Annotated in this window: 160 protein-coding genes, 6 tRNA genes and 1 pseudogene; 76 read left to right on the plus strand and 91 right to left on the minus strand. The window is 71.1% G+C overall.

Annotated elements, in window-relative coordinates; genetic code table 11:
* The first annotated feature begins 198 nt into the window (after positions 1–198).
* Positions 199–372 carry a hypothetical protein gene (locus FHS34_RS21395; RefSeq protein ID WP_184967790.1) on the plus strand — a complete coding sequence of 58 codons (174 nt, stop codon included), beginning with the start codon at positions 199–201 and terminating at the stop codon, positions 370–372.
* 100 nt (positions 373–472) lie between these two features.
* On the opposite strand, the gene FHS34_RS21400 is transcribed toward FHS34_RS21395, so the two are convergent.
* The 10 genes from FHS34_RS21400 to dnaA all read right to left on the minus strand — a co-directional run bounded on the left by FHS34_RS21400 (position 473) and on the right by dnaA (position 14,235).
* Positions 473–826 carry a VOC family protein gene (locus FHS34_RS21400; RefSeq protein WP_184967792.1) on the minus strand — a complete coding sequence of 118 codons (354 nt, stop codon included), beginning with the start codon at positions 824–826 and terminating at the stop codon, positions 473–475.
* Between the two features lie 97 nt (positions 827–923).
* Positions 924–997, minus strand: a tRNA-Ile gene (locus FHS34_RS21405).
* Positions 998–1,120: 123 nt separating this feature from the next.
* Positions 1,121–1,858, minus strand: a complete 738-nt coding sequence (locus FHS34_RS21410; RefSeq protein WP_184967794.1) for a DUF3566 domain-containing protein — start codon at positions 1,856–1,858, stop codon at positions 1,121–1,123.
* A gap of 18 nt (positions 1,859–1,876) precedes the next feature.
* Positions 1,877–4,471 (minus strand): DNA gyrase subunit A, encoded by a 2,595-nt coding sequence (gene gyrA / locus FHS34_RS21415; RefSeq protein ID WP_184967796.1) that lies wholly within the window; start codon positions 4,469–4,471, stop codon positions 1,877–1,879.
* A 42-nt stretch (positions 4,472–4,513) separates the two neighbouring features.
* Positions 4,514–6,583, minus strand: coding sequence for a DNA topoisomerase (ATP-hydrolyzing) subunit B (gyrB, locus tag FHS34_RS21420; RefSeq protein ID WP_184967798.1), 2,070 nt, complete (start codon positions 6,581–6,583; stop codon positions 4,514–4,516).
* 373 nt (positions 6,584–6,956) lie between these two features.
* Positions 6,957–7,523, minus strand: coding sequence for a DciA family protein (locus FHS34_RS21425; protein WP_184967800.1), 567 nt, complete (start codon positions 7,521–7,523; stop codon positions 6,957–6,959).
* Positions 7,520–8,677, minus strand: coding sequence for a DNA replication/repair protein RecF (recF, locus tag FHS34_RS21430; RefSeq protein WP_184967802.1), 1,158 nt, complete (start codon positions 8,675–8,677; stop codon positions 7,520–7,522). Before recF ends, FHS34_RS21425 begins: the two co-directional genes overlap by 4 nt.
* Positions 8,678–8,723: 46 nt before the next feature.
* Positions 8,724–9,599, minus strand: coding sequence for a phosphogluconate dehydrogenase (NAD(+)-dependent, decarboxylating) (gnd, locus tag FHS34_RS21435; RefSeq protein WP_184967804.1), 876 nt, complete (start codon positions 9,597–9,599; stop codon positions 8,724–8,726).
* A 310-nt stretch (positions 9,600–9,909) separates the two neighbouring features.
* Positions 9,910–11,040, minus strand: a complete 1,131-nt coding sequence (dnaN, locus tag FHS34_RS21440) for a DNA polymerase III subunit beta (protein ID WP_184967806.1) — start codon at positions 11,038–11,040, stop codon at positions 9,910–9,912.
* A 1,218-nt stretch (positions 11,041–12,258) separates the two neighbouring features.
* Positions 12,259–14,235: a chromosomal replication initiator protein DnaA gene (dnaA, locus tag FHS34_RS21445; protein ID WP_184967808.1), complete on the minus strand. Its 1,977-nt coding sequence runs from the start codon at positions 14,233–14,235 to the stop codon at positions 12,259–12,261.
* 373 nt (positions 14,236–14,608) lie between these two features.
* Here dnaA and rpmH point away from each other — a divergent pair, with 373 nt between their 5' ends.
* The 9 genes from rpmH (at position 14,609) to FHS34_RS21490 (ending at position 21,560) form a co-directional block, all read left to right on the plus strand.
* A complete protein-coding gene (rpmH, locus tag FHS34_RS21450) occupies positions 14,609–14,746 on the plus strand; it encodes a 50S ribosomal protein L34 (protein ID WP_015659252.1) in 138 nt (45 codons plus the stop codon).
* A 21-nt stretch (positions 14,747–14,767) separates the two neighbouring features.
* A complete protein-coding gene (rnpA, locus tag FHS34_RS21455) occupies positions 14,768–15,139 on the plus strand; it encodes a ribonuclease P protein component (protein WP_184967810.1) in 372 nt (123 codons plus the stop codon).
* Complete coding sequence (gene yidD, locus FHS34_RS21460) at positions 15,136–15,501, plus strand: membrane protein insertion efficiency factor YidD (protein ID WP_184967812.1); 366 nt, start codon at positions 15,136–15,138, stop codon at positions 15,499–15,501. Before rnpA ends, yidD begins: the two co-directional genes overlap by 4 nt.
* Positions 15,502–15,504: 3 nt before the next feature.
* Positions 15,505–16,785 carry a membrane protein insertase YidC gene (gene yidC / locus FHS34_RS21465; protein ID WP_184967814.1) on the plus strand — a complete coding sequence of 427 codons (1,281 nt, stop codon included), beginning with the start codon at positions 15,505–15,507 and terminating at the stop codon, positions 16,783–16,785.
* A gap of 15 nt (positions 16,786–16,800) precedes the next feature.
* Positions 16,801–17,313, plus strand: coding sequence for a Jag family protein (locus FHS34_RS21470; protein ID WP_184967816.1), 513 nt, complete (start codon positions 16,801–16,803; stop codon positions 17,311–17,313).
* Positions 17,314–17,429: 116 nt separating this feature from the next.
* Entirely contained in the window at positions 17,430–18,146 is a 717-nt protein-coding gene (gene rsmG / locus FHS34_RS21475; protein ID WP_184967818.1) for a 16S rRNA (guanine(527)-N(7))-methyltransferase RsmG, read from the plus strand.
* Positions 18,147–18,447: 301 nt separating this feature from the next.
* Positions 18,448–19,521 carry a ParA family protein gene (locus FHS34_RS21480; RefSeq protein WP_184968117.1) on the plus strand — a complete coding sequence of 358 codons (1,074 nt, stop codon included), beginning with the start codon at positions 18,448–18,450 and terminating at the stop codon, positions 19,519–19,521.
* The gene (locus tag FHS34_RS21485) at positions 19,518–20,618 is read left to right on the plus strand and encodes a ParB/RepB/Spo0J family partition protein (protein ID WP_184967820.1); all 1,101 of its coding nucleotides are present in this window, start codon (positions 19,518–19,520) and stop codon (positions 20,616–20,618) included. The genes FHS34_RS21480 and FHS34_RS21485 overlap by 4 nt, the downstream gene beginning before the upstream one ends.
* Before the next feature lie 324 nt (positions 20,619–20,942).
* The gene (locus FHS34_RS21490; RefSeq protein ID WP_184967822.1) at positions 20,943–21,560 is read left to right on the plus strand and encodes a GNAT family N-acetyltransferase; all 618 of its coding nucleotides are present in this window, start codon (positions 20,943–20,945) and stop codon (positions 21,558–21,560) included.
* Positions 21,561–21,625: 65 nt separating this feature from the next.
* Here the strand turns inward: FHS34_RS21490 and trxA are convergent, their stop codons facing one another.
* The 7 genes from trxA to FHS34_RS21525 all read right to left on the minus strand — a co-directional run bounded on the left by trxA (position 21,626) and on the right by FHS34_RS21525 (position 31,415).
* Positions 21,626–21,958 (minus strand): thioredoxin, encoded by a 333-nt coding sequence (trxA, locus tag FHS34_RS21495; protein ID WP_184967824.1) that lies wholly within the window; start codon positions 21,956–21,958, stop codon positions 21,626–21,628.
* A gap of 48 nt (positions 21,959–22,006) precedes the next feature.
* Positions 22,007–22,975 (minus strand): thioredoxin-disulfide reductase, encoded by a 969-nt coding sequence (gene trxB / locus FHS34_RS21500; RefSeq protein ID WP_184967826.1) that lies wholly within the window; start codon positions 22,973–22,975, stop codon positions 22,007–22,009.
* A 153-nt stretch (positions 22,976–23,128) separates the two neighbouring features.
* Positions 23,129–24,010, minus strand: a complete 882-nt coding sequence (locus FHS34_RS21505; protein WP_184967828.1) for an anti-sigma factor family protein — start codon at positions 24,008–24,010, stop codon at positions 23,129–23,131.
* Positions 24,007–24,756 carry an RNA polymerase sigma factor SigM gene (gene sigM, locus FHS34_RS21510; protein WP_184967830.1) on the minus strand — a complete coding sequence of 250 codons (750 nt, stop codon included), beginning with the start codon at positions 24,754–24,756 and terminating at the stop codon, positions 24,007–24,009. Before sigM ends, FHS34_RS21505 begins: the two co-directional genes overlap by 4 nt.
* Positions 24,757–24,781: 25 nt before the next feature.
* A complete protein-coding gene (locus FHS34_RS21515; protein WP_184967832.1) occupies positions 24,782–26,503 on the minus strand; it encodes a protein kinase family protein in 1,722 nt (573 codons plus the stop codon).
* Between the two features lie 118 nt (positions 26,504–26,621).
* On the minus strand, positions 26,622–28,997 hold the full coding sequence (murJ, locus tag FHS34_RS21520) for a murein biosynthesis integral membrane protein MurJ (RefSeq protein ID WP_184967834.1): 2,376 nt from the start codon (positions 28,995–28,997) through the stop codon (positions 26,622–26,624).
* A 45-nt stretch (positions 28,998–29,042) separates the two neighbouring features.
* Positions 29,043–31,415 (minus strand): DUF6049 family protein, encoded by a 2,373-nt coding sequence (locus FHS34_RS21525; RefSeq protein ID WP_184967836.1) that lies wholly within the window; start codon positions 31,413–31,415, stop codon positions 29,043–29,045.
* A gap of 259 nt (positions 31,416–31,674) precedes the next feature.
* Between FHS34_RS21525 and FHS34_RS21530 the strand changes: the two genes are divergently transcribed.
* Positions 31,675–33,117, plus strand: coding sequence for a CCA tRNA nucleotidyltransferase (locus tag FHS34_RS21530; protein ID WP_184967838.1), 1,443 nt, complete (start codon positions 31,675–31,677; stop codon positions 33,115–33,117).
* Between the two features lie 137 nt (positions 33,118–33,254).
* On the opposite strand, the gene FHS34_RS21535 is transcribed toward FHS34_RS21530, so the two are convergent.
* From FHS34_RS21535 to FHS34_RS21545, 3 genes are all read right to left on the minus strand, one after another.
* The gene (locus FHS34_RS21535; RefSeq protein WP_184967840.1) at positions 33,255–34,517 is read right to left on the minus strand and encodes an MFS transporter; all 1,263 of its coding nucleotides are present in this window, start codon (positions 34,515–34,517) and stop codon (positions 33,255–33,257) included.
* A gap of 99 nt (positions 34,518–34,616) precedes the next feature.
* Positions 34,617–35,699, minus strand: coding sequence for an inositol-3-phosphate synthase (locus tag FHS34_RS21540; RefSeq protein WP_184967841.1), 1,083 nt, complete (start codon positions 35,697–35,699; stop codon positions 34,617–34,619).
* Between the two features lie 43 nt (positions 35,700–35,742).
* Entirely contained in the window at positions 35,743–36,426 is a 684-nt protein-coding gene (locus FHS34_RS21545) for a PadR family transcriptional regulator (RefSeq protein WP_184967843.1), read from the minus strand.
* 789 nt (positions 36,427–37,215) lie between these two features.
* Between FHS34_RS21545 and FHS34_RS21550 the strand changes: the two genes are divergently transcribed.
* The gene (locus FHS34_RS21550) at positions 37,216–39,516 is read left to right on the plus strand and encodes a transglycosylase domain-containing protein (protein WP_184967845.1); all 2,301 of its coding nucleotides are present in this window, start codon (positions 37,216–37,218) and stop codon (positions 39,514–39,516) included.
* Positions 39,517–39,644: 128 nt separating this feature from the next.
* Entirely contained in the window at positions 39,645–41,198 is a 1,554-nt protein-coding gene (locus tag FHS34_RS21555) for a glycosyltransferase family 87 protein (RefSeq protein ID WP_184967847.1), read from the plus strand.
* Between the two features lie 101 nt (positions 41,199–41,299).
* Here the strand turns inward: FHS34_RS21555 and FHS34_RS21560 are convergent, their stop codons facing one another.
* The 3 genes from FHS34_RS21560 to FHS34_RS21570 all read right to left on the minus strand — a co-directional run bounded on the left by FHS34_RS21560 (position 41,300) and on the right by FHS34_RS21570 (position 43,972).
* Complete coding sequence (locus FHS34_RS21560) at positions 41,300–42,331, minus strand: alanine racemase (RefSeq protein WP_184967849.1); 1,032 nt, start codon at positions 42,329–42,331, stop codon at positions 41,300–41,302.
* An 85-nt stretch (positions 42,332–42,416) separates the two neighbouring features.
* The gene (gene femX / locus FHS34_RS21565) at positions 42,417–43,538 is read right to left on the minus strand and encodes a peptidoglycan bridge formation glycyltransferase FemX (RefSeq protein ID WP_184967851.1); all 1,122 of its coding nucleotides are present in this window, start codon (positions 43,536–43,538) and stop codon (positions 42,417–42,419) included.
* 119 nt (positions 43,539–43,657) lie between these two features.
* Positions 43,658–43,972, minus strand: a complete 315-nt coding sequence (locus FHS34_RS21570; RefSeq protein ID WP_184967853.1) for a hypothetical protein — start codon at positions 43,970–43,972, stop codon at positions 43,658–43,660.
* Between the two features lie 272 nt (positions 43,973–44,244).
* On the opposite strand from FHS34_RS21570, the gene rpsF reads away from it, so the two are divergent.
* The 4 genes from rpsF to rplI all read left to right on the plus strand — a co-directional run bounded on the left by rpsF (position 44,245) and on the right by rplI (position 45,966).
* Entirely contained in the window at positions 44,245–44,535 is a 291-nt protein-coding gene (gene rpsF, locus FHS34_RS21575) for a 30S ribosomal protein S6 (RefSeq protein WP_184967855.1), read from the plus strand.
* Between the two features lie 81 nt (positions 44,536–44,616).
* Positions 44,617–45,207 carry a single-stranded DNA-binding protein gene (locus tag FHS34_RS21580; RefSeq protein ID WP_184967856.1) on the plus strand — a complete coding sequence of 197 codons (591 nt, stop codon included), beginning with the start codon at positions 44,617–44,619 and terminating at the stop codon, positions 45,205–45,207.
* A gap of 57 nt (positions 45,208–45,264) precedes the next feature.
* Complete coding sequence (gene rpsR, locus FHS34_RS21585) at positions 45,265–45,501, plus strand: 30S ribosomal protein S18 (RefSeq protein ID WP_003949403.1); 237 nt, start codon at positions 45,265–45,267, stop codon at positions 45,499–45,501.
* Positions 45,502–45,519: 18 nt separating this feature from the next.
* Positions 45,520–45,966 carry a 50S ribosomal protein L9 gene (rplI, locus tag FHS34_RS21590; protein WP_184967858.1) on the plus strand — a complete coding sequence of 149 codons (447 nt, stop codon included), beginning with the start codon at positions 45,520–45,522 and terminating at the stop codon, positions 45,964–45,966.
* A gap of 139 nt (positions 45,967–46,105) precedes the next feature.
* Here rplI and FHS34_RS21595 read toward each other — a convergent pair whose 3' ends face one another.
* Positions 46,106–47,443 carry an MATE family efflux transporter gene (locus FHS34_RS21595; RefSeq protein WP_184967860.1) on the minus strand — a complete coding sequence of 446 codons (1,338 nt, stop codon included), beginning with the start codon at positions 47,441–47,443 and terminating at the stop codon, positions 46,106–46,108.
* 481 nt (positions 47,444–47,924) lie between these two features.
* Between FHS34_RS21595 and dnaB the strand changes: the two genes are divergently transcribed.
* Positions 47,925–49,403: a replicative DNA helicase gene (dnaB, locus tag FHS34_RS21600; protein ID WP_184967862.1), complete on the plus strand. Its 1,479-nt coding sequence runs from the start codon at positions 47,925–47,927 to the stop codon at positions 49,401–49,403.
* A gap of 71 nt (positions 49,404–49,474) precedes the next feature.
* Positions 49,475–50,860 (plus strand): serine hydrolase domain-containing protein, encoded by a 1,386-nt coding sequence (locus tag FHS34_RS21605; protein ID WP_184967864.1) that lies wholly within the window; start codon positions 49,475–49,477, stop codon positions 50,858–50,860.
* A gap of 134 nt (positions 50,861–50,994) precedes the next feature.
* On the opposite strand, the gene FHS34_RS21610 is transcribed toward FHS34_RS21605, so the two are convergent.
* Together FHS34_RS21610 and FHS34_RS21615 are read right to left on the minus strand one after the other, a co-directional pair.
* On the minus strand, positions 50,995–51,447 hold the full coding sequence (locus FHS34_RS21610; protein ID WP_184967866.1) for a GNAT family N-acetyltransferase: 453 nt from the start codon (positions 51,445–51,447) through the stop codon (positions 50,995–50,997).
* A gap of 9 nt (positions 51,448–51,456) precedes the next feature.
* Positions 51,457–51,915, minus strand: a complete 459-nt coding sequence (locus tag FHS34_RS21615; protein ID WP_184967868.1) for a MarR family winged helix-turn-helix transcriptional regulator — start codon at positions 51,913–51,915, stop codon at positions 51,457–51,459.
* 144 nt (positions 51,916–52,059) lie between these two features.
* Here FHS34_RS21615 and FHS34_RS21620 point away from each other — a divergent pair, with 144 nt between their 5' ends.
* Positions 52,060–53,268, plus strand: a complete 1,209-nt coding sequence (locus FHS34_RS21620) for an MFS transporter (RefSeq protein WP_184967869.1) — start codon at positions 52,060–52,062, stop codon at positions 53,266–53,268.
* A 107-nt stretch (positions 53,269–53,375) separates the two neighbouring features.
* On the plus strand, positions 53,376–53,795 hold the full coding sequence (locus tag FHS34_RS21625) for a GlcG/HbpS family heme-binding protein (protein ID WP_184967871.1): 420 nt from the start codon (positions 53,376–53,378) through the stop codon (positions 53,793–53,795).
* A 73-nt stretch (positions 53,796–53,868) separates the two neighbouring features.
* Here FHS34_RS21625 and FHS34_RS21630 read toward each other — a convergent pair whose 3' ends face one another.
* Complete coding sequence (locus tag FHS34_RS21630) at positions 53,869–54,735, minus strand: GNAT family N-acetyltransferase (RefSeq protein WP_184967873.1); 867 nt, start codon at positions 54,733–54,735, stop codon at positions 53,869–53,871.
* Positions 54,736–54,885: 150 nt separating this feature from the next.
* On the opposite strand from FHS34_RS21630, the gene FHS34_RS21635 reads away from it, so the two are divergent.
* Positions 54,886–55,518 carry an HAD family hydrolase gene (locus FHS34_RS21635; RefSeq protein ID WP_184967875.1) on the plus strand — a complete coding sequence of 211 codons (633 nt, stop codon included), beginning with the start codon at positions 54,886–54,888 and terminating at the stop codon, positions 55,516–55,518.
* 7 nt (positions 55,519–55,525) lie between these two features.
* Here FHS34_RS21635 and FHS34_RS21640 read toward each other — a convergent pair whose 3' ends face one another.
* The 5 genes from FHS34_RS21640 to FHS34_RS21660 form a co-directional block, all read right to left on the minus strand.
* A complete protein-coding gene (locus tag FHS34_RS21640) occupies positions 55,526–56,008 on the minus strand; it encodes an NUDIX domain-containing protein (protein ID WP_184967877.1) in 483 nt (160 codons plus the stop codon).
* A gap of 88 nt (positions 56,009–56,096) precedes the next feature.
* Positions 56,097–57,002 (minus strand): LysR family transcriptional regulator, encoded by a 906-nt coding sequence (locus FHS34_RS21645; protein ID WP_184967879.1) that lies wholly within the window; start codon positions 57,000–57,002, stop codon positions 56,097–56,099.
* A gap of 229 nt (positions 57,003–57,231) precedes the next feature.
* Positions 57,232–58,380, minus strand: coding sequence for a cystathionine gamma-lyase (locus FHS34_RS21650; RefSeq protein WP_184967881.1), 1,149 nt, complete (start codon positions 58,378–58,380; stop codon positions 57,232–57,234).
* On the minus strand, positions 58,377–58,868 hold the full coding sequence (locus FHS34_RS21655; protein WP_184967882.1) for a low molecular weight protein-tyrosine-phosphatase: 492 nt from the start codon (positions 58,866–58,868) through the stop codon (positions 58,377–58,379). Before FHS34_RS21655 ends, FHS34_RS21650 begins: the two co-directional genes overlap by 4 nt.
* 7 nt (positions 58,869–58,875) lie before the next feature.
* Positions 58,876–59,253 (minus strand): phage holin family protein, encoded by a 378-nt coding sequence (locus FHS34_RS21660; RefSeq protein WP_184967884.1) that lies wholly within the window; start codon positions 59,251–59,253, stop codon positions 58,876–58,878.
* 104 nt (positions 59,254–59,357) lie between these two features.
* Here FHS34_RS21660 and FHS34_RS21665 point away from each other — a divergent pair, with 104 nt between their 5' ends.
* The 4 genes from FHS34_RS21665 to FHS34_RS21680 all read left to right on the plus strand — a co-directional run bounded on the left by FHS34_RS21665 (position 59,358) and on the right by FHS34_RS21680 (position 61,735).
* Positions 59,358–59,675 (plus strand): cupin domain-containing protein, encoded by a 318-nt coding sequence (locus tag FHS34_RS21665; protein WP_184967885.1) that lies wholly within the window; start codon positions 59,358–59,360, stop codon positions 59,673–59,675.
* Between the two features lie 144 nt (positions 59,676–59,819).
* Positions 59,820–60,032, plus strand: coding sequence for a DUF5326 family protein (locus FHS34_RS21670; protein ID WP_184967887.1), 213 nt, complete (start codon positions 59,820–59,822; stop codon positions 60,030–60,032).
* A 197-nt stretch (positions 60,033–60,229) separates the two neighbouring features.
* Entirely contained in the window at positions 60,230–61,198 is a 969-nt protein-coding gene (locus FHS34_RS21675; protein WP_245002349.1) for an IclR family transcriptional regulator, read from the plus strand.
* 99 nt (positions 61,199–61,297) lie between these two features.
* Positions 61,298–61,735, plus strand: a complete 438-nt coding sequence (locus FHS34_RS21680) for an SsgA family sporulation/cell division regulator (RefSeq protein ID WP_184967889.1) — start codon at positions 61,298–61,300, stop codon at positions 61,733–61,735.
* An 88-nt stretch (positions 61,736–61,823) separates the two neighbouring features.
* On the opposite strand, the gene FHS34_RS21685 is transcribed toward FHS34_RS21680, so the two are convergent.
* On the minus strand, positions 61,824–63,239 hold the full coding sequence (locus FHS34_RS21685) for a YibE/F family protein (protein WP_184968121.1): 1,416 nt from the start codon (positions 63,237–63,239) through the stop codon (positions 61,824–61,826).
* A gap of 250 nt (positions 63,240–63,489) precedes the next feature.
* Here FHS34_RS21685 and thiC point away from each other — a divergent pair, with 250 nt between their 5' ends.
* On the plus strand, positions 63,490–65,274 hold the full coding sequence (gene thiC / locus FHS34_RS21690) for a phosphomethylpyrimidine synthase ThiC (RefSeq protein ID WP_221509200.1): 1,785 nt from the start codon (positions 63,490–63,492) through the stop codon (positions 65,272–65,274).
* A 193-nt stretch (positions 65,275–65,467) separates the two neighbouring features.
* Here thiC and FHS34_RS21695 read toward each other — a convergent pair whose 3' ends face one another.
* The 3 genes from FHS34_RS21695 to FHS34_RS21705 all read right to left on the minus strand — a co-directional run bounded on the left by FHS34_RS21695 (position 65,468) and on the right by FHS34_RS21705 (position 68,969).
* Positions 65,468–66,331 (minus strand): hypothetical protein, encoded by an 864-nt coding sequence (locus FHS34_RS21695; protein WP_184967891.1) that lies wholly within the window; start codon positions 66,329–66,331, stop codon positions 65,468–65,470.
* A gap of 181 nt (positions 66,332–66,512) precedes the next feature.
* Positions 66,513–67,592: a metallophosphoesterase gene (locus tag FHS34_RS21700; protein WP_184967893.1), complete on the minus strand. Its 1,080-nt coding sequence runs from the start codon at positions 67,590–67,592 to the stop codon at positions 66,513–66,515.
* Positions 67,593–67,856: 264 nt separating this feature from the next.
* Positions 67,857–68,969: a LacI family DNA-binding transcriptional regulator gene (locus FHS34_RS21705; RefSeq protein ID WP_184967895.1), complete on the minus strand. Its 1,113-nt coding sequence runs from the start codon at positions 68,967–68,969 to the stop codon at positions 67,857–67,859.
* Between the two features lie 454 nt (positions 68,970–69,423).
* Between FHS34_RS21705 and hisC the strand changes: the two genes are divergently transcribed.
* Positions 69,424–70,503, plus strand: a complete 1,080-nt coding sequence (gene hisC / locus FHS34_RS21710) for a histidinol-phosphate transaminase (protein WP_184967897.1) — start codon at positions 69,424–69,426, stop codon at positions 70,501–70,503.
* Between the two features lie 13 nt (positions 70,504–70,516).
* Here hisC and FHS34_RS21715 read toward each other — a convergent pair whose 3' ends face one another.
* Positions 70,517–70,894, minus strand: a complete 378-nt coding sequence (locus tag FHS34_RS21715; protein ID WP_184968125.1) for a cyclophilin-like fold protein — start codon at positions 70,892–70,894, stop codon at positions 70,517–70,519.
* Positions 70,895–71,103: 209 nt separating this feature from the next.
* Between FHS34_RS21715 and FHS34_RS21720 the strand changes: the two genes are divergently transcribed.
* From FHS34_RS21720 to FHS34_RS21735, 4 genes are all read left to right on the plus strand, one after another.
* Complete coding sequence (locus FHS34_RS21720; RefSeq protein WP_184967899.1) at positions 71,104–72,612, plus strand: cytochrome ubiquinol oxidase subunit I; 1,509 nt, start codon at positions 71,104–71,106, stop codon at positions 72,610–72,612.
* A 15-nt stretch (positions 72,613–72,627) separates the two neighbouring features.
* Positions 72,628–73,647, plus strand: coding sequence for a cytochrome d ubiquinol oxidase subunit II (cydB, locus tag FHS34_RS21725; RefSeq protein WP_184967901.1), 1,020 nt, complete (start codon positions 72,628–72,630; stop codon positions 73,645–73,647).
* A gap of 60 nt (positions 73,648–73,707) precedes the next feature.
* Positions 73,708–77,463 (plus strand): thiol reductant ABC exporter subunit CydD, encoded by a 3,756-nt coding sequence (gene cydD / locus FHS34_RS21730; protein WP_184967903.1) that lies wholly within the window; start codon positions 73,708–73,710, stop codon positions 77,461–77,463.
* Positions 77,464–77,554: 91 nt separating this feature from the next.
* Positions 77,555–79,279 (plus strand): sensor histidine kinase, encoded by a 1,725-nt coding sequence (locus FHS34_RS21735; protein WP_184967905.1) that lies wholly within the window; start codon positions 77,555–77,557, stop codon positions 79,277–79,279.
* 113 nt (positions 79,280–79,392) lie between these two features.
* Here the strand turns inward: FHS34_RS21735 and FHS34_RS21740 are convergent, their stop codons facing one another.
* The 6 genes from FHS34_RS21740 to FHS34_RS21765 all read right to left on the minus strand — a co-directional run bounded on the left by FHS34_RS21740 (position 79,393) and on the right by FHS34_RS21765 (position 85,900).
* Complete coding sequence (locus tag FHS34_RS21740) at positions 79,393–80,265, minus strand: HAD-IIB family hydrolase (protein WP_184967907.1); 873 nt, start codon at positions 80,263–80,265, stop codon at positions 79,393–79,395.
* A gap of 283 nt (positions 80,266–80,548) precedes the next feature.
* Positions 80,549–81,451: an LLM class flavin-dependent oxidoreductase gene (locus FHS34_RS21745; protein ID WP_184967909.1), complete on the minus strand. Its 903-nt coding sequence runs from the start codon at positions 81,449–81,451 to the stop codon at positions 80,549–80,551.
* Between the two features lie 98 nt (positions 81,452–81,549).
* A complete protein-coding gene (locus FHS34_RS21750) occupies positions 81,550–82,098 on the minus strand; it encodes an RNA 2'-phosphotransferase (RefSeq protein WP_184967911.1) in 549 nt (182 codons plus the stop codon).
* 121 nt (positions 82,099–82,219) lie between these two features.
* Entirely contained in the window at positions 82,220–83,164 is a 945-nt protein-coding gene (locus FHS34_RS21755) for a MerR family transcriptional regulator (protein ID WP_184967913.1), read from the minus strand.
* A 142-nt stretch (positions 83,165–83,306) separates the two neighbouring features.
* Complete coding sequence (locus FHS34_RS21760) at positions 83,307–85,061, minus strand: SDR family oxidoreductase (RefSeq protein WP_184967915.1); 1,755 nt, start codon at positions 85,059–85,061, stop codon at positions 83,307–83,309.
* Positions 85,058–85,900, minus strand: a complete 843-nt coding sequence (locus tag FHS34_RS21765) for a M24 family metallopeptidase (protein ID WP_184967917.1) — start codon at positions 85,898–85,900, stop codon at positions 85,058–85,060. Before FHS34_RS21765 ends, FHS34_RS21760 begins: the two co-directional genes overlap by 4 nt.
* A gap of 340 nt (positions 85,901–86,240) precedes the next feature.
* Here FHS34_RS21765 and FHS34_RS21770 point away from each other — a divergent pair, with 340 nt between their 5' ends.
* The 6 genes from FHS34_RS21770 to FHS34_RS21795 all read left to right on the plus strand — a co-directional run bounded on the left by FHS34_RS21770 (position 86,241) and on the right by FHS34_RS21795 (position 90,398).
* On the plus strand, positions 86,241–87,206 hold the full coding sequence (locus FHS34_RS21770; RefSeq protein ID WP_184968127.1) for an ABC transporter ATP-binding protein: 966 nt from the start codon (positions 86,241–86,243) through the stop codon (positions 87,204–87,206).
* On the plus strand, positions 87,196–88,104 hold the full coding sequence (locus FHS34_RS21775; RefSeq protein ID WP_184967919.1) for an ABC transporter permease: 909 nt from the start codon (positions 87,196–87,198) through the stop codon (positions 88,102–88,104). Before FHS34_RS21770 ends, FHS34_RS21775 begins: the two co-directional genes overlap by 11 nt.
* The gene (locus FHS34_RS21780; RefSeq protein WP_184967921.1) at positions 88,104–89,015 is read left to right on the plus strand and encodes an ABC transporter ATP-binding protein; all 912 of its coding nucleotides are present in this window, start codon (positions 88,104–88,106) and stop codon (positions 89,013–89,015) included. The genes FHS34_RS21775 and FHS34_RS21780 overlap by 1 nt, the downstream gene beginning before the upstream one ends.
* A 10-nt stretch (positions 89,016–89,025) precedes the next feature.
* Positions 89,026–89,745, plus strand: coding sequence for an ABC transporter permease subunit (locus FHS34_RS21785; RefSeq protein WP_184967923.1), 720 nt, complete (start codon positions 89,026–89,028; stop codon positions 89,743–89,745).
* A gap of 78 nt (positions 89,746–89,823) precedes the next feature.
* Positions 89,824–90,042 (plus strand): SGM_3592 family protein, encoded by a 219-nt coding sequence (locus FHS34_RS21790; RefSeq protein ID WP_184967925.1) that lies wholly within the window; start codon positions 89,824–89,826, stop codon positions 90,040–90,042.
* 254 nt (positions 90,043–90,296) lie between these two features.
* Positions 90,297–90,398 (plus strand) — tRNA-OTHER (locus FHS34_RS21795).
* 231 nt (positions 90,399–90,629) lie between these two features.
* Here the strand turns inward: FHS34_RS21795 and FHS34_RS21800 are convergent.
* The 9 genes from FHS34_RS21800 to FHS34_RS21840 form a co-directional block, all read right to left on the minus strand.
* Positions 90,630–91,430, minus strand: a complete 801-nt coding sequence (locus FHS34_RS21800; RefSeq protein WP_184967927.1) for an HAD family hydrolase — start codon at positions 91,428–91,430, stop codon at positions 90,630–90,632.
* Positions 91,427–92,704: a serine--tRNA ligase gene (gene serS, locus FHS34_RS21805; protein WP_184967929.1), complete on the minus strand. Its 1,278-nt coding sequence runs from the start codon at positions 92,702–92,704 to the stop codon at positions 91,427–91,429. Before serS ends, FHS34_RS21800 begins: the two co-directional genes overlap by 4 nt.
* Positions 92,705–93,244: 540 nt before the next feature.
* The gene (gene pheA, locus FHS34_RS21810) at positions 93,245–94,177 is read right to left on the minus strand and encodes a prephenate dehydratase (RefSeq protein ID WP_184967931.1); all 933 of its coding nucleotides are present in this window, start codon (positions 94,175–94,177) and stop codon (positions 93,245–93,247) included.
* An 80-nt stretch (positions 94,178–94,257) separates the two neighbouring features.
* The gene (gene efeB, locus FHS34_RS21815; protein ID WP_184967933.1) at positions 94,258–95,538 is read right to left on the minus strand and encodes an iron uptake transporter deferrochelatase/peroxidase subunit; all 1,281 of its coding nucleotides are present in this window, start codon (positions 95,536–95,538) and stop codon (positions 94,258–94,260) included.
* Between the two features lie 8 nt (positions 95,539–95,546).
* Positions 95,547–97,466: a copper resistance CopC/CopD family protein gene (locus FHS34_RS21820; RefSeq protein WP_184967935.1), complete on the minus strand. Its 1,920-nt coding sequence runs from the start codon at positions 97,464–97,466 to the stop codon at positions 95,547–95,549.
* 13 nt (positions 97,467–97,479) lie between these two features.
* Positions 97,480–97,947, minus strand: a complete 468-nt coding sequence (locus tag FHS34_RS21825) for a copper chaperone PCu(A)C (protein WP_184967937.1) — start codon at positions 97,945–97,947, stop codon at positions 97,480–97,482.
* Complete coding sequence (locus FHS34_RS21830) at positions 97,944–98,597, minus strand: SCO family protein (RefSeq protein WP_184967939.1); 654 nt, start codon at positions 98,595–98,597, stop codon at positions 97,944–97,946. The genes FHS34_RS21825 and FHS34_RS21830 overlap by 4 nt, the downstream gene beginning before the upstream one ends.
* Positions 98,598–98,700: 103 nt before the next feature.
* Positions 98,701–99,441 carry a YcnI family copper-binding membrane protein gene (locus FHS34_RS21835; protein ID WP_184967940.1) on the minus strand — a complete coding sequence of 247 codons (741 nt, stop codon included), beginning with the start codon at positions 99,439–99,441 and terminating at the stop codon, positions 98,701–98,703.
* A gap of 172 nt (positions 99,442–99,613) precedes the next feature.
* Positions 99,614–100,462: a hypothetical protein gene (locus tag FHS34_RS21840; RefSeq protein WP_184967942.1), complete on the minus strand. Its 849-nt coding sequence runs from the start codon at positions 100,460–100,462 to the stop codon at positions 99,614–99,616.
* Between the two features lie 186 nt (positions 100,463–100,648).
* On the opposite strand from FHS34_RS21840, the gene FHS34_RS21845 reads away from it, so the two are divergent.
* Positions 100,649–101,092 carry an ATP-binding protein gene (locus tag FHS34_RS21845; RefSeq protein ID WP_184967944.1) on the plus strand — a complete coding sequence of 148 codons (444 nt, stop codon included), beginning with the start codon at positions 100,649–100,651 and terminating at the stop codon, positions 101,090–101,092.
* A gap of 13 nt (positions 101,093–101,105) precedes the next feature.
* Here FHS34_RS21845 and pdxR read toward each other — a convergent pair whose 3' ends face one another.
* The 3 genes from pdxR to FHS34_RS21860 all read right to left on the minus strand — a co-directional run bounded on the left by pdxR (position 101,106) and on the right by FHS34_RS21860 (position 105,692).
* Positions 101,106–102,479, minus strand: a complete 1,374-nt coding sequence (gene pdxR, locus FHS34_RS21850) for a MocR-like pyridoxine biosynthesis transcription factor PdxR (RefSeq protein ID WP_184967946.1) — start codon at positions 102,477–102,479, stop codon at positions 101,106–101,108.
* Between the two features lie 127 nt (positions 102,480–102,606).
* Entirely contained in the window at positions 102,607–104,091 is a 1,485-nt protein-coding gene (locus FHS34_RS21855; protein ID WP_184967948.1) for an aminopeptidase P family protein, read from the minus strand.
* Between the two features lie 176 nt (positions 104,092–104,267).
* A complete protein-coding gene (locus tag FHS34_RS21860) occupies positions 104,268–105,692 on the minus strand; it encodes a PP2C family protein-serine/threonine phosphatase (protein ID WP_184967950.1) in 1,425 nt (474 codons plus the stop codon).
* Between the two features lie 612 nt (positions 105,693–106,304).
* Between FHS34_RS21860 and FHS34_RS21865 the strand changes: the two genes are divergently transcribed.
* Both FHS34_RS21865 and FHS34_RS21870 read left to right on the plus strand, forming a co-directional pair.
* Positions 106,305–106,970, plus strand: a complete 666-nt coding sequence (locus tag FHS34_RS21865) for a bifunctional DNA primase/polymerase (RefSeq protein ID WP_184967952.1) — start codon at positions 106,305–106,307, stop codon at positions 106,968–106,970.
* 55 nt (positions 106,971–107,025) lie between these two features.
* Positions 107,026–107,610: a hypothetical protein gene (locus FHS34_RS21870; RefSeq protein WP_225817452.1), complete on the plus strand. Its 585-nt coding sequence runs from the start codon at positions 107,026–107,028 to the stop codon at positions 107,608–107,610.
* 253 nt (positions 107,611–107,863) lie between these two features.
* Here FHS34_RS21870 and FHS34_RS21875 read toward each other — a convergent pair whose 3' ends face one another.
* From FHS34_RS21875 to FHS34_RS21885, 3 genes are all read right to left on the minus strand, one after another.
* Positions 107,864–108,826, minus strand: a complete 963-nt coding sequence (locus tag FHS34_RS21875) for a DUF5926 family protein (protein WP_184967954.1) — start codon at positions 108,824–108,826, stop codon at positions 107,864–107,866.
* A 144-nt stretch (positions 108,827–108,970) separates the two neighbouring features.
* Complete coding sequence (locus FHS34_RS21880; protein WP_184967956.1) at positions 108,971–109,699, minus strand: ATP-binding protein; 729 nt, start codon at positions 109,697–109,699, stop codon at positions 108,971–108,973.
* 106 nt (positions 109,700–109,805) lie between these two features.
* Complete coding sequence (locus FHS34_RS21885; RefSeq protein ID WP_184967958.1) at positions 109,806–110,633, minus strand: glycerophosphodiester phosphodiesterase; 828 nt, start codon at positions 110,631–110,633, stop codon at positions 109,806–109,808.
* Positions 110,634–110,899: 266 nt separating this feature from the next.
* On the opposite strand from FHS34_RS21885, the gene FHS34_RS21890 reads away from it, so the two are divergent.
* Both FHS34_RS21890 and FHS34_RS21895 read left to right on the plus strand, forming a co-directional pair.
* Complete coding sequence (locus FHS34_RS21890; RefSeq protein ID WP_184967960.1) at positions 110,900–112,324, plus strand: S1C family serine protease; 1,425 nt, start codon at positions 110,900–110,902, stop codon at positions 112,322–112,324.
* Between the two features lie 135 nt (positions 112,325–112,459).
* Positions 112,460–112,546, plus strand: a tRNA-Ser gene (locus FHS34_RS21895).
* A 389-nt stretch (positions 112,547–112,935) separates the two neighbouring features.
* Here FHS34_RS21895 and FHS34_RS21900 read toward each other — a convergent pair.
* Both FHS34_RS21900 and FHS34_RS21905 read right to left on the minus strand, forming a co-directional pair.
* Positions 112,936–113,178 carry a hypothetical protein gene (locus tag FHS34_RS21900; RefSeq protein ID WP_184967962.1) on the minus strand — a complete coding sequence of 81 codons (243 nt, stop codon included), beginning with the start codon at positions 113,176–113,178 and terminating at the stop codon, positions 112,936–112,938.
* Positions 113,179–113,234: 56 nt separating this feature from the next.
* Positions 113,235–114,116 carry a bifunctional DNA primase/polymerase gene (locus FHS34_RS21905; RefSeq protein ID WP_184967965.1) on the minus strand — a complete coding sequence of 294 codons (882 nt, stop codon included), beginning with the start codon at positions 114,114–114,116 and terminating at the stop codon, positions 113,235–113,237.
* 333 nt (positions 114,117–114,449) lie between these two features.
* Between FHS34_RS21905 and FHS34_RS21910 the strand changes: the two genes are divergently transcribed.
* The 6 genes from FHS34_RS21910 (at position 114,450) to FHS34_RS21935 (ending at position 119,925) form a co-directional block, all read left to right on the plus strand.
* Complete coding sequence (locus FHS34_RS21910; RefSeq protein ID WP_184967967.1) at positions 114,450–114,764, plus strand: hypothetical protein; 315 nt, start codon at positions 114,450–114,452, stop codon at positions 114,762–114,764.
* Between the two features lie 188 nt (positions 114,765–114,952).
* Positions 114,953–115,858, plus strand: coding sequence for a bifunctional MaoC family dehydratase N-terminal/OB-fold nucleic acid binding domain-containing protein (locus FHS34_RS21915; RefSeq protein WP_184967969.1), 906 nt, complete (start codon positions 114,953–114,955; stop codon positions 115,856–115,858).
* The gene (locus FHS34_RS21920) at positions 115,855–116,253 is read left to right on the plus strand and encodes a MaoC/PaaZ C-terminal domain-containing protein (protein WP_184967971.1); all 399 of its coding nucleotides are present in this window, start codon (positions 115,855–115,857) and stop codon (positions 116,251–116,253) included. The genes FHS34_RS21915 and FHS34_RS21920 overlap by 4 nt, the downstream gene beginning before the upstream one ends.
* Entirely contained in the window at positions 116,250–117,416 is a 1,167-nt protein-coding gene (locus tag FHS34_RS21925) for a lipid-transfer protein (protein WP_184967973.1), read from the plus strand. Before FHS34_RS21920 ends, FHS34_RS21925 begins: the two co-directional genes overlap by 4 nt.
* A 146-nt stretch (positions 117,417–117,562) precedes the next feature.
* Complete coding sequence (locus tag FHS34_RS21930) at positions 117,563–118,180, plus strand: SigE family RNA polymerase sigma factor (protein WP_184967975.1); 618 nt, start codon at positions 117,563–117,565, stop codon at positions 118,178–118,180.
* 89 nt (positions 118,181–118,269) lie between these two features.
* Positions 118,270–119,925, plus strand: coding sequence for a long-chain fatty acid--CoA ligase (locus FHS34_RS21935; protein ID WP_184967977.1), 1,656 nt, complete (start codon positions 118,270–118,272; stop codon positions 119,923–119,925).
* A gap of 104 nt (positions 119,926–120,029) precedes the next feature.
* Here the strand turns inward: FHS34_RS21935 and FHS34_RS21940 are convergent, their stop codons facing one another.
* On the minus strand, positions 120,030–121,244 hold the full coding sequence (locus FHS34_RS21940) for an MFS transporter (protein WP_184967979.1): 1,215 nt from the start codon (positions 121,242–121,244) through the stop codon (positions 120,030–120,032).
* A gap of 135 nt (positions 121,245–121,379) precedes the next feature.
* Between FHS34_RS21940 and FHS34_RS21945 the strand changes: the two genes are divergently transcribed.
* Positions 121,380–121,961 (plus strand): TetR family transcriptional regulator, encoded by a 582-nt coding sequence (locus tag FHS34_RS21945; protein WP_184967981.1) that lies wholly within the window; start codon positions 121,380–121,382, stop codon positions 121,959–121,961.
* A 76-nt stretch (positions 121,962–122,037) separates the two neighbouring features.
* Here FHS34_RS21945 and FHS34_RS21950 read toward each other — a convergent pair whose 3' ends face one another.
* Together FHS34_RS21950 and FHS34_RS21955 are read right to left on the minus strand one after the other, a co-directional pair.
* A complete protein-coding gene (locus FHS34_RS21950) occupies positions 122,038–126,981 on the minus strand; it encodes a PAS domain-containing protein (RefSeq protein ID WP_184967983.1) in 4,944 nt (1,647 codons plus the stop codon).
* A 231-nt stretch (positions 126,982–127,212) separates the two neighbouring features.
* A complete protein-coding gene (locus FHS34_RS21955; protein WP_184967985.1) occupies positions 127,213–127,686 on the minus strand; it encodes an SSI family serine proteinase inhibitor in 474 nt (157 codons plus the stop codon).
* 167 nt (positions 127,687–127,853) lie between these two features.
* On the opposite strand from FHS34_RS21955, the gene FHS34_RS21960 reads away from it, so the two are divergent.
* Together FHS34_RS21960 and FHS34_RS21965 are read left to right on the plus strand one after the other, a co-directional pair.
* A tRNA-Ser gene (locus FHS34_RS21960) sits at positions 127,854–127,944 on the plus strand.
* 239 nt (positions 127,945–128,183) lie between these two features.
* Positions 128,184–128,256: transfer RNA gene (locus FHS34_RS21965), tRNA-Arg, on the plus strand.
* Between the two features lie 94 nt (positions 128,257–128,350).
* Here the strand turns inward: FHS34_RS21965 and FHS34_RS21970 are convergent.
* Positions 128,351–128,545 carry a DUF1918 domain-containing protein gene (locus FHS34_RS21970; protein ID WP_184967987.1) on the minus strand — a complete coding sequence of 65 codons (195 nt, stop codon included), beginning with the start codon at positions 128,543–128,545 and terminating at the stop codon, positions 128,351–128,353.
* 105 nt (positions 128,546–128,650) lie between these two features.
* Entirely contained in the window at positions 128,651–129,190 is a 540-nt protein-coding gene (locus FHS34_RS21975; protein ID WP_308288289.1) for a tyrosine-type recombinase/integrase, read from the minus strand.
* A gap of 22 nt (positions 129,191–129,212) precedes the next feature.
* On the opposite strand from FHS34_RS21975, the pseudogene FHS34_RS21980 reads away from it, so the two are divergent.
* A pseudogene (locus FHS34_RS21980) lies at positions 129,213–129,568 on the plus strand (XRE family transcriptional regulator); the annotation flags it as partial.
* Positions 129,569–129,570: 2 nt separating this feature from the next.
* Positions 129,571–129,996, plus strand: coding sequence for an NUDIX domain-containing protein (locus FHS34_RS21985; RefSeq protein ID WP_308288288.1), 426 nt, complete (start codon positions 129,571–129,573; stop codon positions 129,994–129,996).
* A 206-nt stretch (positions 129,997–130,202) separates the two neighbouring features.
* On the opposite strand, the gene FHS34_RS21990 is transcribed toward FHS34_RS21985, so the two are convergent.
* From FHS34_RS21990 to FHS34_RS22005, 3 genes are all read right to left on the minus strand, one after another.
* The gene (locus FHS34_RS21990) at positions 130,203–130,676 is read right to left on the minus strand and encodes a VOC family protein (protein WP_184967989.1); all 474 of its coding nucleotides are present in this window, start codon (positions 130,674–130,676) and stop codon (positions 130,203–130,205) included.
* 1,555 nt (positions 130,677–132,231) lie between these two features.
* Positions 132,232–133,083 carry a helix-turn-helix domain-containing protein gene (locus FHS34_RS22000; protein WP_184967993.1) on the minus strand — a complete coding sequence of 284 codons (852 nt, stop codon included), beginning with the start codon at positions 133,081–133,083 and terminating at the stop codon, positions 132,232–132,234.
* Positions 133,084–133,095: 12 nt separating this feature from the next.
* Positions 133,096–133,848, minus strand: a complete 753-nt coding sequence (locus tag FHS34_RS22005) for a DUF6879 family protein (RefSeq protein ID WP_184967995.1) — start codon at positions 133,846–133,848, stop codon at positions 133,096–133,098.
* Between the two features lie 175 nt (positions 133,849–134,023).
* Here FHS34_RS22005 and FHS34_RS22010 point away from each other — a divergent pair, with 175 nt between their 5' ends.
* The 5 genes from FHS34_RS22010 to FHS34_RS22030 all read left to right on the plus strand — a co-directional run bounded on the left by FHS34_RS22010 (position 134,024) and on the right by FHS34_RS22030 (position 136,422).
* Positions 134,024–134,224, plus strand: a complete 201-nt coding sequence (locus tag FHS34_RS22010; RefSeq protein ID WP_184967997.1) for a hypothetical protein — start codon at positions 134,024–134,026, stop codon at positions 134,222–134,224.
* Positions 134,225–134,426: 202 nt separating this feature from the next.
* Entirely contained in the window at positions 134,427–134,648 is a 222-nt protein-coding gene (locus FHS34_RS22015; RefSeq protein WP_184967999.1) for a hypothetical protein, read from the plus strand.
* A 116-nt stretch (positions 134,649–134,764) separates the two neighbouring features.
* Positions 134,765–135,265, plus strand: a complete 501-nt coding sequence (locus FHS34_RS22020) for a hypothetical protein (protein WP_184968001.1) — start codon at positions 134,765–134,767, stop codon at positions 135,263–135,265.
* Positions 135,266–135,336: 71 nt separating this feature from the next.
* On the plus strand, positions 135,337–135,993 hold the full coding sequence (locus tag FHS34_RS22025; protein WP_184968003.1) for a class I SAM-dependent methyltransferase: 657 nt from the start codon (positions 135,337–135,339) through the stop codon (positions 135,991–135,993).
* A gap of 96 nt (positions 135,994–136,089) precedes the next feature.
* Positions 136,090–136,422, plus strand: coding sequence for an SUKH-3 domain-containing protein (locus FHS34_RS22030; protein ID WP_184968005.1), 333 nt, complete (start codon positions 136,090–136,092; stop codon positions 136,420–136,422).
* A 23-nt stretch (positions 136,423–136,445) separates the two neighbouring features.
* On the opposite strand, the gene FHS34_RS22035 is transcribed toward FHS34_RS22030, so the two are convergent.
* Positions 136,446–136,937 (minus strand): MarR family transcriptional regulator, encoded by a 492-nt coding sequence (locus FHS34_RS22035; RefSeq protein WP_184968007.1) that lies wholly within the window; start codon positions 136,935–136,937, stop codon positions 136,446–136,448.
* 90 nt (positions 136,938–137,027) lie between these two features.
* Here FHS34_RS22035 and FHS34_RS22040 point away from each other — a divergent pair, with 90 nt between their 5' ends.
* The 7 genes from FHS34_RS22040 to FHS34_RS22070 all read left to right on the plus strand — a co-directional run bounded on the left by FHS34_RS22040 (position 137,028) and on the right by FHS34_RS22070 (position 145,686).
* Complete coding sequence (locus tag FHS34_RS22040; RefSeq protein WP_225817450.1) at positions 137,028–137,393, plus strand: HGxxPAAW family protein; 366 nt, start codon at positions 137,028–137,030, stop codon at positions 137,391–137,393.
* Between the two features lie 101 nt (positions 137,394–137,494).
* The gene (locus FHS34_RS22045) at positions 137,495–138,367 is read left to right on the plus strand and encodes a DUF2797 domain-containing protein (RefSeq protein WP_184968009.1); all 873 of its coding nucleotides are present in this window, start codon (positions 137,495–137,497) and stop codon (positions 138,365–138,367) included.
* A 95-nt stretch (positions 138,368–138,462) separates the two neighbouring features.
* Positions 138,463–139,203 carry a response regulator transcription factor gene (locus FHS34_RS22050; protein WP_225817449.1) on the plus strand — a complete coding sequence of 247 codons (741 nt, stop codon included), beginning with the start codon at positions 138,463–138,465 and terminating at the stop codon, positions 139,201–139,203.
* Positions 139,200–140,831 carry a sensor histidine kinase gene (locus FHS34_RS22055; protein WP_184968011.1) on the plus strand — a complete coding sequence of 544 codons (1,632 nt, stop codon included), beginning with the start codon at positions 139,200–139,202 and terminating at the stop codon, positions 140,829–140,831. The genes FHS34_RS22050 and FHS34_RS22055 overlap by 4 nt, the downstream gene beginning before the upstream one ends.
* Positions 140,832–140,845: 14 nt before the next feature.
* A complete protein-coding gene (locus FHS34_RS22060; protein ID WP_184968013.1) occupies positions 140,846–142,321 on the plus strand; it encodes a bifunctional glycosyltransferase family 2/GtrA family protein in 1,476 nt (491 codons plus the stop codon).
* The gene (locus FHS34_RS22065; protein WP_184968015.1) at positions 142,318–144,540 is read left to right on the plus strand and encodes an ArnT family glycosyltransferase; all 2,223 of its coding nucleotides are present in this window, start codon (positions 142,318–142,320) and stop codon (positions 144,538–144,540) included. The genes FHS34_RS22060 and FHS34_RS22065 overlap by 4 nt, the downstream gene beginning before the upstream one ends.
* A 387-nt stretch (positions 144,541–144,927) precedes the next feature.
* The gene (locus FHS34_RS22070) at positions 144,928–145,686 is read left to right on the plus strand and encodes a TetR/AcrR family transcriptional regulator (protein WP_184968017.1); all 759 of its coding nucleotides are present in this window, start codon (positions 144,928–144,930) and stop codon (positions 145,684–145,686) included.
* Here the strand turns inward: FHS34_RS22070 and FHS34_RS22075 are convergent, their stop codons facing one another.
* The 4 genes from FHS34_RS22075 to FHS34_RS22090 form a co-directional block, all read right to left on the minus strand.
* Positions 145,687–146,157: a PPOX class F420-dependent oxidoreductase gene (locus FHS34_RS22075; protein ID WP_184968019.1), complete on the minus strand. Its 471-nt coding sequence runs from the start codon at positions 146,155–146,157 to the stop codon at positions 145,687–145,689.
* Positions 146,158–146,206: 49 nt separating this feature from the next.
* Positions 146,207–147,028, minus strand: a complete 822-nt coding sequence (locus FHS34_RS22080) for a YceI family protein (protein ID WP_184968021.1) — start codon at positions 147,026–147,028, stop codon at positions 146,207–146,209.
* A 104-nt stretch (positions 147,029–147,132) separates the two neighbouring features.
* The gene (locus FHS34_RS22085; protein ID WP_505383586.1) at positions 147,133–149,598 is read right to left on the minus strand and encodes an MFS transporter; all 2,466 of its coding nucleotides are present in this window, start codon (positions 149,596–149,598) and stop codon (positions 147,133–147,135) included.
* Positions 149,599–149,680: 82 nt separating this feature from the next.
* Positions 149,681–150,175, minus strand: a complete 495-nt coding sequence (locus FHS34_RS22090) for a MarR family winged helix-turn-helix transcriptional regulator (protein WP_184968025.1) — start codon at positions 150,173–150,175, stop codon at positions 149,681–149,683.
* Positions 150,176–150,391: 216 nt separating this feature from the next.
* Between FHS34_RS22090 and FHS34_RS22095 the strand changes: the two genes are divergently transcribed.
* A complete protein-coding gene (locus FHS34_RS22095; protein WP_184968027.1) occupies positions 150,392–150,589 on the plus strand; it encodes a hypothetical protein in 198 nt (65 codons plus the stop codon).
* A gap of 3 nt (positions 150,590–150,592) precedes the next feature.
* On the opposite strand, the gene FHS34_RS22100 is transcribed toward FHS34_RS22095, so the two are convergent.
* The 10 genes from FHS34_RS22100 to FHS34_RS22145 form a co-directional block, all read right to left on the minus strand.
* Positions 150,593–151,390, minus strand: a complete 798-nt coding sequence (locus FHS34_RS22100; RefSeq protein WP_184968029.1) for a hypothetical protein — start codon at positions 151,388–151,390, stop codon at positions 150,593–150,595.
* Positions 151,391–151,565: 175 nt separating this feature from the next.
* Positions 151,566–152,507: an RNA polymerase sigma factor SigF gene (locus FHS34_RS22105; protein ID WP_184968031.1), complete on the minus strand. Its 942-nt coding sequence runs from the start codon at positions 152,505–152,507 to the stop codon at positions 151,566–151,568.
* 358 nt (positions 152,508–152,865) lie between these two features.
* Positions 152,866–153,702, minus strand: a complete 837-nt coding sequence (locus tag FHS34_RS22110) for an RNA polymerase sigma factor SigF (RefSeq protein ID WP_225817471.1) — start codon at positions 153,700–153,702, stop codon at positions 152,866–152,868.
* A gap of 175 nt (positions 153,703–153,877) precedes the next feature.
* On the minus strand, positions 153,878–154,171 hold the full coding sequence (locus tag FHS34_RS22115) for a Dabb family protein (RefSeq protein ID WP_184968033.1): 294 nt from the start codon (positions 154,169–154,171) through the stop codon (positions 153,878–153,880).
* 10 nt (positions 154,172–154,181) lie between these two features.
* Positions 154,182–154,361, minus strand: coding sequence for a hypothetical protein (locus tag FHS34_RS22120; protein WP_184968036.1), 180 nt, complete (start codon positions 154,359–154,361; stop codon positions 154,182–154,184).
* Positions 154,362–154,662: 301 nt separating this feature from the next.
* On the minus strand, positions 154,663–155,232 hold the full coding sequence (locus FHS34_RS22125; RefSeq protein ID WP_184968038.1) for a DUF4232 domain-containing protein: 570 nt from the start codon (positions 155,230–155,232) through the stop codon (positions 154,663–154,665).
* 280 nt (positions 155,233–155,512) lie between these two features.
* Positions 155,513–155,597: transfer RNA gene (locus FHS34_RS22130), tRNA-Ser, on the minus strand.
* Between the two features lie 78 nt (positions 155,598–155,675).
* A complete protein-coding gene (tadA, locus tag FHS34_RS22135) occupies positions 155,676–156,107 on the minus strand; it encodes a tRNA adenosine(34) deaminase TadA (protein WP_184968040.1) in 432 nt (143 codons plus the stop codon).
* 59 nt (positions 156,108–156,166) lie between these two features.
* A complete protein-coding gene (locus tag FHS34_RS22140; RefSeq protein ID WP_184968137.1) occupies positions 156,167–156,697 on the minus strand; it encodes a tRNA adenosine deaminase-associated protein in 531 nt (176 codons plus the stop codon).
* A gap of 303 nt (positions 156,698–157,000) precedes the next feature.
* Entirely contained in the window at positions 157,001–157,246 is a 246-nt protein-coding gene (locus FHS34_RS22145; RefSeq protein WP_184968042.1) for a hypothetical protein, read from the minus strand.
* Between the two features lie 95 nt (positions 157,247–157,341).
* Between FHS34_RS22145 and upp the strand changes: the two genes are divergently transcribed.
* The gene (upp, locus tag FHS34_RS22150) at positions 157,342–157,977 is read left to right on the plus strand and encodes a uracil phosphoribosyltransferase (RefSeq protein WP_184968044.1); all 636 of its coding nucleotides are present in this window, start codon (positions 157,342–157,344) and stop codon (positions 157,975–157,977) included.
* Positions 157,978–158,121: 144 nt separating this feature from the next.
* Here the strand turns inward: upp and FHS34_RS22155 are convergent, their stop codons facing one another.
* On the minus strand, positions 158,122–158,733 hold the full coding sequence (locus tag FHS34_RS22155; protein ID WP_184968139.1) for a LytR C-terminal domain-containing protein: 612 nt from the start codon (positions 158,731–158,733) through the stop codon (positions 158,122–158,124).
* Positions 158,734–158,855: 122 nt separating this feature from the next.
* On the minus strand, positions 158,856–159,152 hold the full coding sequence (locus tag FHS34_RS22160) for a type II toxin-antitoxin system VapB family antitoxin (protein WP_004943146.1): 297 nt from the start codon (positions 159,150–159,152) through the stop codon (positions 158,856–158,858).
* 113 nt (positions 159,153–159,265) lie between these two features.
* On the opposite strand from FHS34_RS22160, the gene FHS34_RS22165 reads away from it, so the two are divergent.
* Positions 159,266–160,828, plus strand: coding sequence for a helicase HerA-like domain-containing protein (locus FHS34_RS22165; RefSeq protein WP_184968045.1), 1,563 nt, complete (start codon positions 159,266–159,268; stop codon positions 160,826–160,828).
* 20 nt (positions 160,829–160,848) lie between these two features.
* Here the strand turns inward: FHS34_RS22165 and FHS34_RS43490 are convergent, their stop codons facing one another.
* The 5 genes from FHS34_RS43490 to FHS34_RS22185 all read right to left on the minus strand — a co-directional run bounded on the left by FHS34_RS43490 (position 160,849) and on the right by FHS34_RS22185 (position 163,766).
* Positions 160,849–160,974, minus strand: a complete 126-nt coding sequence (locus FHS34_RS43490) for a hypothetical protein (RefSeq protein ID WP_263978386.1) — start codon at positions 160,972–160,974, stop codon at positions 160,849–160,851.
* A 56-nt stretch (positions 160,975–161,030) separates the two neighbouring features.
* Positions 161,031–161,351 (minus strand): hypothetical protein, encoded by a 321-nt coding sequence (locus FHS34_RS22170; RefSeq protein WP_184968047.1) that lies wholly within the window; start codon positions 161,349–161,351, stop codon positions 161,031–161,033.
* A 96-nt stretch (positions 161,352–161,447) separates the two neighbouring features.
* Complete coding sequence (locus FHS34_RS22175; RefSeq protein ID WP_184968049.1) at positions 161,448–162,143, minus strand: HdeD family acid-resistance protein; 696 nt, start codon at positions 162,141–162,143, stop codon at positions 161,448–161,450.
* An 83-nt stretch (positions 162,144–162,226) separates the two neighbouring features.
* Positions 162,227–162,814 carry an HhH-GPD-type base excision DNA repair protein gene (locus FHS34_RS22180; protein ID WP_184968051.1) on the minus strand — a complete coding sequence of 196 codons (588 nt, stop codon included), beginning with the start codon at positions 162,812–162,814 and terminating at the stop codon, positions 162,227–162,229.
* A 229-nt stretch (positions 162,815–163,043) separates the two neighbouring features.
* Complete coding sequence (locus tag FHS34_RS22185) at positions 163,044–163,766, minus strand: siderophore-interacting protein (RefSeq protein WP_184968053.1); 723 nt, start codon at positions 163,764–163,766, stop codon at positions 163,044–163,046.
* Between the two features lie 78 nt (positions 163,767–163,844).
* On the opposite strand from FHS34_RS22185, the gene FHS34_RS22190 reads away from it, so the two are divergent.
* The 7 genes from FHS34_RS22190 (at position 163,845) to FHS34_RS22220 (ending at position 171,317) form a co-directional block, all read left to right on the plus strand.
* A complete protein-coding gene (locus FHS34_RS22190) occupies positions 163,845–166,232 on the plus strand; it encodes a penicillin acylase family protein (protein ID WP_184968055.1) in 2,388 nt (795 codons plus the stop codon).
* Positions 166,225–166,812, plus strand: a complete 588-nt coding sequence (locus FHS34_RS22195; protein WP_184968057.1) for a GNAT family N-acetyltransferase — start codon at positions 166,225–166,227, stop codon at positions 166,810–166,812. Before FHS34_RS22190 ends, FHS34_RS22195 begins: the two co-directional genes overlap by 8 nt.
* Positions 166,809–167,273: a cupin domain-containing protein gene (locus FHS34_RS22200; RefSeq protein WP_184968060.1), complete on the plus strand. Its 465-nt coding sequence runs from the start codon at positions 166,809–166,811 to the stop codon at positions 167,271–167,273. Before FHS34_RS22195 ends, FHS34_RS22200 begins: the two co-directional genes overlap by 4 nt.
* Positions 167,270–168,031, plus strand: a complete 762-nt coding sequence (locus tag FHS34_RS22205; protein WP_184968062.1) for an SDR family NAD(P)-dependent oxidoreductase — start codon at positions 167,270–167,272, stop codon at positions 168,029–168,031. Before FHS34_RS22200 ends, FHS34_RS22205 begins: the two co-directional genes overlap by 4 nt.
* Positions 168,032–168,170: 139 nt before the next feature.
* The gene (locus FHS34_RS22210; RefSeq protein ID WP_184968141.1) at positions 168,171–169,928 is read left to right on the plus strand and encodes a copper resistance CopC/CopD family protein; all 1,758 of its coding nucleotides are present in this window, start codon (positions 168,171–168,173) and stop codon (positions 169,926–169,928) included.
* Positions 169,929–170,070: 142 nt separating this feature from the next.
* Positions 170,071–170,946, plus strand: a complete 876-nt coding sequence (locus FHS34_RS22215; protein ID WP_184968064.1) for a hypothetical protein — start codon at positions 170,071–170,073, stop codon at positions 170,944–170,946.
* A gap of 35 nt (positions 170,947–170,981) precedes the next feature.
* Complete coding sequence (locus FHS34_RS22220) at positions 170,982–171,317, plus strand: hypothetical protein (protein ID WP_184968066.1); 336 nt, start codon at positions 170,982–170,984, stop codon at positions 171,315–171,317.
* 459 nt (positions 171,318–171,776) lie between these two features.
* Here the strand turns inward: FHS34_RS22220 and FHS34_RS22225 are convergent, their stop codons facing one another.
* The gene (locus tag FHS34_RS22225) at positions 171,777–172,595 is read right to left on the minus strand and encodes a hypothetical protein (protein ID WP_184968068.1); all 819 of its coding nucleotides are present in this window, start codon (positions 172,593–172,595) and stop codon (positions 171,777–171,779) included.
* Positions 172,596–172,969: the final 374 nt, after the last annotated feature.

Here is a 172,969-nt window from a genome sequence, read left to right on the forward strand (position 1 = left end):
CTGGTGCATCCCCCGTCGCCAGCGGTCGGGCGTTTTCGTTGCGGAAAAGCAACATGACCGGCCGTCCGGAGCAGCGGGGCCCCGGCCCCAGCGGGCCCCGGCCGCCTGTTTCCGGTGCGTCCCACGGGGTGGTTTTTGCCTCCTGCCTCACGGGCACATCAAGGGCACATCACCGGTGAGACTCCGGGGAGGTACGAGATGAGTTCCGGAGAACGGGCCAAGGCCAAGGCCGAACAGGTCCTCGGGAAGACCGTGCGGAAGGCGGCCCACGCGGTGCACAAGGAGACCCTGGCGGCGAAAGGCGCCGCGCTGGAGACACGGGGCCGGATGCGGGCCGCGAAAGAACGGACCAAGGACTCCTTCAAGCACTGACAGGCTGCTTCCGCCGTCGGCCGGACAACGAAAAGACCCCCTGCCCCACCGGGCCGGGGGTCTTCCGCCGGGCGGACCGACAGACCGCTCCCGGGGACGCTCACTGACTCCGTCGGCCGAGGACACAGAATTCGTTGCCCTCGGGGTCGGACATGACCACCCACGACTGGTCGCCCTGGCCGATGTCGACGCGCTTCGCGCCATGGGCCTCCAGGCGTGCCACCTCGGCGGCCTGGTCATCGGGCCTGAAGTCGAGGTGCAGCCGGCTCTTGGCCTTCCTGGGCTCGTCGAGCCGGACGAAGTCCAGCCCCGGCAGGCGGTCCGGCGCCGGGCGGATCTCGAACTCGTCGTCGGAGGAATAGACCACGACCCAGCCGAGAGCCTCGGCCCACCACTGCCCCAGGGCCGCAGGATCCGCCGAGTGAACGATTACCTGTTCCCATTCCAAGGTCATTCGCCGAGCCTAGGACCACCGGGGCTTCGAGAACCAGTGCCTTTGCGCGGAACAGACAAAGACCCCCAGCCGATACCGGCTGGGGGTCTTCTGTCTGTGGGGCTAACAGGATTTGAACCTGTGGCCTCATCCTTATCAGGGATGCGCTCTAACCAACTGAGCTATAGCCCCGCCGCGCTCTGCGGTGTATGTCCCGCGCGCTGACTCCTGAAGATTAGCGCACGACCACGCCAGTCCCAAAATCGGTTGTCGGGCAACCGTCCGTCAGGGAGGCGCGGCCGGTCACGGGCGCCGTCACTCGTCCTCGGCCAGGGTCAGTTCGATGCCGCCCACGAAACCCGCGGACAGGTTGTAGATGAACGCGCCGAGCGTCGCGAGCGCCGTGGCCAGCACCACGTCGATGACCGCGATGATCGTCGCGAACATCAGGACGTGGGGGAGGGACAGGAACGCCTGGAGGTCGAAGCCGTTCGCCTCGTTCGAGCCGGTCGCCTCCGAGATCGTGCCGCCGACCGTCGAGAACACGCCCATCGCGTCCATGACCATCCACAGCACCGCCGCGGCGACGACCGTGCAGATGCCGAGCGCGATGGAGAGCAGGAAGCTGACCTTCATCACCGACCACGGGTCGGCCTTGGCCACCCGCAGCCGTGCCTTGCGGGTCCGCGGCGCCGTCCGCACCCCGGTCCGGGGCTTGCGGACCGCCCCGGTGGGAGCCTGCGCCGGGTAGGCCTGCGGCGGGTGGTACGGCCCGTCGGGCTGCTCGGGGCGCCGCTCGCCGGGGAGCGGCGACGCCGGCCGTGCGTCACCGGCCGGAGCCGGTCCTCGGGTGTCCGTCACGGTTACCCCCTGGGATGCCTGCTGGGATTCCTGCGTGCCTGAAGCGTCCGCCACGGAAGCCTTCACCGGCCTCAGGTTGGTCGTGTGCGGGTCGTTCGCACTCGCCGCACGCGCGGCGGAGCCACGGCCGCCGCCGCCCGCTTCCGTACCCGTGGAGGTACCGGCCGATCCGGCGCCCGTGGCTCCGCTCACGATGACTCACTCCTCGTGCTACTCGGCCGAGGGCGCCTCACCCTCGTCCGTGCCGGCGGTCGCGGCACCCTCGGCGGTCTCGTCCACGGCCACGTCGCCGTCGACTTCCTCCGCCTCGCGCCCGGCCTCGGCGTTACGTGCGATACCGACCACGGCATCGCGCTTGCCCAGGTTGATCAGTTGGACGCCCATGGTGTCACGGCCCGTCTCCCTGACCTCGCTGACTCGCGTACGAATCACACCGCCGGAGAGGGTGATCGCGAGGATCTCGTCGCTCTCCTCGACAATCAGCGCGCCGACGAGCGAACCGCGGTCCTCCACGATCTTGGCGGCCTTGATACCGAGGCCACCGCGACCCTGGACGCGGTACTCGTCGACAGCGGTCCGCTTCGCGTACCCGCCGTCGGTGGCAGTGAACACGAACGTACCGGGTCGAACAACATTCATCGAGAGAAGCTCGTCGCTCTCCCGGAAACTCATCCCCTTGACACCGGAGGTGGCACGGCCCATCGGGCGGAGCGTGTCGTCCGAGGCGGTGAACCTGATCGACTGCGCCTTCCTGCTGATCAGAAGGAGATCGTCGTCGGACGAGACCAGCTCGGCACCGATCAGCTCGTCGTCCGTACCGTCCTCGCGCTCGCGCAGGTTGATCGCGATGACACCGCCGGAGCGGGGCGAATCGTAATCCTTCAGAGGCGTCTTCTTGACCAGACCGGACTTCGTGGCCAGGACCAGGTAGGGCGCCGCCTCGTAGTCGCGGATCGCGAGGATCTCGGCAATCGCCTCGTCCGGCTGGAAGGCCAGCAGGTTCGCCACGTGCTGGCCGCGGGCGTCCCGGCCGGCCTCGGGCAGCTCGTACGCCTTCGCCCGGTACACCCGGCCCTTGTTCGTGAAGAACAGCAGCCAGTGGTGCGTGGTGGAGACGAAGAAGTGGTCGACGATGTCGTCTTCCTTCAGCTTCGTGCCGCGCACGCCCTTGCCGCCGCGCTTCTGCGCCCGGTAGTCGTCCGTCTTCGTCCGCTTGACGTAGCCGCCGCGCGAGACGGTGACGACGATGTCCTCCTCGGCGATCAGGTCCTCGATGGACATGTCGCCCTCGTACGGGATCAGCTTGGTCTTGCGGTCGTCGCCGTACTTCTCGACGATCGCGGCCAGCTCCTCGCTGACGATCCCGCGCTGGCGGACCGGCGAGGCGAGGATCTCGTTGTACTCGCTGATCTTCGCCTGGAGCTCGTCGTGCTCCTGGACGATCTTCTGCCGCTCCAGGGCCGCCAGGCGCCGCAGCTGCATCTCGAGGATCGCGTTGGCCTGGATCTCGTCGATCTCCAGGAGCCCCATCAGGCCGGTGCGCGCGACCTCGACGGTCTCGCTGCGCCGGATCAGCGCGATGACCTCGTCGATCGCGTCCAGGGCCTTCAGCAGACCGCGCAGGATGTGGGCGCGCTCCTCGGCCTTGCGCAGCCGGAACCGGGTCCGGCGGACGATGACCTCGATCTGGTGCGTCACCCAGTGCCGGATGAACGCGTCCAGGGACAGCGTGCGCGGCACGCCGTCGACCAGCGCCAGCATGTTGGCGCCGAAGTTCGTCTGCAGGTCGGTGTGCTTGTACAGGTTGTTCAGCACGACCTTGGCGACCGCGTCCCGCTTGAGGACGATCACCAGGCGCTGGCCGGTGCGGGACGACGTCTCGTCGCGGACGTCCGCGATGCCGCCGATCTTGCCGTCCTTCACCAGGTCGGCGATCTTCTGCGCCAGGTTGTCGGGGTTCACCTGGTACGGCAGCTCGGTGACCACCAGGCACTGGCGGCCCTGGATCTCCTCGACCTCGACCACCGCGCGCATCGTGATGGAGCCGCGGCCGGTGCGGTAAGCCTCCTCGATGCCCTTGCGGCCGACGACGAGCGCGCCGGTCGGGAAGTCGGGGCCCTTGATGCGCTCCATGAGCGCGTCCAGCAGTTCCTCGTGCGAGACCTCGGGGTTCTCCAGGTACCACTGGGCGCCGGCCGCGACCTCGCGCAGGTTGTGCGGCGGGATGTTGGTGGCCATGCCGACCGCGATACCGGCCGAGCCGTTGATCAGCAGGTTCGGGAAGCGGGCCGGCAGGACGGTCGGCTCCTGGGAGCGGCCGTCGTAGTTGTCCGTGAAGTCGACGGTCTCCTCGTCGATGTCGCGGACCATCTCCATCGACAGCGGCGCCATCTTGCACTCGGTGTAGCGCATCGCCGCCGCCGGGTCGTTGCCCGGGGAGCCGAAGTTGCCGTTGGAGTCCACCAGCGGCATCCGCATCGACCACGGCTGGGCGAGGCGGACCAGGGCGTCGTAGATCGAGGAGTCGCCGTGCGGGTGGTAGTTGCCCATGACGTCGCCGACGACGCGGGCGCACTTGTAGAAGCCGCGCTCGGGGCGGTAGCCGCCGTCGTACATCGCGTACAGCACACGGCGGTGGACGGGCTTGAGACCGTCCCGGACGTCGGGCAGCGCACGGGACACGATGACGGACATCGCGTAGTCGAGGTACGAGCGCTGCATCTCCGTCTCGAGCCCGACGGGCTCGACACGCATCACGAGTTCGCCGCCCTCTTCAGGGGTGACGGGAGTGTTCTCGTCGGCCATTGCTGGTGAAGATCCTTCCTGGTGCGGTCAGCTGAGACCGACTCAGATGTCGAGGAAGCGGACGTCCTTGGCGTTGCGCTGGATGAACGCGCGGCGGGCTTCGACGTCCTCGCCCATGAGGACCGAGAACAGGTCGTCGGCCTGGGCGGCGTCGTCGAGCGTGACCTGGCCGAGGACCCGGTGCTCCTGGTCCATCGTGGTCACGCGCAGCTCCTCGGCGTTCATCTCGCCGAGGCCCTTGAAGCGCTGGATCGAGTCCTCGCGGACGCGCTTGCCGCGCTGCCGGCCCATCTCGATCAGCGCGTCGCGCTCACGGTCCGAGTACGCGTACTCGATGTCGTCCCGGCCCCACTTGAGCTTGTACAGCGGGGGACGGGACAGGTACACGTGCCCGGCCTCGACCAGCGGCCGCATGAAGCGGAACAGGAAGGTCAGCAGCAGGGTGCTGATGTGCTGGCCGTCGACATCGGCGTCCGCCATCAGGATGATCTTGTGGTAGCGGAGCTTCTCGATGTCGAAGTCCTCGTGCACACCCGTGCCGAAGGCCGAGATCAGCGCCTGGATCTCCTGGTTCTGCAGGATCTTGTCGATCCGCGCCTTCTCCACGTTCAGGATCTTGCCGCGGATCGGGAGGATCGCCTGGTACTGCGGGTTGCGGCCGGACTTGGCCGAGCCGCCGGCGGAGTCACCCTCGACGATGAAGATCTCGCACTTGGTGGGGTCGTTCGACTGGCAGTCGGAGAGCTTGCCCGGCAGGGACGCCGACTCCAGCAGGCCCTTGCGGCGCGTCAGGTCGCGCGCCTTGCGGGCCGCCACGCGCGCGGTGGCCGCCTGGATGCCCTTGCGGACGATGTCCGCGGCCTCGACCGGGTTGCGGTCCAGCCAGTCGTTGAGGTGTTCGTAGACCGCCTTCTGCACGAAGGTCTTGGCCTCCGTGTTGCCCAGCTTGGTCTTCGTCTGGCCCTCGAACTGCGGCTCGCTCAGCTTGACCGAGATGATCGCGGTCAGACCCTCACGGATGTCGTCACCGGTGAGGTTGTCGTCCTTCTCGCGCAGCAGCTTCTTGTCGCGCGCGTACTTGTTGATGAGGGAGGTCAGGGCCGCGCGGAAGCCCTCCTCGTGCGTACCGCCCTCGTGCGTGTGGATGATGTTCGCGAAGGAGTACACACCCTCGCTGTAGCCGCTGTTCCACTGCATGGCGACCTCGAGGGACAGGCTCTTGTCCCTGTCCTCGGCCTCGAGGTCGATGATCGTGGGGTGGACCGCCTCTCCCTTGCGGGAGTTGAGGTACTTCACGAAGTCGACGATGCCGCCCTCGTAGTGGTACGTGACGGTCTTGACCTCGGCCTTCTCGTCGGCACCCGCCTCGTCCGCACCGGCGACCGCCTTCGCCGACTCACGCTCGTCGGTGAGCCGGATCGTCAGGCCCTTGTTGAGGAACGCCATCTCCTGGAAGCGCCGGGACAGCGTCTCGAAGGAGTACTCGGTGGTCTCGAAGATCTCCGGGTCGGCCCAGAAGGTGACCGACGTGCCGGTCTGCTCGATCGCCTCGTGCTTGGCCAGCGGGGCCGTCGGGACGCCCATCTTGTAGTCCTGCGTCCAGCGGTGCCCGTCGGTCCTGACCTCGACGGAGACCTTGGACGACAGGGCGTTCACGACGGACACGCCGACACCGTGCAGACCGCCGGAGACGGCGTACCCGCCGCCGCCGAACTTGCCGCCCGCGTGCAGCACGGTGAGCACGACCTCGAGGGCCGGCTTGCCCTCGGAGGGCACGATGCCCACCGGGATGCCACGGCCGTTGTCGACCACGCGCACCCCGCCGTCGGCGAGGATCGTCACGTCGATGGTGTCCGCGTAGCCCGCCAGCGCCTCGTCGACCGAGTTGTCGACGACCTCGTACACCAGGTGGTGCAGGCCTCGCTCGCCCGTGGAGCCGATGTACATGCCGGGCCGCTTGCGGACCGCGTCCAGACCTTCGAGCACGGTGATGGCGCTGGCGTCGTAGGACGCGGAGGCGGTGGCCTCGGCGTTCACGCCGGCGTCGGTGGACGGGATGTTCTCGTTGGGGTTGCCGGAATCGGCCACGAAGCGCCCTTTCTGGCACAGCACGAGCCGGGCTCGTCGGCAGGTTGCCGGAGCGGCTGCGGCATGTTGCGTTGGTAAGCCTTGATCAGCGTTGCTCAGCTTTTCCCGGGCGGTCCCCACGTTGGGGCGGGATTGTCTTCCAGTCTACCGGTAGCACTGACATCGATGGGGGTTTGCGGGCACCTGAGCCCCCATGTGCCGCCCTCAACCGGTCTCGGCCGGGTCCCGATATACGGATGGGGGCTCCAAGGGGCTCACAGCGGCACTCAGCGCTTCGAGTCGTCAACCCTTGGCTACTCGGGGGTCAGAAGGCCGTCCAGGCCCGCTCCGGCGGTGATCCACAGCCGTGCACGCAGGCATGACGGCACGTCACGGCAACCCCGAGACGTGAGGTACGTCACCCGTACGTATCGCCGGGCCCGGTGCTCCCCGGAGCCCGCAGGGGGCCGTAGCGGCGGGCCGGGCCGCCGGGGTTGAGCACCTTGATCATCCGTACGCTGCCGTGCCCGAGATCCTCGTTGAGCCGGGCCACCAGCGCGGGGGCGAGCACGCGCAGCTGCGTCGCCCAGGCCGTCGAGTCGCACTGGACGGTCAGCACCCGCTCGTCCTCGTCGTACCGCTGCGGCACGCAGTGCTTGGCCAGGTCCTCGCCGACGATCTCCGGCCAGCGGCCCATCACCCCGCCCACCGCGGCCGGGGTCTCCCATCCGCGCTCGTTGATCAGCCGGTTGATCGCCGCGCCCAGCGCCAACGGATCGCGTCCGTCGGCGCGCGCGCCGGAGCGCAGGCCGCCGCCCCGCCGCGCCTGCTTCTTCTGCCGTGCCGCGTCCCCACGCGCGCGTGCCTGTTCCTTCGCCGCGCGCAACGCCACGCGCGCGAGGTCGACACCGGAGGGCTCCTGCTCGCTCCGGGCGCGGCCCGAGGCGTTCTTCCGGGCGTTCGGTGCGGGGTCGTCGGTGCTCATACGCGCTCCACCGTCCCGCCGGCCACCGCGTACCGCGCGCCGGCCAGCACATGCGGTACGTCGTCGTCCACGGCGGCGGTGACCAGCACCTGCTCGCCGGGCGCGACCAGCTCCGCGAGCCGTTCCCGGCGGCGGGCGTCCAGCTCGGCGAAGACGTCGTCCAGGATCAGCACCGGCTCGTTGCCCTCGGCCCGCAGCAGGTCGTAGGAGGCCAGCCGCAGGGCGAGGGCGTAGGACCAGGACTCGCCGTGCGAGGCGTATCCCTTGGCGGGCAGCTGGCCGAGGCGGAGCCCCAGGTCGTCCCGGTGGGGGCCGACGAGGGTGACGCCCCGCTCGATCTCCTGCTTGCGCGCCTCCGTCAGGGCCGCCATGAGCTGGGCGTAGAGGCCCTCGCGCGTGTGGGCCTCACCGGGCGCGGACGGCTTGTACTCCAGCACGACCGGGCCGCCGCCGGGAGCCAGCTGCTCGTACGCCTTGTCGGCCAGCGGCTGCAGCGCGGCGATGAGATCCAGCCGCTGGGCGAGCAGCTCCGCGCCCGCGCGCGCGAGGTGCTGGTCCCACACGTCGAGGGTGGACAGGTCCGCCCCCGGGCTCGAATCCGCCCGCCCGGGAGGTGCCCCCCTCCGGCCGCCGTGCCGGCGCGCGAGCGCGGCCGACTTCAGCAGGGTGTTGCGCTGCTTGAGCACCCGCTCGTAGTCGGAGCGCACGCCCGCCATCCGCGGGGAGCGCGCGGTGATCAGCTCGTCCAGGAACCGCCGCCGCTCGCCGGGGTCCCCCTTCACCAGCGCGAGGTCCTCGGGCGCGAACAGCACGGTCCGTACGATGCCCAGCACATCGCGCGGTCTGACCTGCGAGGACCGGTTGATGCGGGCACGGTTGGCCCTGCCCGGGTTCAGCTCCAGCTCGATCAGCTGCTGCCGCTCGCCCTGCCGGACCTGCGCCCGGACGACGGCGCGCTCGGCGCCCATGCGGACCAGGGGGGCGTCGGAGGCGACCCGGTGGCTGCCGAGCGTCGCCAGGTACCCGACCGCCTCCACGAGATTGGTCTTGCCCTGCCCGTTGGGGCCGACGAAGGCGGTGACGCCCGGGTCGAGCGGAACCTCGGCCCGGGCGTACGAGCGGAAGTCGGCCAGCGAAAGATGCGTGACGTGCATGGTCGTCCCGCCGACCTCCCTGCTTCTCTCCGGCCCGTCGAAAGGCCTACTTCTTCTCTACGGCGTGGCCGCCGAACTGGTTGCGCAGCGCGGCGATCATCTTCATCTGCGGCGAGTCCTCCTGCCGGGAGGCGAACCGCGCGAACAGCGACGCGGTGATCGCCGGCAGCGGCACCGCGTTGTCGATCGCGGCCTCCACCGTCCAGCGTCCCTCACCGGAGTCCTGTGCGTAACCGCGCAGGCCGTCCAGGTGCTCGTCCTCGTCGAGGGCGTTGACCGTGAGGTCCAGCAGCCAGGACCGGATGACCGTGCCCTCCTGCCAGGAGCGGAAGACCTCGCGGACGTTCTCCACGGAGTCGACCTTCTCCAGCAGCTCCCAGCCCTCGGCGTACGCCTGCATCATCGCGTACTCGATGCCGTTGTGGACCATCTTCGCGAAGTGGCCCGCGCCGACCTTGCCGGCGTGCACCGAGCCGAAGTCACCCTCCGGCTTCAGCGCGTCGAAGACCGGCTGCACCTTGGCGACGTTCTCGGCGTCGCCGCCGTACATCAGCGCGTACCCGTTCTCCAGGCCCCAGACGCCACCGGAGACGCCGCAGTCGACGAAGCCTATGCCCTTGGCGGCCAGCTCCTCGGCGTGCCTCTCGTCGTCCGTCCAGCGGGAGTTGCCGCCGTCCACGACCACGTCACCGGGCTCCAGCAGCTCGGCGAGCCGGTCGATGGTCGACTGCGTGGGCTCGCCGGCCGGGACCATCACCCAGACCACACGCGGGCCGCTGAGCTTGCCCACAAGCTCTTCCAGGCTGTGGACGTCCGCGACGTCCGCGTTGCGGTCGTATCCGATGACGGTGTGGCCCGCGCGGCGGATCCGCTCGCGCATGTTGCCGCCCATCTTGCCGAGGCCGACGAGACCGAGCTCCATCAGTTGTGTTCCTTAAGGTCGCTGTGTGGCGTGTGAGGCACGAGATGCCGGACCGAGCCTAAACCCGTCTCATCACGCACAGTTGTGGGCATACGCGCTCATGCGTAGCCCCTGCGACCTGCGGCTTTCCCCACCTGGCCGACGAGCGGTCGTGCCGCCGGGCCGGCACGGGCGAACGGCGGCACGAGTGGGCGCCGAACGCACCCCTCGGGGAGACAACCGGCCGGCGCCGGCAGGCGGCCCGCCCCGCCGGCCACAGCCCCGGGCACCCACAAGGGGCACCCGGAACCGTGCACACTTGTGGAAAACGTCAGCCGCTGAGACGCACCGGCATGATCAGGTACTTGTAGGCGTCGTCGGCCTCGGCGTCCAGCGCCGGCTTGCCGCTGAGCAGCGCCGGCTTCGTGGACGTGGTGAACGACAGCTGCGCCACCGGCGAGTCGATCGCGCTCAGACCGTCCAGCAGGAACGTCGGGTTGAAGGCGATCGAGATGTCGTCGCCCTCCAGCTGGGCGTCGACCCTTTCCACAGCCTGTGCGTCGTCGCTGGAACCGGCCTCCAGGATCAGCACACCCTGCTCGAAGCTCAGCCGCACCGGGGTGTTGCGCTCGGCGACCAGGGCCACACGCTTGACCGCCTCCACGAACGGCGCGGTCTCGATCACGGCGACGGAGTTGAACTCGGTCGGGAACAGCGTCCGGTACTTCGGCAGGTCGCCCTCGAGCAGGCGGGTGGTCGTGCGCCGACCGGCCCCCTCGAAGCCGATCAGGCCCTCACCGGCACCGGCACCGGCCAGCGCCAGCGTGACGCTGTCCCCGGCACCCAGCGACTTCGCGGTGTCCAGCAGCGTCTTGGCGGGGACCAGGGCGACGGCGGAGGCGTCCGGGTTCTCCGGCTTCCACAGGAACTCGCGGACCGCGAAGCGGTAGCGGTCGGTGGAGGCCAGGGTGACCGTGTCGCCCTCGATCTCGATGCGCACACCGGTGAGCACCGGGAGGGTGTCGTCACGGCCGGCGGCGATGGCGACCTGGGAGACGGCCGCGGCGAAGACCTCGCCGGGGACGGTGCCGGTCGCGGTCGGCATCTGCGGCAGCGCCGGGTACTCCTCCACAGGCAGGGTGTGGAGTGTGAACCGCGAGGAGCCACAGACCACCGTCGCCCGTACACCGTCTGTGGAAATCTCCACCGGCCGGTTGGGGAGGGCGCGGGAGATGTCGGCGAGCAGGCGGCCGGAGACCAGGACCGTGCCGTCCTCCTCGACCTCGGCCTCGACGCTCACCTTGGCGGAGACCTCGTAGTCGAAGCTCGACAGGCTCAGCTGGCCGTCCTCGGCCTTCAGCAGCAGGCCGGCGAGGACAGGCGCCGGCGGACGGGCCGGGAGGCTGCGTGCAGCCCACGCCACTGCCTCCGCGAGTACGTCGCGTTCCACCCGGATCTTCACCGTAAGCCGCCTCCTGCTGTTGCTACTGAGTCCTCCGACTCGGTGTCACCGCCCACTGCGACGGGAAGGACACCGGGGACCAGTCTGACGCACCGCACTGACAGTAGGTGCCCGTCGGGGTCAAGTCGGTCCGGGCGGCAGCCGGACGCGAGACGGCGAGTTGTGCACAGGCCCCGCTTCAAAGCGATTGCCGAACTCTCTCTAGTTGGGAGTAGTAGTAGGGCCTGTGGATACCGTGGATAACCACGTTTGCCCAGCTCAGCGCGGGTTTTTTATCCACTGGGCCTGTGGGTGGAGGCAGTGGAAAACCGGGCCCGTCTGTGGAGAACAGAAAGTTCTGCACACATCGCCCACAGCCTGAGGGCAGTTCTCCCCAGCTGTGTCCCCAGGAATACCCAGGTTTCCCACACCCCAACCCGGCAGCTTCCTGTGACGCCTTTCACTCGACGCGGTGAGCGGGTGCGTCGGGTTGCCGAACAGTGGACAGCCATGTGGAGAAGCCGGGGATCGCTGGGGACAACCGCCCCCAGCCTGTGGGCGGCCGGTGGACAACTTCGTGCACAGGTTGTGGAACCTCGCGTTTTCCACAACCTGTGGAGATCGTTCGTCCACGATTCCACAGCCCCCTGAGCTGGGCCGTCGGGCTGGAACCAGCTTCCCTGTGGACGCAGTTCGGGACAACTCCACAGTCCCCAGGATGTGGACGGAAGAAAGTCACCGAATCTGTGGAGAGTGGCCGTAACCAGGCAAGTAATCGAACACCGGATGGCCGGGGAGGAACGGCGCACAGGGCTGAGCGCGGCACCGGGGACGGGCGCGAGGAGCGCCGAAGGGGCTTCGGAGGGGCCTTTGGGGGCCTCCGAGGGGCGCGCCGGAGGGTCGTCGCAGGGGTCGGACGGGCGTCGGGCGGGCGTCGGGCGGCGCTCGGACAGCCCGGCTCGTGGTCCTCGGACAGAGCCCGGCTCGTGGTCCTCGGGCAGCCCGTCCGGCGGGCGTCGGGCAGGTGTCCGGGCGCCCTCTTGAGCATCGGCGGGCGGCGACGGGGGCGCGGTGCCGGTGGGGGCGTGGTGCCGGTGGGCCGGCCGGCGGCGGTGTGGACGGCGTTCCGGCAGGGCGGGAGGCGGACCCCGGACGGTCCCGCGGATCGGCCCCGGAACGCCGGAGGGCGCCCCGGGGATGCGTTCCCCGAGGCGCCCCGTGCGCCGGCGTACGGCGCGCTCAGCCGTTCTTGATGCGGTTGGTCAGCTCGGTGACCTGGTTGTAGATCGAGCGCCGCTCCGCCATGAGCGCGCGGATCTTGCGGTCGGCGTGCATGACGGTCGTGTGGTCGCGGCCGCCGAACTGCGCACCGATCTTCGGCAGCGACAGATCCGTCAGCTCACGGCACAGGTACATCGCGATCTGCCGGGCCGTGACCAGCGCGCGGCCACGGGAGGTGCCGCACAGGTCCTCCACGGTCAGCCCGAAGTAGTCCGCTGTGGCCCCCATGATCGCCGTGGCCGTGATCTCCGGCGCGCTGTCCTCGCCGCCGGGGATCAGGTCCTTCAGGACGATCTCCGTCAGGCCCAGGTCCACCGGCTGCCGGTTGAGCGAGGCGAAGGCCGTCACCCGGATCAGCGCGCCCTCCAGCTCCCGGATGTTCCGCGAGATCCGGGAGGCGATGAACTCCAGCACCTCCGGCGGGGCGTTGAGCTGCTCCTGCACCGCCTTCTTGCGCAGGATCGCGATGCGCGTCTCCAGCTCGGGCGGCTGGACGTCGGTGATCAGGCCCCACTCGAAACGGTTCCGCAGCCGGTCCTCCAGCGTGACCAGCTGCTTGGGCGGCCGGTCGCTGGAGAGCACGATCTGCTTGTTGGCGTTGTGGAGCGTGTTGAAGGTGTGGAAGAACTCCTCCTGCGTCGACTCCTTGTCCGCGAGGAACTGGATGTCGTCGACGAGCAGGATGTCCATCTCGCGGTAGCGCTTGCGGAAGCTGTCGCCCTTGCCGTCGCGGATGGAGTTGATGAACTCGTTGGTGAACTCCTCCGAGCTGACGTACCGCACGCGGGTGCCCGGGTAGAGGCTGCGCGCGTAGTGCCCGATCGCGTGGAGCAGATGCGTCTTGCCGAGCCCCGACTCCCCGTAGATGAACAGCGGGTTGTACGCCTTCGCCGGCGCTTCGGCGACCGCGACCGCGGCCGCGTGCGCGAACCGGTTGGACGCGCCGATGACGAACGTGTCGAACAGGTACTTGGGGTTCAGCCGTGCCGTCGGTTCGCCCGGGCCGCTCGCCGGGGCCGGCTGCGCGGCCGACGGAGCGGGGGCACCCGTCGAGGACGCGTCCGGCCGGCCGGGGCCTCCGCGGTGCGCCGGGGGTTCGGGCAGCTCGCGGCGCACCGGGTCGCGCTGGTCGTACTCGGTACGGGAGCGGTCGTAGTCGGTCCGGGAACGGTCGTACTCGGAACGCGCGGCGTCGTAGTCCGGGCGGGACGGCTCGTAGTCCGCGCGCGGCGACTCGTACTCGCCGCGCTGCTGCTCGTACGGCGGCCGCTCCATGGCCTGCGGGCGGTAGTCCTGGGGCGGTGTGCCGTAGGCGTCCGCCCCGGAACCGTAGGCGTCCTGGGACGACGGGGAGGCGTACGGGTCCCGCTCCGGGAAGCCGAGCCGGGGCTGCTGCCAGCTGTACTCGTCCTGCCCGGGGCGCGGCCAGGCGCCGGGCTCGGGGCGCTGGTACTCGGACGGGTAGGCGGGGCGGGCCGTGGGGAGCTGGTCCGACCGGGAGGACGGAGGCTGCTCGGAGCGCGGCTCGGCACCCGGACGCTGGTCGGCACCGCGGTGACGGCCGTAGCCCTCGTACGGGCCGGAGGGCAGCTCCGGCTCCTCGTAGCGCGGCTTCGGCGACTGCTGCGCGGGGGGCGCCGCGGGCGCCGGCGGTTCGCCCGCCGAGTCGTCCACGGTGATCGCGATCCGGATGGGCCGGCCGCACTCACGGCTCAGGGTCTCGCTGACGATCGGAGCGAGACGGCCCTCCAGTACGTTCTTCGCGAATTCGTTCGGCACGGCGAGGAGAGCGGTGTCCGCGACCAGCGCGAGCGGCTGGCAGCGCCGGATCCAGTGCTCGTCCTTGGTCTCCACACCCTGACCACGGCCCTCCCCGAGTAGCTGCTCCAGTACTCGTGGCCACACTGCGGCAAGATCGGCAGGTACGTCAGCCACAGGGCACGCTCTCTCACGGGTCCCACGAACGTGTGGTTCAGGGACGGGTCGGGATGAAAATCAGGTCGGGCGGGGATAAGGGAACGAATCGGAGTCCAGCCACGGTAGTCAGCGCGGCCGGTACGGTTCAAGTTGTTGTCCCCAGCCTGTGGATAGTGTCTCTCGGTGACCCCCGGTTTGACCGGATGGCGTAGCCCCGCGTACCGTAACCAGGTCGAGTTGTCGATGGCTGCTGCCGCCTGCCTCCGATGGGCACAGATCGCGTCAGGTGATCGGGAAGCGGTGCAATCGGGCGTGACGCGAGCTACTCGTGGGCGCACGGTGACAGCCAGGACGGCACCCCGCCACTACCGAATCTTTCTGGAGCCCCCGAGTGAGCAAGCGCACCTTCCAGCCGAACAACCGTCGTCGCGCGAAGACCCACGGCTTCCGCCTGCGGATGCGCACCCGCGCCGGCCGCGCGATTCTCGCGAACCGTCGTGCCAAGGGTCGCGCGAGCCTGTCCGCCTGATCCCGATCAGGTCATGACATCGTGCTGCCCACCGAGAACCGGCTGAGGCGGCGCGAGGACTTCGCGACCGCGGTTCGACGAGGCCGCCGGGCAGGCCGCCCGACCCTCGTCGTCCACCTTCGTAGCGGTGCCACGGACCCGCACGCGCCTGGGGAGAGCGCTCCCTCGACGCGTGCGGGTTTCGTCGTGAGCAAGGCCGTGGGTGGCGCGGTCGTGCGCAACACAGTGAAGCGCAGACTGCGCCATCTGATGCGTGACCGAGTCGCCCTGTTTCCCCCCGGTAGCCTGGTAGTCGTACGAGCGCTGCCCGGAGCGGGTGACGCAGACCACGCACAGCTGGCCCGAGACCTGGACGCCGCCCTTCAGCGGCTGCTGGGAGGGGGCGCGCGATGAAGTACCCGCTGCTGGCTCTGATCAAGCTGTACCAGTGGACGATCAGTCCGCTGCTGGGGCCGGTGTGCAAGTACTACCCGTCGTGCTCCCACTACGGCTACACGGCCATCGACCGGCACGGTGCGGTCAAGGGAACGGCACTCACCGCCTGGCGCATCCTCCGGTGCAATCCGTGGTCGCTGGGTGGTGTGGACCATGTTCCGCCGCGCAAGCGCCCGCGGTGGCACGAAATGCTGCGCAACGCTTGGCGCGCACGCAAGGCGGGGCCCTCCGCCGCCGAACCGGCCACCGAAGCGAAGCTTCATCGGGAGTCTCCTTCGGGCCCGGCCGCAGAGACCTCGTCCCATGCCCAAGGAGCATGATTAGTGGACACGATTGCCAGCCTCTTCAGTTTCATCACCTGGCCCGTCTCCTGGGTCATCGTCCAGTTCCACACGGTGTACGGGACGATCTTCGGACCTGACACCGGGTGGGCCTGGGGCCTGTCCATCGTGTCTCTGGTGATCCTGATCCGCATTTGCCTGGTCCCGCTTTTCGTGAAGCAGATCAAGGCGACTCGCGCGATGCAGACGCTCCAGCCGGAGATGAAGAAGATCCAGGAGCGCTACAAGAACGACCGGCAGCGTCAGTCCGAAGAGATGATGAAGCTGTACAAGGAGTCGGGTACCAACCCGCTCTCCTCGTGCCTTCCCATCCTGGCGCAGTCCCCGTTCTTCTTCGCCCTGTACCACGTGCTCAACGGCATCGCGTCCGGCAAGCAGATCGGCGTCATCGACGAGGGCCTGCTCGAGAGCGCGCGGAAGGCGCACATCTTCGGCGCCCCGCTGGCCGCGAAGTTCTTCAGCAGCGAGGAGCAGGTCACCGCGCTCCACGCCTCGCTCACCGACGTCCGCGTCGTGACCGCGATCATGATCGTGCTGATGTCGGCGTCGCAGTTCTACACGCAGCGCCAGCTGATGACCAAGAACGTCGACACCACGGTGAAGACGCCGTTCATGCAGCAGCAGAAGATGCTGATGTACGTCTTCCCGGTCATGTTCGCCGTTTTCGGTGTGAACTTCCCGGTCGGTGTCCTCGTCTACTGGCTGACCACCAACGTGTGGACCATGGGCCAGCAGATGTACGTCATCCACAACAACCCGACCCCGGGTTCCAAGGCCCAGGCCTCCTACCTGGAGCGCCTGACCAAGCACGTCACGCAGCACGGCAAGGTTCGCCGGCGCAGCGAGAAGGCCATCGTCAAGGCGATCGTCACCAAGGGCCGCGACCGCAACGAGTTCGAGCGCAAGTTCATCAACGCGCTGAACAAGGCCGGCCTCGCCGCCCAGCCCGACGGCACCGTGTCGAAGAGCGCGGCCCAGGCCGCGGCGCAGACCGAGGAAGGCGCCGAGGTCGGCACCACCACGGCCACGGCCACCGGTCCCCGGCGCCAGCAGCCCAAGCGCCAGAGCAAGTCCCAGCGTCAGACCGCCGCCCCCCGGCAGGTGGGTGACTCTCCCTCGCTGGAGAAGTCCGACACGCCGCAGGACGCCAAGCCCGAGGCTGCCCAGCAGTCCCAGAAGCCCGGCTCCGGCACCCGCAGCAAGGCCCAGTCCGGGCAGCGCAAGGGTGGCCCGCAGCGGCCCAAGTCCCCGTCCAAGAAGTAAGAAGGAGCCCAGCCCGTGACGGAAGGCACCACCTCCGCCGCTGCCGAGGGTGCAGACACCCTCACCCGCCTGGAGCAGGAGGGTGAGATCGCGGCGGACTACCTGGAGGGTCTGCTGGACATCGCCGACCTCGACGGCGACATCGACATGGACGTCGAGGCCGACCGCGCCTCCGTGTCGATCATCAGCGACACCGGCGGCCGCGACTTGCATAAGCTGGTCGGCCGGGACGGCGAGGTGCTGGAGGCGCTGCAGGAGCTGACGCGCCTGGCGGTGCACCGGGAGACCGGCGACCGCAGCCGGCTGATGCTGGACATCGCGGGATACCGGGCCAAGAAGCGGTCCGAGCTGTCCGAGCTGGGTGCCAAGGCCGCCGCCGAGGCGAAGAACACCGGTGAGCCCGTGAAGCTGCAGCCGATGACCCCGTTCGAGCGCAAGGTCGTGCACGACGCGGTCAAGGCCGCCGGGCTGCGCAGCGAGTCCGAGGGCGAGGAGCCGCAGCGCTTCGTCGTCGTGCTGCCGGCCTGATCGGCTCCCCATCCCACCGGCCCCGTCTGTTGAGCAGGCGGGGCCGAACTTTGTCAGCCTGGTAGTTCTGGTGGCCGACGCGCGAAGCGCCGGCGCTGTACGGAAGGACGGTCCCCGTGACGGAGGCAGCGGAGCTTCCCCCCGCGCCCGAGCAGGCTCGGGAAGTGTTTGGTGATCGCTTCGCCGATGCGGTCCGCTATGCGGAACTGCTCGCCGAGGCAGGCGTGCAGCGCGGTCTGATCGGCCCGCGGGAAGTGCCCCGCCTGTGGGAGCGGCACCTGCTGAACTGCGCGGTGCTCTCCGAGGCCGTGCCGCAAGGGGTGACGGTCTGCGACGTCGGCTCCGGCGCCGGGCTGCCGGGTATCCCGCTGGCCCTGGTCCGCGACGACCTGAACATCACCCTGCTGGAGCCCTTGCTGAGGCGTACCAACTTCCTCACGGAGGTCGTCGAGCTGCTCGGCCTGGACCACGTCACCGTGGTGCGCGGCCGTGCCGAGGAGGTCCTCGGTAAGTTGCCGCCGGTGCACGTGGTGACGGCGCGGGCCGTTGCGCCGCTGGACCGTCTGGCCACCTGGGGGATTCCGCTGCTGCGCCCGTACGGCGAGATGCTCGCACTCAAGGGCGACACCGCCGAGGAGGAGCTGAAGGCCGCGGCCACGGCTCTCAGCAAGCTCGGCGCGGTGGAGACGTCCATCGTGCATGTGGGTGAGGGCGTGGTGGACCCGCTGTCCACGGTGGTGCGGGTCGAGGTCGGGGAGAGCCCGGGTGGTGTGCGCTTCGCCGCGAAGCGTGCCAAGGCGGCCCGTACCGGTCGCGTTCGTCGCCGTCGCTGATCCGTCCTGACGACGAGACGTACTCCACACAAGCTTCCAAACCTACGCAAGCCGGAGTGTCGCGAAGGTCCGGTCGCAGCCGCTGTGCATCGTGTTTCACGTGAAACGTCGCTCTCTGCTGCACGGCATCATCAGTCGTGGTCGCGCCGCGGCCGAACCACGCGACCGGAAGCCTCTTGGATCACTCACGGAGGATCCTGTCTCGACGGAGACTTCGTCCCCCTCCAGGGGCACGGAGTTGTCCACAGAGGTGGATTTCTCCACAGAACGCCAGGGCTCACTGGTTCACGACCCCGAAGGCATGGGAGGCTCTGTTCATTGCGAGCCTGAAGTCGAGGAGAGTGAATCCTTGCGGTCCGACGCCAACATCGCGGGACCGATGACCGATCCGGTCCCCGGTCCCCGTACCGAGTCGATGGGGGCGGATGTTTCACGTGAAACACCGCCCCCGATGGACGACACTCCCATCGGTCGTGCGGCCCAACTGGCGGTGGAGGCTCTCGGCCGCGCCGGCGAAGGCCTGCCGCGACCGGAGCAGACCCGAGTCATCGTGGTCGCCAACCAGAAGGGCGGCGTGGGCAAGACGACGACGACCGTCAACCTTGCCGCTTCGCTGGCTCTGCACGGTGGCCGCGTCCTGGTGATCGACCTCGACCCGCAGGGCAACGCGTCCACGGCTCTCGGGATCGACCACCACGCCGATGTGCCGTCCATCTACGACGTGTTGGTGGAGAGCAAGCCTCTGGCCGAGGTCGTCCAGCCTGTCCCGGATGTCGAAGGCCTCTTCTGTGCCCCCGCCACCATCGATCTCGCTGGTGCGGAGATCGAGCTGGTGTCCCTGGTGGCCCGGGAGAGCCGCCTGGAGCGGGCCATCCAGGCCTACGAGCAGCCGTTGGACTACATCCTCATCGACTGCCCGCCCTCGCTCGGCCTGCTGACGGTCAATGCGCTCGTCGCGGGCCAGGAGGTCCTCATCCCGATCCAGTGCGAGTACTACGCGCTGGAGGGACTGGGGCAGCTGCTTCGCAACGTCGACCTGGTGCGGGGGCACCTCAACCCCACCCTGCATGTGTCGACCATCCTGCTCACCATGTACGACGGCCGGACGCGTCTCGCCTCCCAGGTCGCGGAAGAGGTGCGCACCCATTTCGGCGACGAGGTGCTGCGGACGAGCATTCCCCGCTCGGTCCGTATCTCCGAGGCGCCGAGCTACGGGCAGACGGTGCTGACTTACGATCCAGGATCGAGCGGCGCCCTCTCGTATCTTGAGGCGGCCCGAGAAATTGCGCTGAAGGGCATCGGCATCAGCTACGACGCGAGCCAGGCCCACATCGGCGCTCAGAACGACCCGAACATGGTGGAGGGGATCCAGTGAGCGAGCGACGGAGGGGGCTGGGCCGTGGTCTCGGCGCACTGATCCCCGCTGCCCCGACCGAGAAGACGCCGACCCCGGCGGCGTTGGGGGGTGGAGCGTCCGCCTCCCCCGCAGCCGTCCCGGTGCTGACGAGCGACCGTGGAGTGGCCGCTGCCAAGGTGGCCACGCTGCCGCCCGTGGCACACGAGACCGAGATGGCTCCGGCGAGCCCGGCCGCGGAGGTGCCCGCGCCTCCCATGGGGGCCCACTTCGCCGAGATCCCCCTGGACGCCATCACGCCCAACCCGCGTCAGCCGCGTGAGATCTTCGACGAGGACGCACTCCAGGAACTGGTCACCTCCATCCAGGAGGTCGGTCTCCTGCAGCCCGTCGTGGTGCGGCAGCTGGGGACCGGCCGCTATGAGCTGATCATGGGCGAGCGTCGTTGGCGCGCCTGCCGTGAGGCGGGTCTGGACGCCATCCCGGCCATCGTGCGGGCCACGGACGACGAGAAGCTCCTCCTGGACGCGTTGCTGGAGAACCTGCACCGTGCGCAGCTGAACCCGATCGAAGAGGCAGCTGCCTACGACCAGCTGCTGAAGGACTTCAACTGCACGCACGACCAGCTGGCCGACCGGATCGGGCGCTCCCGCCCGCAGGTCTCCAACACCCTGCGTCTGCTGAAGCTGTCCCCGACCGTCCAGAAGCGGGTGGCCGCCGGGGTGCTCTCGGCCGGCCACGCGCGGGCTCTGCTGGCCGTCGAGGACTCCGAGGAGCAGGACCGGCTGGCGCACCGGATCGTGGCCGAAGGACTTTCGGTGCGGTCCGTGGAAGAGATCGTGACGCTGATGGGCTCGCGCCCTCAGAAGGCATCACGGTCCCGGGGCCCCCGGGCCGGTTCCGTGCCTTCTCCGGCGCTGAGCGAGCTGGCCACACGTCTCTCGGACCGCTTCGAGACCCGGGTGAAGGTCGAGCTGGGTCAGAAGAAGGGCAAGATCACCGTCGAGTTCGCCTCTGCGGACGATCTTGAGAGGATCCTCAGTTCGCTCGCCCCGGGCGAGAAGCTGGCTCTCCAGAAGAGCCTTCAGGAGAGCGACGACGAGGAACTGCACGACTGATCCTCGGGCGGTACCGCCCGTCGGTGCAGTGGAGCGGGCCGTGTCCGGTGTGTACCGGAACACGGTCCGCTCTTTGCTTTGAGGCGGTATCGAGTGAATCCCATCGTGGATACGATGCGATCAGGTATGGCACAACCACCGGACAGCAGCTGCATCTGTGAGTGGGGAGACGGGGGCCATGCGATCGATGAGCCGCATCGGACTGCTGAGCGCGGGCCTGAGCCTCGGAGTGGCCGGCGGATTCGTCGGCAGTCTCCTCAGGGAACGGACCTCTCTGGCAGCCGCTCGTGATGCGGCGGGCGAAGGAAGCGAGGATCAGCCTTCATGGGGCGTCGGCTCGTGCCGCTCACTCTGGACAACCTTCAGGACCTTCCCCACCGGTGTCGCTCCTGCGTCTTCTGGGAACTGGATCCCGTCAGCGGCGAAGCGGCGCTGAAGGCGGGCACAGCCGCGATGGAGAAGGAAGCCTGGATCTCCGCCGTCCTGCTGGACTGGGGATCGTGCGGCCGGGTGGTGTACGTCGATGACGTCCCGGCGGGTTTCGTTCTCTATGCCCCGCCGGCTTATGTGCCGCGCTCGACGGCCTTCCCCACGAGTCCCCTCTCACCGGACGCCGTCCAGTTGATGACGGCGTTCGTCATGCCCGGCTATCAGGGCCAGGGGCTGGGCCGGGTCCTGGTGCAGACGGTCGCCAAGGATCTGCTGCGCCGGGGGTTCAAGGCGATCGAGGCGTTCGGTGACTCCCGTTGGGAACATCCCGCGTGTCTGCTGCCCGCCGACCATCTGCTGGCTGTGGGGTTCAAGACGGTCCGGCAGCATCCCACGCACCCCCGGCTGAGGCTGGAGCTGCGGTCCACGCTCTCCTGGAAGGAAGACGTGGAACTGGCCCTCGACCGGCTCCTGGGGGCCGTCCAGAAGGAGCCGGCGCTGAGGCCGCTGTAGCTGAGGCCACTATGGCGAATGGGCCAACCCGAGAGGGTCGGCCCATTCGTGTTTCACGTGAAACGTCACTTGGTGATGAACTCTTCGAGGTCGCGGAGGAGCGCGGCCTTGGGCTTGGCGCCGACGATGGTCTTGGCAACCTCGCCGCCCTGGTAGACGTTCAGGGTCGGGATGGACATGACGCCGTACTTGGCGGCCGTGCCGGGGTTCTCGTCGATGTTGAGCTTGACGATCTCGATCTTGTCACCGTACTCGGCGGCGATCGCCTCCAGGGACGGCGCGATCTGGCGGCACGGTCCGCACCAGGCTGCCCAGAAGTCCACCAGAACGGGCTTCTCGTTCTTGAGGACTTCCTGATCGAAGGAGTCGTCGGTAACAATCTTCAGGTTGCCGGCCACGGTGGGCTCCTTAGCTTGCTCGTGCGGTGAGGCGGGGGAAGGGGAAGGTCAGACGGCGGTCTTCTCGGGCTCCGCCTGCTCCTCGTCCGCGAGAGCGGCGAGGAAGCGCTCGGCGTCCAGAGCCGCGGAGCAGCCGGTACCCGCTGCGGTGATCGCCTGGCGGTAGGTGTGATCGACCACGTCACCGGCGGCGAAGACACCGGTCACATTGGTGCGGGTGGACGGAGCGGCGACCTTCAGGTAGCCCTCCTCGTCCAGGTCCAGCTGGCCCTTGAACAGCTCGGTGCGCGGGTCGTGGCCGATCGCGATGAAGAGACCCGTCACGGGCAGGTCGGACAGCTCGCCGGTCTTGACGTTGCGCAGCTTCAGCCCGGAGAGCTTCTGGTCGCCCTGGACCTCGGCGACCTCGCTGTCCCACACGAACTTGATCTTCGGGTCGCCGAAGGCGCGCTCCTGCATCGCCTTGGAGGCGCGCAGGGTGTCCCGCCGGTGGACGATCGTCACCGACTTGGCGAAGCGCGACAGGAAGGTGGCCTCCTCCATCGCGGTGTCGCCGCCGCCGATCACGGCGATGTCGTGGTCCTTGAAGAAGAACCCGTCGCAGGTGGCGCACCAGGAGACGCCACGGCCCGAGAGCGCGTCCTCGTTCGGCAGGCCCAGCTTGCGGTGCTGCGAGCCGGTGGTCACGATGACGGCCTTGGCCTCGTGGACCGTGCCCGCGGTGTCGGTGACCTTCTTGATCTCACCGGTCAGATCGACGGAGACGATGTCGTCCGGGACCAGCTCGGCGCCGAAGCGTTCGGCTTGGGCGCGCATGTTGTCCATGAGGTCGGGGCCCATGATGCCGTCGCGGAAGCCCGGGAAGTTCTCCACCTCGGTGGTGTTCATCAGGGCGCCACCCGCGGTGACGGCGCCTTCGAACACCAGGGGCTTCAGCGACGCACGGGCGGTGTAGAGCGCCGCCGTGTAGCCTGCGGGCCCGGAGCCGATGATGATCACGTTACGGACGTCGCTCACGGCTTGATTCCTCGTCTCTGGTCTGCGTCAGTCGACCGGTGGAAGACCCTTTCGGGACTCCCACCCCACCCAACGGATCCTACGGGGCCCGCATTCCCGGTGTGTCCGGGCACACGCGTGGCCGGGGACGACCGAAGAAGTGTTCCAGCAGACTCAGTGACGCGCGACGGATTGCTTCAGCAGAACCCTGCCGACGGAAGCAGGTTGCTGCTGGACGCAGATCGCGTCGACCACGTAGGCCGTGACCCGCTTGCTGTCCTGGGAATCGGCCACGACGACGAGGTAGGCAGCCTTCCCTCCGTACGTGCCCGTCTTGGCGCCCAGGACGTCAGGGCTCTGGCCGAGCGCCTGCCGGACACAGTCGGGAACGGGGACCTCGGTCTGGATCAACGTGTTCGGGCCCTCTGTCGAGCGCGGTGTGCCCGACTCGCTCTCGGTGCCCAGCCGGGGCTTCTCGCTGCTTTGCGGCAGCCCCTTCTTCGTGACGAGGAGTCCGTGCACCTGGTTCTGCACGCTGTCGCCCGAGAAGGTGCCGGCGGACGCGGTCGGCGTCCTGTGTGCCGTCGTGTGGTCGGTGTTGCCGCGGAGCGAGGTCACGACCAGAGTTCCGGCGCCCAGGACAGCGGCGGTGAGAACAGCGCCCAGGACGAGCCGGCTGCGGCGTCGGCCGCGCTCATGTGCCTTGCGTCCCGGCCCGGTCGCCGCACGCGCATGCCCGGTGGGACGGTCGGCCGTGACCGATGTTTCACGTGAAACATGACCCGCTGTGTCTGCGCCTTGGGTGTCCAGTGGCGCCTCGGCGGCAAGGGCTGCCTCGATCCGCGCGGTCACGTCGTCCGGCATACGCTCCGGGGCCGGTACGGACCCCAGCAGCCCCCGGATCTCCTCCAGGGAGGCGTACATGTCCGCACACGCCTCACAGGCGTCCAGGTGGAGCCGCACATCGGTACTGCGGTCAGGTGGGAGCAGGCCCTCGGTGAGGTCGGAGATCTCCGCGACGTCCGGGTGCCCGGCCGTGTCTGTCGAGGAAGTCACGCTCGCCCACCTCCGCCCTTCACTACGGCTGAACCACTCGGTCCCGTGCTCCTGGGATGTCCGCTCGGTGACCCCGTCGCCGGTGGGACGGATGGCCCTTGTCCCCGGTTCCGTTCCGGGTCCTTTTCTTTCCCGGGCTCGCCGCTGCCCGATCGTGGGCTTCCGGCTCCCTCGGGCCGTAGATGCGTGAGCAGAGGAAGCAGCCTGGCCCGCCCCCGGGCGCACCGGCTCTTCACCGTCCCCGTCGGCACCTCCAGGATCCGCGCGGCCTCCGCCACGGGATAGCCCTGCATGTCCACCAGGACCAGAGCGGCCCGCTGCTCGGGCGGCAGGGTGCCGAGCGCCTCGAGGAGCTGGCGGTGCACGTCCTTCCGCTCGGCGGGTGCCGAGGCGGACTCGTGCGGCTCCAGCAGCTGCTCCAGCCGCTCGGTGTCGTCGACCGGTGCCGTCTTCCGTGAGGCCGCCTTGCGTACCCGGTCCAGACAGGCGTTCACCGTGATCCGGTGCAGCCAGGTCGTGACGGCCGACTGGCCGCGGAAGGTGTGGGCGGCCCGGTAGGCCGACACCAGGGCGTCCTGGACCGCGTCAGAGGCCTCCTCGCGGTCCCCCAGGGTTCGCAGGGCGACCGCCCAGAGCCGGTCCCGATGCCGCCGCACGATCTCGCCGAAGGCCTCGGGGTCGCCTTTCACGTGGCGGGCCAGCAGGTCCCTGTCGCCCACGCCGTCGTATCCGGCGCCCTCCGCCATCTGCCCCTCCGGTCCGGGTGAGACGTCAGCCCGTGAACTTCACTTCGCCGATGGCCTGCTTGTAGCCGGGACTGGCGTACAAGGTGGCGTCGTAGCCCGAATTCGGCACGGCCGTCAGCCAGACGAGGACGTACTGCGACTTGACCGACTTGGTGGCCTTCACCGTGGCAGTGGTGCCCGTGGTCGTGACGCTGCCGATCTTCGTCATCGAGTCCAGTGACGCCGGCGTCAGCGAGTCCGCAGCGTACAGCTCGACCGTCGTGTGGTCACCGCCGTAGCGCAGGTCGAGAGTGGCGGTGCTGAGCTGCTTCGCCGAGCCGAGGTCGTACACGATGCCGACGCCCGGCTTGTACGGCGCGATCGGCGGGCCCTCGTCGAAGCTCTTGGTCTTCCAGTACGTCGACGCGTCGCCGTCGTAGGTCTTGGATTCGGCACCGGCGTTCTGAGGGCCGTACTGGGCGACGAACTCCTGGCTGCCCTGGATCGCTATCGGAACCGGCTTCGGCTTCGCGGCGTTCTTGTCGCCGTTGTCCGTCGTCTGGCTCTGGTGGGTGTCGTCCGACTTGTCGCCCTGGTCCATCAGGGCGTCAGCCAGCTGCCAGCTGCCCAGACCGAGGGCCGCGATGAGAAGCGCCGACACCGCCCACTTCAGGGCCTTGCCGGTGCGGCTCTGCAGCGGGGGCGGCGGGGGCGCGATCGGCTGCGTGGCCCCGGGACGGGGCGACTGGCGGCCGTAGGTGCCCTGCTGGTACGTCGTGCGCTGGTACTCCGGCGGCGCCGTGAACGCCGGCTCCGGCGGGCGGATGCGCGGCATCTCGCCGATCGCCTTCACCAGCTCCTCCGGCGTGGTGCACGGAGTCTCGTGCCGTGACGCCGTGGCCCCGTCGTTGGCGAGGGCGCGCATGGCCAGCTCGGACAGGCCGCGGTGCACACCGGCCCGTACCTGGTCCGGGGGGATGAGGCCGAGGTCCTTGGGGAGACCGGACAGGCCGTACGCGTCGTTGTCGTACGGCCAGCGCAGGGTCAGCGCCGCGTACAGCAGGGCGCCGATCGCCTCGGTGTCGGTGCGCTGCGGGGTGTCGGAGCTGATGCCCCGCAGCGCCGCGTTCACGGCGAGGCCGCGGATGCGCCACTGGCCCGTGGAGGCGCGCAGTACGGCGTTCGGGTTCAGCCGCAGATGGGCGAGGCCCTCCCGGTGCGCGGCAGCCATGGCCGAGGCGACCTGACTGACCATCTGGTAGGCGTCGTGCGGCTCCAGCGGGCCACCGGCCAGGAGCGTGGACAGCTCGGTGGCATCGGGCAGCCACTCGTGGACGACGTAGACGAGGTCGTTCTCCTCGACGGCGTCCAGGACCTGGACGAAGCGCGGATCGCCGAGCAGCGCGGAGGAACGGGCGGCGGCAAGCACGGACCGGGCCCGGGGATGGTCCGCGGGCAGCACATGGACGCCGACGGCACGACGGAGTTTCTCGTCGACCGCACGCCAACTGCTGAATCCGTCCAGACGGGTGACGCACTCCTCCAGCCGGTAGCGTCTGGCGAGCTTGTGACCGCTGTGCAGTTCCGGAGGCGAGGCCTTCCGGCCGGGACCTTCGGCTTCGCTGCTCCCCTGCGCCTTGTCGCTGTCCGTGTCCCGCTCCGGGTTCTTGGCCGCCCCGTCGGACGTGGACTGGTCCGCCTTGGCGGTCAGCGGCTGCTCACCGCTGTTGTCTGCCACGTCGACGGCAGCCGTACTCCGTTCCGCCACCGTCGTCCCTGCCTCCCCATCCGTTGCACGCTGTCCGACGCCGAAACCAATTGTGCCCACAGTCTGTCGCTATGCACGACACACGACGGCGGCCGATGGTTGTGCGCCTACCCCGGCCTCAACGCCCCAGACGCCCGCGGACCATTCCGACGAGCGAGTTGAGTTCCTCGATACGCATCCGGCGGGCGGCGACGAAGAAGATGCCGAACAGGACGGCTCCGCCGACGAGCAACGCGGCGAAGGAGCCGATCACGCCCTGGCCGAGGCTGTGCCCGATGCCGTAGCAGGCCGCGCCGCTGAGCAGGGCGGCCGGTACGGAGGCGATACCCAGCCGTGCGTACGTGCGCAGCACCCGGGCCCCGTCCAGGTCCCCGCCCAGCCGCTTGCGCAGCCTGCGCCAGGCGACGCCCACACCGATGGCGTAGGCGAGCCCGTAGGTCGCGGCCATTCCGGCGACCGCCCAGCGCGCGGGCAGCAGGAAGTAGCACAGTGCCGAGGCGCCGGCGTTGACCGCGGCCACGATGACCGTGTTGTAGAAGGGGGTGCGGGTGTCCTCGTAGGCGTAGAAGGCGCGCAGGACGACGTACTGCACGGAGTAGGGGATCAGGCCGAGGCCGAAGGCCATCAGCATGTACCCCATGTTGGTGGCCGCGTCGGTGCCCGCGGAGCCGAAGATCATCGTGCACATCGGGATGCCGAGCGAGACGAATCCGAACGCGATGGGCACGATGGCCACCGCGGTGGTGCGCAGGCCCTGGGAGATGTCGTCGCGGATGGCGCCCGCGTCGCCCTCGGCGGCCGAGCGCGAGATGCGCGGCAGCAGGGCGGCCATCAGGGACACGGTGATGATGGCCTGCGGCAGGCCCCAGATCAGCTGGGCGTTGGCGTAGGCGGCGAAGCCGGTGCCCTTGACGCCGGAATCCTTGCCGGCGGCCGTCGACAGCTGGGTCACCACCATGGCGCCCGCCTGGTTGGCGAGGACGAACAGGACCGTCCACTTGGCGAGCATCGCGGCCTTGCCGAGGCCGTGGCCCTTCCAGTCGAAGCGCAGCCGGATCCGGAAGCCGGTCTCGCGCAGGTAGGGGATCATCGCCAGCGCCTGGACGACCAGGCCGAGCAGCACGCCGACACCGAGCAGGCGCTGTCCCTCCGGCGGGATGTTCTCGACGGCGAGGTGGGAGTTCGCGGCAGTGCCGTACACCCAGATGAACGCGCCCAGCGAGACGATGATGACGATGTTGTTCAGGACCGGCGTCCACATCATCGCGCCGAACTTCCCGCGCGCGTTCAGGATCTGACCCATCACCACATGGATGCCCATGAAGAAGATCGAGGGCAGGAAGTAGCGGGTGAAGGTGACCGCGACGTCGTTCGCCGCCGGGTTGCTGGCCACGGGGTTGGCCAGCAGCCGTACCAGAAGCGGCGCGGCGAACATCGCGAGGGCGGTGAGCGCGGCCAGCGCCACCATCACGAGGGTCAGCAGCCGGTTGGCGAAGGCCTCGCCGCCGTCCTCGTCCTCCTTCATGGAGCGCACCAGCTGCGGCACGAACACGGAGTTCAGGCCGCCGCCGACGGTGAGGATGTAGATCATCGTCGGCAGCTGGTAGGCCACCTGGAAGGAGTCGGCGAGGAAGCCGAGGCCCAGTGCGGCGGCGATCAGCGCGGAGCGGATGAAACCGGTGAGGCGGGACACCATCGTGCCCGCCGCCATGACGGCGCTGGACTTCAGGAGCCCGGCGGCCCGCCCGCCCTTCTTGGCGGGAGCGGAGCCGGCGTCACCGGACGTGACCTCCGGCTCGACGGTCCCGACGGCCCCGACGGGACCCGGGGGGGCGGCCGGAGCGGGCACCGGGGGCTGCGCCGGGTATCCGGCGGCGGCCGGACCGGCGGAGTAGGCGGGGCCGGGGTACGGCTGGCCCTGCTGCGGGTTGTGGGCGTACGGCTGCTGGTACTGACCCGCGGCGTCGTACCCCCCGCCCGGCGCGGCGGCCGGTCCGGGTGCGGCCGGCGGCTCCATGGCCGCGTTCCCACCGCCGTGCTGCTGGTCCTTGAAGAGATGCGCGAAGGCGTCCGGCTCGTGGTACTCCTCGCCGGAGTGCGACACCAGGTCGTCCACACCCACGAACTGGGTCGTGCGCGGATCCTCGCCGTACGGCAGGTACTGGGTGGCACCACCCGGCTCCGGCGCCGGGGTCTGTGCCCACACGCGCGGGTCGGGTGCGTAGGGCGACTGGCCGGGCGGCGCGTACGGCTGCTGCTGCGGGTCGTACGACCCCGGAGGCGGCGGCGGGTGCGCGGCGCGGTCGTACAGCGCCTCGGCCACCGGGTCCTGCGCGGCGAGGTCGTGCGCCCGGTAGGGGTCCTGCTCGTAGGCGTCCTGGAGGTACATGTCCGCCGCGTGCGGCTGCGGCGCCTGGCCGGGCTCGGGCGGCGGCTCGGGGTAGCCCGAGCCGGCCGCGCCCTGGCCGCTTTCACCGTCGTACGGCGCGTTCATGCTTACCCCACCTCATCGTCCCGGGCCCACCGGCCACGACATCGCTCAACGGTCCACTCTCTCACCCGTCCCGGACGGGTCGGCGCTTTCCGGTGCGGTGTCCGGCGCAGGGTCACTCGGCTGCTCCGGGTCATCTGCTCCGGAGGCGGAGTCGGATTCCTCGGGGAGACGGTCCCCGGGCGCTTCGGGGTTCCCGGGCTCGTCCGGGCCCTCTCCCGCCGTGCCGGGGCCGTCCTCGTCCGTCTGCCGGGCGGCGGCACGCTTGCGCTGGGTGTACATCCGGAAGCCGGCGAGGACGAGGAGCAGTACTCCACCGCCGATGACCAGCATGACCGTGGGGGTGACCTCGGTGACCTTCACGTCGAAGCTGACGGGGTCGCCGTACTTGCGGCCGTCCTCGGTGTACAGCTGGGCGATGACCGCGACACGGCCGTTGGCGTTGGCCGAGGTGGTGAATTTCACCGACTGGCTGTGCCCGCCGGAGATCTCCACGGGCTGCTCGTAGTAGGCCTTGTCGCCGATCTTCAGACGGGTCGGCATGGTCGACTCCAGGCGCAGCACCAGGTGGCCGACGGGCTGCACGAGGTTGTTCTGGACCGTCACCGGGATCGTGGCGCTGCGGCCCGAGAGCTTGGTCTCGGACTTGTCGATCAGCTTGACCTGGTCGGCCAGCTCGTCGAGCCATGCCTCCACGGCGCCGCGGTAGCTGTCCGCCTCGCCGCCGCGGCCACGCCAGGACGTGGACATCTCCCGGTTTATGGCCCGTCCGAAGGGGGTGACCACGCGGGACTGGTCGGTGAGGACCACGCGGAAGCTGTCGAGCTTGTCCTGGGTGCGGGCGATCTGCTCGAAGGCCGTCCGCGGGAGCTCCTGCCGGCGCAGCGAGGAGGGGTAGGCGGACGTCGACGGGATGCGGGTGGTGGCGTCCGGGTCGGGCTTGTCCTTGGAGGTCGCGGTGAGGTCCTGGGGCAGGGACCAGGTGCCGCCCTGGAGCGCCGTCAGCGCTGCCGCCATCGCCTGTGCCTGGCTGGCCGTGGGCGTGCGCTGCGGGGCGACGACGATGCTGCGCTGCTCGTCCGTCTGCGTGTTCAGCTGCAGGCTCAGGGCCAGGAACTGCTGCACGGCGAGGGTGGCCGAGCCCGCCTTCGTCAGGTCGCCCTCGAACGCCGTGGACAGCCTGGAATCGGCGACCACGGCCGTGGTGCCTCCGCCGACCGGGCGGGCGGCGGACGGTGTGTACGACAGTCCGGCGGTCTCCCGGAGGCTGTCGCTGCGGGCGATCACCCGGTCGGCTCCGGCGGAGGTCGCGACCTTCATGATCGACGGGTCCACGGCGCCGTTCACCGGCCAGGCGAAGTCGGTGCTCGGTGTGACGTGCAACACGGTCTTGACAGTGGTCGCGGCCACGTCGGTGGCGTCCTTGAGGTGGCTGAGCGAGCCGGTGACGCTGGTGCCCTTGTGCGCCAGGGAGGCGAGGTCCGGGTCGGCGAAGGGCAGCGCGACGACCTCCTTGCCGGCCACCGCCTTCTGCAGGGAGGCCAGCCACTGCTTGGCGACCGCCTGGTGCTCCCGCGAGCCGGGCGTGCTGGTGCCGCCGGCGCCCTGGAGCCGGTAGTTGCCCACCGCCATCGCGTCGACCGAGGCCAGCAGGTCCGGGTCGATCACCCAGGTGACGTCGAGGTCCTTGCCCAGCTCCACCATCTGCGCCAGCCGGCCGCCCGGTACCAGATCCTTGGCCAGGTCGTCGTCGAGGAACTCCGGCGTCTGCAGATCGCCCGCGCCCGTCTTGGCCGTCATGTGGACCGTGGAGAGCAGCGGCCACAGGAACGTCGTCTTCGTCTTGGTGTCGGCGTCCGAGGGCTGCCACGGCAGGAACGTCCGCCGGATGCCCAGGGGCTGGTCCCAGGGCTGGGCGGAGGTCTGGCCGGACAGGGCGACCCCGAGTTCATAGACCCCGTCCTCGCCGAGGTCGAGCTTGTCCACGGGGACGGAGATGCTGAAGTGCTCGGCGACGCCCGGGGCCAGCTTGTCGAAGTCCTCCTCGTACTTCCCGCCGATCTCCGAGCCGGAGCTGCCCTGCACTTCGTCGGAGTGCCGGGCCACGGAGTCGATGGCCGACCGGGTGGTCAGCGGGGAGCCCACCTGAAGGCCCACATGGGCGTGGGTGACGGTCTGCTTGCCGTTGTTGGTCACCGTGCCGGACACGGTCAGCGTGTCGCCGTCCGTGGGAGCACTGGGGCTGAGCGCGTCCACGGAGACCGACACCGTGTCGGAGGAGGCGGCCTGCGCGGGTCCGGCGGCCGGCAACTGGAGCAGACCTGCCAGCAGCGGTGTCCCCGCGAGAAGTGCTCCGGCCCGCCGCAGCCATCGGCGGGCAGGTGAGGCACTGGTCCCCTGGAAGTCAGCCGCCTCGGCCACGCGCTCGCCCGTCCCTCGTCGTCGTCAGTGGTCGTCGGAATGTGCGTCCCCGCATGGTAACGATGCGCGCGGAACGGAAGTGCCGCGGTCTCCTCCACAAGATCAGGAGGACGGCCCTCAGCCGTCCTCTATATCCAGTATCGAGGGGAGAGCGGACGTACGCCGTGAAGGGCAGCACTTGCACGGGTATGCAGGGACCTGTACGTGCCCTATTAATGCGGGCGCCCCTGGTCGCGCGGGACACGTACCCTCTTCTGTTGTGCCGAACCCGAACGAAGACACTCCCTCTGCCCTGAGCCAGGCGCAGCAGCGCGCGGTCACCGAGCTGCTGCGGGTGGCCCCCGTCGCCGACGATCTCGCCCGCCGATTCCAGGAGGCCGGGTTCTCGCTCGCCCTGGTCGGCGGATCGGTCCGCGACGCGCTGCTCGGCCGGCTCGGCAATGACCTGGACTTCACCACGGACGCCCGACCCGAGGACGTACTGAAGATCGTCCGGCCATGGGCGGACGCCGTCTGGGAGGTGGGGATCGCCTTCGGTACGGTCGGCGCGCACAAGGGCGGCTACCAGATCGAGATCACCACCTACCGGTCCGAGGCCTACGACCGCACCTCCCGCAAGCCGGAGGTGTCGTACGGCGACTCCATCGGGCAAGACCTGGTCCGGCGTGACTTCACCGTGAACGCGATGGCCGTGGCCCTGCCGGAGAAGGAGTTCATCGACCCGCACGGCGGTCTGGAGGACCTCGCGGCGCGTGTGCTGAGGACGCCGGGCACGCCCGAGGAGTCCTTCTCGGACGACCCGCTGCGGATGATGCGGGCCGCCCGGTTCGCCGCCCAGCTGGACTTCGAGGTCGCCCCCGAGGTCGTCACCGCCATGACGGAGATGGCCGGGCGCCTCGAGATCGTCTCGGCGGAGCGGGTGCGGGACGAGCTGAACAAGCTGGTCCTGTCCGCGAACCCGCGCAAGGGTCTGGCGTTGCTTGTCCACACCGGGCTCGCCGCGCATGTCCTGCCCGAGCTGCCGGCGCTGCGGCTGGAGCGTGACGAGCACCACCGGCACAAGGACGTCTACGAGCACACGTTGATCGTTCTGGAGCAGGCGATCGCTCTGGAGCAGGACGGTCCGGACCTCACCCTGCGGCTGGCCGCGCTGCTGCACGACATCGGCAAGCCGCGCACCCGCCGCTTCGAGGAGGACGGCCGGGTCTCGTTCCACCACCACGAGATGGTCGGCGCCAAGATGACCAAGAAGCGCATGACTGCCTTGAAGTACTCCAACGAGCTGGTGAAGGACGTCTCCCGGCTGGTCGAACTGCACCTGCGCTTCCACGGCTACGGCACCGGGGAATGGACGGACTCGGCTGTCCGCCGGTACGTCCGTGACGCGGGCCCACTGCTGGACCGTCTGCACAAGCTGACCCGTTCCGACTGCACCACGCGCAACAAGCGCAAGGCGGTCGCCCTGTCCCGGGCCTACGACGGTCTGGAGGAGCGCATCACCCAGCTGAAGGAGCAGGAGGAGCTGGACGCCATTCGGCCCGACCTCGACGGCAACCAGATCATGGAGATCCTGGGAGTCGGCCCGGGCCCCGCCGTGGGCAAGGCGTACAAGCACATGCTGGAGCTGCGCCTGGAGAACGGCCCGATGGAGCACGGAGACGCGGTGTCGGCGCTCAAGGATTGGTGGGCCGCGCAGAGCTGATCCCGACCTGGTGGATGTTTCACGTGAAACATCCACCAGGGCCGGTGCTGCCGCAACAGTGACGCCGAGGGGCGATGTTTCACGTGAAACATCGCCCCTCGCTCTGTCTCGGCCCGCTGGAGCCCGTGCTCGCGGGATCACCGCCGCTCGAAGCGGCCCAGGGCCACGGTGATCACTCCGTAGAGGACGCCGACGAGAACAACCAGCACCGTCGAGCGGCCGTCCGGTGGAAGCATCAGTGCCGCCACCCCTGCCGCCCCGACGAAGGCGACATTGAAGAGGACGTCGTACACGGAGAAGATCCGGCCGCGGAAGTTGTCCTCGACGCGGGCCTGGACGATCGTGTCCGTGGCGATCTTGGCTCCCTGGGTGATCAGGCCGAGGACGAAGGCGGCGACCATGAGCGGGCCGGTGGCGAACGGAAGACCCAGGGCGGGTTCCAGCACCATGGCCGCGCCGGAACACACCATGATCCAGCGGACGGGGCCGAGCCGTCCCACCGCCCAGGGCGTCACCACGGCCGCCGCGAAGAACCCCGCGCCGGACAGTGCCAGCGCCGGCCCGAGCAGCCGCAGTCCTTCCTCGGGGGTGTCCGCGAGGGCGTAGCGGCAGAGCATGAGCAGCAGGACGAGGAGCGCGCCGTAGCAGAAGCGCATCAGCGTCATCGCGGCCAGGGCCCAGGCCGCTTCTCTGCGCCGGGGTGAGGCCAGGTGCCGGACGGCGGCGACCAGCTCGCGTGCGGTCTCGGCGAGTGTCGTACCGAGACCGGGCCGTTCCGGGTGGCGGTCGGGACCGAGCAGGCCGGGAGGCAGGCGCAGGGAGGCGAGGCTCGCGCACAGATAGAGGAAGGCGCCGAGCAGGACGACCGCCGCGTCGGAGCCCGACGCCACCAGCCGCACGCCGAAGGCCAGGCCCCCGCCGGCGGTCGCGGCTAGCGTGCCGGCCGTCGGGGAGAGCGAGTTGGCCAGCACCAGACGCTCGGCGTCGACGACCCGGGGCAGGGCGGCGGACAGCCCCGCGAGGACGAAGCGGTTGACGGCTGTGACACACAGCGCGGAGACGTAGAAGAGCCAGTCGGGCGCGGGGCCGATCATCAGTACGGCGGTGGCCGCGGCCAGGAGGGACCTCAGCAGATTGCCGTACACGAAGACCTGCCGACGCCGCCAGCGGTCCAGCAGGACGCCGGCGAAGGGGCCGACCAGCGAGTAGGGGAGCAGCAGGACCGCCATCGCCGAGGCGATCGCGGTGGCCGAGGTCTGCTTCTCCGGGGAGAAGACGACGTAGGCGGCGAGCGCGACCTGGAAGACGCCGTCGGCGCCCTGGGACAGGAGACGGATGTACAGCAGGTGCCGGAAGTGCCGCAGGCGCACCAGCAGACGCAGGTCACGTACGACGGGCATGGGCGACAGCCTCACATGTGCGGAAGGTCCCCGGGTCAGGGAACCCGGGGACCTTCACCGCCCTGGCAGGAGCGTTCTCGTGCGAGTGGTCTCAGCGCCTCAGCGCTCGACCTCGCCGCGGATGAACTTCTCGACGTTCACGCGGGCCTCGTCGTCGAAGTACTGGACCGGCGGGGACTTCATGAAGTAGGAGGAGGCCGACAGGATCGGGCCGCCGATGCCGCGGTCCTTGGCGATCTTCGCGGCGCGCAGGGCGTCGATGATGACACCCGCGGAGTTCGGGGAGTCCCAGACCTCGAGCTTGTACTCAAGGTTCAGCGGGACGTCACCGAAGGCACGGCCCTCGAGGCGGACGTAGGCCCACTTGCGGTCGTCCAGCCAGGCCACGTAGTCGGACGGGCCGATGTGGACGTTCTTCTCGCCGAGGTCCCGGTCGGGGATCTGGGAGGTGACGGCCTGCGTCTTGGAGATCTTCTTGGACTCAAGGCGCTCGCGCTCGAGCATGTTCTTGAAGTCCATGTTGCCGCCGACGTTCAGCTGCATCGTGCGGTCGAGGATGACACCGCGGTCCTCGAACAGCTTCGCCATGACGCGGTGCGTGATGGTGGCGCCGACCTGGGACTTGATGTCGTCACCGACGATCGGGACGCCCGCCTCGGTGAACTTGTCCGCCCACTCCTTGGTGCCGGCGATGAAGACCGGGAGGGCGTTGACGAAGCCGACCTTGGCGTCGATGGCGCACTGGGCGTAGAACTTCGCCGCGTCCTCGGAGCCCACGGGGAGGTAGCAGACCAGGACGTCGACCTGCTTGTCCTTCAGGACCTGGACGACGTCGACCGGCTCGTCGGCCGACTCCTCGATGGTGGCACGGTAGTACTTGCCGAGACCGTCGAGGGTGTGGCCGCGCTGGACGGTGACACCGGTGCTGGGCACGTCGCAGATCTTGATGGTGTTGTTCTCGGAGGCGCCGATCGCGTCCGCGAGGTCGAGGCCGACCTTCTTGGCGTCCACGTCGAAGGCGGCGACGAACTCGACGTCCTTGACGTGGTAGTCACCGAACTGCACGTGCATCAGGCCGGGGACCTTGGACGCCGGGTCGGCGTCCTTGTAGTACTCGACGCCCTGCACCAGCGACGCGGCGCAGTTGCCCACGCCGACGATGGCTACGCGAACCGAACCCATTCCGGTTGCTCCCTGTGTGTACGAGTGAGGCCCTGACTGGGTCTCACGTGGCGGTGTCGTCGGGCGTATCCGTGCGGGGGGTTTCCCCGCCACGGGGCAGGCCGCCCGTCGATCCAGTGGTGGTGTCCTGCTGAGCGGTCCCCCCGGACGCGGAACCTCTCAGGTCCCGTCCGGCCCGCTCGCTCTCGATGAGCTCGTTCAGCCAGCGCACTTCGCGCTCCACGGACTCCATTCCGTGGCGCTGGAGCTCAAGCGTGTAGTCGTCGAGGCGTTCCCGGGTGCGCGCCAGCGAGGCGCGCATCTTCTCCAGGCGCTCCTCCAGGCGGCTGCGCCGGCCCTCCAGGACGCGCATGCGCACATCGCGCGAGGTCTGCCCGAAGAAGGCGAACCGTGCGGCGAAGTGCTCGTCCTCGTAGGCGTCGGGGCCGGTCTGCGAGAGCAGTTCCTCGAAGTGCTCCTTACCTTCTGCCGTCAATCGATACACGATCTTCGCGCGGCGTCCGGCGAGAGAGGCGGTGAGGGCGTCTTCCTGGGCGTTTCCCGGTTCCTCGATCAGCCAGCCGTTGGTGACCAGTGTCTTGAGGCAGGGGTACAGCGTCCCGTAGCTGAACGCACGGAACACACCCAGTGAAGTATTAAGTCGTTTGCGCAGCTCATAGCCGTGCATCGGGGACTCCCGCAGCAGGCCGAGCACGGCGAACTCAAGGATGCCGGAGCGCCGGCTCATCGTCGCCTCCTCTCGGCCCGTCGGGTCGTTCCCGCAGGTCTCGCAGTTCCTGTCAGCGTCTTTATCTCGCGCTGATGTATCGACTCGATACATCCCGACGATAGAACGGCCCGCCGCGGGCGACAAGGGGGACGGCGGTGAACGGGATCACATCACCGATTCGTAGGAGGCAAGTTGCCTGTTTTGGGGTGAACTTCGGGGCTCGGCAGGTTTTGGTGGTGCGTAGTCTGTGCGGCATGCACACCACCGGGAACCGCGTGACGCCTGGGGAGCGTCGTCGTCCCCGGTGCAGTACGGGTGAATGCAGGACCGACCACATCCGTACTTCGGGGGGACCGGAAACCAGCCGCCGTTCCAGGCGCGCACGGGTGCGCCTGCCCGAGGAGTAATCGTTCGATGAGCGAGCACCGTCGCAAACCGCCGCAGCCGCAGGAAGGCGGACGTGCCGCGGCCCGACGCGGCCAGTCCGGCTCGTCCTCCGGCCGCCGCGCGGCACCGCGAGGCGCCACCGGGTCTTCCGCCGACTCTTATGGGTCCCGTTCCCATGGGGCGGAGTCCGCTGACTCGGGGGGTGAGGAGCGCCCCTTCGGCAGCCGTGCGGAAGCACGCCGAGCGGCGCAGAAAGGCGGTCGCCGCAGAGCGGCCGACAACACGGGTCCCGGCGGCCGGCGCGGCGGTCCGGGCGGGCCGTCCGGGCCCGGCCGCGGCAAGGGCCGTGCCACGACGGCCCCGGGCAAGAAGCGGTTCATCGACTATCCCAGGGTCGGCAAGCACGGCTGGCGGCGCTGGGTGCCGTCCTGGAAGCTGGTCAGCGGGCTGTTCCTCGGCTTCGTCGGCAGCCTTGTGGTGATGGTCGGCGTCGGCTACGCGATGGTCTCGATCCCGAACGAGAACGACGCGGCCAAGTCCCAGAACAACGTCTACTACTGGGCCGACGGCAAGCAGATGGTGGCCACCGGCACCGGTGTGAACCGGCAGAACGTCAGCATCGACCAGATCCCCGAGGCGATGCAGTTCGCGGTGATCTCCGCCGAGAACAAGTCCTTCTACAAGGACTCGGGTGTCGACCCCATGGGCATCGCGCGCGCCATGGTGAACATGGCACGGGGCGGCCAGACGCAGGGTGGATCGACGATCACCCAGCAGTACGTGAAGAACACGTACCTCAGCCAGGAGCAGTCGGTCACCCGGAAGTTCAAGGAGATGTTCATCTCCATAAAGGTGGGCGCGAAGCTCGACAAAGACCAGATCATGCAGGGGTACCTGAACACCTCGTACTTCGGCCGGGGCGCGTACGGCATCCAGGCCGCGGCGCAGACCTACTACGGCAAGAACGCGGTCGACCTCGAGCCGAGCGAGTGCGCCGTGCTCGCGGCCCTGCTCAAGGGCCCCACGTACTACGACCCGGCGGGCAACCAGGACCTCGACAAGTCGGCGACGCCGCAGGCGAACGAGAAGCGCTCCAAGGACCGCTGGGCCTGGATTCTCGGCGAGATGCACAAGGACAAGCACCTCACCGATGCCCAGTACCAGACGGCCTTGGCCAAGTACCCCAGGCCCGACGGCCGCAAGGCGACCAAGGGCATGAACGGCCAGATCAGCTACCTGGCCGATACGGCGAAGAAGTACGTCCTCGCGCACTCCGACATCACGGAGGCGCAGTTCGACAAGGGCGGCTACCAGATCTACACGACCTTCGACAAGGCCAAGGTCAACGCCTTGTCCAAGGCCGTGAAGAACGTCCAGCAGGAGCGCCTCGACCCGAAACACCGTGACCTGGACAAGTACGTCCAGTTCGGTGCGGCCTCGGTGAAGCCCAAGGACGGGGCGATCGTCGCCCTCTACGGCGGTGACGGCTACGAGAACGGGCACTTCACCAACAACGCGGACACCTCGGGTGTCCCCGTGGGATCGACCTGGAAGCCCTTCGTGCTGGCCGCGGCCATGGAGTACGGCACCTACAAGTCCGAGGGCGAGGGTGTCTCCCCGCTGAGCAAGTACAACGGCAACGACCACCTCAAGGTCCAGAAGCCGGACGGGACGTACTTCCTCAACAAGGACAACTCGTACTTCTACCAGAACAACGAGAGCGACCATCCCTGGGGCTACATCACCCTGCGCAAGGCGATGGAACAGTCCGTCAACACGCCGTTCGTGCAGCTCGGTGTCGATGTGGGGATGACGAAGGTGAGGGACGTCGCCAAGGCGTCCGGCATCCTCGACGCGAGCATGTCGCAGGACCTCAACCCGTCCTTCGCCATCGGTACGTCCACGCCCAGCGCGATCCGCATGGCCGACGCCTACGCGACGTTCGCCGCGTCCGGGCAGCAGACAGACCCCTACTCCGTGACCGCCCTCAAGGTGAACGGCGCCGACGCGCCCAGCTTCGTCAAGCCGAAGCCGGCCCCGAAGGACGCGATGGACCCGAACATCGCCAACAACGTCACGGACGTCCTGCAGAACGTCATCCAGAACGGTACGGGTACGAAGGCCAAGGACCTCGGCCGTACCGCGGCGGGCAAGACCGGTACCACCGACGAGAACAAGTCGGCCTGGTTCGTCGGCTACACCCCGCAGCTGTCGACCTCGGTGGCGATGTTCCGCGAGAACCCCAAGAACCACAAGCTGCTCTCCATGAACGGCACGGCGAACACGGACTCCATCCACGGTGGTGACATCCCGACGCTGGTGTGGACCGAGTACATGAAGGCCGCGCTCAAGGGCCAGAACGACCCCGGCTTCCCGAAGGCCACGGAGATCGGCACGGTCCAGAACGAGGCGGGCGCGCCTACCCCGACCCCGAGCGTCACCTTCACCCCGACCCCGACACCGAGCGACACGCCGACCCCGACGCCGACCCCGACGACCCCCACGCCGACCCCCTCGGCGAGCGAGTCCTGCGGCTTCGGCTGGGGCAAAAAATGCAACGACAACGGCATCGGCGGCCCCGACACAGGTGGCACCGACGGAGGAACCACGCCGACGCCCACGGGCACGGAATCAACCGGAACCGGGACCAGCGGAGGCAATGGCAACGGCAACGGGAACGGCAATCCCACCGGAGGATTCTTCGGAGGCCAGGACGGTTAGTCCGGTGATCCGACCGGCGGGCGACCATATCGCCCGCCGGGGGTGTTTCACGTGAAACAGGGCCGCCGCACCCACGAGGTGTGGCGGCCCTCGGCGTATTCCCAGACAGGTACGGCAGGATGTGCCCCATGCCCAGTGCAGAGATGACGCCCGCGAGCATGCACGAGCCCGAGCCCGTGCGGCCCGCCGCGGCAGAGCCGGTGCAGCCGACCAGAGAGGACAAGGTCGCCGCCGCCGGCAGTGAGCTGATCGGCGGTCCCCTGGGGCGGCACGCCCTGCTCGGGACCTCCTGGTGGACCCCCGTACGCGTCGTGGCGCTCGTGGCGATCGGTATGTTCGCCCTCGGCCTGGTCCAGAAGGCACCCTGCTACGACGGCGCCTGGTTCTTCGGAGCGAGCAGCCAGTACACGCACGCCTGCTACTCGGACATCCCGCACCTCTACCAGGGCCGCGGGTTCGCCGATCACCTCGTGCCGTACTTCGACAAGCTCCCCGGCGACATGGACTACCTCGAATACCCGGTACTCACCGGAGTGTTCATGGAGGTGGCCTCCTGGCTGACCCCGCACAGCGGATCCATCCAGCACCAGGAGCAGTGGTACTGGTTCGTCAACGCCGGAATGCTGATGGTGTGCGCCGCCGTCATCGCCGTGTGTGTGGCCCGCACCCACCGCCGACGCCCCTGGGACGGCCTGCTGGTGGCCCTGGCGCCCGCCTTCGCGCTGACCGCGACCATCAACTGGGACCTGCTGGCGGTGGCGCTGACGGCCGCCGCGATGCTGATGTGGTCGCGGGGCCGGGCCCTCGCCTTCGGCGTCCTCCTGGGGCTCGCCACGGCCGCCAAGCTGTATCCCGCCCTGCTGCTCGGCCCGCTGCTGGTGCTGTGCTGGCGGACCGGCAAATGGCGGGCGTTCTTCCAGGCCGCGGGCGGCGCGGTGGGCGCCTGGCTCCTGGTGAACCTGCCCGTGATGCTCACGCACGACGCGACGGGCTTCCACATCCGCGAGGGCTGGGCGAAGTTCTACACCTTCAGCAAGGAGCGCGGCGTCGACTTCGGCTCCTTCTGGCTGATCTGGGCGCAGAACTCCAGCAACCCGCCCACCACCGACTTCGTCAACAGCGCGGCCACCGTGCTGGTGGTGCTCGGCTTCCTCGGCGTCGCCGCGCTGACGTTCACCGCACCGCGCCGGCCGCGCTTCGCCCAGCTGGCCTTCCTGATGGTGGCCGCCTTCGTCCTCACCAACAAGGTCTACTCCCCGCAGTACGTCCTGTGGCTGGTGCCGCTGGCGGTCCTCGCCCGGCCCAAGTGGCGGGACTTCCTCATCTGGCAGGCGTGCGAGGTGGCGTACTTCCTGGGCATCTGGATGTACCTCGCCTACACGACCAGCGGGGACGCCCACAAGGGCCTTCCGACGCAGGGCTACCACTGGGCGATCGCGGTACACCTGCTGGGCACGCTGTACCTGTGTGCCGTGGTCGTACGGGACATCTTCATGCCGGAACGGGACGTGGTGCGCCGCTCGGGCGACGACGATCCCTCCGGTGGAGTGCTCGACGGCGCGGAGGACGCGTTCGTGCTCGGTGCGGCGGCCCACCCGCCGCGGCACGCCGCCCAGATCGAGGGGGCCCAAGTGGACTGGGGACGGCCGGAGACGCTGTCCCACGAAGAGCGTTCGCTCTGAGCGAACGGACGTCCCGCCTCGTCGGCCCTACGGGCCGGCCGTCACGCAGAAGGCCGTATCCGGAGCATCCGGATACGGCCTTCTCGCTGTCCTGAACGGGGTCAGCGGTCCACGAGGCGGTCGAACTGGGTCGTGGTGTGCCGCAGATGGGCCACCAGCTCGTCGCCGACCTTCGGCTCGGGAGCGTCCGACGGCACGAAGAGGATCGACACCTGCATGTGCGGCGGCTCGGCGAACCAGCGCTGCTTGCCGCCCCAGACGAACGGAGAAAGGTTCCGGTTGACGGTGGCGAGCCCGGCCCGGGCGACGCCCTTGGCGCGCGGCATGACCCCGTGCAGGGCCTTCGGGGCCTCCAGGCCCACCCCGTGCGACGTACCGCCCGCCACGACCACCAGGAAGCCGTCGGAGGCCGCCTTCTGCTGCCGGTAGCCGAACCGGTCGCCCTTCGCCACGCGGGTGACGTCCAGGACGGCGCCGCGGTACTCGGTGGCGTCGTGGTCCCCCAGCCACAGCCGCGTGCCGATGCGGGCGCGGAACCGGGTCTGCGGGAACTGCTGCTGGAGCCGGGCCAGCTCGTCCGCCTTGAGGTGGCTGACGAACATCGTGTGCAGCGGCAGCCGTGCCGCGCGCAGCCGGTCCATCCAGCCGATGACCTCCTCGACGGCGTCCGAGCCGTCGGTGCGGTCCAGCGGCAGGTGGATGGCGAAGCCCTCCAGGCGGACGTTCTCTATGGCCTGGTGCAGCTGCGGCAGCTCGTGCTCGCTGATGCCGTGCCGCTTCATCGAGGACATCACCTCGATGACGACACGGGCACCCACGAGGCCGTAGACGCCGTCGATCGACGACACCGAGCGCACCACCCGGTCGGGCAGCGGTACGGGCTCCTCGCCGCGCCGGTACGGGGTCAGTACCAGCAGGTCACCGCCGAACCAGTCCTTGATGCGCGCGGCCTCGTACGTGGTGCCGACGGCGAGCAGGTCGGAACCGAGCCGCGTGGCCTCCTCCGAGAGCCGTTCGTGCCCGAAGCCGTAGCCGTTGCCCTTGCAGACCGGGACGAGTCCCGGGAACTGCTCCTGCACGTGCTTGTGGTGCGCCCGCCAGCGCGCGGTGTCGACGTAGAGCGTGAGCGCCATGGCCGGACCCGGAACCTTTCTCGTGGCTGGGGTGGATCAGAGGTGTGAGAGCTGTGGAGGCTATGGAATCAAACGCCCGCGCGGCTCAGCGGCGCGACATGTAGATGTCGAGCGCCTTGTGGAGCAGCTTGTTCAGCGGGAAGTCCCACTCGCCGAGGTACTCGGCGGCCTGGCCGCCGGTGCCGACCTTGAACTGGATCAGGCCGAAGAGGTGGTCGGTCTCGTCCAGCGAGTCGGAGATGCCGCGCAGGTCGTAGACGGTGGCACCGAGCGCGTAGGCGTCGCGCAGCATGCGCCACTGCATCGCGTTCGACGGCCGGACCTCGCGGCCGATGTTGTCCGAGGCGCCGTAGGAGTACCAGACGTGGCCGCCGACGATCAGCATCGTCGCCGCGGACAGGTTCACGCCGTTGTGGCGGGCGAAGTACAGCCGCATGCGGTTGGGGTCCTCGGTGTTGAGGGCCGTCCACATGCGCTGGAAGTACGACAGCGGGCGGGGCCGGAAGTGGTCACGCACGGCCGTGATCTCGTACAGCCGCTGCCATTCGGCCAGGTCCTGGTAGCCGCCCTGGACGACCTCGACGCCGGCCTTCTCGGCCTTCTTGATGTTGCGCCGCCACAGCTGGTTGAAGTTCTTGTGGACCTCTTCAAGGGAACGGTTCGCCAGCGGCACCTGGTAGACGTAGCGGGGCTGGACGTCACCGAAGCCGGCGCCGCCGTCCTCGCCCTGCTGCCAGCCCATACGGCGCAGCTTGTCGGCCACCTCGAAGGCGCGCGGCTCGATGAAGTCGGCCTCCAGGTCACGCAGCCGCTTGACGTCCGGGTCCTGGATGCCCTTCTTGATCGTGTCGGCGTTCCACCGGCGGATGATCACCGGCGGGCCCATCTTCACGGAGAAGGCGCCCTGCTGCTTCAGGTGCGCCAGCATCGGCTGGATCCAGTCGTCCAGGTTCGGCGCGTACCAGTTGATGACCGGGCCCTCGGGCAGATAGGCGAGGTAGCGCTTGATCTTGGGCAGCTGGCGGTAGAGAACCAGGCCCGCACCGACCATGTAGCCGGTGCGGTCGTCGAACCAGCCGAGGCTCTCCGAGCGCCACTCCGCCTTCACATCTGCCCATGCCGGGACCTGCATGTGGCTCGCCGCCTGCAGGCTCTGGATGTAGGCCAGATGCTGCTCGCGACTGATGGTCCTCAGGGTCAGGCTCATTCGGGGCGCTCCTCGGGCTGGTGTGTCCCCATGGGTACAGGGGCTCCGGCTCTCGCGCCGAAGCCTACTGCGCCTTGCGGGCGCCCCGACTGGGCGTATGGGCCTTGAGCCCGGCGAAGTCAGCCGAGGAGCCCCCCGAACAGGCCGCCGTGAGCCATGCCGATCATGAATCCGACCCCTGAGGCGCCGAGGCCGAGGATCAGGCCGAACCGCTCCCGCGTGGTCACTGAGATCCACTGTCCGTAGATGCCGACGGCGAGCCCGACCAGACCCGACCATGCGGTCAGCAGGTGCAGGCCGTGGAAGAAGGACGTGATGAAGGACAGCAGACCGAGGGCGAGGGTGAGCGCCATCAGGGCGGTCTGAAGCGGACGGGGCTTGCCGTCCGTGGCGAAGAGGGAACCGGCGACGTTGGGATGGACTGCCTGTGCCATGGGCACCTCCTGCGGAAGGCGGCGCATAGTAGCGCCGTACACACCCGACGTGTACAGAGTGAGGGTCCTCGCCCCCGGATTTCAACCGGAAGCGGGTGTGCGGGTAGTCTGTACCGTCTGCACTGGTGTCTGCCCACGCCTGCCCAGGTAACACTGCGGGGATCCTCCGGGATCCCCGATTGTCAGTGGTGGCCGATACCTTTGCGTACGCATCACAACCCTCCTGCCACGGAACGACCGTGGCCGCTGAGTCCAAAGGAGGTGGGTTCCACATGCGTCACTACGAGCTGATGGTCATCCTCGACCCCGATCTCGAGGAGCGTGCTGTCTCCCCGCTGATCGAGAACTTCCTGTCCGTCGTCCGTGACGGTGGCGGCAAGGTTGAGAAGGTCGACACCTGGGGCCGTCGTCGTCTCGCCTACGAGATCAAGAAGAAGCCCGAGGGCATCTACTCGGTCATCGACCTGCAGGCCGAGCCTGCGGTCGTCAAGGAGCTCGACCGCCAGATGAACCTGAACGAGTCGGTCCTCCGGACCAAGGTCCTCCGCCCCGAGACCCACTGAGCTCTCCCGCTCAGCTGATCTCGGGATTCGAGTAGCAGCAACCAAGCAGCCAGAGCAGCAAACCCGCCGAGAGGTTCCCCCATGGCAGGCGAGACCGTCATCACGGTCATCGGCAATCTTGTCGACGACCCCGAGCTGCGCTTCACCCCGTCCGGTGCGGCAGTCGCGAAGTTCCGCGTCGCGTCCACTCCCCGCACCTTCGACCGCCAGACGAACGAGTGGAAGGACGGCGAAAGCCTGTTCCTGACCTGCTCGGTCTGGCGTCAGGCCGCGGAGAACGTCGCCGAGTCGCTCCAGCGAGGCATGCGCGTCATCGTGCAGGGCCGGCTGAAGCAGCGGTCCTACGAGGACCGTGAGGGCGTCAAGCGCACGGTCTACGAGCTGGACGTCGAGGAAGTCGGCCCCAGCCTGCGCAATGCCACGGCCAAGGTCACCAAGACCGCCGGTGGCGGCCGCGGTGGCCAGGGCGGCTACGGCGGCGGTGGTGGCGGCGGCCAGCAGGGCGGCGGCTGGGGCGGTGGCTCCGGTGGCGGCCAGCAGGGCGGCGGCGCTCCGGCCGACGACCCCTGGGCGACCGGTGCTCCCGCCGCCGGCAACCAGGGCGGCGGCGGCTGGGGCGGCGGCTCCGGCGGCGGTGGCGGTGGCGGCTACTCGGACGAGCCCCCCTTCTAGGCCCTCGGGCCGAAGGCGGGTCGTACCCCAACTTCTTGATCACACAGGAGAAACACCATGGCGAAGCCGCCTGTGCGCAAGCCGAAGAAGAAGGTCTGCGCTTTCTGCAAGGACAAGGTCACGTACGTGGACTACAAGGACACGAACATGCTGCGGAAGTTCATTTCCGACCGCGGCAAGATCCGTGCCCGCCGCGTGACCGGCAACTGCACGCAGCACCAGCGTGACGTCGCCACGGCTGTGAAGAACAGCCGTGAGATGGCGCTGCTGCCCTACACCTCCACCGCGCGCTAAGGGAAGGGTGACCGACTCATGAAGATCATCCTCACCCACGAGGTCTCCGGCCTCGGTGCCGCTGGCGACGTCGTCGACGTCAAGGACGGCTACGCTCGCAACTACCTGATCCCGCGGAAGTTCGCTATCCGCTGGACCAAGGGCGGCGAGAAGGACGTCGAGCAGATCCGTCGTGCTCGCAAGATCCACGAGATCCAGACCATCGAGCAGGCCAACCAGGTCAAGGCCCAGCTCGAGGGCGTCAAGGTCCGTCTGGCCGTGCGTGCCGGCGACGCCGGTCGCCTCTTCGGTTCCGTCACCCAGGCCGACATCGCTTCGGCGATCAAGGCTGCCGGTGGCCCCGAGGTCGACAAGCGCCGCATCGAGGTCGCTTCGGCGATCAAGACCCTGGGCGCCCACGAGACGTCCGTGCGTCTGCACCCCGAGGTTGCCGCCAAGGTCAACATCGAGGTCGTCGCGGGCTGATCACCACGTGATCGCCGTGCTCGCTTGAGCCGGTGAAAGGGGCCGCACCCATGAGGGTGCGGCCCCTTTCACATGACCGTGACGGTCACCGCGGCATGTTTCACGTGAAACGGTCAGCAGGGCCGGCCCTGGGAAACGGTCAGCGGGTCGCGCCTGTCACGATCCAGCGGCCCGAGCGGCTCCGCAGCCACAGGGTCACCATGCGGATCGTCATCATCAACGTCATCGCTGCCCAGAGGGCGGTCAGGCCGCCGCCCAGCACGGGGACGAGCAGGGCCACCGGGGCGAACGCCGCCAGGGTGACCACCATGGCCCATGCCAGATACGGACCGTCACCCGCGCCCATCAGGACCCCGTCCAGGACGAACACGATCCCGCAGATGGGTTGGGAGAGTGCCACCAGCAGCAAGGCGGGCAGCGCGGTGTCGTTCACCTCGGAGTCGCTGGTGAACAGCGGCAGGAAGAGCGGTCGTGCGGCCACCACCAGCAGACCCAGTACGACCCCGGACGCGATGCCCCAGTGGATCATTCGGCGGCAGGCTTCGCGTGCTCCCTGAATGTCGTCCGCGCCGAGGTAGCGGCCGATGATGGCCTGTCCCGCGATCGCGATCGCGTCGAGCGCGAAGGCCAGCAGGCTCCACAAGGACAGGATGATCTGGTGCGCGGCGATGTTGGCGTCCCCGAGACGTGCCGCGACCGCCGTGGCGATCATCAGGATCGTCCGCAGGGACAGGGTGCGGACCAGCAGCGGAACGCCCGCCTGGGCCGAGGCCCGGATGCCGGCGGCGTCCGGGCGGAGGGAGGCGCCGTGCCGGCGGGCTCCACGCACGACCACCGCCAGATAGACGGCGGCCATGCCGCACTGTGCGATCACCGTTCCCCAGGCCGAACCCGCGATGCCGAGCCCGGCGCCGTAGACGAGTGCCGCGTTGAGTCCGGCGTTGGCGACGAAGCCGGCGACGGCGACATAGAGCGGGGTCCTGGTGTCCTGCAGGCCGCGCAGCACTCCGGTCGCTGCCAGGACGATGAGCATGGCCGGGATGCCCAGCGCGGAGATGCGCAGATAGGTGGTGGCGTGGGGAGCCGCGGTCGTGGAGGCTCCGAAGAGGTCCACGATGCCGGGGGCCAGCGGCAGGACGACGACGATGACGGCGATGCCGAGCAGCAGTGCGAGCCAGATCCCGTCCATGCCCTGGCGGATCGCCGCTCGGAGGTCGCCGGCACCGACGCGGCGGGCCACGGCGGCCGTGGTGGCGTAGGCGAGGAAGACGAAGACGCTCACGGCCGTGGTCAGGAGCGCCGAGGCGACACCGAGGCCGGCGAGCTGGGCGGTACCGAGATGGCCGACGATCGCACTGTCCGCCATGACGAAGAGAGGCTCGGCGACGAGGGCACCGAAGGCCGGGACGGCCAGCGAAACGATTTCTCGGTCGCGCTGCCGCCGGGTGGCCTGGGGGATCTCTGGAGCCTGTGTCATGAGCATCAATCTATCCGTCCACAGGTAAGAGATGCAACCAGCTAGTGATCCTTACTTCCGGCGCGGGGACGTGTCCTTTCGGGTGCCGTTCGAAGCGATCTTGGCCCGACTGGGGAAGTTTTTCTTCTGCACAGCCGGTGGATCGAAAAGCCGCAGGTCAAAGGCGTGTGTCCGACGAGAGGGAGGGCTTGTTCACAGGGCTGTCCACCGGGTCGTGCACAGGTTTCGCCGACTTCTCCACAGCATAGGGGCGGTCGTCCACATGGCCTGTGGATAACCAGATTGGCTGACGGTGCCGACAGGCCTACCGTTGTCCGGCGCCCGCTCCTTTCCCCGGCCCGGCACGTGCCCTTCGTCCGGCCTGGGAACCGTCACAAATCCGACGCGTCAGAACCGGAGTTGGGCCTCTTATTTGTCAGTGTCGTGCCGTACAAAAGAGGCCACGGCGAGGTCCGCCGTGCGGACGGGAGGAGGTGGCTCGGTGAGCATTTCCGAGCCCTTGGACGATCCGTGGGCCGACAGCGGACCCAGCGATCGTCTGCCGGCCTCCCGCCGGCGCGGTGACGGCGGCCGGGCCCGGGACGAGCAGCACGACCGGGGCCGGGAGAGCGGCGGCTGGGACGGCGGAGGTTCGTCCTTCGAGCGGGTGCCGCCGCAGGATCTGGACGCCGAGCAGTCCGTGCTGGGCGGCATGCTGCTGTCCAAGGACGCCATCGCCGACGTCGTCGAGATCCTCAAAGGCCACGACTTCTACAAGCCCGCGCACGAGACGATCTACCAGGCCATCCTGGACGTCTACGCCAAGGGCGAGCCGGCCGACCCGATCACCATCGCCGCCGAACTCACCAAGCGCGGCGAGATCAACAAGGTCGGCGGTGCCGCGTATCTGCACACCCTCGTCCAGACGGTGCCGACGGCGGCCAACGCCGAGTACTACGCGGAGATCGTCCACGAGCGGGCCGTCCTGCGCCGCCTGGTCGAAGCCGGCACGCGCATCACGCAGATGGGATACGCGGCCGACGGCGACGTGGACGAGATCGTCAACAGCGCCCAGGCCGAGATCTACGCCGTCACCGAACAGCGCACCAGCGAGGACTACCTCCCGCTCGGCGACATCATGGAAGGCGCGCTCGACGAGATCGAGGCGATCGGCTCGCGCAGTGGCGAGATGACCGGTGTGCCCACCGGGTTCACCGACTTCGACTCGCTGACGAACGGCCTCCACCCCGGACAGATGATCGTCATCGCCGCCCGTCCCGCCATGGGTAAGTCGACCCTTGCACTGGACTTCGCGCGGGCCGCCTCCATCAAGAACAATCTCCCGAGCGTCATCTTCTCGCTCGAAATGGGCCGCAACGAGATCGCGATGCGTCTGCTGTCCGCCGAAGCCCGCGTCGCCCTGCACCACATGCGGTCCGGCACCATGACCGACGAGGACTGGACCCGGCTCGCCCGCCGTATGCCGGACGTGTCGGCCGCGCCGCTGTACATCGACGACTCCCCGAACCTGTCGATGATGGAGATCCGGGCCAAGTGCCGGCGCCTGAAGCAGCGCAACGACCTGAAGCTGGTCGTCATCGACTATCTCCAGCTGATGCAGTCCGGCGGTTCCAAGCGTGCCGAGAGCCGTCAGCAGGAGGTCTCGGACATGTCCCGTAACCTCAAGCTGCTCGCGAAGGAGCTGGAGATCCCGGTCATCGCGCTCTCCCAGCTCAACCGTGGCCCCGAGCAGCGCACCGACAAGAAGCCGATGGTGTCCGACCTGCGAGAGTCCGGCTCCATCGAGCAGGACGCTGACATGGTCATCCTGCTGCACCGCGAGGACGCGTACGAGAAGGAGTCCCCCCGCGCCGGCGAGGCCGACCTGATCGTCGCCAAGCACCGAAACGGTCCGACAGCCACCATCACGGTCGCGTTCCAGGGTCACTACTCCCGTTTCGTGGACATGGCCCAGACCTGATCCGCGCGGACGGTCACGTGTGCGCGGCAAATGGATTCGACGCCCGCCGTCGTAACGGGTGGACTGGGCCCATGACGACAACTCAGGAAGCCCTCCTCCCGGGCACCCGGCGTGCTCTGCTGCACCGGATCGCCGTGGCGCAGGCCGAAGGGCGGGCTCCGTCGCTGGTCGCCGCCGTCGTACGGGACGGACAGGCCGTCTGGCACGGTGCGCGGACCTCGGTGGACGGGCACGGCCCGGACGAGACCGTGCAGTACCGGATCGGGTCCATCACCAAGACCTTCACCGCCGTCCTGGTGATGCGGCTGCGCGACGAGGGCCTGCTCGATCTCGGGGACCCGCTGGAGAAGTACGTGCCGGGCACCGGCGCGGGGGAGGCGACGATCGCGCAACTGCTCGCGCACACCGCCGGGCTGGCCGCCGAATCGCCCGCTCCCTGGTGGGAACGGACGCCCGGCTCCCTGCGGCCCGAGCTGAGCGATGTGCTCGGGGAACAGCCGTTGCTGCACCCGGTCGGCCGGCGGCATCACTACTCCAATCCCGGCTACACCGTGCTCGGCACCCTGGTGGAGAGGCTGCGCGGTGCACCCTGGGAGGAGGTGCTGCGTGACGAGATTCTGGAGCCGCTCGGCCTGCACCGGACGAGTGCTCAGCCCGAGCCACCGCACGCGGGCGGATGGGCCGTGCATCCGTGGGCCGACGCGATGCTGCCCGAGCCGACGGAGGACCTGGGCCGCATGGCACCGGCCGGCCAGCTCTGGTCGACCACCGCGGACCTGGCGCGCTTCGCCGCGTTCCTGGCCCGAGGAGACGATCGGGTCCTGAGCGCGGAATCGGTACGGGAGATGCGCACCCCGGCGGCGCCGGCCGAGGCCGCGGACGTGGTGGACGGGGTCACCTACGGCCTGGGCATGCAGCTTCAGCGCCGTGACGGCCGACTGCTGGTGGGGCACTCCGGCTCGCTGCCGGGCTTCCTGGCGAACCTCACCATCAGCGTGGAGGACGACGTGGCCGCGGTGGTGCTCGCCAACTGCACCAGCGGACCGCTGCTGGGCGCCGTGGGAGCGGACCTCGTCCGGATCGTCGCCGAGGCGGAGCCGCGGATCCCCGAGCCCTGGCGGCCCCTGCGTGAGGTCGATTCCACGGTGCTGGACCTGGTGGGGCAGTGGTACTGGGGCACCCATGCCTTCGGTGTGCGCGCGAGCGCCGACGGGCTCATCACCCTGGCGCCCCTGGCCGGCGGCGGCCGTAGGGCCCGCTTCCGCACGAACGGTGACGGCACCTGGACGGGGCTGGAGGGCTACTACGCGGGTGAGCTGCTCCGGCCGGTGCGGCGCCCGGACGGTTCCGTGAGCCACCTCGACCTTGGTTCGTTCGTGTTCACACGGCAGCCGTACGACCCCGAGGCTCCGGTGCCCGGTGGCGTGGACCCGGAGGGATGGCGGGGCATCGGCTAGCCCGAGGTTGCCCAGGGGGTGTTTCACGTGAAACGCCCCCTGAGGTTTTCAGGGGGCGTTGCTTCGGCCGGCCACGGGCCTCAGATGGCTCTTCCAGTGCCTTCGGGGCAGGGGGAAACGCCTTAAGGACGTGGTCAGAGCCGCAGCTTGAAGCCCTCGTGCGAGGCGGTGAATCCCAGCCGCTCGTAGAAGCGGTGGGCGTCGGTGCGTGACTTGTCGGACGTCAGCTGCACCATCTGGCAGTCGAGCCGCCGGGAGGTATCGATCGCCCACTCGATCAGCCTGCCGCCCAGCCCGCTGCCGCGTTCATCGGCATGAATGCGTACGGCCTCGATGAGTGCGCGGTTGGCCCCCCGGTGCGAGAGCCCAGGGATGATCGTGAGTTGCAGGGTCCCGATCACCCGGCCCTCCCGCACGGCGACCACGACATGCTGGTTCGGGTCGGCGGCGAGGCGCGCCAGTGCGGTCCGGTACGGCGTCAGGTCGCCGGGCGATTCGCGCTGGGCACCGAGCGGATCGTCGGCGAGCATCGCGACGATCGCCGGGAGGTCGTCGGCGGTCGCGGCGCGTATTTCAAGATCTCCCATGCCGGCACCCTATGTGGCCACGTTCAGGGACTCCACCACCCGGACCAGCGGGGCCAGTTCCGGGTTTCGGGCGGCGCCGTCCAGGGCCTCGCGCAGAGCGGCGTCGTTGGTGGGCCGTGCCTCCTCCAGCAACCGCAGGCCGGCCGGAGTGACGTTGGTGTAGATGCCGCGGCGGTCGGTGGGGCACAGATAGCGCTCCAGCAGTCCGCGGTCCTCCAGCCGGGTCACCAGGCGGGTGGTGGCGCTCTGGCTGAGTACGACCGCGTCGGCGACCTGCTTCATCTGCAGATGGCCACCCTCGCCGGCGTGCTGCCTGCTGAGCACGTCCAGCAGCGAGTACTCGCGCACGCTCAGGTCGTGCTTGGCCTGCAGGGCGCGCTCGATGTGCGCCTCGATCCTTCCGTGCAGCGCTGAAAGGGCGCACCAGCCCTGGGCGAGGGCGGTGAGCGCGGGGTCCGTCGCTGTCATTGGCGTTTCCTCCGTCCCGAAGCGGCTGCACCACAAGAGTAGAGCACCGCCGCAATAGTCGGCCCTTGCACTTAACCCGCGTCTGCAACTATTGTGAGCGAACGCAAAGCGCTCCTGCAATCGTTTGGGAAGGTGTACCCCCACATGCCTCTCGCGCTTCTGGCCCTCGCGATCGGGGCCTTCGGAATCGGAACGACCGAGTTCGTGATCATGGGCTTGCTCCCCGAGGTCGCGGGTGATTTCGGGGTCTCCATCCCCACGGCGGGCCTGCTCGTGACCGGCTACGCGCTCGGCGTGGTCATCGGGGCCCCGCTGATGACCGTGCTCGGCACCAAGGTCCCGCGCAAGCGGATGCTGATGCTGCTGATGGGCCTCTTCATCGCCGGAAACCTGATCTCCGCCGTGGCCCCGAACTTCGGGATCATGCTGATCGGACGGGTGGTCGCCTCGCTCGCCCACGGCGCCTTCTTCGGCATCGGATCGGTCGTCGCGGCCGAGCTGGTTGCACCGGACAGGAAGGCCGGCGCCATCGCCATGATGTTCACCGGGCTGACCGTCGCCAATGTCGTCGGCGTCCCGCTGGGCACCCTCGTCGGGCAGAGCGTCGGCTGGCGCGTCACCTTCGGCATCGTCGCCGCTCTCGGTGTCGTCGGGCTCGCCGGTATCGCCAAGCTGGTTCCCGACCTGCCGCGCCCTGAGGGCGTACATCTGCGGCACGAACTGGCCGCCTTCAAGAACGCCCAGGTCCTGCTCGCCATGGCGATGACCGTCCTCGGCTTCGGTGGCGTCTTCGCGGCCATCACCTACATCGCGCCGATGATGACCCACGTCGCCGGCTTCGCAGACGGCTCGGTCACCTGGCTGCTGGTCCTGTTCGGCCTCGGCATGGTCGGGGGCAACCTCGTCGGCGGCAAGTTCGCCGACCGCGCCCTGATGCCGATGCTGTACGTCTCCCTGGGCGCCCTGGCCGTCGTCCTGGCGCTCTTCACACTGACCGCCCACAACAAGATCGCCGCCGCGGTGACCATCGCGCTGATCGGAGCCCTGGGCTTCGCCACCGTGCCGCCGTTGCAGAAGCGCGTCCTGGACCAGGCGCACGGCGCTCCGACGCTCGCGTCGGCCGTGAACATCGGCGCCTTCAACCTGGGCAACGCCCTGTCGGCGTGGCTCGGCGGTCTCGTGATCGCGGCCGGCTTCGGCTACACCGCCCCCAACTGGGTCGGCGCCGCGCTCGCCGCCGCCGCCCTGGTTCTCGCCCTGCTCTCCGCCGCGCTGGAGCGCCGCGACCGGGCACAGAGCGCCGTGGTCGCCTCCGCGACGCCGGCCGGACAGCGGACGCCCGTCCACCACTGAGCCACCCGCCCTCCGGACGCCTCACCGCCCCTCACCCCGTAGACGTCCGTGCCGGGCCCTCCCCGGTACGGCGGCACCCCCTGCAGCACCACCAAGGAGACACCCTCATGAGCACCACCGCCGTCACCCCGCTCACCACCGAGGACGCCGAGCTGCTCGTCGCCACGGCCCGTAGGGTGGCCGAGGACGCCGGAGTCACCGTCAGCGTCACCGTCCTGGACGCCGGCGGCCACCTGCTCGCCTTCCGCCGGGACGACCGAGCGGTGCTGATCTCCGGTGAGACCAGCAACCGCAAGGCCTACACGGCGCTCCAGCTGAACGCGCCCACCGCCGACCTTGTGGACGCCGTCCAGCCCGGCGGCCTCTTCCACACGTTGCCCACGGCCCTCGAACGGCCCCTGCTGTTCATCGCGGGCGGTGTCCCCGTCCACCGGGACGGCCGGCTGATCGGTGCGATCGGTGTCGGCGGCGGCAGCCCGGAGCAGGACCACGGTTTCGCCACCGCGGCCGTGCAGGCGCTCGCCTGAGTCCGCGGCCTGATCTCATGACGCCGGCCCCGCCGCTCGAAGCGGCGGGGCCGGCGTCATGTCATTGAGGGGTTCAGCCCGCGGCCACCGTCAGCGGGGCGAAGCGCCGGGTCCAGTCTCCCGGAAGGTCCGTGATGCCGTAGGTCATCACCGCGTTGAAGGCCACCGAGGCCAGTCCTCGCTCCTTCGCCCAGGCCAGCAGTTCCTCGTGCCGCACATCGATATCGGTGCGCAGGGGGCGCTCCGTACGGGCCGCCAGCGAGGCGATGAGGGCCTTGGCGGTCTCCGTGTCCCGGGCGATCAACGGACCGACGACATGGGTGTCCATGTTGGGCCATGCGGCCGTGTAGCCGACGAGCCGGCCGTCCTCCTCGGCCACCCGCAGCTGATCGGCGAAGGCGGGCAGCCGGGTGATGAGGGGTGTGCGATCCGTTCCGAACACCTCCTCGTCGAGGCGCAGGATGGCCGGGAGGTCCTCCGCGGTGGCGGCGCGCGTGACGATCCCGGATTCCGGGCCGCCGGGGCGGAAGCGGCCCACCAGCATCTCCGCCCGGCCCGTCACCTTGAAACCGAGCTCCTCGTAGAGCGGGCGGCCTTTGGGGGTGGCGTGCAGGGTGAGCGGAGTGGTCCCCATGCCCGCCACGACGTGCCGCATCAAGCGGCGTCCGACGCCCCGGCGCGCATGGCGTTCGGCTACCAGAACCATGCCGATGGCGCCGAGATCCGGCCGCCCCCACGCACCGTACTCCGTGACTACGCAGGCGGCGACGAGGCCGCCCTCGGGGTCGTCGATGCCGAATCCCTGGCCGGCGGTGAGGAGGAGGCCCCACTTGTGTTCCTCGCGTGGCCACCCCCGGTCTTCGGACAGGTCGGCGCAGGCGGTCAGATCGCGGAGCGTCAGACGACGGATGGGCAGAGTGGCGAGGGAAGGAGTTGGCACGCAGGTCAGGCTGTCCGACCAGCAGCCCTGCCGTCCACCTGTTTCGACACAGACACACGTGCTTTTGGCCATCCGGGGCCCATGCGCACAGCTCACGGTCAGCTGCGGCGTTTCACGTGAAACATCGGCAGCAGACTAGCCTTCGGGTCCATGGCGAGACTTCATCTCTTCGATCTCGACGGCACGTTGCTGCACGGAAGCACCGCGCCGGTGGAGATTTCGCGCCAGTTGGGCCTGGAGGCCGAGACGGTGGCGCTGGACCGAGCGATCGCGGAAGGCCGGATCGGCCCGCCGGAGTACGCGGCGCGGGTGTACGACCTGTGGGCCGATCTCACCGAGGCGCATGTGCGGACCGCGTTCGAGGCGGCTCCTTGGCTGGCCCGGATCCGCGAGGTCTGGGCGGAGATCAGGAACGCGGGCGAATACTGCGCGGTGGTGTCCCTCTCGCCCTCCTTCTTCGTGGAACTACTCCTCGACTGGGGTGCCCACGCGGCCCATGGATCCCGATTCCCGGCCGTGCCGTTCACCGAGCCCGTCGATCCGGCCGGGGCACTGAGCGCCGCGGCCAAGGTGATCATCGCGAATCGGCTCTGCGAGGAGTTCGGCGTGGCGCGAGCGGACTGCGTGGCGTACGGCGACTCGTCTTCGGACAAGGATCTGTTCGCTGCCGTGCCGGTTTCCGTGGCAGTAAATGCCGATGCTCATCTGGCCGGCCTGGCGACCCACTCCTACACGGGACGGGATCTGTGGGAAGCCTATGAGTTGGTCGGACCGGCGCGCTAGCGCCGGTTCACCCGAGGTCGGGGGCGTGCATGGCACGTACGCCTTCGATGTTTCCGTCCAGGTAGTGGCGCAGGGACAGCGGGACGAGGTGGACGGAGGCGATGCCGACGCGGGTGAAGGGCACACGGACGATCTCGTACTCACCGGCCGGCTCCTCCACTTCCGGGCCATGGCGCAGGGCCGGGTCCATGGACTCCAGTCGGCAGACGAAGAAGTGCTGCACCTTTACGCCGGTCGCGCCCCCGTCCTCGCCGATGTGCTCCACCGTGTCGACGAAGCACGGCACCACGTCGGTGATCTTCGCGCCGAGCTCCTCGTACACCTCCCGGTGCAGGGCATCCACGACGGTCGAGTCCCCGGGCTCGACCCCGCCACCGGGGGTGACCCAGTAGGGATCGACCCCGGGCTTGGTCCGCTTGATCAGGATCAGGTCGTCACCGTCCAGGAGAACGGCACGGGCGGTGCGCTTGACCACGGGTCGGACGGTCATGGGAGAAATGTGGCCCGGCTGGTTCCACGTGAAACATCGCAAAGAGCCATGACGTGAACGCAGCGCGTGCACCCCGCTCGGACGGGCGTCAGCCCCAGGCCGTGGCAGCCTGCCGGAGCCACTCGTGAGCCCGCGCCACATGGGGCATGGCGAGCGAGCCGGTCCGTACCACCAGGAAGTAGGTGCGCAGCGGTGGCACGGCCGGGTCGAGCAGGCCGACGATCGTTCCGTGATCCAGGGACGGAGCACAGAGATAGCGGGGCAGTACCGCCAGCCCCGCCCCGGCGATCGCACAGGAAAGCACGGCCCGCAGGTCGGGGACGATGATCGTGGCCGTGGCGGCCGGGCGGCAGTCGAAGACGGAGGCCCAGTAGCGCGAGACGAACGGCAGCGACTCGTGGACCTCGACGACGGGCAGGTTCTCCAGGGCCCCTGCGCCCTTCAGCCACAGGGCGTCCGAACCGATCCGTTCCGCCCACCGCGGGGCCGCGATCAGCACATGCTCCTCGTCGCAGAGCGGAGTGGCGGTGAGCAGAGCCCCGCGCGGCCGGGCCGTGCTGATGGCCAGATCGTGGTGGCCGCAGGCCAGCCCGTCCAGCACTTCCTCGGCCGTCCCGAAGGAGGCGCGCAGCGCTAAGCCCTGGCCGTCGTCGCCGGTCAGCCCCGTGAGGGCGGGCAGCGCGAGTTCGGCGGTGAACTCCGGAGGTCCTGCAAGATGCAGCGTCCGCGACGAGGAATCGTCGTCCAGACCGCTCTCGGCTATCTCCACCAGTGCGTCGAGATGCGGCGCGGCCCTGTGGGCGAGTTCGTCGCCGATCGTCGTCGGGGTCACTCCGCGCGCCTGACGGAGGAACAAGGGTCTGCCCAGCTGGCGCTCGAGGGTGCGGATCTGCGAGGTGACGGCGGGCTGGGAGAGGCCGAGCAGGGCGGCGGCGCGGGTGAAGGAGCCGGCCCTGTGCACGGTGACGAAGGTCCGCAGCAAGGCCAGATCCATGGCAAGCCCTCCTCTGTCCCTGCCCTCCTCGCCCTCCTCCGGCCTCCAGGCAGGCACCAACTATAAATATGTCGATAGGACTCTGTCGCTACTGTGATTGGACACTGACACAGAGTCAACTAGCCTTGGTCGCGCGGTCTTTCCCCTGGGAGAAGCTGCAGACGGTCCGAGCCACGAGGGGGGAGGCTCGGACCGTCCCGAGGCCATCGGAGGGCGGACGCGTCCGCGCCTACTCGGCGGACTCGTCCAAGGCACGCAGGATGTCGGCCACCAGGTCCTCGGGGTCCTCCGCGCCGACGGACACACGGACGAACCCCTCCGGGACGGCGTCCCCGCCCCAGCGACGACGGCGTTCGGCCGTGGACCGTACTCCGCCGAAGCTGGTCGCGTCCTCCACCAGACGCAGGGTCTCGAGGAAGCGCTCCGCACGCGCGCGCGTGGGCAGCGTGAACGACACGACACAGCCGAAGCGCCGCATCTGCTGTGCCGCGATCTTGTGCGAGGGATCGTCGGACAGCCCTGGATAGCGCAGGTCGGATACCTCGGGCCGCTGCCGCAGTGCCTCCGCGACGGTGAGGGCGGTGGCGTTCTGCCGGTCGACGCGCAGCTGGAGCGTCGCGATGGACCGGTGGGCGAGCCAGGCCTCCATGGGCCCGGAGATCGCGCCGACGATCTTGCGCCAGCGGCGTACGGCGGCCATCGCCTCGGCGTCCCGTCCGGCGACGTAGCCCAGCAGGACATCGCCGTGTCCGGTGAGCTGCTTGGTGCCGCTGGCCACGGAGAAGTCGGCGCCGAGCTCCAGCGGGCGCTGCCCGAGCGGGGTGGCGAGGGTGTTGTCGACGGCCACCAGGGCGCCACGCGCGTGTGCCGCCTCCGTCAGCCGCCGGATGTCGCACACGTCGAGTCCGGGGTTCGACGGGGTCTCTATCCACAGCAGCCGCGCCCCGTCGAGCAGCTCCAGCTGGGCGTCGCCGCGGGTCGGCGCGGTGCGCACCTCGACGCCGTAGGCCTCCAGCTGGGCGCCGACCATCGGCAGCACCTGGTAGCCGTCGGAGGGCAGGACGACCGCGTCCCCGGCGCGCAGCTGCGAGAACAGTACGGAGGAGATCGCCGCCATGCCGGAGGCGAAGACCAGTGTCTCGACGTCCTCCCGCCCGGGGGCCTCCAGCTCGCCGATGGCCCGCTCCAGCAGCGTCCAGGTCGGGTTGTCGTCCCGGCCGTACAGGTACGGTCCCGTCACCTCGCCGGGCAGGTGGAAGTGGGCCGCGAAGACCGGCCCGGGCAGCGTCGGCTCGTGCTTGACCGGCTCGGGCAGACCCGCCCGCACCGCGCGCGTGCCGTCGCCGGTGCGGTCCGCGTCCTTCGTGCCCTCGTTCATGCGGCCCGTCCCTCCAGTTCTTCCCGTACGGCGGCGAGCAGACCGGTGCTCGCCGCCTCCACCATCTCAAGGCACTCCTCGAAGCCGTCCCGGCCCCCGTAGTACGGGTCCGGTACGTCGAGGTCCTCGCCGGCGGCGGGGTCGTAGGAGGAGAGCAGACGGATCTTGCGGGCGTCCGCCTCGGTGGGTGCCAGCCGCCGCAGGGCCCTGAGATGCCCGGCGTCCAGGGCTATCACCAGGTCGAGCCGGGCGAACCACGACGGCTGGAACCGGCGGGCGGTGTGCTCGCTGCCGTAGCCGTGCTCCTCCAGGACCGAGACCGTGCGCGGGTCGGCCGGCTCGCCCTCGTGCCAGCCGCCGGTGCCGGCGCTGTCGGCCACCACCAGGTCCTCCAGCCCGGCCTCCACCACCCGCGCGCGGAAGACGGACTCGGCCATCGGGGAGCGGCAGATGTTGCCGGTGCACACGAAGCAGACGCGGTAGATCATGGCGTGCTCAGTCCTCGTCCGGCAGAACGACGTGCAGTGCCCAGGAGACGACCGAGACGATCAGACCGCCGAGGACGGCCGTCCAGAAGCCCTCCACATGGAAACTCAGGTCGAGCTTGCCGCACACCCAGGAGGTCAGCAGCAGCATCAGCGCGTTCACCACCAGGGTGATCAGGCCCAGGGTCAGGATGAACAGCGGGAAGGTGAGTACCTTCACGACCGGCTTGACCAACCAGTTCACCAAGCCGAAGATCAGCGCGACGACGATCAGCGTGCCGGCCTTCTTGGCGGTGCTGTCACCGGTCAGAGTGATCTTGTCGAGCAGCCACACGGCCACTGCCAGGGCGCCCGCGTTGGCGATCGTCTTGACTACGAAATTCTTCATGTGTCTGATCGTGGCAGACCTGGACGGGCGCTGACCGGACGGGCGGCGAGCGATGTGACGGCGAGCAGGGAGCGGCGAGCGGTGAGGCGAGGGCGGCAGCGGCGATGAAGGCATTCCGGCTGGACGAACTGGAGGCGGAACGCGCCGCCAACGAGGGTGCCTACCTGCAGTTCCTGCGCGAGCGGAACATGTCGGTCGGTCTGTACGCCCTCAACGCGGGCGAGCACGACCCGCAGAAGCCGCACAACCAGGACGAGGTGTACTTCGTGGTCAGCGGCCGGGCCTCCCTCACGGTCGGCCTGGAGACGACCCAGGTGGCGCGGGGCAGCGTCGTGTACGTGCCCGCCGGTGTGGCCCACAAGTTCCACCACATCAGCGAGGACCTCAGGGTGCTCGTGATGTTCTCTCCGCCCGAGGCGTGATCCCGCGACCCGGGATTCCCTAGGGGACGGGTCAGGGGAGGACAAGGGGCCCGAGGCCCCCGCGGAGACCCCGCACGGCCCTAGCATCGAGTGCGGAACATCGACAGACGTCGACAACGCACGAGAACGCAAAGGACGAGGGCGATGCGAGAGATCTTCGCGGGGCTGCCGTGGTGGGTGAAGTGGGTCGCGGTGCCGGTCATCGCCTTGGTCGTGTTCGGCGGCCTGATAGCGAGTGTGGTCGGGTTCGTGATCGGCCTGCTCTTCAAGGTGCTGGTCTTCGTCGCCCTGGTCGGCGGACTGATCTACGTCGTGCGCAAGTTCACGGGGAACTCCTCTTCGCGCAGCGACTGGTGAGGCTTCTGGGAACCGGTGCTCGACCACAGGAGGATCGGTTCCCTCGGGGGAGGGAAGTTTTCCCGGGAGCCGTCTGCGCGCGGTGGTGGACGGTTAGAGTCCGGAACTCCCCACGGGGTTCCGGCGCCGTGGGTGACGCAGCCCCCTCCGTGCTCTTCCCCCGCACGGGCTCCCCCCTCGCCCTTCGGGAGTGACCCTTGGCCACGGTTGACACCGCACTGGCAGACCCCCACGCACCCGCCGCTCCACGCTCCTGTACTCCCCCGGTCCAGCGACCGGCTCCCCTGGCCGTCCCCGAACAGGTACACGTCCGCACGGCGGACGTCCCCAAGCCCCCGCGTCCCGCGGCCCTCCCCGGACCACCGCCCTCCGCGGGCCGGCCGGAACCACAGGCCGCCACCGCGTCCACCGCCCCGCCCACCGCGACGCTCATCGGATCCGTGCAGCGCGCCATGCGCCTGCTGGAGACCGTCGCCGCGCACGTCTACGGCGCCCCCGCCAAGCAACTCGCCCGGGAGACCGGCCTCGCGCTGCCCACCACGTACCACCTGCTGCGCACCCTGGTGCACGAGGGCTATCTGCGCCGGGAGAAGGGCCTGTTCTTCCTCGGTGAAGCGGCGGAGCGCCTGAGCCGCAGCGGAGCGCAGCAGAAACGTCGCAGCACGGTGGCCGACACGCTCGCGCACTGGCGCGATTCCATCGGTGTACCGGTGTACTACGCGCTGTACCGGGACGGCGAGATCGAGGTCATGTGCGTCTCCGACTCCCTTCAGGCGCCCGCGGTCGAGGAGTGGGCGGACTTCCGGGAGACCGGCCACGCGCACGCGATCGGTCAGTGTCTGCTCTCGCAGCTGGACGAGGACGCGCGACGCGACCATCTCGCCCGGTATCCCGTGCGCCCCGTCACGCCGTACTCCGTGCGGGACAACGACGCACTGCTGCGGCGGCTGGCCAGGACGCGGCGGATGGAGCCCGTGGTGGAGCGTCAGGAGTACGCGGTCGGGACGGTCTGTGCGGCGGTCCCCATCACGGTCGGCACCACCGCGGCCACCGTGGCCATCTCGCTCCCCGCCCACCAGGCCGACCGGTTGATGCCCGCCGCCCGTCGGTTGCAGGCGGAGATCGGGCGGCATGTGGGGTCCCTTGCACTCTCTATCAGCATCTGAAAACTTACTCCTTGTGATCTCCTGTGTACTTTCAGCAAGATTTGACCACGGTTAGAGGGATCAATCCCGGCCAGTCGATGTCATATGACGGGATAGGCGATGCGCGAGTCCGTACAGGCTGAAGTCATGATGAGCTTTCTCGTGTCGGAGGAGCTCTCCTTCCGCATCCCGGTGGAGTTGCGTTACGAGACCAGTGATCCCTATGCCGTGCGGCTCACCTTTCATCTGCCCGGCGACGCACCGGTCACCTGGGCCTTCGGGCGCGAGCTGCTGATCGACGGGGTCGGCCGTCCGTGCGGAGAGGGAGACGTGCGTATCGCCCCGGTCGACCGCGAGGTGCTGGGCGAGGTGCTGATCAGGCTTCAGGTCGGCTGCGACCAGGCCCTTTTCCGCTCATCGGCGCCTCCGCTCGTGGCCTTCCTCGACCGCACGGACAAGCTCGTCCCGCTCGGTCAGGAGGGTGCGCTGGCCGACTTCGACGCTCATCTCGACGAGGCTCTGGACCGCATCCTGGCCGAGGAACAGAGCGCCGGCTGAAGCGTTGCCGTACGGGGCGCCGGAGAGAGCCGTGCCGCCCGGAATCGTGCAGGAACGCTTCTTCAGTGGGCGCCCGGCCCCGCCGCCCTCACCGCTTCCGGCGCCGGCCCCGGCCGCCGCGTGCCGGCGCGGTCCGGGCTCCGGCGGGTGCCGGGACAGGCGTGCCGGGCCGGTCGGCCGACACCACCAGCGCGGCCAGCGCCGTGGTGACCGGGACCGAGGCGACCAGACCGATCGAGCCGACCAATGTGCGCACGATCTCCTCGGCCACCAGCTCACTGTTGGCCACCGTCCCGACGCTGCTCTGGGCGATCGAGAACAGCAGCAGCAACGGCAGCGCGGCACCGGCATAGGCGAGCACCAGGGTGTTGACCACGGACGCGATGTGGTCGCGGCCGATGCGGATGCCCGCCCGGTACAGCCCCCGCCAGCCCATGGACGGGTTGGCCTCGTGCAGCTCCCAGACGGCCGACGTCTGGGTCACCGTCACGTCGTCCAGGACGCCGAGTGAACCGATGATGACTCCCGCCAGCAGCAGGCCGCTCATGTCGATCGACGGATACAGGCCGTGGATCAGGCCGGTGCTGTCGTCCGTGTTGCCGGTCAGCGCGGCCCAGCCGATGAACAGCGAGCCGAGCACCCCGATCAGCGAGAGCGATATCAGCGTGCCGAGCACCGCCACCGAGGTACGGGCCGACAGGCCATGGCACATGTACAGAGCGATCAGCATGATGGCGCTCGACCCGACCACGGCCACCACCAGCGGGTTCGACCCCTGCAGGATCGCCGGCAGGATGAACAGCGTCAGCACCAGGAAGCTCACTGCCAGCGCGACCAGCGCCATGACGCCGCGCAGCCGGCCCACCAGGACGACGGCCACCGCGAAGATCCCCGCAAGCAGCGCCATCGGGAACTTCCGGTTCACATCGGTCACCGAGTACTGCAGTTCCCTCGGTGCCGAGGGCTCGTAGGCGACCACCACCTTCTCGCCCTGGTGCAGCTGCCGGGTCTGGTCCGGCTGCACGATCTCGGTGAACGTACGCCCCTCGTCCTTGCCGGTGTCGACCCGGATGGTCGCCTTCTTGCAGGAGCCGTTGTCCTGTTGCTGCGCCGAGGTGCCCTCGCCGGTGGAGGTGCCGCCGGCCGGAGGCACACCGGAGGCGTTCACCGACTTGCAGCTGACCTCGACGACCCGGGTGACCGTGGCCTGCTGGGTCTGCCGGTCGAAGCCGACGCCGGTGCGCTTATGGGACGGAGCGTCGCCCGGCCAGAGCACCACGAGGCCGACGAGGACAGCCGCGGTGAAGGGGAGCAGGATCGCGGCGATGACCTTGCGCAGGTGCTGCGATACGGGGGCGGCAGGGCCGTGGCTGTGGCTGTGGCCGTGCGCATGACCCGGCCCGGCCTCACCCACGCCGCCGTGGGCTTCATGGCCGGGTCCGGTGCCCTGACCCGAGCCGTCTCGGGGGTGGGGCTCGGGCGGCTGGTACGGGTACTGCTCCATCCTGGTCACCGCCCGATCATCCCAAGAACGGTGGGGGCCCACTGTTCAGCACGCCACACATGACGCTAGCGTGGAGGCACCTTTGCACACGCGGGAGCTCGGAGCACCGGGCTGAGAGGACGCTGACCTCCGTAGACGCGATGTTTCACGTGGAACCAACGCTGTTCCGCAGGAAACATCGGCAGACGGAAACCGCTGCGTCGACCGCCGAACCTGTTACCGGGTAATGCCGGCGTAGGGAGTAGGTCTGATGACCAACAAGGACGCACGCACGCCTGCCTCCGTTCAGGACGAGAAGTCCCAGGAGGCCGGGAAGTCCATCGGCTGGCACAAGGCGTACGTCGAGGGTTCGCGCCCCGACCTGCGCGTGCCGGTCCGTCAGGTGCACCTCACCAACGGGCAGTCGGTCACGCTGTACGACACCTCGGGCCCGTACACCGATCCACTCGTCGACACGGACGTCCGCAGGGGCCTGCCGCCGCTGCGGGACAACTGGATCATCGCCCGCGGCGACACCGAGGAGTACGCGGGCCGTCCCGTCCGTCCGGAGGACGACGGGATCAAGCACACCTCGCCGCGTGGTGGACTGCGCAACCTGGACGCGGTCTTCCCGGGACGTCCGCGCCAGCCGCGGCGGGGCCGGAGCGGCGAGGCGGTGACACAGCTCGCGTACGCCCGCCGGGGCGAGATCACCCCCGAGATGGAGTACGTGGCCATCCGGGAGAACGTCTCGCCCGAGGTGGTCCGCGAGGAGATCGCCGCGGGCCGGGCCGTGCTGCCGGCCAACGTCAACCACCCGGAGATCGAGCCGATGATCATCGGCAAGCGGTTCCTGGTGAAGGTCAACGCCAACATCGGCAACTCCGCGGTGACGTCCTCCATCGAGGAGGAGGTCGAGAAGATGACCTGGGCGACCCGCTGGGGCGCCGACACGGTCATGGATCTCTCCACCGGCCGCAACATCCACACCACCCGCGAGTGGGTGCTGCGCAACTCCCCCGTCCCCATCGGCACGGTGCCGCTCTATCAGGCCCTGGAGAAGGTCGACGGCAGGGCCGAGGAGCTGACCTGGGAGATCTACAAGGACACCGTCATCGAGCAGGCCGAACAGGGCGTGGACTACATGACCGTCCACGCCGGCGTCCGGCTGGCGTACGTCCCGCTCACCGCCAACCGCAAGACCGGCATCGTCTCGCGCGGCGGTTCGATCATGGCCGCGTGGTGCCTGGCGCACCACAAGGAATCGTTCCTGTACGAGAACTTCGAAGAACTGTGCGAGATCCTCGCCGCCTACGACGTCACGTACTCGCTGGGCGACGGCCTGCGGCCGGGGTCGATCGCGGACGCCAACGACGAGGCGCAGTTCGCGGAACTGCGCACGCTCGGGGAACTCAACCGGATCGCCAAGCGTTTCCATGTGCAGACGATGATCGAGGGTCCCGGGCACGTCCCGATGCACAAGATCAAGGAGAACATCGACCTTCAGCAGGAGATCTGCGAGGAAGCTCCGTTCTATACGCTCGGCCCACTGACCACGGACGTCGCGCCGGCGTACGACCACATCACCTCCGGCATCGGTGCCGCGATGATCGCCTGGTGGGGCACGGCGATGCTCTGCTACGTCACGCCCAAGGAGCACCTCGGTCTGCCCAACCGGGACGACGTCAAGACCGGCGTCATCACCTACAAGATCGCCGCCCACGCGGCGGACCTCGCCAAGGGGCACCCCGGTGCGCAGGAGTGGGACGACGCGCTGTCCGACGCCCGCTTCGAGTTCCGGTGGGAGGACCAGTTCAACCTCGCCCTGGACCCGGACACGGCACGGGAGTTCCACGACGAGACCCTCCCGGCCGAGCCCGCCAAGACGGCCCACTTCTGCTCCATGTGCGGCCCGAAGTTCTGCAGCATGAAGATCTCGCAGGACATCCGGCGCGAGCACGGTGGCAGCAGGACCGAGATCGAGGAGGGCATGGCCCAGAAGTCGAAGGAGTTCGCGGAGAGCGGGAACCGCGTGTATCTGCCGATCGCCGACTGAACCGCACACGGGGAACCTGGCGTGCCGACGGGGCGGTGGGCCGTCGGTGAGGCGCGGGCAGTGGCCTTGCGGCTGACGGGAGTGGGGCGCCACACCGGTCAGCCGCTCGGCCCGCCGGACGTGCCCGCGCCGAGGGGCGGTCGGCTCACCTCGTGCGCGGGTGTCGAGCCCGGACTGCTCGGTGCGCGGCGGGTCACTCGGGCCGGTGCTCCGGGCCGCCGAAGTCCGGGCTCGTGTAGTCGGGGCTGGTGAAACTCGGGCGGCCGGACGCGGTGCCGTCGTCGGGGCTGCTGAAGCCGGGGCGGTCGTAGCCCAGGCGCGGTATGCGGCCGGTCGGTGCGGGTGGGGCCGGGTGGCGCACGGCGGGCGGGCCGGGCTCGGCCAGTGCCTCTTGGAGGAACGGCAGGATGCCGCGCTCCAGCAGGGCGTCCCGCCAGGCCTCTCTGGCCCCGGCCAGCTCTTCGTCGGCCGTTTCCCTGGTCCGGGCGTCCGCCGCGGTGCTGTTGCGCAGGGCGGTGAGCAGCAGCCCGACGGCGGCGACGAGGATCGCCGCCACGGTCATGGCGCCGAACACCCAGCCGGTGGTGAGCAGGGTCCGGGCGAGAGTCTGCCCGGGGTCCAGCATCTTCAGGATGTAGCCGACGAGCAGGAAGATCGCCGCCGCGGTTCCGGACAGGACGGGAGCCAGGACGGCGATGACCGCGATGGCACCCGCGCCGGTGCTCTCTGCGGCTTCCCCGATGGCGGTGACGAGGCCGGTGTCGGCCGGGCCGGTCTCCGGGGTCCCGGAGTCGCCGGCGGCCGGCGGGGCGGAGAGCGCCGGATGCCGCAGTTCGTCGCGTATCTCGACGTAGCGCTGGTATTCGGCTGCCGCGGCTGCCGTGATCAGGGCGGAGGCGTTGAGAGCCATGGTGCGCAGTTGTTCGGGGTTCAGCCGCTGTCCGACAGCGGCCAGTTCCGGTCGGTGTGGTGCGGAGCGCAGCGCCTCATCGAGGAGCCGCTCGAATTCCTGGCGGTCCTCGCTCTGCAGGTGCTGCGGAACGCTGTTCATGTGCATCCCCCGATGCTCCGTAGGGCTTGGGGCTCGCACGCAGGCGAGCCGTCGGGCAGAAACGGAGGGGAGCCTGCTACGGATAAGCCGATGGTAGAGCCGCGACGGCGCACGTTGACAGGGGATTGCCGGAAATTGCGTTCCGGCCTGCGCGTACGCGGCCGGGAGACGCCTGCCCGGGGAACGGTCAGTTATCCAGGGGAAGTTGCCGGACCAGCAGTTTTCCGGCCATGGTCACTCCGCCGTCCATCGCGATGGCGAGCCCGTCGGCGTAGACGTGCGGTCCTTCGACGACCGGGCCGGCGTTCTCCTCGCCCTCCTCGGAGCCGACTTCGCCGAGGAGGTAGGGAATCGGGCTGTGGCCGTGAACGACCCGGGTGCCGCCGTACGTATCGAGGAGGGAGCGCACGGCCTCGGCACCGCCCTCGTCACGGAAGGAGAAGCGCTTGGTGAACTTGCGGAACAGGTCCCAGACCTCGTCGGCGTCGTTACGGGTCAGAGCTTCGCGGACCGTGTCGTTGACCGCCTCGATGGAGTCGCCGTAGTCGAGGTAGGCGGTGGTGTCGGAGTGGACGAGCAGATAGCCGTCGACCAGCTCGACGGCGTCCAGGCGGGCCATCCACTGCAGATGGTGGTCCTGGAGGCGGTCCATGTCGGTCTTCTGACCGCCGTTGAGCAGCCAGGCCGCCTGGAAGGTGGCGGTGCCCGCGCCGGAGTTGACGGGCGTGTCGCCGAACCGCTTGGCGCCGAGCAGCAGCAGCTCGTGGTTGCCCATCAGCGCCTTGCAGTAGCCGCCCGCCGCGGCGGCCTCGGCCGACAGCCGCATGACCAGGTCGATGACGCCGATGCCGTCCGGGCCGCGGTCGGTGAAGTCACCGAGGAACCACAGCCGGGTGGTGCCGGCGCACCACTGGCCCGAGGCGTCGACGAGGCCCTGCTCCCGCAGGGCGGTCATCAGCTCGTCCAGATAGCCGTGGACGTCTCCGACGACGAACAGCGGTCCGGGCCCGGTCGCGGGCTGGGGGTCCGGGGCGGCGGGGGCCGGTTCGACGGTGACCTGCACGGTGTCGCCGCGGTTGATGACGGGCAGGTCGCGCTGGGTGGGGGTGTAGCCCTCGGGGTACGCGTCGTCGGCGGCCGGGAGGGCGTCGCCGGGGTGGATGCTTCCGACATACGGACCGGTCTCGTTGACGTACGCGGGTACCCGGAAGTCGCGCAGCGTCGCCGTCCGCTCCACCTCGGGTCCCCGACCGGCCCCCTGAGTCATCAGACCCCTCCACCATCGCGCCGCATCTGCACCGCTTCGGACTGCCTGGTCGCAGCGGTCCGCGGTGTCGTGGGCCCATCATAGGAATGCGCGTCGCGCCGTGTGATGACCCAGGGGTGCTGAATCGGAACAAGACTCCGGTTCGCCGCGGCTTTCGCCCCGTTTGGGCAGATGTTCGGCCGACTGTCGGCCGAGCCTACGCGCTTCCGGCCGGCCTCGTGCCGTACCGGCCGGGCCCCGCGCCGGCCGGTACGCCCACGGGAGCTACCTCTCGTCGGGTGTCCGCGGCGGACTGACCGTCGTGCGCGGGGACCGTCGCTGCGAGGAGGTGCGCACGATCAGTTCGGTCGGTATCACCTGCTCGACCGGCTGGTCCGACTCGACGCCCTCGATGGCGTCGATGAGGAGCTGGACGACGGCAGTGCCGATCCGGCGCGGCTTCAGCGAGAGCGTCGTGATGGCCGGCTCGGTGCTGGCGTACACGGTGGACTCGCTGCAGCACACCAGCAGCAGGTCGTCGGGGACACGGAGGCCGTAGCGGCGGGCGGCGGCGAGCAGGTCGGTGCCGTTGGGGTCGAACAGGCCGTAGACGGCGTCGGGCCGGTCGGGGCGGGCGAGCAGCCGGTCGGCGGCGACGGCACCGGCGCACGGGTCGTGTGCCGGATAGGCCTCGTAGACCGGATCCTGGCCGACCCGTTCGCACCAGCGCAGGTAGGCGGTGGTCGACAGATGGGTGTACGTGTCCGTCGACGTGCCCGTGAGCAGGCCGATGCGGCGGGCGCCGGCGTCGGCGAGGTGGTCGAGGATGCCGAGGACGGCGGCCTCGTGGTCGTTGTCCACCCAGGCGGTGACGGGGAGGGCACCGGCCGGGCGGCCGTCGGAGACCACCGGGAGCCCCTGCCGGACGAGTTCGCTGACGACAGGGTCCTGGTCGGAGGGGTCGATGACGACCGTGCCGTCCAGGGCGACGTTGGACCAGACGTCATGGCGGGACGTGGCGGGCAGGATGACCAGGGCGTAGCCGCGGGCGAGCGCGGCCGACGTGGCGGCCCGGGCCATCTCGGCGAAGTACGCGAACTCCGTGAAGGTGAAAGGTTCATCCCCGTACGTCGTCACGGTCAGGCCGATCAGACCCGATTTGCCGGTACGGAGCGTGCGGGCGGCGGCTGAGGGCCGGTACCCGAGCCGGTCCGCGACCTCGCGGACATGACGCCTGGTGGCATCCGGGAGCCGTCCCTTGCCGTTGAGGGCGTCGGACACGGTCGTGATGGAGACTCCGGCGGCGGCGGCGACGTCTCTGATGCCCGCCCGGCCCGGCCGGCTGCCTCGACGTGAGGTTTCCGCGCGGCTCACCTGGTGCTTCCCTGCTGCTGTCATGGCGAGCCGATAGTAGGGCTCATGCGGTGGGGTAGTGCGGACGCATATGCACGCGTTGACAGGCACGTTTCTGCATGGTCATAGAGGGTCAACTCCCTTGGAATAACAGGCCGTTGACCGAACCAATAGTAAGACGTGACTCGTCGACGCGTATGGACCTGCCAAGTGCCCGATGTCTCGAAGAGGTCTCAACTCACCTTGACGGGGGATGCGCGCCACGGCGCAAGCCACCGGCGCGTAGATATATGTACGGCGCGCCCCCCGAAACGTACGCCTTCGTGCGCTGATGCCCCTGATGCCGATGGGGCACGTGAGATTCACCTCTTCCTCGGGACGGCTTCCGCGTTCCCGCCGGGCCCGCAGCTGTACGCAGCGGCGCCGAATCCTCATAAGGTGAGAAGTATTGGAAGCCGGCGGCGTCGACGGTCCGCCGGTGGTCGCGAGGAGGACTGCGGTGAGCGAGACGAGCCCCAAGCTGCGCACCGAGCTGGAGAGTATCCCCACCTATAAGCCGGGCAAGCCGGCTGCGGCAGGCGGGCCGGTCGCCTACAAGCTGTCCTCCAACGAGAACCCGTATCCGCCGCTGCCGGGTGTGCTGGAGAGCGTGACCGCGGCGGCCTGCGACTTCAACCGTTACCCGGACATGGCCTGCACCGGCCTGATGAACGAGTTGTCCGATCGCTTCGGTGTGCCGCTTTCCCATTTGGCCACCGGTACCGGATCGGTGGGCGTCGCCCAGCAGCTGATCCAGGCCACCAGCGGTCCGGGCGACGAGGTGATCTACGCCTGGCGTTCGTTCGAGGCGTACCCGATCATCACCCAGATCAGCGGTGCCCGGTCGGTGCAGGTGCCGCTGACGCCGGGCGATGTGCACGACCTGGACGCGATGGCGGAAGCGATCACCGACCGGACGCGGCTGATCTTCGTCTGCAACCCCAACAACCCGACCGGCACGGTGGTGCGGCGGGCAGAGCTGGAGCGGTTCCTCGACCGGGTGCCCAGCGATGTGCTGGTGGTGCTGGACGAGGCCTACCGGGAGTTCATCCGCGACCCCGAGGTGCCCGACGGTGTCGAGCTGTACCGGGATCGGCCCAACGTCTGTGTCCTGCGCACCTTCTCCAAGGCGTACGGACTGGCCGGGCTGCGCGTCGGTTTCGCGATCGCCCATAAGCCCGTGGCGGCGGCGCTGCGCAAGACGGCGGTGCCGTTCGGGGTGAGCCAGCTGGCGCAGAACGCGGCGGTCGCTTCGCTGCGGGCCGAGGACGAGCTGCTGGGCCGGGTCGGCTCGCTGGTGTGCGAGCGCAATCGCGTGGTCGACGCGCTGCGGGCCCAGGGCTGGACGGTGCCGGAGACACAGGCCAACTTCGTGTGGCTGCGGCTGGGGGAGCGTACGGTCACGTTCGCGCAGGCCTGTGAGCAGCACGGTGTGGTGGTCCGGCCGTTCCCGGGCGAGGGTGTGCGGGTGACGGTCGGTGAGGCCGAGGCGAACGACATCTTCCTGAAGGCGGCGGAGGCGTTCCGCAAGGAGCTCTAGTCCGGCAGGGGTGTCATTCCTCGATCAGTTCGACCCGGATGGGGTCGCCGCTTCGTACGGTCGCCAGCAGGCCGGCGTCCCCGTCCACGCTGCCGAGGATGTTGCACGGGCTCGCGAGGCGGCACTCGTCGCCTCGCGAGATCGGCGTCGGGCCGTAGGGGAGGGCGAGTGCGTCGCCGTCCGTCCAGAAGGCCACTGTGCCCGGCTCCACGACCTGACGGGCGTCCGTTTCACGTGAAACAGCGACGCCTGTGTCGAAATACACCTCCTCGCCCCATGTGCGCGCGGTCGAAGCGAGAGGCAGTGCCTTGGCGAGGGCCTGCGTGGTCGGCGTGCTGGCGTCGAGAGTCGCGGTGATGTTGCCCGCGGGCCAGGAAATGCGTATCTGCATGGCGCGCAATTCAACAATATGTTGAAGTCGCTGCCAAGGTCTTGACGCGACGGCGAAGGGGGGACCCCCCTTCCAAGGCTGAAAATCAGTGGGTCATAATGGCTTGTGAATGTGAACGCGTTCACAAGCGCGTCCCGTTTGCTCCCGTACGTGTGCATTAGAGGGGGCAAACCGCCGCTGTACCACGCCGTAGTAAGGAGAGTGACGACGTGGACCTGGCTTTGGCGCCGGAAACACTGGCGCGCTGGCAGTTCGGCATCACCACCGTCTACCACTTCCTGTTCGTCCCGCTGACGATCTCCCTGGCCGCTCTCACGGCCGGGCTGCAGACGGCCTGGGTGCGCACGGAGAAGGAGAAGTACCTCAGGGCGACGAAGTTCTGGGGCAAGCTCTTCCTGATCAACATCGCGATGGGCGTGGTCACGGGCATCGTGCAGGAGTTCCAGTTCGGCATGAACTGGTCGGACTACTCCCGCTTCGTCGGTGACATCTTCGGCGCCCCGCTGGCCTTCGAGGCATTGATCGCGTTCTTCTTCGAGTCCACGTTCATCGGTCTGTGGATCTTCGGCTGGGACAAGCTGCCGAAGAAGATCCACCTGGCCTGCATCTGGATGGTCTCGATCGGCACGATCCTGTCGGCCTACTTCATCCTCGCCGCCAACTCCTGGATGCAGCACCCGGTCGGCTACAAGATCGACAAGGCCAGGGGGCGGGCCGAGCTGACCGACTTCTGGGCCGTGCTGACCCAGAACACGGCCCTCACCCAGGCCTTCCACACCCTCTCGGCAGCCTTCCTGACGGGAGGTGCCTTCATGGTGGGCATCTCGGCCTACCACCTGGCCCGCAAGAAGCACATCCGCGAGATGAAGACCTCGCTGCGGCTCGGACTGATCACCGTGGTCATCGCCGGCCTGCTCACCGCGATCAGCGGCGACACCCTCGGCAAGGTCATGTTCAAGCAGCAGCCGATGAAGATGGCCGCCGCCGAGGCACTGTGGGACGGCCAGAAGCCGGCACCGTTCTCGATCTTCGCCTACGGCGACGTGGAGAAGGGCCACAACAGCGTGGCCGTCGAGATACCCGGCCTGCTGTCCTTCCTCGCCGACGACAACTTCACCTCCTACGTCCCCGGCATCAACGACGTCAACAAGGCCGAACAGCAGAAGTTCGGGCCCGGCGACTACCGGCCCAACATCCCCGTCGCCTTCTGGGGCTTCCGCTGGATGATCGGCTTCGGCATGGCCTCCTTCGCCATCGGGCTGGCCGGGCTCTGGCTCACCCGCAAGAAGTTCATGCTGCCGCAGCATCTGCGGGTCGGTGACGACGAGGTACCGCACCTGGTGCTGTTCAAGAACAAGGCGCTCAGCCCGACGCTCACCCCCTGGTACTGGCGCATCGCGACCTGGACGATGGCCTTCCCGCTGATCGCCAACTCCTGGGGCTGGATCTTCACCGAGATGGGCCGCCAGCCATGGGTCGTCTACGGCGTCCTGCAGACCCGGGACGCGGTCTCCCCCGGTGTCTCCCAGGGAGAGGTCCTCACCTCGATGGCCGTCTTCACCGCGCTGTACGCGATCCTCGCTGTGGTCGAGGTGAAGCTGCTCGCGAAGTACGTCAAGGCCGGCCCGCCCGAACTGACCGAGGCCGACCTCAATCCGCCCACGAAGATCGGCGGCGACACCCGTGACGCCGACAAGCCGATGGCCTTCTCGTACTAGGCCGGGGGAACAGTCATGGAACTTCACGACGTCTGGTTCGTCCTGATCGCCGTCCTGTGGACCGGCTACTTCTTCCTGGAGGGGTTCGACTTCGGAGTCGGCATCCTCACCAAGCTGCTCGCCCGGGACCGGCCCGAGCGCCGCGTGCTGATCAACACCATCGGACCCGTCTGGGACGGCAACGAGGTGTGGCTGCTCACCGCGGGCGGTGCGACCTTCGCCGCCTTCCCGGAGTGGTACGCCACTCTCTTCTCCGGCTTCTACCTGCCGTTGCTGGTCATCCTGGTCTGCCTGATCGTCCGGGGTGTGGCCTTCGAGTACCGGGCCAAGCGGCCCGAGGAGAAGTGGCAGCGCAACTGGGAGACAGCCATCTTCTGGACCTCGCTGCTCCCGGCGTTCCTGTGGGGCGTGGCCTTCGGGAACATCGTGCGGGGAGTGAAGATCGACCAGCACTTCGAGTACGTGGGCACCGTCTGGGACCTGCTCAACCCGTATGCCCTGCTCGGTGGTCTGGTGACGCTCACCCTGTTCACCTTCCACGGGGCGGTGTTCACCGCGCTCAAGACGGTCGGGGACATCCGGGTGCGGGCGCGGAAGCTGGCCCGGTGGGTCGGCCTGGTCGCGGCCGTGGTGGCGCTCGCGTTCCTGCTGTGGACGCAGGCCGACAGCGGCGACGGCAAGAGCCTCGTGGCCCTGGTCGTGGCCGTGGTGGCCCTGGTCGCAGCTCTCGTGGCCAATCAGGCGGGCCGGGAAGGATGGGCGTTCGCACTGTCCGGTGTCACCATCGTGGCCGCCGTGGCGATGCTTTTCCTCTCGCTCTTCCCGAACGTCATGCCGTCCACGCTGAACGGGGACTGGAGCCTGACGGTCACCAACGCCTCGTCCAGCCCGTACACCCTGAAGATCATGACGTGGTTGGCGGCGATCGCCACACCGCTCGTACTGCTCTACCAGGGCTGGACCTACTGGGTGTTCCGCAAGCGGATCGGTACGCAGCACATCGCTCCTGAGGCTGCTGCCGGCGCCGCGCACTGAGTCCGCCGAGGGTGTGTTTCACGTGAAACACACCCTCTGGGCCCGAAGGGCATGTTTCACGTGAAACCAATCGATCCGCGCCTTCTGCGCTACGCCCGTGCCACCCGGTTCTTCCTCGCGGCCGTCGTCGGTCTGGGGGCTGTCGGTGCCGGGTTGGTCATCGCTCAGGCGATGCTTGTCGCCGAGATCGTCGTCGGAGCGTTCCAGCACGGGCAGTCGGCCGCTGGCCTGAGCACTCCCCTGCTGCTGTTGGCTGCCGTGGCCGTGGGGCGATCGATTGTCGCGTGGCTGACCGAACGCGCCGCCCATCGCGCGAGCGCGGCGGTGAAATCGGAGCTGCGTGGGCGGCTTCTGGACAGGGCGGCGGCGCTCGGTCCGGGGTGGCTCAGCGGACAGCGGACCGGCTCGCTGGTCACGCTGGCCACGCGGGGAGTCGACGCCCTGGACGACTACTTCTCGCGTTACCTCCCGCAGTTGGGGCTGGCCGTGGTGGTACCGGTGGCGGTGCTGGCGCGGATCGTCACCGAGGACTGGGTGTCGGCAGCGATCATCGTCGGCACCCTGCCGCTGATTCCGGTCTTCATGATGCTGATCGGCTGGGCGACCCAGTCCCGGATGGACCGTCAGTGGCAACTGCTGTCCCGGCTGTCCGGCCACTTCCTGGACGTGGTCGCGGGACTGCCCACGCTGAAGGTGTTCGGCCGCGCCAAGGCGCAGGCCGCGTCCATCCGCCGGATCACCGGGGAGTACCGGCAGGCCACTCTGCGGACGCTGCGCATCGCCTTTCTCTCGTCGTTCGCGCTGGAACTGCTGGCCACGCTGTCGGTCGCGCTGGTCGCCGTGACGATCGGAATGCGGCTGGTCCACGGCGACATGGACCTGTACGTCGGTCTGGTGATCCTGGTGCTGGCGCCCGAGGCGTATCTGCCGCTGCGGCAGGTGGGCGCGCAGTATCACGCGGCGGCGGAGGGGCTTGCCGCGGCGCAGGAGATCTTCGCCGTGCTGGAGACGGCGGTGCCGGTGTCCGGTACGGGTGCGGTGCCCGCGGGCGCTGTGACCTTCGAAGAAGTCGGCGTCCGCTATCCGGGGCGTTCCTCGGACGCGGTGACCGGGGTGTCGTTCAGTGTCGAGCCCGGTGAGACCGTTGCGCTGGTCGGGCCGAGCGGGGCGGGCAAGTCGACGCTGCTGAGTGTGCTGCTGGGGTTCGTACGGCCGACCGAGGGACGGGTGCGGATCGGGGGTGCCGATCTCGGGGACCTCGATCTGACGGAGTGGCGGTCGCGGGTCGCGTGGGTGCCGCAGAGGCCGCATCTGTACGCAGGGACCATCGCGGAGAACGTGCGGCTGGCTCGGCCCGAGGCCGACGACGGTGCCGTGCGCCGGGCTCTGCGGGATGCGGGTGCGCTGGAGTTCGTGGAGGCGCTGCCGGAGGGGGTCGGCACCGTGCTCGGGGAGGACGGGGCGGGGCTGTCGGCGGGGCAGCGGCAGCGGCTTGCGCTGGCTCGGGCGTTTCTGGCGGACCGGCCCGTGCTGTTGCTGGATGAGCCGACGGCTGCGTTGGACGGGGCGACGGAGGGGGAGGTGGTGGCGGCGGTGCGGAGGCTGGTGGCCGGGCGCACCGTGTTGCTCGTCGTGCATCGGCCGGCGTTGTTGGGGGTGGCCGATCGGGTGGTGCGGCTGGAGGGGGCCGGGTCTGTGACGTACCCGGCGGGCGTGTGGCCGACCAGGGGGCTCCGCCCCCTGGACCCCCGACCTCGCCCACCCGCCATCCGACTCGGTGGGCTGGATGGTGAGCCGACGGGATTCCGGCTCGGTGGAATGGATGGTGGGCCGAGGGGGGCTCGGCTCGGCGGGGTGGATGGTGAGCCGGCGGAGTGCCGGCCCGGTGGGGTGAACGGTGAGCCGACGGGGGCTCGGCTCGGTGGGCTGGAAGGCGAACCGATGGGGTTCCGGCCCGGTGAGTTGGATGGTGAGCTGGCGGGGGCTCGGCTCGGTGGGCTGGAAGGTGGGGCGTCGGGGGCTCGGCGTGGTGGAGTGGTGGGGGGCCCGGAGGTCGCTGGGGTGGGGCGGCGGGTGTGGGGGCGGGTTCGGGAGAGTGGTCGGGGGGCGGCTGGGCGGCTGGTGGGGGCCCTGGTGCTGGGCAGTCTCGCGCTGGGGAGTGCCGTCGGGCTGATGGCGACCTCCGGCTGGCTCATCTCGCGGGCCTCGCAGCAGCCGCCGGTGCTCTACCTGATGGTGGCCGTGACCGCGACCCGGGCCTTCGGGATCGGGCGGGCCGTCTTCCGCTACGCCGAGCGCCTGTTGTCGCACGACGCCGTCCTGCGGATGCTGGCCGGCACCCGGGTCGCGGTGTACCGGCGGCTGGAGCGCCTCGCTCCCGCGGGACTGCGGGGTGTCCGGCGCGGTGATCTGCTCACCCGGCTGGTCGCGGACGTGGACGCCTTCCAGGACTACTGGCTGCGCTGGCTGCTGCCCGCCGGCACCGCCCTCGTCGTCTCCGTCGTCTCCGTCGGCTTCACGGCCTGGCTGCTGCCCGAGGCCGGTGCCGCCCTCGCGGCGGGGCTGCTGGCGGCCGGCGTCGGTGTGCCCCTGCTGACCGCGACCGCGGCCCGGCGGACCGAGCGGCGGCTGGCGCCCGCCCGGGGACTGCTCGCCACCCGCGTGACCGACCTGCTCACCGGCACCGCCGAGCTGACCGTGGCCGGGGCGCTGCCGGCCCGTACGGACGCGGCCCGGCGGGCCGACGGCGCCCTCACCCGGATCGCCGCGCGTTCCGCCGCCGTCACCGGGCTCGGCGACGGGCTCACCGCGCTGGTCTCCGGGCTGACCGTCACGGCCACCGCGGCGTTCGGTGCCCAGGCCGTGGCGGCCGGCCGGCTGAGCGGCGTGGCGATGGCCGTGGTCGTACTGACCCCGCTGGCCGCCTTCGAAGCCGTACTCGGTCTGCCGCTCGCCGTGCGGTACCGGCAGCGGGTGCGGCGCAGCGCGGAGCGGGTGTACGAGGTTCTGGACGCGCCCGAGCCCGTACGCGAGCCCGAGTCGCCCCGGCAGGCGCCCGTCTCGCCGTTCCCGGTGGTCCTCAAGGGCCTGGTCGCGCGGTACGAGGGCCAGCGGCGGGAGGCGCTCACCGGGCTGGACCTGACGCTGGAACAGGGGCGCCGGGTCGCGGTCGTCGGGCCTTCCGGGTCCGGCAAGACGACCCTCGCCCAGGTGCTGCTGCGGTTCCTGGAACCGGAGGGGGGCACCTACACCCTCGCCGGGGTGGACGCGTGCGCGCCGGCGGGGGACGACGTACGGCGGCTCGTCGGGCTGTGCGCGCAGGACGCTCACCTCTTCGACAGCTCGGTGCGCGAGAACCTGCTGCTGGCCAGGAAGGACGCCACCGAGGCCGATCTGCGGGGGGCGCTGGCCCGGGCCCGGCTGCTGGACTGGGTGGACTCGCTGCCCGACGGCCTGGACACGCTCGTCGGCGAGCACGGTGCGCGGCTGTCCGGCGGGCAGCGGCAACGGCTGGCGCTGGCCCGCGCGCTGCTGGCCGGATTCCCCGTACTGGTACTCGACGAGCCCGCCGAACACCTGGACCTGCCGACGGCGGACGCGCTGACCGCCGATCTGCTGGCCGCCACCGAGGGCCGTACCACGCTGCTCATCACTCACCGGCTGGCCGGGCTCGAGGCGGTGGACGAGGTGATCGTGCTGGATGCGGGCCGGGTCGTGCAGCGGGGGCCGTACGCGCGGTTGACGGCCGAGGACGGGCCGCTGCGGGAGATGGCGCTGCGGGAGGCCGAGGCGGACTCGCTGGTGGGGGTGCGGTGAGTCCTCATGGGCGCCCTCGTGCCCACGTGTTCCCGCGCCCTCCGGCACCGGCCGAGTTTCGGCGACAAAAGGGACTCATTACGCTCGGGGCATGGCCGCAGTTCACCGTCCCGAACCCGGCCCCGGACCCGAGCCCGGTAGCCGGACCGGACCCGAGCCCGGGCCGGTCGGCGAGTCGGCCGCCGGGCCCGGTCTGCTGGTGCCGCAGCTGCTGGCGGCGCTGCGGTGCGTGGGCAGCGGGCTGGAACTGCACTCCACGCTGAACCGCATCTGCGAGACCGCGGCCGGCCTGGCCGGGGCCCGGTTCGCCGCGATCGAGGTCCTCGCCGAGGAGGGCGAGGAGCTTTCGGACTTCGTCCATCACGGCCTGGACGAGGTGACCGCCCGCCCTGCCGGCAGGCTGCCGGACGGACACGAGGAGCTGCTCGACGCGCTCGTCAGGGACGGCCGGCCGGTTCTGCCGGGCGGCTTCGACGGGGACGCGCGGTCGGGCGGCTTCCCCGGGCACCGTCCGCCGGTGCGCAGCTTTCTCGGGGTGCCCATCCGGGTGCAGGGCGAGATCTTCGGCAACCTCTATCTGACCGGGAAGCACGGTGGCGAGCCGTTCGACGACGACGACCTGGCCATGGTCCGGGTGCTGGCCACCGAGGCGGGGATCGCGGTCGGCAACGCCCGGCTGTACGAGGCGGCCAAGCAGCGGGAGCGCTGGATCGACGGCTCCGTGGCCGTGACCACCGCCCTGCTGTCGGGCGGTGACGCCGACGAGGCCCTGCAGGTCGTCGCGGAGCAGGCCCGCCGGCTGTCCGGGGCGGCGGCCGGGATCGTGCTGCTGCCGGCGGAGGTGGGCGGTCTCGAGGTCGTCGCCGTGGCGTCGGACGAGCCGGCCGGGCTGCTGGGCGCGCTCATCCCCGCGGAGAGCGAGATCGTCGCGGACCTCCTGAGCGGTCAGGCGGTGTTCGTGGCGGACGCGGCCACCGACCCGCGGATGCTCACACAGCACGCGGACGGGTTCGGCCCGACGATGATGCTGCCCCTGCAGAGTGACGGCCGGGTCCTGGGCACGCTGGTCACGCCCCGGGCGCGCGGCGGACGGCCGTTCACGCGGGCCGAACGCACACTCGCCGTGCAGTTCGCCTCGCAGGCGGCGCTCGCGCTGATGACGGCGGAGGCGCAGCGCGACCGGGAGCGGCTCGCGGTGTACGAGGACCGTGACCGGATCGCCCGCGATCTGCACGACCTGGTCATCCAGCGGCTGGTCATGACGGGCCTGATGCTGCAGAGCGCACAGCGGCAGTCCCGGGTGCCCGAGGTGCGGGAGGGCGTCGGCACGGCGGTGGAGGAGCTGGACGTGACCATCCAGGAGATCCGCACGGCGATCTTCGCGTTGCGGCAGGGGCCGACGGAGGCGCCGCCGGGGCTGCGCACGCGGGTGCTGCGGGAGATCAACCTGGCCGCCGTGCCCCTGGGGTTCAGGCCCGCGCACCGCATCGTGGGGCCCGTCGACACGGCCGTCGGCGATGTGACCGGAAAGAACCTGATCGCGGCTCTGCGGGAGGCGCTGTCCAACGCTTTCCGGCACGCCGGGGCCTCCCGGATCGACGTCGTGGTGGACGCGGCCGTCACCCTGCCGGACGGGCGGCCGGGTGTACGGCTGACCGTCGCGGACGACGGCGTCGGTGTCCCCGGGAGCGGCCGGCGCAGCGGTCTGCGGAATCTGAAGCGCCGAGCCGAGTCGCTCGGCGGGGACAGCCGGCTGGGCCCGGGGATCGGGGACGCCGGCGGCGGTACGACCGTGGTGTGGGAGGCGCCGTACTAGTGCACGGCACCCCCCGGCGGCGATGACAGCGGTGCCAAGCGGTGCCCGGTCCGCCTGCGGCCGTGGTGATCCGGTGGGTTCACGGCCGCGGCGGTCCCGTGCGCGCGGTGTGCCTACGGCATCCGGTTCGCGAGCAGTTGTTCGATCACCACCGCCACGCCGTCGTCGTTGTTGGCGACCGTACGGCCCGACGCGGCGGCGACGACGTCCGGGTGGGCGTTGCCCATCGCGTACGACTGGCCGGCCCAGGACAGCATCTCGACGTCGTTGGGCATGTCCCCGAAGGCGACGACCTCCTCGTGCGAGATGCCGCGCTCGGCGCAGCACAGGGCGAGGGTGCTGGCCTTGGAGACACCGGGTCCGCTGAGCTCCAGCAGGGCGCTGGGGCTGGAGCGGGTGACGTTGGCGTGGCCGCCGATCGCGAGGCGGGCCAGGGTGAGGAAGGCGTCGGGGTCGAGGGAGGGGTGGTAGGCGAGGATCTTGAGCACGGGCTGGTGGGCGTCCGGGCCGTCGGGCGCGAGCAGTTCCTCGGCGGGCAGGAGGTTGTCCGGTATCTCCATGTGCAGCTTGGGATAGTCCGGTTCCTGGTGGAAGCCGTACGTCTGCTCGACCGCGAACACCGTGCCGGGCGCCGCCTCGCGCAGCAGTCCCACGGCGTTCAGGGCGTTCTCCCGGGCCAGTTCGCGCACCTTCACGAACCGGTGGGCCCCGGGGCCGCCGTGCAGGTCGACCACGGCGGCGCCGTTGCCGCAGATCGCGAGTCCGTGGCCGTGGACGTGGTCGCTGACCACGTTCATCCAGCGGGCGGGCCGGCCGGTGACGAAGAAGACCTCGATCCCGGCCTCCTCCGCGGCGGCCAGCGCGGCGACGGTCCGAGCGGAGACCGACTTGTCGTCGCGCAGCAGAGTGCCGTCCAGGTCGGTGGCGATCAGCCGCGCGGGCAGGGCGGCGGCAGGGGTCCCGGGCTGTCTGGTCGCTGAGGTCACCCGCATATTCTCGCCCAGGCGTCCGCACGGCCGTGCGGCGGTCCGCACAGATGAGACGCAGCCGACGTTCGGCCTGGCCACGGACGTCACCACAGTGGGCCCGCGTTCCCCACGGCACAGGGGACACGCCGCCGGGGCCGAGCTGACGCGGAACCGCGGTCAAGGACACGCGGCACCCCCGCCCCGGCACTCGGGCCGTCCGCCCGCGCACACACGGGACCCCCGCACCCACGCCCCACGGCGCCCGCGCCGGACGGGCGCGGGTGCCGCTCGGCTCGGGTGGTCAGTCCAGCTGGGCCAGGCCCTCCATGGCGATCCGCTCGAAGACCTTCTCGTCCGCGGCGAAGTCGGAGTCCGCGATGGGCCAGTGGATGACGATCTCGGTGAACCCCAGCTCCCGGTGGCGGCCGGCGAAGTCCACGAAGGCGTCCAGGGACGTCAGCGGGCGGCCGCGGTCCGGTGTGAAGCCGGTGAGCAGGACCTTGTCCAGCTCGCTCATGTCCCGCCCGGCGGCCTCGCACGCCTCGGACAGCTTGCCCACCTGCCCGCGCAGGGCCTCGACGGACTGCTCCGGCGTGCCGGCCTCGTACAGCTTCGGGTCTCCGGTGGTCACCCACGCCTGGCCGTACCGCGCGGCGAGCTTCAGCCCCCGCGGGCCGGTGGCGGCCACGGCGAACGGCAGCCGGGGGCGCTGCACGCAGCCCGGTATGTTGCGGGCCTCGTGCGCCGAGTAGAAGCGGCCCTCGTACGTCACCGTGTCCTCGGTGAGCAGCCGGTCGAGCAGGGGCACGAACTCGGCGAACCGGTCGGCGCGCTCGCGCGGGGTCCAGGACTCCTGGCCGAGGGCGGTCGCGTCGAAACCGGTGCCGCCGGCGCCGATGCCGAGGGTGACCCGGCCGCCGGAGATGTCGTCCAGGGAGATCAGTTCCTTGGCGAGGGTCACCGGGTGGCGGAAGTTGGGCGAGGTCACCAGGGTGCCGAGGCGCAGCCGGTCGGTGACCGCCGCGGCCGCCGTCAGTGTCGGGATCGCGCCGAACCAGGGGCCGTCACGGAAGCTGCGCCAGGAGAGGTGGTCGTAGGTGTACGCCGTGTGGAAGCCGAGCTGCTCGGCGCGCACCCACGCCGAACGGGCGCCTTCGTGCCAGCGGCGGTACGGAAGGATCACGGTGCTCAGACGCAGACTCATGCGTCCGAGGGTAAGCGGCCCCGCCCGCAACCCGGGAAACGGTCACCGCACGCGGCCGGCCGGGGCCGCAACGTGAGCGGGCCGACGGCGCGCCTCGCTCAGCGGGGGCCGGGAAAGCGCAGGTAGCGGGGCGGTACGGCGGCTGTCAGCCAGACGCCGTTGGCGCTGACATGGAACACGTGGCCGTCGCGGTGCATGGCACCGGAGTCCACGGCGAGCACGACCGGACGGCCCCGGCGGGCGCCCACGCGGGTGGCGGTCTCCCGGTCCGCGGAGAGGTGGACGGCGTGCCGGGTCATCGGGCGCAGGCCCTCCGCGCGGATCGCGGTCAGGTGCGCGGCGACCGTCCCGTGGTAGAGGTACGGCGGCGGGGTCGCCGGGGGCAGGCCGAGGTCGACCTGGATGCTGTGCCCCTGGCTGGCGCGGATTCTGCCGCCCTCGATCACGAAGCGCTGTTTGTCGTTCGTGGCGACCACGTGGTCCAGTTCCTCGCGCGTGAACCGGAATCCATGGGCGGTGGCCGCGCTGATCAGAGTGTCGATCTCCACCCAGCCGCCGGGGTCCGGGGTGAGCCCGATGCGCTCGGGCTGGTGGCGAAGGTGTCTGGAGAGATATTTGGACACCTTCACGGTGCGTCGTTCGTCCATGCGTCCAGCGTGTGGGAGAGACGCGGATCACGCAGCCTGTTTTCGACCGCGGGTTTGATCCACAGCCAAGTGGAGTTATCCACAGGGTAATTGGCGAAGTTGTGGACAACGAGAGCCGATTTTACGGCACTTCGTGAACACCTGTGCGGTCATGCGCCGATGATGCAAGATCATCCAACGCGCGTGCGCGTATCTCGCGTTCGGCGGCCAGCGCGATGAAGTCCGAAACGCGCTCCCGGCCAACCAGCTTTTCCACGGCCTCTGTCGTCTCGGCGGGCAGTGGCACCGTTCTGGTGCCGGAGGGTGGCTGGGGCGGAGTCTGCGCGACGAGGTGGGTGCGCAGCCGGCGGGTGGCCAACGTGCGCATGGCGCGGGCAAGTTCGGCGTCCACCGTCTGCTGGGCGAGGGGGCGCAGGCGGCGGACGAGCGAGGCGGCTTCGGCCGCGTGAGCGTCCGTGCGGTGGTCCGGGTCGGCCAGGTAGCGCGCGAAGACGTACTCGGTGGTGAACTCCAGAAAACGGGCCGCGATGTGCTCGACCTGTCCCCTCAACTCCCTGAGGTGGCCCGAGATCGCGGACAGCGGCACCCCGGCGGCGTGCAACTCGACCGCCACCGCCAGCTCTTGGGGGCTCGGGACGAGGAACGTGTCCGGATCGCCGGCGACCGGTTCCAGTACGCCGAGGTCGACGGCCTCGGCCACGGCGTCGTCGGGGGTGCCGCCGAAGCGGGCGTCCAGCTCGGCGCGGGTGACGCGGTCGGGCTGTTCGTCCGTCCACGGGCCCTCCACCTCCGCGACCAGACCGAGGATGCCGGCCAGGCCGCGGCCGGTGTCCCAGGCGTCCAGGACCTCCTTGATCGAGGCCAGGGTGTAGCCGCGGTCGAGGAGGTGGGCGATCTGGTGCAGGCGGCTGACGTGGGCGTCGGAGTAGAGGTTGGCCCGGCCCCGGCGTTCGGGGCGGGGGAGGAGGCCGCGGTCCTGATAGGCGCGGATGGTTCTGACCGTGGTGCGGGTGTGCTGGGCCAGGTCCTCGATGCGGTAGGTGTTGGGGGCCGGGGGGTCGGGCATCGTCGGGTTTCCTTGCGCGGTACGGGAGTTGGTGCCGGTCGGGGGTGGGCCGCTTGCCCGCGCCGGCGGGGTGCCGCCGCGCCCACCCGTGCCGCCCCAGCGGCACGACCGCCCGCGGCTACGTGTTACCTGCCGCCCGGTGTCACAGTCTGGGTTCCACCCGGGCGATCCTCCGGAGCAGGCCCGGTGCGAAGCGGGACAGTACGTGGGCGCCCCGGGCCTCCGGGGTCACCGGTGCCACCGCCGTGTTCCGGGTCACCGCGTCCAGGATCGCGTCGGCCACCTTCTCCGGCGGATAGTTGCGCAGCCCGTACAGGCGGGCGGTCCGCTGCCGGCGACGGCGTTCCTCCGCCGCGTCGACGCCGGTGAAACGGGCCGTGGAGGTGATGTTGGTGTTGACGAAGCCCGGGCAGACCGCCGTGACCCCGATGTCCTGGGAGGCCAGCTCGGCGCGCAGGCACTCGGAGAGCATCAGCACGGCCGCCTTGGAGGTGCTGTAGGCCGGCAGGGCACGGGAGGGCTGGTACGCCGCCGCGGACGCGATGTTGACGATGTGGCCGCCCTGGCCGCGCTCGGCCATGCGCGCCCCGAAGAGCCGGCAGCCGTGGATCACCCCCCACAGGTTGACGTCCAGCACCCTGCGCCAGTCGTCGGCCGTCGTGGCGAAGAAGGAGCCCGACAGGCCGATACCCGCGTTGTTGACCAGCACGTCCAGCACGCCGTACTCGCGGTCGACCTTCTCCGCGAGTTTCTCCATGGCCTGCTCGTCGGAGACGTCGGCCGGCTCGGCCCAGGCCTCGGGCGCGCCGACCAGCCGGGACAGCTCGGCGGTGCGGGCGGCGGCCTCGGCGTCGCGGTCGACGGCGATCACGCGCGCTCCGGCCTCCGCGAAGGCGAACGCGGTGGCCCGCCCGATACCGCTGCCCGCGCCGGTGACCAGCACCAGCTGCCCGGCGAAGCGGTCGGCGTGCCGGCCGGTGGGCACCGCGGCGGGCCGGCCGCCGTCGACGGAGGTGACGAACGCCTCGATCCAGGAGGCGACCTGGTCGGGCCGGGTGCGCGGAATCCAGTGCTTGGCCGGGAGCGTGCGGCGGGTCAGCCGGGGGGCCCACCGGTCCAGGTCGTCGTACAGCCGCTCGGAGAGGAACGCGTCCCCCTGGGGCGTGATGAGCTGCACGGGCGCGTGCGCGAACGCGTCCGGGCGGGGCCTGCTCAGCCGGGCGCGGACGTTGTCCCGGTACAGCCAGGCGCCGTGCGCCGCGTCGGAGGGGAGGGAGGAGGTCGGGTAGTCCCCGCCGGGGACCCGCTCGACCCGCTCGAGGATCTTCGGCCAGCGCTTGCCGAGCGGTCCGCGCCAGGCCAGTTCCGGCAGGGCCGGTGTGTGCAGCAGGTAGACGTACCAGGACTTGGCGCCCTGGCCGAGGAGCTGGCCCACCCGGCGGGGCGTCGGGCGCTTCACGCGCGCGTTGATCCAGTGCCCGAAGTGGTCGAGGGACGGGCCGGAGATCGAGGTGAAGGAGGCGATACGGCCCTCCGTGCGGCCCACCGTGACGAACTCCCAGGACTGCACCGAGCCCCAGTCGTGCCCGACGAGGTGCACCGGCCGGTCCGGGCTGACCGCGTCCACGACGGCCAGGAAGTCGTCCGTCAGCTTGGCGAGCGTGAAGCCCCCGCGCAGTGGCCGCGGTGCCGTGGAGCGGCCGTGGCCCCGGACGTCGTAGAGGACCACGTGGAAGCGGTCGGCGAGGCGGGCCGCGACCTCGGACCAGACCTCCTTGCTGTCCGGGTAGCCGTGCACCAGGACGACCGTCGGCTGTTCCGGGTCGCCCAGCTCGGCCACGCACAGCTCGACCCCGCCGGTGCGCACCCAGCGCTCACGCGCGCCTTTCAGTGTCACTTCTCCTCCGCCCAGCGCCGCACGTGCGGCAGATCGTCGTCCAGCCAGAAGGCGCTCTCCGCGGGGTCCCGGGAGTCGGTGACCACCAGGATCTCCTCGAACTTCGCGCCGGTGCCGCGGAAGCCGAGGTGCGGTTCGACCGCCCACAGGCCCGGCCGCGGCGGGTGGTCCGAGAAGCGGTACGGCGACCACAGCGGCGACCAGCCCTCGCGGTGGCCGTGCAGCGCGTCGGCGGCCAGCCCCTTCAGGGACTGCGTGCCGAACCCGAACAGGTGGGGCGACCAGCGGCGCTGCTTCACCCGGTCCACCTTGTGGGCGATCACCCCGAAGGGGTAGGCACGGTGCCGGTTGGCATAGCCCTGGCGGACCATCAGCCGGTCCACGTCCTGGTAGATCTCCCGCAGCGGGCGCCGCTCGCGCACCTCGCGCAGGATCAGCTCCCGGTGTGCCTCCAGGTCGGCCATCAGCCGGTCCTGCACCGGGTTCACGCCCAGCGAGCCCGAGTAGCCGATGTCCGCCGTGTGCCCCTCGTACACCGGCGCCATGTCCAGGATGAACGGCATTCCCGGCTCCAGGGCGCGGTCGGTCGGGAAGAACTGGAGCGGGATGCGGAAGTCCACGAACGCCGTGCGGTCGCCGAACCAGGCGAAGGGGAGGTGGAACCAGTCCCGCACGCCCCGCTCGCGCAGCCACTCGCGCTGCATCCGCGCCGCCTCGCGCTCGGTCACGCCCGGCTCCAGGCGGGCCGCGACCGCCTCCGCGCACTCGTAGGCGAGGCGCTGCACCCGCCTGAATCCTTGGAGTTCCACCGGGAGTTCGCTGCTCACTGCCGTCGTCATGCCGCCCCGTCCCGTCGCCTCGACGACTCGTCCGTCGTCCCGGTGACTTGGCCCGCCGCCTCGTCCCGTCGACCGCGGTACGCGTCCGTAACTTGACACTGGTGAATGTGACAGTTGTTAGAGGCGGCGTCAATAGGCGGGATCGAGGCCTGTGGACGACGGCCGTCCGGCACCCTCTGCGACACTCCGTCCGGCCCCCTCTCCGACAGTCCGTCCGGCGCCCCGGCCCACCCTGGGACAGACGACCCCTAGGGCCTCGTAATACCTGGGTCTGACGAGGAAACGGCTCTGAGGTCTGACGACCGACGTGGTCCGGGTCACTACCTTCGAAGACGTGACTGTGATCGTGACCGAAAGCCTGAGCAAGCGGTTCCCCCGGGTGACCGCGCTCGACCGGCTGTCCGTGGACATCGGGCCCGGTGTGACCGGACTCGTCGGAGCCAACGGCGCCGGCAAGTCCACCCTGATCAAGATCCTGCTGGGGCTGTCCCCCGCCACGGAGGGCCGGGCCGAGGTGCTCGGCCTCGACGTCGCCACCAAGGGCGCCGCCATCCGTGAGCGGGTCGGGTACATGCCGGAGCACGACTGCCTGCCGCCCGACGTCTCGGCCACCGAGTTCGTCGTCCACATGGCCCGCATGTCCGGCCTGCCGCCCGCCGCGGCACGCGAGCGCACCGCCGACACCCTGCGCCATGTGGGTCTGTACGAGGAGCGCTACCGCCCCATCGGCGGCTACTCGACCGGCATGAAGCAGCGCGTGAAGCTCGCCCAGGCCCTGGTGCACGACCCGCGGCTGGTCTTCCTGGACGAGCCGACCAACGGCCTCGACCCGGTCGGCCGTGACGAGATGCTCGGCCTGATCCGCCGCATCCACACCGACTTCGGCATCTCGGTCCTGGTCACCTCCCACCTGCTGGGCGAACTGGAACGCACCTGCGACCACGTCGTCGTCGTCGACGGCGGCAAGCTGCTGCGCTCCAGCTCCACCACCGACTTCACCCAGACCACGACCACCCTCGCGATCGAGGTCACCGACAGCGACACGCACCCCGACGGCACCCGCGCGGTCCGCGAGGCGCTCCACGCGCGCGGGGTCGACACGCAAGGGGAGGCCGGCGGGCTGCCCGGCGCCGGACACATCCTGCTGCTGACCGCCACGGGCGACGAGACGTACGACCTCGTCCGGGACGCGGTCGCCGACCTCGGCCTCGGCCTGGTGCGCATGGAACAGCGCCGGCACCACATCTCCGAGGTGTTCACCAGCAGCGACGAACAGCGGAAGGAGGCCGTCGGCCATGGCGGTTGAGCATTCCCCGGCCACGCCCGCCGGCGACCGGTCCCGCATCCACGACATCGGCTACCGCGGCTACGACGGCCCCCGCCTCGGCCGCGCCTACGCCCGCCGCTCGCTGTACTCGCAGTCCCTGCGCGGCGCCTACGGCCTCGGCCGCTCGGTGAAGTCCAAGGTGCTGCCGATGCTGCTGTTCGCGGTGATGTGCGTACCCGCCGCCATCATGGTGGCCGTCGCGGTCGCCACCAAGGCGCACGAACTGCCGGTGGCCTACACCCGGTACGCGATCATCATGCAGGCCGTGATCAGCCTGTACGTCGCCTCCCAGGCCCCCCAGGCCGTCTCCCGCGACCTGCGCTTCAAGACGGTGCCGCTGTACTTCTCGCGGCCCATCGAGACCGCCGACTACGTCCGCGCCAAGTTCGCGGCGCTCGCCTCGGCGCTGTTCGTCCTGACCGCCACGCCGCTGCTCGTGATGTACGTGGGCGCGCTGCTGTCCAAGATGGGCTTCGCCCACCAGACCGAGAAATTCGCCCAGGGACTGGTCTCCGTGGCCCTGCTCTCACTGTTCTTCGCCGGGATCGGCCTGGTCATCGCGGCCGTCACCCCGCGCCGCGGCTTCGGCATCGCCGCCGTGATCGCCGTGATGACCATCTCCTACGGCGCGGTCTCCACCCTGCAGGCCATCGCCTTCGCCCAGGACAGCACCGGCGCCATCCCGTGGATCGGCCTGTTCTCGCCGGTCACGCTGATCGACGGCGTGCAGTCCGCCTTCCTCGGCGGCAGCTCCGCCTTCCCCGGCGGGACCGGCCCGTCGGGCGGCGAGGGCGCGGTCTACGTCGTGGCCGTGCTGAGCCTGATCGCCGCCTGCTACGGCCTCCTGAACCGCCGCTACCAGAAGGTGGGGCTCTGATGACGACGCTCTCCATCGACCACGTCTCCCGCTGGTTCGGCAACGTGGTCGCGGTCAACGACATCACCATGACCATCGGCCCCGGTGTCACGGGCCTGCTCGGCCCCAACGGCGCCGGGAAGTCCACCCTGATCAACATGATGGGCGGTTTCCTCGCCCCCTCCACCGGCACGGTCACCCTGGACGGGCAGCCGGTGTGGCGCAACGAGAAGATCTACCAGCACATCGGCATCGTCCCCGAGCGGGAGGCGATGTACGACTTCCTCACCGGACGCGAGTTCGTCGTCGCCAACGCCGAGCTGCACGGCCTCGGCGACAAGGCGGCCCAGCGGGCCCTCGCCACGGTCGAGATGGAGTACGCGCAGGACCGGAAGATCGCCACGTACTCCAAGGGCATGCGGCAGCGCGTGAAGATGGCGAGCGCCCTGGTGCACGACCCGTCGCTGCTCCTGCTGGACGAGCCGTTCAACGGCATGGACCCGCGCCAGCGCATGCAACTGATGGACCTGCTGCGGAAGATGGGCGACGAGGGCCGCACGGTGCTGTTCTCCTCGCACATCCTCGAGGAGGTCGAGCAGCTCGCCCGGCACATCGAGGTCGTCGTCGCCGGACGGCACGCGGCCAGCGGCGACTTCCGCAAGATCCGCCGCCTGATGACCGACCGCCCGCACCGCTACCTGGTGCGCTCCAGCGACGACCGCGCTCTCGCGGCCGCGCTGATCGCCGACCCGTCGACGGCCGGCATCGAGGTCGACACGGCCGAGGGCGCGCTGCGCATCCAGGCCGTCGACTTCGGCCGCTTCACCGCACTGCTGCCGAAGGTCGCCAGGGACCACGGCATCCGGCTGCTCACGGTCTCGCCGTCCGACGAGTCCCTCGAGTCCGTGTTCTCGTACCTGGTCGCGGCGTAGGAGGCCGAAGATGTACGACCCCACCGTCGCCCGGCTCACCTACCGGGCCCTGCTGGGCCGCCGCCGGGCCCTCATCCTCGGCGCGCTGCCCCTGCTGCTCATCGTGATCGCGGTCGCCGTGCGCGCGCTGACCGGAGCCGACGACCAGACGGCCTCCGACGTCCTCGGCGGCTTCGCGCTCGCCACCATGGTGCCGATCATCGGTGTCATCGCGGGCACGGGCGCGATCGGCCCGGAGATCGACGACGGCTCCGTCGTCTACCTGCTGTCCAAGCCGCTCAAGCGGCCCACGATCATCTTCACCAAGCTGATCGTCGCCATCGCCGTGACCATGGTCTTCTCGGCGGTGCCGACGCTGATCGCGGGCCTGATCCTGAACGGCAACGGGCAGCAGATCGCGGTCGCCTACACGGTCGCCGCGCTGGTCTCCTCCATCGCCTACTCGGCGCTGTTCCTGCTGCTGGGGACGGTCTCCCGGCACGCCGTGGTCTTCGGGCTGGTCTACGCCCTGGTCTGGGAGGCGCTGTTCGGCTCCCTGGTGCCGGGAGCGCGCACGCTGAGCGTCCAGCAGTGGTCGCTGGCCGTCGCCCACAAGGTCTCCGGCGGGGACCTGGTGACCTCCGACGTGGGCCTGACGACGGCCACCGTCCTGCTGGTGGCGGTCACCGTCCTGGCCACCTGGTACGCCGGCCAGAAGCTGCGGGCGCTGAAGCTGGCGGGCGAGGAGTAGCCGGGGCGGCTCTTGACGGGGGCTTCACTCCCGTCCGGGCACTCTGGATCCGGGGACGCAATTCCGGGAGGCACGGAAATGGCTGACGAGGCGCTGCCCTACGACGAGTGGGACGGGGTCGTCCTGGACGAGGCGTTCATACGCTCCGCCGGGGCCTGCGAGCCGTCCGCCCGGGCCCGGATGCTCGCCGCCCGCTGGCGGGCCGAGGAGCCGCAGCCGGAGCCCTGGCGTTCCGACGAGCCGCCGGCGGGCTGGTTCTTCAGCAGGGCGCGCAGGCGCCGGTGGCGTCGACGGTAGGCGCCCCTTTTATTCGGTGGCGTCCAACTTGGTGGCGGGGCACAGTGGTTGTGCCCCGTCCGCCGGGATCGTCCCGGCGCCGCGAACCGGGAGTGGAGGTGGGCGATGTCCATGCACGGCAGTACGCCCAGCTCCCGTCAGGGCAGTCCGAGGCCGGCTCCGGAGTGATTCGTTACCTCTCCGTGTAGCCACGGGAGCTGCCCGGGGCGGCCGCTTCGAGCACGCGATGTCGCTCTCGCGTGGGCCGCCCACCCGGAGGATTGGCCGAGTGGTAAGGCACCGGCTCGCGCTGTGTTCGATCAACGCGAGTCGTGGTCGGGGGACACCCCGCGCACGTTCGATCCGTGCATCCTCCGCGAGACGTTGTCACTGTGACTCGGCCGCGTTTTCTGTCGGCAGTGCGTCGAACCGGCCGGAACGCCCAGTTCGGCGGGCCGGAGTGTCTGTCTGTGGCGGGCGGGGCTTGACGGCCGACGGGGCGGCGGTTCCCCAGGGGCGCGGGGAACTGCGCGAACGGCCCCCACGCACCCGCACCCGGCGAACGAGCGCACCCCCTGCGGCGCGCACCCGAGCACACCGGCGCTCCCCTACGCCAGCAACCGTTCCAGGACCACCGCGATGCCGTCCTCCTCGTTGGAGGACGTCACCTCGTCGGCCACCGAGCGGAGCTCCTCGTGGGCGTTGGCCATCGCCACCCCGCGGGAGGCCCAGGCGAACATCGGGATGTCGTTCGGCATGTCGCCGAAGGCGATCGTGTCGGCCGCCTTCAGGCCCAGCCGGCGGGCCGCCAGGGACAGACCCGTGGCCTTGGACAGGCCAAGGGGCAGCAGTTCGACGATGCCCTCACCCGCCATGGCGACCGTCACGAAGCCGCCGGCCGCCTGCCTGGCCGCCTCGGCCAGCTCGTCGTCGCCCATCGTCGGATGCTGCACATAGATCTTGTTGAGAGGCGCCGTCCACAGATCGGAGGCGTCCGTGAACGGCGTCGCGGGAAGCGTGCCGGTCACCGCGTAACCCGGGCCCACCAGCACCTCGCCGTCGAGGCCGTCACGGCTGGCCGCCAGGTACAGCGGACCCACCTCGGCCTCGATCTTGGCCAGGGCCACGCCCGCCAGCTGCCGGTCCAGGGTGACCGAGGTCAGCAGGCGGTGGGCGCCGGCGTCGTAGACCTGGGCGCCCTGGCCGCAGACGGCGAGGCCGTCGTAGCCGAGGTCGTCCAGGATGTGCCGGGTCCACGGCACGGCGCGGCCGGTGACGACGATGTGGGCCGCGCCCGCCGCGGTGGCCGCGGCGAGCGCGTCACGGGTGCGCTGCGAGACCGACTCGTCGGAGCGCAGCAGCGTTCCGTCGAGGTCGGTGGCGATCAGCCGGTAGGGGAAACCGGTCACTTGGCGACCGGCTCCAGCACCTCGCGGCCGCCCAGGTACGGGCGCAGCACCTCGGGGACCCGGACGGAGCCGTCGGCCTGCTGGTGGTTCTCCAGGATCGCCACGATCGTGCGCGGGACGGCGCACAGCGTGCCGTTGAGCGTGGCCAGCGGCTTGACCTGCTTGCCGTCGCGGACCCGGATGGACAGCCGCCGGGACTGGAACTCGGTGCAGTCCGAGGTCGACGTCAGCTCGCGGTACTTGCCCTGGGTCGGGACCCACGCCTCGCAGTCGTACTTACGGGCGGCCGAGGCGCCGAGGTCGGCGGAGGCGACGTCGATGACGCGGAACGGCAGCTCCAGCGAGGTCAGCCACTGCTTCTCCCACTCCAGCAGGCGCTGGTGCTCGGCCCGCGAGTCCTCGGGAGCGACGTACGAGAACATCTCGACCTTGTCGAACTGGTGCACGCGGAAGATGCCCCGCGTGTCCTTGCCGTGCGAGCCGGCCTCGCGGCGGAAGCACGGGGAGAAGCCCGCGTAGCGCAGCGGCAGCTTGTCGGCGTCGATGATCTCATCCATGTGGTACGCCGCCAGCGGGACCTCGGAGGTGCCGACCAGGTACAGGTCGTCCTTGTCCAGGTGGTAGACGTCCTGGGACGCCTGGCCGAGGAAGCCGGTACCCGCCATGGACTGCGGGCGGACCAGCGCCGGGGTCAGCATCGGCGTGAAGCCGGCCGCGGTGGCCTGCGCGATCGCCGCGTTCACCAGGGCCAGCTCCAGCAGGGCGCCGACACCGGTGAGGAAGTAGAAGCGGGAGCCGGAGACCTTGGCGCCGCGCTCGACGTCGATCGCGCCGAGCAGCTGGCCCAGCTCCAGGTGGTCCTTGGGCTCGAAGCCCTCGGCGGCGAAGTCGCGGATCGTGCCGTGCGTCTCCAGCGTGACGAAGTCCTCCTCGCCGCCGACGGGCACGTCGGGGTGGACGAGGTTGCCGAGGCGGAGCAGCAGCTGCTGGGTCTCGGCGTCGGCCGCGTCGCGCTCGGCGTCGGCGGCCTTCACCTCGGTCTTCAGCTGCTCGGCGCGCTTGAGCAGCTCGGCCTTCTCGTCGGCGGTGGCCTTGGGGATCAGCTTGCCGAGCTGCTTCTGCTCGGCGCGCAGCTCGTCGAAGCGGACGCCGGAGGACCTGCGCCGCTCGTCGGCAGACAGGAGGGAGTCGACGAGCGCGACGTCCTCTCCACGGGCGCGCTGGGACGCGCGCACACGGTCGGGGTCCTCACGGAGCAGGCGAAGGTCAATCACGGGGCCAAGGCTACCGGTGCGGGGTCGCCGCTCACGAATCACTATTCCGGGGAGTTCGGATTGGCGGCTTACGTTCCGTTATGCGGTAAATGCCGAACGTGTTCCCCGCGTCAAGGGAAAAGCGTCTCACTCCCTGGGACGGGGCAGGGCTCCGGTGCCCGGTTGACCGGATTTCCTTGTGGAGAACGGGATTTGGCGACCCGGTTGTCCACAGGGATCCAGGCCCTCCGGAGAGTTATCCACAGGCTGTGTGGACAGTCTGTGGATTTCGGAATTGATCACTCCGGAAACGCCGAACGGACTGAAGAATTCCCGGGTCAAACCCTGCTGACACCCACTTTCGGGTGGAAAACGGTCGCCCCAAAAGATGAACCAAAGGAAACGGGTGGACGAAGGGTGACCCAGGGAGCGGTGACCTCCGGTGGGGTCTGTAGGGCGATTTGTCGACCCGGTGACACTGCCCTGTCGACTTGTCCCCAGGTCGAGAAGGGAACCTGTGGATAACTCCTGTGGATAACGTTCCTATGCAGGTACGACTGGCTAGAACCGGCCGTCCTGGCAGCGTGCCACCCAGTCGGCGGCGGCCATGAACTCCTCGTCCGACGTCCCCGGCAGCGTCGGCCGGGACTGGGCCGGCGTGATGTCCGCGCGCGGATAGGAACCGAGAAAGCGGACCTGGAGACAGATCCGGCGCAGCCCCATCAGTGTCTCCGCCATCCGCCGGTCGGCGATATGGCCCTCCGCGTCGATGCAGAAGCAGTAATTGCCGATGCCGGCACCGGTCGGCCGGGACTGGAGCAGCATGAGGTTGATGCCGCGGGAGGCGAATTCGCCGAGCAGGTCGCGCAGGGCGCCGGGGTGGTCGTCCCGCTGCCACAGCACCACCGAGGTCTTGTCGGCACCGGTGGGTGCGGCCGGCCGGGCCGGGCGGCCGACCAGCACGAACCGGGTCTGCGCGTTCTCCGCGTCGTGGATCCCGGTCTCCAGTGCTTCGAGGCCGTACCGGGCGGCGGCGAACTCGCCCGCGAAGGCGGCGTCGTAGCGGCCCTCCTGGACCAGGCGGGCGGCGTCCGCGTTGGAGGCGGCGGACTCCCAGAGGGCGTCCGGGAGGTTCGTGCGCAGCCAGTTGCGCACCTGCGGCTGCGCTGCGGGGTGGGCGGAGACCGTCTTGATGTCCGCGAGCTTGGTGCCCGGCCGGACCAGCAGCGCGAAGGTGATCGACAGCAGCACCTCGCGGTAGATCATCAGCGGTTCGCCCGCGACCAGTTCGTCCAGGGTGGTGGTGATGCCGCCCTCGACGGAGTTCTCGATCGGCACGAACGCCGCCTCGGCCTCGCCGACCCGGACCGCGTCCAGCGCGGACTGCACCGACACGTACGGGATCAGCTCCCGGGTGGCGGCCTCCGGGAGCGTGCGCAGGGCGACCTCCGTGAAGGTGCCCTCCGGGCCGAGATAGGCATAGCTCGCTGGCATGTACCTCACCCTAACGGCCGTAGGGGGAGCAGGCGTCCGTGTCTCAGGAATGCCACTCGTCCGTGTGGTTTGAACCCGGTTCACCCTTCGAGCAGCCGCTGGCCGACGTATTCGCCCTTCGCCGCCCCGCCGGGGACCGCGAACAGGCCGCTCGCCTCGTGCCGGATGAACTTCGACAGCGCGTCTCCCCGGTCGAGCTTGCGCTGCACCGGGACGAAGCCGCGCAGCGGGTCCGCCTGCCAGCAGACGAAGAGGAGACCGGCGTCCGGTGTGCCGTCCCGGTCGATGCCGTCGTGGTAGGAGAAGGGGCGCCGCAGCATGGCCGCGCCGCCGTTGCGGTCCGGCCGGGTGATCCGCGCGTGCGCGGTGAGCGGGACGGCGAGGTCGCCCTTGGCGTCGGTCTTCTCCAGGTCCATCGGGGTCGTCTCGGAGCCGCCGGACAGCGGCGCCCCGTCGGCCTTGCGCCGCCCGATGACCTGCTCCTGGGCGGAGAGCGACAGCTTCTCCCAGTCGTCCAGGAGCATGCGGATGCGGCGTACGACGGCGTAGGAGCCGTTCGCCATCCACGCGGGCTGACCCGAGGCGGGCACGAAGATCCGCTGGTCGAAGTCGGCGTCGGCCGGCCTCGGATTGCGGGTGCCGTCGATCTGGCCCATGAGGTTGCGGGCCGTCATGGGGTGGGCGGTGGCGCCCGGACTGCGGTTGAAGCCGTTCATCTGCCAGCGCACCCGCGCGGCCGAGCCGGCGTCCTTCTGGAGCGCGCGCAGGGCGTGGAAGGCGACCAGGGCGTCGTTCGCGCCGATCTGCACCCACAGGTCGCCGTCGCTGCGGGACCTGTCGAGCTGGTCGGAGGAGAAGTCCGGCAGCGGGTCGAGCGCGGCGGGCCGCTGCTTCTCCAGGCCCGTCCGGCCGAAGAATCCGTGCCCGAAGCCGAAGGTGACCGTCAGCGAGGACGGCCCGGCGTCCCGGGCCACACAGGTGTCGTCGTGCGGGGCGGCCTCGCCCGCCATCAGCCGCTCGGCCGTCGCCGACCAGCGGCGCAGCAGGGCCGCCGCCTCCTTGCGGCCCGCGCCCGCCGCCAGGTCGAAGGCGACGAGATGGCCGCATGCCTGGAGGCCCTCGGTGATGCCGGGCTGATGTTTCCCGTGAAACATCGCGCGGCCGGAGCCCACCGACGTCAGCGGGGTCGCCCCGGCGGGCGCGGCGGCGTATCCCACGGCCCCGCCGGCCGCGCCGAGCACGAGCCCGGTGGCGCCGGCGGTGCCGAGCAGGGCGCGCCGGGAGACGCCGCCGGCGCCGGACGCGGGCTCCGCCGGCGGTGCGCCGGGGGTACGGGCCGCCTGTATGGACTGGTCGGGCATGGTGCGGTTCAGCCGATCTGCGCGTTCTTGGAGACGGACGCCTGGTCGATGTCGGAGGTGCGTACCGTGACGGCGATCTTCCAGTCGCCCGCCACGGGGATCTGCACCTCGTTCGCCGACCAGTGTCCGGTGGTGATGTGGTCGGGGTTCACGGCGAGCGGGCCGATCTTCTGCGCCTCCAGGGTGAAGGCGACCTTCACCTCGGGGACGTCGAAGGCCCGGCCGTTGGGCCGCTGGACGTAGACGTGCATCTCGTTGCCGCCCACGCGCGCGGGGTCGATGTCGATGCTGACGACACCCTTGCCGTCGGCGCCGCCGGTGTCGAACGGCATGTCCAGGGTGAGCGCGCCGGACGCCGCCGAGGTGCCGGAACCGGCCGGGGCGGAGGTGGCCGCCCTGGCCTCCTGCTCGGTGCGGCCGGGCTCGGTCTGGGTCAGCGCGGTGGTGACCGCGAGCAGCACGATGGCGACACCGGCCTCGGTGAGCACGGAGCGGCGCAGCCCGAAGCGGTTCGGGTCGGCGTCCCGCACCCGCTTCTGCCGGGCGGCGTCGACGGCCGCGCGCTGCCGGGCGAGCTGGGCGGCCCGCTGGGAGTCACCGCTGCCGGTGGCCTTGCCGCCGCCCTTGCCGGCCGTGCGCGAGGCGGTGACCTGTTCCTTCTCGGTCCGGGCCGGCTTCGCCCCGGCGGCGCCGGCCTGGTCCGTGAGCCGTCCCGTCCATCGCCGGGACACCGCCGCGACCCCGACCAGCACCGCCACCAGCCCGATCTTGACCAGCAGCAGCTGCCCGTAGCGGGTGTCGGTGAACGCCGACCAGGAGCCGAGCTGCCGCCAGGACTGGTAGGCGCCGGTGGCGACGAGCGCGAGGACGGAGCCGAAGGCCAGCCGGGAGAAGCGGCGTGCGGCGGTGGCCTCGACCGGGGTGCCGGCGGGCGCCCGGTACAGCGCGACCAGCAACGCGGTGAGACCGCCCAGCCAGCAGGCGACGGCCAGCAGATGGACGACGTCCACCGGCATGGCGAGGCCCGGCTGGAGCCCGGTGGAGGCATGCTCGGCCATGGCCCAGCTGGTCGCGAGCCCGGCCGCGACGACCACGCCGCCGACCGCGAGACCGAAGGTCAGGTCGCGCTTCTCCGTGCCCTCCTCGCGCCGGGTGTAGGCGCCGAAGAGGACGGCGACGAACAGCGCGGCGGCGGCGAGCAGCAGCAGCCGGGAGACCAGCGCCGCACCGGTCTTGGTCTGCAGCACCTGGCCGAGCAGGTCGAGGTCGAAGACGTCGGCGAGCTTGCCCGAGCCGGTGTACGAGCCGCGCAGGAGCAGCAGCCACAGGGTGGCCGCGGTGAGCGCGACCCAGCCGCCGACGACCAGCCGCTGCAGGGCCCGTACCCCCGCGCCCCGCTGCCAGCAGGCGAGGACGAAGGCCGCGCCGCCGGCGAGCACGATGAAGCCCGCGTACGACACATACCGTCCGAAGGCGTAGAGCCCGCCCACGATTCCGCCGCCCGCGGTGGGGCCGGTGCCGGAGACGACGGTCTGGGAGGGCGCCCCGACGGAGAAGGTGTAGGCGCCGGCGACGGGGTGGCTGTCTGCCGAGACGACCTGGTAGGTGACGGTGTAGGTGCCCTTGGCCAGGCCGCTCTTGAGCTTCACGGCGTACGTCGTCCCGCTCACGGCCACGGGGCTGCCCGTCTGGACCGGCTTGCCCCGGGGGTCGAGGACGCGCAGGGAGTCGTCGTTCATCGCCACCTTCTCGGAGAAGGTGAGCGACACCTGGGTGGGCGCCTCGTCGACCACCACCCCCTGCGCGGGGTCACTGCCGGTCAGCGCCGCGTGGGCGGAGGCCGGTCCGGCGCCCGCCAGCAGCGCGCCGGTGACGGCGAGGCACAGCAGCAGCAGGACCCGCAGGCGGGGGGCGATGGTCCGGGTCACGGTGGTCCCTCCCTCAGTGGCCGGTCGTCGGGTTGTACGTCGCGGACTTCACCGGCATCTCGACGGTGAGGGGTCCGGATGTGGCGAAGGTGAGCTTCACGGCGACGGTCTGGCCCTGCTTGGGCGCGCGCTTCAGCTCCTCGAACATCAGGTGGTTGCCACCGCTTCGGAACACGAGCCGGCCGTGGGCCGGTATGGAGAAGGAGGACTTCTCCGCCATGGCACCGCCGACGGTGCTGTGCATGGTGACCTGGCCGGCGACGTCACTGGTGACCGAGGTCAGCGTGTCCTCGGCCGCGCCCTCGTTGGTGATCGTCAGGAAACCGGCCGCCATGTCGGCGGAGACCGGCTGGGGCATGTAGGAGGAGCTGACGGCCAGCTCGGCCTTGTCCGTACCGGATTCCGCACCGGACCCGGAGCAGCCCGTGAGGGCCACGGCACCGGCGAGCGCGCCGGCGGTCAGGACGGCACTGCGCCTCACGGCTTGGCTCCCTCGACGAGCTTGGGCAGGTCCTTGGTGTAGACGTCGACCGTGGCCAGCTCGCCGTAGAGGACGTAACCGGCGTCGGTCTTCGGCGAGAAGGCGATGACCTGGGTGCCGTGCATCGAGACGAGTTTGCCGTTCTTGTCCTTCGTCGTCGGCTCCACGGCGATGTGGAGCGCCCGGGCGCCGGCCTGCACCTTGCCGAAATCGCCGGTCAGGCCGATGAACTGCGGGTCGATGCCCTTGAGCCACTTGCCCAGCTCGGCGGGCGTGTCGCGGCCGGGGTCGGTGGTGACGAACACGACCCGGAGATCGTCCTGCTCCGCCTTGGGCAGCGCCTTCTTGGCGACGGCGATGTTGCTCATCGTCGTGGGGCAGATGTCGGGGCAGTGCGTGTAGCCGAAGTAGACCAGGGTCGGGTGGCCCTTGGTCTCCTTGCGGAGGTCGTACTTCTTGCCGTGGGTGTCGGTGAGGACCAGGTCCGGCTTGGCGAACGGCTGGTCCAGGACGGTGGCGGCCTTGCCGGAGCCGGAGCCGCCCGAGACCACGGCGACCGGCGATGTGTCGTCGTCCCCGTTGCCGCAGGCGGAGAGGGTCAGCGTGGCGGCGGCGAGCAGCGCGGCCGCGGCGAACGTCTTCTTGCGCATAGGAAAATGTCCCAGATGTGTGTACTCCGGCGCGCACCGGGGTCGTCCGGGGCGTCGTGGGACGACCACGTACGACGCCCGGTGCGCGCTGCGGAACGAAGGCTCAGGCGGTGGTCCGGCGACGGCCCGCGAAGATCCCGTAGGCCACGCCCGCGACGCCGATGACGATGCCGGCCACGCCGAGCACCCGCGCGGTGGTGTCGGTGCCGCTGTCGGAGTCCTCGGCGGCGGCCGTCTTCTCGGTCTTGCCGGTCTTGTCGGTCTTGTCGTCGGCGCCGGCCGCGCTCGCGGAGCCGTGGTGGTCGTCGGTGGCGGCGGACAGCTCCAGGACGGGGGCCGGGTTCTCCGGCTCGTCCTGGCCCTCCTGGGGCACCTCGATCCAGCGCACGACCTCCTTGTTGGAGTAGGTCTGGATCGCCTTGAACACCAGCTGGTCGGCGTCCTCGGGCAGGGCGCCCAGGGAGAGCGGGAACTTCTGGAAGTAGCCGGGCTCGATGCCCTTGCCGTCGGCGGTCCAGGTGACCTTGGTGACGGCCTCGTCGATCTTCTCGCCGTGCATGGTCAGCGGCTTGGCCAGCTTCGACTTGGTGACGGCGACCTTCCAGCCGGGGATGGGCTGCGGCATCACCGAGGCGAGCGGGTGGTCGGCGGGCAGGTTCACCTCGATCTTGGTGGTCGAGGCGTCGTCGCGCTCGTTCGGGACCTTGAAGTCGACGACCGCGTAACCGCCCTTGGCCGCGGTGCCTTCCGGCTGCACGCTGACGTGCGCGAAGGCGGGGGCGGACAGGGCGAGGACGGCCGAGCCGGCGACGACGGTGGCGGCGGCGATACGAGAAGCCTTCATGGCAGGAGTACTCCACTCCGAGTGAGTTCCGGTGCTGATCAGGAGTACGCGTGCGCGGGGAGGTATCACTCGTGGTGACCCGGCCCGATGTGCGCACGCGCGCGCCGCACGACGGCGGCCCTCCTGTCCGGTTCTCCGTTTCCGGAGCCGCTGGAGTGGTGGTCGCGTCGTGTCAGGCGGCGAGGAGGAACGCGGCGGCGGGCGGACCGCGCCGGATCACCGTGTGCTGGAGTGCGGCGGTGTGCGGGGCGGGAGCGTCGTCCCGGTCGCGGCGCGGGGCGCGCGGGCCGGGCCCGGTGACGGGCAGCAGACCGGCGCACAGGGCGCGTGCCAGCGCGAGCGCGGCGCGCAGGGACCGTACGAGCGCCCCCTCCGTGACTCCATGCGCCGATAGCTCGAACAGCCGCAGTACGGCCAGGTCCCCGCGGCGCATCAGCCAGCCGGCGGCGACCGCCGCGAGCACATGGCCGAGCAGCATCGGCAGCGAGGGCAGCAGGCCGGCCGAGGCGCCGGTGGCGTCGTGCACGTGCTGCAGGGTGGCCGTCGGCCGACCGGAACGGTCGATGAGACGCGCGCCGAGCAGCAGCCGGAAGGCGTGCCCCGGGGTGAGGGCCGCCGGGGTCGCCCCGCACACCAGCCGCGTGGCCTGTTCGACCAGCGCGCTGTCGCTCAGCACGCCCGTGAACCCGGTCGGCCGGGTGACGTTCATGGCCCCCATCGGCATCCCGCCCGAGGCCATGGCCGCGTGGCCGCCCAGCCCGAACAGCGTGTGCAGCACGGCCTGGCCCACGGCGAGAAGCACCGCGATGCCCGGCAGCGACCGGGTCCGCCCGGCGAGCGGGACCACGAGCACCAGGGAGCCGAGGAAGCCCGCGACGAGCGTCCACAGCGGCACGCCCGCGCAGGAGGCCAGGGTGTGCCCGCCCGCGGCCAACACGACGCAGACCGCGGCGAACACCGCGGCCCGCAGAATCCGGAGTCCGGCTCCGGGTCGCGCCGTGCGCGGGTGGGGGGCAGTCATGGCGGGCTCATCATCCCACTGTGCTCACCGGCCGTGTACGGCAGGTCGTCTGAGCCGTCCCTCATACACCGATTCCTCCCACCGCGCATCGGCCGTATGGGCGGCGTCACGTCAACGGAGTGCTTACGGCCGCCTACGGGCGGCAATACGTAACGGTATGTCGAGCCGCGGCCAGGAGGCTGGAGCATGAGCATCTGGTGGTCACTCCATCTGCGGCGCGAGGCCGCGAGCGTGCCGCTGGCGCGGCGGCTGCTGATCGGCACGATGGAGACGGCGGGCGTCGACCCGGAGATTTCCTACGACCTGTCGGTCGCCCTGAGCGAGGCCTGCGCGAACGCGGTGGAGCACGGCGGCAACCGCGCGTCCGGCACCTCGGAGGCCTACCGGGTGACCGCGTACCTCGACGGGGAGAAGTGCCGGATCGAGGTGGCCGATTCCGGCCCCGGCTTCACCCGGACCCAGGACCTGCGGCCCGCCCGGCCGGACGCCGAGCACGGGCGCGGCCTCTGTCTGATCGGTGAGCTCGCCGACCACGTCCACATCGGGGCCAAGCCCGGCCGGTCCGGGACGGTGGTCAGCTTCGACAAGATCCTCAAGTGGAAGAAGGACCCCTCCCTGCTCACGGCGTAGCGCGGGATCCGGGTCAGCCCGTGGTCTCCAGGACCTTCGCCAGCACCTCCAGCGCCTCCGGGTAGGCCCGCTCCCGGGGCGTGCCGTAGCCGACGACCAGGCCCTGTGGCCGGCCGGTACCGGGGGTGTGCCAGTGCTCGCCGAGGGCGCCGAGCGCCAGGCCCTCCGCCTCCGCGCGGGCCAGCACCCCCGCCTCGTCCGGCACCTCGATCAGCGCGTGCAGCCCGGCCGCGATCCCGCGCACGCTCCGCCGTGCCCCGAGCCGGTCCAGCAGCTGGTCCCGGCGCCGCCGGTAGCGCAGCCGGCACGCGCGTACATGGCGGTCGTAGGCGTGGCTGTCGATCAGTTCGGCGAGGGCGAGCTGGCCGATCGTCTCGGTGTGGTGGTCGCTGTGCAGCTTGGCCTCGGCGACCGCGCCGGCCAGCCGCGGCGGCAGCACCATCCAGCCGAGGCGCAGCGCGGGGCCGAGCGTCTTGGAGGCGGTGCCCAGGTAGACGACGTGGTCCGGTGCCATGCCCTGCAGGGCGCCGACCGGCTGCCGGTCGTAGCGGAACTCGCCGTCGTAGTCGTCCTCGACGATCAGTCCGCCCCGCGCGCGGGCCCAGTCGGTGAGCGCCCGGCGCCGCTCGGGGTGCAGGGTCACCCCGGTCGGGTACTGGTGGGCCGGCGTGACCACCACGGCCGCCGCCCCGCCCAGCTCCTCGGGACGCACCCCGCGGGTGTCGACCGGGACCGGCAGGACCGTTCCGCCGTTGTGCCGGACCACCTCCCGGTGGAAGGGCAGCCCGGGATCCTCCATGGCGACGGCGGCGCCGGCCAGCACGCGCGTGAGCAGCGCGAGGCCCTGCACGTACCCGGAGGTCACGACGATCCGTTCCGGCGGCGCGAGCACCCCGCGGGTCCGGCCCAGGTAACCGGAGAGCGCGGTGCGCAGCTCGATCCGGCCGCGCGGGTCGCCGTAGTCGTACGCCGGTGAGGGGGCCGTCGCCAGGGCGCGGCGCACTGCCCGCAGCCAGGCCGCCGCCGGGAACGCGCCGACGTCGGGGCTGCCGGGGCGCAGGTCGAAACGCGGCGCACGCGCGTGTGCGGCCGCTCCCGGCTCCTCCGTCCGCACGGCGGGCAGCTCGGCGACCCGGGTCCCCGAGCCCTGCCGTGCCGTCAGATAGCCCTCGGCGACGAGCTGGTCGTAGGCGGCCTTGGCGGTGCCGCGCGAGATACCGAGGTCGGCCGCGAGGCGCCGGGTGGCCGGCAGCCGGGTGCCGGGGGTGAGCCGCCCGTCCCGCACGGCGTCCCGCAGCGCGCGCTCCAGTCCGACCCGGCGTCCGTCCGCCGCGTCGGGTTCGAGCCGCAGGTCCACCCCGACACCGGACCAGAAGCCGTCGTCCACGTCTCCACCCCCGTCACTGCCCGCGCCTCCGGCGAGGCGCGAGGCTCTGCTGCCGTGCGGCCGGCCACGAACCCCCGGCAGACGAAATGGCCGGGCACCTTCCGGTACCCGGCCATCGGACTTCGGATCAGCCCTTCAACGCGGCCATCCACGCCTCCACCTCGGCGGAGCGCCTCGGCAGCCCGTCGGAGAGGTTGCGGTTGCCGTCCTCCGTCACGAGGATGTCGTCCTCGATCCGGACGCCGATGCCCCGGTACTCCTGCGGGACCGTCAGGTCGTCGGCCTGGAAGTACAGGCCCGGCTCGACCGTCAGCACCATCCCCGGCTCCAGGACGCCGTCCACGTACGTCTCGGTCCGCGCGGCGGCGCAGTCGTGGACGTCCATGCCGAGCATGTGGCCGGTGCCGTGCAGCGTCCAGCGGCGCTGCAGGCCCAGTTCCAGGACGCGCTCGACCGGGCCCTCGACCAGGCCCCACTCGACGAGCTTCTCGGCCAGCACGCGCTGGGCGGCGTCGTGGAAGTCGCGGTACTTGGCGCCCGGCTTCACGGCCGCGATACCGGCCTCCTGGGCCTCGTACACGGCGTCGTAGATCTTCTTCTGGATCTCGCTGTAGGTGCCGTTGACCGGCAGCGTGCGGGTCACGTCCGCGGTGTAGAGCGTGTGCGTCTCCACGCCCGCGTCCAGCAGGAGCAGGTCGCCGGAGCGGACCGGGCCGTCGTTGCGCACCCAGTGCAGGGTGCAGGCGTGCGGGCCGGAGGCGCAGATGGAGCCGTAGCCGATGTCGTTGCCCTCCACGCGCGCGCGGAGGAAGAACGTGCCCTCGATGTAGCGCTCGGAGGTCGCCTCGGCCTTGTCCAGGACCTTCACGACGTCCTCGAAGCCGCGCGCGGTCGAGTCGACGGCCTTCTGCAGCTCGCCGATCTCGAACTCGTCCTTGACCAGCCGCATCTCGGAGAGGAAGACGCGCAGCTCCTCGTCGCGCTCGGCGGTGACCTTGTCGGTCAGGGCCGCCTCGACGCCGGCGTCGTGGCCGCGCACCACGCGGACCGGGCCGGTGGCCTCGCGCAGCGTGTCGGCCAGCTCGCGCACGTCGGAGGCGGGGATGCCGTACAGCGCCGCGGACTCGGTGAGGGAGTGGCGGCGGCCGACCCACAGCTCGCCCTGGCCGGAGAGCCAGAACTCGCCGTTCTCCCGGTCCGAGCGGGGCAGCAGGTGGATCGTCGCCTCGTGGCCGTCGCCCTTGGGCTCCAGCACCAGGACGCCGTCCTCGGTCTGGTTGCCGGTGAGGTACGCGTACTCGACGGACGCGCGGAAGGGGTACTCGGTGTCGTTCGAGCGGGTCTTCAGGTTGCCCGCCGGGATCACCAGGCGCTCGCCCGGGAAGCGGGCGGAGAGCGCGGCACGGCGGCGGGCGGTGTGCCCGGCCTGCTCGATCGGCTCCAGGTCACGCAGCTCCGTGTCGGCCCAGCCGGACTTCATGTTCTCGGCCAGCTCGTCGGAGACTCCCGGGTACAGGCCGTTCTTGCGCTGCTTGACGGTCTCCTCGGCCTCGGTCTCCGGGCCCTCCGCGGTAGCGGAGTCGGGCACAGCCGGGTTGAGCTCGTCGGACACGTGATCCTCCTCGATACGCCATTGATCTCCCCCGGGGCCCGCGCGCTCCTGCTTGTGGCCGAGCGGGGACCTCCATCATCGTACGGTCGTACCGGTAGGGAACGGGTCCGGATGATCTGTTATGCCCGGTCATGCCGACCGCCGGCGCCCCGGCCCGGTCGGGGCCAGGCCGGGGCTCAGTCGAAGCGGGCCGCCAGCAGCACCACGTCCTCCTCGCTGTCGTCCCCCGCTCCCGCGCGTCCGCGGCCGGAGGGCGCCCCGGCGTCGGGGCCGTCCGGCAGGACCGTGCGCAGGACGTGGTCGGCGACCGCTCCCGGATCGTGCCGCACCGCGCGCGGGACGCTCGTGGCGGCGGCGTGCAGCCGGGCGAAGGCGCGGTCCATCGGGTCGCCGGTACGGTGCAGCAGCCCGTCGGTGTAGAGCAGCACCGTCTCCCCGGCCTCCGCCTGGATCTCCACGCTGGGCGCCTCCCAGCAGGCGAGCATGCCGAGCGGCGCGGAGACGGAGGTCTCGGCGAACTCGGTGCGCCGTTCGCCGATCAGCAGCGGCGGGCTGTGCCCGGCACCGGCCAGGGTGATCTTGCGCAGGGCGGGCTCGCAGTAGGCGAACAGGGCGGTGGCCGAGCGGGCGGGCTCGGTCAGCCGCAACAGCAGCTCCAGATCGGACAGGACGGCGACCGGGTCCTCGCCCTCCATCACGGCGTAGGCCCGCAGGGAGGCGCGCAGCCGGCCCATGGCGGCCACCGCGCTGGGGCCGGAGCCGGTGACGGAGCCGACGGACAGGCCGAGCGCGGCGTCCGGCAGCGGCAGGGCGTCGTACCAGTCGCCGCCGCCGCGCGCGCCCGTGCGGTGCCGGGCGGCGAGCTGCACGCCGGCCACCCGGGGCAGCCGGGAGGGCAGCAGTTCCTCGGTGAGGGTCGCCACGCACGCGCGCGTGCGCTCCACTTCGAGCAGCCGCGCGAGGTGCTCGGTGGCGTGCCGGACGTAGAGGCCGGCGAGGTGGCGCTGCCGCTCGTGCGGCTCGGCCGGTTCGTCGTAGAGCCAGACGGCGGCGCCGAGGCGGCCGGCGGAGTCGGTGGCGAGGGGGAGGGCGTAGCTGGCGGCGTAGCCGAGGCGGGCGGCGACTTCGCGGTGGCGGGGGTCGAGGCCGTCCTCGGCGAGCAGGTCGCAGTGGACGATCTCGGCGGTGCCGCCGGTGTCGTAGGGCAGGGCGCCGCGCGGCACGGTCTCGATGTGGCCGAGGTCGGCGCGGCCGAGGCCGAGGCCGAGGGTGGTGCGGGGGCCGAGGCCGTCGGCGGGCTCCAGGACGACCAGGCCGCGGCGGGCGCCGACCAGGGCGGCTCCGGCCCGCAGCAGCTCGTGCAGGGCGGGGTCGAGGGCGTTGGTGCGGGAGAGGCGCTCGGTGAGCTCGTGGAGGGTCGTGAGATCGGAGACCCAGCCGGCCAGCCGGTCCTGGAGGAGGGTGCCGGGGGCGGGGGCGCCCGGCGCGGGGACCGGGGCGGGACCGGCGCCCGGGGCGGGAGGGGCAGGCGCGACAGTGTGTGCGGGAGTGGGAAGTGTGGGATCGATTCCGGCCACTTTCGAGGGATGCGGGGCGTTCATGGCGTCCGGCTCTCAGACCGGTGCCTATTGCACAGAAGCATCGCAAACCCCCATGTCATTCTGCGCCGCTAGCAGTGTCTCCACATGTACACGCACTCGTAAGGGGATGTCCAGCATTGTCCTGCGGGGATTCCTGGTGTCCATGGGGCGGACGAGGGTTTTTCCCGAACCCCTTGCCTTACTGCCAAGTTGGCTCAAAACTGCCTTAGGTATCGGTCCACTGCGGTCGACTGGCCTAGCTCCACAGAGCGTCACAGCGGTCGTGATGGGTACGTACTCGGAGAAGGCCAGGGGTGGTTGGGGGCCGCCCGGAACCTGGCGACGGACCCGGGCGTCATAGCCACCGACGGCCGAGCCCCATCCTCCCGTGGCGGAGGCGGAGAGAAATACGCGCGACGGCAAAACGCCAGACTTCGCCACCCCCGCGCCGCAGCCGTGCTTTTGATGGACGCACTACGGACGCGGACGCGGCCAACGCTCGACCCCTAGGGGTTCCCCATGCCATGCGCGGGGGTGTGATGCGCCATGAGATACGCACAGTGAAGTGATCGACACATGGTGTGATGTGGCCCACGGTGTTGCCAGCGGTGCAACGGAAAGGAACGAGCGCTCATGCGCGAGATCCTCGGAAGGCGACGCAGGCTTCTGTCCAGGCGGAACGGCGACAGGCCTGAGCTGATCGGCGCGGCCCTGACCTTCGCGGCGGAATGGCAGTGGCCGGTACTCCCCGGTGTGGCACCGGACCCGCAGGGGCGGGCCCGCTGTGCCTGCCCCGACCCGGAGTGCACGGTGCCCGGTGCCCACCCCTTCGACCCCGGCCTGCTCGCGGCCACCACCGACCCGCGCATGGTGCGCTGGTGGTGGACCAACCGGCCGAGCGCCCCGATCGTCATGGCCACGGGCGGCACGGCGCCCTGCGCGGTGAGCCTGCCGGCGCTCGCCGCCTCCCGTGCCCTCGCCCTGCTCGACCGGCGCGGCATGCGGCTGGGGCCGGTGATCGCCTCGCCGACCCGCTGGGCGCTGCTCGTGCAGCCGTACTCCATGGAGCAGCTCGGCGAGCTGCTCTACGCCAAGGACTTCGTCCCCGGCTCCCTGCGCTTCCACGGCACGGGCGGCTATCTCGCCCTGCCCCCCTCCGAGACAGGCCAGGGCGCCGTCCGCTGGGAGCGTGCCCCGCTGCCCGGCTCGGCCTCCCCCTGGGTGCCCGGAGTGGAGGCCGTGGTGGACGCCGTGGTGGACGCCCTCACTCGTACGGGTGTGAGCGCACCCGAGTTGTAGGGGTGTCCGGCGCGGACGGGGGGTGACGGCCGCGCCGGCTCGTAGTCTTCCGGGCATGCTGCGTCATTCCGGCGGCCACCGAGCCCCACAGCCGCCCCGCGGCGGGCGGGACCCCCGAAAGCTCCGTCTGCTCGCCCTCGCGGGTGTCGTCACGGGCGTGGTCGCGCTGCCGCTGGCCGTGGCGTCCGCGGGCCAGGTGGGTGACGCCTCCCGGGCCGCCGGACCGGCCGCCCCCCGGGGCGACGCCAAGACCGGCGCGGACACCGCCCGCCGCTCCCCCTTCCTGCTCGGCATCGGGCTCGCCACGGCCGCCCGCTGCGGCCCCGAACTCACCTCGCCGGACGGCATCGAGGCGCAGACCTGTGTGCTGACGCAGGGGGCGGACACCTGGGCGCGCACCTACTACCGCAACGCCACCGGCACGTCGCTGGACTCCGTGCTGAGCCTGATGGGGCCGGACGCCCGGACCGTACGGACGCACTGCGTCACCGGGGCCGACGACGAGCCCGCCACCTGTGAGACACCGCGTGAGCACAGCCGCGGTGGACCGGATGCCTACACGGCCGTCACCGAGTTCGCCGAGCGCGGCGCGGAGGGGGCACTGCTGCTCCGCTCCGGCAGTAACTCCCCTGAACAGTAAGGGAGTTGACGTTCCGCAGCGCGCTGTCCACCGGACGCGGACATGGAAAGGCCCGGTTGCTGGCGACGGGGGATGCACCAGCAACCGGGCTACTGGAACGGTAACAAGAGATCGGCGGTTCGCAAATTCCGTCTTGGCAATTCGGACACCGAATTCCATGTCAGAACAGCGAGTTGTGACAGGAGTCACCTGCCGTGCGGCCGGGTGTCACGGCTGACCGACCAGTCAGCCGTGACACCCCCCGTCCGGCGCCTCAGCTGAGCGTGACCTGCCGGTTGGTCAGCCCGCCGCGCGCCCGGCGCTCCTCCGGCGTGAGCGGCTCCTGGACGGCGAGGGCGGCGGCGAGCCGCTCGGCGAACTCGGCGGCCGGCTTCTCCACGTCCTCGGCCGAGACCCCGCTCGGCAGGTCCCAGACCGGCACGATGAGGCCGTGAGCACGGAAGGAGCCCACGAGGCGGGTGCCCTCGCCGAGGCTGGAGCGGCCCGCGGCGTGCAGCCGTGCGAGAGCGTCCAGAAGCTGCTCCTCCGGATGCGGCATGACCCAGCGCAGGTGGTTCTTCTCCGGGGTCTCGCACCAGTACGCGGCGTCCACACCGGACAGCTTCACGGTCGGGATGGCGGCGGCGTTGGCCCGCTCCAGGGAGGCGGACACCTCCGGGGTGGCGTTCTCCGCGTCCGGCACCCAGAACTCGAAGCCGTCGTGCACGACCGGCTCGAAGGCGCCCTCCGGGTCCAGCAGGTCCTGCAGCCGCGGGCCGTCGGTGGGGGCGCGGCGGCCCTGCACCGGCGTGCCGGGCTCGGCCCGCAGCGCGCGCAGCAGCGTGTCGGCGAGGTCGCGGCTGAGGTCGCCGGACGCCGTGTCGTTCTGCAGCCCGATCAGGACCGAGCCGTCGTCGCGGCGCAGGGCGGGCCAGGCCATCGGCAGCACCGTGGCCAGCGTGACCGACGGGACGCCCTCGGGCAGGCCCTCCTTCAGGGGCAGCTCGGCCGTCGCGGCGGGGACCAGCTCGCGCAGCGCGACCCAGTCGCACTCGCCGGGTACTCCCTCGAACGGGCGGTGCACCAGCTCGGTCGAGGCGTGCGCGGCCGCACGCCCGTGGCAGGCCTTGTACCGCCGGCCGCTGCCGCAGGGGCAGGGTTCGCGGGCGCCGACAACCGGGATCTCCCCGTCGATCAGCTGCGGCTTGGCCTTCGTCTGGGGTCGCTTCTTGGCCATGGTGGGTGTCTCCCGGTTACGGCTCTTCTCGTACGGCGGGAGCCTAGCCGTTCGGGCCATGGCCGACGGGAACCTGTGGACAACGCACGCGCGCTCGACGCCGGTGGTGTGCACCGGACGGCGGTGCCGCCCGGCCCTCCTCGGTCAGTCCAGGTCCTCGAACACGTCCGCGAAGTCCAGGCCGGACAGGTCCGGCAGCGTCAGGTCCGGGGCCGGCGGTCCGGGCAGCGCGAGGTGCGAGGCCCTCATGTCCGGCAGCGCGAGGTCCGTGAGCGGCAACTCCGTTGCCCCCGGCCGGGTGACGCGCGTAGCGAACGCGTCGCGGCGGCACCCCGCGTCGGGATCGTGGACGTCCTCGTGGACCAGTGCCCAGACCGTCACCTCGCCCAGGACGTCGTCCCGGACGCCCCAGTCGTTGGCCAGGGCCGTGATGATGTTCAGCCCGCGGCCGCCGTGTGCCGTCACCGACGGCGTGGCGGGCGCCGGGCGGGTCGGCCCGCCGCCGTCCGTGACCTCCACGATGAGCCGCCCGCGCGTGTCGACCCGCCATGCGGCGCGGACGTCGCCGTCCCCGGCCGGAGCGTTCCCCAGGGGCCGCCCGTGTTTGCAGGCATTGCTCAGCAGTTCGGAAAGGATCAGCACGGCATCGTCGATGACCGGTTCCGATACGCCACCGCTGCGCAGCTGCGCCCGCATCCGGTGCCGCGCCTTCCCCACGCCCGCAGGGCCGTGGGGTACGGCCATGCTCGACGACGTCGGCACTTCCTGTGCCACCACCAACGCCACCCCCGAGACCTCCTTCGCCCCACGCCACGGTGTGGATGCCCCTTTGGCCTGTACCGGAAACCGGCCAATCCTCTTCCGGTGACGCACTCGACGCGGCGGTATACGGAACGAACGCGCCGGAGCACTCCCCGTGACGAACGCCGCCCGGCCGTGACCGGTATGGCCGGATCCGTCGGGTCGCGGACCGGTGGTCTCAGCGGCCCAGTCGGCGCAGCACCGCGCTCGGGCGGTTGGTGATGACGGCGTCGACGCCCAGCTCGGCACAGAGGTCGACGTCCTCGGGCTCGTTCACGGTCCACACGTGGACCTGGTGGCCGGCCCGCTTCAGGCGCTCCACATAGGCGGGGTGGTTGCGCACGATGCGGATCGAGGGGCCCGCGATGTGCACGCCCGCGGGCAGCCGCCCGTCGCGCAGCCGGGGCGAGACGAACTGCATCAGATAGACGGCCGGCAGCGTCGGCGCCGCGGCACGCACGCGGTGCAGCGAACGGGCCGAGAAGCTCATGATCCGTACCGGTGACTCGGCCGCGGAGGCCGGGGCGTCCAGGCCGAACCGCTTCAGCAGCGTCAGCAGCCGCTCCTCCACCTGACCCGCCCAGCGCGTGGGGTGCTTGGTCTCGATGGCCAGTTCCACCCGCCGCCCGGCGTCGGCGACCAGTTCCAGCAGCCGTTCCAGGGTCAGTACGGAGGTCTCCTCGCGGTCCTCCGGCCGGTGCTCCCAGTCGGGCTCCTCGTCCCGCCCGCGCCAGGCCTCGCGCGTCTTCCAGGAGCCGAAGTCGAGGGCGGCCAGGTCGGCCAGCTCCAGCGCGGAGACCGCGCCGCGGCCGTTGGACGTACGGTTCACCCGCCGGTCGTGGACACAGACCAGATGGCCGTCGGCGGTCAGTCGTACGTCGCACTCCAGGGCGTCGGCGCCGTCCTCGATCGCCTTCCGGTAGGCGGCGAGGGTGTGCTCGGGGGCGTCCTCGGAGGCGCCTCGGTGGGCGACGACCTGGAGGGTGTGCTGTGGTGCGTGGGTCACCGCGTCATGGTGCCATCGTCACCGGGTACACGGGGCTGCGCGGATACGTCCGTGCGACGAACGGGGGCGCGCACCCCCGCCCGCTTATGTAACTTTTGCCCTAGAGGTCGCGGTACATCCTATGTAAAGAGGACTGCCGGACCCACAGGCACCGCTTATGGTGCTCTGACGGCCCGTGGGAAAAGCTGGACGCAGACCAGTGCGACCGATGACAACAGGCGATGACAACAGGCGATGACAACAGGCGTGGACCGAGGAGAAGAGCTGTGAGCACCGAGAACGAGGGCAACGCGGTCCCCCCGGCGCCGTCCGCACCTCCCGTGCCGGTGGGCTCTCCCGAAACCGCCCCGCAGGGCCCCGCGGCCGCTGGGAACCCGCCGACGGCGCCGCTCCCGCCCGTGCCCCAGGAGAGCCCGGCGGCCCCGGAGCAGGGCGTGGCCTACCAGCCGGTTCCGGCCCCCGACGGCACCTGGCCGCCGCCACCGGCCACCCCGGCCTACGGCGACGGCGCCGGCCCGGGCGGCCCGGGCGCCGGCTGGGGAGCCTCGTACCAGCAGCCCGCCCCCAAGCCGCGCAACGGTCGCGGCGGTCTGGTGGCGGCCGTCCTGGTGGCCGCGCTGGTCGCGGGCGGCCTGGGCGGCGGGCTGGGCTACACGCTGGCCAAGGACAGCGACGGCGGTGGCTCCACCACCGTCTCCGCCTCGGACAGCGCCACGCAGGTCAAGCGCGCGCCGGGCACCATCGCCCACGTGGCCGCCAAGGCGCTGCCCAGCACGGTGACCATCGAGGCCGAGAGCACCAACGGCGAGGGCGGCACCGGGACCGGGTTCGTCTTCGACACGCAGGGCCACATCGTCACCAACAACCATGTGGTGGCGGACGCGGTCGACGGCGGCAAGCTCACGGCCACGTTCCCGGACGGCAGGAAGTACGACGCCGAGGTCGTCGGACACGCGCAGGGGTACGACGTCGCCGTCGTCAAGCTCAAGAACGCCCCCTCCGACCTCAAGCCGCTCGCCCTCGGTGACTCCGACAAGGTGGCCGTCGGCGACGAGACCATCGCCATCGGCGCCCCCTTCGGCCTGTCCAACACGGTGACGACGGGCATCATCAGCGCCAAGAACCGTCCGGTGGCCTCCAGCGACGGCAGCTCCACCAGCAAGGCGTCCTACATGAGCGCCCTGCAGACCGACGCGTCCATCAACCCGGGCAACTCCGGCGGCCCGCTGCTGGACGCCTCGGGCGCGGTCATCGGCATCAACTCCGCGATCCAGTCCTCCAGCAGCGGCGGTTTCGGCGCCGGCCAGTCCGGGTCGATCGGCCTGGGCTTCGCCATCCCGATCAACCAGGCCAAGTACGTCGCCCAGCAGCTGATCAAGACCGGCAAGCCGGTGTACGCCAGGATCGGCGCCTCCGTCTCCCTGGAGGAGTCCACCGACGGCGCGAAGATCACCGACCAGGGCACGGGCGGTGCCGCGGCGGTCGAGTCCGGCGGCCCGGCGGACAAGGCCGGCCTCAAGCCCGGCGACGTCATCACCAAGCTCGACGACCACGTGATCGACAGCGGCCCCACCCTGATCGGCGAGATCTGGACCCACAAGCCGGGCGACAAGGTCGCGGTCACCTACAAGCGGGGCGGCCAGGAGCACTCGGTCTCGATGACGCTGGGCTCGCGCGAGGGCGACAGCTGACCCGGACGACGGCGCGAGCGCCGCTCGTGACCCGCTTCGAACGGCCCGGTGGCGGGCCGGGAGGGCGACCACGGCCCCGCGACCCGGTGGCGGGCCGGTAATGTGTACCCGCGTCGCCGGACTCCGGCGGCGCGGGGAGGTGTGCCCGAGCGGCCTAAGGGAACGGTCTTGAAAACCGTCGTGGCAGCGATGTCACCGTGGGTTCAAATCCCACCGCCTCCGCAGAGGTCATAGATGTGCTGGTCGGAAGAGGCGTCCCGCCGTGAGGGGCGCCTCTTCCGCGTGCGGGCAGGCTGTCTCGGCTCGGTCCGGCCCGCCGGCGCAAAGTCCCCCCGCGCCGCCCGGGAGGGGGCCGCGCAGGGGGTGAGGACTCCCCGGTTCGGCGCGGTGCCAGGCACGCCGTGGCCGTGCGCGGCGCTCTCTCATGGCGGGAGGCCCCCCATCGGCGGGGCCTCCTGCCTGGTCGACGGGTCGGACGGCGACCTCGCGCTCGGTCCACCGCTGGGAGCGCTCGCCGTCGTGCACGGCAGCTCCGTGCGACGGTCGGAAGGGGTGTCCCGGACGGGACACCCCTTCTCGGTCGTGTGCTGCCGGGTCGTGGGGCCGTCCCGCTACTCGACGGCCGGGTCCTCCTGTGTCTGCCGTACGGCCTGCCGTACCGCCTGCTCGACCTCGCGCGGGTCGGCCCCCGTCGCCTCGGCGTGCGCCGTGATCGCGGCCCGGACCGCGTCCGAGGCCGTGCAGAAGCGGCGCCGCTGCTCCTCGTACGCGTCGCCGGTGAGGCCCGCCAGGCGGGCGCGTTCCTCTTCGGCGGTGCGTTCCAGCCTGATCAGTTCATCCGGTATGTCCGTCACGATCGGATCGTAAGAGCCATCGCGCCGCAGCGCCTGTCCAGCCGCCGGGCGGCCGGTCACGGCTCCTGCTCGGCGGGCCGGTGTCCCGTCATCCGGGCCGCCGACGCGATCGTCGCGCGGGCCTCGCGTTCCGACAGACCGGTGTGCAGGGCCGCCTCGGTCAGGGGGGCCGTCAGGGCCGGGCCGATGCCGTTCTCGTAGGCGCGGCAGGCCGCCCAGAACAGGCGGGTGTTGCGCTGGCCCTCGTGTGCGCCGAGCACGAACTGGACCAGGCCGCGGCCGTGGTCGCCCGGGGCGGGCGGAGCCGGGTGGTGGGGGCGTGGCGGGGGCAGCAGGAGGCGGAGCAGGGACGGCGGGCAGGGCGCGGGCGCCAGGTGGGCGGTGCCGGGGGCGGTGGTGTAGACGCCGTGGTCGGTGCGGGAGCCGGGGCCCACGAGGTAGCCGCCGGCGCCCCGGATGTCGATGCCGGGGGCGAGCCGGCCGGCCGAGTTCGGTACGGCGGTGTCCCGCGGGCCGGTCAGCCACAGATGGCGTCCTCCGCTCGGGGTGAGCACGACCACCGTCTCCGGGATCGTGAACAGATGGCGCAGGGCCAGTTCGCGCAGGGCGGCCGAGGAGTCCGTGCCGGACTTGGTGTCCAGGTCGACGCCGATCAGGTGGTACGGGGGCAGCCCGCAGGCGATGCCGTAACCGGTGGCCCAGGGGGCGGCGGCGAACAGCCGGCGGATGCGGGCCGGGTCGGTGGAGGCGTCGTACACACCGTGCCCGAAGCGACCGCACTCGCCGTGGCAGGGCGTGGGGTCCGGGTCGTCGCGGTGCGGGGAGCGCAGGGCCGGGAGTTTCGTCCGGGACAGGGGGATGACGGCCAGGCCGCGTTCGGCGGCGGACAGGGCGTGCGCGAGGGCCAGCGTCGTGGCCTGCCGGTCGGTGGTGGCCATGACTCCATGTTCGTACTTGTGTTCGAAAAAGGGAAGGGCGACTCCCGGCGACGCGCCGGAGCCGGGCGGATTGGCCGGAAAAGCGCCGGAACGATTCATCCCCTGTGCCGCTTGAGGGCCGGAAATCCGTACTGCCCCGGCCTGGGGTGAGAGATGGCTAAAGATGACGATGAGGGTTTATCGACATGTCATCACGCTTGCGTGCGAATCAGGGCTTCCGAGGTGGTTCGCCGGGGATTCGGTGGGCAACTCTGGTTGCGCGACGTCGTCCACGACAGTCAAGGCGGTCGGCCAACTGCCTTGGTGCCAGTGCTTGGTTCTGGAGGAAACAACATGGCAAGTATCCGTACCGCCCGCGTCATCGCCGCCGTCTCCGCCCTTCCGCTCGCAGCCGCTCTCTTCAGCGGTGTCGCGTCGGCGGACAACGGCGCCATCGCGGACGACGGATCGAACGCGGGCGTGGCGTCCGTCCTCGGAAGCGGGGTCGTCGGCGACAACAACGGCAACTCGTCCACCACGAACCAGAACGCGGCCGGCTCCGGTGCCTCGAACCAGAGCAATACCGCCCAGGTCAACGGCTCCGCGTGGACCGCCATCCAGCAGGGCAACGAGAACGTCGCCATCGACTTCACCCACCTGTGGTGGTGACCGTCGGCTGAGGGTCCTCGTGGGGAGGGCCTTCAGTGGGTGTGCTTCGGGGTCGTAACACGTCAGCGCGGCGGCACTTCGGTGCCGCCGCGCCGGCGTTTTCCGGTGGCGGTGGGAGCCGTCCGGCCTTGACACCCCCCACGATCTGACGGACAGTCAGAAACCGGTCCGAGCCAGGGGGTGGTGGCGTGAGCGGCGATCAGGCGTACGACGAACTGGGCGCACGGCTCAAGGAGTTCGAGGGACGTCCGGCCGCCGTCGCCGGTGTCGGCAAGGACCCGGTGAACACGGCCATGATCCGGCACTGGTGCGAGGCGCTCGGCGACACGAACCCCGCCTACACCGGCCCGGACGCCGTCGCCCCGCCCACCATGCTCCAGGCCTGGACGATGGGCGGACTGACCGGACACCGGGGCCGCGCCGGGGCGTACGACGAACTCCTCGGCCTGCTGGACGCCTCGGGCTGCACCTCCGTGGTGGCCACCGACTGCGAGCAGGAGTACCTGCGGCCCCTGCGGCCGGGCGACGAGGTCACGTTCCACACGGTGATCGAGGAGGTCTCCGCCCGGAAGGCGACCAGGCTGGGCACGGGCTACTTCGTCACCACCCGCATGGAGGTACGGGTGGACGGCGAGCCCGTGGGCACCCACCGCTTCCGCGTCCTCAAGTACGCCCCCGCCCCCCGTGCCCCCCGGACGCCCCGGCCCCGCCCCGTGGTCAACCGGGACAACGCCGGCTTCTGGCGGGGCGTGGCCGAACACCGGCTCCTCATCCAGCGCTGCACGGCCTGCGGCACCCTGCGCCACCCCTGGCTGCCCGGCTGCAACAGCTGCGGCGGCCCGGACTGGGACACGGTGGAGGCGAGCGGCGAGGGCACGGTCCACTCGTACGTGGTGATGCACCACCCGCCGTTCCCGGCCTTCGACCCCCCGTACGCGGTCGCGCTGATCGAACTCGCCGAGGGGGTGCGGATGGTGAGCAACGTGGTGGGCGTGCCGTACGACAAGGTGCGTATCGGGCTGCCGGTGCGGCTCGTGTTCCGCCGGTACGACGAGGAGCTGACGCTGCCGGTGTTCGAGGCGGTGAACCGGTGAGGGCCGGCGACCGGCTGCCGCCGCTGGAGATCCCGGTGACCCGGACGCTGATCGTGGCGGGCGCGATCGCCTCCCGGGACTACCAGGACGTCCACCACGACCCGGAGCTGGCCCGGCAGAAGGGGACGCCGGACATCTTCATGAACATCCTGACGACGAACGGCCTGGTCGGCCGGTACGTCACCGACCACTTCGGCCCGACGGCGGTGCTCCGCAAGGTCTCCATCAGGCTGGGGGCGCCCAACCACCCGGGGGACACGATGGTGCTGACCGGCAGCGTCGAGGCGACCGACGGCGGCACGGCGGTCGTCCGGGTCACCGGGACCAACGGCCTCGGCACACACGTGACCGGCACGGTGACCGTGACACTCCCCGCCGAGGAGGCCACCCCATGAGCCTGCGCACCCGGGACACCCTCGGCGGACGCGCGGCGATCGCCGGCATCGGGGCCACCGAGTTCTCCAAGGACTCCGGGCGCAGCGAACTGCGCCTGGCGGTGGAGGCCGTGCGGGCCGCGCTCGACGACGCGGGGCTCACCCCGGCGGACGTGGACGGCCTGGTGACGTTCACGATGGACACCAGCCCGGAGATCACCGTGGCCCAGGCGTGCGGGATGGGCGAGCTGTCCTTCTTCTCCCGGGTGCACTACGGCGGCGGGGCGGCCTGCGCCACCGTCCAGCAGGCGGCGCTCGCGGTGGCGACGGGCGTGGCGGAGGTGGTGGTCTGCTACCGGGCCTTCAACGAGCGGTCGGGCCGCAGGTTCGGCGCGGGCGTGCAGCACCGGGAGCCGTCGGCGGAGGGGGCGGCGCTCGGCTGGGTGCTGCCGTTCGGGCTGCTCACCCCGGCCTCCTGGGTGGCGATGGCCGCCCAGCGGTACCTGCACGCGTACGGGCTGACGCCGGAGGCGTTCGGGCACGTCGCCGTGGTGGACCGCGGGTACGCGGCGACCAACCCGGCCGCCTGGTTCCACGGCCGCCCGATCACCCTCGCCGACCATGCCGCGTCCCGCTGGATCGCCGAACCGCTGCGCCTGCTCGACTGCTGCCAGGAGACCGACGGCGGACAGGCGGTCGTCGTCACCTCCCTGGAGCGGGCCCGGGACCTGCCGCGGCCGCCCGCCGTGATCGCGGCGGCGGCCCAGGGCGCGGGACGGGCGCAGGAGCAGATGACCGGCTTCCACCGGGACGACCTGACGGGCCTGCCGGAGATGGGCGCGGTGGCCCGCCAGCTGTGGCGCACCTCCGGCCTCGGCCCGGACGAGATCGACGTGGGGATCCTGTACGACCACTTCACCCCGTTCGTGCTGATGCAGCTGGAGGAGTTCGGGTTCTGCGGGAAGGGGGAGGCGGCGGACTTCACGGCCGAGCGGCGGCTGCCCCTCAACACGCACGGCGGTCAGCTCGGGGAGGCGTACCTGCACGGCATGAACGGCATCGCGGAGGCGGTCCGCCAGCTGCGGGGCACGGCCGTCAACCAGATACCGGGGGCGGCCCGCACCCTGGTGACGGCCGGCACCGGGGTGCCGACATCGGGGCTGGTCCTGACGTCGGACGGCTGAGCCTTCAGGGTCCGACCCGCAGACGGGTCGGAGCCGCCGTCCACCTTCAGGAGGTGCAGTCAGCCCCACCCCTACAACCTGAGGGGGACTCCGCTTCGGGACCTGCGGCCGATCCGCGGCGGTGGGGCCGCTCCTAGCGTGGAGGCATGACCACACCCGTCTGCACCAGCGCCTCGGACGCCGCCGCACCCGGGCGGCAGGGCCACTCCCACGCCCGGCTCCGCCCGCGCGGCGGGACGCCCGTCTACCCGTCGTTCGCGTCGTACGTGCGAGCCCGCCAGCCCGTCCTGCTGCGCACGGCGCGCTCGCTGACCGCGAACCCGAGTGACGCCGAGGACCTGCTGCAGACCGCGCTCGCCAAGACCTACGTGGCCTGGGAGCGGATCGAGGACCACCGGGCGCTCGACGGCTATGTGCGCCGGGCGCTGGTGAACACCCGCACCTCGCAGTGGCGCAAGCGCAGAGTGGACGAGTTCGCCTGCGAGGAGCTGCCCGAGCCGGAGCCCGTGGCGGGCGACGACGACCCGGCCGAGCGGCAGGCGCTGCACGACGCCATGTGGCGGGCGGTCCTGCGGCTGCCGGCGCGGCAGCGGGCGATGGTCGTGCTGCGGTACTACGAGGACCTCAGCGAGGCGCAGACCGCCGAGGTCCTCGGCGTGTCGGTGGGCACGGTGAAGTCGGCGGTGTCGCGGGCGCTGGGCAAACTGCGCGAGGACCCGGACCTGGTGCCGGCCCGTCAGGACGGTTTCCCTCGCACGGAGTGACGCGCTCCCTAGTGACATACCGCGTGGTATGTGCGCAGAATCAGCGCAACCTCTACCACCGCGTAGGCAATGTCGCCCGGGAGGACTCCGTGCTGAGCACCATGCAGGACGTACCGCTGCTGATCTCCAGGATCCTGACCCACGGGTCCACGGTCCACGGATCGTCGCGCGTGACCACCTGGACCGGCGAGCCCGAGCCGCACCGGCGCACCTTCGCCGAGATCGGGGACCGGGCCGCCCAGCTCGCACACGCCCTGCGCGACGAGCTGGGGGTGACCGGCGACGACCGGGTGGCCACGCTCATGTGGAACAACGCCGAGCACGTCGAGGCGTACTTCGCCATCCCGTCCATGGGCGCGGTGCTGCACACGCTCAACCTGCGCCTGCCGGCCGAGCAGTTGGCGTGGATCGTCAACCACGCCGCCGACAAGGTCGTCCTCGTCAACGGCTCGCTGATCCCGCTGCTCGCGCCGCTGCTGCCGAAGCTGCCGACGCTGGAGCACGTCGTCGTGGCCGGGCCCGGCGACCGCGCCCCGCTGGCGGGCGGCGGCGCGCGGGTGCACGAGTACGAGGAGCTGATCGCGGGCCGGCCCACCGCCTACGACTGGCCGGAGCTGGACGAACGCCAGGCCGCCGCCATGTGCTACACCTCCGGCACCACCGGCGACCCCAAGGGCGTGGTCTACAGCCACCGTTCGATCTACCTGCACTCCATGCAGGTCAACATGACCCAGTCGATGGGCCTGACCGACCAGGACACCTCGCTCGTCGTCGTCCCGCAGTTCCACGTCAACGCCTGGGGCCTGCCGCACGCCACCTTCATGACCGGCGTCCACATGCTGATGCCGGACCGCTTCCTGCAGCCGGCCCCGCTCGCCGAGATGATCGAGCGGGAGCGGCCCACCCACGCGGCGGCCGTCCCGACCATCTGGCAGGGCCTGCTCGGCGAACTCACCGCGCGCCCCCGGGACGTCTCCACCCTCGGCCAGGTCACGATCGGCGGCTCGGCCTGTCCGCCGTCCCTGATGGAGGCGTTCGACAAGCTGGGCATGCGGGTCTGCCATGCCTGGGGCATGACGGAGACCTCCCCGCTGGGCACGGTGGCCCGCCCGCCGGCCCACGCGGTCGGCACCGACGAGGAGTTCGGCTACCGCCTCACCCAGGGCCGCTTCCCGACCGGCGTCGAGGCCCGCCTCACCGGTCCCGGCGGCGAACGCCTGCCCTGGGACGGCGAGTCGGCCGGCGAGCTGGAGGTGCGCGGCCCCTGGATCGCGGGCGCCTACTACAACGGCCCCGACGCCGAACCGCTGCGCCCGGCCGACAAGTTCAGCGCGGACGGCTGGCTGAAGACCGGTGACGTCGGCACGATCTCGGCCGACGGCTTCCTCGTCCTCACCGACCGCGCCAAGGACGTCATCAAGTCCGGCGGCGAGTGGATCTCCTCGGTCGAGCTGGAGAACGCGCTGATGTCCCACCCGGACGTAGCCGAGGCCGCCGTGGTCGCCGTACCCGACGCGAAGTGGGGCGAGCGCCCGCTGGCCACGGTCGTCCTCCGGCCGGGCGCGACCGCGGACTTCGAGACCCTGCGCACCTTCCTCGCCGAGGAGGGCCGCATCGCCAAGTGGCAGCTCCCGGAGCGCTGGACGGTCGTCGAGTCGGTGCCGAAGACGAGCGTGGGCAAGTTCGACAAGAAGGTGCTGCGCCGGCAGTACGCGGAGGGCGAGCTGGACGTCACCAGCATCTGAGGGAGCGGGGCGGCACGGCCGTCCCGCCCTCCTCGTCCGTCCGGTCCCGTGAGCGCCGGGGCCGGGTGGCCGGGTGGCCGCACCCGGCCACCCGGCCCCCGGGGTCACCGCCGTGCGCCCCGCCCGGCCGTGGCCGCCCAGCCCAGCACCAGCCACAGCCCCGCCACCGCGCACACCCCGGCCCAGCCCCAGTGCTCGAAGGCGGGGCCCGCGACGGCCGAGGCGAGGGCGCCGCCGGCGAAGCCGGAGACGACGTAGGCCGTGTTGGCGGTGGCCGGTGCGGAGGTCGTGGTCAGGGCCAGCGTCTGGTTGGCGACATGGGAGGCGACCAGGGCCGCGTGGATCGCGACGGCCGCGGCGAACAGCGCGGGCAGCACGTGCCCGCCGAGCCAGAACAGCGGCACGGCGACGCCGGCCAGCGCATAGGCGGTGCCGACGACCCGCGCCGCGCCGAACCGGTCCACCAGGCCGCCGGCCAGCGGCGCCACCGCGCTGGCGGTCAGGCCGAAGAGTCCGAACAACCCGGCGGTCGCGGTGGACAGGTCGTAACGGGGACCGGTCAGCAGCAGCGCGAGCGAGGTCCACAGGGCGCTCCAGGCACCGAACATCCCCGCCTGCCGCACGCACGCCCGCCACAGGCCGGGCGAGCGGCGCAGCAGCCCCGGCAGCTCCGCGACGCCCGAGAACAGTCCGCCCTGCCGCACCGGCCGCTCGGCCGGCAGGGCCAGGGCGGTGGCCAGCCCCAGGACGAGGGTCAGCACGGCGGACCCGGCGAACACCCAGCGCCAGCCGAAGCCCTGGCCGGCGAGCCCGCCGAGGACGCGGGCCGCGACGATGCCGGTGAACAGCCCGGCGATGACGGCCGCGACATGACGGGCGCGCCGGTCGGCCGGGGCGCGCGCGGCGACCAGCGGGACGAGCAGCTGGGGGACGACGGTGGCCGCGGCGGCGACGAAGACGGCCGCGGCGAGGGCCGCGGTGCCCGGAGCCACGGCCGCGAGGAGCAGCGCCGCCGCGGTGGCCACGGAGAGCCAGGCGACGAGCGGGCGGCGGTCGACGCGGTCGCCGAGGGGCGCGAAGAAGAGCAGTCCGGCCGCGTAGCCGAGCTGGGCGACCGAGGCGATCCAGGCCACGGCCGAGGCGGTGGTGCCGAAGTCGTGGGCGATCAGGGGGAGCAGCGGGGCCGCGAGGTAGATGTTGGCGGCCGTCACGGCGGTGCAGACGGCGATGAGCAGGAGGAAGAGGGAGCCGGAGGCCGGCCGTTCGGGGGCGGGGGGCCGGACCTCGGCTGCCTGGCGGGTGGTGGTGGCTGACGGCATGAGCGCGGATACTCCTTAGGCGCCGACTCATACAACCAACTGGTTGGTTGATAGACGCCAACAGCGTGCACGGCCGCCGGCATTCCCGTCAACCAAATAGTTGGTTACCTGTGCCCGGGCCCCTACCCTGTCCCCATGGCAGCAGTGAGGGACCCCGAGGCCACCAAGGCCCGCATCTTCGAGGCGGCGGTCGCCGAGTTCTCCCGGCACGGCATCGCGGGTGCCCGCATCGACCGCATCGCCGCGGCGGCCAAGGCCAACAAGCAGCTGATCTACGCCTACTTCGGCAACAAGGCGGAGCTGTTCACCCAGGTCCTCGGCCGGTGCATGGTCGACCTGGCGTCGGCCGTGCCCGTCGACCCCGACGACATCGACGGCTGGGTGGACCGCCTCCTCGACTACCACGCCGCCCACCCCGAACTGCTCCGCCTCCTCTTCTGGGAGGGCATCGAGTACGGCAGCGCGGAACTCCCCGACGAGCCGGCCCGCCAGGACCACTACGCCCGCAAGGTCACCGCCATCGAGGACGGCCAGGCCCGGGGCGTCATCACGGACGCGATCCCGGCCGGCGACCTGCTGATCCTGCTGACCGCGCTCACGAACTGGATGACCGTGGTCCCGCAGATGCGGCGGATCCTCGCCGGTACGCAGGACAGCGACCGCGACCGCCTGCGGACCTCCATCAAGGAGGCGGCCCGCAGACTGGTCGCCCCCTAGGGCCTCTCGTGCGGCCCGGGCCGTATCGGGCGCGGTGCCGGGGCCCGCGAGCCCGGGGCGGCCCGGAACCGGTCCCCTAGTTGGTGCCGATCCGGGCCAGCAGGTCCACGATCCGGCTCTGCACCTCGGTGCTGGTGGACCGCTCGGCGAGGAACAGCACCGTCTCGCCCGAGGCCAGCCGGGGCAGGTCGGCCTGGTCGACGGCCGCGGTGTAGACGACGAGCGGGGTGCGGTCGAGCTGTCCGTTCGCCCGCAGCCAGTCCACGATCCCGGCCCGCCGGCGGTGCACCTGCATCAGGTCCATCACCACGAGGTTCGGCCGGAACTGCCCCGCGAGCGTCACCGCGTCGTTGTCGCTCGCGGCCCGCGCCACCTGCATCCCGCGCCGCTCCAGCGTCGCGGTCAGCGCCAGCGCGATCTCCGCGTGCTCCTCGATGAGCAGCACCCTCGGCGGATGCTGCTCGCTGTCCCGGGGGGCCAGCGCCTTCAGCAGCACGGCGGGGTCGGCGCCGTACGCCGCCTCCCGCGTGGCCTGCCCGAGCCCGGCCGTGACCAGCACCGGCACCTCGGCGGCCACGGCGGCCTGGCGCAGCGACTGGAGAGCCGTACGCGTGATCGGCCCGGTCAGCGGGTCCACGAACAGGGCGGCGGGGAAGGCCGCGATCTGCGCGTCCACCTCCTCGCGGGAGTGCACGATGACCGGCCGGTAGCCGCGGTCGCTGAGCGCCTGCTGGGTCGTCACGTCCGGCGCGGGCCACACCAGCAGCCGGCGCGGGTTGTCCAGCGGCTCCGGGGGCAGCTCGTCGTCCAGCGGCTGCGGGCGCGGGGTGTCGGCCACCTCCACGGCCCCGCCGGGACCGTCCAGCGGCTCCGGCCCCTCGGCGGCGTCCGGCCCCGGGGCGCCTATGGCGTACGACCGCCCGGCCCCCTCGGTGCCCGGGACCGGCAGGGGCTGACCGCCGAGCGAGGGCTGCGGCCCGGGTGCCCCGGCGGGCGCGGGCTGCGGCAGCGACGGCTGTCCGGCGAGCGACGGCTGCGCGGGCGCCGGTTCGGCCGACGGGTGCGGCCGGGCCGCCTGGTCCGGCTTCGCCTCGGGACGGGTGGCCGGGTCCGGGGGTGTGCCCAGCTTGCGCCGCCGGCCCGAACCGCCGGGCGCGTGCGGCGGCGGGGTCGCCGTCGGCTGCTGCACCTGGGCGGCCTGCCGGGCGAACGGCACCCCCTGCCCGAGCGTGCGGACGGAGATCGCCCGCCCCTGCGTGGAGTCCGGGTCGGCCGGCGCGCCGCCCGCGGCCTCGGCGGGCAACGGCTGCGCGGCCCGCTGCGGCCGGACACCGGGCACGCCCGCGGGAAGCGGGGTGCCGGGAACCGGCGTACCGGCCGCCGGGATCGCGGGCTCCGGGGCCGGGGCCCCCGCACCGGCGGTGTCACCGGCGCCGGGCCACTGCTGCGGGACACCGGCCACCGGACCGCCGCCGGGCGGTACCGGCACGGACTGGGTTCCTTGCGCGGGCACCTGCCCGGTCCCGGCCTCGGCGGGCAACGGCAGCGCACCCGGGGCCGCCACCGGAGTACCGGCGGGCGGGGTGCCCGGCTGCGCGGCGGCCGGGGATCCCGGCGCCTGCGCGGGAACGGGCTGCGCGGGGGTGCCCTGGCCGGGTACGGCCGCGGACTGCTGGGCCGGGACGGGAGCGGGCTGCGCCGCGGTGCCCTGGGCGGGCGTGCCCTGGGCCGGGACGGGTGTGCCCTGGGACGGCGCGGCCGAGGCCGGTGCCGCCGGGGCGGGCGCGGGCCGGCCGGTCGTGCCCTGGGCGGGTACGGCGGCCTGTCCCCCGGCTGCCGGCTGCGGTGCTCCGGCAGCCGTCGGCACGGCTGCGGGAGCCGCCGCGGGCGCCCCGGTACCCGGCTGGACGGGGATGCCCTGTCCGGCCGTGCCCTGCGCCGGGGTCTGCTGACCGGGGACCGGCGGTACGGCCGCTCGCTGGGGAGCCTGGCCGGGAGCGGCCGGCACCGGATTAGGCTGCGGCGGAGTCTGCCCGGCCGCGGTGCCCGGCGCCACCGCCGGGTCGGCCTCGGCCGGCTGGGCCACGGCACGGCGCCGTCGGCCGGTCGGGGCGCTGGTGGGATGCGGCTGCGGCGGAGTGTGGTCGTCGGCCTGGTCGAGCGGTACGGCGTCGTGGCGGCCGTCGTCACCCGGGGCGCCCTCGACGGACAGCGGCGTCCGGGCGGGTACCTGCACCTGACCGGGTACCTGCACCTGACCGGGCGCCACCTGACCGGGCACCTGCACCTGACCGGGGGCCTGCACCTGACCGGGCAGCGGCCCGGTACCGGCCTGCGGAGCGACGGTCTGCGGAGCGGCGGTCTGCGGAGCGGCGAGCTGCGGCCGTCCGTCGACGGCCGGACCGGCACCCGGGGCGAGGGGAGCACCCGCACCGGGAGGGACGGGCGCGCTCGCACCCGGGGCCACCGGCACGCCCGCGCCCGCGCCCGGAACCGTGCCGTTCGCCGGGGCCGCGGTCTCCGGGGACCGGTCGGCCTCGGCCGGCGGCAGGGCGAAGACCGTACGCGCGCCGCCCGCCTCCTGCGCCGCGGCGCGCTCCGCCGCGGCGGCCAGCGCCCTTCGGCGCCGTCCGGTCGGCTGAGCACCCTCGGCGGGAACCGGCGTGCCGTCCTGTGCGGGAACCGCCGCGTTGCCCTGTGCGGGGACCGGTGCGCCGCCCTGGGCCGGGACCGTCGGGGTGCCGGCGGCCGGGAGGGCCTGGGCGCCCGGCAGCGCGGGCGCGCCCGGTACCGGCTCGCCGCCGGCCGCGGGGAGCGCCGGGGGCAGGGCGGCCTGCGGGGCGCCCGAGTCGCGGCGGGCCCGCCGGCCCGTGGGCGCGGGCACGCCCTGCGGCGGCACGGTGCCACCGAGTCCCGTACCCGAGGCCGCCGCGCCCGCGCCCTGCTCGGCCGCGGTCACCACGGCGCCCTCGGCCACGCCCTCGCCCGCACCGGCGGCCACACCGCCCGCGTCGCTCTCGGCGGAAGGGCCACGGCGCCGGCCGGTACCGCCGGACGCGCTCTCCGCGTCCTCGGCCGGGCCCGCCGTGATCTCCCCGACGGGCCCGGCGGGTCCGGCTGATCCGGCGGGACCGTCGGCACGTCGCCGCCGTCGGCCGGTCGGCGTGGGCGCCTCCGCCTCGACGGCGTCACCCGCGCCGGCCACGTCACTCTCCAGGAAGGCGTCCGTGGAGGCCCGCCGGGCCCGCCGCCGGCCGCCTCCGGCGCCCTGCCCGGCCGCCCCGGAGTCGTCCCCGAAGGCCCCGCCGGCGTCCGGGAACTGCGCAGCCGCGGCGTCCGGGACCTGCGCGGCGACCGCGCCCGCCCCGCCGCCCAGCGGAACTTCGAGCACGTAGGCGCTGCCGCTCATGCCCGGCACCTCGTGCGTCTGCAGCACGCCCCCGTGGGCGCGCACGATGCCGCGCACGATCGGCTCGTGCACCGGGTCTCCCCCGGCGTACGGCCCGCGTACCTCGATCCGCGCGACCTCGCCGCGCTGGGCGGCGGCGACCACGACGGTGTTGTCCAGATAACCGCCCGCCGACACGGGCGTGTTGCCGGTGGCGTCGACCCCGGCGACGTCCGCCACGAGATGCGCGAGCGCGACGGCGAGCCGCTGCGGGTCGACCTCGGCCTCGATGGGCGGCGCGTGCACGGCGAACTGCACCCGGCCCGGACCGATCAGCTCGACGGCCCCGTCCACACCGGCGGCGACAACGGCGTCCAGCATCACCTTGGTACGGGCGATCTCCTCGCCGTCCGCGTCCAGCCGCTGATAGGCGAGGACGTTGTCGATGAGGGTGGTGATCCGCGAGTAGCCGGCCGACAGGTGGTGCAGGACCTGGTTCGCCTCGGGCCACAGCTGCCCGGCGTCGTCCGCCGCCAGCGCGGCCAGCTCGCGCCGCAGCTCGTCCAGCGGCCCGCGCAGCGACTGCGCGAGCAGGGTCAGCAGCTGTTCGTGGCGCCCGGCGAGGGCCTCGTACCGGTCCTTCTCCCGCTCGGCGAGCGCGGCGTACCGCTCCTCGCCGGAGGCCAGCTCCTCGGTGTGCTTCTCCAGGAGTTCCTCGGTCTCGGCGACCTGCTGCTGGCGCAGCGCGGTCAGGTCGGAGGCGTGCTCCTCGGAGAGCCGTTCCAGCTCCTCGGCGTGCGCCTTTTCCAGCGCCTCCTTCTCCTCCGCCAGGGCGTCGAACGGCCGCCGGTCGGTGAAGGTCATCACGGCGCCGACGAGCTGGTCCCCGTCCCGCACCGGCGCGGTGGTCAGATCGACCGAGACCTGCTCGTCGCCCTTGGACCACAGCACCTGCCCGCGCACCCGATGCTTGCGCCCGGAACGCAGGGTGTCGGCGAGCGGCGACTCCTCGTACGGGAAGGGCGAGCCGTCGGCGCGCGAGTGCAGCACCAGCGTGTGCAGCTCCTTGCCGCCCAGCTCACCCGCCCGGTACCCCAGTATCTGGGCGGCGGCCGGGTTGACGAGCACGATCCGCCCGTCGGTGTCGGTGCCCACGACGCCTTCCGCCGCGGCCCGCAGGATCATCTCGGTCTGCCGCTGCGAGCGGGCCAGCTCGGCCTCGGTGTCGACGGTCCCGGACAGGTCCCGGACCACGATCATCAGCAGCTCGTCGCCGGTGTAGCCGTAACCGTCGTACGCCTGCTGCCCGTCCAGGTTCGCGCTGGTCACCTCGACCGGGAACTCGCTGCCGTCGGTTCGCCGGGCGACCATCCGGGTCGGCTTGGTCCGCCCGCGGGGATCCATGTGGTCGGGCCGCCGCATGGAGCCGGGGATCAGCCGGGAGTCGAACTGCGGCAGCAGATCGAGCAGCCCGCGCCCGACGAGCGCGGTCCCCGGCGCCTCGAAGGCCTCCAGCGCGATGGTGTTGGCGTTGACGACGGTTCCGTTGGCGTTGACCAGGACCAACGCGTCCGGCAGCGCGTCGAGTATGGCTGCGAGGCGAGCAGCGCCTCGGGATGGCCTGCTGCTCACGAGACGCCTTCCTCCCTGTTACCGCACCTTGCCGACCGCTCGGGCCATCTTGCCAACCGGCCCGCGACGTGTCACGCGAGGGAGTCTAAGGGCACCGGTCGCACTCGCGGCGCCGGATGAGAGGGAGGTCCCACGAGGAAGTGACGGCGAACGCGTGACCGATGCCCCGGCTTCCCCATACCTTCGCGGGACCTTTACGGAACCGGTGCGTCCGCCACGGTTCCCCGTCCGTCACGCGGCCGGCCCCATCTTCGGCAGCAGCGGCACCATCCCGTCCCACCGCCCGGCCTGGCACCCGTCGGCCCGGTCGAACGAGGTGTCGACCGGGCGGCCGGCCCAGATGCCGGTGACATGGGCGGTGGCGGGGCCGCCGTAGAGCATGGTGCAGGTGGTGCCGGGAGGTACCGGTGCGAAGGGGTCCCGGCCCCAGCGCGTGTGCGTGTCGAGCACCCGGCAGGCCCCGGCGACGTCCGGGTGGTGCCCGGCGCCGGGGTGGCAGTACAGCTCGTACCTCCCGTCCCGCGCGGCGCCGGCGTTCCGGACCACGACGGTGAGGTGGTCGCCGCGGTCCTCGGGCCGGGCGGGCGGCGGTGCGGCGGTGGCCGAGGCGGCGGCCGGGACGGCGGTGAGCGGGACCAGGGAGGAGGCGGCGGCGAGGGACGCCACGAGGAGGCGGCGCCCGGTGGCCGGCAGGACGAAGACCATGCCCTGTCCAACGCCGGACCCGCGAAGACGTTGCGGCGCACCGCCGGGCGAAGCCCTTTGCCCTGTGACCGGTGCGCCTAGTACCGTGGGGGGCGATTGGTGACGCGGTGCTTGCCTGTGTCATCATCTGCACGCACCGATCGCGCGCTCGCGTGAGCGGTTGTGCTGGAGGCGTCGCCTAGTCCGGTCTATGGCGCCGCACTGCTAATGCGGTTTGGGCCTTAAAGCCCATCGAGGGTTCAAATCCCTCCGCCTCCGCACCGATCCCGAAGCCCCGGTCCCCAGGACCGGGGCTTCGGCGTTCCCCGAGACCGGAGGCTCCGGTGTTCCCCGGATGCCCGCGCGGATCATCGCCGCGTCCCCCGTTCGCGACGTTTTCGCAGGTCACAAGGGGTGGGCGGATCGGATTTCACATGACGGCGGCAGTCATGTAATGTTCTTCCTGTCGCCGCGAGCGGGCCGAAAGGACCGGGAGCGGGGGCAAAACAAAAGAACAAGCACTCGTAGCTTAACGGATAGAGCATCTGACTACGGATCAGAAGGTTGCAGGTTCGAATCCTGCCGAGTGCACAACAGTTCAGAGGCCCTGTGGAGAGATCCACAGGGCCTCTGGCTTTTCCCTTGACGGCAGTGTTTGACGGCAACCGCCGGGTTGGAGCGCCGCCTAGTCGTCGGACGCGAAGGGACGGACGACGGTGTCCGGGCCTGGACTCATCAGCGTCTCGTGCCCGTCCTCGAAACGGACCCGGTAGGGAGGTCCTCCATCCATCCCGAGCACCTCGATGATCTCTGCGGTGCGATCGTGCTGTCCCACGATCCGACCGTGAACAAGAATCCTGTCGCCGACACTGGCCTGCACGCTGTCACCCTTCTGTCGAGCTGTCCTCGACTGCCCTTCCCCGCGAAGTGCTGGGTCGCAACGACGGGCGTCATCAGTTCGACCTAACCGGTGAGAGCGGGCCGATCAAACGGCTACGAAGACGCCAGCCGCGCCGTCGTCATCGTCTGGCCTGTTGTCGTCACCCCTGAGCGCATCCCCGACGCGGTCGAAGGCGGACCGCTGGGAGTCGAGCCGTACGAAGGTGTAGATGTCCATGGTCACGCGGATGGAGCTGTGGCCCAGGACTTCCATGATCATTCGCGCATCGCCGCCCTGTTCGTGGAGCAGGGACGCGCGGGTGTGGCGCAGGGCATGGAAGCGGACCTTACGGACTCCGGCGCGAGCGCACAGCGCCTCGAAGGACCGGTTCAGGTTCCGCGGCTCGATGGGGGTCCCGTTCTTCGTGGTGAAGACGAGGCCCTGCCCCGTCCCCTTCCAGTTGGTACCGGCCGCCTTCCGGTCGGCTACCTGCTGCGCGCGCTGGGCACGGAGCGCCGTCACGCATTCGGCCGGCAGAGCCACGCGGCGGGCCGAGCGCTGAGTCTTCGGCGCGACGATCAGCAGTTCGCCGCCGACCCGCTGAAGGGCCTGCCGGACGGTGAGAACGCCTTCGTGGAGGTCCACGTCCGACCAGCGCAGCGACGACGGATGTGCGGCCCGTATCGCGCGATCGGCGACCCGGACAGCACGAATGTCCAACAGCGCGGCGCGGAGGAGAGGTTCGGCCACGGGATCGAGTCCCGTGGCCGACTCGCCCTCATGCACTACCGCCCGCTTGCCGGGGTACCTGGCATCGAGGTTCGAACCCATGCCACCACGCTCTACAACTCGATCTATCGTGCGGATGACCAGGCACTGGTCAATGCCCATGTCTGGGGCGTGAACGCCTACGGTGCTCCCGTGCGGCATCTCCGGCGCAGCGGGAAGGGCGGCATGTTCGACACCTACACCAGCAGCTTCGACGCGGTGTGGGAAACCGCGACACCGGTAGGAGAAGGCTGACCATGGCACGGACCGAGTACTACGACGACCCAGCGGCACCAGAGCCGAACAGCATGGTGGTCGCCGCGTCCGCCGTGGTCACCGACGACGAAGGGCGCGTACTCCTTCAGCGCCGCCGGGATAACGATCTGTGGGCGCTGCCAGGCGGCGGCATGGAAATGACCGACTCACTCCCAGGAACGGCCGTCCGCGAGGTGAAGGAAGAAACCGGACTGGACGTAGAGATCACCGGGCTCGTGGGAACGTATACAGACCCTCGCCACGTCATCGCCTACTCGGACGGTGAGGTGCGCAGGCAGTTCAACGTCTGCTTCACCGCCCGCGTGGTGTGCGGCGTAGCGGCTTCGGGCTGGAGGTTTGGGACCGAGGCAAGGCGACGGGCGCCGCCCCACGGTGAGGACGGCGCCCATACGAGGGGAAAGCTTTGAGGTGTGACCTCATCCTTATCAGGTCGATCACTGGCCGGTGACGACTCCGGCCAACACGCGATAGGCCTCCCCTGTTCGTTCGCTGAGGTTCGCCGGTGACCGCTGCTGTCCGCTCCTGTTGGTGTCAGCCGCTGGTGTCAGCTATCGCGTGGGGCCTTGACAAGCCAACCGCGTGCGGCAGCGACGCCGCGCTCCGTGAGGAGTAGTCACCGGCCTGGCTGGCGGTGGGTGATTTCCTGAAGCAGCCAACCATTGCCGTCAGGATCGCTGAAGGTGGCGTAGGAGGCATAAGAGGTTCGGTCTGGGTGAGGGCCGGCGAGCCGCTCCTGGCCGTCACCGTCGTGGACGGCATCTCCGCCTTCGTGGCCGTGGTGGAGAAGCCCTCCGGCGTCGTGAAAAATTTCGCTCACTTTGATGCCGCGGCCGACGAGTTCCGAGCGTGCCTGCTCGACGTCCGGGACGATGAGGTATAGGCCCTGGACTGAGCCTGGCGCGGCGGAGATCATGCCCTTGCCGAAGATAATGGAGCACGCTGACCCGGGTGGTGTGAAGTGCACCAGTCGGTAGTCGTCGCTGAACGTGTTGTCGACATCCAAGCGGAATCCCAGCGTCTCGTAAAAGCTCTTGGCCCTGTCGACGTCAGAAACCGGTAGCACTATTACTTCGAGCTTCAGATCCATCGTCTTTACCTCTAGATCGGATTCCGAGAGAATGCGATATCAATTGAGTAGGTGCGCCCTGAGGTCCAATTCCGGGCAGAGGTAGATCTGGGAAGTCGAAGTCGACTGACGTGCCCCCTGCCAGTGTCCCGCGCGCGTAACTGTTGCGCATCCGCGGAGACGACTTCGTCCCGTGTACAGGCCGACTTGAACGCGTGACCAGGATCGTTGCTGTCCCACCGGCCAGCAAGTCCCAGTGAACCGCGCTTACAGTGCTGTTGTCCCGGGCGCCCTGTCGCTGTGTTGAAAAAAGTTGAAAGTGGCTCGATGCCGGACCGTGTGCAGCCTGATGGAAATCAATCTGCTGCTCCCGACGGATATGTCCCCAGTGCGCCTCGAAGGGGTTGAGTCTATTATCGTGTACGTAAAGACTTCAGGGCGCAAGAAGGGCAAGGCGTCATGCACTGCTTTGACTGCTTGCTGGAGAGTCAACCCGGGCTCGTCGTACCCAGCCCGGCTGTTGCTGCCGGTGTATGTGCTCGCTGCGGAGCCGGTATCTGTGGCAGGCATGCGCATGTCACAAAGCCTCCGATTTCCACATCATCTGGTGGCTCCGAACCAGCACCCGAAGCCAGGCGACTAACTTGCAGTACCTGCTACGAGGCCGAGAGTGCCAGCGCTGGTCAAGTGTGAACACGCACCGCAGTTTGGCCTGCGTCGCTGACGCTCTGCGCGCTAACTTGTTCATGCTGACAAAGCCGACACCCGCGCCTAAAACCGCCCCCAGCTCCCATCCCGTACGCCGTCGACCCACACACCGTGGAGCGGGCGGGGTTCAGGGGCGTCAAGGTGGAGCGCGCCACTGTACGAACGACCTTGACGCCCCTGGGCCGCGTCTGCTCGGCTCTGCCTGGGTCGATGGTGTGCGGGATGGGAGCCCCCGCATCCGCCACGACGGGCCCGCGGTCGGCGACGGCGCCCCCTCCATCCCGGTGCCGGCCGATCCCCCGCCGGAGGCACTGTTCTGACCGTCGCGTACGCGGTGATCGACTCATGGCGACCGGCCCTATCCACCAGTGGGCGCGCGTCGGCGCAGCGCGGGCGGAGCGGGCCGGAGGCAGGAGCGTCGCCCGCAGCGGAGCGGAGCGCAGCCGGGGCTTGAACCTGTAGAGCAAGTTGTAACTCTCAGCCTGGCTGAACCTGAAGTCCTGCGTAGGGTGCGAGTCGGTGCCACCGGTCATCCTGACGGCAATCCTGACGGCAACGACGGCACACAGAGGCAGTTGATCACGGCCATCAGCGATCAACTGAGAAGAAGGTGGAACCCCGGCCCAACCGCCTGCCCGATCCTACGGATCAGAAGGTTGCAGGTTCGAATCCTGCCGAGTGCACAAAGAAACACCAGGTCAAGGCCCTGATTCTCCCAAGTGGAGGTCAGGGCTTTTGCGTTGGCGTCTCACGGAATCTCGCGCGTCACCATCCGCGCTTGATCAGTTACAGCTCAGTCGGGCAGCTCCCGGCCCACGCCGAGACGACCGTGTCCGGCACGCCCCGTCTGCCCTGCCGGACAGACGCGTCAGCGCGAGCGCAACGTCCGTCGCACTGCACTGACGAGGTTCTGAGCGTCAACGCCGTACACGGCGGACTCCCGGAGCGTGTTCCAGACCCGCAGGTAGGCGGCCACGCTCTCGGCGTCGTCCAGCCACAGCTCTGCATGCCAGTCCTCGGCGATCACGAGCCTGTCGTCAAAGATCCAGAAACCGTTGGCCGTCGGGATCTTGAGCGAGGCGCCGAGCGGGATGATCCCCAGCTCCACGGTGTCCATGCCGACGATGCCCGCGAGTCGATCGAGTTGGCTGGCGAGGACAGGCGGAGGACAGATCAGGGCGTGTAGGGCCGCTTCCCACACCAGGGCGTGGAACTTCCGGCCTGCCTCGTACAACCACTCCTGGCGCTGCATGCGGGCGCGGACGGCAGCATCTGTGTCGCGGACCGAGCCCTGGAGGTCTGCGTACCGCAGGAAGATGTGCCGTGCGTAGTCGGCAGTCTGCAGCATGCCAGGGACGACAGACTCCTCCCAGGCGTAGATGGCCTGGGACCGCCCGACCTCAAGGTTCCAACTGTCCTGCACGGGCCGGTGCCCGGCGGCCAGTTGCCGGCGCCAGGAGCGGATGTGGGACTCGAAGCCCTTGAGCCGGGCGTTCAGTTCATCGAAGACATCCGGCTGGCCGACGCCTCCGGCCCAGGCCCGCAGGTCTTCGCTGGTGGCGGTCTGTTGACCGTTCTCCAGCTTGTAGATCTTGGAGTGCGGCCAGCCGAGTCGCTGAGCCAGTTGCGTGCCGGTGAGCCGTCCTCCCGGGGCCGACAGCCGGAGTTCCCTCAAGCGCAGCCCGAGGGCCTCCCTGGCCTGCTGGAAGTCTGTGCTCACTGGTTCCGCTCGCTAGTGGTCGGCGCCGAGTTGCGCCGCGAACTCGTCGTACGGGACGGACTCGTGCACGGCTGCGTCGCGGACCTGGCAGTACCGCAAGACCTCAGCAGGCTCCGTGATGACCTCGACGTCATGGAAGGCGTCCTCGTCATCGAAGTGCAGTACGGCCACCAGCCGACTATCGAAGATCCAGAAGTCCTCCGCGGGTAGCCGGAGCCGCTCCGCGTCCTCGCGCCACAGGTTCCGCACGTCCTCACCCGTCGCCGCGTTGCACTTCGCATAGTCGAGCAGGAACGACTGCCCCTCGGTCGGCGGGTTGTCGATGACGCGCACCCGCCCGACGTACTTGCCGCAGGCCGTCTGCTGGCGGATGTTGGCGCACCACTCGCTGTCGAGGTCGCACGGGGCCGTGCCGGTGGAGAGGAACTCCGCGTACCCAGGATCCTCCCGGTCTGATGCGTAGCCCCGCCGTGTCTCCAGGTGCCAAGCCGAGTGCTCGAAAGTCTCAAAGAGCCGCCCGAAGTCCTCCAGGTCGATCAGCTTGGGCACGCGGGTGACCTCCTTGGGCCCGTGATTGACGAGGAGTTCACGAGGCACCGTCACTGCGGCATCTCCGGGGCCGAAGTGCCGGAGCTGGGCGATGTCCTCGGGGTCGGTGAGCGGCGTTCCTTGAATGATGATCTCACCGGAGTCGAGATCCTCATGAACGGCGGGGCAGCCACCGTTCTTGCTGTCGGTGCCGTTGAAGCGCAGTCGTCGTGCCACGGTCGCCTCCCATGGTGTGGAGCCCTGTCGCCATCAGCATCACCGGCGCTGATGCGCCCGCACCACAGCGTGCACCTCCTCGCGTGAGACCACACGAGAACATTCATCCAGACTGAGAGAACATCCGAGAACATCGCATCGCGGCCAGTACCTCCCCGTCCTTACTGTCCTGTCCATGGTCACAGCACGCGACGATGTTGATCCCTTCGCAGCCATGGAATCCCTACGTGCGGCTCTCGATCAGGCGCGCATCGTGCTGCCGTCGCTCGGAGTCGATGCCGGCTCGCCCGCTCTTGGGCTCGTGGAACTGGGGCGTGTACGCGCCGACGTGGCCATGCGACTGGCAAAGGCGCTCCGACGCGGCGGTGACGAGTGAGCGGCGCGGGTAGGCCCGGCGAGGACGGCGGTCTCGCGCCTCAAATGACCTTGCGGGTCTACACCGTGGACCGCAAAGGTCGCGTCACGAGCGACTCCGGCATTCACGGCTTCGAGGGCACCGAAGCCGAGACGGCCACAAGCCTTGGTCAGGAGTTCCCTCCTTGTGCGTGCCCTCATCACCGGGCCATGAGGGCAGTGCGATGAGCGCCCCCACCACCGACACCGCCTCGTGGTCCCCGGAGTGCGCTCTCGCTCTCCGCCCCGGCTACGAGGACCTGCACGCACAGTGCCGCCAGACAGAGGTCGTTCCTCTGCCCTACGCCACCGGACTCCTGCTCTTGCACCGCTGCACCTGCCTGTGCCACGGCTGCAACCGCCAGGACACCACCCGAGTCGCCCGTTCCAGCCAGATCACCCAGTAGCTCTCGCTGGGACGGGATCCGCAAGGCGCCCGCACTGCGCGTCCAGGCCTGGACAGGCTGGCAGACGGGGCGGGCTCGAACAGGTACGGCACGACCTGTCTCCGAAGGAGTAGTCCATGACCGTTACGCTCGACCGACCTACGAGCACCCGCACACGGGACCCGAAGAAACTCCTCAACGCCGTCCAGCCCCACATCAAGCACCTGACGATCAACGTCCTGGACAGTGGCATGACCCTCTGGGACCGTGAGGTCGCCCTGCTGCTGCGTGACCACACGATGGTCCGCGACATGGCCGAGCGCATCCTCGGCAACGCCGTCACGTACACCATCGGCTGCATGGAGCACCCCGAGGTCCACCTGGGCGTCGGCAAGCTCGTCGACATCGGCGTTCACCAGCTCATCCTCGACACACCGGTGTGGTGGGCCCTGTGCGACGTGTACAACGAGGGCAGCTACAAGCACCACGCCCCGTTCATCGAGCGCCGCCGTGACGGCCTGTGCCTGCGCACGGCGGACTTCCTGAAGTCCATCGGCTTCGGCGTCGACGAGGAGCTGTGGGCGATCGACGGCACGGACTGCTCGCCGTGCGACAACAAGGTCCCCGACAGCCACTGAACGGCCCTACGCTGGCCCCTGTCCTCGGTCCCCCGGAGGTCAGGGGCCAGCCCTGGTGAAGAGGAACCGCCTTGCCCGCACAACACGACATCGCCGCCGAGACTGAGCTGTGGGACACCTTCGCCGAGACCGCCTTCAAGGACGACGCGGAGCCCAGCTTCTGCTGGACCCAGTACGCCGGTCACAGACCGGGTCCGGAACTACTCGGCGACCCGCGCTCCGTTCTGGAGATCGGCTGCGGCACCGGCCGCGCCCTCGCCCACCTCGCTCAGCACGGCATCACGGCTCGGGGCGTGGACCTGTCTCCCGTCATGGTCAAGAAGATCACCACGAAGTGGGCCAGCACGGGCGCGGAGTTCGTGTGCTCCGAAGTCCTGGAGTACCTGCGCGAGCACGAGGACGCGTACGACGCCGTCTACTCGATCTTCGGAGCCGCCTGGTTCACTGACCCGAGCCGCCTCTTCCCCCTTGTCCGTCAGCGGCTCAACTCCGGCGGCGTCTTCGTCTTCTCACAGCCTCCCGCCATCCCCGGCGCCTACGGGCCCCAGGGCATGTACAAGGGAGGCTTCGCCGGCAAGGCGATGTTCACCTACCGCTACAGCTACCGCCCGGCCGTCTGGGAGCGTCTGCTGACCCGGGCCGGGTTCCTCACGGCCGATGCCCAGGTACTCGATGCCCCGTGCCCTGGTCACATCGGAACGCTCCTGGTCCGCGCCGTGACCCCATGACGATGTTCCCCAGCCGTGGATGGGCCCGATGCCGCGGTCGAAAGCCGCTCGCATAGGGGAGGGCGGGACGAATACCCTCATCGTGCGACGACCAGCGTGGACGAACAGCCGCTCGTACGCGCCATCGTGCGTGTCCGCGGCTCCGCCGCCCAGGGCTTCCCGCTCCGGCCCTGGGACGAGGTGCGCCGTTTCGTCTCGTCCTGCGCCGGCCTGGAGTGCCCCATGCCCCTGGCACCGGAGCGGCGGTTCCGGGCCGACCCCACGTTCGGATACGAGGGGGACGCCGAACTCGTCGCCCAGCTGGCGGAGAACCTGGGGCACCGGCTCTTCCCCGTCGGCTGGGAGACGTCCGAGAACGGCATCGTCCTGCTGGTCGACACGGGACGCTTCTTCTGTCTGCACCACACCGGGCCTTACCGCTTCGTCTGAGGCCCTACCGGCTGCCGCCGCCGTCAGCACTCCTCGGCCGGGTCGTTCCGGTTCAGCTTCTCCAGGTACTCGTGGGCGAGGGCAGTGGCGCGGGTGAACCAGTCGGTGATGACCGCCAGTTCCTCCGGGGAGTAGTCGGCGAAGAGTGCCGTCAGGCGCTTGTAGTGGCCGGCGTACACCGCTTCCACCTGGGTGACGGCGGCCGGTACGGCGGCGACGCGTACCCGGCGGCGGTCCTTGGGGTCGGGGCGGCGGGTGACGTAGCCGGCGCGTTCGAGGCGGTTGAGGATGCCGGTCACCGCGCCGGTGGTGACATGGGCGCGGGCGGCGAGGTCGCCGGCCGTCAGCAGTTCGTCGCCGGCCTCCAGGACGAAGGCGAAGCAGGTCAGGTCGGTGACGTTCAGGCCCAGTCGCCGGGCCAGCTCCTGCTGTCCGATCAGGTGGGCGGCGATGAGGTGGTCCATCGCCGACAGCGCCTGGGCCGGGGTGGCGGGCGGGCGCGGCGTACCGTGCATCTTTCGAAATCCCTTAGCTCGCGAGATATTCGGGTTGTAAATTTCTTAGCCCGTGAGGGAACTAGGGCTTCGTCCGCTGGAGGCGGCTCCATGAGTCTGTACGACGAGGGTCACACGATCGCCGGCTGGACCGGCTTCGGCATCGCGGCCGTGGGCAGCGCGGTGGTGGGGTGGGGGGTGTGCGCGGTCTCGCCGCCGCTGCTCGTCGGGGGGCTGGCCGTGGTGGCGGTGAGCGTCCTGGTGACCTGGGCCCTGCACCTGTCCGGCTGGGGCAAGCCGCCCGGGGTGCGGCCCCGCGGGCAGTGGGGGATGCGGATCCGCGACACCCAGGCCCGGGCGGGCCACACCGGCTGCGTGAGCTGCCGGCTGGCGGGGCGGGGGCGGCGGGCCGGGGTGCCGGCCCCGGTGACGGCGACGACGGCCGCCGAACCGGCCCACCTGTCCTCTGTGGAGTGAGGCCGAGTGAGTCCGAGTGAGAACGAGCTCCCGGCTCCCGGCGGATGCTCCCGTCGCCGCTCCCGGAGCGTTGTCGGACCCACGCCTTACCCTCACCGGTGATGGCACAGGTGTGGAAGTGTTCCGGGCTGCGCTGGTCGGCGGAGGGCCCGGCGCTCGTGTGGGACGGCGGGCGGCGCAGCGCGCTGCCCTGGGGGAAGCGTGTCGCCTTCGCGGTCCCGGAAGGGGGCGTGCGGACGTGTGTGGGGGCGCGGGGGCACGTCTGTCCGGTGGGGGCCGTGGTCCCGGGGCGGAGCACGGGGGCCCGCTGCGAGGAGTGCGCGCGGCTGGACCGGGCGCACTCGGTGGCCGCCGACACGATCGCGGACGACCCGCGGCCGTACCGCGTGTACCTGGCGTGGTTCGGGCCGGGCATGGTGAAGGTCGGCATCACCGCCCTCGAACGCGGTCCGGCCCGGCTGCTCGAACAGGGCGCGGTCTGTTTCAGCTGGCTCGGCACCGGCCCGCTGATGGCCGCGCGGCGCACCGAGGAGCTGCTGCGGGCCGCGCTGCGGGTGCCGGACCGCGTCCCGTACGCCGAGAAGCGGGCGGTGCGGTCGGCGCTGCCGGCGACGGAGCCGGAGCGCGCCGCCGAGCTGCGGGAACTGCACGCGCGGGCGGTCGCGCTCACCGGGTGGCCGGAGTCCCTCCGGCCCGAGCCCTGCCAAGTCGCGGATCACGTCGGGGCTTTCGGCCTCGAAGCGGCCCCGGCCGCGTCCGGCGAGGTCGTGGAGCTGGTGCCGGGCGGGGCCGTCCGCGGTGAACTGGTCGCGGCTGCCGGTCCCGACCTGCATCTGGCGGCCGGCGGACGCGGAGCCGTCGTCCTGGACACCCGGCTGATGACCGGCTGGGAGCTGCTGCACCCCGGGCCGGGGCCGGCCGAATGCGCCTTTCCCGCAAGGGAGTTCACAAGAGAGCCGGACGGGCTGTTCTGACCCGGAAGCCGCCTTGGGACTTTCCTGTGTGTTTCTCAGGGAAATCACAGACTCGGGAAAGCGTCTTCTCAGAGGGCGCCGACAAGGTGTCCACCATGACCACGACCTCGCCCCAGGGGCGCACCGAACTGCTGAGGCCGGACGGGAGCCCCGTCCGAGTGCTTGTGGTGGACGACGAACTGTCGATCACCGAACTGCTGAGCATGGCCCTTCGTTACGAGGGCTGGCAGATCAGGAGCGCGGGGGACGGGCAGGGGGCCGTCCGGACGGCCCGCGAGTTCCGGCCCGACGCCGTCGTGCTCGACATGATGCTGCCGGACATGGACGGGCTGGCCGTGCTGGGGCGGCTGCGCCGAGAACTGCCGGACGTGCCCGTGCTGTTCCTGACCGCCAAGGACGCCGTCGAGGACCGTATCGCCGGACTCACCGCCGGCGGGGACGACTACGTCACCAAGCCGTTCAGCCTGGAGGAGGTCGTGGCGCGGCTGCGGGGGCTCATCCGGCGCTCCGGTGCCGCCGACCGGCGCTCCGACTCCGTACTCGTCGTGGGGGACCTGACGCTCGACGAGGACAGCCACGAGGTCTCGCGGGCCGGTGCCTCCATCCACCTCACCGCCACCGAGTTCGAGCTGCTGCGCTTCCTCATGCGCAACCCCCGGCGGGTGCTCAGCAAGGCGCAGATACTGGACCGGGTGTGGTCGTACGACTTCGGCGGCCAGGCCAACGTGGTCGAGCTGTACATCTCGTACCTGCGCCGGAAGATCGACGCCGGCCGTGAGCCGATGATCCACACCCGGCGGGGGGCCGGTTACCTGATCAAGCCCGCCGTCTCATGAGCGGACGACGGCGGCCGCGTCCGCGGAAGCGACGCGGGAAGGGGCAGCCGCGCACCCTGCGGACCCGGCTCGTCGTCGCCTCCCTGGTGCTGATCGCCGTGGTGTGCGCGGTGATCGGCACGGTGACCACGCTGGCGCTGCGCTCGCATCTGTACGCCCAGCTCGACGGCCAGCTGCACGAGGTCGGGGCCCGGGCGTCCGGACAGTTCGGTCCGCCCGTCGGAGGCAAGGGCACGACCGGGCCCGGCGACCAGCCGAACGGACAGCAGCCGGGGCACCCGGTCGACCTCGGGAACTTCGTCAGCCGGGGCCCGCAGCCGTCGCAGAGCACGGTCGCGGCCAAGGTGGTCGACGGGGAGACGACCGAGGGCAAGGCCGGCCGCAAGTCCGCGGACAACTTCTCGATCAGCGCGAGGCCGCTGACCAGGGCGCAGCTCGCCGCCCTCGACGCCGTCCCCCGTGACCGCGAGAAGCACACCGTGCACCTGCCCGGCCTGGGCAGCTACCGCGCGCAGTACGTCACCGGACCCAACGGCACCTACTACGTCGCCCTGCCCACCAAGGACACCGACGACAACATCACCACCCTGATCCTCGTCGAGGTCAGCGTCACCGCCGCCGGACTGGTCGCCGCCGGGATCGCCGGGTACGTGCTCGTCGGCGTCGCCACCCGCCCCCTGCGCAGGGTCGCCGCCACCGCCACCCGGGTCTCCGAACTCCCGTTGCACACCGGCGAGGTGAACCTCAGCGAGCGGGTTCCCGAGTCGGAGTGCGACCCGCACACCGAGGTCGGCCGGGTGGGCGCCGCGCTCAACCGGATGCTCGACCATGTCCACGGCGCCCTGCACGCCCGGCAGCGGAGCGAGACACGGGTACGGCAGTTCGTCGCCGACGCCAGTCATGAGCTGCGGACCCCGCTCGCCTCCATCCGCGGGTACGCCGAACTCACCAGACGCGGACGCGAACAGGTCGGGCCCGACACCCGGCACGCCCTCGGCCGCATCGAGTCCGAGGCCGGGCGGATGACCCTCCTCGTCGAGGACCTGCTGCTGCTCGCCCGGCTCGACGCCGGGCGCCCGCTCCAGTTCGAGCACACCGATCTGATCCCGCTGGTCGTCGACACGGTCAGCGACTCCCGCGCGGCCGGCATGGACCACAACTGGCGGCTCGATCTGCCGGACGAACCGGCCCTGGTCTCGGCGGACGCGGCACGCGTCCAGCAGGTGCTGGTCAATCTCCTGGGCAACGCCCGCAAGCACACCCCGCCCGGTACGACCGTCACCGCGCGCGTGCAGCGGCGCGGGCCGTGGATGTGCGTCGAGGTCGAGGACAACGGACAGGGGATCCCGCCGGAACTGCAGCCGCACGTCTTCGAGCGGTTCGCCCGCGGGGACTCGGCGCGCTCCCGCGCCACCGGCTCCACGGGGCTCGGGCTCGCCATCGTGCGGGCCGTGGCCGCCGCGCACGGCGGTGCCGTGACCGTCGACAGCGTCCCCGGGCGGACCGTGTTCACCGTGCGTCTGCCCGCGCTCGCCCCGGCCGCCCCCTGCCCGGCCCCGGAAACGGACCGGGCGGCGCACTCACAGGCACAGCACAGCACCACCACATGGGTGCGACAGGGCACCTGACGAAAGTCGGTCCCATGCGAACCGACTCTTCTCGCGGCACCCTGCCGGCGCGGGAGCACCTCCCGGCCGGCGACGCCGGTACGCCTGTCCTGGACGTAGTGATCCCCGTCTACAACGAGGAGAAGGACCTCCAGCCGTGCGTCCGCAGACTGCACGACCACCTCACGCGCACCTTCCCGTACGCCTTCCGCATCACGATCGCGGACAACGCGTCCACGGACACCACCCCGCTGGTGGCGGCGCGGCTGGCGGCGGAGATCCCCGAGGTCACCAACTTCCGGCTGGAACTCAAGGGGCGGGGGCGGGCGCTGCGGACCGTCTGGTCGGCGTCGGACGCCCCGGTCCTCGCCTACATGGACGTCGACCTGTCCACCGGCCTCAACGCGCTGCTGCCGCTGGTGGCGCCGCTGATCTCCGGTCACTCCGACCTCGCGATCGGTTCCCGGCTCGCCCACGCCTCCCGGGTCGTACGCGGCCCCAGGCGGGAGTTCATCAGCCGGGCCTACAACCTGATCCTGCGCGGTTCGCTCCAGGCCCGCTTCACGGACGCCCAGTGCGGCTTCAAGGCGATCCGGCGGGACGTGGCACAGGTGCTGCTGCCGCTGGTGGAGGACACCGGCTGGTTCTTCGACACCGAGATGCTGGTGCTCGCCGAGCGGGCGGGCCTCAGGATCCACGAGGTGCCGGTGGACTGGGTCGACGACCCGGACTCCACCGTGCACATCGTGAGCACGGCCACCGAGGACCTCAAGGGGGTGTGGCGGGTCGGCAAGGCCCTGGCCGGCGGTTCGCTGCCGCTGGACCGGCTCACCCGCCCGTTCGGTGACGACCCGCGCGACCGCGAACTGACCGACGTGCCCACGGGCCTGGCCCGCCAGCTGGTCGGCTTCTGTGTGGTCGGCGGTCTGTCCACCCTCTTCTACCTGCTGCTGTACAGCGGCTTCCGGCAGTTCGGCGGGGCGCAGACCGCCAACGCGCCGGCGCTGCTGGTCTCCGCCGTGGCCAACACGGCGGCCAACCGCCGGCTCACCTTCGGGGTGCGCGGCCGCGGCGGCGCGGTCCGGCACCAGGCGCAGGGCCTGGTGGTCTTCGGCATCGGGCTCGCGCTGACCAGCGGTTCGCTCGCCGCCCTGAACGCGGCCACCGGCAGCCCGGCGCACTCCACCGAGCTGGCGGTGCTCATCGCCGCCAACCTCGCGGCGACCGTGCTGCGGTTCCTGCTCTTCCGCGCCTGGGTCTTCCCGGACCGCGGGGAGACCGGACCGTCCACGGTGGTGGCCGCGCACACCCCGGCCGCCTCGCCGGCCCACGGCCCGACGGCCCCGTACGCACCGCTCCCGCAGCGCCCGGTGTCGCACCGGCCGTACGGGGAGCCCTACCAGACCACCCAGGTCCGCGCCGGCGACGCCGCGGACGGCAGCTGGAGGGACGCGACCGTGCGGCTACAGCCGGTGCGCCCTCACGACACCGATCCGGGGGACCCCCGATGACCACGCAGTACGACCCGCCGACCAGCCGGCAGGGCGAGGCGGCCGGCTGGGGCCCGCCGCCCCCCGCTCCCCCGCGGACCCCCGGCGCCGGCCGGCCCCGGCAGCCGTTCGTGCGCCGGCTGTGGCGCGGCCGGGCCGAGGACCCCCGCTGGGCGCGCCCGGCCCTCCTCGGCCTGCTGGCCGCCACCCTCCTGCTCTACCTCTGCAACCTCAGCGCCTCCGGCTACGCCAACTCCTTCTACTCGGCGGCCGTCCAGGCGGGCAGCACGTCCTGGAAGGCGTTCTTCTTCGGCTCGCTGGACGCGGGCAACGCCATCACCGTCGACAAGCCCCCGGCCTCGCTGTGGCCGATGGAGCTGTCGGTCCGCCTCTTCGGCCTGAACTCGTGGGCGATCCTCACCCCCGAGGTGCTGATGGGCGTGGCGTCCGTCGCCGTCGTCCACGCGGCCGTGCGCCGCCGGTTCGGCCCCGGAGCCGGTCTGATCGCGGGTGCGGTGCTCGCGCTCACCCCGGTCGCGGCGCTGATGTTCCGGTTCGACAACCCGGACGCCATGCTGGCCCTGCTGATGGCGGTGGCCTGCCACCTCGTCGTCCGGGCGGTGGCGGAGGGCCGTACGAAGTGGCTGGTGTGGGCCGGGGCCGCGATCGGCTTCGCGTTCCTCGCCAAGACGCTCCAGGCGTTCCTGATCCTGCCGCCGCTGGCGCTCGTCTACGCGGTGTGCGCGCCGGTGCCGGTGAGGAAGCGCCTGGGACAGCTGGCCGCGGCGACGCTCGCGCTGGTCGTCTCGGGCGGCTGGTGGGTCGCGGTCGTCGAGCTGTGGCCGGCCTCCTCCCGCCCCTACATCGGCGGCTCGCAGCACAACAGCTTCCTGGAGCTGACCTTCGGCTACAACGGCCTCGGCCGCCTCAACGGCGACGAGACCGGCAGCGTGGGCGGCGGTGGCGGGGCGGGCGGCTCCGGGATGTGGGGGGAGACCGGCTGGGACCGGATGTTCGACTCCGAGACCGGCGGCCAGATCTCCTGGCTGCTGCCCTCCGCGCTGATCCTGCTCGTCGCCGGCCTGGTGGCCACGCGGAAGCTCGGGCGGACGTCCGCCACCCGCGCCTCGTTCCTGGTGTGGGGCGGCTCGCTGCCGATGACCATGGCGGTCTTCAGCTACATGGCGGGCATCTTCCACCAGTACTACACGGTGGCCCTCGCCCCCTACCTCGCGGCCGTGACCGGCATGGGCGCCGCGCTGCTGTGGGAGAGGCGGCGGGAGACATGGGCGTCGGTCACGCTCGCCGCGTCCGTGGCCGCCGCGGCGGCCTGGGGATACGTCCTGCTCCACCGGACCCCCGACTACCTGCCGTGGCTGCGGTGGCTGGTCCTGGTCGGCGGGCTGGCCGCGGCCCTCGGCCTGGTCTTCGCGGGCCGGGTCTCCCGCCGGCTCGCCCTCGGGGCGGCGGCGGTGGGCCTGGTGGCCGCGCTGGCCGGGCCGACGGCGTACACCCTGAGCACGCTGCGGGAGGGCCACACCGGCTCGATCGTCACGGCCGGCCCGGCGGGCGCGAGCATGATGGGCGGCCGGGGCGGCGGTCCCGGCGGCGGTATGCCCGGCCGGAACGGGCGGAACGGAAACGGCGGCACCCAGGGCAGGCCGGGGCAGCAGGGGCAGCAGGGCGGCCCGGGCAACGGTTTCCCGGGAGGCGGCGGCTTCGGCGGTGGCGTGCCGGGCCAGAACGGCCAGAACGGCAACGGCGGCACGCAGACCCGGCCGGGGCAGCAGGGGCAGCAGGGCGGCCCGGGCACCGGCTTCCCCGGTGGCGGTCTCGCGGGTGAGGGCGGCATGGGCGGCGCCGGCGGTGCCGGTGGCCTGCTGAACGGCGCGACCGTGTCGGCCGAGGCCGGGAAGCTGCTGGAGAAGGACGCCGCGGAGTACACCTGGGCGGCCGCCTCCGTCGGCTCCCAGAACGCGGCCGCCTACCAGCTCGCCACGGGCGCGCCGGTGATGGCCATCGGCGGCTTCAACGGCACCGACCCCTCCCCGACCCTGGCCCAGTTCAAGAAGTACGTGGCGGAGGGGCGGATCCACTACTTCATCGCCGGCGGCGCCATGGGCGCGGGCGGCGGGAGCGGGACCGCCTCGCAGATCAGCTCCTGGGTCCAGAAGACCTTCACGAAGGTGACGGTGGGATCGGCCACGTTCTACGACCTCACGCGGGAGACGAGCGGCTGACTTGGAAACGTGTCCGGTCAAGTCGGCGAGCCCGGCCACCAGGGAGCCGGTGCCGAACAGGGCGAGCCCGGCGATCAGCATCTTCTTGCGGCCGTAGCGGTCGGCGGCGCTGCCCGCCGTGAGCCGGCTGATCGCCGCGCGGGCCGGAACGGGGCATCGGCGGCGCCCTGCTCATGCTGGGCGGATGCGTGGCGGTGGGGCTGCTTCGGCGGGCGGAGCGGGTGTCCGCCTGAGCGCCCGGGGGGATGGGTAGTCGTGCGGCGCCGGGTGCGTCCGGGGCTCGCGCCCACGCGGCGGAACCGGATGCCGGGCACGGGCCCGCGCCCCGTCGGGCCGGCCGCAGTCCTAGCATCGTGAACAGTGATCGGGAAGAAAGAAGGGCCGCCGGTGACGAAGGCAGCAGGTCGGTCGGCGCGGGACAGCGTCTGGCTGGAGGGCAGGGGCCGCCGCGGCGGGCGTGGCGGACAGCCCTCCGGGCTCGACCGGGAGCGGATCACCGAGGCGTCCGTGCGGCTGCTGGACGCCGAGGGGCTCGACAAGTTCTCCATGCGCCGGCTGGCCGCCGAGCTGAATGTCACCGCGATGTCCCTGTACTGGTACGTCGACACCAAGGACGACCTGCTCGAACTCGCCTTGGACGCGACCTACGCGGAGCTGCGGCTGCCCGATCCGGACCGCACGGACGACGACTGGCGGGAGCAGCTGCGGGAGCTGGCCACCGCCTACCGGGCGCAACTGGTCCGCCATCCGTGGCTGTCGCCGCTGGCCGGGCGCTACCTGAACATCGGCCCGAACTCGCTCGCCTTCTCCCGCGTGGTCCGGCGGGTCATCCGCCGGACGGGGCTGCCCACGCAGAGGGTGACCGGGGCGATCTCGGCCGTCTTCCAGTTCGTGTACGGCTACGGCACGATCGAGAGCCACTTCCTCGCCCGGACCGCGGACACCGGGCTCAGCCCGGACGAGTACTTCGAGCAGTCCATGTCCCTGGCGGAGGAGGTGCCGGGGACCGCCAGGATGATGGAGGAGTCCAAGACCCTGATGGCGGCGCGCGGCGGGGACACGGTCGCCGAGATGCTGGACCGCGACTTCACCTTCGCCCTGGACCTGCTGATCGCCGGTATCGAGGCGATGGTCGCCCGCGGCTGACTACGAGTCGGCGACGAGCCGGGCCGGAAAGCCGCCCGTGGCCACCGGCCCCCAGCGCTCGGGAGTCACCCGGACGATCGACTTGCCCTGCTTCAGCATCGCCTGCCGGTACTCGTCCCAGTCGGGGTGTTCGCCGGCGATGTTGCGGTAGTACTCGACGAGCGGTTCCACGGAGTCGGGCGCGTCGATGACCTCGGCCGTGCCGTCGATCTGGACCCAGGGGCCGTTCCAGTCGTCGCTGAGGACGACCAGGCCGACCCGCGGGTCGCGCCTGGCGTTACGGGTCTTGGCCCGCTCGGGGTAGGTGGAGACGACGATCCGGCCCGAGTCGTCCACGCCGCAGGTCAGCGGCGACGCCTGCGGGGAGCCGTCGGCCCGCCTGGTGATCAGGAGGGCACGGTGACGGGGGCGCACGAAGTCCAGCAGCTCGTCCAGCGACACACGCGTGTTGGTAGCGATGTTCGGTGCCATGGGGGCAGCCTAGGGGCAGCGCGTGCCCCTGGGGCCGACCCTGTCGTGTCTACGCCTGGGGCAGCGTGTCGCCCTGTACCGCCTGGATGTCCAGTTCCACCTTCAGCGTGGTGCCGATGGCCGCGATGCCCGCCTGCAGCACCTGGTTGTAGTTCATCGCGAAGTCCTCGCGGTGCAGCTCGGCGGTGGCCCGGAACGCGGCCCTCGTCCCGCCCCAGGGGTCCGCGCCGGTGCCGAGGTAGGCGAGGTCCAGGTCCACCGGCCGTACGACCCCGTGCATGGACAGCTCGCCGTGCACCGTCCAGCGGTCGGAACCGGCGGGGGTCACCCCGGTGGAGCGGTAGGTGATCTCCGGGTGCCGCTCGACGTCGAGGAAGTCCCCGGACTTCAGATGCGTGTCGCGCATGCCGTTGCCCGTGTCGACGGACGCCGCCCGGATCACCGCCGCCACCCGGGACTTGGTGACGTCGTCGGGCGCGATCTCGATCGCCCCGCCGAACTCCGTGAACCGCCCGTGCACGCTGGAGATCCCCAGGTGCTGGGCGACCGCGGCGACGGAGGAGTGCGCCGGGTCGATGGTCCAGGGCCCGGGCGGCGGCAGCTCGGAGCCGCCCTGCCGGGCCAGCGTGACCGCGCCGACCTCGGCCCGGCCGCTCGCGGTGACGATCGCGCTGGACGCGGCGGGCGCGTACCCGACCGCCGTCACGATCACCGTGTACGCCCCCGGAGCCAGCTCGGTGGTGTCCCGTACGGCCCCCTCGGCGTCGGCCTCGGCGCGCAGCACCTGCGTACCGGTCATGTCGGTCACCGTGACGACCGCGTGCGACACGGCCCACCCGTCCCGGGTACGGATCTTCGCGGTCAGTCCCATCCCGTTTTCTCCCTGCAAAGTCTTACAAATTGGTCGTATGAGACCGGCCCGTGGCGGGCGCGCCCTCCGCTCAGGGCGCGCGCCGCCACGGGCCGGGGTGAGAACTACTCGCCGGGGTGGGCGAGTTCGATGTCGTGGCCGTCCGTTCCGGCGCCGGTCACGGTCAGCGCGGTGGCCACCGGCGGGTAGCCGGTCGCGATGAGGGTGTACTCACCGCCGTCCAGGTCGGTGAAGGCGTACGCCCCGTCCCCGCCGGTGGTGGCGGTGCCGACGACGTTGCCGGCCTGGTCGACCAGGGTCACCCGGGCGTCGGCCAGCGGGCCGTGCGGGGCCCGGACGACTCCCTGGAGCCGGGCGCCGGCGTCCAGGTCGACCTCGACGCGGGTGACGCCGGTGGCGCCGACCTCGACCGGCAGGGCACGCGGCCGGAACCCGCTCGCGTTGACCGCGACGGTGACCGTGCCCGGCACCAGGTCGGTGAGGGCGAAGTCGCCCTGCTCACCGGTGGCGGCGGTGGCCAGCAGGTCACCGCGCACATCGGTGACGATCACCATGGCGTCCTTGACCGGAAGCGCGCTCCCGGCCGCCCGGACGACGCCGGTCAGCCCGCTGGTGCCGCTGAGCAGGATGTCGTAGGCCAGCGGTTCCTCGCCCACCACGACGGTGGAGGCCTGCGGCTGGTAGCCGTCGGCGGAGGCGATCAGGACGTACGAGCCGGTGCCGGGGGCGTGCAGCGCGTAGGAACCGTCGGCCTGGGCGACCGAACGGCCCAGCTGGCGGCCGGACAGCGAGATCAGGGTGACCGCGGCCTGCGGGACCGGGGCGCTCTCGGCGCCGCGGACGAAGCCGTGCACCGGGGTGCCGCCGAAGGTGTCGCGCTCCGCCACCGTGGCGACGGCGGTCATCGGCTGGACGGCGGTGGCCACGGCCGTGCCGGTGTCGGACAGCGGGGCGGCGGCGACGGCGGCCGGGACCTGCTCGGCGGCCGGTGCCTGGGCCTCGGCGACGACGGGAGCGGCGGCCGGGTCGGTCAGGGGAGCCTCGCCCTCGGCGCTCTGCGCGAGCGCGCCCTTGGTCTTCAGCGGGACCTCCTTGATGAACAGCGTGATCAGGAAGGCGACGGCGGCCAGGAAGCCGGCGATGAGGAAGACGTCCGCGATCCCGTGGCCGTAGGCGCTCTCCAGCAGCGTCCGGATGGGGGCCGGCAGCGTGTCCATGTCCGGGATGCTGTCCGTGGACCCGGAGCCGCCGGCCAGGGCGGCCTGGTACTTGGGGCTGAGGGTGGAGACGCCGTCCTTGACGTAGTCGGTGATCCGGTGGGCCATCACGGCGCCGAGCGCCGAGACGCCGACCGCGCCACCGAGGGAACGGAAGAACGTGACCGTGGAGCTGGCCGAGCCGAGGTCGGAGGGCGCCACCTGGTTCTGCGTGGCGAGCACCAGGTTCTGCATCATCATGCCGATGCCGAGACCCAGCAGGGCCATCCAGATGGCCATCTTCCAGTAGTCGGTGTCGTACCGGATGCCGCCGAGCAGCAGCAGGCCGGCCGTGACCAGGACGCCACCGCTGACCAGCCACGCCTTCCAGCGGCCGGTGCGGGTGATGAACTGACCGGAGACGGTCGAGGAGACGAACAGACCGCCGATCATCGGGATGGTCATGACGCCCGACATGGTCGGGGACTTGTCGCGGGCCAGCTGGAAGTACTGGCTGAAGAACACCGTGCCGGTGAACATCGCGACACCGACGAACAGCGAGGCGAGCGACGCCAGAGTGATCGTGCGGTTCCGGAACAGACGCAGCGGGATGATCGGCTCGCTCGCCTTGGCCTCGACGAGCACGAACAGTGCGCCGAGGACGACCGAACCGCCGACCATGGCGTAGGTCTGCCAGGAGATCCAGTCGTACTTGTCGCCGGCGAAGGTGACCCAGATCAGCAGCAGGGAGACGGCGGCGGAGATGAGGGTCGCGCCGCCCCAGTCGACCTTGACCTCCCGCTTGACCACGGGCAGGTGCAGGGTCTTCTGCAGCACGATCAGCGCGATGATCGCGAAGGGGACGCCGACGTAGAAGCACCAGCGCCAGCCCAGCCAGGAGGTGTCGGTGATGACACCGCCGAGCAGCGGGCCGCCGACGGTGGCGACGGCGAAGGTGGCACCGAGGTAGCCGGAGTAACGGCCGCGCTCACGCGGAGAGATCATCGCCGCCATGACGATCTGCGCCAGGGCGGACAGACCGCCGACGCCGATGCCCTGCACCACACGGCACACGATCAGCATGCCGGGGTTCTGCGACAGACCGGCCGCCATGGAGGCGACCACGTAGATGACCAGGGCTATCTGGACGAGAGCCTTCTTGCTGTACAGGTCGGCGAGCTTGCCCCACAGGGGAGTGGCCGCGGTCATCGACAGCAGTGCGGCGGTGACGACCCAGGTGTAGGCGGACTGACCGCCGCCGAGGTCACCGATGATCTCCGGCAGGGCGTTGGAGACGATCGTGGACGACAGGATCGCCACGAACATGCCCAGCAGCAGGCCGGACAGGGCCTCCATGATCTGCCGGTGCGTCATCGGGGCGTGGCCTGTGCCTCCCCCGTGCTTGGCGTGAGCCCGCACACCGGCTGGTGTGGTCGTTGCCATGGGCTTCCTTTTCTTACGTGCTTGCGGGTGTACGGGTGGTCTCTTCGACTACGGGGGTGGGGAGCCGCAGCGGGGCGGACCGGCAGTCGCCGAAGCTGGCGCGCAGGCGCGTCATCAGCCGGATCAGCTGGCCGACCTCCTCGTCGGTCCAGTCCGCCAGCCGCTCGGCGAGCAGATGCGTGGTCCGCCGGGACAGCTCGTCGAGCTGCTCCAGACCCTCGGGCGTCAGGCGCAGGATGCGCGAGCGCTTGTCCGCGGGATCCGGGTGCCGCTCGATCCAGCCGCGTGCGGCGACATGCGCGACGTGCCGGCTGGTCACCGACATGTCCACGGCGAGCAGCTCAGCGAGCTTGCTCATGCGCATGTCGCCGTGGCGGCCGAGCAGGGTCAGCACGGCGGCCGAGCCGGCCGGGCAGTCGGGCGGCAGGATCCGCCCCATGTCCCGTTTCACGGCTCCGACGGCACTGAGCTGACGCGCCAGCTCTTCAAACTGCGGCCGCTCGGCCATCACACCTCCCGTATTCGTTGCTTGGGGCAACCATAGGGTTGTTTGGTTGCTGAAGGCAAACAAACAGGGGGTGGGTGGCGCAAAAACTTGGCAAAGGCAAGTATTGCGAACGTAAATATGCAGGTGAGGATGGGTGGTCTGCCCCGTCCGATCCGCTGCCGTCCCCCCGGGTCCCGGCTTGGGCCGCCCGGGGCCTCTTCGCTAAGGTCTCGGGGCATGGCTAACACCCAGGGCCCCCAGGGCAATTACGACCCCGCCGGCAGCACCCAGATGTTCCGCGCGTTCGTCGACGAGGCTCCCCAGGGGCGACAGCAGCAGCAGGCGGCCTCCTCCGGCCCCCGGGTCGGTCTGATCATCGGGGTCGTCGTGGTGCTCGCCGTGGTGGCCGGCGTGGCCTGGCTGGCGCTGAAGTAGCGGTCAGTCCCACACGACGGAGACGTCCCGCGTCTCGATGTGCATGCCGAGCGGCACCCGCCAGGCGTCGACGCACACCGTCCACACGGGGCTCCTGCGCGCGCCCGGCGGGAGCGGCACCGGAAGCGCCACGGTCGACTCGACCGTTCCCCAGTCGATGCCGAGCCCGCCGATGATGTGCGTCCCGAACGTCACCGCGCCCGAACGCACCCGCGTGCCGCCCGAGTTGCGGAAACCGACGGTCACCTGCTGGCACCAGCGCTTGTCGGTGTCCTCGGTCACCGGGTCGCCCCAGGACAGGGCGGCCGGCGTGGCGGGTGTCGTACGGCTCGGAGCCGGGCTGGGCGAGGCGGGCGGTGGTGTCGTACGGCCGTCCCCACCGCCACCGGGCTCCGGGGTGCCCGGGGCGGGGTCCTCCGGGGGCCGGGCGGGCGTCTGCGGAGCGGCCGGTTCCGGCGTGCCGTCGTGCCCGGGGCCGTGGGACACCGCCGGACCCGTCGTGCCGTCCGGTCCCGTCACACTGTCCGGCCCCGTCGCGCCCGCCGGAGCCGTCGGGGAGCCGGCTGGGCGCGGGGCGTCCCCGCGCGTGCCGTCCCTCTTCGCCCCGTCCAGCGGCACCAGGCTCACCGGCGCCGTCGGCACCACGGCCGTCGGACCGCTCCGGCCCGCGCCGACCGCGGTGTAGCCGCCCGAGCCGCCGCCCCCGCACGCGGCCAGCACCCCGCCCAGACAGACGACGGCCGCCGACGCTGCCGTAACGGCGCCTCGGCGGCCACGAGTCCCTGTCGTCGTACGAAGCATCCCGCCATGGTGGCTGACGCTCCGTCAGATGTGAACCCCGTGCGCGGACCGCGGGAGGGGCGGCGCCCCGTAACGGGTGCGGGGAACCGCGCGACCAGCTACGACGGTGCCGCGGCCGCCTGACGCCCGACGCGTCAGGCGCACGTCCCGGCCGCGGCTCCTCCCCGCGGAGTGCTCAGTCGGAGATCAGTCCGTCGCGCAGCTGGGCCAGCGTCCGGGTCAGCAGCCGGGAGACGTGCATCTGGGAGATGCCGACCTCCTCGCCGATCTGTGACTGGGTCATGTTGGCGAAGAAGCGCAGCATGATGATCCGCCGTTCCCGGGGCGGGAGTTTGGCCAGCAGGGGCTTGAGGGACTCGCGGTACTCCACGCCCTCCAGGGCCGTGTCCTCGTAGCCGAGCCGGTCGGCCAGGGAGCCCTCGCCGCCGTCGTCCTCGGGGGCCGGGCTGTCGAGGGAGGAGGCGGTGTAGGCGTTGCCGACCGCGAGGCCGTCGACCACGTCCTCCTCGGAGACGCCGAGCACGGCGGCCAGCTCCGTCACCGTGGGAGAGCGGTCCAGCTTCTGGGACAGCTCGTCGCTGGCCTTGGTGAGGGCCAGGCGCAGCTCCTGGAGCCGGCGCGGGACGCGCACGGACCACGAGGTGTCACGGAAGAAGCGCTTGATCTCGCCCACGACCGTCGGCATCGCGAAGGTCGGGAACTCCACGCCCCGTTCGCAGTCGAACCGGTCGATCGCCTTGATCAGGCCGATGGTGCCGACCTGGACGATGTCCTCCATCGGCTCGTTGCGTGAGCGGAAGCGCGCGGCCGCGTACCGGACCAGCGGCAGGTTCAGCTCGATCAGGGTGTCCCGGACGTAGGCCCGCTCGGGGCTGTCCTCGTCCAGCGCGGCCAGGCGCAGGAACAGCGACCGGGACAGGGTGCGGGTGTCGAGGTTCGCCGCGGGCTGCGGGGCCGGGAGAGCTTCGGCGGCCGGGCCGGCGGCCGGGGACGGCACGGCTTCGAGGGCCGTGACGCCCTCGAAGCCGTCGAGGACGTCGAGAGCGTCGAGCTCCTTGGGCGCTGCCTCGCTCATCGTGGGCGTCAGCACCTTCGAGCTGCCCTGGTCTGCGGACATGCCACCCCCTTTGGGTCGCGGGACGGTCGCGGCGGCGCTGACTTTCGAGCAACGCAGCCTTCACCTGAATACCGGAGCCGGAGCCACGGCAAACGCGCTTCCCGCAGAATGTCACATGTCGGCAACGCGCTGTACCGACATGTCGACACGCAGGTTGCGAATCCGCCCTGGAAAGAAGGGGTCTGACGGTTATTCGGGCCGCAACTGTCGGCATCGGCCCTGGTGAGCGATTCGCCCGCGCCGGTTACCGATCGATCGGGTTTGCGATGCAGTGCTGTTCGGGCCGTGCTTCCGTGCGCCCGCTATGCATCGGCCGAACGCCTTGTGTGCTTCGGCTCCGCGCACGCAATGCCCGGGACTACGCGTCGATCCGATTCGCGGAGCGCAGCCGCTGGAAGCTACGGGCGAGTAGTCGCGAGACATGCATCTGGGAGACGCCGAGTTCCGCGCTGATCTGTGACTGGGTCAGATTGCTGTAGTAGCGCAGGAGAAGGATTCGCTGTTCGCGCTCGGGGAGTTGGACGAGGAGATGGCGGACCAGGTCGCGGTGTTCCACGCCGTCCAGGGCCGGGTCCTCGTAGCCGATCCGGTCCAGCAGGCCGGGCAGTCCGTCGCCCTCCTGGGCGGCCTCCAGCGAGGTGGCGTGGTAGGAGCGCCCCGCCTCGATGCAGCTGAGCACCTCGTCCTCGCCGATCCGGAGCCGTTCGGCGATCTCCGCGGTGGACGGCGAGCGGCCGTAGAGCGTGGTCAGGTCCTCGGTGGCGCTGTTGACCTGCACCCACAGCTCGTGCAGCCGGCGCGGGACGTGGACCGTGCGGACGTTGTCGCGGAAGTAGCGCTTGATCTCGCCGACGACGGTGGGCATCGCGAAGGTCGGGAACTGCACGCCCCGGTCGGGGTCGAAGCGGTCGATGGCGTTGATCAGGCCGATGGTGCCGACCTGGATGACGTCCTCCATCGGTTCGTTGCGGGAACGGAAGCGGGCGGCGGCGTAGCGTACGAGCGGGAGGTTCGCCTCGATCAGCGCTCCCCGTACCCGGTTGTGCTCCGGCGTGCCGGGGGTGAGCTGCTTCAGCTCGGTGAACAGCACCTGGGTGAGTGCCCGGGTGTCAGCACCGCGGCGCTTCTCGGGGGCCGGCGGGGGCGGGGCTGCCGCCTCGTCCTGAGGCGGCGCAGTACTGGCCGACACGGTCAACGCCACCTCTTCGTCCGTCAATCATCCGTCAAAAGCGGTCATAGCATCACAAGACATGTGCACTGTGTGCAAGCACCGCATTACACCGTGTTGTCGCCAAACTCCAACAAGTTGAGGCGTATAACAGACGAAAGCCCCCCACCGGAACGGTGAGGGGTTGTGGGGAGTGCGCGGCTCAGATCTCGTAGTCGGCGATCACCCAGGTGGCGAACTCGCGCCAGAGCGCGACGCCCGCCTGGTGGGCCGGGTGCTCCAGATAGCGCTTGAGAGCGTCGGCGTCCTCGACGGCCGAGTTGATCGCGTAGTCGTAGGCGATCGGCCGGTCGCTGATGTTCCAGGCGCACTCCCAGGAACGCAGCTCCTCGATCTGGTCGCCGAGGGCCCGGAAGGCCTCCACGCCGGCCACGACCCGCGGATCGTCGCGCTCGACGCCCTCGTTGAGCTTGAAGAGGACCAGGTGGCGGATCATGCGGTGTACCTCAGCTCTTTCCTCCGTTGGCGACCCAGGTCATGAAGTCGCCGATGGCCCTGGCCGCGTCCGATATGCCCTCGAAGCCTATCTGGACGTAGTCGGCCGCCTTGGCCGGGTCGGTGATGATCACGTACAGCGCGAAGACCACGAGCACGTACACGGCGATCTTCTTGGCGTTCACCGTCACCGCGGCCTCCCCACGTCGCTGACTGCTCAGAGCGTTGTTGATAATCGCACAGAGGCTCGCGTCCGACGGATGGGGGCGTGCGGCGGGTCGGGCTCCCGGCGGCCCGGACCCGGGAGGCGCCCGTGACTCCGGAGGAACCCCGCACGACGCGCGGCCGCAGACACCCCGCCCGGAACGGCGAGAAGGGCCCCGTCCGGTGGACGGGGCCCTTCTCATCTGCGGTGGCGGAGGGATCCGAACCCTCGGTGACTTGCGCGTTGTGCTCGTCGTGCAGGCCGCTCGATTCGTGGGGACGGTGGGGTCAGGAAGGCTTGACCGCCGAGACCGGGGTGGCGGTCACCTTGTTGTCGCACTCGGCCCACCACCCGTCGTTCAGGGCGACCTGGTGCTTCCCGGAGCGCGGCAGCCCGATGACCATCGTCGGATACGCCACCGGGTCCTTGCCCGACACGCAGTAGCCGTCGGCCTCCCCCTGGACCTGGACGAAGGTCAGCTTCACCCACGCCTTGCCGTGCGGGCGGACCGTCACGGTGGCCGCCCTGCCGGTGGGGGTGACCTTGAGCGGGGTGTTGTGGGCGGGGGAGCCGTTGCCGGCGCCCGCGACCGTCGGATGGCCCTTCAGGACGCACGTCTTCCGGGAGACGTTGGTGAACTGCACGACTGCTGCCCCGGTCCCGGTCCCGACGGGCCGGTGGGCGGCCTGCCAGGCGCTGACCTGGAGGGCGGAGGCCGGGCAGGCCGGCGGCGGGGTGGAGGTGGTGGTGCTCGCCGCCATGGCGGTGCCGGGCAGGATGCCGGTCACCGCCGCCGCGACGGCCGTGACCGCCGTCGTCGCCAGAGCCGCCCTGCGAATGCCGTTGCTGTGCCGCATGCTGTCGTCCCCCTGAGTCGTCTCGTCCGCGGGTTTCGGTCGTCGGTCGTTGCCCCGCGGTACGTGTGGTCGTGGTACGTGAGTACAGACAGGGCGGGAGAGCGGCAGGGTTCCGTGCGGGACCACTTGTGACGGAACGGTGACGACAGGCCGCACCCGTGCAGATGGCCGACACGGCAGATGTGGCGTTGTCGGCCATGCGCCGGACCGACTGAGACGGGAACGGGGGCGGAAGCCGAAGGGGCGCCCGGTTCGATGAACCGGGCGCCCCTTCTCTCTGCGGTAGCGGAGGGATTTGAACCCTCGGTGACTTGCGCCACACTCGCTTTCGAGGCGAGCTCCTTCGGCCGCTCGGACACGCTACCGAGGGAGACCCTACAGCACAGTGGGGCGTGCTTCGAAATCGATGACCGGGGAGCCGGAACCGGCCCGGCGGCGGTTCCTCAGCGGTCCCGGAAGAAGTCCGTGAGCAGCCCGGCGCACTCCGCCGCGAGAACACCTTCGACGACCTCGGGCCGGTGGTTGAGCCGCCGGTCGCGGACCACGTCCCACAGGGAGCCGGCCGCGCCCGCCTTGTCGTCCCGGGCGCCGTAGACCACCCGGTCCACCCGGGACTGGACGAGCGCGCCCGCGCACATCGTGCACGGCTCCAGGGTCACGACGAGGGTGCAGCCGGTCAGCCGCCACTCGCCGGTCACGGCCGCCGCCCGCCGGATCGCGAGCACCTCCGCGTGGGCCGTGGGATCACCGGTGGCCTCGCGCTCGTTGTGCCCGGCACCGAGCACCGTCGTACCGTCCGGGGACAGTACGACGGCGCCGACGGGGACGTCTCCGCCCCGGACGGCGAGCTCGGCCTGGTCCAGGGCGAGCCGCATCGCGGCACGCCAGCGGTCACGGACCGGGTCCGGTGTGTCCCGCGGGTCCCGTGGCGTGGTCAGCGGACGGTCTCCAGGACCTCCGAGGCGCCCAGCGCCTCGGCGATCGTGCCCAGCGCGTCCTCGGCGTCCAGGGCGCGCAGCTCCTTCTCGCCGATGCCGAGGTCATCGAGGATCTCGCTGTCGCCCACCGGGCTGTGCGGCACCGCGTCGGCGCCGACGGCGACTTCCTCGTCGTCCTCGGACTCACCGTCCTCCGTGCCGTCGAGGTCCAGGGAGTCCAGGTCCGGGCCGTCGTCCGAGCCGGGCTCCCGGCCGAGCAGTTCGTCGGTGAGCAGCAGCTCCCCGTACGCGCTGCGCTGGGCGGCGGCGGCGTCCGAGACGTAGATGCGAGGGTCGTCCTCGCCGTCCACGCGGACGACTCCGAACCAGGAGTCCTCCTGCTCGATCAGGACGAGCACCGTGTCCTCGTCGGGAGAGGCTTCCCGGGCCAGGTCGGCCAGATCCGACAGGGTCTCCACATCGTCCAGCTCTGTGTCGCTCGCTTCCCACCCGTCTTCGGTGCGCGCGAGCAGTGCGGCGAAGTACACCGTGACTCTCCCACTGGTCATAGGCGTGCCGGTTGGGGGTCCCCCCGGCGGAGGTACGTGGGCGGAGAGAGCCTGGGCTCCGAGCCCCACCCACTCGGAATCGTGGCAGAAACAAGGCGTCCAGGGGACGTCTTCGGCTCCCTGTGTCTGGCTGTTTCGATCGCGGATCCGCGAACGGCTCAGCAGCGCACTCATTGCCGCCACCTGCGGATCGTACGCGGCTTTTCCCCGCGCCCACGCACGTCCACGTCCCCAACACCGCTGCGGACGTGGATCTTCCGCGCCGGGCACGGTTCCGCGGAGTTACCAGCGGAACGTCCGCATACGCATCGCGTGGCGCAGCCGGGCCGCCTTGGCGCGCCGGGGCTGGACCCGGTCGCGCAGCTCCCGGGCCTCGGCGAGATCGCGCAGGAACTGGGCGCGCCGTCGGCGGCGCTCGGTCTCGCTCTCGGGTTTGTCGGGATCCTTCCTCGCGGCCCTCGCCGCGGGGCCGGCCGCGTCGGCGGTGGGCCCGGAGGCGTCCGCGGGGAGGTCAGGCAGGTCAGACACGTCACACCACCCCAAGTCCGTCCCTCCCACCTTCCCCGGACGGCCGGTTTGACGCCAGGGCGAGGGCGACTCGTGACGCAGGTACCGTTAGGGGCATGCGTCTCCATGTCGTCGACCACCCCCTGGTCGCCCACAAGCTCACCACGCTGCGCGACCAGCGCACCGACTCCGCGACCTTCCGGCGGCTCGCCGACGAGCTGGTCACCCTGCTCGCCTACGAGGCCACGCGGGACGTGCGCACCGAGGCCGTCGACATCCGGACGCCGGTCGCCTCGACCACGGGCGTCAAGCTCGCCCGCCCCCGTCCGCTGGTGGTGCCGATCCTGCGCGCCGGCCTCGGCATGCTGGACGGCATGGTCCGGCTCCTGCCGACCGCCGAGGTGGGATTCCTCGGCATGATCCGCAACGAGGAGACGCTGCAGGCGTCCACGTACGCCTCGCGCATGCCGGAGGACCTCTCGGGCCGCCAGGTGTACGTCCTCGACCCGATGCTGGCCACGGGCGGCACCCTGGTCGCGGCGATCCAGGAGCTGATCAAGCGCGGCGCGGACGACGTGACGGCCGTGGTGCTGCTCGCCGCTCCGGAGGGCGTCGAGGTCATGGAGCGCGAGCTGGCGGGGACGCCGGTGACGGTCGTGACGGCGGCGGTGGACGACCACCTGAACGAGCACGGCTACATCATCCCGGGCCTCGGCGACGCGGGGGACCGGCTCTACGGATCCGCCGAGTAGGCACCGCGCCCACCGGGCGCGGCCCGGTCTCCGTCCGGAGCGCGGGCCGGCCCCGGACGGTCGTGCCCCGGAGGCGAAGACGCGTCCGGGCAGGACTCCGCTCATCCGCCCCGGTACGGCCCCGATTCTCCCCGGGGCCGCCGCTCAGCAGCCCTTCTTCGTGACCGCCGGCTGTCCGGGTGCGGTCAGGGACGTCAGCGCCTGATCGGCGGCCGCCTGCCGGGTGAGGCCCTTGAAGCCGTCCCCGATGATCAGGTCGAGGTCGGCGCCCTTGCGGCCGTCGGCGCGCACGGGCGCACCGGCGAGCTGGGTGCCGAGCACCCGGAGCGAGGAGTCCTGCGCGGCGGGGGAGCCGAGGAGCAGCCCCGTGCCCTTGACCTTCTGGTCGTAGTCCTTGGCCGCGTTGCCCACGGAGCCGATCCTGAAGCCGCGCTTGCGCAGCTCGTCCGCGGTCTTCTTGGCGAGCCCGGTGCGCTTGGTGGCGTTGAAGACGTTCACGGTGATCCGGCCGGGCTTCGGCAGGACCTTCACCTGGGCCGCCGGGGCCGGTTCGGCCTTGGTCCGGCAGTCCGCCGCATGGCCGGCCACCGTGGGGTTGTCGCCGCCGTCGAAGACGTCGATGAGCTGCAGGGTGCCCCAGCCGATCAGACCGAGCACGGCGACGGAGGCCACTGCGGCGGCCACGAGCCTGCCGCGTCGGCGAGGCGGACGCATCCGCGGGTATTTGTCCCCCGTGATCCGGTACTGGCCGCCCATGCCCGGGGGAGTCAGCATGCTCATGAACGCAGCGTAGTGCGCCCGAGCGGCAATGCCTATCAGATGATCAGCCGATGCCGCTCAGCGGAACCCGAAAGGGCCAACCGCCGTGTCGCGCCGGGTCAGTCGAGTTCGAGCACGCGCGCGTGCAGCACCTGGCGCTGCTGGAGGGCGGCGCGGACCGCGCGGTGCAGGCCGTCCTCCAGGTACAGGTCGCCCTGCCACTTCACGACGTGTGCGAAGAGGTCGCCGTAGAACGTCGAGTCCTCCGCCAGCAGGGTCTCCAGGTCGAGCTGCTGCTTGGTGGTCACGAGCTGATCGAGGCGGACCGGGCGCGGCGCGACGTCCGCCCACTGCCGGGTGCTTTCCCGGCCGTGGTCGGGGTACGGCCGGCCGTTTCCGATGCGCTTGAAGATCACACGGAAAGCCTACCGGTCAAGACGTTCCGGGCGCAGCCATGGCGGCGGAGTGCGACGCTTGAAAAGATGGAGCAAAACGGGCATACGGGCTACTACGGGAACAGAGGCCGGGGATGAGCGACAGTGAGACCGTGCCTCCCGCGGCCCCCGGGGGAGCCGGCGCCCTGCCCGCTCCGGCGCAGAAGATCGCCTCCGGTTACGCCTTCACCGGCCCCGCGCTCGAGCTCGGCGCCCTCCTGTGGGACGGGCGGTGCCACGCCGGCGCGCCGGTCCGTGTCCCGCTGGCCGTGCTCAACCGGCACGGCCTGGTCGCGGGCGCCACCGGCACCGGCAAGACCAAGACCCTCCAGCTGATCGCCGAGCAGCTGTCCGCGCAGGGCGTGCCGGTGTTCCTCGCGGACATCAAGGGCGACCTGTCCGGCATCGCGCGGCCGGGGCAGGAGAACGACCGGGTGCGGGGGCGCTCCGGCGAGGTCGGCCAGGAGTGGACCCCGGCCGGCTTCCCGGCGGAGTTCCTCGCGCTCGGCGGCCTCGGCCACGGCATCCCCGTGCGGGCCACCGTCACCAGCTTCGGCCCGGTGCTGCTGGCCAAGGTGCTCCGGCTGAACCAGACCCAGGAGCAGTCCCTCGGCCTGATCTTCCACTACGCCGACACCAAGGGCCTGGAGCTGATCGACCTCAAGGACCTCAGGGCGGTGGTCGCCTTCCTCACCTCCGACGAGGGCAAGGGCGAGCTGAGGAACATCGGCGGCCTCTCCACCGCCACGGCCGGGGTGATCCTGCGCTCGCTCACGGCCTTCGAGGCACAGGGCATGGCGGACTTCTTCGGCGAGCCCGAGTTCGACACGGCGGACCTCCTGCGCACGGCGGCGGACGGCCGGGGGATCGTCTCGGTCCTCGAACTCCCCTCGGTGCAGGACCGACCGCTGCTGTTCTCCACCTTCCTGATGTGGCTGCTCGCCGACCTCTTCCACGACCTGCCCGAGGTCGGCGACGTCGACAAGCCCAGGCTGGTGTTCTTCTTCGACGAGGCGCACCTGCTGTTCGACGACGCCTCCAAGGCGTTCCTGGAGTCCATCACGCAGACGGTGCGGCTGATCCGTTCCAAGGGCGTCGGCGTCTTCTTCGTCACCCAGACCCCGAAGGACGTGCCCGGCGAGGTCCTCGGCCAGCTCGGCAACCGCGTCCAGCACGCCCTGCGCGCCTTCACCCCGGACGACCAGAAGGCGCTGACGGCGACCGTGCGGACCTTCCCGAAGTCGGCGTACGACCTGGAGGAACTGCTCACCGGCCTGGGCACCGGCGAGGCCGTGGTGACCGTGCTCGGCGAGACCGGGGCGCCGACCCCGGTGGCCGCCACCCGGCTGCGCGCCCCGGAGTCCCTGATGGGCCCGGTCGACGCCGCCGAACTGGACCGGGCGGTCCGCGGCTCCTCGCTCCACGGCCGTTATGCACAGGCTGTGGACCGGGAATCCGCGTACGAGAGGCTGAGCGCCGCCCGGCCGCCGGAAGCGGTGCGGACACCGAAGCCCACGGAGGCGGCACGGGACGAGCCGTCCCTGGTCGAACAGGTCGTCGGCAGCGGGATGTTCAGGTCCCTGGCCCGCTCGGTCGGCACCCAGCTCGGCCGGGAGATCACCCGCTCCCTGTTCGGCACCGCCCGGCGGAGACGGTAGCCCGCCCCCGCCGGGTCCGCTCAGCGGTCCCGGTCCCGCGGTTCCCGCGGCTGCTGCGGGGTCCGCTGATCCGGCTTGGGCGCCGTACCGCGCCTGGCCTCCGCGCGCAGCAGGGCGCGCAGGACGGCGTAGGGATCCTTGGGCATGGCTGTGGTGCTCCTTGCGTCGAGCCGACTGACCTTCGCGGGGGGACGCGGGTCTGTCAGCAGCGCAGGACCACCGTGCGCGGCCGGGGCGGGGCGGACGGCGCCCGCGGCGCGGCGGGGATCGGGCGAGCCGCCGGGCGGGCGGGTGCCGGGTCGGTGCGGGGGGCGAGGCGCTCGGGCGCGTCGGCCCGGTGGACGGAGCGGGCGGGCGGCCTGAGGGGCGTGTCGAGGACGTCGTGCCCGTCGGTCTCGGCGGCCACGGCGAGTCCCGGCACCGCCTGGGCCGGGACCTGGGCGCCGGGCACCCACAGGGCGAGGAGCAGCGCGAGGACCCGTAGCCAGGGGTGGCTCCGGGCTGTGCTCCTGCTCCTGCTCACGACGTCTGTTTTCCCGGGGCGCGGGGTGGGGGCAGCACGCCGGGTGCGAGATCCGCCCGCTCGGCGTACCCGTGGTCACGCGAGGTTGACGGCGGGTCAGACCGTCCGCGGCACCCGGCGCGCCCGGCCGCGGATACGGATGGCGGTGACGATCTCCACGATCCCCACCGCGACCAGCCAGACCCCGCCGACGAGGGTCAGCACCGCGATCGACACGAACGGCGAGTCGATGAGCACGATCCCGGCGATGAAGGTGAGGATCCCGAGGAAGATCTGCCAGCCGCGGGCGGGCGCGCGGGAGTCGTGCACGGCGGCCAGGGTCTGGGTGATGCCGCGGAACAGCCAGCCGATGCCGATCCACAGGGCGAGCAGCAGGATCGACTGCATGGGCCCGCGGAAACAGAGCAGGCCGAGCAGGATCGACAGCGCGCCGCTGATGAAGGCCAGCACGCGCAACGAGGTCGCCTGGTGGGTGCCGAAGGCGGACACCAGCTGGAGGATGCCGCTGTAGAGCAGGTAGAGGCCGAAGAGCACACCGACGGCGAGCAGGGACGCGTCGGGCCAGACCAGCACCAGGACACCGAGCACCAGGGAGCCGATCCCGGTGCCCAGGACGACCTGCCAGGTGGCCCGGGACAGGGCGTGCAGCGGGCCTTCGAGCGGCGGCTCCGGCTCGTGGTGGCCGCGGGCCGGCTCGGCCGCGGGGTGACCGCCGGGCGGCGCCGCCTCGTGGACCCGCCGGTCGTCGGACGCGCGGTCCCGGTCCGGGCCGCTGCTGGGTATGTCGCTCATGCCCCATGCTGGGACCGGCCGGACGGCGGCAGCCACCGGGGTGGGCCGAGCGGGTGACGCGCGGTCCCCTCCGGCGGGTGCCGCTACTTCTGCTTCGCCGCCTTGGCGGCCGCCTTCATCTCCTGCTTGTGCGCGCGCACCTTGGCCAGCGACTCGGGGCCGGTGATGTCGGCGACGGACCGGAAGGACTCCGGCTCGCCGTAGGCCCCGGCGGCCTCCCGCCAGCCCGTGGGGGCGACCCCGAGCTGCTTGCCGAGCAGGGCCAGGAAGATCTGCGCCTTCTGCTTGCCGAACCCCGGCAGGTCCTCCAGCCGCCGCAGCAGTTCGGTCCCGCTGCCGACGCCCCGCCAGACCGCCTCCGCGTCCCCGTCGTAGTGCTCGACGAGGTACTGGCACAGCTGCTGGATCCGCTTCGCCATCGAGCCCGGGTAGCGGTGCACGGCGGGCTTTTCGGAGAGCAGAGCGGCGAACCCCTCCGGATCCATCACCGCGATCTCGTGCGCGTCGAGGTCCTCCGCGCCGAGCCGGTCGGCGATGGTCCGGGGGCCCTTGAACGCCCACTCCATCGGGACCTGCTGGTCCAGCAGCATCCCGGTGAGCGCGGCGAGCGGGGAGCGCCCGAGCAGCGCGTCGGCCGGGGGGTCCTGGGCGAGGTGCAGGGTGACGTCCATGCGTCGATGATCCCGCGCCCCGGCCCGCCCCGCCCGCCAGGCCCGGGCATGCCCGCTCCGCCTCCCGGTCCGCGGCCGCCTCGTCCGTCCGCCTCCGGGCTGCCCGCCCCCGGGTTCACGCTCATCCCGTCTCACGGCTCCCCCGGGTCCGCGGCCGCCCGGTCCGTCCGCCCCCGGGTTCACCGCTCACCCCGGCTCACGGCTCACCCTGTTCGTCCGCTCCGTCCGCTCAGTCCGCGCGCCAGTACCCCAGGGCGTGCACCCGCTGCTTCGGCACGCCCAGGTCCCTGCGGACGTAGGCCGCGAGCGTGCGGGTGGTCGCCGTGTCGCAGGCGATCCAGACGTAGGGGTCGGGGGTGCCGGCGAGGACGGCGGGCAGTTCGGCGCGGACGCGTTCCACCAGGTGGGCGCCGTCGTCCCGGCGGGGCACCGGCCGTATCTCGTGCCGGCCGGCCGCGGTCCGGCTGGGCAGCCCCGCCGGCTCCCCCTCGAACCAGACGGTGGCCGGGGCGGAACCCAGGGCGCCGAGCAGGGAGTTGATCGCGGGCAGCGAGGCCGGGTCACCGATCGCGACGAGATGGGAGGGCGCCGGGTCGGGGTCCCGGAAGCCGGTGCCCTGGACGGTGGCCTCGACGGTGTCGCCGGGCCGCGCGGCCCGGGCCCAGTCGGACGCCACGCCCTCGTGCAGGGCGAACTCCAGGCCGAAGGTGCCGGTGGCCGGGTCGGGGTCGACCAGGGTGTAGGCGCGCTGATGCGGCCGGCCGCCGTCGGAGAACCACAGGCGTACCCACATCGTGGGGTGGACGCCGGCCGCGGCGAGCAGTCCGCCGTCGTCCAGCCGGATCCGCCGGTAGTGCGGGGTCACGTCCTCGGTGTCGAGGACGGTCAGCGCGAAGTCCTTCGCACGCATCAGTCTGAGGACCGCGCCTTCCCAGCCCCGCCCCTGCCCCATGACTCCTCCATCGGTCGCGTACGATTCCGCCACGGATAACTTAGGCAAGGCTAACCTAAAGCACAGGGGGTTCCCGGGGTGACCATCGAGATCTACCGCGACGCCTGGGGAATTCCCCATCTGCGCGCCTCCGACGCCCGCGAACTCGCCCACGCCCAGGGCCGGGTCACCGCCCACGACCGGGCCTGGCAACTGGAGGTCGAGCGCCACCGCGCCCAGGGCACCTCCGCGTCCTTCCTCGGCGCCGAGGCCCTGTCGTGGGACGTCTTCGCCCGGCGGGCCCGGCTCGACGACACCGCCCGCCGCTGCTTCGCCGCGCTGGAACGCCGGGACCCGGAGACGGCCGCGTGGGTGCGGGCGTACACCGACGGCGTCAACGAGGGGCTGGCCGCCGGGGCCCGCCGCGCCCCCGAGTTCGCCCGCACCGCTCTGGCCCCCGGCCACTGGCAGCCCTGGACGCCGCTCGGGGTGTGGCTCGGCACGCACATCCTCTTCGCCGGTTTCCCGGCCAAGCTCTGGCGCGAGCAGGCGATCCGGCACCTCGGCCCCGAGGCGGTCGGCCTGTTCGCCACCGACGGCCCCGGCACGGCCGGCAGCAACGGCTGGCTGGTCACCGGCGAGCGCACCGCCGGCGGTCACGCCCTCCTCGCCGGCGACCCGCACCGTTTCATCGAGGACCCCGGCGTCTACCAGCAGATCCGCCTGGCCTGCCCCGAGTTCGACGTGGTCGGCCTGGCCGTGCCCGGTGTCCCCGGCATCGCCCACTTCGGCCACACCGGCACGGCCGCCTGGGCCATCACCAACGCCATGGCCGACTACCAGGACCTCTACCGGGAGCGGCTGCGGCGCACCGGCGCGGGCATCGAGGCCCTCGGCCCGGACGGCACCTGGCACCGGGCCGCCCGCCATACGGAGACCGTCCGGATCGCGGGCGAACCCCCGCTGGAGATCGAGGTGGTGGAAACGGAACGGGGCCCGGTCATCGCCGGAGGCCCCGAAGGCCTGGAGTCCTCCCGGCCCCGGGTCCCGGCGGCCCACCTGCCGACCACGGAGCCGGCACGGCTCACGGCGGACCGCACACCAAGCCCGGTTCCCTCCGCGACGCGAACCCCGGCGGGCCGTGCGGCCGACGCCTCCGCGCACGGTCCGGAGGCCGCCGACGGCGGCGACGCCGTGCCGGGGCCACCCGCAGCCGGCGACGAGAGCCGCACGGGTGGTGCGGGTGGGAAACACCTCGGTGGCGACGGCGAAGCCGAGGCGCTGGCCCTCCGCTACCCACCCCGCGTGACGGAAGACCTCGGCTTCAGCGCCCTCCTCCCCCTCCTCCGCGCCCGCGGCGTCGCCGACATCGACAGGGCCCTGGACGCCTGGACCGAGCCGGTCAACGTCGTCCAGGCCGCCGACACCGCCGGAGGCACCCTGCACCGCGTCGCCGGCAAGGTCCCCGTCCGCGCCGAGGCCAACCGCCTCCACCCGGTCGCCGCATGGGAACCCGGCCACGACTGGCACGGCACGCACGAGACGCCGTACGCCGAACCGGCCGACGGCATCGCGGTGATGGCCAACGCCCGCGGCCTGGCCACCCCGCTCGGCGTCGAGTTCGCCCCGCCCCACCGCGCCGCCCGCATCCGCGCCCTGCTCGACGCCCGCCGCACCTGGACCGCCGACGGCATGTCAGCGATCCACACCGACACCCACCTGGGTTCCGCCGCACCCCTGCTGGACCACCTCGCCGCCCTCACCGGCCTCACCCCCGCCGCCGCGGACCTGCGCGACCGCCTGCTCGCCTGGGACCGCCACATGGCGGCGGACAGCACCGAGGCGGCCGCCTACGCGGCGGTGCGCGGCGCGGTCGTCCGGCGACTCGCCGCGCACCCGGTCTTCGCCCCGCTCACCGAGCCCCCGGCCTACCCGGAGGTCCTGCTGCCCTGGCTGGCCCTCGTCCCGCGCGTCGGCTTCGCCCTCGAACACCTCCTGCGCGCCGAGGACGCGTACGGCATCGACCGCGCGGCAGCCGTCCGTACCGCCCTGGAGGAGGTGGCCGCCGCGCCGCCCGCCCGCCCCTGGGCCGCCACCCACCGTCTGGCCCCCTGGAAGGCGCTGCCGGACGAGCCGCACACCACGCCGGACGGAGCCGCCGCACCCGGTCTCGCCGGCGACCACGACTGCGTGCTCTGCACCTCGGCCGTCCCCGGCCTCACCGACCGCGCCGCACGGGGCCCGGCCGCCCGCTACGTCTGGGACCTGGCCGACCGCGACAACAGCCGCTGGGTGGTCCCCTTCGGCGCCGACGGCGTACCCGGCGCCGCCCACCACCGCGACCAGCTCCCGCTGTGGCTCACGGGAGAACTGGCCCCGGTGGTCACCGACTGGTCCCTGCTCACCCCCGAACCGACCGAACCGGCCGAACCGGCCGAACCCGCCGAGCCGACCCCCGCCGAATCCACCGAGGGAACCCATGACTGACCTGCACGTCCAGCACATCGACGGCTACGGCACCGTCCGCATACGCCCCCTCGACCCGGAGGGCGACGCGGACGTGGTGCACGCCTGGGTGAGAGAGGAACGCGCCGCGTTCTGGGGCATGAACGGCCTCACCAGGGACCAGGTCGCCGAGATCTACGCCCATATGGCCACGCTCGACACCCACCACGCCCATCTGGTCACCAAGGACGGCGGGCCGGCCGCCCTCTTCCAGACGTACGAGCCGTCCGCCGACCGGGTCGGCGAGTGCTACGACGTCCGCCCCGGCGACCTCGGCGTGCACCTCCTCCTCGCCCCCGCCGGCCCGGAAGGCCCGCACCACGGCTGGACGTGCGCCCTGCTGACGGTGCTGACGACGTACGTGCTGCGGGGCCTGGGCCGCCAACGGGTCGTGGTCGACCCGGACGTGCGCAACGTCAGGGCGATCACCCGCTTCGAACGCCAGGGCTTCTGCCGCGGCCCCGTCGTCGTGCTGCCCGAGGTCGATCTGCCGGACGTGTACCTGCCGGAGAAGCACGCTCAACTGGCCTTCCTGGAACGGGCGGTAGCCTTCCCCGAGTGACGACGCCCGAAGAGCTGATCGCTGTCCACGGCCTCGAACCCATCCCCCGCGAGGGCGGCCTGTTCCGGCGCACCTGGACCGGCCCCGAACGGCCCGACGGCCGCCCCGAGGGCTCCGCCATCGTCGCGCTGCTCACCGCGGGCGACTTCTCGGCCCTGCACCGCCTGCCCTTCGACGAGGTCTGGCACTTCTACCTCGGCGACCCGCTCCACCTGCTGCTCCTCGCCCCCGACGGCACCACCAGCACCGCCGTCCTCGGCCCCGGCCCGCACCCACAGCTCGTCGTGCCGGCCCGCACCTGGATGGGCGCGCGGGTGGCGCCGGGCGGCGCGTGGGCCTTCTTCGGCTGCACCATGGCCCCCGGATTCACCTACGCGGACTACGAACACGGGAACGCGGCCGAGCTCACGGCGCGTTACCCGGCCGAGGCCGCCCTGATCGGGGAACTGTGCCGCCCATGACCCTGCTCGACGGACAGACCGCCCTGGTGACCGGCGCGGGCGGCGGCATCGGCCGCGCCATCGCCCTGCGCTTCGCGGCACAGGGCGCGGCGGTGGCCGTCCACTGCCGCACGGCCGTCGCCGCGGCCACCGACGTGGCCGACCGGATCCGGCGGGAAGGCGGCCGGGCGGTCGTCCTCCAGGCGGACCTGACGGACGAGGCCGCCTGTCACCGCCTGGTCGAGGAGACGACGGCCTGGTCGGCCGGCCGCCTCACGGCCCTCGTCAACAACGCGGCCGTACAGCCCGTCCAGCCGCTCGCCGGCATGACGGCGGACGACTGGCGCACGGTCGTCGACACCGACCTCACCAGCGTCTTCGCCTGTACCCAGGCCGCCGTGGCCCGGATGCGCGGCCACGGCGGCGGCACCATCACCCACATCGCCTCCATCGAGGCCGGCCACCCCGCCCCCGGCCACGCCCACTACGGCGCCGCCAAGGCGGCGGTGGTCATGCACGCCCGCGCGGCGGCCCTGGAGTACGGCTCCGACGGCATCCGCGTGAACACCGTCTCGCCCGGCCTGATCGACCGGCCCGGCCTGGCCGGGTCCTGGCCGGACGGCGTACGGCGATGGCTCGCCGCGGCCCCCGCCGGGCGCCTCGGCCGCCCCGAGGACGTCGCCGACGCCTGCGTCTTCCTGGCCTCCCCGCTCGCCTCCTGGATCACCGGCCACGACCTCGTGGTGGACGGCGGGGTGACGGCCCGGCCGACCTGGTGAGCACACGGGCCGTTTCCCGCGTACCTGTGGGGAGGCCCTGTCACGGAGCACGGGGGGACGGAGGCTGAGAGTGCTGCGCCACGGAGACCGAGGACCGCGACGGGCACACCGGTCCGCACGGCTTCTCAGGGCCGTGCTCCTGCTCCTGCCCGTCCTGCTGTCCGGCCTGGTCCTCGGCACGGCCGCCCCCGCCTCGGCGCACGCCGTGGTGCGCGCGACGGACCCCGCCGACGGAACCGTCCTGCGCACCGCGCCGCGCCAGGTGACCCTCACCTTCACCGAGTCGGTCGGCCTGCTGACCGACTCCTTCCGGGTCTACGACCCCGGCAACCACCGCGTGCGCACCGGCCCCGCCGGCCACGCCGCCGGCCGCTCCGACACGGCCCGCGTCACCCTCCCCGCCAAGCTCGCCACCGGCACCTACACGGTCGCCTGGCGGGTGGTCTCGGCCGACAGCCACCCGGTGTCCGGCGCCCTCACCTTCTCGGTGCGCGAACGCACCGCCGCACCGGCCGCCCCGCCGTCCGAACAGACCGAGAACCCGGCGACCACGGCCCTGAACAGCATCGCGCGCTACCTCGCCTACCTCTCCCTGGCCCTGCTCCTGGGCACGGCCGCGTTCGTGGCCTACTGCCGCCCCCCGACGACGGCCCACCTGCGCACCCCCGCCCTGGCCGCCGCGGCCGTGCTGACCGCCGCCACGGCCGGCCTCTACCTCCTGCGGGCGCCGTACGAGGAAGGCACCTCCCCGGCGACGGCCCTCGCCCTCTCCTCCCTCACCCGCACGGCGACGACCCGCCCCGGACTGCTGCTCCTGGCCCGCCTGGTGCTGCTGCTCCTGGCGGCGGCCTGCGCGGGCCTGCTGAGAACCCGCCGCGTACGGCTCCCGCGTCGCGCCACCCTCGCGGCGGCCGCGGTCCTCGCCGTCGCCCTCTCGCTGACCTGGTCCGCGTCCGACCACGCCTCGGCGGGCATCCAGGTCCCGGCGGCGCTCGTCTCCTCGACCCTGCACCTGCTCGCCATGGCCGCCTGGCTGGGCGGACTGGCCGCCCTCCTGTGGACGCTGCGGCGCTCCGCGGCACCGGCCGGCCTGCCGGCCTCGGTACCGGCCCGCTTCTCCCGTCTGGCCCTCGCCTCGGTGACGGTCCTGGTCGTGACCGGCGTCTACCAGTCCTGGCGGGGCCTCGGCTCCTGGCAGGCGCTGACGGACACCACGTACGGCCGCACCCTGCTCGCCAAACTCGCGGCGGTCGCCGCACTCCTGCTCGCGGCGGCCTGCTCCCGTACCTGGACCACCCGCCTGGCCCGGGCGGCCGCCCCGGTCCGCGCCCGTGTCCCGGAACCGGCCACGGGCCCCCCGCTCCCCCCGGAACCCCCGCCGGCCGGCCGCGCCCCCGTCACCGCCGTGCACCTCCTGCGCCGCTCCGTCCTGGCGGAGGCGGTGGCCGCGCTGCTGGTGCTCGCCCTGACCACGCTCCTGACCAGCACCGTGCCCGGCCGTGCCGCGACGGAGTCCGCACGGCCGGCCGCCGCGCCGGTGGTGGCCGGCATCCCCACGGCGTCCGTCATCACGATCCCCTTCGACTCCGGCGCCCCGGGCGGCCGGGGCAGGGTCCAGATCACCCTGGACCCGGGCCGGGTCGGCGGCACCTCCGTCCAGGCGGTGGTCTACGGCCCCGACGGCGGCTTCGCCTCGGTCCCCGAACTCCGCGTCACCCTGACGCTCCCGGCCCAGCGCCTGGGCCCCCTGGACACGAGGGTCACGGACCGCGGCGGCTACTGGGCCGCCGACTCCTTCACCCTCCCCGTGCCCGGCACCTGGACCCTGAAGGCGACGGTCCGTGTCTCGGACGTGGACCAGGTCACAGTGTCGGCGCCGGTACGGGTGACCCGGTAGGCCCCGGCTCCGGCGCGGCCGTCGGCTGCTCCGGGGGGCGGGTCCGCTCCACGCGGCGGGTGGCGGGCCGTCCGGGTGAGGCCTCCTCGGCGCCCGGGTGCGCCGCCGTCCGGCCCGGCCGCGCGCGCAGCACAGTGCCGCTATGTTGATCTCCCATCTCGCGCTCGTCTCCCTCACCGAGGCCACGCGGATCAGCGCGTCGGGACTGAGCCGGGTGGCCGCCGCGCTCCAGAAGCAGGCCACCCGTGACTTCGGGCCCATCTGGCAGGTCACCGCGACCGTGGACGCCTTCGACCGCCTGGAGGACGTGCCCGTCGGATACTGGCCGCTGATCGTGGTGGACGACGTCCCCGATGCCGCCGGGTTCCACCTGGACGAGAACGGGCAGCCCTTCTCACTGATCGAATTCAGCGACAGCTGGTCGCTGACCGCGAGCCACGAGATGCTCGAAATGCTCGCCGACCCGCTGGGGGACCGCCTGGTCGCGGGCAGGTCACCGCACCCCGAGCAGGGCGTGGTGGAGTTCCTCGTCGAGGTCGCCGACCCCTCGGAGGCCGCCGAATTCGGCTACACCGTCAACGGCATGCTCGTCTCCGACTTCTTCACCCCGCGCTTCTACGACCCCGTCGTGTCCGACGGCGTGCGCTACAGCTTCGGCGGACACATCAAGGAGCCGCGCCAGATCCTGCGCGGCGGCTATCTCACCTGGCGCGACCCGGTCACCGACGACTGGTGGCAGCAGACCTGGTTCTCCGGCGACCGGCCGGAATTCCGCAAGCTCGGACGTCTCAACGGCTCCTCGATCCGCGCGGCTGTCGACGCCAGGACCAAGACCGTGAGCCGTATCGCACGCGATGCGCCGGAGGCCGAGAGCTTCACGGCCGCCCGCGAGCTCGTCGCGCAGGCCAAGGAGTCCACGCGGGCCCGCGCCGAGGCGTGGCGACGCCAGATCGACCGGCTCAGGAGCGCCGACCCGCTGGCCGATGCCTGGGCGGGCGGCGAGGAGGACAATGCCTGACAGAGCCTTCTGCCGTCTGGCCCGGGGAGGTCGCGATGGACGCCGAGGACAGGCACGACACCGGCGGTGACCGGGCCCGGGAGCGGAACGCGGCCCCGGGGCCGGAAGAGAAGACGGTCCCGGCCCCGGAGGAGAACACGGTCCCGGGCCGGGAGGAGGACACGGACCCGGCCCGGGAGCGGGAGCGCCGACGCGAGGCCGATGAACTGCGGCGGCGCGTGGCCGCGCTCGCGCACGAGCCGCCGCGGAGCCTGCGGGAGGCCGTGCACCGCGCCGCGCGCAGGCGCACGGCGGACGACACCGGCCGGGATCCCGCGGCCGGGACGCGTGGCCGCCCCGCGGAACCGGGCGACCCGGCGGACACTCCGTAGCGCTTCCCCGCCCCGTTTCCGCCCTGGAACGCCAGAGGGCCGGGCCGCTTTCGCGGTCCGGCCCTCTGGGCTGGCGGAGGATACGAGATTCGAACTCGTGAGGGGTTGCCCCCACCACGCTTTCCAAGTCTGTTGGTGCCTCGCGGGGTGGAGTGCAGTGCTGTTCACCTGCGTTCATGGGCGGGTGAGTGCTGGGACGACCCTCGCGGATGGTCCTGCCTGAACGGCGGTGAACCACGCTGTATGAGACGAAAACTGAGACGGCCTGGCGCAGGGCCAGACCGTCTTCACCCGCTGTGGCCCTCTGATCCGTAGCTCTATGTGGATCGGTCGGTGAGGGGCATACCGGTCGGGCTACGTCCTTTCGAGGTCGTCACCGGACGGGGCGGTTGCTGTGGTTGCGTACTTCGCTGCTGTACCGCCACCGGCCTTGCCAGGGGTGCCGACGGGACGCGGGGGTCAACTGCAGCCGGGAACGGGGGTGCCGGCACAGTTTTCCGGGATGTTGTTGCGCACCCTGGAGTTGTCCAGCGTCACCGAGCCGCCGTTGTTGAAGATGCCGCCGCCGCTGCCAGAGCCCCCGTTCGAGGTGTTGCGCTCCACCGCGGAGTTTCTCAGCGTCTCCGTGCCGCCGTTGTCGTAGATGCCGCCGCCTGCGCTGTTCGCGATGTTGTTGCGCACGGCGGAGCGGTCCAGCGTCAGCACGCTGCCGCCGCTGTTGTAGATGCCGCCGCCTTGGTCGGCGGTGTTGTTGCGCACCGTGGAGACGCTCAGCGTCAGCGTGCCGAAGCTGTCGTTGATAACGCCGCCGCCGAAGGTGGCGGTGTTGTTGCGCAGCGTGGAGACGTTCACCGTCAGGGTGCCGAGGTTGTAGATGCCGCCCCCGAAGGTGGCGGTGTTGTTGCGCACCGTGGAGCGGTTCAGCGTCAGCACGCTGCCGGAGGCGATGTTGATGCCGCCGCCGAGGGTGCCATTGCCGCCGGTGATGGTCAGGGCGGTCAGCTGCACCTGGACGGGTCCGGAGATCGTCACAGTGGTACCGGTCTGGGTGCCGTCGAGGATCGCGCGTCCCTGGCCGATCAGGGTCAGGTCCTTGTTGATGGTGAAGTTGCCGGTGCATGTCCCCCTCACCAGCAGCGTGTCCCCCGGCGTAGCGGCTACGATCGCGGGCTGCAGGGCTGCGGGGTTGTTGTTGCAGTTCACCACTGTGTTCTGGGCAGCCGTCGCCGCCCCCGCCCCGGCCAGGCCGGCCGCCCCCGCCATCGACGCCACCGCCACCGCCGACCCCCACCGGCGCCACATCTGCCGGGCTGCTCGCATCAACATCCAGCTCCTCCTTCACTGTGACAGGGCAGGCCCGATGCCTTGCCTGCTGTCGTTCCTGGGTAAGGGCGGGTGAATGCCCACGCATGAATCAAGGGATGCCCTGTTGGACGGGAGGCGGCCTGCGCGTCCCCTGAACGGCTGGGGATGATGACCGGTATGGCCCACAGGCGGCGGTAAGCGGGGTGCGAGGTCGGTGGAACGGCTTTGGGCTCGCGCCAAAGTGGCTGCCTCAGAGGTCGTTCTCTTTCCGAACCTCACGTGCGGTTTCCGCTGGTCCGGCATGAGATGGCGGCTGGCACGGAAGTCTCGGTCCGTTGCTGACCGAG

It is taken from the genome of Streptomyces echinatus, assembly GCF_014203595.1.
GTDB classification, from domain to species: domain Bacteria; phylum Actinomycetota; class Actinomycetes; order Streptomycetales; family Streptomycetaceae; genus Streptomyces; species Streptomyces echinatus.

Coding starts and splice junctions, on each gene's coding strand:
- FHS34_RS21395 (WP_184967790.1), top strand. CDS start 199: ATGAGTTCCGGAGAACGGGCCAAGGCCAAGGCCGAACAGGTCCTCGGG.
- FHS34_RS21400 (WP_184967792.1), bottom strand. CDS start 826: ATGACCTTGGAATGGGAACAGGTAATCGTTCACTCGGCGGATCCTGCG.
- gyrA (WP_184967796.1), bottom strand. CDS start 4,471: ATGGCCGACGAGAACACTCCCGTCACCCCTGAAGAGGGCGGCGAACTC.
- FHS34_RS21425 (WP_184967800.1), bottom strand. CDS start 7,523: ATGAGCACCGACGACCCCGCACCGAACGCCCGGAAGAACGCCTCGGGC.
- recF (WP_184967802.1), bottom strand. CDS start 8,677: ATGCACGTCACGCATCTTTCGCTGGCCGACTTCCGCTCGTACGCCCGG.
- gnd (WP_184967804.1), bottom strand. CDS start 9,599: ATGGAGCTCGGTCTCGTCGGCCTCGGCAAGATGGGCGGCAACATGCGC.
- yidD (WP_184967812.1), top strand. CDS start 15,136: ATGAAGTACCCGCTGCTGGCTCTGATCAAGCTGTACCAGTGGACGATC.
- FHS34_RS21480 (WP_184968117.1), top strand. CDS start 18,448: ATGGGAGGCTCTGTTCATTGCGAGCCTGAAGTCGAGGAGAGTGAATCC.
- FHS34_RS21490 (WP_184967822.1), top strand. CDS start 20,943: ATGGGGCGTCGGCTCGTGCCGCTCACTCTGGACAACCTTCAGGACCTT.
- sigM (WP_184967830.1), bottom strand. CDS start 24,756: ATGGCGGAGGGCGCCGGATACGACGGCGTGGGCGACAGGGACCTGCTG.
- murJ (WP_184967834.1), bottom strand. CDS start 28,997: ATGAACGCGCCGTACGACGGTGAAAGCGGCCAGGGCGCGGCCGGCTCG.
- FHS34_RS21535 (WP_184967840.1), bottom strand. CDS start 34,517: ATGCCCGTCGTACGTGACCTGCGTCTGCTGGTGCGCCTGCGGCACTTC.
- FHS34_RS21540 (WP_184967841.1), bottom strand. CDS start 35,699: ATGGGTTCGGTTCGCGTAGCCATCGTCGGCGTGGGCAACTGCGCCGCG.
- FHS34_RS21545 (WP_184967843.1), bottom strand. CDS start 36,426: ATGAGCCGGCGCTCCGGCATCCTTGAGTTCGCCGTGCTCGGCCTGCTG.
- FHS34_RS21555 (WP_184967847.1), top strand. CDS start 39,645: ATGCCCAGTGCAGAGATGACGCCCGCGAGCATGCACGAGCCCGAGCCC.
- FHS34_RS21560 (WP_184967849.1), bottom strand. CDS start 42,331: ATGGCGCTCACGCTCTACGTCGACACCGCGCGCTGGCGGGCGCACCAC.
- femX (WP_184967851.1), bottom strand. CDS start 43,538: ATGAGCCTGACCCTGAGGACCATCAGTCGCGAGCAGCATCTGGCCTAC.
- FHS34_RS21570 (WP_184967853.1), bottom strand. CDS start 43,972: ATGGCACAGGCAGTCCATCCCAACGTCGCCGGTTCCCTCTTCGCCACG.
- rpsF (WP_184967855.1), top strand. CDS start 44,245: ATGCGTCACTACGAGCTGATGGTCATCCTCGACCCCGATCTCGAGGAG.
- FHS34_RS21580 (WP_184967856.1), top strand. CDS start 44,617: ATGGCAGGCGAGACCGTCATCACGGTCATCGGCAATCTTGTCGACGAC.
- rpsR (WP_003949403.1), top strand. CDS start 45,265: ATGGCGAAGCCGCCTGTGCGCAAGCCGAAGAAGAAGGTCTGCGCTTTC.
- rplI (WP_184967858.1), top strand. CDS start 45,520: ATGAAGATCATCCTCACCCACGAGGTCTCCGGCCTCGGTGCCGCTGGC.
- FHS34_RS21595 (WP_184967860.1), bottom strand. CDS start 47,443: ATGACACAGGCTCCAGAGATCCCCCAGGCCACCCGGCGGCAGCGCGAC.
- FHS34_RS21605 (WP_184967864.1), top strand. CDS start 49,475: ATGACGACAACTCAGGAAGCCCTCCTCCCGGGCACCCGGCGTGCTCTG.
- FHS34_RS21610 (WP_184967866.1), bottom strand. CDS start 51,447: ATGGGAGATCTTGAAATACGCGCCGCGACCGCCGACGACCTCCCGGCG.
- FHS34_RS21615 (WP_184967868.1), bottom strand. CDS start 51,915: ATGACAGCGACGGACCCCGCGCTCACCGCCCTCGCCCAGGGCTGGTGC.
- FHS34_RS21620 (WP_184967869.1), top strand. CDS start 52,060: ATGCCTCTCGCGCTTCTGGCCCTCGCGATCGGGGCCTTCGGAATCGGA.
- FHS34_RS21625 (WP_184967871.1), top strand. CDS start 53,376: ATGAGCACCACCGCCGTCACCCCGCTCACCACCGAGGACGCCGAGCTG.
- FHS34_RS21635 (WP_184967875.1), top strand. CDS start 54,886: ATGGCGAGACTTCATCTCTTCGATCTCGACGGCACGTTGCTGCACGGA.
- FHS34_RS21640 (WP_184967877.1), bottom strand. CDS start 56,008: ATGACCGTCCGACCCGTGGTCAAGCGCACCGCCCGTGCCGTTCTCCTG.
- FHS34_RS21645 (WP_184967879.1), bottom strand. CDS start 57,002: ATGGATCTGGCCTTGCTGCGGACCTTCGTCACCGTGCACAGGGCCGGC.
- FHS34_RS21650 (WP_184967881.1), bottom strand. CDS start 58,380: ATGAACGAGGGCACGAAGGACGCGGACCGCACCGGCGACGGCACGCGC.
- FHS34_RS21655 (WP_184967882.1), bottom strand. CDS start 58,868: ATGATCTACCGCGTCTGCTTCGTGTGCACCGGCAACATCTGCCGCTCC.
- FHS34_RS21660 (WP_184967884.1), bottom strand. CDS start 59,253: ATGAAGAATTTCGTAGTCAAGACGATCGCCAACGCGGGCGCCCTGGCA.
- FHS34_RS21665 (WP_184967885.1), top strand. CDS start 59,358: ATGAAGGCATTCCGGCTGGACGAACTGGAGGCGGAACGCGCCGCCAAC.
- FHS34_RS21670 (WP_184967887.1), top strand. CDS start 59,820: ATGCGAGAGATCTTCGCGGGGCTGCCGTGGTGGGTGAAGTGGGTCGCG.
- FHS34_RS21680 (WP_184967889.1), top strand. CDS start 61,298: ATGCGCGAGTCCGTACAGGCTGAAGTCATGATGAGCTTTCTCGTGTCG.
- FHS34_RS21685 (WP_184968121.1), bottom strand. CDS start 63,239: ATGGAGCAGTACCCGTACCAGCCGCCCGAGCCCCACCCCCGAGACGGC.
- thiC (WP_221509200.1), top strand. CDS start 63,490: ATGACCAACAAGGACGCACGCACGCCTGCCTCCGTTCAGGACGAGAAG.
- FHS34_RS21695 (WP_184967891.1), bottom strand. CDS start 66,331: ATGCACATGAACAGCGTTCCGCAGCACCTGCAGAGCGAGGACCGCCAG.
- FHS34_RS21700 (WP_184967893.1), bottom strand. CDS start 67,592: ATGACTCAGGGGGCCGGTCGGGGACCCGAGGTGGAGCGGACGGCGACG.
- FHS34_RS21705 (WP_184967895.1), bottom strand. CDS start 68,969: ATGACAGCAGCAGGGAAGCACCAGGTGAGCCGCGCGGAAACCTCACGT.
- FHS34_RS21715 (WP_184968125.1), bottom strand. CDS start 70,894: ATGCAGATACGCATTTCCTGGCCCGCGGGCAACATCACCGCGACTCTC.
- cydB (WP_184967901.1), top strand. CDS start 72,628: ATGGAACTTCACGACGTCTGGTTCGTCCTGATCGCCGTCCTGTGGACC.
- FHS34_RS21735 (WP_184967905.1), top strand. CDS start 77,555: ATGGCCGCAGTTCACCGTCCCGAACCCGGCCCCGGACCCGAGCCCGGT.
- FHS34_RS21745 (WP_184967909.1), bottom strand. CDS start 81,451: ATGAGTCTGCGTCTGAGCACCGTGATCCTTCCGTACCGCCGCTGGCAC.
- FHS34_RS21750 (WP_184967911.1), bottom strand. CDS start 82,098: ATGGACGAACGACGCACCGTGAAGGTGTCCAAATATCTCTCCAGACAC.
- FHS34_RS21755 (WP_184967913.1), bottom strand. CDS start 83,164: ATGCCCGACCCCCCGGCCCCCAACACCTACCGCATCGAGGACCTGGCC.
- FHS34_RS21765 (WP_184967917.1), bottom strand. CDS start 85,900: ATGACGACGGCAGTGAGCAGCGAACTCCCGGTGGAACTCCAAGGATTC.
- FHS34_RS21775 (WP_184967919.1), top strand. CDS start 87,196: ATGGCGGTTGAGCATTCCCCGGCCACGCCCGCCGGCGACCGGTCCCGC.
- FHS34_RS21780 (WP_184967921.1), top strand. CDS start 88,104: ATGACGACGCTCTCCATCGACCACGTCTCCCGCTGGTTCGGCAACGTG.
- FHS34_RS21785 (WP_184967923.1), top strand. CDS start 89,026: ATGTACGACCCCACCGTCGCCCGGCTCACCTACCGGGCCCTGCTGGGC.
- FHS34_RS21790 (WP_184967925.1), top strand. CDS start 89,824: ATGGCTGACGAGGCGCTGCCCTACGACGAGTGGGACGGGGTCGTCCTG.
- pheA (WP_184967931.1), bottom strand. CDS start 94,177: ATGCCAGCGAGCTATGCCTATCTCGGCCCGGAGGGCACCTTCACGGAG.
- efeB (WP_184967933.1), bottom strand. CDS start 95,538: ATGCCCGACCAGTCCATACAGGCGGCCCGTACCCCCGGCGCACCGCCG.
- FHS34_RS21830 (WP_184967939.1), bottom strand. CDS start 98,597: ATGCGCAAGAAGACGTTCGCCGCGGCCGCGCTGCTCGCCGCCGCCACG.
- FHS34_RS21835 (WP_184967940.1), bottom strand. CDS start 99,441: ATGAAGGCTTCTCGTATCGCCGCCGCCACCGTCGTCGCCGGCTCGGCC.
- FHS34_RS21840 (WP_184967942.1), bottom strand. CDS start 100,462: ATGACTGCCCCCCACCCGCGCACGGCGCGACCCGGAGCCGGACTCCGG.
- FHS34_RS21845 (WP_184967944.1), top strand. CDS start 100,649: ATGAGCATCTGGTGGTCACTCCATCTGCGGCGCGAGGCCGCGAGCGTG.
- FHS34_RS21860 (WP_184967950.1), bottom strand. CDS start 105,692: ATGAACGCCCCGCATCCCTCGAAAGTGGCCGGAATCGATCCCACACTT.
- FHS34_RS21865 (WP_184967952.1), top strand. CDS start 106,305: ATGCGCGAGATCCTCGGAAGGCGACGCAGGCTTCTGTCCAGGCGGAAC.
- FHS34_RS21870 (WP_225817452.1), top strand. CDS start 107,026: ATGCTGCGTCATTCCGGCGGCCACCGAGCCCCACAGCCGCCCCGCGGC.
- FHS34_RS21875 (WP_184967954.1), bottom strand. CDS start 108,826: ATGGCCAAGAAGCGACCCCAGACGAAGGCCAAGCCGCAGCTGATCGAC.
- FHS34_RS21905 (WP_184967965.1), bottom strand. CDS start 114,116: ATGGCCACCACCGACCGGCAGGCCACGACGCTGGCCCTCGCGCACGCC.
- FHS34_RS21910 (WP_184967967.1), top strand. CDS start 114,450: ATGGCAAGTATCCGTACCGCCCGCGTCATCGCCGCCGTCTCCGCCCTT.
- FHS34_RS21925 (WP_184967973.1), top strand. CDS start 116,250: ATGAGCCTGCGCACCCGGGACACCCTCGGCGGACGCGCGGCGATCGCC.
- FHS34_RS21930 (WP_184967975.1), top strand. CDS start 117,563: ATGACCACACCCGTCTGCACCAGCGCCTCGGACGCCGCCGCACCCGGG.
- FHS34_RS21940 (WP_184967979.1), bottom strand. CDS start 121,244: ATGCCGTCAGCCACCACCACCCGCCAGGCAGCCGAGGTCCGGCCCCCC.
- FHS34_RS21945 (WP_184967981.1), top strand. CDS start 121,380: ATGGCAGCAGTGAGGGACCCCGAGGCCACCAAGGCCCGCATCTTCGAG.
- FHS34_RS21955 (WP_184967985.1), bottom strand. CDS start 127,686: ATGGTCTTCGTCCTGCCGGCCACCGGGCGCCGCCTCCTCGTGGCGTCC.
- FHS34_RS21985 (WP_308288288.1), top strand. CDS start 129,571: ATGGCACGGACCGAGTACTACGACGACCCAGCGGCACCAGAGCCGAAC.
- FHS34_RS21990 (WP_184967989.1), bottom strand. CDS start 130,676: ATGGATCTGAAGCTCGAAGTAATAGTGCTACCGGTTTCTGACGTCGAC.
- FHS34_RS22010 (WP_184967997.1), top strand. CDS start 134,024: ATGGTCACAGCACGCGACGATGTTGATCCCTTCGCAGCCATGGAATCC.
- FHS34_RS22015 (WP_184967999.1), top strand. CDS start 134,427: ATGAGCGCCCCCACCACCGACACCGCCTCGTGGTCCCCGGAGTGCGCT.
- FHS34_RS22020 (WP_184968001.1), top strand. CDS start 134,765: ATGACCGTTACGCTCGACCGACCTACGAGCACCCGCACACGGGACCCG.
- FHS34_RS22035 (WP_184968007.1), bottom strand. CDS start 136,937: ATGCACGGTACGCCGCGCCCGCCCGCCACCCCGGCCCAGGCGCTGTCG.
- FHS34_RS22040 (WP_225817450.1), top strand. CDS start 137,028: ATGAGTCTGTACGACGAGGGTCACACGATCGCCGGCTGGACCGGCTTC.
- FHS34_RS22045 (WP_184968009.1), top strand. CDS start 137,495: ATGGCACAGGTGTGGAAGTGTTCCGGGCTGCGCTGGTCGGCGGAGGGC.
- FHS34_RS22050 (WP_225817449.1), top strand. CDS start 138,463: ATGACCACGACCTCGCCCCAGGGGCGCACCGAACTGCTGAGGCCGGAC.
- FHS34_RS22055 (WP_184968011.1), top strand. CDS start 139,200: ATGAGCGGACGACGGCGGCCGCGTCCGCGGAAGCGACGCGGGAAGGGG.
- FHS34_RS22060 (WP_184968013.1), top strand. CDS start 140,846: ATGCGAACCGACTCTTCTCGCGGCACCCTGCCGGCGCGGGAGCACCTC.
- FHS34_RS22065 (WP_184968015.1), top strand. CDS start 142,318: ATGACCACGCAGTACGACCCGCCGACCAGCCGGCAGGGCGAGGCGGCC.
- FHS34_RS22075 (WP_184968019.1), bottom strand. CDS start 146,157: ATGGCACCGAACATCGCTACCAACACGCGTGTGTCGCTGGACGAGCTG.
- FHS34_RS22080 (WP_184968021.1), bottom strand. CDS start 147,028: ATGGGACTGACCGCGAAGATCCGTACCCGGGACGGGTGGGCCGTGTCG.
- FHS34_RS22085 (WP_505383586.1), bottom strand. CDS start 149,598: ATGACGCACCGGCAGATCATGGAGGCCCTGTCCGGCCTGCTGCTGGGC.
- FHS34_RS22090 (WP_184968025.1), bottom strand. CDS start 150,175: ATGGCCGAGCGGCCGCAGTTTGAAGAGCTGGCGCGTCAGCTCAGTGCC.
- FHS34_RS22095 (WP_184968027.1), top strand. CDS start 150,392: ATGGCTAACACCCAGGGCCCCCAGGGCAATTACGACCCCGCCGGCAGC.
- FHS34_RS22100 (WP_184968029.1), bottom strand. CDS start 151,390: ATGCTTCGTACGACGACAGGGACTCGTGGCCGCCGAGGCGCCGTTACG.
- FHS34_RS22105 (WP_184968031.1), bottom strand. CDS start 152,507: ATGTCCGCAGACCAGGGCAGCTCGAAGGTGCTGACGCCCACGATGAGC.
- FHS34_RS22115 (WP_184968033.1), bottom strand. CDS start 154,171: ATGATCCGCCACCTGGTCCTCTTCAAGCTCAACGAGGGCGTCGAGCGC.
- FHS34_RS22125 (WP_184968038.1), bottom strand. CDS start 155,232: ATGCGGCACAGCAACGGCATTCGCAGGGCGGCTCTGGCGACGACGGCG.
- tadA (WP_184968040.1), bottom strand. CDS start 156,107: ATGCGGCTCGCCCTGGACCAGGCCGAGCTCGCCGTCCGGGGCGGAGAC.
- upp (WP_184968044.1), top strand. CDS start 157,342: ATGCGTCTCCATGTCGTCGACCACCCCCTGGTCGCCCACAAGCTCACC.
- FHS34_RS22155 (WP_184968139.1), bottom strand. CDS start 158,733: ATGGGCGGCCAGTACCGGATCACGGGGGACAAATACCCGCGGATGCGT.
- FHS34_RS22165 (WP_184968045.1), top strand. CDS start 159,266: ATGAGCGACAGTGAGACCGTGCCTCCCGCGGCCCCCGGGGGAGCCGGC.
- FHS34_RS43490 (WP_263978386.1), bottom strand. CDS start 160,974: ATGCCCAAGGATCCCTACGCCGTCCTGCGCGCCCTGCTGCGCGCGGAG.
- FHS34_RS22175 (WP_184968049.1), bottom strand. CDS start 162,143: ATGAGCGACATACCCAGCAGCGGCCCGGACCGGGACCGCGCGTCCGAC.
- FHS34_RS22180 (WP_184968051.1), bottom strand. CDS start 162,814: ATGGACGTCACCCTGCACCTCGCCCAGGACCCCCCGGCCGACGCGCTG.
- FHS34_RS22185 (WP_184968053.1), bottom strand. CDS start 163,766: ATGGGGCAGGGGCGGGGCTGGGAAGGCGCGGTCCTCAGACTGATGCGT.
- FHS34_RS22195 (WP_184968057.1), top strand. CDS start 166,225: ATGACTGACCTGCACGTCCAGCACATCGACGGCTACGGCACCGTCCGC.
- FHS34_RS22205 (WP_184968062.1), top strand. CDS start 167,270: ATGACCCTGCTCGACGGACAGACCGCCCTGGTGACCGGCGCGGGCGGC.
- FHS34_RS22215 (WP_184968064.1), top strand. CDS start 170,071: ATGTTGATCTCCCATCTCGCGCTCGTCTCCCTCACCGAGGCCACGCGG.
- FHS34_RS22220 (WP_184968066.1), top strand. CDS start 170,982: ATGGACGCCGAGGACAGGCACGACACCGGCGGTGACCGGGCCCGGGAG.